The following is a 230,686-nucleotide window of genomic DNA, read 5'->3' as shown; positions in this document are numbered from 1 at the left end:
CCGAAGTGACACCGCCCTACGGTCTCGGAGATCTCGCCCAGGCGCTCGACATGGACGCTGGCTACGTCTCGCGACTCCTCACTGGGCTCGGCCAAGAGTTGCTGATCGAACGCCAGCCACGCAAGCCGATCGAGCGCGTTGATTGGGAAGCGATGATCCGTCAGGTCACGCGCACCTATGGCCTGCTCGCCGACAATGAGACGACGAGTTGGATTGCGCCCGCCGGCCCGGAGCAGTTCCTTAGCGACCTCTCGTCGTCGAAGCTCAAACGCTGGGCAGTCACCGGCTCCTACGCATCGAACCGCCTCGTCTCGGTTACCGCCCCCGAAATCGCCGTCGTCTATACCGATGACCCAGAGCGACTTGCCGACGCCCGTCGGCTCCGCCCGACCAAAACCGGTGGCAACGTCGTCATCGCCGTTCCCTGCGATCCGATCGTGTACCAGCGCACCTGGGAAGACGACGGGGTTGTGTTCGCATCGCTCGCGCAGGTCGCCATCGATTGCCTCACCGGATTCGGCCGCATGCCGGCAGAAGGTGAGGCGCTAATCAACTGGATGCGACAACGCTTGCCTCGGTGGCAGTGGGCGTCACTCACATTGGAGCCTGAGCTCCCGTGAGTAGCGAGATCGGGAGCGGGTACGTCGACTCGAGCGTCCAACGTGGCGTCAGCTTTGCATGATTTTTCGACGACTCTGACCGGGCTTCACGGGACAAACGAGTTGGGGCGCCGAGGGCAGTTCCGTCGTAGAGTCCGCTTCATGCCAATCACCCTTCCGCTCTTGCCGTTGGGCTCCTGGTTCCCGCAAGGAAACTGGCCTCGGCTGCCGTGTGGCGAGTGCTCGACCGGTGAACTTCAGATCGGCAAGCCCACCGAGATCGACATCGCAGCGGGTTACCAAGATCATGAGGGTTGGGAGCCGGAGTGGATCCATGGGCACTTCACTGTGCAGGCAGAATGCAGCAATCGTAGTTGTCGCTCGATCGCACTCGTCGCAGGAAAGATGAAGGTCGATGCTGACGTCGATGAGGGCGGCCACTGGTACGGCGAGTACGACACCTTCTACGAATTGAGATACTGCGATCCCCCGTTGCGTCTGCTCACCGTTCCGGACGGAACGCCTGAGGATGTGAAGCGAGCGATTGAGTCGGCCTCGCAGGTCGTCTGGATGGACCCGTCGAGCGCTGCCAATCGACTCCGAGCTTCGATCGAGTACCTCCTCACAGACCTCGGCGTCCCCAAGCGCGGAACGACCCACACACGGATCCAACGACTCGCTGCTTCACGACAGGACGTCGCGACGGTCCTGGAAGCTGTGAAATGGATCGGCAACGATGGCAGCCACACCGCTGCGCTACCGCTCAAGGATGTGCTCGAAGGGGTTGCGTTGCTTGAGCGAGCACTCCACCTGGTGTACGACCGCACCGCAGAAGAACTCGATCAGCTAGCCGACGAGATCAACCTTCGCAACCGCAACCGTGGCCAGCAAACGGCGCCAAGATCGACGAGCCAGACTCCTGACAAGTAGCCGAATCGCACAAGTCAGCCAGATAGCGCACATCTAAGGAACGATTGTTTCATTTATGATGCACGCTTGCTACGGTTCCGGGTGTGGATTTTGTCCGACCGATTGAGGCTGTGATTCCCGGTGCTCAGGGTCGGATCCTTGCTGCTCTTGTAGAGACCACCGCTCCATTGAGCCTGCGCACTCTTGCTCGTCTCGCCAGCGTGAGTCCGGCACAAGCATCGAGAGTGATGCCAGGTCTGGTGGACCTTGGCCTCGTCGAGCGCTACGAGGTTCCACCTTCGTCTCAGTTTCTCCTCGCCCGCTCGAACGTTGCTGCCCAGGCAGTGATCGAGATCGCTCATTCCCGCAACGCGGCGGCGGAGCGAATCGGACTGGCGGCCGCCGCGATGACGACTCCACCCGAGAGCGTCGTCATCTTCGGATCGTTTGCGCGTGGCGAAGCCGGCGCCGACAGCGACATCGACGTGGTGGTGGTCAGGCCGGACTCGATCGAAGACGACGACGACGATTGGGCCACCGCTCTGGAATCCTGGCGAGATGAGGCGAGAGCGATCACTGGCAACTCCGTCGAGGTCGTCGAGGTGAGCCTGAGTCAGGCTGGATCAAAGCTGCGGGGCCGGACCGAGTTCTGGCGGAACGTTCGTCGCGAAGGCGTCAGCATCCATGGCCTGAGCCTCGACAATGTCTCTGGAGTGGCGGTTACCTAAGCATTTGAAACGAAGAACGTGTCGGCGGGCGGGTTAAGCGACCGCAGTTGAGTAGTTCGTTTCGGTTCGGCGTGGACGTATCAACTTCGCTCTCAACCACCAGCGATCCGGATCGAAGCGGTCATAGGTGCCAGCGTCAGCGTTCCAGGATCTGAAGGACTCGGTCGCATCGGAAAACCCGATCGTGCCCGCGGCCGGTCGTCTCGACGAGAAGGCCGAGGTCCACCAACTTCGCGACAGCCTTGTTCGCCGAGACGAAGCTCACGTCGTACCGCCTCGCAGTCGACGCAACATTGAGGACCGGGCGCTCGACCAGGTCGCCGGCGATATCAACCGCGACCGAGTGCCTACCGGTTCCGCGCACGGTCGACATTGCTTCCTGCTGGAATGCAAGGAGGGCGGTGATCTTTTCGACAGTCGCTTGGGCCTGAGCTCGGATGCCTTCGCAGAAGAACGACACCCAGCGATCGACGTCGCCGGTCATGCTCATGTTCTGGAGCTCGTCTTGGTACTGCGCTCGCCTCGCCTCGAACCACGGCGAGACCGCAAATAGCGGTTCACTCAGCACCTTGCCGGCCAACAGTTGAAGAACGATCAGGAGACGGCCGATTCGTCCGTTGCCGTCGTGGAACGGGTGAAGTGTCTCGAATTGGTAGTGCGCAAGTGCGCTGTCAACGACGGCTTGCGCCGATCTCGTCTTCGGGCGATCGATCCAGTCGAGGAGATCGGTGAGGCCGGTCTCCAATTCGTGGCCCGGCGGGGGCGGGACAAAGCGCGCCTCTTGAATGCGGCCTCCTGACCCGATGACGACCTGGATGTCGCGAATCTCCCCAGCGCGATCTGCATCGGCGTCAGAGCCGTGCATCAGGATCGCATGAAGCTCGCAGATCAAACCGCGGGTGATTCGGCCACGTTCACCGACCCACTGGTAGGCGTACTCTGCGGCAGCTACGTAGTTGAGAATCTCCCTGAGTTCCGGCGTCTTCGCCTCAGCGCTGTCCTCTACACCAAACACGTCAATGAGCGGTGCGTAGGTACCTTCAAGCGCTGACGTGCTCTGCGCCTCTCGACGAAGAGTCGGACGACGAAGAAGCGCAGGATTCGGAATCTGCATTCCTGCCTGGTCGAGCCGCCCAAGGGCGAGCGCTGCCTCGGTGACAGCGTCGCGAGCGGCCGGCGAAAGCTCCACTTCGTCGGCGAGAGCGGCGGGCACGAACGCCCAGTGCTCGTACGTTTCGCCGAACCGGGCGTCGCTCCCGCTGATCGGCACGACGCTTCCGACCGGACTCTGCGCAAACCGCTCAACCTCCATGCGTTTAACTATAACGCACCAAGATTCAACGTGACGATGTGTGTTGAAGTCAACTTTCATCGCCGCTCAGACATTGAGTCGAAGCGCCCCCAAAGCTTAACTACGTCACTGCAGTTTGAACCCAGCCGGACTCGCCGTGCCACCGGCTTCACCAGGGTTATTGAAAATGGGTTGCTTTGTGGTTGATAAGTCGCGAAACTCACTGGATGTCGAACGACCTCACCAAAACGATCAACGATGTTGAGGTTCAGATCGGAGGCCTCTCACAATCGGTCGCTGAGCTGAGAAATCTCATCGAGCGGGCCGGAGGTCTCGCACCTGGCGCGAGCGCCGGACCCATGACTCTCCACGAGGCCATGGCCGCCGTCCTGCGTCAGCGTGGTAACGAATGGACGAAAATTTCTGATCTAGCCGAGATGATCAACGCACAGGGCCTCTACGCCAAAGGTGATGGAAGCCCGGTCGAATCGAATCAACTTCACGCCCGCGCTAATCGCGATACGTATCGGAACCTGTTCGAGAAGAACGGCCCGATGCTGCGGCTCCGGCAGCCGGCGGTCGGCGAGCAAGGACGGATCGGAACGGGGCGACGGGGCCCGATCGGCTACGAGGCGCGTCTATCGAATGACCTCACAGAGTTCCTTGCGGCTTGCGCCGAACTCTGCCGGCTCGGGCGAGATTCGTACTTTGAGGCGAACAAGGCTGGCTTCAATGCACATCCTGAGACGGAAGCGCAGTTTGCTCAGGCGGCAACTGAGTTGGAGACTTGGCCAGGCGGCGCATGGCCAGCTTCCGGCCCTGCCGAAACTCTTCACCAGGTGGGTTTGATGTTGGCGAACTCTGCTGGAGGCCGGCTCGGAGAAATGGGATCGATCCTCGAATCCGGCGAGGTCGCCTGGTCGCTTCCCACTCACAGTCGCGGCGTGCTCGAGGTGTGCTCAAACATCTTCCGCATCTACGTCCAGCCGTTCGTCGGCCACTTCGGCACCGTTCTCGTTGGCGAGGCCATCTCCAATGAACTGCTTCTCCAAATGTACGCAAGCGCGCACCTCCTTATTCTGGACAGCGCCTTCAATGGGAAGGCACTCGCTGCCAGCTACCTTGACCTTGACCCGTCCGACCCTCAGCGACAGGCCGATCTGCTGCGTGCTGAGTCCGAAGTCGCACGAATCACCGGGGCGTACGTTCAGCACCACGATTCGGCCACTTCCGACGTCTCAAGCCCGCGCCGGCTACGACTGAGCGGCACCTCACTAGGTACAACGACGGCGCTGGTCGACCAGCTTGCGGAGTGGATGTGGCCCGATCCGAGCCAACGACCGAAGTCGTTGTACAAGGTGCTGAGTGGTCATGCCCACACATCCCTCGACTCCGACCTACAGCTGTACAAGATCGACGATGAACCCGGGCGGCGAGAGATGACGCGCTTCGTGACTCGCGACTTCATCGCCAACAGTGTCTTCGTGCCCGTTGTGGTTTTCCAGGGCGTCTTCGCCCGACTCGTTGGCTACTACGGATGGAGCGAAGAACCCTTGCATGCGTTCAGTGAGCGAATCGCCGAGGTGTTTCCAGCACACTTTCGCTACGGCGACCAACGGCTCTGAGACAAAGACAAGCGTGCCCCTCACCGCTTGACGTCGAGTTAGTCACGGCAGGTCCAGATCTTCACACCGGCCGTGGTGAGTTCATTGCGGCGGCGTTCGTAGTCGGGCATGCCCCGGGCGACTTCGGCCCAGTAGCGGTCGGTGTGGTTCAGCTCTCTGAGATGGGCGAGCTCGTGGACGATGACGTAGTCAATGAGGCTCGGCGCAAGCTGCAGGGTCGCCCAGTGGATATTGATGTGCGTGTCGCCCTTGGTCGAACCCCAGCGGTAGCCGAGGTCACGCACAGCGACATCGACACCAGCCGCTCCCATTCGCTTCGCCCACGGTTCGACGCGGCGCTGAAGCCACGCCTGACCGGAGCGGACATACCAGCGACGCATCGCAGCATCACCCTCAGCCGCGGTCGCGGTCGACATCAGAAACCGCCCGCGGTCGAGGCGAACGCCGTCGACCATGTCGTCGATCTTGAGCCGGTAGTTGCGCCCGAGGTAGGCGAAGCCTTCCCCGTCGACGAACTGCTTGCGGATGGGCGGTGCGACGAGTGCGTCTTTCTCGGCAAGCTTGCGATATACCCACGGTCGCTTCGATTCGATGAACCGCTCCACGCGCTCACGTGACGCGCAGGTCGGTGCCCGGAGGATGAGCAACGCGTCGCGGTCAACCGTGATCTCCAACGTCGTCCGATCGGTCGGCGGGGCGATCGTGAAGACGAGGTCGCCGGCGGTCAGCGAATCGAGTGAGTGGATGCCTGCGCTCATCGCAACCTCTGGCGATTCGCGTTCGCCAGTGCGACGAGATCGACGGCGAGTTCGTCGAGGTCGTCGTACCTGAAGAGGTTGCTGTCGTCGAGCTTGCGCTTGACGGCCTTGCGGAGCTCGTCTTGTTTGGTGCTGTTCTCCCAGAACCCGACCACGGCGATCTGACCTCGCACGTCGGCGACGAGCGAACGGGTGAGGGCCGTGAGCCCGTCGGCGGCGGCACCGTCGGAGCTCGAGACGCGTTCGGCCATCAGTCCGTGAAACGGCAGCTCCGTGGTGGGGTCGAGGCCGGTGTCCTGTTCGTCGATGCGTCCGGCGTTGATCTCGCTGATGATCTCTTCGAACATCGCAATTTGTTCCCAGCGGTCTTCGAGCTTGTCGAGGATCTCGTCGACACGCTGCGAGAGCCGGTCGTAGTAGGCGGGGTCCTCGTCGAGGTGCTCGCGAACGTGGTGGCGAATGGCGTGTTCCATCTCCGACGCCTTCGTGCGCGGCGACACGATGCCACGCACGTGCTCGGCGAACTCAGCGTCGGTCACCTTGATCGGCGCGATCCGCTGCGAGAGGTCGAGCACGGTGATGTGCTGGTCGATGAGGCGACGCACCTTCTCCTTGTACTTGTGCGGGTCGAAGTCACCGTCGACGTCGTCTCGATAGCGGCGGCGGGTGAGCACCTGGATCTCGCCGTACAGGTTGACCGCGTCGACGAACGGCAGCGCCTCGGGCCGCGGGAGCACCGTGTCGAAGGTGGACATGAACTGCTTGAGCCCGACATCGAACTCGGCCCGCAGGCGCTCGTCTTCGAGGAGCAGGATGCAGTCCTCGATGGTCTCGGTTGACGGGTCGACGCCTCGCTGCACGAAGAGCTGGCGGATGCGTTCGCGTTGGGGGTCGAGCTTGGCGATCTCGGCGACGAGTGGGCGGAGCGCGCCGTCGACATCAGGGTCGCTCTCGCCGTCGGTGCTCGTGTAGGCGGCGAGCGCCTGGGTGAGTTGGCCGGCGACGCCGTAGTAGTCGACGACGAGCCCGTACGACTTCTTCGGGGCGGTGCGGTTGACCCGGGCGATCGCTTGGAGCAGTTCGGCTTCCTGGATGAGCCGATCGAGGTACAACACCTGAGCGTGCGGCGCGTCGAAGCCGGTGAGCAGCATCGACTTCACGATCAAGATCGCGAGCGGGTCGGTATTGTCGGTCACCGGGCCGAGCGGCCGCTTGAACAGGTTGGTGCGCACCTTCTGGCGGAGCTTGTCGCTCCACAGATGGTACTCCGGCGGATCGTTGTGGTCAGCCGAGATGACCGGCGCGAAGTCCAGATCGCGCAGCAGGTAGAGCTGCCCGGCGGCGCTGCGGAGGAACTGCTCGTCGACGTCGAGCTGGTCGTACGGACGGCCGTCGTCCTCTGAGGTGAAGGCTTCGATCTCGGCGACGAGTTCGTCCCGAGCCATGTTGAGTGCGTCGAAGTAGCGGATGCAGGCTTTGCGGCTGGTGGCGACGATCATGCCCTTGAAGCCGTCGGGCATGACGGTGCCGACGTAGTGGCGGAGGATGTCGCGTGCCTTGGCGGCGATCATCTCGGGCGCTTCGAGCACCTGGGCGGTGGTGGCGTACTTCTTCTGGAGGAGTTCGCGCTGGTCGTCGGTGAGCCCGGAGAACCAACGGGCGAACACGTCGTCCATCTTCGATGCGCCGGCGACCGCGGCGTCGGTGGTCTTGCCCTCGTAGAAGATCGGCACGGTCGAACCGTCGGCTTCGGACTCGGTGAGCGTGTACCGGTCGAGGTAACCGCCGAAGATCTCGAGGGTCTTCTTGCGCTTACCCATGATGATCGGCGTGCCGGTGAACCCGATACGTGCTGCGTTGGGGAGCGCATTCATCAGGTTGGCGTGCAGCGCCGAGCCGTGCGAGCGATGCGCCTCGTCGACCATCACCAGGATCGAGTCCGACTCGTTGAGCGTCCCGAACGCTTCACTGCCCGACAGTCCGTCGCCACCGCCGTTGTCGGTGTCGCGGTACTTCTGGATCATCGCCATGACGACGCCGGGGCCGGGCTGGCTCAGGAGTGCTTTCACCTCGTTGGCGTTGCGGGCGACCTTGATCGTCTCACCGGTGAGCGCTGCGGTGTCACTGAGTTGATCTTGCAGGTCGGTGCGGTCGGTGACGAGCACGATCTTGAAGCGGCGAAGCTCGGGGTGGCTACGCATCGCCCGGATGAGGAACACCATTGTCAGGCTCTTGCCCGATCCCTGGGTGTGCCACACGATCCCGCCACGCCGATCGACGTGCCCATCGACCGCCCTCGTCGTGCCGGTGAGCATCCGGTTGATCGCCTTGCTCACGCCCCGGTACTGCTGATAGCGAGCGACGAGCTTGACCGTCGGGCCCGAGTCGAGCTCCATGAACAGCGTGAAGTGCCGCACGATGTCGAGCAGCCGCTCGGGCGCCAGCATCCCGGCGCTCAAGACCTCCTGTTGGCTGACTTCGTCGACCGACTTGCCGAGCGACACGGCCAGCTCGTCGACCTTCGTCGGGTACGGGTCCTTCCAGGCGAGGTAGTGCTCGGCCTCCGCCGAGAATGTGCCCGCCTCAGCCCGCTCACCGGTCGTGGCGACCGTGAACTGATTGGTCCAGAACAACTGCTCTGGCCCCTCAGCGACCTGACCTCCACGCTGGTTCGCGTAGCGACGGAGCTGATCGATGGCGTCGGTGATCGCGCTCTCCTTGCCCGGCGGTTTCGCCTCGATCACCACCAGGGGGATGCCATTCACGAACAACGTCACGTCAGGCCGCATGTCCTTCGCTTGCCCCGGCGTCGCCACCCGAAACTGCGACACCGCCAGGAAGTCATTGGCCGACCAGTTGTCCCAGTCGAGGTAGTTGATCGTCTGGTCCCGACCACCATCCCAACCATCGAGGCCGGGCACAGTCACCCCGCCGAGCAACAGATTGGTCGACAATCGGTTCGCTTCGAGCAACTTCGCCCCAGCTGGCATCGACCGCAACTCCGCGACGGCTGAGTTGATCCGAGCCTCGTCGAGCCACTCGACGCTGTCGGGACCGAGGTTGATCTGCCACAGCGCCACCCGGAGCCGCTTCTCCAGCAGAACATCGCGCTCCGATGACCGATCGCAGTCGTCGCTCGGGAGGTGCTCGCCCCAGATCAGGGTGTCCCAACCAAGCGATGCGAGCTGATCGAGCAAGGGCCGCTCGACCTTCTCCCACTCGGGACCAAGACTCACGCTTTCACCGTCCGCACGCGGCCCGACAGAAGGTCCGAGGCCAGGCCCCTTCGTAGCTCACGGAGCTTCGAGTGCTGGTTGCTCTCGGCTTCGAGACGCTGCTCGTTCGAGCGGAAGGCCGCCATGAGTTGCTCGGACTCCTCCGTCGGCAGCGGCACAAGAAGCGAACGAATAAGTCCGCCACTCAGATTGAGCATCGTGCTGCCCACCGCTCGCCCGAGGACTTGTCGCTGGACATAGTCGTGTCGATAGACGAGGGCCAGCCAATCGGCGGCAATCACGTTGTTCGGAATCCTGACGAGCAGGCAACCAGTGCCGCACAGCCCGCCTGCAGCTCCGTCTGGGACCACGGCGCAACGAGAGAGATCGCCCCTTCGACCAAACAAAAGATCGCCCGAGCGCAGCCGATGACGCCCCAGTTCGTTCGCCTTCGATTCGGTGATCTTGGCGGCTCCGGCGATATCAAGGCGCCCGTTGGCGATGTCAGTGGGCATGAACGTCGGCACGCCCTCACTTACGTAGTCACTCGCGTGCAGTTGGCTTCCAAAGGGGCCCGTCTGGACGAGCGAACCGGGCGCTCCTTCTGCGATCTGACCGATCGATCGGATACCGGGGCCCGCGAATGCTGCGGCTACGGCGGCCGATGCAAGACCGGATGCCGTCACCGACAGCTTGTGTGAGCGATCAGGGAAACCCGACATCGGGGATCATCGAAAACCGACATGGGGTCGGTGTTCTGGTCGGTGGGTGGTGAGGTTAGTTGGCGCCTCGGTCGCCGGGGTTGGTGGTGGCGATCTCGAGGCCGTTGTGCTCGCGTAGACGCCAGGACTGGCCCTTGATGTTGAAGACGATCGCGTTGTGCATCAACCGGTCGAGAACGGCTGCGGCGACGACGGTGTCACCGAAGATGGTGCCCCAGTCTGGGAGTCCTCGGTTCGTTGTCACGATCGTGGGGTGGCCTTTCTCGTAGCGGCTGTTGACGACTTGGAAGAACACCGCCGATGCTTCGGTCCCGCCGATCGGGAGGAGTCCGACGTCATCGATCACGAGCACGGTGGGTGCGGTGAAGGTCTTCATCTTCGAGGCGAGGTTGCCTTCGATGGAGGCGCGCACGAGGGTGCGGCAGAGGTTGTCGGCGGTGCTGAAGTAGCCGCGGTAGCCGGCCTCGACCGCCAAGGTGGCGAGCGCGACAGCGAGGTGGGTCTTGCCGCACCCGGGTTGGCCCAAGAAGAGGATGGGCCGGTTCTCGTCGATGAAGCGCAGGGTGGCGAGGTCCTCGACGAGCTTGCGGTCGACGGAGGGCTGGAACTCGTAGTCGAAGTCGTCGATTGTGCGTCGGTAGGGGAACCGGGCGTAGCGCAACCTGGCCGTGAGGCGGCGGTCTCGATCTGCGGTTGCCTGCTCGGCGACGAGGCGGGCCAAGTATTCGATGTGGGACCAGTTCTCGGTCTTGGCTTGCTCAGCGAGCATCGCGAACGCGCCCGCAGCGGCGTCGAGTTTGAGGTAGCCGAGGTCGGCTTTGATCTGTTCATAGACGCTCATGCCGACACCTCGCCGTCATCGATGGCGACCGGGTAGCGGTCGTCGAGATCGGGCGGTGCGACGTCGTAGTCGCCGCCCAGCTCGAGTCGCTCGGCCGAGGGCGGGTCAACCTGGTTGGCGACGACGCGCAGGTCCGGACCCGACGGGTCCCAACCCAATGCGAGGGCCTCGGCAGCGAGCTTGTGGGCCGGATCCCACACGTCGACACGGCGACCGTCGACGAGGCGGTGCGTTGCGATCAGGCGACCGGCGAGACGAATCTCGACAGTGGTGCCGTTGACCTTGCGTCGGATCTCGACCTTGTGCCCCAACGCTTCTGGCGGGACCGAGTATCGGTTCGCGTCGATCGACACGAACGGCAACACGTTGTGCACCCGACGCACCTCCACGTAATCCGAGTCGAACCGCACCCGCGGCAACGCGCCGAGGAAGTCACGCTCGACCGCCAACCGATCCAGCGGTGTCTCCCCGGTCGTTCGTGACTCGACCGCGTGCACCCGGTCGGTCAGCCACACGACTGCTCGCCGGTTCAGATCATCGAGACCTGTGGGGATGCCGTCGTGTTCGACCTCGGGCAGGAACGTCTCTTGCAGTTGGCGGAACGGACGCTCGACCTTGCCCTTCCGTTTCGCGTCACCGGCCTGGCACGACGCGATCTTCGTCGAGTGGTGCGCAGCGAAACCGACCGTCGGAGCATGCAACTCGAAGCGCCGGCCCTGAGACCGGCCGAGTGCTCCCATCCGGTCCGTGCGACACACCGTCGGGACACCACCGATCTGGTCGAAGAACCGGGCGATCCCTTCGAAGGTGTGATGACGATCCTCCGACGTGGTGAACCACCACATCCGCCAACGCGACCACGACAAGATCATCCCGAACGCCACCAGATTGATCTGCCACCCGAACCGTGCCGCCCACGACCCCAGGTCGCAGAAGTCGAACTGGGCTTCCTCACCGGGATCGGTGTGGATCGGCACCGACACAGAGTTCGCTGCCTTGAACCGAGGACCCCGGATATCGCGCACCGCGCGCACCACCGTCGGATACGAACCTTCGAAGCCGGTCGCAGCGAGCTTGTTGTGAATACTCACCGCCTGCATCCTCGGCCACTTCTTCACCATCGTGTCGACGCGCTGCTGCCAGTGCTCGGTCATCACCGACGCCTCGCCGGCTCGAGCCTCGGGAGGCGGGCCGTTCTTCAACCGATCCGACACCGTCGTGCGGTGCCATCCGGTGTGCTCCGCGATCTCTTTGATCGTCCATCCCTGCGCATGCAGGTCGTTGATATTCACGTAGTTCTCCTGGGTCATCATGGAGAGCGGCACCTCCGGTCCGTGTTGTGGCTTGGTCGCTCAACACGCTGGAGGTGCCACCCCAACGGGTGGTGGATGCCGGCCAGAAGACCCCGACACCCATGTCAGTTTTCAATGATCGTGAATGTCAGTCTTCAGTGATCGCTCACAGCTTGGCGATGACGCGTTCCGTGGCTTGGATCGTTTCGTCGATCGTGTCGAGGATCTCTGCGATCCGCCGCTGCTCTTCCAGCGGCGGCACCGGTACTCGGATCTGCAGATAGTCGCGAACCTTGAGGTTGATGATGCCGGTGGTCTGTTGCTGGACCTCCCAGATCTTGGGCTGTCTGTACAGATGGTCGAGAAGGTGGTGCGTGAATCGGGGGTCGGTTCCGGTCGCCGGCCTCAGCGTGCGAAAGAAGTTGGACACGACGTACAGCCGATCATCCGGTGGATCGAAACGCGCAACGCGACCGACCGGTACGCCAGGCCCACCACCCGCTGCCTCCAGAATGAGGTCACCTCTCTGCAGCCGCTTCCGGGCGACCTTGATCGAGGGGATGAACCTCCGAGCACCACTTGAATAGTCGAGCCCGCCATCGATGAAGTTGGTCGCTCGCAAGACGAACGCTTCACGGAGGCCGTCTCCAGCATCCTGATCGCCCCACTCTCCAGGAAATTCGTCTGCAATGAGCGACGCGACACGCTGCTCACGCATATCCGAGTTCCTGCAGGTGCTTGTCGAGGCGGGCCGCCGCCTCGTACCTCGTCTCTTCGAGTGCTCGGAGCGTGATGCCGTACTTGTCGGCCAGGCTGTCGTACCAGGCGATGACATTGCGTTCGATGCCCGAGTAGTGGCTGCCGAGGTGCCGTTCGATGCGGCTTCGCAGTTCGCCGATCACAACGTCGGTGGAGGCATCGGCGTTCATACCTGCGAGCGCTGACCGGGCCGTCGCAAGAAGTCCGGCGTCGATGGTCTTGAGGTCCTTCTTGGCCTTCGTCCGGGTGGCCTTGAGTTTCTTCATCGCGTCGGGGCTGATCGTGTCTTCAAGCTCGGGGTCTTCTTCGTCCTCGTCGCCGGATGCTTCGCAGGCTTTGATCTCGGCGTCGATACGGGCTGCTTCGGTTGCGAGATCGCGGCGGCGGTCGAGGGCGTCGCCAGCGAGGAGTCGGATGGCCGCTTGGTCGGCGAGGTCGGGGGCGTTCTTGTCGTCTTGGGTTGATTCGGCGGTGGTGAGCCAGCCTTCGAGGACGGCTTTCCATCCGCGGCTGGCGGCGGCTTGGAGGTCGAAGACGCTGTCTTCCCACCAGGTCGCTGCCATGCCGGCTGCGGCGAAGCGGTCGATGTCTTCCGCCTCTAAATGAGCGACGAAGGCGTCGACGAGTTCGGGACGGAGGCCGACGAGAGTTCCGTTCTCGGGGAGAGCGAGCAGCGCTGGGCGTGCGGCTTCGTGCCACCACTTGTCGAGCCCCGCTGCGGTGCTCTGCTGAGCGACGGCGCGTCGGATCGCGTCCTTGGCGGCTTCTCGACCTGCGTGCGTCTGGATGTCGTGGTTCCAGTCGGCGTAGCCGTCACCGCGGGCGGTGAAGAACGTGTCGACATCGACGCCGGCTTGGGCAAGCAGCGGCGCAGCATCGTCGAGTTCCGTGATCGGGACGCCGCCGTGGAGGTGTGCTCGGACGTCGTGCGGTTCGGGTCGTGGAGCGTTGTCGGCGTAACGACGGATATTGCAGTTGAAGTCGTTCTCAGCGAGTTCGGAGGCGGCGACGACGTTGGCGAAGCCGTCTACGTCGGCGAAGTCACGGTAGGTGGCGACGATCTTCTGTTCGTGTTGGGGGCTGAGCATGTTCTGGGCTCGGCCTTCGGTGTACTCGCGGTCAGCGTTGATGAACAGCACCTTGCCGCGGCGTTCGGGCGGCTTGGATCCCTTAGCCCGCAGGATGAGGATGGCGGCAGGGATGCCGGTGCCGTAGAAGAGGTTGGGGCCGAGCCCGATCACGGTGTCGAGCAGGTCGTCTTCGATGATGCGCTGGCGGATCTTGCCTTCCTCGCCGCCGCGGAACAGCACGCCGTGGGGCATGACCGTGGCGACGATGCCGTCGGTCGTCAGCACGGCGAGCATGTGCTGGAGGAACATGAGGTCGGCCTTCTTGCCGCCCTCGGGGGTGTAGCCGTAGCGGAAGCGTTCGGTGTGGGCGAGCTGGCTCTTGTCGTAGTTCTGGGAGAACGGCGGGTTGGTGATCACCCGGTCGAACCGCATCAGCTCGCCGTCACGGATGTGTTCGGGGTCGGTGAGGGTGTCGTTGTTGCGCAGGTCGGCGTCGCGGATTCCGTGCAGCAGCATGTTCATCTTCGAGATCGACCAGGTGGTGCCGTTGGCCTCCTGCCCGGCAAGGAACAGGTCGGCCGGGTTGCCGCCGTTGTCGGCGACGTGGTTGCGGGCGTAGATCAACATGCCGCCCGAACCCGAGCACGGGTCGTAGATCGACATGCCCGCCTGCGGGTCGACGAGGCGGACCATGAGCTGGACGACCTGGCGGGGCGTGTAGAACTCACCGCCCTTCTTGCCGGCCGAGTCGGCGAAGTCACGGATCAGGTACTCGTAAGCGGCGCCGAGCAGGTCGGGAAACTCGAAGTCCTCGTTGCGGAGCCGGTACTTCGAGAAGTGGTCGATCAGGTCGCGCCACTTCTTGTCGGTGACCGTCGTGGTGCCGACCCGCCTGTTGAAGTCGATGTGCTGCAGCACACCTTCGAGCGGCGGGTTGTGGGTCTCGAGTGCGGCGAGCGCCTTGTTCAGCCCGTCGCCGACCTGGTGGTGGACGTTGTCGCGGATGTGTTCCCACCGGCCCTCCGGCGGCACGAAGAACGCTTCGCGGTAGTAGTCGGGGTCGTCGGCTCGTCGCTCTGCGTCCTGCTGACTGCGGCCTTGGGCGAGTTGGTCCGCAATCACCTTCTGGCGTTCGACCTCGAAGACGTCGCTGGATCGCTTCAGGAACAGGGCGCCGAAGATGTACTCCTTGAACTCGGAAGCATCCATCTTCCCGCGCAGGATGTCGGCGGCGGCGAAGAGATGCCGCTCGAGTTGGGGAAGGGTGAGCACGCCCTGAGAGTACGCGGTCGGTCAGCGGAACACCGAGAAGCGTCCCCCCGTTCATCGACCGTGGATCAAGCGGTGGCGCCGGAGCGAGGACTTGCTCGGCCGATCGCGGACGACGGTCGGTCGGAGAAGCTTGCGCCCGTCGTACTGGGCGTACTCCGAGCCCTTGAGCTCGGGTGCCACCCGAGTCTTGAGATCCGCGTCGATCCAGATCAGGCCACGATCGAACAGGTTGTGGATGTCTGCCCGCAGCAGAAGACCGTTCGCAACGCCATGGTCGCCACCGTCTCGAACGCCGCGGATGTGTGCCGCCTGAAGCACCGTCTCTACCTCGCAGCCGGTGATCGCACAGCGGTTGTCGTACGCCTTCATCAGGTTCGAGCGGAACTCTCGCTGGCCCAGCCGCGCCTCGACCTCTCGCGCGACGAAGGTCACGGCGGTGTCGCTCGTGCGGGAACGAGTCGACTGATTCGCATCGAGCCACCGACCAAGCACGACGAGAGTCCGAGCGTTTGCTTCGTTCACGGCAGCCTGAACTCGCTGCCCGTACTCCTCGTACCGAATCGGATCCTTGGCGAGACGCTCGGTGAGAGTCCTATCCCAGTCGATCCATATCGCCCATCGACCCCAGTTCGAGTTCCAATGCGGATCCTCCCGCACGCGCCCGACGGCACGTATCGCTCCCTCCGGCTTCGCGAAGTAGGCCCACATGAGGTCTCGCGCCCGCACCTTGCGATGTCCGGTGGCGAGGCCCCATTCGGCGGCCTCGGCGTAGTCGAGTGACTTCCGGAATTCGGCGTAGGAGGTCGGCACTTCTTCGCCATCCGCGCCGATGAAGACGTACTCGGCCCCTGGGTTGAGCGGGTAGAGGAAGTGTCGAACGGCGGAGTCCTGCGCTTTGGTCGATGCCACGGATGAAAGCTACGCGACGCAGCGGAACAGCGTCCGAACGGCGGTGAGAACTAGCCCGATCCCTATCCCCGAGGAGATCACGGCTCTTCGAATCACAGCCCCGGAAGGTCGATCCCAGGCAACTCCGGCCGGGGTGCTTGCCGCCATTCCCCGGCCGTTCGTCGCCCATCGCGCGCAGACGCGTAGCTCGACAGCTCGGCACGGAGTCGCTCGTTCTCGCTCATCTCGCTCCACGGCTGCGACGGCTGGCTGGGTTCGGCACCGGGCTCGGGGAGGTAGTCCTCTGGTCCGCGTCCGGCCCATCTTGCGAGCGCTCGCTCGATCTCTCGCAGCTCGCTCCATCGCTTGGTCGGTCGGTGCTTGGGCGTTGCCGCAAGGTCGATGCCAAGTTCGGGCTCAAGCCGGTCGACGTCGCGGCGCCGGCTCTGGCGTGAACGTGCGATCTCGGGTCGGATGTCCTCGACCTTCCTGAGTTCCGCCCGGCGGGCGAGGGCGGGGCGGTCGATCCAGTCGGTGGCGATGGACTGGGCGACAACGTCGAGAGCGGTCTGCTCGCCGGTCGTCGCGACGAATACGTCGTTGGTCGAGCGCCCTCGGGTCATTGGGACGTAGAGGTTGCGGACGTCGGTGGGTCCGTCGAGGTAGAGGATGGCGACGTCGACGGTGCGGCCCTGTGCGCCGGCGCCGGTGCGGGCGTAGGCGAGGTCGACGTGTTGGGCAACGTACTCCTTCGGCAGTCGGACGCAGCCGCTGCGGCCTTCGGCGCTGATCGAGCCGTCTGGATGGATGGCGGTGACGGTCCACTCGGCTCGGTTGCGGACCATCCTGCGTCGGTCGGTGAGGAGGCGTCGGTCGTTGTCTCGCGTTGCGATCTCGTCGCCGATGAAGATCGTGTGGGCGCCGGCTCGGACGCTCGGCGACATCGGGTCGAGTTGGCCTTCACCGATGCGGACGAGCTGGCAGTAGTGGTTGAGCTCGTCGACCGCGTGGTTGGTGGGCGCCATGAGGAGGGCCGTTCGGCCGGCTTCTCGTTCGATCCACCAGCGGGTGATCGCGGCGGCTCGCATGCGGTGCTCGGTTCCGCCGTGGAGACGGCCGTGGTGGTCGTACAGCTCGGCGACGTCGGTGTCCCCGCGTCGGAGTCGGAGGCTGGCGTCGCGTTCCCAGTCGTTGTCGAAGCGGTGGACTCGGTCGAGTTCGACGGCGTCGTAGGTGTCGACGAAGAGGCCGAACATGCCGCCTCGGCCGACGGCGGAGAACTGCATCGGGTCGCCGACGAGAACGACTCGCCAGCGCTTCCGGTCGGCGAGGGCTGCGAGTTCGGCGAGCTTGCGGGTGGAGGTCATGCCGGCTTCGTCGACGATGAGGGTCGTCCCTGCGGGCAGGTCGTAGCGGTAGTCGGGTGGTCGGTCGAGGCGATGCTCGATGAGAAGCTTGTCGAGAGTGTCGGAGACGACGCCGGTCTCGTCCTCGAGTACCTCGGCTGCTCCAGCGGAAGGGGCGACGCCGATGACGGGTCGTCCGTCGGCGCGGAGTTGGGCGACGGCGGGTCGGAGGGCGGTGGTCTTGCCGGTGCCGGCGGGGCCGACGACGAGGACGAGTTGCTCGTCGCCGGCGACTCGGGAGGCGGCGTCGGCTTGGGCGATGTTGAGGTCGACGTCGGCTCGGTCGATCGCGGCGGGTGCGACGTCGCCGCCAGCGTCGAGGCGGCGCTCGGCCCAGTCGAGGAGGTCGTGCTCCTGGTCGAGGATGGCCTGCGTAGTCAACGCCCGGTCGACTCCCGACTCCGAGACCGGTCGACCATCGCGACGGAGCAGCGCGTCGGTCGGGACCGGCGCGGAGATGTCGACGCAGCGGTGTGTAGCGATCCAGTCGGCGAGTTCATCCAGCGCGTCAATGACACGTGCGGCGTCGATGCCGAGATCGGTCGCCAGCAGGCCGGCGAGTTCGCGCTGTAGCTCGGTCGGCCGCCACGTGGATTGGCGTTCGCTGATCGCTGCGATCGCTCGGTCGATCAGCGCTGCGGTCTCGTGCTGGTCGAGCGAACGACGTGGGGCAACCTGGCCGACGGCGTCGGCCACGATCTCCTCGGGTGTGGTGCCGAGTTGTCGTGCCTGCTCGCGCCATTCGGCGTGGAGGACGGCGGCGTTGACGTTCGGCTCCTTGCCGGGGCGGGTGTCGAGCACGGCTTCGCGTTCGAGTCGCCACCGTTCTCTCGGCGTCGGGTCGCGGTGCATGGTGGCGACGAAGCGGTCGAGCTTGGCGTCGATGCGGTGGAGGATGTCGTTGGTGCGGCCCGAGTATTCGGTGAGCACGATGTCGGGAACGTCGGCCATCTCCGCGATGCCGTTCTCCGGTGTGCGCCAGCGGACGCCGAGGTGCTGGGTGAGTTCGGCTCGGAGGGCGGCGTGGTAGAGCGCCGAGAGGGTGCGCTGGTCGCGCTTGATGAGTCGGGCGTCGAGGGCGAGCCAGCGGCCGTCGGGTGACTTGACCCGGTTCGGGATGACGACGTGGGTGTGGATCTGCGGGTCGAGGGCGCGGCTCGTGTGTTGCCGGAAGAGCGCGGCGACGATCCCGCTCGCGTCGACGACAGCGACTTCGCCGCCGATGCGGTAGCGGGTGTGGGCGTGTCGTTCGATCCAGTCGACGAGCGCTTCGACGGCACGGTCGTGTGACTGGAGGACTCGCTGGCGGACTTCGTCGTCGCCGAGTGCGAAGAGTACGGACACCGACTTCGGTGCCGAGCACGTGACGTCGAATCCGCGGACCGATGTGTCGCCGTACGCCCGGCCAAGGTTGCGGTCGGGCCGGTTCGGGTCGCGCCCGTCCATGATGGTGAGGAACTCCTCGTCGTCGAGTTCGCCGGCGAGGCCGAGTTCGTGGGCGGCGATCCCAACCCACTGACCTCGGGGCTCGTGGGCGTCGAGGTAGTAGCGAGGAAGCTTCTCGACGTAGTAGCGCCCGGCTCCCAGGCCCTTCAGCGTCGACACCCGGACGGTCATCACCGGCTCCCGGATCGGTTCCCAGACGCGACTGTGCACTCGTCTGTTTTGGTTGGGTGGAGGGGTTGGTTGGTTCGGTTTGTGGTCATGGTGTGGTGAGTGGGAGTTGTGGTTGGTGGGGGTGGGTGGTGGTCGTGTTGGTGTTGTTCGGTGTGGTGGTTCGGGGGTGGTCGTTGTTGGAGGTGGTGGTCGGTGTGGTGGTCGTGGGTTCGGGTGGCGGCGGATCGGTGGGGAGGGTGATGGGTCCGCCGATGAGGTCTTCGAGCTTTCGGCGGGGGATGCGGAGCTGCTTGCCGAACCGGACGGCGGGGAAGTCGCCGTCGCCGTGGTCGGCGGCGCGCCGGGCGAGTTGGTACGCGGACGTGCGGCCGATGCCGCACACGGCGGCCGTCTGCTCGACGGTCAGGAACTCTTGCCGGGTATCGCTCACGGCCGCCTCCTGCAGTCCGACGCAGGTGTCGAAGCGGACGGCCAGTGCACGATCGCTGCGTGGCGCACGAAGGAGGCGACGGGTTCAACGCGAATTGACAACATCACCCTCCCGACACTCCGCCGAAGAGCGCTTGCGCTACACATCGTTTCGATTCGGCCCATCGGAACTCCTCGTGGTTCACCCCACTCACGAAGGCCCATCTCCGCTCCGCGCGTTACATGAGAAATGCGACCACTTCCCTCGGCGGCCTGACGTCTGTACGTTGGGCTGAGGGGCGCGCAAGACCGATCGGAGAGGTCCACATGGCTCACATTGCGCAGAAGGGCGACCGCTTCTACGTCGTCGTGTACGGCGGCATCGACCCCGCGACCGGCAAGGCGAAACGCGACTGGCACGACGGCTACGCCACGCGCAAGGAGGCCGAGCGTGCCGCTGCCGAGATCACGAAGCGTCAGCACGACGGCGAGTACCGGTCACCGGATCGCATCACGCTCGCCGAGTACCTCACCGACCGGTGGCTGCCGCTGAAGAAGTCGCAGCTGAGCCGATCGACGTTCGACTCGTACCGCAACAACGTCCGGCTCCACGTGGCGCCGAGGATCGGGGCGATCCAGCTGCGTCAGCTGCAGCCCGAGGACCTCGACACGCTGTACGCCGAGCTGCTCGTCGACGGCAAGCTCAACGGCGCCGGCGGTGGGCTCGCACCGAAGACGGTGCGCAACATCCACGGCATGCTCCGCAAGGCGCTCGCCGACGCGCACCGCAAGGGCACCGTCCACCGCAACGTCGCCGACCTCGCCGACCCGCCGACCGTGCGCCACGCCGGAGCGAAGGAGCAACAGGTGTGGTCCACCGACGAGCTGCGATCGTTCCTCGACGCCATCGAAGACACCGCCTGGTTCGCCCCGGTCTACCTCGCGGCGAACACCGGGATGCGGCGCGGCGAGCTACTCGGGCTGACGTGGCGCAAGGTCGACCTCGACGAGGCTCGACTCGTCGTCGACCAGCAGCTGCTATCGGTTGGCTACGGCGCCGAGGTCGGCGTCCCGAAGACGTCGACGAGCCGCCGCACGATCGATCTCGACCCAAGGACCGTCGCAGTGCTGCGGACGTGGCGCCGGCTGCAGCTCGAGCAGCTGATGGCGAACGGGACGCGCAACGATGGTGACTTCGTATTCACCCATCCCGAGACCGGCGAGGCAGTCCACCCCGACCGCTTCTCGAAGATGTGGGACCAACTCGTCGCCGAACACGGCCCGCGCCGCATCCGCCTTCACGACCTCCGCCACACCCACGCCTCGATCCTGTTGAAGGCGAACGTCCCCGTGAAAGTCGTCAGCGAACGCCTCGGCCACAGCAGCCCCGCCTTCACGATGACCGTGTACCAACACGTGCTCCCCGGCATGCAGGCCGACGCTGCGGCGGCATTCGGCGACGCCGTGTTCGGAATGTCAACGCAGCTTCCTTGACACGGCGCTTCCGGAATCCCGACTACGGATCTTCGCCGAAGACCAACCACCAGACCCCAAGGAGGATGTACGCAGCCGCGGCGATTCCAATCGTTTGAGCGGTCGCCCACCCAAGATCCCGCACGAGATGGGTCCTCATCGGAGTACCTGTGCCCGACGGGAGGTTTGGATCCGTGTGTGCGATCTTGGCGAGCCGTGTGAGAGTCGCATCACGACCTCCCCACAACTGCGAAGATCTTCGGAGCAGTCCGGCTCGAACGGACGCTGCAAGGAGGCAAGCCTTCGCCGTCCCACCAACGTGGGGGTGTCACTCATGGCAAGCATCTCAGCGTCCCCTGCGCTGTCGCCGTAAGCGTATGCGATCCTCGGAGTCCCGAGATAGGACCGCAGGAGCTCCGCCTTCCTGGCACCTCGAACGTTGCCACCCACGAGCGCGCCCGTCAGGACACCTTGCGAGTCCACTTCCCATTCCGTCGCAATCACACGCTCTACTCCGAGGTCGTCAACAGCCACTCCGACATAGCGTGCAAACGAAGCCGACACCACGACCACTCGGTGCCCCGATCTCACGTGCCACGCGAGTCGCTCTGCGACGTCGGCTCTCAAGAATTGCGCCGCCATTGCACGCCCAACCGCTGTCGCAACGGCATCGACTTCGGCGGCACGTCGGCCAGACAGCAGCAGCCGCGTGATCTTCTCTCGAGCACGGTCTCGTCGCGTTCCGCCGAGAGCCAAAGCAGACATCACCTCCGGCGCGGACCTCATCACCGCGAAGGCGAGCCGGGGCCATCCGGCAATTGCCACCAAGAACCGAAGAAGGGAGTCTTTCGTCGTCAGTGTCTTGTCGAAGTCGAAGGCAGCAACGGCTTCTGCCGTGTCTCTCGCAGGCTCAGCTAGCACGAAGCCTCTTTCGAAGACTCTTGTACGTGACCCCCGACTCAAGGGTTACAAGTGCCCTCCCGGTCGGGTCCCGTCGAATGTGTATGAGTTGCCCAATCTCTTGATGGCCCTCGGCCGTCTCGATCACGGTCAGCTTCTCGTTTGACTCAATCATCCCGAGCAACAGCCGCGGAAGGTCATGGTCGTCATCCCACGATCCCGCGGTGTCCAGGGTCAGGTAATCGTGTGAACGGATCACACTCGACACCCGCTCCATCAGCGTAGTAAGCGACAAAGCAGCCAACCCTGAGAGCACCCAAATTGCGAACGTGGAGGAACTTCCAGCCGTGATGGCTTCCAGAACTCCGACGCCGCCGAAGAGAAGGACGAGTCCGACAACACGTTCAAGCCTCCCGAAACGCGACTGCGAGCGGAATCGGAGAGCCTCTGCCTGCGCCCGCCCGTAGCTGCTCAGGAGTGACAGCAGCAACACCACAGCCGAAAGAGCGGCAGCGGTTCGACTCTGATCAACCATGTAGACGCAGAATGCTCCGAACAACATGACGTCTGCGGCGCGGTCGGACAAGTAGTCGATGAACACGTCGCGCCGATCGAAGACGGACTTCCTCGCTGCAACCGCGTCGACAGCTTCAAACCCTCCAGCCGCAAGCAATGCTGCCGTTGCCCAGCCGAATTCGCCGAGCAACACCAACGCACTCGAAATGGCGGCGAGGGCCGTCGCGAGAGCAGTCAGCCGCAGGGCAGTGAATCCGAGGTGGTCAACGAGGAAGTTGCCGGCAGTCTCCGCACGACCTGCGCACCATTTCACGAACCTGGTGTACTGGTTGTAGTTCTGAGATCGGCCAGTCCGGCGAGCGACTGGGGCTGCCTCCTCGACGTGCAGTTCTGTCGGCCTGATCAGCCCGAAATTGTCGCAGACGGCGTTGACCGTGTCGCGAGCCTCCTCGGCGCTCGGCTCTCGGAACCTGACGCCCTTCGGATGAAGGTCAAAGATGTTCTCAGCTTCCATTGTTGCTGCCTCCAAGCAGACGGCGCAGGACACTTGCCTGCGCACTCGTGATGCGTTCGATTCGCGACTCGCACTTTCGCTTGCTCCACGGAGCCGATCGCGGGTACCGCGAATTCATCTCACGGACAACGGCGCTCCAAGGCAGCCCACCGATCCCCTTGAGGATCGCAATTGTCGCGGTTTCCGGGTCGACATGGTCGGCTAGCCAACGGAGCATCCGACGCGCGTCGTACGCTTCAAGAACGCCCTCAGCCGTGACTCCTCGAAAGAGATCCTCACCGCCATAGTCAGCGTTGTCGTCAAGCTCATCAGCTTCGCGAAGCCGCTCGCTCTCCCGTATTGCGACGTTCTGCAGTATCCGCGTCGTCCACGTCCGAAAGTGCCTCGGCTCACGCAAAGCTGGCAGCCCGAGCAGTACCTTCTCCCAAGTCAACTGGACGAGGTCAGCTGGAGTCGCCGGGAGAGTACCGGCGAAAGAGCTGGCATATGCGAGCAGGTACGGCGTCTCACGTTGCACGACGAGCGCCAGGGCCGATCTGTCACCAGCCTGCGCCATCATCACAAGTGATGTGGTGTCGTGATGCCCGTAGTGCCTCATCTTCTTCTCCGAAATCGTCGGTTGCTGTGGTCTTTCTTCCTTCAGATCGTCGCGTTCGACTTCGTTCGTCGGATCTCCCCAGAGAAGCCGATAGCTCTCGCTCAGGACGAGTCCGAGCAGCACGAGACCCCATGCGCCTGCCTCATAGGTCACAACGGCAACCATGGCGAGAATCGCGATGAGCACTAGAACGGTTCGCGCGGGCAGGACCGGGGCTCGACGACTCTTCACACTTACTTAGATACGGCGCTGCGCGTAGGTGCACGAACTTTCTCAGCAACCGGTCCCGGTCAGCTCTCGGTTGCGAAGGCGACCTAGGCGACGTTCGCAATCGAAAGGTCCGACGGCAGGACTGTTCGGCGCCACGAGCTCCGCCCGACAACAACGCTACGAAACTCCTTGCGAATCGCCTTTTCGCGCACTGATCTTCTAACCACATGGTTAGAAGAATGGCTAGAAGATCGACCCCGAGACGCGAAGAAGCCCTGGCAGATCTTGCGATCTACCAGGGCTTTCGTTGGTGGCGGGGGCAGGATTTGAACCTGCGACCTTCGGGTTATGAGTGCGCCGAGGCCCGTGGGAGCTAGGCCGCGCTCATCGGCGTTCTTCCTGATCAGGATGCACTTTGGGCCCGGCGAGCAGGCTCGTTGTATGCGCTGGTGGGATCCCGTTGGTGGCCGTCGTGTTGTACGACTGTTGGTCGGGACAGCTCCCGAGAGGCCCTGCACGCTCGGTTGCCTTGGTGGGTGCGAGTTGCGCTGACGCGGTGCTGACAATGTCCGGTCAGGCTGTGCCGTCGCTCCGAGAGGAACCGGCACCCGGCGGTCTCGTCGTCGAACACGGCCACGAGCTCGAGGCGCGCCCGTTCGACGTAGACGTGGTGCTGCCTAGGCTTTCACCGATGCCACACAGGTTGCAACTGCTCTACTTTCCGGATTGTCCGCATTGGAGACTGGCGGAGCAACGCCTGGGCGAGGTCGCCGCCCGCTTTGGTCTGTCGATCGAGCATCAGTTGGTGATGACCGAGGAGGAAGCTGAGCGCGTCTCGTTCCGTGGTTCGCCGACGATCTTGATCGACGGTGTCGACCCTTTCGCCGAGGGTGACCAAGCGATAGGTCTGTCGTGCCGCATCTACCTCACACCCGACGGCTACGCCGGATCACCGACGTTGGAGCAGATCGCAGCAGTGCTCGACCGCGAGTGAACTCGGCGATCTAGCGTGGCCAAGTGCCCCTGACACGTTCCTACTCGACGGTGGTGACGACTGGTGATCGCACACGCGTCATGGTGCCCGTGCCGTTCGATCCGGACACCGTCTGGGGCACCAAGTCAGACCATCGAGTCAGCGGCACCGTGAACGGAATGAACGTCCGGGCCTCAATCGAACCGCTTGGTGATGGGTTCGGGATCGTGCTCGGTCCTGCATGGCGGCGCGATTGTGGAGTAGCGCCAGGCGACGTCGTCAACGTCGTGCTCTCACCGGAGGGACCTCAGCGTGAGGATCTTGCCGACGATATTCGGGCTGCGCTCGATGCCGAACCTGCTGCGGGAGCGTTCTTCGATGGGTTGGCGCAGTTCTATCGTCAGGCGTTCCTGCGCTGGATCGACGCCACGAAGCGACGCCCTGACGAGCGGGCTCGACGGATCGCCGAGATGGTCGATCTGCTCCGGCAGGAGAAGAAGCAACGAGTATGAGTTGATGCGGGTGGTCAGCCGCCCATCATCGGGCCGTTCATCTGTTCGTCCCAGTGGTCCCAGTCGCCGTTCATGTGGGGCCACATGCCGCGCATCATGTTCTCGCACCACTCCGCAGGGTGGCCGGAGGCCGGGTCAGCTGCTATCCAGGCTTGGCAGGTCGACAGCATCTGGTCAGGGTCGGACCACATCATCGAGCCCATCATCGAGCCGTTTGTCATCTGCTGGCCCATCCAACCCGTCATGTCCTGACACCAGCCCGCCGATGTCGGCCCCCACCGGGCGTCGTCATTCATCCACGTCGCGCAAGCCTGACTGATATCGGCGAGCTCGCTGCTGGTCGCCCCAGCCGACTGCGACGTGTCACCGCGGTTGGCGAGCGCGACGCCGACACCGATTCCGGCGAGTGCCACGGCCGCCACCACCACAGGCAGAACCCAGCGACGTCGGCGCGCGGGTGGCGCAACAGGTGACTCCTGCATTTCGATCATGGCTTCAGTGTGCGACGAAGAGCCGCTCGGCGATAGGGCACTCCGACCCAGTCGGGCCGGGGCCGGTCAACCTGGCGACTTGAATGGTTCGAGGACCTGTTCGATCTCGGCCGGAAGTGGTGCCGGTTCGGTTCCTGGTACCGCCCGGTGGATAGCGGCCGACGAAGGAGCCCGGGCCGATCTACGGAAGCCGGCTTCGACGTTCGACATCGCGCTCACCCTCTATCATCGGTGTTGACAGATGTATCGGTGACTGGCGATACTTTGCGGATGCCCACACGCACTTCCACGGTGCCGGATGTACAGGTCGCCAGCAAGCTGTTCAACGGCTTCGCCGATCGCACGCGTCTCGCCATTCTCCTCCATCTCGCGGACGGCGAGCGTCGCGTCACGGATCTGGTGCACGCGTTGGACGGTTCACAGGGCAACGTCTCGGGCCACTTGGCCTGCCTCAAGGAGTGCGGCCTGGTCGTCGACCGACCGGCAGGCCGGCAGGTGTTCTACCGGATCGCCCATCCGGAGGTGTACGACGTGCTGCGATCGGCGGAGGCACTACTGGCTGTGACTGGCCAGGCGATCGAGCTGTGTTCGAACTTCGAGACGAAGTCGTGACCCAGTTGCACGACCGCGACGCCGACGACCGCGACGAGGGCGAGTCGCCCGAGCGTCTGTGGCAGAGCCCGGCGGTGCGATGGTCAGCCCTGTCGGGCGTCCTGTTGGCTGTCGGCTTCGTCGCCGAACAGGTCGGTGACGCGCATGGTTGGTGGCTGACCGCTGTCTTCGTCGCCTCGATGCTCGCTGGCATGCGCTACTTCGCGCTCGAGGCACTGAGGGGGCTGTGGCGAGAGCGCGAGATCGACATCGAACTGCTGATGACGGTGGCAGCGCTCACCGCCGGCGCGCTCGGTCTGTGGGAAGAAGCCGCTGCGTTGGCGTTTCTGTACTCGATCAGCGAAGCGCTCGAGGAGTTCACCGAGGACCGCACACGCGGTGCGATCAGAGCGCTGATGGACCTGGCCCCAAAGCGTGTCAATCGGTTGGTCGACGGGCGCGAGGAAGAGATCGATCTCGACGAGTTGCGCGTCGGCGACCGTTTCGTGGTTCGTCCCGGCGAGGGCATCGCCACCGACGGCGTGGTGATCGAGGGCCAATCGGCGGTCAACGAAGCCGCGGTGACGGGCGAGTCGGTGCCGATCGAAAAGAGCGTCGGCAGCAAGGTCATCGCCGGGACGCTCAACGCCACCGGATCGTTCGTGGCCGAAGCAACGGCCACCGCCGAGGACAACACCCTCGCCCGCATCGTGCATCTGGTCACCGAGGCGCAGGAGGAGAAAGGTCGCGGCGAACAGTTCATGTCTCGGTTCGCGCGCGTGTACTCGCCGGCGGTGCTCGCCCTCGGTGTACTCGTCGCGCTCGTTGGTGGTCTGGCCACGGATGATTGGTCGAAGTGGCTGGAGCGGGCGGCGACCGTGCTGGTGGCCGCAGCACCGTGCGCGTTGGTGATCGCGATCCCGATCTCGTACGTCGCCGCGATCGGCAACGCCAGCCGCAAGGGCATCCTCATCAAGGGCGGGATCTACCTCGAGGAGCTCGCCCAGATGCGGGTGCTCGCCGTGGACAAGACCGGCACGATCACCCAGGGCAAGCCTGCAGTCGTCACCGTCGAGGCGCTGAACGGCCACAGCGACGACCAGTTGCTGTCGATCGCTGCTGCCGTCGAACAGCGCTCGGAACATCCGCTGGCGCACGCCGTGCTCGCCCACGCCCACGGCGCCGGCCTCGCGATTCCGACGGCGACCGAGTTCCAAGCCTTGACCGGCGCCGGTGCCGTCGCAACCGTCGACGGTCGCGAGGTCATGGTCGTCTCGCCGAGCTTCGCCGCGAAGCGCGGTATCGACGACGGTGCGCTCGACGACCTGATCCCGCGACTCCAGGCGGCAGGTCAGACCGCCGTTGTCGTCGCGTCGGACGGGGTCGCCGTCGGGGTCCTTGGTAGCGCCGACGTGGTCCGGCCCCAGGCCGCAGCGGCCGTCGCCGACCTGCACCGCATTGGGTTGGGCCACATCGTGATGCTGACCGGTGACAATCAGCTGACCGCCGATGCGATCGCCCGCAGCGTCGGCATCGACGAGGTCCGAGCCGAGCTGTCTCCCGAGGACAAGTCGACGATCGTGCGTGAACTCACCGCCCAGTACGGGCGGGTTGGCATGGTTGGCGATGGGGTCAACGACGCGCCGGCGCTCGCCGCCGCGTCGGTCGGCATCGCGATGGGGACCGCGGGCAGCGACGTCGCCCTCGAGACCGCCGACGTGGCGCTGATGGCCGACGACTTGACCAAGCTCACCGAAGCGCTTCGGATCGGCAAGCGCACCAGGACGATCGTTCGCCAGAACCTCATCCTCAGCATCGCGATCCTTGCCGTGCTCGTTCCCGGTGCGCTGGTCGGCGCGCTCACCTTGCCGGTGGCAGTTCTCGCCCACGAGCTCTCCGAGCTGATCGTCATCAGCAACGGCCTACGGCTTGCGAGGCGCTAGATGACATCCCGACAGTGGTACCGATTCGCAGCGATCGCGCTCACCGTCGCCGTTGTCGATCTCGCCAGCAAAGTGTGGGCAAGTGGAGCGCTGCGGAATGATCCCAAGGATCTGCCAGGTCCGCTCGACCTACGGCTCGGCTACAACCGGGGCATTGCGTTCAGTTTCCTCACTGACGTACCCGTCGCTGTCATCGTGATCCTCACCGCCCTCGTCGCCGTGGCCCTGGTCGTCGCAGCCGCTCGCGGATCGGCACCCCCGCTGCCAGCCAGCCTGATACTGGGCGGCGCACTCGGCAACCTCATCGACCGGACGCACAACGGCTCGGTCGTCGACATGCTCCACACCAGCTTCTGGCCGACCTTCAACCTCGCCGACGTCGCGATCTGCGCCGGAGCGGCCCTGTGGGTGTTGCAGTCCAGTCGATCGAGCCGTGCATGCGGGGAATCAGGCGCTGCCAGCCCGGCTGACCAACCTCTGTTTCGCGTGCCTGAAGCGCAGGAGTAGGACATCGGCGTCAGTGTGCACAGAGCGCCATCAGCAGACGCTCCCGGTGATGGAGCTGATAGATGCTGAATCCGGCGATGACGGCGAGGCTGGACCAGAGTGCGACGAGTTGGGCGCGATGCGGGTTCGGGATCGGCGGTTGGAGCAGTGTGCCCATCCGCGACCCGACCCAGAGACCGGAGAACCTGGCGACTGTCGCAGGTTGGGTTTGGAGTGCGACCTTGCCGAGCGCCACCGGCCACCCGCTCGTGTGGGCCGCCGGCGTACATCGCCCCGCCGCCCACGCCACATCAGGTAGCGCTCGCCGCAGCCGATCGCTCCACTGCCGCCATCGCCATCCACAAGGCCTTCGTTGCGCAGGCGATCGGGGTGGCCCGGCCCGACGTCGGCTCGTAGTCCTGCTCCGCGTGGTCCGACCACCTGACCTTCGGGTCAGCGAGTGCACCAACGCCTGTGGGACCTCGTGGGCGCTCATGGCGTTCTTCCTGCTCACGCAACGATTCAGCCCAGCCTCAGGCATTTCGTATGCGCTGGTGGGATCCCGTTGGTACTCGTCGTGTTGCACGACTGTTGTACGGGAGGCGCCCCGGCGACGAGGTGCTCCAGCCCGAACGATGCCGGCCGGGACCAAAATTGGCTTGCGAGCTCGAGTTACCAGTCCCAGTCGGACAGTGAGCCATCTGTGTTGACCAGGACGACGGGTTGATTCGCCCACTCATCTGAGTCGCCGCCCATGCCGGGCGAGTCGACGGGCATGCCGGGCAGGGCGAGGCCGATGGCGTCGGGTCGTTCGGTGAGGAGTCGTTGGATCGCTTCGGCCGGGACGTGGCCTTCGATGACGTAGCCGTCTACCTCCGCGGTGTGGCAGGACGCCACCTGGTCGTCGATGCCGAGTTCGGTGCGGTAGGTGGCGCGTTCGGGGTCATCGGTGACGTCGACCGTCGCGCCGTGCGTTCGCAGGTACACGACCCACGAGGTGCAGCAGCCTCAACCGGGATCCCGGTGCACGTCGAACACGAAGCCGGTCAGCGTCGCGTCACCCGCCAGCGACGAGTCGGGCAGGCCTGCCGGGTTGGCGGTGGTGTCACCGTCGGCGCAGCCTGCGGCGGTGAGCGTGACGATGGCGGCGAGTGCGATGCCGGCGAGGTGGGCGCGGGAGCGTCGAGTCATGGGGTGGTTCCTTGGTGTAGCTCGTCGAGAACGATGCGCAGGTCGTGTTCGAGGTCATCGGTGGTCATGTCGGCGGTCCAGGTGACGATGATGTCGCCGTTGGTGTCGACGAGGTAGGTCTGGTCGGTGTGTCCGACGTCTGTGGTGGCGCCGGTGTGGTCGTGTGCGGTGTCGTAGGTCGCACCGAACGCGTCAGCGATCTGGCGGAGTTCGTCGGTGTCGTCGGTGCGGAGTGCGATCCCGTGGTCGACGAACCCGCGAACGTAGGAAGTGTGGACATCGGGGGTGTCGCGGGTCGGGTCGACGGTGAGCATCGCGACGTCGATCGGTTCAGCGTCGTCGCCGAGTCGGTCGATGGCCTGGCGGACTTCGGCGAGCGCGGTCGGGCAGGCATCGGGACAGTTCGTGAACCCGAGGAACACCACGAGCAGACGGCCCGGGTCGGCGCGGATCGGGAACGGTTCGTTGCCGGCGGATGCGGCCTCGACGGTGAAGTCGGCGACGTTGCGGAGTGGTTCGATCCGGTACCCGACGAGGGTCTCCTCGTCGTCTCCACCACCGCATGCCGCGAGCAGCAACGCGGCGCCCGCGACGCAGGAAGTGGCTCGCCGAATTCGACGCGACGTTGGGGCGGTCATCGGTCGAGCAGGTCGGCGAGGTTGTCGGGGATGGGGCCGTGCTCGGTGAGGCCCATCGTGGTGCGTCCGTTGTTGCCGGGCGGGTAGCGGTTGGCGAGTGAGCCGGGTCCGGCAACGACGAGTCGGATCAGTTGTCCGGTGACCTCGCGTCGATCGCGTTTGCGCCATGCGAGGCGGAGCATCGCGGCGTGGACGCGTGTGTGGGGCCACGCCCAGGGTTGCGACGCGATGTGGGCCCGCTCGAGCGCTGGCCACGCGTCGTTGCCGGTGCGGGCGGCGGTGATGGCGTCGTCGATCAGCCGGGCGAGCTCGGTTGGTGGCTGGCGGCGAGACGGTTCAGGCATGGACGACCTCCTGTTCGGATGCGGTGACATGGGTGCTGGCGGCATGGCGGTGGAGGCGGCGGCGGGCGCGTAGGCCGTTGGCGATGACGGCGATCTCGGCGATCTCGTGTGTGGCGACGACGGCACCGAGGCCGAGCCAGCCGAACGCAGCGATCGGGATGAGCACGGCGATGATCAACCCGGACAGGACGAGGTTCTGGATCATGATTCGCCGGGTTCGGACGGCATGGTCGAGCACGTCGGGGAGGTGGGTGAGCCGGTCGCCCATGATCGCGATGTCGGCGGCTTCGATCGCGACGTCGCTCCCTGCGGCGCCCATCGCGATGCCGACTTGCGCTGTGGCGAGTGCGGGTGCGTCATTGATCCCGTCGCCGACCATCGCCACCCCGCCGTGCGCGGCGAGTTGTTCGACGGCGCGAGTTTTGTCGGCGGGGAGAAGTTCGGCTCGGACGTCGTCGATGCCCGCCTGCGCGGCGAGGGCTGCGGCAGTGGCGGCATTGTCGCCGGTGAGCATCGCCACCCGCACCCCGCGACGGTGGAGCGCTGCGATGACCTCGGCGGCTTCCGGGCGCAGTTCGTCACGGACACCGATGACAGCGATCGTGTCGCCGTCGACCTCGACGAGGACCGCTGTCGCGCCACCTGCCTGCAGTCGGGACACGTCAGCGGCGAGTGTCGCTGCGTCGATGAACCCGGGTTTGCCGACTCGTACCGCCCGGCCTTCGACGGTGCCGGTGATGCCGTGCCCCGCAACCGCATGAACGCCCGTCGCCGCGGCAAACGAGTTCGACGCCGCAGTGATCGCTCGGGCCAGCGGGTGATCGCTCGATGCTTCCAGCGAAGCAGCGAACGACACCGCCGTCGCCCGGTCGGTGCCGGCGGCGGTGATGACGTCGATCACCGTGGGCCGGTTCCGTGTGAGCGTCCCGGTCTTGTCGAGCGCGACCACGCGCACGGTGCCGAGCGCCTCGAGCGCGGCGCCACCCTTGATCACCAGACCGGCCTCGGTCGCGGCGCCGATCGCGGCGAACACGGTGACCGGCACCGCGATCGCGAATGCGCACGGCGACGCCGCGACCAAGACCACGAGCGCTCGTTCGACCCACACGGCCGGATCACCCAACGCCGACCCGACGACCGCGATCGCGGCGGCAATGATCAAGATCCCTGGCACCAGCGGACGGGCGATCCGATCGGCGAGCCGCTGCGCGCGGCCCTTACGGTCCTGTGCTTCCTCGACCGCTCGCACCACACGTGCCAGCGTGCTGTCAGCCGTCGGCGCCGTCGCCTCGATCTCCAACACACCGCCACCATTGATGCTGCCCGCCAACACCACACTGCCCAACTCGACATCGACCGGCATCGACTCGCCGGTCACCGCCGACACATCGACACTCGAGCGGCCCTCGACCACGACCCCGTCGGTCGGCAGCCGTTCACCCGCCCACAACACGATCCGATCACCAACCCGCAACTCGGCCGACGCAATCTCGACCGTGGATGCACCACGTCGCACCCGTGCCGTGTCAGGCACCAGCGACAGCGCCGCCCGCAAACCGCGACGAGAGCGGGTGACGGCCCACTCCTCCAACGCCTCGGAGATCGAGAACAAGAACGCCAGCGACGCCGCCTCACCGAACTGGCCGAGCACCACCGCACCCACGAGTGCGATCGACATCAACAAACCGACACCCAACCGCCCGCTGGTCAGGCCACGCACCGCGCCGGGCACGAACGTCGCCCCGCCGGCCACGATCGCCACCACGAACGCCGCCGACGCGGCGGCCTCAGCGTTGGTGAGCTCGAAGACGATCCCGACCAACCACGCCACAGCCGCAACCGCCGCAGCACCGGTCCTCCACCGCCCATCGCGCTCGTCCGCGACATCGGCACCGCCCGAGGTCGGTGTCACCGAACCGCAGCAGGCGTCACCCATCACAGTCCTCCCCACAACCGGTCTCCATCAGCGGGTTCGTGCACAGTCGCACCTCGTGGCCCGCCTCGGCCAGGAGCCGCTCCGTCGCCGCCAACACCTCGAACAGCTCCGGCCGGGCAATCGAATAGAACACCTGCCGACGCTCCGCCGGCCGATCGACCACCAGCCCACACTCACGCAAACAGGCCAGATGGTTCGACACGTTCGACTGCGACGACCCCACCGCCGCCACCAGATCCGTCACGCGACGTTCCCCGTCCAACAGCGCCAACAGGATCGACAACCGCGTCGGATCACTCAACCCGTGGAACAACCGGGCAGCCACACTCAGGTCGACAGAGCTCGCAGTCACAGCCATAGTGATCATTATCGACATTGGATGATGACATACGCAACCCCGAATGTTGCCACGTGAATTCCGCCTCGATATTGCGCCGGCTGTCAATGCGCCGACGTGACCTTCGGGATCGAACCCGAAGGTCAAATCTGTTGTACCGATGTTGTACGAACAGGCGGATTGCAACGCCAGAGGCCCTTCCCGGCAATCCGGAAAGGGCCTCTGAGCTGGTGTTTCCAATTGGTGGCGGGGGCAGGATTTGAACCTGCGACCTTCGGGTTATGAGTGCACCGACGGCCGTGGGAGCTGGTCGGCGCTCATCGGCGTTCTCCCTGATGAAGGAGCAAATCGGGGACCGGTGCGTCGCTTCGTCGTATGCGTTGGTAGGAGCCCGTTGGTGCTCGTCGTGTTGTACGCCTGTTGTACGGACAGAGATCGTCCCGAACTGCGCCACCACGCGAGGATGCACTGGTGGGCGCGTCCTGCTGGCACGCTGCTGGCCCTTCGACGACGAAAACACGGCAACGACGCCGCGGCGAGGTCCTGACGACGTGAGTGGGCTGACGTGTAGCGGCCGCAAGCAACCTTCCATCGGATCGAGTGACGCGAGCTGAGCGTTCATCGGACGTTCACCACCAGCCTCATTGGTGGTGACTTGTCGGCTGACAGACTTGTCACATGTTCGAGGCGCTGAGCAACTTCCGCGATGTCGGTGGTTACGTCACCGCAGACGGACTCAAATTGAGGCCTGGGCTGGTGTACCGCAGTGACTCGCTCTGCTTCGTCACCGAGCGCGACCGTGCTCTCTTGCGTGAGACGCTGCGGATCCGGACGATTGTCGACCTGCGGACGTCGATGGAGCAGGACCGCATGGGACGCTACGACCTCGCTGATGTCGGCGAGGTCGTGCATCTCCCGGTGCTCGACGGCGCGTTGATTCGCGAGAAGGCGAACGATGGGTCGCTCGATTTGACGTCGATGTACGAGGCGATCGCGTTCGAACACTCGGACGAGATCGCCGCCGTGTTGACATTGCTCGCCGACCCAGATCGATTGCCAACGGTCGTCTCGTGTACCGCCGGAAAGGACCGCACCGGAATCGTGGTTGGTGTGCTGCTCGCCATGCTCGGCGTTCCCGACGAGACAGTTCTGGCCGACTATCGGGAGTCGGCAGCGGGTCTCGCTACGCTGCGTGACCGCGTCATGGCCCGACTCGTCGGCGACGACATTCCGAACATCCCGGCCGCCGCGTTCGCGCTCGAGCCCGCGGCCCTGGCACAGGTTCTCCAGGATATTCGGCTGCGCCACGGCACCGTCGCCGCGTACCTCATCGCCGCGGGTGCGCCAGTCGACATCGAGCAGCGGCTGGGCGCACTTCTCGACGGCTCGAGTCCCGAGACGACACGCTGACAGCTCGGGCGGGTTCGAGTGCGGAGGTCCGTAGAAGGTCCCACACGTCCTCGCTCCCGCCGATGATGACGATGCGACCGGAGGCCGACCCAGTGAAGGGTTCGGGCATCGGCGACAGCTGCTGTTGACCGAGCGTGCTATCTCGAGCTCGGCGCAAACGTTCTCACCTACCTGCCAGCAGGCCAAGCGAGACGAAAGCGCCGTCGCCGCAGTGGCGTGACTCCGCCGAGGTTCACCCGCGCCTCCTATCGCCGTCGACCGGTGCGGCGATGGCGGAGTGGAGACCTCGATGTCAGGCGTCGAGATGACCCGAGAGAGCGGTGAGGGTGTCGATGAATTCTTCGACGATCTGGAGTACGACCCGGTCGGCGGGACGGACGGTGTTGATCGAGCCGACGACTTGTCCGACGAAGTAGGTGGCGAGTTCGTGCGCGCCGGAGCCGGGCGTCGTGGCCGACCGGTTGATGCGGTTCAGTGCAGCGCCGACAAGCAGCGGTTGAAGGGGCATCGGTAGCGGCTTCGGTGAGTCCTCGCGTTCCCATTCGTCGGTCCACGGGGTGCGCAGCATTCGCGCAGGCTTGCCCGTGATCGATCTCGAACGAACGGTGTCGCTCGACGTTGCAGCGAGAAACTTCTGTTTGACCACCGGTTCGGTTTCTGCCTCGGCGGTGGTGAGCCAGACTGAACCCGTCCAGACCCCCGCTGCCCCCAATGCCATCGCTGCGGCCATGTGTCGCCCGGACGCGATGCCGCCCGCGGCGAGCACGGGCACGGGTGAGACGGCGTCGACGACCTCGGGGACGAGCACCATGGTCCCCACTTCGCCGGTGTGCCCTCCCGCCTCGGAGCCTTGGGCGACGATGATGTCGGCCCCTGCTTCGGCATGCTTGACCGCGTGCGCCGTCGTGCCGGCGAGCGCGGCGACCTTGACGTTGGCTGCACGAGCTCGGTCGATCACGTCTGCGGGAGGCGGGCCGAGTGCAGATGCGATGAGTCTGATCGGGTGTGCGAACGCAATGTCGAGCAGCGGCTCGTAGCCGGCCGGAGACACGTTCATGCTCATGCCACGCGGTCGCTCACCTTCGGGGAGGTCGGGGACACCGAAACGCTGCAGGATGTCGTCGACGAACGCCTGATGTGCGGGCGGAAGCAGTTGGCGTAGTTCGTCTCGATCGAGACCGCCTTCTGTGGCACCAACGTACTTTTGTGGCAGCAGGAGATCGACGCCGTAGGGACGGCTTCCAACCTCGGCGTCGATCCACGCAAGATCGATCTCGAGTTGCTCCGGGCTGTGAGCAACCGCTCCGAGCACACCGAAGCCGCCGGCACGAGACACGGCGGCCACAACGTCTCGGCAGTGGCTGAAGGCGAGGATCGGAAATTCGCACCCGAGTAGTTCGGTGATCGGTGTTTTCAAGGTGATCAGGCCTTCGGGAGAACGATGGTGACGGTGCCTTGGGCGGCGCAGACAGCCTTGTCGTTGTTGGTGATGTCGATGCGGGCGACTCCGCTGCGCTTCGTGAGCGAGATGATCTCGGCGACAGCGACGCACACTCCCGACGACACCGGTCGGAGCAGGTTGAGTTTGAACTCGGTGGTTGCCACCCAGGCGCCCTTGGGGATCACTGGGTAGAACACCACGCCGAGGCAGTGATCGACGAACGCCGAGAGGCAGCCACCGTGAAGGTTGCCGAAGGGGGTCAGGAGATCTTGTCGGGCATCCATCTCGGCCTCGAGCCGGCCGGCAGTGAGCGCAGCGTGCCGGAAGTCGAGATATGTCGAGATTCCTCCGGTCGCCGTGGCAGCACCGAGCATCCGCTCGGCCGTTCGCTCGTCGAACAGTTCAAACTCCATCAGACAACCTCCGCGATCCTCGTCTCGACTTTGTGGATGAGACACTAGTAGAGTTGTGTTTCATCGAGCGAGTCGGACTTGCACGAACACCACCCACCACCATCGGAGCCACTCATGACCGAACGCACCGCCGGCGACTTCCCGATCTCGCCCACCACGGACTGGGGTCGCGATCTTGACATTCTCGATCCGCGGTACGTCGCCGACCCCTTCGGCGTGTGGCGCGAACTGCGCGACGGCTGCCCGGTCGCCTTCTCTGAGCGCCGTGGGCGCGCTTGGATGCCGGTCAACTACGACGACATCTCGACGGTTGCTCATGACACCGATCACTTCTCGTCGAGGCGGATCGGTGTCGTCGATCTGCCAGAGAACGAACGGGAGGGACGGCCGCTGCTGACGGCCCCGCCGATCACATCGGATCCTCCGGAACACACCTGGGCGCGACGGATCCTGCTTCCGGCATTTGCGCCGGGGCGAATCGAGACGATGACGCCCATCACCCAGAGCCTTGCCCGGGAGCTGCTCGACTCGATCGCGGCCGGATGCCAGGCGGATGCGGCGCGGGACTATGCGCAACACATCCCGGTGCGGGTCATCGCACACATGCTCGGCGTGCCCGCTGCCGACGAGGAGATGTTCACGAACTGGGCGGTTCGCATCCTCCAGGAGGGCTTCAACGATCTTCAGAAGAGCCTCGATGCGATCATCGAGACGTTGGAGTACTTCGGCGCACGCGTGGACGAACGGGCAGCACTGCCCGCCGATCAGCGGCCCGACGACCTCATCACTCTCCTGGTGGAGACCGAGATCGATGGAGAGCCGCTCGACCGGCGCCACCTCCTGGGAACCTGTTTCCTCTTGCTGCTCGCGGGCATCGATACCACCTGGAGTGCGATCGGTTCGTCGTTGTGGCACCTCGCAACCCACCCGGAGGATCAGGCACGACTCCGCGCCGAGCCGGACCTCATCGACTCCGCCGTCGAGGAACTCCTACGCGTCTACAGCCCGGTGACCATGGCGCGAGAGGTCATCGCCGACGTCGATGTCGCGGGGTGCCCGATGAAGCCGGGCGACAAGGTGCTGATGTCGTTCCCGGCCGCCAACCGCGACCCGGCACAGTTCGAGAACCCCGACGAGTTCATCATCGATCGTGAGCGCAATCGTCACGTCGCGTTCGGCTCGGGTATTCATCGTTGCCTCGGGTCCAACCTGGCACGGATGGAGCTGAGGGTGGCCATTCAGGAGTGGCTCACCCGCATCCCGACCTTCGAGCTCGCAGATCCTGCCGCGGTGACGTGGACAGGCGGTCAGGTGCGGGGACCTCGCGCGATTCCTGTCCGATGGTCGGCCACCAAACCATGACTTTCCCGTTCGCCAGTCATGATTCGGCGATGATGGGTGGGAGCAGAAATCGACGAAGGTAGGTGTCGAGCCCGTCGCGGCTGCGACGTTTGGGACCTCCGACCGTCAGCAGGCTGAGGATGCAACGAAGGATCCACTCTGTCGCATCATCGATCGGCAACCCCGGCCTGTGCTGGCTCGAATGCGCGACAAACAGTGGGCGGAGAAATTCAGCCACCATCTCGAACAGCGCGACCGAGGTGCCTTGGATGATCCCCACGCTGTTGAGGCTGTCGTCGCTCTTGAACAACAACGCAATCGTTTCGTCGCGATGTGCGGCGCGAATCGTCACCTCGACGAACTCCAGGATCGAGCTGCCCAGATCCGGTTGAGCTTCGACTCGCCCACGGACCCGGTCGAGGTATCGCTCGGTTGCGCGCAGGATGACTCCCGACACGACGGCATCTCGACCTGCGAAGTACCGGTACACCGTCGCCCGCGAGACACTGGCCTGCTTGGCGATGTCCTCGACAGTCGTCTTGGAGATCCCGGATCGTTCGAAGCAAGCCTCTGCAGCGTCGAGCAGGCGATCCCGGGCCGTGTCGGGATCGTTCGGGGCCACGGCCCCCCATCGAAGCGATGCATTCGTCACGGTTCCCAGTATGTCTCACGCACGGACGGCTGCACACGTTCTGCTGGATCAGCGTTGCTCGGGCTCCGTCCGCCATCCGTGGACACACGCCGGATGAGAGAGCTGGATTCCTACGACTACGAATCCACGGATGATATGTGACATGATGTCGATGTTGTCTCATGCTGTCGGCCGTCATCAGACGACGGCGCGAGCAGAGGACAGGGGATCAACGGGGCTTGGGGGTCGATGATGGGATTGCTCGATGGGCGGGTGTGCGTAGTGACCGGCGCCGGTCGCGGACTTGGACGCGAACATGCGTTGCTCCTCGCGGCCGAAGGCGCCCGAGTGGTGGTCAACGACCTCGGCGGAGCCATCGACGGCTCCGGCGAAGACGCTGGCCCAGCGCACGAGGTCGTCGACGAGATCCGAGCTGCGGGCGGCGAGGCGATAGCGAACACGGACTCAGTGACGAGTTGGACCGGAGCTCAGCAACTCGTGCTCGACGCGACCAACGCGTACGGTCGACTCGACGTGCTCGTCAACAACGCCGGCATCCTTCGCGACCGGTCGCTCGTCAATCTCGAGGAAGCAGAGTGGGACGCCGTGATCGCCGTCCACCTGAAGGGTCACGTCGCGCCGACACGTTGGGCCGCTGCTCACTGGCGCGAGCGAGCCAAATCCGGGGAGACGGTCAAGGCGAGCGTGATCAACACCGCCTCCGGGGCGATGCTCGGGAACCCCGGACAGACCAACTACAGCGCCGCGAAGGCCGGGATCGCAGCGATGACGCTGGTCGAAGCGATGGAGCTCGGCCGGTACGGGGTCCGCGCCAACTGTCTCGCACCGCTCGCACGAACCCGTTTGACCCTGCAGACACCCGGCGTCGGGGATCTCGTCGGTCCACCAGCTGACGAGTCGTTCGATTTGTTCCATCCCGGGAACGTCTCACCTTTGGTCGCGTACCTCGCGACCGCCGACTGCCCCTTCACCGGAGGCGTGTTCCACGTCGGCGGCAACGAGGTTGGCTTGTATTCGGGATGGAGCCTGAGTGAGGAGCGGATCCTGACCACAGCCGGCCGCTTCTCGGTCGCCGATCTGATCGATCTGGCACCAGCCCTGTTGGATGACCGGTCGGCCCCGGCATCGATGGCCACCTCCGTCGCGGACACGATGTCCAAGTTCGGCCGCCGGGGCGAGGGCTGACTTACGTGGGAGCGATCCAGGTGCCCACCGATCCTCGACTGTTCCGTCTCGCTGAAGGCGACGAGACCCGTCCTCGTTTGCTCGGATCCCATGCGCCCGAGTCAGGTCTGTACTTCTGGCCGCGACGCCTGCGCTGCCCCGTGACACGGACCCCCGTGACAGATGTCGACTTGAGCCCCGAGGGTGTGCTGTATGCGTGGACGTTCCTCTATGTCCCGCGCATGGGAAGCATCTCCTTCGGCGACACCGGAGGCTACGGCGTCGGGCAGATCGATCTCCCGGAAGGGGTTCGAATCCAGACGCCGCTGCTCGGTACCACCGACGACTGGCAGATCGGTTCGCCGATGGGTCTGACGACGTTCCCGGTCGGCCGCGATGACGACGGCAATGACCTCGTCACCTTCCGCTTCGAAGCGGTGCGCTGATGGCAACGAAACTCGCCCGCGACGTGTACGTGATCGGTGTCGGAATGCACCGCTTCAACAACGAACGCCTCGCCTCAGCCGCGATGGCCGACGTGGCTGGCATGCAAGCCCTCGACGATGCAGGGATCGGCTTTCCCGAAGTCGGCGCCCTCTACAACGGGTACCTCGGCGGCGGACTCACGAGCGGGGTCGGCATCGCGAAAGAGTTCGGACTCACCGGCATCCCGGTCACCCACGTCGAGAACGCCTCAGCGACCGGATCATGCGCCTTTGGTGAAGCAGTCCACGCGGTTGCGGGAGGCCGCGTCGACGTCGCGATGGCGCTCGGCTTCGACGACATGAACCGCATGGGCGGTCTCGGACGCAGCGGTGGACGTCGTATGGGAGCCGAAGACGTGATGCTTCCGGCCGCGTTCTTCGCGATGTGGGCGACACGGCGGATGCACGACGTGGGAACAACTGCTGAGACGTTCGCCGCCATCGCCGCGAAGAACTGGAACCATGCACGCGCCAATCCCCTCGCGCAACGCCAGGCCGATCACGAGGTCACCATCGACGAGGTGCTCGGATCGACGATGATCTCCTATCCGCACACCTCGATGATGGCGTGCGCCGCCGGCGGAGGCGCAGCAGCGGCGATCGTCGCGACACGAGAAGTCGCCGAACGCCTCAGCTCGGGGCGCGCACTGGTCCGCGTCACCGCCTCGCAACAGCGCTCCGAGACCTACACCGATGGCCACGTCTTCCTCGGCGCCGTCATCGGCCCGGCACAGATGACTCGCGACACGGCCGGCGATGCCTACGAGCAGGCGGGCGTGGGACCCGACGATCTCGATCTCGTTCAGGTGCACGACGCGTTTCCCGTCGAGGAACTCGTCTACTACGAGTTGCTGGGGATCTGCGGCGACGGCGAAGGAGACCGACTCGTCGCTGAGGGTGCAACCCGTCTCGGCGGGCGGATCCCATTCTCGACCGATGGCGGTCTCACCGCCCGCGGCCACCCGGGCGGACCCACCGGTCTCGCCCAGATCCACGAGACGACCCTGCAGCTCCGTCACGAGGCCGGCGCCCGCCAAGTGCAACGGGCACGTACCGGTCTGTGCCACATGGCTGGGGCGGGGTCGGTGTGCGTCGTCCACATCCTCCAACGAACAGAAGGTTGAATCGATGAACAAACTGCCCATCAACGGCGACCTGGTCGGACTCTCGATCGACCCGATCAGTCACTCGTGGACCAACCGCGACACGATGCTGTACGCGCTCGGTATCGGATGCCGGCCACCGGACGACCTCGATTTCATCTACGAAGGCCGCGGACCGAAGGTCGTGCCGACGTTCGCCGTGATTCCCGGCCTGCGGGCGATGGGGTCGGCGATGCAACGAATCGACATCAACCTCGCGGCCCTGCTGCACGGAGAACAGTCCGTCACCACTCATCGCCCACTACCCGCCGCTGCCGAGGTGACCGTCGAAGGTCGGATCGCTGCGGTCTGGGACAAGGGCAAGGCCGCCGTCATCGAGTTCGAAGGCATCGGCTACGACACCGAGGGACCCCTCTTCGCCGTCCGTGCCAGTCTGTTCGTGCTCGGTGGCGGCGGCTGGGGAGGCGAGCGAGGCCCGAGCGGCTCTGCCGCCTCGAACGCCGCACCGGCACGAGATCCCGATGTCGTCGTCGAACGCGAGACCAGACCCGAACAGGCTGCGATCTATCGGCTCTCCGGCGACATGAACCCGATGCACATCGACCCCGATTTCGCCACCAAGGCCGGGTTCCCCGGCCCGTTCAACCACGGACTGTGCACGTTCGGCACCGTTGGCCACAGCGTGCTGACCGCGTGGTGCGATGGCGACGTCGGCCGGTTCGCATCGATCGAGGGCCGCTTCGCCGATCAGGTGTGGCCGGGCGACACCATCGTCACCCGCATCTGGGACGAAGGTGATCACGCCATCGTCGAAGCTCGCACGCAGCGCGACAACGTCGTCGTCTCGAACGGGCGCGCCACCAGACGATGACCATCGACCCACGAACCCCGGTACTCGTCGCTGTCGGAGAGGTCACCAACCGCTCCGCGACCGTGGTCGACCCCATCGAGCTCGCGACCGAAGCGACCCGCCGAGCATTTGCCGATGCGGGCGTGCCGATCGGGCACCGCATCGACACCGTGGCCACACCCGGCATTCTGATGATCGGCCGCGATCACCCGGCGAGCCGGATCGCAGAGGCGGCCGGCCTTCGGGCACACCGGCGGATCAGCTGCCCGGTGGGTGGGAACACCCCGCAGTACCTCGCCGGAATGCTGGGCCAGGACATCATGTGCGGGCAGGTCGATGCCGCCTTGATCGTGGGTGCCGAGGCCGGCAATTCGGCACGTCGCGGCCGCGCCGCCGGCACGCTTCCGGTGGCAGGCCCGGTCGAAGGTCACGACGAAACCCTGGGCGATGCCCGTCCCGGGTTGAGCGCGATCGAGATGGGCGCAGGACTGCACTGGCCACACGAGGTGTACCCGATCTTCGAATCTGCAATGGCCGCACGAGCCGGACGCACGCTCGACGAGCAGCGAGTGTGGCTCGGCCGGCTGATGGCACCGTTCACCACCGAGGCGGCGCGCCACCCCGACCACGCATGGTTCCCGACCGAGCGCACACCAGAGGAGCTGTCGACGGTCACCGCGGACAACCGGATGGTGTGCGAGCCATACACCAAGCTGCTCAACAGCATCCTCACCGTCGACATGGCCGCAGCGTTCGTGATCATGGCCGCCGAAGTCGCGCAGGATCTGCAGATTCCTCGCGATCGTTGGGTGTTCAGCTGGGCCAGCGCGACGTGCAACGACGTCTACTTCCCGGTGCAACGACCCGACCTGTCGCGCTCCGCCGGTATCCGGGCCGCAGGATCAAGGGTGCTTGCCGCGGCAGGCATCGGCCTCGACGACGTGAGCTGGTTCGATCTCTACTCGTGTTTTCCGGCAGCCGTCGAAGCCGCGGTCGACGCGCTCGGGCTCGAGGCGACAGATCCGCGCGGGTTCACCGTCACGGGTGGCCTGCCCTACCACGGTGGTCCGGGCAACAACTATGTCAGCCACTCGATCGTCGAAATGGCCCGACGGTGCCGGGCGGATCCGAAGGGCGTCGGGATGGTGTCCGGGCTCGGTTGGTACATCACCAAGCACTCGGTCGGGTTGTGGTCCGCCGCTCCCCCACCGAAGGGCTGGCAGGCGCCCGACATGTCGAGCACACAGGCGTCCATCGACTCGACCGCGCTCCACGTCGTCGAGGCGAGCGCCGCAGCAGGGGTCGCTCGGATCGACGGGTACACGGTGGTGCACGATCGCGACACCGGGCCGGCGTCGGTCCCGGTGTTCGCCAGCACACCGGACGGGCACCGTGTCGTTGCTCGCAGCGACGACCCGGATCTCGCAGCCGCGATGTCAGGCGGCATGTTCGTCGGCCACGAGATCGACCTGAAGCCATCCCATGATCATGCGAGGTTCGAACTTCGATGAACCCAACAGCCGAAGCGCTCGTGCTCACCGGACCGAACACGCTCGAGCGTCGAACGTTCGACCTCCCCGACGTCACCGCCGACACCGCGCGGCTCCGCATCGAGGCCTGCGGTCTGTGTGGCACCGATCACGAGCAGTACAGCGGACACATCGCCGCCCCGTTCTCGTTCATCCCCGGTCACGAGATCGTCGGCATCATCGACGAGATCGGCGACACCGCCGCCGGGCGATGGAACGTCGGAGCAGGCGACCGGGTTGCCGTCGAGGTGTTCCGCTCATGCCGGCAATGCGAGCCGTGCGCACGCGGCGAGTACCGGCGCTGCGTCCGTAACGGGCTCGCCACGATGTTCGGCTTCGTCGACGCCCAGATCGCACCGGGCTTGTGGGGCGGGTATGCGACGCATCTCCACCTGCCGTCCGATGCGATGCTGCTCCCGATCCCCGACTCGCTCGACCCGGTGCTGGCAACTGTGTTCAACCCGCTTGGTGCAGGTATCCGTTGGGGAGCGACGATCCCTGAAACGAAATCCGGTGATGTCGTTGTCGTCCTCGGCCCGGGCATCCGCGGTCTCTGTGCCGCCGTTGCTGCGAAAGAGGCGGGTGCGTCGTTCGTGGCGCTGACCGGTCTCGGCCCTCGCGATCGTGACCGTCTCGACATCGCTCATCGATTCGGTGTCGACCTGGCCATCGATGTGGCCGTCGACGATCCAACGGCCGCGCTCAAACGAGCGACGGGTGGTCTCGCGGACGTCGTCGTCGACGTCACCGCGAAGGCACCCGCCGCCTTCGCCCAGGCTGTGGCCCTGGCTCGCCCAGGTGGGACGATCGTGGTCGCGGGGACACGTGGCGGCGGTGGTGCGCCAGGATTCGAGCCCGACCATCTCGTCTACAAGGAGCTGCGGATCATGGGGTCGCTCGGCGTCGACTTCCACGCCTATCGCGCGGCCATCGATCTGCTCGTCGCCGGCCGTTGGCCGTTTGCCGATCTCTCTCGCCGCGTGGCCGGCTTCGGTGACCTTTCGGCGTTGTTGGACACGCTGTCAGGCGCCGACCGTGACGCCATCCCACCGTTGCACGGCGTGTTCTCGCCGTCCGCTTGAAGAATCCTCGACCGTACACAGCCTGATTGAAGGAGTGCAGCTCATGTCCACCGGATCACGGATCGCAATGCTCGACATCGATGAGGCCAAGCGCCGAGCTGCCACACGCGGGATTCCGGACACGATGGCCGAGCTGTCCGTGTTCCGGATCGCCTTGCATCAGCCTGGCGTCGCCGCCGGCTTGAGCAACATGTTGCACGAACTGCTGTGGAAGGGCGTGCTCGACGCCAGGCTGCGCGAGCTGATCATCATGCGGATCGGATGGTCGACAGGCTCGGTGTACGAGTGGACGCAACACTGGCGAGTCGCACGCCTGCTCGATGTGCCCGAACGAGATCTGCTCGCGGTACGCGACTGGCGTACTTCCGAGCACTTTGGCGACGCAGAGCGGGCTGTGCTGGCAGCCACGGATGACACGTTGCAGCACGGCACGATCACCGACGAAACGTGGAGCGCCTGCCGTGCAGCCTTCGACGACGACGCCGTCCTCGTCGAACTGGTTGCTGCCATCGGTAACTGGCGGATGTTCTCCGCACTGCTGCGGTCCCTCGACGTCCCCCTCGAGGACGGCGTCGAGCCGTGGCCTCCGTCGGGTGAGGCACCTGCAGCGGTCGACGGAGGTGAGTGACGTGTCGGGGTGGACCTTCGCGGAGATCTGGGAGACGGCCGCGGCACAGCTCCCCGACGCGCCGTTCGCCAAGCAGGGCAGTCGCACAGTGACGTGGTCGGAGGCCGAACGACGAGCCGAAGGCCTCGCCACGTTCCTCCTCGACCGGGGTGCTCAGCGACAGGACAAGGTGGCGCAGTACCTGTACAACTGCCCCGAGTACCTCGAGTCCGTGTTCGCTTGCTACAAGGCAGCGCTGGTCCCGGTGAACACCAACTACCGGTACGCAGCAGACGAACTGGTCTACCTGTGGGACAACGCCGACGCTGTCGCTGTGATCTTCCACGGCACCTTCGCCGACACGATCGAAGCCATCCGCGCGCGAGTGCCCCGCGTGGCGTCGTGGTTGTGGGTCGACGACGGCTCGGGAGACTGTCCCGAGTGGGCCACCCCGTACGAGCAAGCCGCTGGCGCCGCGGGTCAGCCGGTAGTCGACCGGGTCGAGCGCAGTGGTGACGACCTGTACATGCTCTACACGGGCGGCACCACCGGGATGCCGAAAGGCGTGATGTGGCGACAGGACGACCTGATCGTCGTGTTGAGCAGCGGTCTCGGGCTCAGCGTCCCCGAAACCTACGACCCCGACTTCGTCGCCGGCGCGCTCACGCGACCCGGCCCCGTCCAGATGCCGGCATGTCCGCTCATGCACGGCACCGGCGCACTCACTGCGTTCGGTGCTCTCACATCCGGCGGCTCCATCGTGTGTCTCGAGTCCCGCCACTTCGATCCGGGCGAACTCCTCGACACGATCGACCGTGAACGGGTCAACGTCATCGCCATCGTCGGCGATGCGTTCGCCAAACCGATCCTGGCCGCGCTCGACGCCGACCCGGATCGTTGGTCACTCGACTCGGTGATGGCGTTCGTGTCGTCGGGGGTCATGTGGAGCGAGGAAACCAAGCAGGGCATGCTGGGCCATCAACCGAAGATGCTGTTGATGGACGCGTTCTCCTCGTCGGAGGCGTTGGGGATGGGGCAGTCGGTGTCGGGCGGTGGCGCGGCGGCGAAGACGGCTCGCTTCCAGGCGAGCGTCAACACGATCGTCGTCGACGACGACGGGCAGAGTGTCGAGCCGGGCTCCGACACGATCGGTCGGTTGGCTGTCGGCGGCCGCCAGCCGATCGGGTACTACAAGGACCCGGAGAAGTCGGCTCGCACGTTCATCATCGTTGACGGCAAGCGTTACTCGTGCCCAGGCGACTATGCGACCATCGACGCTGACGGGACCGTGAAGGTTCTCGGTCGCGGGTCGGTGTGCATCAACAGTGGGGGCGAGAAGATCTTCCCGGAGGAGGTCGAGGAGGCCCTCAAGACCCACGGCTCGGTCGCCGACGCGGTTGTCGTCGGAGTACCGCACGATCGGTTCGGCGAGATGGTCGTCGGTGTGGTGGAACGCCGGCCTGGCGTGGTCGCGACCGAGGCCGAGTTGATCGAGCACGTCCGTGCACGACTGGCTGCCTACAAGGCCCCGCGGCGAATCGTCGAGGTCGACACGATCGGCCGTGCGGCGAATGGCAAGGTCGACTACAAGCGGCTGCGAGACCAGGCGAGCGACGGATTGTGACTGGGTCGACTCATGGGCACTGAGCTCTGGGGCACCACGGCCATCGTCGGGGTCGGCGAGACCGACTACGTGCGAGGAAGCGACCGCCACGTCTGCGATCTCATCCTCGACGCGGCGATGGAAGCGATCACCGACGCCGGGCTGAAGCCAGCGGACATCAACGGCATCATCCCGCCGCCGGGCTACATGAGCACCGAGGAGATCGCGGCTCACCTCGGCGTACCCGACGTCGCCTACCACGTGTCGGTGCTGATGGGCGGGGCCTCACCGACCGCCTCCCTGCAAACCGCGGCCATGGCGATTGCCGGTGGTCTCGCTGACAACGTGCTGGTGTGCATGGGCTGGAACGGGTACTCGGCGCTTCGACCCAAACCAGACGCACGACCAACCAAGCGCGTGATGAACCTCGGCCCGATGGGCGAGACCGTCAGAAACCACTATGCACCGTATGGGCTGATGTCGGCCGCACAGCACTACAGCCTGTATCTGCGCCGGTACGTGGAGACCTTCGACATCACTGAGGATGCCGCCGCTGCGGTGGCAATCGCGTGCCGCAACCATGCGCAGCTCAACCGCAAGGCGTTGATGCGAGGCACCCCTCTCAGCCGCGCCGACTACGACGCAGCGCCGTTCATCGCCGAACCCTTGCGGAAGTTCGACTGTTGCGTCGAGACCGATTGCGCGACCGCGGTCGTGATGACGAGCCTTGAGCGCGCCCGAGACCTCGTGCATCCGCCGATCGTCTATCTCGGCGGAGCCGAAGGCCATCCAGAGCCTGCGGACGAGATCGCAAACCGCGCCAACCTCCTCGAACTCGGCATCCACCGAGCAGCACCTCGCGCCTTCGCACGAGCCGGCGTGTCGCCCCACGACATCGACGTGCTCGAGATCTACGACTGCTTCACCTATGTCGTGCTGCTCCAACTCGAAGCGCTCGGCTACGCCGAGCCCGGCGGAGCCCCTGCGTTCGTCGCCGACGGCAACATCGAGCTCGGCGGCAGGTTCCCGCTCAACACCCACGGCGGGCTGCTCTCCCAGGGGCACTGTTGGGGACTCAACCACGTCGTCGAAGCCTCGCGCCAGCTGCGTGGCACCGCCGACGCCCAGGTGACCGATGCCGAACTGGCCTTGGTCACCGGGTACGGCGACCTCGGCGACGGCAGCGTCGCCATTCTGGGGAGAGACCGATGAGAACCTACGTGCCAACACCCGAATGGATCGTCCTGGACTGGCATCACGCATGCATCGCCGCCGAACTGCTCTGCATCCAACGGTGTACCGGGTGCGGGCGCTGGCGTCACCCACCGCGCCGGTTCTGCCCTGCCTGCCAATCCGACGAGGCAACCTTCGAACCGGTCACAGGGAGCGGCTCGGTGCTGTCCTTCGCCGTCAGCCATCGCAGCCTCGACCCCGGGTGGCAAGCGCACGCACCATATGCGACCCTGCTCGTCGAACTCGACGAAGGCCCGCGCCTGCTCGCCGCGACGACAACACCACCTGGCGAGATCCGGATCGGCCAACGCCTCGCCGTGGCCACCGAGGCGCTCAGCGAGAACTTCGTGCTCGTGTGGGCCGACCCGGCCTCCCACGACGAACCGACATCGATGGCACCACGAGCGAGAGGCAACCCTCATGACTGACAGCACAACATCGACCCGTCCCGACGGCCACGACGACTTCGATGTCGAATCGTGGCTCGACGAGCACTGGCATCCCGATCTCCCGGTCGGTGAATGGTGGTCACGCCTCGCCAACGCCGGACTCGCACACCCGATGCTGCCGGCCCCCTACGGGCGGGGATGGCAACGAACCAAGACCGGTGACCTCGCCCGAGCGATGATCGCCCGCGGTGTACTCGGGCCGCCCTCTGGCCTGGGCATGATGCTCGCCGCGCCGACCTTGTTGGCACATGGGTCACCGAAGTTGATCGAGATGTTCGTCCCCAAGATCCTCGACGGGCAACACGGATGGTGCCAGCTGTTCTCCGAACCGGGTGCCGGTTCCGACCTGGCCGGGTTGCAGACGCGCGCCGAGCGCGACGGTGACGAGTGGGTCATCTCCGGGCAGAAGGTGTGGACGTCGATGGGGCAATGGGCCGACTACGGAATCCTCATCGCGCGCACCGACCCCGATGCCCCCAAGCACCGAGGCATCACGTACTTCGCGTTCCCGATGAAACAGGACGGCGTCGACGTTCGGCCCTTACGCGAGATGACTGGGCACGCGTTGTTCAACGAAGTGTTCATCGACGAGGCACGCGTGCCCCACGACCACATCATCGGCGACCTCAACGACGGATGGCGAGTCGCCAACACAACACTCATGGTCGAACGCAGCGGCATCGGCGGCGAGAACGTGGCCGCTCCGAGTGCAGCGATCGCGGGCACGATCGCCGGCCACCTCGACCGGTCTGCCGGGTCGTTCGGGAACGACGCCGCCGTTCTCGGCGGTGGCATGGTCGGCCCAGGCCGGGTACGACAGTTGATGGTCCTCGCGCTCGACAACGGCAGCATCGGCGACCCCACCATCCGACAGGACCTGATCCGACTTCACTCGATGATCGAGATCACCGGATGGCACATCCGACGGATGAAGTCCGGTAACGCCGCCACCGGCGCGGAAGGCAACCTCGCCAAGCTCCGCAACAGCGACATCACCCGACTCGCCAGGGACGTCGGGTGTCGAATTCTCGGGGCAGGGGCCACCATCGTGGGACCGGACAGCGCGAGTGGCGGCGCGGTGCAGGAACTCGCGCTGTTCTCACCGGCTCCGTCGATCTACGGCGGCAGCGATCAGGTGCAGCGGAACATCATCGGGGAACGAGCACTCGGTCTCCCCAAGGAGCCCGGCCCCGATCGCAACACTCCGTTCCGCGACCTTCCTCACAACGGCTGATCAACCCGCACGCTCACCCCGTCGGCCGTCGCTGAGCACCGCGAACGAGCTGACCCGGTAGCTCACCTGTCGCCCGACCCGATTCGTACACCGGTATACCTGACACCACGGTGTGGAGGTAGCCATCAGCCCGCTGCAGCAACCGCCGACCGCCGGCCGGTAGGTCGAAACGCATCTCCGGGGCGGACAACCGGAGGTTGTCGAAGTCGATCACGTTGACATCGGCCTTGTAACCAGGAGCGAGCACACCGCGATCGAGAAGTCCGAGCGCACGGGCGGTGTCACGGCACTGGGCCTGGACCACGAACGGCACGGTGAGGCGCTCACCGTTTCGGTCACGGCACCAATGCGTCAGCAGTGTCGTGGGGAACGAGCCATCGCAGATGGTCCCGACATGCGCGCCACCGTCGCTGAGCCCCGGAACGGTCAGAGGATGGATCAGCATCTCCCGAACGCTGTCGAGGCACCCATCGACGTAGTTGAGCGCAGGGAGGTACAGGAACGAGCGGCCGTCGTCGGCGAGCAGCACGTCGTAGACGAAGTCGAGGGGATCCCGACCGGCGCGGCGCGCCTGGGCGCCGATGCTCGTGGCCGGATCAGGTTCATAGTTGGGTGGATCGCCGAGCACGAACATGTTCTCGAACGCACGCACCACCCCACCGCCGAGCTTGGTCTTGTCGCGCTGACCGGCATCGGCGGCGAACACGCGTGCCCTGAACCCCTCATCTCGCATCGCGCTGACACGCTCGCCCAGCGCCAGATCTGCGATCTCGCGATACACCGGATTCGCCATCAACGGGTTCAAGGTTCCCTGCAATCCGAGCAGCAAGCCGACCGCCCGAGTCGCGACCTGGCCACGAATCTCCAGACCGTCGGCATGGGCTTCGTCGAGCAGGTCGAGCATCCGCCGATAGCCACCAGGATCACGGGGCGACTGGACCAGCGAGAACGACGCGGGTCGACCTGAGGCTGCGACCATCGCTCGCAGCGTCGCGAACTCATCCTCGACATCGATGAAGTCGGAAACGAGCTGCAGCACTCCGGTTCCCTCGCGGCCGACACCGATCGCGATCCCGACGAGCTCGTCTCGGGATGCCTTCAGCGTGGGGGTCGGGTCGCCCCGACTGGTGCGGTGATTCAATGTGCGTGAGGTCGTGAAGCCCAGCGCGCCGGCACGAATCGCCTCACCGGCGAGCAGTCCCATCTGTTCGATCTCACCGGGGGTTGCGCTCTCGCCGGCGGCGCCGCGGTCGCCCATCACGAACAGCCGAAGCGCTCCGTGCGGGAGCTGCGCGGCGACATCGATGTCGTGCGGAATCGCATCCAGCGCGTCGAGGTACTCGCCGAAGCTGTTCCATCCCCACGGCAGACCCTCATGCAGCGCCGCGCCGGGGATGTCCTCGACTCCCTCCATCAGCTCGATCAACCGCTCATGGTCGCTGTCGTGCACCGGCGCGAACCCAACGCCGCAGTTCCCCATCACCACCGTCGTCACCCCGTGCACCGACGAGGGCGCGAGACGTTGATCCCATGTCGCCTGTCCGTCGTAATGAGTGTGCACATCGACCCAGCCCGGCGTCACCAGCGCCCCGTCAGCGGCGATCTCCCGTCGACCCGTCACATCGACATCGCCCACCTCGACGATCCGGTCGCCGACGATTGCGACGTCAGCTCGGCGTTCGCCGGCACCGGTGCCGTCCACGACGGTGCCGCCGCGGATCACCAGATCAGGCCTCGCTCCCGACACGGCGTCACCCGGCCGTGGGCTGCAATGCGGTGACGTCGATGCCGTACAGGTCGGCGACGTTGCCCGACAGGATCGCCCGCGTCTGCTCCGCGGTCAGCTGCGCCGTTTGCTCGGCGAGCATGCCCTGCGACCACGGCCATGTCGAGTCCGAGTGCGGGAAGTCGTTGGCCCACATCAACCGTCGCCAGTTCATGTCGTTGGCGTGCGAGAACGCCGTCCAGTCGTCCTGGAAGGTGACGAAGATGTGCTCCGCGAAGTACTCCGACGGCAACCTGCTGAGGGCCACACCGGGCTGGAGCCAGTTGCGGTGCCGCTTGTAGGCGTGGTCCATCCGATACATGTAGTGAGGCACCCAGCCGGCATCGGCCTCGACACAGACGACCCGAAGATCGGGATGACGCTCGAACACGCCGCCGAACACCAGGGTGCCCATGATGTCCTGGATGCTACGGATGATCGACAGGAAGCTGTTCAACCGGGGCCCTCGCCAACCACCCCCACGGGCGGTGAGGATGTGGAAACTGAGCGGCAACCCGAGCGACACCGCCGCCTCCCAGAACGGGTCCCACATCGGGTCGTCGTAGTCCGCCTCCGTGCCGGGATTCCCCGGCATCATCACGCCACGAAGGCCGGCCGCCTTGATCGCCTCGAGATCGGTGATCCCTTCCTCGACGGTGCGCAGCGCGGTCTGACCGCACCCGAGGAGCCGATCCGGAGCTTCGGCGCAGTACTCGGTGATCCACCGGTTGTAGGCGTTGAAGCACGCTCGCTTGTAGTCGACGTCCGGGTGGCCGCACAGCACCATCCCCACCGTCGGGTACAGGATCTCCGCGGCGACCCCGTCGCGGTCCTGGTCGGCGAGCCGCACGGTCGCGTCGTAACCGGACTTGTGGAGCTCGTCGAACTTGACACCCTCCTGGGTCAGTTCCCCTGCCGGCTTGCCGGCGGCGGCGACCAGCCCCATCGGCACCGTCGACTTCATGCCGGGCACCACGAACACGTCGCCTCGTACAGGATCCTCGACCATGTTCGGCGCTGTGTCGCGGTACGCCGGGTCGATGTGAGCCGAGTAGCAGTCAGGTGGTTCCGTGATGTGCGAGTCAGCGCTGATCACGGGAAAGTCGAACGACATGCAGATCCCCTCTCGTCTGCACCGACACTACGCCAGCCCCATATACGACACAATGACCAATTCGTCTCATTCCAGCTTCTTCGGCCGAAGGGTCACGTGCCGGTGAAATGCGGGCTGCGCTTCTCGATGAACGCACGCGGACCCTCCATGGCGTCGGCCGACGCCATCACGACCCCGGCTGCACGCGACTCGATGCGATACGCCTCGTCGAAGGGCAGGCCATTCGACGAGACCATCACCTCCTTCGCCTTGCGCATCGCCAACGGCCCGTTGCGGGCCATTCGCCGGGCGAGTTGCATCGCCTCGTCCAGCACGTGCACGGATGGCACCAGCCGGTTGACGAGACCCATCTCCGCGGCCGACTGCGCGCTGATCCGGTCACCCACGAGCACGATCTCCGCTGCTTTGGCCCATGGCACCTGACGTGCCAGCCTCGCTAGCCCACCGCCGGCGGGGATGATCCCGCGTGTCACCTCTGTGAGTCCGAACTCGCTGTCCTCGGCTGCGATCCGCAAGTCCGTTCCGAGCAGCAGTTCCATGCCGCCGGCGAGCGCGAACCCGCGGACGGCGGCGATCACCGGCACCGTGTAGTCGGTACGGCGCAGCAGTGCCTTGTCGAGCAGTCGGGGATCGGCCTGCAGTCGCTGGTCCCACTCATCCTGCGGTGGTCGCGCACCGGTGAACAACGGGATCAGCCGCCCGAGGTCCGCACCGGTGCAGAACGCCCGGTCTCCTGCACCGGTCACGATCACCACCCGAACAGCGGGATCGGCTGCCATCTGCTCCCATGCGTCGGCGAGTCTGCAGACGAGTTCGGGATCGAGGGAGTTGAGCTTTGCCGGACGATTGAGCGTGAGGGTCGCGATGCCCTCGTCCATCTGGACACGCAGCACCGGCTCCTGTACTCCTACGGGTGGCGTTGTCGGGTGTGGCATTCGGGGAACCTCCGCGTCCGGGCGCTGCCCGGCGGCAGCACGATACACATCGTACGCCTTGTCTCACCCCGGCGTTCGTCTGGTCATGTCAGTGGTGATACGCATCCAAGTCGGGTTTTGCCATGACCTCGCGGAATCGGCGGAACGGCCACGGCCACGCTGCTGGTACGCCGCGAGCGTCGAGGTACCAGCTGTTGCATCCGGTGACCCACACGGTCGCCTGCGCCGCTTCGATGCGCCGGGCCTCGTGCTCGTGCATGGCCGCCTCAGTCGCATGGATCTCCGTCGAGAGGCCTGCCTGGAGTCGATGCACGAGTTGCAGGATGTAGTCCATCTGGAGCTCCGCGACCTGGATCAGGGAGAAGTTGCCGACGGGGCCGTTCGGGCCGTTGAGCATGAACAGGTTGGGGAACTCGGGTATCGAGACGGACAGATAGGCAGTGGGGCCGTCGGCCCAGGCCTCTTCGAGGGTTCGTCCGTCGAGGCCGTTTATCACGGTGGGCCGCATGAATCGGTCGACCTCGAACCCGGTTGCGAGGACGATGACGTCGAGCTCGTGAAGGCGTCCGCTGTCGGTTCGGATGCCGCGACGTTCGATGCGAGAGATGGCAGCGGTGACGAGTTCGGCGTTGGGCTTCTGGATCGCGTCGTAGAAGTCGGCCGACACGACGAGCCGTTTGCAGGCGGCGCGGTAGTCGGGCTCCAAGCGGCGGCGCAGTTCCGTGTCGGTGACGTGCTCGTACAGGTTCGCCCGACAGGTTTCCTCGATCCGTTCGAGACGCTCGGACTTCGCGTCGACAACGGCATCGGCGAAGTTCTCCGCGAACGCCGACTCGAGGAAGTCCCGGAGCTCTCTGAGTCGATGCGGCTCGCTCCGAAACGTCGCCCTCTGGTCGTCCGAGAACAGCTTGTTGTCCATCGGCATGATCCACTGCGGCGTTCGCTGAAAGAGGCTGAGGTGCTCCACCCGATCGACGAGCGCGCCGGTGATCTGGACCGCCGTCGACCCGGTGCCGATGACGCCGACGCGACGGCCGTCGATCGGCACATCATGGTCCCATCGTGCGCTGTGGAACATCGCCCCCTCGAACTCGTCGAGGCCATCGATCTCCGGCATTCGGGGATGGTGCAGGACGCCGCTCGCAGCGATCACCACGTCGAAGTCTGCTCGATGTCCGCGTGCGGTCTCGAGGCGCCACACACCGCGGTCGTAGGTGGCGGCGACGACTTCGTCGCCGAGGCGAAGATGCGGGACGACCCCGTGGTCGACGGCCACCTGTTCGAGGTACGCCTGGATCTCGTGCCCGGGCGAGAACATGCGGGTGAAATCGGGATTCGGAGCGAACGAGTACGAGTAGACGTGCGACGGGACGTCGCATCCGATGCCGGGATAGGTGTTCTCGCGCCACGTGCCGCCGACGCGGTCGGCCTTCTCGAAACAGACGATGTCGGTGATGCCGGCCTCGCGCAGCTTGATCACTGCGAGGATGCCGGCCATGCCTGCCCCGATCACGCCAACGCGCAGCGATCGGTCCCCGACGAGACGCGAATCCGGCACGGCGTCAGCCATCGGTCTTACGTTGAGTGCCGACCAGCAACTCGCTGAACGCGACGCCCTTGTCGATGCTGGGCTCTCTTGGCAGTCCGAGCACCCGTTCACCGATGATGTTGCGTTGGATCTGGTCGGTCCCACCGCCAATCGAGATGAGGTATGAGGAGAATCCGATGTCGTGCATCCTCCCGCCGAGCGGAGCGTCCTCCCCCCAGAGCGTCGCGTCGGCACCGCAGATCCGGAACATCGTCTCGCGCAACGTGCGCAGCAAATGACTGGCGGCCAACTTACCGACCGAGACTTCTGGACCCGGTCGCCCACCTCGTTCGACGGCCCCCTTCACCCGTAGATCGGTGAAGCGGGCGATCTCGAGGAGCGAGTAGATCGTTGCGTACTCCTGCCGGATGAGCGGATCACCCGAACGGTCGTACTGCTCGACGAGACCGCGGAGCAGCGCGCCGACCCCACCAGACGGAACGCCCTCGCCCGACCCACTCTCACGCACCAGGTCGCCCACCCGGCCCGCGAGGTCCGGCTTGGTGATCGACATGCTGCCACCGGAGCTCCCGAACGAACCGGCGCCGAGCATCGTGCGCTCGTTCGCCAACGTGGTCAAGGCAACCCCCCAACCGGAACCGACCTCGTCGAGCCGATTCTCCTCCGGGACGACGGCGTCGGTGAGGAAGACTTCGTTGAAGATCGAGCGACCGGTCATCTCCCGGATCGGTCGTACTTCGATACCGGGCTGGTCCATGTCGATCACGAAGTAGGTGAGGCCTTGATGCTTCGGGAGTTCGGGGTTTGTCCGGGCGACCAGAATGCCGTAACGGGCAATGTGGGCACCCGACGTCCATACCTTCTGCCCGTTGATCACCCACTGGTCACCGTCACGAACTGCCCGGGTCTGCAGCGACGCGAGATCGGACCCCGAGCCCGGTTCGCTGAACAGCTGGCACCAGATCTCGCCGTTGACGATTCCAGGCAGGAAGCGGTCTTGCTGGCCGGCGGAGCCGTGAGCAAGCAGGGTGGGACCCGCGAGGTTCGGCCCGATACCCGCCGGTGGCCCCAACGCCCCCGCCGCGCGACGAGCGCCGTTGACCAACGGGGCTAGGTGAGGGTCGAGACCGCGGCCGTAGCGGTGTGTCGGCCATGTTGGGAAACCCCACCCGGACTCGGCGAGGACTGCCCACCAGTCACCGAGTGACATGTCGGGGTTCCAGTTCGCTTCGAACCAGGCGCGAGCTTCACCAGCAACCACTCGGGATGCGTCATCGTCGAGCCCTGCAACAACATCTGGAGTCATGCAACACATCATGACATATGTCTCGTCAGGACGACAACTGCGTGGGTCTCGTCTTCAGGCCGGTTCGATCCGGCCGAACTCCTCGTACGGAATCGCGATGAACAGCCCCTCCGCCTCCGCGAAACGCTTGCCGGCCACGATGGCTTCGCCGTCGATCCACAGCTTGCGTCCGTCACGCACTCGCAATCGTGCACGAAACTCGAGGTCGACGGCCAGCGGGGTCGGCGCGAGGTAGCTCACGGTCAGCCGGCCGGTGTACGCAGGCGTCTGCAGCATCGACAGCACGAAACCCATGACATCGTCGAACACCGCTGCGACGATTCCACCGTGGGCGCGGCCAGGGGCACCCTCGAACGCAGCACCGAAAGACACCTGAGCTACTGCATCATCGCGGTCGCGATGGCAAGTGATGGCCATCCCCATCGGGTTCGCCGGACCCGAAACGACACAGTCGGGGTAGTGCTCCATGCTGTCACCGTCGAGCGGTGCGACCTCGAACAGCCGCCGCTTCATGTCGTCGACCGGACGTGACCGCAACCCAGCGGACTCGACGTCGGGGAGCATGTCGCGGACGAATGCAGTGATTCGGTCGAGAACATCGTCGGCGACGGCATGGCCGACGATCGAGTGACTGAGCTCACGTACGGCGGTGGCGCACGCCACTCGACTCGGGGACGCGGAAACCTGATCGGAGAACGAAGTCATAGGCGACGTGATACTACAATGAGGCTCAGTTGTCTCATCCAACGGACGTCACGGCGGGTGGAATCGACCTGTGTTTGGTTGACGTTGAAGATGTCGTAGTGGTCGCGGAGCTCGACGAGGCTTGCGCCGCGCGTCATGTGGTCACTCGATGATCTCGATCGCGCGTTCCGGACAGTTGCCTTCGGCGCGTCTGGCTGCCGCTTCCAGATCGCGTGGGACGTCGCCCGCGATCAATACAGCCGCATTGCCAATCTCGTCGCTACCGAACAGCTTGGGCGCGGCGATCGCGCACATCTGGTGCCCATGGCAGCGAGCTTGGTCCACCTGTATCCGCATCGCCATCTCCTTCTCCTGGCCGCGACGCTGCGAACGCAGCGGGAATCGCGTTCATGGCCGACGCAAACCGCGCCTCGCCCCTGTCCGAACACTACACATGTCTACAATCGTCTCGTGAGTTCCAGCAGCCACCAGCATAGCCTTCAGATTTGAGAGCAGAATGGGCTCACCCTAGCTCGTCCCCCTGATGCGACATTTTGTCGTTTCTGTCTTGACGTGTCGAGATCGGGACGGTCAGACTGTGGACTTCACGAGGGTCGAGAAGGGGGCCTCGACGGTCGTCATCACATCTCACCGCCGAGGCCCTGACAACGTCTGATCATCGAGAGTCGAGCCCAACGAGATGCGGGCGGAGGAGAGCGATCGTGTACCCAGGGGCTCATGCGGCAACCCGACCGGACCACCCAGCGGTGGTCATGGCTGGTTCTGGCGAGGTCGTGACCTACCGGCAACTCGACGACCGATCGAATCAACTGGCTCGACTGTGGCAGGGGCATGGCTTGGTCGCGGGTGACCACGTCGCCATCTTCAGCGAGAACCAGCCGCGGTTCTTCGAGGTGATGTGGGCGGCGCTGAGATCTGGTCTGTACGTGACGACCATCAACAGTTACCTGTCCGCAGAGGAGGTCGGCTACATCCTCGATGACTCCGGAGCAAGGTCGCTCATCACCACTTCGGAGAGAGCGGAGATCGCCGCATCCGCTCTGCAACACGCCCCCAACGTCGCGCTGCCGCTACTGATCGGAGACGTCGACAAACGGTTCGCCTCCTACGTCGAATCGATGGATGCGATGCCCACCGACCCGCTCGCTGAACAACCAGCAGGCGAGATGATGTTGTATTCCTCGGGAACGACGGGGCGCCCGAAGGGTGTCAAGCGTCCGCTCAGCGGCAAGTCGGTCACCGACGGAATGCTGATCGCAGGCTTGGTGAATGGCGTGTTCGGGATGAACGCCGAGTCCACATACCTGTCACCCGCTCCCTTGTACCACTCGGCACCGATCGGGTTCAGCCTTGGCGTTCAGTCGCTGGGAGGGACGGTCGTCGTGATGGAGAAGTTCGACCCGGTCGCGGCGCTTCACCTCATCGAGACGTATTCGATCACCGATTCTCAATGGGTGCCGACCATGTTCATCCGGATGCTGAAGCTCGACGCCGAGCAACGATCCGGGTTCGATGTCTCGTCGATGCGGGTCGCGATCCATGCCGCGGCACCGTGTCCTGTGGCCGTCAAGCAGCAGATGATGGATTGGTGGGGTCCGGTGCTGTGGGAGTACTACGCAGGCACGGAGTTGAACGGCTTCTGCCTGGTGCGTCCCGACGAATGGTTGGCCAGGCCGGGCACTGTCGGACGGCCGTTGATCGGATCGATCCACATCCTCGACGAAGCCGGCGACGACCAACCTGCGAATGTGCCCGGCACCATCTACTTCGGTGACGGGCCCGCCTACGAGTACCACAACGCCCCGGACAAGACCGAGAGCGTCAGGGACCCACAGGGCCGCGGCTGGACCACCCTGGGTGATGTCGGATACGTCGATGACGAAGGATGGCTGTACCTCACCGACCGCCAGGCGTTCATGATCATCTCCGGCGGTGTGAACATCTATCCACAGGAGATAGAGGACTGTTTGGTGATGCACCCCAAGGTTGCCGATGTCGCCGTGTTCGGAATTCCCGACGACGAGATGGGCGAGGCGGTGCATGCCGCGGTGCAACCTGCGGAGGGCGTGGTCGGCGACGAGGCACTCGCCGTCGAACTGAGGTCACACGTGCGCGAGCACATCGCCCACTTCAAGTGCCCGCAGCGCTTCGAGTTCCACGACGAGCTCCCCCGGCTCCCCACCGGCAAGCTGTACAAGCACAAGCTGAGGTCACCGCACTGGGATAACCGCGATCGCGATATCTGATGATCCGACAACACACCGTGACCAAACCCGACGAGGAGACCCACCGATGAAGTTCGACGTGATGACCGGAGGCCTGCCGCTGCGCTCGATGGCTGCATTCGCCCAGGACGCCGAGCGCGCCGGCTTTTCGGGAATCGTGGTCACCGAGGGCGGGCGCACCGCATACCTCGGCTGCGGCGCCGCTGCACTCGCCGCCGACATCGACATCCTCACCGGTGTCGCGGTCGCCTTTCCCCGCAGCCCGATGGTGACCGCGGAGATCGCGTGGGAGTTGGCCGAGGCGACCGGCGGTCGCTTCCGGCTGGGGCTCGGCACACAGGTCCGCGCCCACATCACACGCCGCTACGGCTCCGACTTCGAGCACCCCGGCCCACGACTCAAGGAGTACGTGCTTGCGATGCAGGCGATCTTCCGTGCGTTCCGGGGCGACGGGCCGCTGGCGGTCGATGGCGAGTTCTACCACCTCGACCTGCTCCCAGCACAGTGGTCACCTGGGCCGATCAGCACACCGAACCCGCCGATCGACGTCGCTGCCGTGAACCCGTGGATGCTCCGCATGGCCGGCGAGGTCGCCGACGGTGTGCACGTCCATCCGCTCAACCACCCCACCTACCTCCGCGAGACGGTGATCCCCAACCTCAACGAGGGTGCCACCAAGGCGGGCCGCTCCGCCGAGGATCTGGAGATCATCGTCCCTGCGTTCATCGTCCCTATCGACGACGACGAAGCGCGCTGGCGCAACTTCGCACGGATGCAGGTCGCGTTCTACGGATCAACACCCAACTATGCGTTCATCTTCGAGAAGTTGGGTTTCGACGGAACCACCGACCGCATTCGCGAGCGGCAACGCGCCCGCGACCTTGCGGGCATGGCCGCCGAGGTGTCCGACGAACTGCTCGACCACTTCGTGGTCACAGGCCCGCGCAGCGAACTCGCCGACAAGATCCTGGAGCGCTACCAGGGGCTCGCGACGAGAGTCGTCAGCTACTTCGGGGGCCTTGACTGGACGAACGACCCGTCGGCCTTGAACGCATGGGCCGATGTGGCTCGAGGTGTCACGAACCCATGACGGCACCACATGGGCTCGATCATGACGTAGTGGTCGTCGGAGCCGGCTTCGCGGGCCTGTATCAGTTGCACCGGCTGCGAGCGTTGGGATTCTCGACGGTGTTGCTCGAAGCCGGCTCCGGGCTCGGTGGAATCTGGCACTGGAACTGCTACCCCGGCGCCCGGGTCGACTCGCATGTGCCCGTCTACGAGTTCTCCGACGAAGAGCTGTGGAGGGACTGGTACTGGGACGAGCGATTCCCGGACTGGACAGCGCTTCGTCGGTACTTCCAGTACGTCGACGACAAATGGGATCTGAGCCGCGACATCCGCTTCGACACCCGGCTCGACACGGCCACGTGGGACGAAGCGGCCACCTGCTGGAACCTCACCACACGGAACGGGCAGTCCCTTCGAACCCGGTTCCTGGTGCTCTGCACCGGCTTCGCATCCAAGGCCTACATCCCCGACCTGCCCGGGCTGGACGATTACGAGGGCCAATGCCATCACACAGCGCACTGGCCTCAGGAAGGTGTCGACATGACGGGACTGCGCGTCGGTGTCATCGGCACGGGCGCCAGCGGAGTCCAAGTGATCCAGGAAGCGGCCAAGATCGCCGCGTCGGTCACCGTGTTCCAGCGAACGCCGATCCTCGCGCTCGCCATGCAACAACACCGCCTCACCCGAGCAGAACAAGACGAGGCGAAAGCTCGATACCCGGAAATCTTCCGAACCCGCACCGAAACCTTCGCGGGCTTCGACATCATCCGGCGCGACGAGTCAGCGCTCGCGGTCTCCGACGAGGATCGTCGCACCGGCTTCGAACAGATGTGGCAAGCGGGCGGATTCAGCTTCTGGGCCGGCAACTTCGCCGACATCATGACCGACGAAACCGCCAACCGCACCGCCTACGACTTCTGGCGCGACAAGGTCCACGCCCGCGTGCACGACCCAGCAGTCGCAGAGCTGCTCGCCCCGACCGAACCGCCCCACCCGTTCGGCGTCAAGCGGCCTTCGCTCGAGCAGACCTACTACGACGCGTTCAACCAGCAGAACGTGACCCTGGTGGACCTCAAGACCTCACCCATCCAGCGCGTCACGACGACCGGGGTTCGGACGACGCACAACGACTACGACGTTGACCTGATCGTCATGGCCACCGGATTCGACGCGGTCACGGGCGGTCTCACCAGCATCGACATCCACGGCCGCGCCGACACCACCTTGAAGGACTACTGGGCCCGCGGAGTCCGCAGCCACCTCGGCCTCGCGAGTGCCGGGTTCCCGAATCTGATCTATCTCTACGGACCGCAAAGCCCGTCAGGTTTCTGTAACGGGCCGACGTGCGCCGAGGTACAAGGCAGTTGGGTCGTACAGCTGCTCGACGACCTGAGGCACCAAGGTGTCACACGCATCGAAGCAACATCGCATGCAGAGGACTCGTGGCGCGACCTGGTGCGCACGATCGGCGACATGACCCTGTTCGACAGAGCCGACTCGTGGTACGTCGGCGCCAACATCCCCGGCAAACCGCGCGAACTGTTGAACTTCCCCGGCGGTGTCCCGTTCTACGCGGAGTCGTGCCGGACATGCGCAGCAGACGGGTATAGCGGCTTCGAACTGGTCTGACGATGGGGCAAGCACGTCGAACTGCGAACGAGTACCGCCTCGTCGAGCCCTGCAATGAACCGTTCCAGCAAATCGGCGAGCCGTCGCCGGTCGCCGCTGTCGAAACCCTCGAGCGCCTCGACCACCGCGGCGAGTCGTCGCAATGCAAGCCGCTTCTGCACAGCGCGCCCATCCTGGGTTGCACGGACCACTGTCATTCGCTTGTCACTCGGATGCGTGCTCCGATCCGCCAGCCCAGCGTCGACGAGCCGGGCAATGGCTCTCGTTGCCGTGGACGGCTCGATGCACAGCGCCATCGCAAACTCGTGCATCGTCCACGCACCATGTTGGACGAGGAGATCAAGGGTGTCCATCTGCCCCACGTCGAGTTGCGGTTCGTTCGGTGCCCACGCGTACCTGCGCATTCCGCGGGCCGCGGGACCACGGCGAAGAGTTCGCCAGGCGATGGCAATGCGCTCCGCGTCCTGCTGACGACGAGTCGGACGGATCCTGCGCCTCGCGATGAGAGTTGTCCGGGTGGTCACGTAGCCCTCCGTTGCGCAACGCATCACTTGATCCCGTAGCTTAGACGTGTCGTCCAATCGTCACGTTCAACCACCGGGAGTCATGGATGCAAGAGTCAGCGATCGTCGGCACGGCCACAGCGACGGACGAGCGATTCGGAGTGACCGAGGCACGGATTCGTGCTGCCGCGCTGCTCCGCCGACTTGGTCATGGCTTCGTGCGCCACGATGCCCCGGATGAACTGTTCGATCAGTTGATCAAGGCGATCCTGCCGGTTGTCGAGCAACTCGAGACTGGTACCGAACGCGATCGCTCTTTTACGAGCATGGGTGACGGGCCGTCAATGTTCAGCGAACCGCCCGCCGACGGCGAACGGCTCTCGCACTTTCCCGACTGTGTCGTGTCAGGCGCCGCGAATCCGATGGGTGTCGCGATCGACGTTCACTGTGACAGCGGCGATGCGGTTGCCGAGACGGTGTTGGGTGCTGCCTTCGAAGGCGCTCCGGGTCGAGCTCACGGTGGCGTGGTCGCGGCGATCTTCGATGACGTGATGGGGTACGTGTTGTCGATCCACAAGGTGCCCGCATTCACAGGTCGGTTGGCGGTCACCTATCGGGCGCCGACGCCCATCGGCGCGCCGCTCATCTTCCGTGCACGTCTGGATCAGCGCGAGGAACGCAAGCTGCACATCTCCGCGACGGCGCACACGCGCGACGGCCTGGAGTTGATCGCCGAGGCGACCGCGACGTTCATCGTCATCCCGATCGAGCGATTCATGCCGGGCTTCACGGAGGTACAGGAATGATCAAGCACTCGACGAACGCGATTCGGCCGCTACCCGACGAGTTGGCGGATCGGATCGATCTCGCCGCTCCTGTGTTCGCCGACAACGGGCTGGACGCGACCCGGATCGACGATCTCGCCAAGGCGACAGGTATTCCACGAGCGACGCTCTACTACTACTTCCCTGGCAAGGAGCACATCCTCGCCCACCTGCTCTCGCGAACCCTGCGTCAGATGACCGCCACGCTGTCCGATGTCGCAGCCGAGCCAGGCACAGGACGCGAGCGGCTGGCTCGACTGGTGCGCGCACATCTCGTGTTCATCGGCGAGCACGGCCCGACCTACCGACTGCTGTTCGCCGAACTGGGGCGAGCGGCCTCGCTGGTCGACATCGCCGCAGGTGTCGACCTGGCGATCCTGTCACCAATTCGGCAGGCGCTACGTGACGGTAACAACGACGGGTCGCTTCGAGTCGACGATGTCAGCGCCGCCTCGTCCGTGGTCTACGGCACCGTCCTAGTGACCGGCATGCAGCACTTGCTGCTCGGCAACAAGGGAGACCTCGGCGACCGCGCTGAAGCGGTGTCGAAGGTCATTCTGCACGGAATCGGCGGGCAGCGCGGGCTGCGGCAGAGCCGACGAACGACCACTGGAGGGACCTGATGAACACGACCGACAACCAGACCACGGCTGCACCCGACGACGTGCTTGTCAGCCTGTTCAGTGACCCAGCCGTTCGTGCTGATCCGTACCCGGCTTACCGCCAGCTGCGCGAGACGGCGCCGGTGCACCACAGCGCAGTCCTCCCGCTGTGGGTCGCGACCCGCTACGACGACTGCGGCACGGTGCTGCGCGATCCCCGGTTCGGCAAGAGCGAGGAAGTGCAACGCATCTTCGGGTCGGCTGCGCAGAGCGCCGATCGGGAGGTGCCGATCATCTCGCGGTACTCGATGCTGCGGATGAACCCACCCGATCACACCCGGATGCGAAGTCTTGTCGCCCGGGAGTTCACCCCCCGACGGGTCGAGGAGTTGCGGCCGGCGGTCGAAGCGATGGTCGATGAGATCCTCGATCAGCTCGCCGACGCCGGCGGCGGCGATGTCATGGACCTGCTCGCGTTTCCGTTGCCGGTGCGAGTGATCGGTGAACTGCTCGGTGTCCCGGTCGAGGACCGTGAGCAGTTCCGCTGGATCGTGCGTGACGCGGCCGCTGCGCTCGAGCCGATGGCGAGTGCGGAGGCGATCACCGCCGCCGAGTCCGCGAGCAACACGATGAACGACTACTTCCGGTCGCTGATCGCCGAGCGCCGGAATCGGCCGACCGACGATCTGATCGGTGGGCTGATCGGGGTCACCGATGGCGGGGACCGCCTATCGGAGAACGAGTTGGTCGCCACGATCGTGTTGTTGTTCGCGGCGGGGTTCGAGACCACCACGAATCTGATCGGCAACGGTCTGATCAGTTTGCTGCGCAACCGCGAGCAGATGGAGATGCTGCGCGCCGACCCGTCCCTCGGCCACAGCGCGGTGGAGGAGATGCTGCGCTACGAGAGCTCGGTGCAGCTCGACGCTCGGACCGCGCTCGAGGACGCCGACATCGCGGGTCACCGCGTCGCCGGCGGCCAGGTCGTGCTGACGTTGCTGGGCGCAGCCAACCGGGATCCGGATCGCTACGAGGACCCGGACCGGTTCGACATCACCCGCACCGGCACCCAGCACCTGAGCTTCGCTGCCGGCATCCACTACTGCCTCGGCGCGCCGCTGGCGCGTCTCGAGGGTGACGTCGTGTTCCAACGGCTGCTCGCCCGGTTCGCCACGATCGACGCCGACACGACTCCGGTGTGGCGCCCGAGCCTGACCTTGCGTGGTTTGGAGACGTTGCAGGTGAGTGTCCGGTGAACGTGCCCGCTTCGACGGTGACGATGCCGGATCTGTCGCATCGCGAACGCACCATCGTCATCATCGGGCTGATGACCGGCCTGCTGCTCGCGGCGCTCGACCAGACGATCGTGTCGACGGCGTTGCCGACGATCGTTGACGAGTTCGGCGGCATCGACCATCTGTCGTGGGTCGTCACCGCCTACCTGCTGGCGTCGACGGCGAGCATGCCGTTGTGGGGGAAGTTTGTCGGACCTCTACGGCCGCAAACGCATCTACCAGACCGCGATCGTGCTGTTCCTCGTGGCGTCGATGCTGTGTGGTCTGTCGCAGACGCTGGGGCAGCTGATCGCATTCCGCGCTCTGCAAGGCGTCGGTGGTGGCGGGTTGATGTCACTGACGTTCACGATCGTCGGCGACATCGTCCCACCACGCGAGCGGGGCCGCTACACCGGCTATCTGACCGGCACGTTCGCGTTGGCCAGCGTGCTCGGTCCGCTCATCGGTGGAGTGCTCACCGATCACTTCTCGTGGCGTTGGGTGTTCTACGTGAACATCCCGATCGGGATCGCCGCGTTGTTCGTCACCGGTGTCGTGCTCCGGCTGCCGTTCCACAGGACCCGGCATCGAATCGACTTTGCCGGCTCCGGGCTGCTGGTGTTGTCGGTGCTGGCGTTGTTGTTGGCGACCGCGTGGAGCAGTGACGAGTACGGATGGAGTTCACCGCTCACGGTCGGGCTCTACCTGGTGTCGGTGGTCGGCGGTTCGGTGTTCATCTGGTGGGAACGCCGAGTCGCGGAGCCGGTCATCCCGCTGCGCATGTTCAACCGGCCCGGGTTCAGTTCGTCGGTGGCGATGGCGTTCCTCGCCGGTGCGGCGATGTTCGGCGCGATCGTCTACCTGCCGTTGTTCTTCCAAGGCGTCCAGGGACGCCAAGCCACCAACGCCGGGCTGCTGCTGTTGCCGTTGATGCTGGCGCTGATGGTTGCGTCGCTCGTGGTCGGTCGCCTGACCACCCGAACCGGCCGCTACAAGATCTACCCGACCATCGGCACCATCGTCGCCGCTGGCGGACTGTGGTTGCTGTCCACCATGAACCCCATGACCGGGCGGGTCGCGTCGTCGCTGTGGATGATCGTGCTCGGGGTCGGTGTCGGCGCGACCCTGTCGGTGCTCACCATCGCAGTGCAGAACGCGGTCGAGATGCGCGACCTCGGCGCCGGCACCGCGTCCGTCAACTTCTTCCGCACCCTCGGCTCCACGATCGGTGTCGCGGTGTTCGGCACCATCCTGGCCAGCCGCCTCGACACCGAACTCGCCGACCGGCTCGTCGGTGTCGACCTGCCACCCGATGTCACCGCCGACACACTCGCTCGCAGCCCGCGAGCCATCGCCGCGCTCCCCGAACCACTCCACAGCGCGGCGACCGGCGCGCTGTCGGCATCGATCACCACCGTGTTCGCCGTGGCCGCGGTGGTCATGGTCGGCGCGTTCGTGATCTCGATCCGGATGCGCGAACTCCCGCTGCGCGATCTGGCGGCGATGACATCCGCACCACCGATCGTGGAGCCCGCATGAGCGTTCGCCAATCAACCATCATCACAGGCCACCACGGCGTCACCCTCGTCACCGACGTCTACCCACGACCAGCCAACCAGAAGCCGCCGGTGATCCTGCTCCACGGTGGCGGACAGAACCGTCACGCCTGGACCAAGACCGCACGCACCATCCACGCCGCCGGCCACCACGTCATCGCCTACGACACCCGCGGTCACGGCGACAGCAGCTGGGACCCGACCGGACGCTATGACACCGACGACCTCGCCCACGACCTGCTCGCGGTCCGCGACCATTCCTGCGGGTCACGAGCTGCCGTCGTCGTGGGCGCGTCGATGGGCGGCATGACCGCGCTCACCGCGCACCGCATCGCACCCCCGACACTGTGGGCCGGGGTCGTGCTCGTCGACGTCACCCCCCGCATGGAGATCGACGGAGCCCGCCGCGTCGTGCAGTTCATGTCGGCCCACCCCGACGGATTCGCCACCCTCGAAGACGCCGGCGACGTGATCGCCGCCTACAACCCGCACCGGCCCCGACCCGACAACGTCGACGGACTCACCAAAGTGCTCCGCCAACGCAACGACGGCCGCTGGGTGTGGCGCTGGGACCCGGCATTCATCACCTCCAAGACCGATGTCATGCACGCCGACCCCGCCAGCAGCGAACAACGTTTCCGGCAGATGGCCGAACAGCTCCTCGACGGCGCCCGACGCATCACCGCCCCCACACTGCTCGTGCGCGGCGCCATGTCAGATCTGGTCAGCCCCGACACCGTCGACGAGTTCCTCACCGCCGTCCCCCACGCCACAGCCGTCGACGTATCCAACACCGGACACATGGTCGCCGGCGACGACAACGACGCGTTCACCACAGCCGTCCTCGCCTTCCTCGACCGCATCCCCCCGATCCCCCAACCCAGACAGGCCCCCGACCGATGACTCACCACCTGCCCGACGACGCCGTGCTGCTCGACCCGGTCGACCCGCACACCGACGACGAGGCCGTCGCCGACGCCCGACAACGACGCCTCATCTTGATCACCATGTGCATTTCGCTGATCGCCGTGATCGCGTCATCGTCGGGGCTCAACGTCGCCCAACAGGCACTCGCGGCCGACATCGGCGCAACACAGTCCCAACTGCTGTGGATCATCAACGGCTACACCCTCGCCCTCGCCGCACTTCTCATGCCCATCGGCGCGATCGGTGACCGCTGGGGCCGCAAACCCGTCCTCGTCAGCGGACTCGTCCTGTTCGCCGCCGCCAACCTCGCCTCCGCGTTCGTCAACACACCCGAACCACTCATCGCGCTCCGCATCGTCGCCGGGATCGCCGCCGCGATGATCATGCCCGTCACCCTGTCGGTGATCACCACCAGCTTCCCCGCCGCCGAACGCGCCAAAGCAATCGGAACCTGGGCAGGCGTCGCTGGTGCCGGCGGCATCCTCGGACTGTTCGCCTCCGCAGCCATCATCGACAACGCCACCTGGCCCTGGGTGTTCTCCGTGCCCGTCATCCTCGCCGCCGTCTCGCTCGTCGCGACACTGTTCGTCGTTCCCCACTCACGCGAACACATCGAAACCGGGTTCGACATCGGCGGCGCCGTCCTGTCCGTGCTCGCCGTCGGTGGCCTCGTCCTCGCCGTCCAAGAAGGCCCCGAACAAGGCTGGACCGCCACCATCACCATCATCGGCTTCATCATCGGCGTCGCCGCCGCCATCGGGTTCGTCCTCGTCGAGCTCCGCCGCGACCACCCCCTGCTCGACGTGCGACTGTTCCGCAACGAAGGACTCACCACCGGATCGGTCAACCTGTTCGTGGTGTTCGCCTTGATGTTCGCTCTGTTCCTGATCCTGGTCCAGTTCCTCCAAGCAGTCCTCGGCTACACCGCCCTGCACGCTGCCACCGCCCTGCTCCCGATGGCAGTGATGATGATGCCGCTGTCCACCGTCGCCCCGACCATCGCCCACAGGATCGGCTACCGACGGACAGTTGTCACCGGCATGCTCACCCTCGCCGCAGGCCTCACCCTCCTCGCGTTCCTCGCCGACGCCGACCGCGGCTACCTCTCCATCCTCCCCGGCCTGCTGCTCATCGGCGCCGGCGTCGGCCTCGCGATGAGCCCCTCCACCACCGCCATCACCTCGTCGCTCACCGAGGACAAACAAGGCGTCGCCTCCGCGCTCAACGACACCGTCCGCGAAATCGGCGCCGCGATGGGCATCGCCCTCATCGGCTCGGTCCTCAACTCCCAGTTCCGCGCCAACATCACCGACGTCGCCAACACCTTCACACCCGAGACCGCGGACCGCATCAAAGAAGGCATCGGCAGCGCACTCAGCACCGCCGCACAACTCGGACCCGACGGACAACCACTCGTCACCGCAGCCCGCAACGCCTACGTCGACGGCATGACACCCGCCCTGCTCATCGCCGCCGCCCTCGCCGTAGCCGCCGCCGCCTACACCGCATGGACCGGACTACGCGCCCACCGCGGCACCACAACGCCCTGACCGGGCGACTCCCGACCCTGCCGCGCCACGTCGATCACATCTCGCGCACTGTCCGACATATCTCCCAGCAAATGCACGCAAAACCGCACACGCGATCCGGAGAACCCGCCGGCGACCAAGCTCCAACATCCCCGGCCGCCTTCGGAGTGCGGGGCTCCGCCGACCAAGCCGGCGCCCCGAGGCAGCAGACTCGTCAGGGAGCCGATGTCAAGCCCTCACAGATACCGAACACCAGACCGGCGGGTCGACGACCCGAAGGTCAGCTCGTCGTTCGCCTGACGATCAGCGGCTCCCAGACGGCCTCCGCTGCGAAAGTCCTGGTCAACCAGCTGTCGGTCGTCGGAGCGGGCCCGATGATCGTCCTCAACCGCTGGTCGGGGGACCTGCTGTACAACAGCTGGTGTTGTACAGCAGACCGAAAACGGCAAGAGACCCTCCCCGACGATCTCGTCGGAAAGGGCCCCTGACCTGGTGTTTCCTTGGTGGCGGGGGCAGGATTTGAACCTGCGACCTTCGGGTTATGAGCCGACAGCGTCACGTGCGCTCTCGTCGGTGCCCGGATGCGTCAGCGCAGGTAGTGAGCTACTTTCTCGCTCGGCTGGAGTGCGGCCGTGTGCGTCCGTCGGCTCCCGTGTGCGCCCGTCGTGTTCGCGTTCTGTTCGCGCCAGAACCGTCCCAGCCGCCAACGCATGCACGAGTTCCCGGTGGGCCGTGTCGAGCGGGATGCGCTCCTGCTCGATGCGGCGAGGCCCCTCCCACGCCGGATCTGTGATTCGTTCGAGGAGGTTCCGTTCGGCGCCGGTCAGGAACGGCGTGGGCGCTGGAGCGCCCTGTGGGAGAGGGCTGCCGTCGGCGAAGGTTGGCGAGGCGTAGGGCGCGTAGCGGTCGAGGCTGGCTTGGTCCATGAGAATCGATTCGGCGTCGATACCGGTGCTGCGGAGCCGGTCGAGGATGACCAGGCCATGAGCGTCGAGGTCACCCCAATAAAAGATGCGGGGACATGCGACGATCCAGGGGATCCTGGCGAGTCGGGTCACGGCGTTGCCATTGCCTTCGATGACGATGCCGTCGGCGATCTCGGGGAAGAAGAGGGCTGAGTCCTTGTTCTCGGTGATCAGGATCACTTGCGGCTGATAGCCGGGGGGCTGGTGCGGTTCGTCGAGGGCGGCCGAGTCGCGGCGTCGGTTGCCCTGTCGGATCCAGCCTCCATCGAGGTAGCTGAAGTGGACCCGTGAGGGACGAGTGACGAGCCCAAGTTCCGTCCGCCCGGAGAGACCGGTGACGACGCGCATGTTCCGGTCGAGCCACTTGGCGTGGAGTCCTGCGATTGGGACTTGTCGGGCGGTGAGACCTGCCGCGTTGTGCTGGCGGAACCAGACGGCCGCTGCACGTGCGAGATCGAAGTCGACATCGCTGAGTTGGGCCGCTCCGCGCAGCAGACCACTCGTGAGGGTTTCGGGGAACTCGTCGTGCAGAACCCGGGCACGCCTACGCGCGGCACCGAGCCGTTCAGGCCAGTCGGCGTCGGATGCAGCGGCAGCCGTCGCTATGTCCGGGATGGCAACGCGAGTGGGGATCGAGCGTGTGGCGCCACCGACACGTCGGTTCGCGACCGTGAGGGTGCAACCGTTGGCCTGGGCCCAGGCGTTCCAGGCAAGAATCCAGCGCCAGACGTCGCTCCATTGTTCGTTGAGCGTCTGGCCGCTGAGGCTGGTGAGGGTCACGGTCCACGGCCATCGAGGGTCGACATCGCCTCGGGCCTCGGCGAGGACGCTGTCGGCCCAGTGCTTCTCGAGGCGGTGAGTGATGAGGCCTTGAACGTCTTGGACCGTCTTCATGCGCGCTCGATGACTCGGACCAGGCTGCGGCCGGTGTTGGTCTTGTCGATGAACAGGGTGCGCGGAACGTGGGGCTCGAGGGCTTGGTACTTGTCGACCGGGGCGGCGACGACGAGTTGAAACCCGAGTCGCTTCCAAGCGTTGACCGCGCGACCAGCGAAAAGTGCGTCGGCCTTGATGAAGGCCTCGTCGAGGAGGACGGGAGCGAAGGCCGGTCCGTGCGTCGGCTCGCCACCGAGCCGGTAGCGGAGAGCGGAGCCGACGATGAAGGCGATGAGCTCTTGCGTTTCGCCACCTGACTTGCCGCCGAGGGTGTCGAACTGGGCGACGACCGTCCCATCGGGGGTGACGCGCTCGGCGGTGATGTGGATGTGCCGTCGAACGTCGAGGAGCAGGGCTCGCTCCGAGCTTTGGAGATCAGCGTTCAGGCGCCGGTAGGCCTCGAAGCGACGGGCGGCGTGTGCTGCGTCCTCGGCGACGACCGGGGCGGAGAGCTCGGTGAGGCGCTTGCGGAACTTCGAGACGGTGTCGGGCTCGAAGCGTCGGGTTCGGATCAGCAAGTGGTCGTTAGCTGTGCCGTTCGGTGCGTTCGGATGTCCGAACGGGATGCCGGACAGGATCTGGTTGATCGCACTGATTCGCGTGGTGATCTCGTCAACGGCGGTTTCCATCGCAGAGCGGACGGCGTTGACGTCGTCGCCGCTCCAACGGTTGACGGCGTTGAGGAAGGCATCGCGGACCTGCGCGAGTCCGGCCGTCTCGAGCGCGTCCAGGATGGCGAGGTACTCGCGGGCCGACGCGATCCCTGTGCCACGGTTGGGATCCGGCCATCGATTGGCGTAGGTCTCGAAGGTGGCGGTCAGTTGGCGTGCTCGTTGATCAGCTTCGCCTTCGGCGCTTCTACGGCGTTCGCGCAACGCGCCGCATACACGCTGACTGCTGGTGTCGATCTGCTTGAGATCAATCGAGCCGACGACCGAGCAGCTCTCCTCGAGCAGAGCCGCTTGTTCAGGTTGGAGTTCCGGCGTCGACGCAGCGAGGGGTCCGTAGTCGACGAGCAGCTGGGTAAGTCGGCCAACCTCGTTCCTGGCGTCCGTCTCGCGATCGGCAGCCTCGTGCGCCGCAGTGTTAGCGATCTTCCACAGGCGGTCGGCCTCTTGAGCCGCGTCCTCGAGCCGGGCGAGATCCGGGTTGGCGGTCTTGGCTCGTTCGACCTCTTCCTCAGCGGCTTCGAGGAGGCCGCGCGCAAGTTCGACGTCAATCGAATCCCACGTGACGCCCCGGACGCTGAGGAACGCGTCCCGGCGGTCGTGTCGCAGCTTTCGTGCCGCTTCCACATCGCGCACCTCGTTCGCGAGTTCGCCCAGCCGCGTGTCGATCTGCTTGATGCGTTCGTCGAGTTCAGCGATCACCTGCTCGCTCCCGAAGCCGATCAACGGACGTGAGTGGCCACCGTGTGCGCCGCGTTGGCCGCGTCGGGTCTGACCGCTTCGTGTGACGCGTGGGGTGTTGTCCCCAATGAGTGCGGTGACATCGTCGACTCGGAGGTGGTTGGCCTCGCGGAGAAGCTGCTTGTGGAGCCACCCTGCCCATCGGCTTGCGCGGTCGACGATGAGGGCTTCGGCGAGTGTGCCTGGGCTGGCGTCGAAGCGGCTCTCGACGCCAGTGTCGGCGCCGACGAAGCGGAAGCGTCGTGCGAAGCGATGCGGGTTGAGGGTGTCTCGCACGCGGTCGTACGTGGTGCTGTCGATGACGAGCTGGGTCGCGAAACCACGCAGGACGACATCAGCGGCGACTCGCCAGTCTTCGTGTTCAGGCGCGAGGTCGAAAATCTCGGCCGCGAAGGGAAGTTCGTTGGGTGCAACTCCGATCAGCGCGGCGATCTCGCAGCGAAGTCGGTGATCTTCGCCGCTGATCTTGCCGCCGCGTCTGGCGAGGTCGTCTCGCTCCTCAATCAGTTCGTTGCGATCCTTGACGAGATCGCTGCCCTCCTTGCGGAGGTCTGCTGCATCGTCGTCCAGCTTCTGCGCGACTTGGTCGGTGCTGTTGGTCAGACGCTCCGCCTCGCGCTGCGCGGCAAGGAAGCCCTCCATCGTCGAGATGTCGATCCCGGCAGGCGCGACGGTGTCGGCGAGTCGCCCGGCAGCGGCTTGTGCCTTGCGGAGGTCATCCCGGAAGTCGGCCACCTCGGCGAGGAGTCGTGGCAGATCGCCGACTGCGTTCTGCAGATCTGTCCTGGCGTCGTCTCGCCGTTGAAGCGCTGCCTTCTCCTTGGCTGCTGCGGCACGGGCCTCTGCTCCGGCTGTTGCCAGAGAATCCGACGCGACGTCCAGTTGCGTTTCGGCGCGTTCGACAACGGTGCGCGCCTGCCAACGGGCGAACGGACCATCGGGTGAGTCCAGCTCGAGCGCGCCGATCGCCCGTACACGATCAAGCGCCGCCTCCCGAGCGGCGTATGCCTCACGGATCGGAGCGAGGGTGGTTTGCTGGTTCTCCGCATCGACCATCGCTGCGTGGGCGGCTTCGAGGGCAGTGAAGTGGTTCACAGCGGACTCGGCCGCTGCGAACGTTGCTGGTTCCTCGAGGACGAGATCTCGGTACAGGCCGACGACGTCGTGGACCGAGCGGCCGGCTTGGACGCTGGCGAGCAGGCTCATGGCTTTCTCGCCGTTGTCGGCCTTGCCGATGTGGAGCCGCTGGTAGACGCGGGCGACGAACGAGCCCGGCTGGGAGTGGACTGACAGACTGGGGCCGTAGATCGTTCGTAGGTTTGCGAACTGCTCGGCGGCGTCGGTCTCGGCTGTTCGCAGGTCGAGCGGACCGTCGGCGGTGACCAGTCGGGTACGGACATCTTCCATGCTTCGGGCGCAGCGAGGGATGTGCCACAGGCGCGCGGCGGTGAAGCTGTCGTCAGCGCCTTCGGGGCGGGAGCGTTCGAACATGACAGCGACGGCGCCCCAGGCGTTCGTGTTGCCCCGGAGGGTCCGGTCGACGGTCTCGCCGTCGACGACTGTGGAGTCGATCTTGCCTCGGACGTAGGTCAGGACGCTGCGCTGGCCGTCGCCTCGAGCGCGTCCTCGTCCGGCGTTGGAGGCGTTGTTGAATGGGACCTTGGCGGACATCATGACGGCGATGTAGGCGTCGAGCAGCGTGGACTTGCCTGCTCCTGACCCGCCGGTGAGGATCGTTCCGGCCTGGTCGAACAACACCTCGTGCCATCCGTCGAATCCGCCCCAGTTGACGACCTGCATCCGGGCTATTCGCCAGCCTTGAACCGGTTGCGTCGCTGATTCGTCGGTGTCGTCGAGCGAGTCGATGATCGGGTCGTCGGTTGCGCTCACTGATCGCCCTCGTCATCGAACTCGCCGGGCTTTCCGTTCGAGTCGGGTGCGTTGTACAGCACTTCGTGGAGGGCGAGGAGGGTGTCATAGGGCAACGCAGCCTCGATGACTCGGTCAATCGTGTAGGCCTCCTCGTTTGCGTCTCGGCGGAGGATGCCGATCTCAATCATCTTCCTGATCGCTCGTGCCTCCTTCTCAGCCTTGGCCTTCTCGTCGGCGACATGCGCGGGTCGGTACTCAGAGAGTGTCGTCAGCAGGTCTGCGTGGTCAACGCGGGCGACGCGGTCAGCAGTGTCCATCGTCAGCGACCTGAGCAGGACGAGGAGTGCGGTCTCCTCGAGGCTGTAGCTCACGTCTCGGAGCAGTGTTGGGGCTCCGTCCTCGATCGGCGCCTGCTTCTTGAACATCACCTCTCTCGTGGTGTCGATCACCAGCGTGAGGTTGTGGTTGTTCAGGTCGGCGCGGACCAGTGGGAGATTTCGGACCAACGGGTCCCAGTGCTGCGGATGCTGAGCTTTCGAGATGAAGCGTCGTTTGTAGAGATGCACGACTGCGTCCCTGAGCGCAGGGGCCCAGGTCCCTTCGTCGCCGGCGAATCGCTCCGAAGCATCAGCGTTGGCGTCGTCAGCCGCATCCCAGTGTGAGCCGTCGCCGCCAAGGGCGTCCGGCGTCTCTGCAAACGCCGCGAGGTCCCGTGATTCGTCGGTCATGGCTGGTTCTCAAGGTGGGTGATCAACAGATCTGTGGTGCTGAGACTGACCTCGCTGCCGTCGGGGCGGACCGTCCGGTGCGTCATCCGCCCGCCTGCCGGGGCTTCGGCACCGGCGAGCTGAAGTAGCCCAAGCAGATCGACGGGCCGTCGCATCTCGGGATCGAGGTCAGCGAACACCTCGGCGACCGACACGATCCCATGGTCGGCGAGACGGCTGGCGATGGCATCGTGAAGCGCCTTGTAGCTCGGTCCTCCATAGCGGCGCAGGTCCTCGAACGACGGCCCGCTCCCCTCATGTTCGTCGAACTCAGCGTCGTGCAGCGGAGGCGGCGGGATGTGGTCGTTAGGGTCGTGGAACCGGGTCGGCAAGTGGCCCACCTCGACCTCCGTTGGAAGGACGCCGGGCGGCGAGTTCCAGCGTTGCCCACTCCGGCCGATCTCGATGAGCCGATCCCGTATGTCGTCGAGGAGGGCTCGGACCTCGCCGTCTCGGTCAGTTCGCTGCTCGATACGAGCACGGAGCGTCTCGCTGGCGCGGCGGCGGCGCGCCAGAACCTGATCGACACCTGACTGCAGCAGTAGGACTGCACCCCGTGCTCGCGCCAGCAGCTCGGGACGAGCTTGCCGAGTGAACGGATGCGAGAGAAACACGTCGAGGTCATCGCGCAGCCCTTGGCGAGCTGCGTCGTTACGGAACAGTTCCGACGCCCCCACGAACGCTGCCGCTCGGGCGTCCTCGCCGAGCGCCTCTAGCCGATTGAGGTACTCGCGGATCACGGTTGACGCAGGTCGGTCATCCGCTCGGAACGCGTCGGCCAACTCACGATGGATCTCGTCGATCGCCTCGGCTGCGGCAAGGAAGTCAGCGGGCAGGTCGGCGAGCAGCCGGTTCAGGTTGGCGAGTCGTTCGAGCATGCGAGCATCAGAGGCCACATCGATTTCGCCGCCTCCCGCGACCCGATCACGCTCGGCCTGCAAGACCGCGATCTGCTCATCCAGCCGAGCAAGCCGGACCTGCGCATCCGGGTTCGCGTCCATCGCACATTGACGAGCAGCGTGAAGCACCGTTGCGATCGTCGACTCTGACAGCTGCGGCCGCTCCTGCATGTTCCGCTCGATCGTCGTCAAGGCATCCTCGGCGTGGGCCGTCTTGACGTACACCTCTGCGTCGTCGCTGGACGTGAGCCGTCGAATCCATTGGTCGCGCATCCACCCTCGACACACCTCCCGGCCAGACCCTGCGGGTACCTCGAGTCCTTCGGCGGCGAGCTCTGCCTGCGCCTGTTCCACCCAGAGATGCAGCACGTGCGTCTGAACCTGAGACACGTCCGAACCGAAGGCAGTCCGGAACACGGCTACGAGAAACGCTGCCTGCTTTCGTGCGAGGAACCGCACGGCAGGCGCCTCAAGCGCACTTGCGGCCTCACCGTACGCGAGCAACAACGCATCCCGCGTCGTCACCGCCTCACCTGCACGGCATCTGCGGCCCTGTCGACACCCGCAAGGCTTTCCACGTACCTGACTCTAGGAAATGGGTGTGACACTGTTCCGCCCGCTCCTCGACGGGATCTCGACACGAGCAGACTGGCCAGGCCGCCAGATCAGCACGCGGGGTTGGTCGATAGGCGCGCATCGCCGCCTCGGCGGGGTTCATCATGGCTATCGGAACGCAATGAAGTGGTGCCCGCCACCAGCCGCGCCTCTGGCGTGACTGGACTCGATGAGGTGTGCGCCGCTTGTTGTGGACGCGAGGTGAGCTGCGAGGAGACTGACGAGGGAGCCGGCCAGGCATGCGAGATCCGCTGAGGATCCGTGGAAGGTAGGGGTTGAACAGCCGAGCGCTGGCACGAGCTGGTCGGCCTTGGTCGGCGTGGTCCAAAAGCCATGGAAGCGTTCCAGCGCTGGGTCATCGCGGATTGCGGTCCAGGTGGCGTCGTCGATCGTGGCGGGTCCGACGCAGATGTCGGACGCGGCGACTATCAGAAGCCCGAGGGTGGCCGTTCGGGGGTCGGTAGCGACTTGGGCGATCTGTGGGGCCGAAGTTGCTGCGCGCCGCCACTCGTCGAGGCGGGCGGCGACAGTGACGTTGATCGTGGCGTCGATCAGTAAGTCGGCGTCGGCCGTGTACCCGTCGGCCAGGATGTCAAGGGCGTTCGCAGGACCGCTTTCGATGTCGATGTCGTCACTGATCGCTCGAAGTCGGATGGCAAGCTGATCGGCCTTGGACAATCCGATGTCGTCTTCGACGTAGTTCTGACGGACGAGCAGGCCACCGGTGACGGCGCCGGTGTCGCGGAGAACGATGCGCCGGGCGCCAGCGCGGGCAATGAACTCGGCCATCCATGAACCAAGTCCCCCGCAGCCCCAGAGCTCGATGGACTTGCCCGTGAAGGCTGCGGTGGGTCGTCGTGAGTCGCGGCGTGTGGCCACTTCAGGTCGTTCGTCAGACACGTTGGTCCATCCGATCGGTAGGGCAGGAAGCTGGTTGAGGAACTGGGGCTGCAGGGCGACGGCGAGGGGGATTGGCGCGACAGCGGCAGCGGACGCGATGTAGCTGAGGCGCGGGTCGGTCGGATGTGCGACGTCGACGAAGATGCGAAGTGGGTGCTTACCGAGGCGGGCGATGAGGCGTTGTGCTGCCGCGAGTGCGTCGGTTGCCGCAGGTCCGTCGGCGTGCTGTACGCGGGTCAGCAGATCACCCAGGGTTTCAACTCCGATCAGCCCGAAGGGCATGGCCGCGCTGGTGCGCAATACCAGTGCTTCGGTCGTGTCTCGAGGATCCTCAGCGCTTCGGGACGACCAGCGGACAAGGTCGGCGCGGCGTGGATGTCGGAGCTTGATCGTTGCTCGCCCGATCTGGGGTCGCGCCGGACTGTGGTTGGACTGGCGGATGACGACGGTGCCAGCAGCTCGTGGGCTTGGAGGTAGACCGCCGATGGGATGGTAGAGAGCGGTGCGGGCGTCGAACAGGTTCGCTGCGGCGTCTTGGAGCCATTGCACGAGACTGGCAATGACACCACCTGCTCCGAGGGCGGGATGCCATTCACGGTCCGTGTCGAGATAGATGCAGAGGATTCGGCCGAGGAGAACGTGGGGGTGCCCGAGGAATCGATCGTGAGTAACGAGTGCGATCGGTGGCCTGTTGGGGTAGTTGCCATCGAACCACAGCTCGATGTCCTCATGATCAGTCGCGATCGGCAGCCCGGCAGCGACTCGCTCGATATGTCTGGTGTCGATGCGCACTCGAGCGTTGAACTCCCCCTTGCCGACGTGGAGGTCCGTCACGCTCAGGATGGACGGGTGGCGGTCGGCGAGTTGAAGGAGTTCGGCTCGCGCTTGTCGTTGTCCGGTCGTGCGTTGCTTCGCGGTTGCGGCTTGGGCGTGGGCCCGACGCCTCTGGCGACGCTCCTTCGCTTTGCCGGACACGCCCGGCTCCTCAGCCGCCGCGACTCGACGAGACCGTCGTGAGCCCGGCGGTGCCGGCCGCGGCGCCGCCGGCGCCACTCGCCCCAGAATTTGATTTTGGTGGAAGCTTGAAGTCAGGTCCTAGGACCTTCTGCCAGAGCTCGAGGCTGCGCTCGATCGACGTGCCGTCTTCGTATGCGGTCTTGGTGGCAGCTGCGAGTACCTCAATCTTGGAGCGGAAGGCGGCGTAGGTGGCGTTGCTCCATCGATGGTCGAACGTGACGGGGTTACCGTCGGGATCCGTCGCACCGGAGGGGTCCTCAATCGATGGCTTGGTCGGGTTCGCCTGGAGCCAGGTGTTGAGGTCGGTGATGAGATGGAAGAAGGCAGTCGGCAGATCGCCGTAGTAGTCGGGATCGGCGACGAGCTTGGAGGATTCGACGCGCTCGCCGAGCATGGCCGTGAGGAGTACCGAGCGGGTGAGGGTGAAGTTGTCCTCGTGGTCGCGCAAGTACTTGAAGAGTCGGATGACCCGCTTGAGGTGTCCACCGGTGATGTCGTTCTTGTCCTTCATCCAAGCTGTAAACCCGGCGGGATCGGTGTCCTCCCACGTGTCGTCGTCGCCGTTGACGATGACCTGGCGGCCATCTGCGAGCACGATGTAGGGGACAACGTCGACGTGGTAGTCGCCGGCGTAGACGACGCGCACGCAGCGGCACTTGGGCGGTTGGACGAGTTCTCTGTACGTGCCGTGACGAGCTAGCGCGCCATGGACTGCGGTGATGTACTTCTTGGGGCTGTCAGCCCAGTCGGCCTGCTCCTTCATCACGAGCATGAAGTCAGCGTCGAACTCGACACCATCGGCGGGCTTGATGATGGTCTCGTGTGGCCACGAACCTTGAGGTTCGTAGTCGAGCACGATCAAGCCGATCTCGGTGTCGGCCTGCAAGGCGTCGAAGATGGCTGTGACGCTGACGTCGAGGCTGTTGAGGCGCGTCTGGTTGATGTTGACGGTGTTCCTCATGAACGCGTTGAAGCTCGCGGTCATTCTCATGGTGTGGTGACCTCCAGGGCGGGGCGGTAGGTGCCATCGTCGAGCCGGTCGTAGACGACGAGGCGGGGGTGTATGCCCCAGCCGACGGATCGACCGAGGGTGACGCCAACCGACACGGGTGCGGCGGCGAACACATGCAGAGTGCGGATGCTCTTATCGTCCTGTTCGAGCTGGCCGAGCATCGTGCGTATCGCGTACTCGATTGAGTCGCGGGTGGTTCGCGATCGAACGGTGTCAGTGTGCGGCACACCCTGCTCGACCTCGATGACGTAGGCAGGTAGCTCGTAGGTTGACACTGGCAGCTCGGACCGGTGGATCGTGCCCGAGGCGTTGATGATGAGCACCGCCTCGGTTGCGGGGTGGTCGTTCGCGTCATCGAGCGGTGGGTCACGGCGCACGGCGAAGGTGGGGTCGTCGGCGGCAGGTTCGGGCCACACCCAACTCTCGGTGGCCCGGTGGCGCTGGAACACGTCGACGGTCAATGCGTCGTCGACCCGTGAGCCGAGGTAGATGAGCAGCGGGAACCTTGCGATGGCGAAGATGCTCAGGTGCGACACAGCCCCGCTCTCGACGGCGGGACGCAGGAGCTGGTTGACGACCTCGTCGATCCGGGCAGTAGCCGCCTTGTAGTACGTGTCGTCGGCGGAGGTTTCGCCAGCCACGTGGCGGAGGTCGATCTCGACGCCTTGACGGTCGAACGAAAGCGGCAGCTCGGGGAACCGGTTCGAGGATCGGAGCACTGCTTCGGTTGCTGCCTCCAGTCCGACATCAACGGTGGCCCCGCGGATGTGGCCTTGCATCCGCAGGAGGCCGGTCCGCTTGCGGCCGACGCTCTCGGTGGCTTGCCGAACTCTACGTTCTTGGTCTGATTTGAGGGCCTGGAGTTGGTCCACGGTGAGCAGGTCGAGCTGAGCGCGCTTGTCGGAGTCCGGGTGATGAAGCCCGCACAGCAGCAGAAGGTTGTCAGCCGAGTTGCGCAGCTTGGCCGACAACCGTGCGTCGCCACGGGGTCCGGCGTCGCTCGCCGCGACATTGTGGGCGACCTCGCCCAGCAACACAGGCCGCCGAGTCAGCTCCGACTCGAGGAGGTAGACGTTGCAGAACGCGCACCGACCGCCTGCCCGGACCCAGACCTTCAACCTCTCATCGGGCGACACCTTGCCCACTCGTCCACTCACTCTGTGCACCTCCGCGAGTATGCAGAAGGGGTGCGACAGCGAGCCGGCGTCATCATCTCGCGTCGAGTCTTAGTGCCGGGTGTCGCGGGGCGGGTTGGGGTCTCGGCCGGGGGCGACGGTGTCGGAGTCGCGGATGCGGCCGTCCTTGCCATGGATACGGACCTCGCCGCCGGCCCTGGTTAGAGACGATCGCCTTCGCACGCCGCTCGGCCTGAGCCTGGGTCGGGGCGTGGGCCGACGCTCGCTTGGCGCCGGGCGCCTTGACGTCCCAGCCACCCTTCGGGTTCGGGACGACGTGACGGTTGTTCGATGAGGCCATCGGGCACCTCCAGGGGAAGGATCATGCTTACACGCTTGTGATTCGACTATACCCCTTGTTTCGAACGCGCGCGCTGTTGCGAATGTTTCGAATAGCGCGTATGATTCGAACAGAGACCAACCCTGCCTACGCTGCTAGGAGACCCGACCGTGGCGCCCGCGCTCCTCGACCACCAGCTCACCGTCCCCGACGAGGCCACAGCCAATCAGGCTGCTGAGGCCGTCGATGTCCTCGAACGGTTCCTCCGCCAACACCCCAACCTTCCCGGGATCGCCGTCTCGCTCAATGCCGACGACTCCGACACCACCCTGCAGATCCCGGGCCACGCCTTGCGGCTGCTGGTCGACATCCTCGCCCAGATCGCCAACGGCAACGCCGTAACCGTCGCACCGGTGCACGCTGAGCTCACGACCCAGCAGGCTGCGGACATCTTGAACGTCTCCCGGCCGTACCTGGTGAAGCTCCTCGAGGAACGCAAGCTCCCCTACCGACGTGTCGGCAACCGTCGCCGCGTGCTGCTCGCCGACCTCCTTGCCTACAAGCGCATCGACGACGCCGACCGGCGGGTCATCGCCGACGAGCTCACCTCCGAAGCGCAGCGTCTCGGCCTGGACTACTAGCGAGCCGGGCAGGCGGGCGTGGCGTTCGATGCAACCTACGACGCGTGCGTCTTGCACCCAGCCGGGCTGCGAGACCTCCTCGTCCGGCTCGCCACCACCGGCATGTTCCGCGCTCACTGGAGCGCAGACATCCTCGACGAGATGGTCCGCTCCATCCTGCGACGTCGACCTGACCTCACCGAAGCGCAACTGGCCCGCACCCGCCAACTGATGTGCGACGCAGTCCCGGACTGCCTCACCACCGGCTACGAGGAACTCATCGACGGGCTCCACCTACCCGACCCCGACGACCGCCACGTCCTCGCCGCCGCCATCCGATCCGGCTCGCAGGTCATCGTCACCGAGAACCTCAGCGACTTCCCGGCCCACGTGCTTCAGACCTACAACATCGAAGGCCAAACCCCCGACGTGTTCCTCCTCCACCTCGTCGACCTCTCACCGAGGACCGTCTTCGGCGTCCTGGAAGCACAGGCCTCAGCTCTTCGGAACCCGCCCATGGACATTGACGAGCTCCTCGATCACCTCGCCCAGTCCGGGCTCCCTCGTTCGATCGCTGCGCTGCGAGCCCAATGAGCGTCCGACCGTCCCTTGCCGTTCCGCTACGTAAACGAGTCGCGCCACACGACGAAATCGCACGGCACCGCGGCCCGATGCTCGGGCGATGCGAGAATCAACCGGTGCGAACGACCGACGGAGCAAGCCTGTGACCCCAGTTGAGACGCTTCTGGAGGAGCTCCGCTCGATCGCCAAGGACGAACGCGACAAGGGCGCCCGTTTCGAGGAGCTGATGCTGCACGCGTTCCGCACGGACCGCACGTTCCAGCAGCAGTTCACCAACGTCTGGAAGTGGATGGACTGGCCCGGGCGTTCCGGCGCAGACATCGGCGTGGACCTGGTCGCTACCGATGCCGAGGGCCGGCTGGTGGCGATCCAGTGCAAGTGCTACTCCCCGAACACCACCCTGACGAAGGAGGAGATCGACTCCTTCGTCGCACTGTCCGGCCAGAGGCAGTGGGGTCGACGGATCGTCGTGGCCACCACCGACCTGTGGTCGACGAACGCACTCAAGTCACTTGAGGGGCATGCGATCCCGATCGAGCGGATCGGCATCGACGACCTCGACGCGATGACCGTCGAGTGGTCCTCGTACGACCTCGCCAACCCTTCCGGTCTCCGGCCAAAGGAGCGGCACACGCTTCGACCCCACCAGGTCGAGGCGCTCGACGCGGTCCGCCGTGGCTTCGAGGCGAGCGACCGCGGCAAGCTGATCATGGCGTGCGGGACCGGCAAGACGTTCACTGCGTTGCGCATCGCCGAAGAGCACGCTGGGGCCGGCAAGTCGGTGCTGTTCCTCGCCCCGTCGATTGCGCTGGTCGCCCAGTCCCTCAAGGAGTGGACAGCGGAGTGCGAGGTCCCCATCCGGCCATTCGCTGTGTGCTCCGACAACACGGCCGGCAAGCCCCTCGAAGGCGAGAACGCCACCCCCCACGACCTCGTCGTGCCACCGACCACCGATCCACAAGCGCTCATCGGCGCCGGCGTCAATCAGCTACCCGACGCCGAGATGACGGTCGTGTTCTCCACGTACCAGTCGATCGAAGTGGTCGCCGAAATGCAGGCGACGACCGGCCTTCGATTCGATCTCATCGTCTGCGACGAAGCTCACCGCACCGCCGGCGTCGCGAGCGTCGCTGGGGACGACAGTGCCTTCGCGCTCGTTCACGACGACGCCGTCGTCCCCGCGGCGAAGCGCCTCTACATGACCGCCACGCCACGACTGTTCAAGCCGGTCGCTACGGACGCCGCCCGTGAGGCCGACGCGGTCCTCGCCTCGATGGACGACCCCGAGTTCTTCGGTGAGGAGTTCCACCGATTGGGCTTCGGAGAGGCGGTCGAGCGAGGCCTGCTCGCCGACTACCGGGTGCTCATCCTCACCGTCGACGAGCGCGCCGTCAGCGAATCGTTCCAGGAGCTGTTGTCCACCAACGGTGAACTCAGCCTCCCCGACGTCGCCCGCTTCGTCGGATGCCTCTCCGGGCTTGCCAAGCTCCCCGGCGCTGCTGGCTCGACCTTCCAGGACGGCGGCGCACCAATGCAGCGGGCCGTTGCGTTCTGGTCGAAGATCGCTGAGTCGGAGCGCTTCGCCGAGCAGTTCGAGCAAGTGGCCGAGTCCTACTTCGACCAGCTCGAGGCCGGCCCGCAAGGCGACGACACCATCCGGCTCGCCGTCCCGACCCGCCATGTCGACGGCACCAGCAAGATCAGCAGTCGTCGCGCCGACATCCGCTGGCTCAAAGAGACACCACCCGACGGCGAATGTCGGGTCCTCACCAACGCCAAGTGCCTCACCGAAGGCGTCGACGTCCCCGCCCTCGACGCCGTCATGTTCCTCACCCCCCGACGTTCCAAGATCGACATCGTCCAAGCAGTCGGTCGCGTCATGCGAAAGCCGCCCGGCAAGCAGCTCGGCTACGTCATCCTCCCGGTCGCCATCACCGCCGGGCTCGACCCCGCCACTGCGCTCGATCAGAACCGCGACTACGACGCCGTCTGGGAAGTCCTCCAAGCCCTGCGGGCGCACGACGAACGCTTCAACGCCTACATCAACCGCATCGCCCTCGGATCTACCAAGCCAGGCTCAGGACCCGACGACCCGATCAAGGTCATCCCCGTCGACATCGACACGCCCAAGACGCCCGACGAACTCCAAGGCCGCCTCTTCGAGTACGAGGAGTGGACCGGCGCGATCTACACGAAGATCGTCCAGAAGGTCGGAACCCGCGCCTACTGGGAGGACTGGGCTCGAGACGTCGCCGCCATCGCGGCTCGGCACGAAACGCGCATCACCGCCATCCTCGACAGCAGTCCCGTCGCGGCATCGGCGTTCGACGAGTTCCTCGGCGAGCTCCACGCAACACTGAACGACAGCATCAGTCGCGATGACGCCGTGTCAATGGTGTCCCAGCACCTGATCACGCGCCCCATTTTCGAGGCGTTGTTCGGAGACGATGCGTTCGCCGCCGCCAACCCGGTCTCCCAAGCGATGTCGGCCATCGTGGCCGTTCTCGATGAGCACAGCCTCGAGACCGAGACCGAGAAGCTGGAAGACTTCTACGCCTCGGTCCGTCGACGAGTCGAAGGCATCCACCCCGACGACGGTGAAGCACGCCAACGCATCATCAAGGACCTCTACGGCCGGTTCTTCAAGATCGCATTCCCACGCGTCGCCGACTCACTCGGAATCGTCTACACCCCCATCGAGGTCGTCGACTTCATCATCCGAGCGACCGAAGCAGCGCTCGCCGAGCACTTCGACGGCGCGAGCCTCTCCGACGAGGGGGTGCACGTCCTCGATCCCTTCACCGGCACCGGCACCTTCGTCACCCGCCTCCTGCAGTCCGGGTTCATCCGCCCGAACGATCTGGAGCGCAAGTTCACCAACGAGCTCCACGCCAACGAACTGTTACTCCTCGCTTACTACATCGCGGCGATCAACATCGAGACCACCTACCGCCAGGAACGCGCCCGCCTAGAGGGTCTCGATCCGGGCTACCAGGCATTTCCAGGCATCGTGCTGACCGATACGTTCCAACTAGGTGAGGTCGGCGAGGGCACGGGCAGTTGGGACGTGTTCCCGATCAACAACCAGCGCGCTGCTCGGCAGAAGGGCCTGAGCATCCGAGTGATCCTCGGCAACCCGCCGTACTCCGCAGGTCAGGACTCTGCGAACGATCAGAACGCGAACCTCAAGTACGCACGTCTGGACGCATCGATCGCGGCTAGCTACGCCAAGCGATCAAGCGGAGTACTCCAGAACAGCCTCTACGACTCCTATGTCCGGGCAATCCGCTGGGCATCCGACCGCCTTTTGAGTTCAGATGACGGTGGCGTAGTTGCCTACGTAACCAACGGCGGCTACATCGACGCCAACGCCGCCGACGGACTGCGCCGCAGCCTCATCGACGAGTTCCATCACGTCTACGTATTCAACCTTCGTGGCAACCAACGCACTGCAGGCGAAGTGTCGCGCCGCGAGGGAGGAAAGATTTTCGACGCCGGAAGCCGCGCGACGGTCGCCATCACTCTGCTCGTGAAGCAGCCCGGCAATGCTCCCGAGACCGGGGGCGCTCTTCACTATCGCGACATCGGCGACTATCTGACCCGAGCGCAGAAGCTGGAGAGCCTCGCTAGCGCACTCCCCTCTCCGGCCGAGGCTCCTCCCAGGTTGTCCGGCATCGAATGGACAACCGTCGTTCCCAACGAGCACGGCGACTGGATCAACCAACGGACGAGCACGTTTGCCGAACTTGTTCCGCTCGTGTCCGACGACGGGCTCGCGATCTTCGAGTTCCACACGCACGGATTGAAGACGAATCGAGATGCCTGGAACTACAACAGCTCTCAAGGCCGCCTCGACTCGAACGTGCGAAGGATGATCGAGTTCTTCAACTCGCAAGTCGATGCCTTCTCGAGGGCCGAGCGTCTCGCCGGCGGGACGGTGAAGGAGAGGGCCGAGCTCGTCAAGAGGTTTGTCGACTTGGACCCGACGAAGTTCAGCTGGGAGCGGGCGAACTTCAGCCAGCTCGCACAGGGCCGACGGCTTGATGTCGCCGATCGGTTCGAAATGGTCGGCGCCTACCGTCCGTTTCACCGTCGGTGGGCCGAGGGTGGTCGGAAGCTCAACAGTGTTGTGGGCCAGCTCCAGCGCGTCTTCCCCCGGCCTGACGCCGCCAACTACGTGATGGCCCTACCGCCCCCCGGATCTAGCGCTCCGCCCTTCAGTGTCCTGATGTCGAACACGCTCATCGACTACGGCTTCTACGCCTCGAGTGCTACTGCCATCTTTCCGCGGTACGGCTACCCGCCAGTTGGCCAAGCGACCGGCGAAACGCTCCTTGATCTCCTCGATGGCAATGGAGCCACCGAGGAACAGCGTCTACACAACGTGACAGATCACGCACTGTCCCTTTACCGCTCCATCGATCCGACGGCTGAGAAGGACGACGTCTTCTTCTACGTCTACGCCGTTCTGCACTCGAACGACTACCTCCGTGCGTTTGCAGCAGACCTGAAGAAGTCGCTCCCACGGGTGCCGCTCCTTCCTACAGCGGAGGGCTTCCGGGCCTTTGTCGCCGCCGGGCGGGAGTTGACGCGCCTCCATGCCGAGTACGAGACCGTCGAACCATGGCCGGGCCTGACACGGGTCCACGCCTCGGGATTTCGGGATGACCACCCGGACGCCTATCGAGTGCTGAAGATGAAGCACCCGAAGGTGACGGACCCGGCGACCGGACAGAAGGTCGAGGACCGTACCCGCATCGTCTACAACGACTGGATCACGATCTGCGACATTCCCGAGCGCGCCTACGACTACGAACTCGGCTCACGATCGGCAATCGGGTGGGTCATGGACGCGTGGCGTGTTCGCACCGACAAAGCGTCGGGCATCGTCAACGACCCGAACGACTGGGCGATCGAACACGATGATCCGACGTACATCGTCGACCTCGTGGGACGCGTTGTGACCGTCTCGATGCGCACGCTCCAGATCGTGGACTCGTTGCCGCCGCTCGAACTGTGAGACTGCGCGCCCTACTCGACCCCGATGGCCTGTTCGACGAGGTCATCCCGGATGTCGACAACGATCCCGACGGCTGGTGCGACGGGCGTGGGCGAGGGGTCGGGCAGGCCAGCAAGGAACGAGTGAATGAGGAACTCGAATCTCTCGTCCGCTGGCGCTCGAAGTTCGGCCTCCGCGAAGTCGGTGATCAGGCCTCGACTTCCCGACGGTCCCGCCGACAGCCGTTGGCGGATAGCGATCAGTGACTGCTCGCGGGCGAGCCAGCCAAGGAGGACTGAGTTGAGGGAGTCGTACACGCGCTGAGCCATCGGCGGTTCAAAGCCGACGTCGGTGAGCAAGAGCAGGACGTCGTGGTTGAGCTTCTCAGAGTTGTCAAGCGTTCGGAAGCGCCGCAGGCCGGCGGCGGCGAACCCTGGCGTCTCTTCCGCGAGGCGGCGAACGCTGTTGGCGTAGGAACGAAGGGAAACGCGCCAACTTGCCGGGTCGGCTGGCGGCTGGATCTCGATCCGTGCGATGAGGCGGTCCGACACCAGGTCGATCAACTCATCGCGATCCTGCACCCACCCGTAGAGGGACTGGTGAGTTACGCCGAGGCGCTCGGCCACCGCGGCCATGGTCAAGTTCTCGATTCCGACTTCGCAGGCAGCATCGACGATGTGGTCGCGGCTGATACGCGGCGGGCGACCCCGTCGCCGCTGCCCATCCGCGGCGTAGGTCATCAACACCACCATACGCTCATCAAGGGACGAGTAGGAATTACCTGCTCACACATTTACTTGCGGGTGCAGTTTTGGGCGCTATAGCCTGACGTCAGCTGTCGCTCCCGCGGCGGTCGGGATGGGGAAGCGCGACGATGCTCAGCCAACTCGATCGGAGTGCAGTCCTCGGACTGCCGGGACCATTCCCTAGACCGCCGCGGTCCGGAAGCCGGCTCCGTCGACCAAGTTGTCGCGCGTTGGACCCGAACGGGGTGGGTTCCCTGGTGTGCAGACGACACCCCTCCGCCCAGCGCGCCATTCCGTCGCGCCGATCTGTCCGGTTCGGGTTGGGTCAGAGATGGGAACTGGCCAAGCGCTGACCGTCCCGGCCCGCCGGCGGCTCGACCGCCGCGCCTTCTGGGCCCCGGTCGCCGCGGCCTCAATCGCTGCGACCCTCGCACTGAACGCAGGACCCCACGAACCCAACCTGACCTCGCTCATCACTGGCGCTGGTCTTGCTGCCCTCGCGACGACGGATGCGACCACCCACACGCTGCCTGCGACGCACGTGAGGGTGCTTGCGGGTCTGACTGCAGTCACCATGATCGGCGCAGCCTGGTGGCACGACGCTTGGGCGCCACCGCTTCGAGCACTCGTCGGGGTCGCGCTCGTCGCGGTCCTTCTCGTCTCGCTGTGGCTTGCGCTGCCGGGGGCGATCGCGTTCGGCGACGTGAAGGTCACGGTCATTGCTTTCGCCGCAGCCGCTGCCGTCTCGTGGCGTGCAGGTGTGGTCACGATCATCGTGGCGTGCGTGATCGGTGGCGTTGCCGCCGTGATCGCCCGTAGGACTCGTCGGCACCTCGCGCCCGTGCAGCCGACCATTCCGTTCGTGCCCGGCCTTGCGCTCGGCTTCGTGGTGGGGGTGATGGTCCCATGGTGAGAAATCGACTCGCAGCAGTCGTGTTGGCGCTCGGTGTACTGGCGAGTGCGTGTTCGGGTGACGACGACGACGGCGCCGCTTCGACGACCGACGCGGCTGCGCCGACCACGACGGTTGCGCCCACCGCTGCCACATCATCGACGGCCGCGCCGAGTACCACACCCACGACTTCGAGTGCCCCGTCGACATCCCCGGCGCCATCGACGTCACCGCCGAGCACCGCCCTGACCAACGAGACCCTCAAGCCGATCGTGGAGCAACTCGTCGACTCCTACGACACCGTTGTCGCAGAGATACTCACCGATCCCAGCGTTGCATCGGATCCGGGCAACGAGTTGGTGCGTCAGTACCTGGGGCTGTTCCCACAGGACAGCACGTTCGCCAATGGCGCCCTCGGCTTCTGGGCAAGCGAGGCCTCCGCTGGCCGCTTCTACCGACCGGGACCCCGGGGCGTGATGTACGACTCGACCGTTCAGTCGGTCGAACTTCGCGGCGAGGCCGAGGCGGTGGCGAAGGTGTGCACCGTCACCTCGATCCAGATCGTCGACAGCGCCGGCGCTGCGCTCGAGTCGCAGGGTGGCGTGAATGGCGGCGAGGTTGTCGTCGTACGGGTCGGTGACGACTGGCTACTTCGCGACCTGACCGAGGCTCCGCCGGATGATTGCCCGCGGCCCGGGGACTCGTGATGCGCACGCGTACGCGCGTCGCTGTCATCGGGGCGGCAGTCGCGCTGTTGGTGCTCGAGCCCACGACGGCGATTGCTCAGGACGTGACGCAGTGCGTCGAGTGGTCACCTCGTGGCTATTGCGTGGAGTGGGATGTCCCGACGCCCGGTACCCCTGGCACGCCTGGCGGCTCGGGTGGAGGCCCGGCGCCCGAGTGCTACTGGGTCAACCTGTCGGACGACCTCGGCGCAGATGACCCGACGATCTACGCCGACTTCGGACTCGAGCGTCCACCGGAGGGAGTCGATGTCGTCTGGCAATCGTGGGAGTGTGCCGACGGCCGCACGACCTTCAACTTCCGTTGGGTGATCGCAGCCACGCCCGGAACGCTGGCGAGCATCGCACGAGGCCGACTGGTGGGTGAGCTGCCGCAACCGGTCGTCGAGACATCCCCAGCAGCCGGGACGGCGTCGATCATCGGAGTTCCAGCGTTCGTCGCCGTCGTCAATTGGACCGGTGTCGTCACCGAGACCGAGTGCGCTGGCGGGCTCTGCGTGACCGTCACCGCGACGCCACAACTGACGTTCCGGCCGGGCGAGCCAGGGGCGCCGACGGTCCAGTGCGCCGGTGCCGGGACACGCTTCACGCCGAGCGCAGGCACGCCCGAATCGCAGGCGAGCTCACCCGGCGCGTGCACGTGGACCTACGCGTCGCGTACCGGAGCAAACGGTCGTCCATCGGCGTGGCCGGGGCAGGCGTCGGTGTCGTGGTCGATCTCGTGGACGGCGACGACGGGCGCGTTTGGGTCGCTTGCCTCAGTGACGCGCTCGACCGACGTGCCGCGACCAGTAGCTGAGGTGCAGACCGTGATCGAAGGTGGGGCAACGCCATGAGTACGACGATGACTCGGCGCAACGGATCGGCGTCGCCGGAGTCGGCGAACCGTGCTGCGCGACAGGCGACCATGGTCGCGCAGAAGAAGGATCCGGTGCGTCGGCGGTGGGGTCGTATCGGCGGAGGGGTGCTCGCAGCAGTAGTGGGTGGCTGGCTGTTCGCCTCGCTCTACCTCTCGGCCGACGACCGAGTCGAGGTGTTGGCTGTCGCGTCGGACGTCGCTCGGTTCGATGTGATCGAGCGGAGCGATCTCAAGGTCATCACGATCGCGGAGGGCACGGACGTCTCGTCGATTCCGGCGTCACGGCTCGAGGATCTGGTCGGTCGGGTCGCCTCCACCGACATCGTCGCCGGCGCACTGCTCGTCGACGGCCAGCTGCTGCCCAGTGGTGACCGGCTGGTCGCTGCCGACGAGGCCGTCGTTGGGGTTCTGGTGGGGCCGGGCGACTCTCCGACGACGGGGATGAATCGTGGGGCGCAGGTGTCGGTGGTCATTCGGCCGGCCGCCGGCACGAACGGCACGGTCGCCGAGGTGCCGGGCTGGATCGCCGGAATCGGCGGAGAGGTGTCGTCGAATGGTGACCGCCCCGTCGAGGTCGTCGTCGCGCGAGCTGATGCCGCACGTGTCTCGGCCGCTGCCGCCGACCGTCGGGTCACGATCGTGGTCCTCGGGGAGTGACGATGCGTCTGGGGCTGGTCAGTGCGAAGGGGTCACCTGGTGTGACAACGCTGGCGCTCGGCGCCGGAGCGATCATGGACGCGATCGCCGTCGAGCTCGATCCGTCCGGTGGTGACGTGGAGTGCTGGTTGGGGCCGGTCGGTGAGCCCGGGCTCATCCGGGTCGCCGGGGCGCTGCGCCACACAGCAGATCCGTCCGGCGTGCTCGCGGACCACGCGGTGGAGGCCCATCCCGGCTTGCGGGTCGTCCTGGCTCCGACTGGGGGTGAGCAGGCGGCGTCCACGTTGATGGCGATCGGCAATCGGCTCGCCGCTGCCATGCGGGGCGAGGACAGCTCCGTCGTGCTCGATGGCGGACGGTGGAGCCGCACTCAACCGACCGCAGGGCGCCTTGCCGGATGCGATGTGGTCGCGGTGGCGCTCGCTCCGACGCTCGGGGGCGTCGCCCACAGTCGCGGTGTCGTTGCGGCACTGCGTGACTCGTTCGGCATGCCGGTCGTCGCCGTGTTGGTCGGCGACCGTGGGTACAGCCCGCAGGAGATCGCCGGCGAACTCGATGTTCCTGTCGTGGGCTCGATCGCGTGGGATCCGCGGGGAGCACACGCATTGGCCACGGGGGGCGCTTCGCGGTGGTGGCGTCGCTCGGCGCACGGTCGATCGATCCGCTCGTTCGTCGACGCTCTCGCCGCATGGGCGCCCGGGGAGGTGGGGGCTCGTGCCTGACCTGGGTGTGGAACGAGTCGAGGTGACACTGCGGCGGCTCGTCGCGGACGAGATCGGCGACTACCTACGCCGATGCTCTGACGAGGGCCGGAGGCCACCCGACGAGGCCGATCAGCGGCAGATGGCACGGGCGATCGTTCGGCGCGAGCTCGATGTTCGGGCGCGAACCGCGCTGCGACTCGGCGAGCCACAGATCTCCGAGATCGAAGAGGATGAGATCACCGAATCGGTCCTCGCCGCCGCGTTCTCCACTGCGCCAGCGATCGATCGGCTGCTGGAGCGTCGCGATGTCACCGACCTCCACGTCAATGGTTGCGACGACGTGCGGCTCGTCACGATCGATGGAGTCGTCGAACGTGCTGCACCGATCGCCGCATCTGACGCTGAGCTGATCGCGATGATTCAGGCGCTGGCGCGGCGCGGTGGTCACATGGAACGCGAGTTCACGCCGGCGCATCCGCGTCTCGATCTCCAGCTCCCCGACGGCTCGCGTCTCGCCGCGGCGGCATGGGTGACGCCTCGGCCCTACCTGACGATCCGCCGTCATCTCCTGGTCGACGCCGACCAGGACAACCTGGTGCGCAGGGGGATGTACGACAGAGGGGTCGCCTCACTGCTCAAGGCCTTCGTCAGCGCCCGATGGAACCTGCTGATCTGCGGAGGTCAGGGCGTCGGGAAGACAACACTGCTCCGGGCGCTGCTGCACGATTGCGAGCGATCCGAGCGTGTGGTCGTACTGGAGCAGGAGCCTGAGCTGCACCTCGACCGGATGCCCGAGCGTCACGACCAAGTTCTCGTGTTCCTCGAACGGCCGCCGAACAGCGAGGGGGTCGGCGGCATCACGCTCGCCGACCTCTCACGAACCATCAAGCGGTTCACCCCCGATCGCATCGTGGTCGGGGAGGTTCGCGGCCCCGAGGTCATCGACATGTTGGAGGCGATGAGCCAGGGCATCGCCGGTTCGATGTGCACGATCCACGCGGACTCCTCGTGGTCGGTCTTCCCTCGCATGTCGGTCTACGCCCGGGCAGGAGGACGCGACTGGGCGACCCGCGATGTGATGCAACTCGCGTCGCTCGCGCTCGACGCAGTCGTCTTCCTCTCGAAGACCCGCGACGGCCGACGGGTGGTCTCGGAGATCCGACATGTCGACCACTACGACCCGGACACCGCACAGGTGGTGACCGATGTCTGGTTCGGAGCCGGCCCCGACGGGGTGGCCACACCGAACCCGACCTCGCCGATCCCCGTCAGGTTGCTCGACGAACTCGTGGCCCACGGCTACGACCCGTCGCTCCATGAGCGAGGTGCATGGTGACCGCGCTCGCAGCCCTGTGCGGCGCGCTCGTCGTCGGAGGGCTCTGGCTCGCGATGAGCTCGTGGCGGCCGGTGCCCGTCGTGAGGACCGAACGCCAGGCCCAGGCCCGCTCCAGCGCCCTGCTGCAGCGCGATTGCGTTATCGCAGCCGTCGGTTCAGGGCTATTGGTGCTCGTGCTCACGCGCTGGCCGGTCGCTGCGATCGGTGCCGCCGTTGCCGGATGGTCGATCGCTGCGATGCCCCGTCGAGCAGATCGCGAGCGTCACGAGGCTCGCACCGAGGCCATTGCACTGTGGACCGAGATGCTGCGCGACTCGATGGGCACCGCGCGAGGCGTCGAGGGGGCCCTGGTCGCAACCGCCGCAGCGGCGCCCGTTGCGATCCGTCCCGAGATCCAGCGGATGGCGCAGCGACTCTCCAGCGAGCCGCTCGGCGACGTGCTCGACGACCTCGCCACTGATCTCGACCACCCGCTCGGCGATCTCGTCGTCACGGCGCTCCGGCTGACCTCGACGACTGGCGGCAGGCGCGTACGCGAGGTACTGGCCGACCTCGCCGCGGCCGCCTACGCAGAGGCCGAGTCGCATCGGCGCATCGCCGTCGCCCGCCAACGCCCTCGCGCAGCGCTCAAGTACACCGCGCTGATCATCGGCGGCTTCGTCGGGCTGCTTGCGGTGTTCTCCCGCCGCTACCTCGAGCCCTACGACAGCGCGGTGGGACAGGTAGTGCTCGCCGCAGTCGGCTTCTACTGGGCGGCCGGTCTGTGGTGGATGCATCGGATGGGCCGTTCCAACCCGGTGCCGCGGTTCCTCACCAACGCGTCAGGTGGTGCCGCGTGAGCGCGCTCACGGCCGTCGTCCTTGCAGGTGCTGCGACCGGAGGAGGTCTGTGGCTGATCTGGAACGGGTGGTCGCCGGCCCGACCACCGCTCGCCCAGACCCTCACCCGCCTCGGTCAGCCAGTGATCGAGATCGCCCCCGAACGCGACAACGTCGACGTGCGCGTCGGGATGTGGGCACGTCGGCTCGGCCCGGTCGAGCGCATCATCGCCTCGATGCGCACCGACCTGCGCGTGCTCCGCCGAGCCCCAGACGAACAGGCCGCTCTCATCGTCGTCTACACGCTGTGTGGCTTCCTCTGGGCACCCGTCGTCGCAGCCGGCGGCTACTTGGTCGGCGTCCACCTCCCGATCGGCATCCCCTTCTGGCTCGCCGTTGCCGGCGGTGCGATCGGCGGGCTCTCATCGGTTCGCACCGTTCGTACGCAAGCGACCGAACGGCGTCGCATGTTCTCCCATGCGTTGGGCTCCTTCTGCGACGTGACCGGCATGTGCCTGGCGAGCGGGCGTGGCATCGACGCCTCGATCCAGACCGCTGCCGCGGCCGGCGACGGCTGGCCGTTCGCAGAGATGCAGGCGACCCTTCGAACGGGGTACGTCCGCGGCGAGACGCCGTGGGAAGCGCTCGCGCGTCTCGCCGACGAATGCGACCTCACCGACCTCACCGAACTCGCTGCCGCCCTTTCGCTCGCCGGCGACGAAGGCGCCGCCGTGCGCGACACGGTCTCGTCCAAAGCGAAGTCGATTCGCGAACGACTCACCGCGAACGCCGAACGAGACGCAGCGTCGATCACCGAGCGCATGGGCATCCCGGCGACCCTCCTGCTCCTCGGCTTCATGATCTTCCTCGGCTTCCCCGCGATCTACGTCCTCTTCCAATGACAGAAAGGCCGGCTCACAACCCCGGTACGGAGAAAGGCAACAGCAGTGACAGTGATCATCGTCTGGTTCCAGGCACAACTCATCGAAGCACGAGCACGCGCCGCCGAGGAGGCGGAGCGCGGCGAGATCGTCGAGAAGGTGATCATCGTCGCGGCCGCCGCGGCCATCGCCATCGCAGCGATGGCAGCAATCGCAGCAGCTGTCGACATCAAGATCGCCGGTCTCGAGCTCTGACAGGGCCAGCGGTGCGACGGCATCGCAACGGCCGCGGACTCGATCCGCCGCGTGACGAACACACGCGCCCCGACATCCCCGTCGAGCAAAGGTCACCACGTGACCGAGGCTCCTCGACGGTCGAGTTCGTCATCGCGTCCGCCGCGATGGTGCTGCTCTTGCTGATGGTCGTGCAGGTCGGCGTCTGGTACCACACCCGCGCGGTCGCGCAGACCGCCGCACGCCACGGGCTCGACCACGTCCGCACCATCAACGGATCACCGTCGGAGGGCATCGACGTCGCGTCCGAGTTCCTCGACCAATCCGGCGGGGGACTCGAGAGCCGCATCGTCGACGCAACCCGCACCGCGGCAGTGTCATCCGTGACCGTCTCGGGCCGGGTCGTGTCGATCCTGCCCGGCGTGTCGTTCACCGTGTCCGTCACCGTTGACGCACCGACAGAACGGATCGAGCCATGAGCGCCCGACGATCCGATCGCGGCTCGGCGTCGGTCGAGCTTGTCATCCTCGCTCCCCTCTTCGGGCTGCTCCTCCTCGGCGTGATCGCCGTCGGGCGGGTCAGCAACGCCCGCGCCGACGTCGACGCTGCGGCACGGATGGCAGCACGAGACCTGTCGATCGCTCGGGACCCACAGAGCCGGCTCGCTGACGTGGAACGCGCCGTCGCCGAGACACTCGACGTCGGCTCGGCATCGTGCCGTTCGATGTCCATGACCGCGTCGGTGGCCGATGACGTGATCGAAGTGACGGTCACCTGCTCGGCCGACCTGCAAGAAGCGTCCGTGCTCCCTCTCCCCGGCAGCCTCACCATCTCGGGATCGGCGAGTGAGGTCCGCGACGCGTTCCGGGAGCGAACGCCATGATCGCCACCGGCCAACGTCGACGCGTCGACGTCCACGACGACCGAGGCTCGGTCACCGTCTGGGCCATCAGCGCAACCGTCGCGTGCGTGCTGATCATCGGCCTCGTCATCGACGGCGGCACCATGCTCCGTGCCCGAAGCGACGCGTTCGCGTTGGCCAGCTCCGCCGCCCGGTCTGGAGCACAGGAACTTGACTCCGCCTCAGCAGTGCAGGGGCTCACAGTTCTCGACCCCGTCGCAGCCGAACGGGCCGCACTCGACTACCTCGCCGCACACGGCGCAACCGGCACCGTCGCGATCACCGACGAAACGATCACGGTCACGGTCACCAGCGCGACCAGCCTCCAACTCCTCCGCCTCGCCGGCGCGGAGACCGCCAGCTTCACGGCCACCTCGACCGTGAACATCGTGAAGGTTGAGTTGCCATGAATCGCCTGCGAGCGCTCACTCGCGGAGTGGCGAGCCTCGCTGCACTCGCAGCCTTGCTCGTCGGACTGCCCGTTCTTCTCGCGTCGTGGGGGCGCCTGCCCGGTTCACCGAGCAGCGACTGGTGGGACCGACTCAGCGACACTGCCGTTTCGGACACGACGGTGTTCGTCGTGCTCACGTTGGCGGCGTGGGTCGCATGGGCGACTTTCGCTGCTGCGGTGATCGTCGAGTTCGTCGCCGGTATCCGGGGATTCCAAGCACCGCGAGTCGCCTTCGCCTGGCCGTTCCAACGATCCGCCCGAACACTGGTCGCCGGGGTCCTCCTGATGTTGAGTCTGCTCCAGAGCGCGGGGCCCTCGTACGCCTCCGTCCCCCGAGCCGCCGCGACCGCGTCAACTGCCACCCCAGTCTCATTCGGGCACAAGCCACCCCATCCGGGTCATGTCATCGCGATCACCATCGCCCCCGACGGGACCTCCGCCGACACAAGCACACCAGACGAGTCGGCCCCACCGGCCATCCCGCAGGACACGGCACCCGTGATCGAGGTCGAACGCGGCGACAGCCCGTGGAGCCTCGCCGAAGCACACCTGGACGATGGGCTGCGGTGGCGCGAGCTCTACGAAATCAACCGCGGACTTCCCCAGCCGGACGGTCGATCGTGGACCAATCCCGAGCTGATCATGCCGGGCTGGCAGCTGCGCCTGCCCAGCGCCGCGAACCTTCCGACACCCCAGTCGCCGATCGAGCCGACAGACGCAGCAGACGTCGTCCACGTCGTGCAACGAGGCGATACGTTGTCCTCGATCGCTGACCAGTACCTGGGCGACCCATCTCGGTACCCAGAGCTCTTCGAGGCCAACTGCGACCGCATCCAACCCGACGGCAGACGACTCACCGACCCCGACCTCATCGTCGTGGGTTGGAACCTCGTGATCCCGGCGACGCAAGAGCCCGCCGAGGTGGAGCCGGTCGATGCTCCAGCCGAGCCCGACCAGACGACGGATGTCGGCGAGCCCGACGACTCGCCGGCCGCCACCCCTACGACCGCCACCACCCCACCGCCGACCACCGCAACGCCAGCTCCGAGCACAACGACCCCGCAGCCACCGCCGCCAACCACAGCGCCGGCTCCAGCCGTGACGGTGCCGAACCCGCACACCGACACGGAAGCAGCAACAAGCGACCATGGAGGAAGTCCAGCGCCAATCCTCGTGGGGCTCGCAGGAGCCACCGCGCTGAGCACCGGCCTCGCGCTTCGGTTGCGGTGGCTCAGGCGTCGGCGGGCAACTCGTGGATCAGCGGCTGCTGCCGTGATCCCGAGCGATGCCGAGATCGTCGTCGTCGCAGCGGCCGACGTCCCCCTGGTCCGATGGGCCGGCCAGGAGATGGCCACGCTGATACGAGACCTCGACCCGCGCAAGGTCACCGGCGCTCCTCTGGCCGTCGAACTCTCCGAAGAGGCCGGCATCGAGATCCTCTGGGACGCGCCGCAACATTCGCCAACGGTTGGCGCGTGGCGCGCCGCCGACGGCGGGTGGGCGTGGCGCTTGGACTACGACCCGGAGAGTCCTGTGCCACCCGATGAACTCCCCGCAGGCATCCCAGCACTGGTCACCATCGGCCAGCGCGAAGGCCGCCAACTTCTCATCGACCTCGAGGCCTTCGGCACCCTCTCAGTCACGGGTCCTCCCGACTGCACGTCTGGCCTTCTCCGCTCCGTCGCACTCGAGCTCGCCTGTGGCAACGATCTCGCCGACGCGTACGTCTCGATCGTCGACATCGACGTCGATCCCCTCGTCGCTCCCCGCCATCGCCTGACAGTGCAGACACTCACGGAAGCGATCGAGGCAGCAGAGAACGCCATTGACTCCGTCAGCGCAGCAATGCGGCACGACTCACGAGCCGACTCCTTCCGGGCCCGCGTTGGAGGCGGAGCCCCCATCGAGGCCACCGTCATCGTCGCCAGCGGCCGCCAAGGGTCCATGGACGCCACGTTCTCGCCGCGGCGAGGTGCGGCACTCGTGATCGCATCGGACCGCGCCTCAATCGGGGATGGCGGAGCACGAATCGAGATCTCAGGCGACGGGACGTCCGCACGGATTGAGCCCCTCGGTATTGACTTCACACCAGTCCGGCTCGACGCATCGACTGCCGATGCGCTCGCCGCTGCAACGGTCGCCGTCGTAGATCTCCCGGAAGTCGAGCCGGACACTGTCGACCCGTCGGCGCTCGGACCGCATGCGCGAGTTGAGGGCGTTAGCAGCCAAGCGCAGCCCACCATCGAACCCTTCATTGTCAACAGCCATCGCCTCAACGGACACGAGCACGATGTGAACACCACCAGCGTGTTCACCGTCGACCTCAGCGCCGAGCAGACAACCGACGACGCGCACTCGAACGCACTAGGCGAACCCAACACCGAGTCGGACGGCCGCTTGTTCGCGACGGAGTCGACCGGGCCGGAGCTCGTCGTGCGGGTGCTCGGCGTGCCTTCGATTCCGGACCGACCCGACATCGGCCGGCGCGAACTCATCCTGGCCGTGCTGCTCGCCTGCCGAGGTGGGACGCTCGCCGCATCGGCTGCGCAAGACGCGCTGTGGGGCGGCAAGCCAGTCGAGCCGAAGACGGTGTGGAACTTCGTCGCTGCAGTCCGGCGGGCGCTCGGCGACTTCGACGACGGCACCCCAGTCATGCCTGCGGCCGACCGCGCCCGCGGCACGCTGCGGGTGCACCCTCGTGTCACGACCGACCTCGACCTGCTCCGCAGAGCCGTCGCTGCGGCGGATGAGATGTCGTCCACCGAGGCGATGTCCGCGCTACGCCATGCACTCTCTATGGTCGAAGGTCCTCCGTTCGACGCCGTCGGCTACGACTGGGCGCACCGGGACCAGGACGTCGCCGAGGCGGCCCGCGTCATCGAGCAAGCCGTCGACCGCCTCGTCGCACTCTCGGTGGAAGCCGGACAGCACGACCTCGCCCGGCACGCGATCAGTCGAGGGTTGCGGGGACTCCCGGGAGACGAGCACCTCTACCGGCTCCGCATGCGACTCGAAGCGCACGCCGGCAACACACGAGGCCTCGTCGCCGCCTACGAGGAACTGTGCGTGTACCTCGCCGACCTCGAGGTCGAACCGTCGCCCGCGACCACCGCGCTCTACAACGAACTCCGATCGCAGCGAATCTCCAGCACCGTCAGCTGAGCGGCGGGACGGCGGTGGCGACAATCGTCCAGTCGCCCGGATCTGCGAACGCGGCAGCAGCCTCGAATAGTGCGATCCGCTCGTCTGCGACCGTTCCGCCGACCGTTACGGTGACGTACTCGGCGTTCCCGCGGACTCGGACCCACTCGCACCCGGCAGCGAGCCGACGCAGCTGCTCGTAGAACTCAGAGAGCCGCCGCGAGGCCGCAACATCGTGGGGGTCACCATGAACGATCGTCAGGTGTCGACGTCCGTGAGCGAGCTCGACTGCCTCACCGATCAACGCCCCGCAGCCCGTCTCCACGCAATGGCCTGTGCCGCCAGCTACGCAATGTGCACCGAAGGGATCGGCCTCATCCAAGTCATCAATTCGCATAGCCCCGCTCCAAGGTAGGAAGGACCGTGGACCCACGAGCACGGCGATTCGGTGGAGTGGGCTATCCGAGGGTACGCCGAGTCGATTCTCGAAATCAGGGGTGAAGGAGCGGACACTCTCGCAGTCCTCCCACGAGTCCCTGGCGTCCGACACTTCGCACTTGTCTGTAACAATCGGCGAGTGGAGCTGGGATACCAGGGCAACGTCGACTGGCAAGACATGAGCGACTACCTCGTGCACTTCGTGGGCGGACGCGAGGCGACACCCGATCGACGCTTCGACGTCTTGCGTAACGTGTTGCAGGACCGGGAGCTGAAGCCCGGCATCGGGGGTTTCGGGTTCGCAAAGGGCTGGGCCTCCCCGCAGCACACCCAGCGTTCAATTTGCATGAGCGAAGTGCCGCTCACCTACCTCGCTCGGCTCGTGAGTCGTCACGGCAGCTTCGGTGTGGGCCTCGCTAAGACCGACGTGCGCGCCGCAGGTGGACAGCGCGTCTGGTATGTCGATGACTCGACCGAGCCCATGAACGTCCTCGACGGGTTGCTGGCCGAGGTGACCGATGCACGGCGTTGGGCAGACCCTCTGTGGAAGCTGACTCGATTCATCGATCGCGTCACTCCCGATGGCGATGGTCGGGCGAGGTACGAGTTCGAGTGGGAACGTGAGTGGAGAGTGCCGGGCGGGATGCATCTCTCCGAGGTGAAGTTCTTGTTCGTTCCATCGACATGGCACGAACTGGCACGAAGCAGTCTTGGGGTCTATCGACTGATTGACCCGATGTGGGGCTCAGCACAGATCGCGACAGCGCTCGCGTCGTAGGGCGAGAGGTTGAGCAACCTCCCGGTGGGCGGAGGAGCCGTAGCAACTCAGTACCAGCAGCCGCTGGCAGCGAGCTGACTCGTCGGTGTTCCAACGCCGTCATCCCGTAGCGAGCGAAGGAGTGCTTGCGGGCAGCGAAGAAGGCCGTCATCGGTGCGGATCTGGAGGTGGAGGTGGGGGCCGCTGGAGCGGCCGGTGTTGCCGGACGTGAGGATCTGGGTTCCGGCGGCGATGGTGGTGCCGGCTGCGACGTGGGCTGCGTTGCCGTGGCAGTAGGCCCAGCGGGTTCCCTCGTCGTCCTCGATCGTGACGCCGATGCCGCAGGTCTGGCACCCGGCCCCGTTCTGGCCGCAGCCGTGGTCCCACCAGTTGTACGGCCAGTACTGGACGTTCACGACCCGCCCTCCTCGGATGGCGTAGATCGGGGTTCCGGTCGGGAGCATCCAGTCCCAGGCCGGATATGTGTGATGAGGTTCGTCTACGGGTGCTGTCGCGAAGAGGTCAGCCGGGCCGGGGATCGCGTAGCCGTCGGCGAACGGGATGATTGCTTCGCCGGGAATGCATGACCCTCCTGAGGCGGTGCCGTCGCCGCCTGTGAGTTGCCGGTCGTACTCGGCGAGCCATCGCTGTTGGTACTGGCGAGGCGTGAGGACGTTGCCTGCCGATGGCACGGGCACCTGGTCCCACGTTGGCGATGTCGGGCCGGGGAGGTGGCCGATGTACCAGACGACGGGCACGGCGCTGACGTCGCCATCGTGGTCGTCGAGGACGCGGCGGACGTTCTCGGCGGCCTTCGCGTCCTGCACCGCTGGTGGTGCTTGCCATGCCTGTGCGTAGCCGCCGTAGTTGGCCCAGGTGGAGTCGATGAACTGGTAGGCGCCGGATGCACTCGACCCTGCGGCACGCGCGGTGTAGTCACCGCCGGACTCGAGCGTTCGGATCGTTGCGAGGATCGGTGCGACGTCACCGCCGGCCGCGCATCCGATGCCGGGGTTGTCCCCCGTCGCGAAGACGACGGGGAATGCGACGAGCGCGAGCACGAGTCCGACGATGGGGACAGCGAGGAGCTTCATCTCCTCTGTCGCACCCTCGAGACGGCCGCTCCGTGACAGTCGCAGGTCTGATCGGCCCGGTGTGGTCTGGGTGTCGCGATCTGCTGACGACGTGGGTGGGTTCACCGGTGATCGAACACGCCGAGCAGCGGTGTGTCGCAGACACCAAGGAGGTGTGCCATGCCGGTGAGGCATCGAGCGCGTCTGTCGGTCGGGCTGATGCTCGTCGCCAGCGGAGTACTGATGGGCGCGTCGCCCGCGTGGGCTCAGGTGCCGGACCCGGCGCCTGACAGCTCCCTGCCGGGCGGGACACTGATCACCCAAATGCTGGGGTGGTTGAAGTACGCGAGCATCGCCGCTGCGGTCGCCGGGCTGTTGATCGGTGGCATCGCAACTGGCGTGGGCCACTTCGGCTCGTCGTACAGCGCGAGCTCGGCCGGTCGGAAGTGGGTGCTGGGCGGAGTGGGAGCGGCCATGCTCGCTGGGCTGGCGCACACGATCGCCATGACCGTCTACAACGCGACCTGACATGCGGCGCGTGATGGTTGTGGGCGCAACGGTGCTCGTCGCAGCAGCGGCAATCGGACTTCGCACGTGCGCCGCTGCGGGCCGGGAAGCAGCGCCGCCCGCGAGTCCCAGCACGGCGGCCGAGTCGGCCGACGAGCGTCCGGCGACCGGTCCGCGCACCGAGGAGCTCGGTGTCCCGGTCGGCTGGAGTCGCGACGCCACTGGTGCTCGCGCAGCAGCGGTCTCGGCGGTGTCGTTGACCGGAGAGCTCGCACGCGCAGGCTTCATCACCCGCTCCGACATGATCAGGGTTCTGGCCTCGCGCCGCTACGGGCCGACCCTTGCGGATCTGTCTGCCGCTCAGCTCGACGCCTTCATCGACGACCTGGCCGGCGAGGGTCTGACGCCTTCACAGCTGCTGCTCCAGGAGCTCCCGCTCACCGCCGTCGTCGAATCGGCAACGGCGAACTCGGCGACTGTTCAGGTGTGGGCGCTCCTCGTCGCCGGAGGGGACCGCCTCGGAGCGCCGAGGCAGCTGTGGCGAACGGTGACCGTCGAATTGGTGTGGGAGGAGGGCGATTGGCAAGTCGACGGATGGACGGTCCGCCCGGGCCCGACACCGGCGCTGGCCACCAACGCCCCGGTCGCCTCGCTCGCTGAGATGCGCGAGGTCACTGCGTGGCCACCCGTGGGAGGTGCGTGACATGTTCGATTGGGTCATCGGTGGTCTCGGCGACCTGTTCGGGTTCGGTCTCAACGCCATCGGAGAGGCGGTCGGCTGGGCATGGGACAAGGTCGTGACCGGCATCTACACGTGGCTCGCCAACGGCTTGGCGCTGCTGGTCGAGTGGGTGTGGTCCGTGCTCGACTCGGGGACAACGCCGCGCGTCACGGCCAGCTGGTTCGCCAACGACCTTGCCGTCCAGCTGGGCGTGCTCGCTCTCGCTGTCACGGTGGCGATGATGCTCGCCTCGGGCATCCAGGCGGCGCTCGCCGGCCGTCCCGAGCAGATCCTCGACGCCGTCCGCCAGGGGATGTGGTCGATCGTTGCGTCAGCCCTTACGGTGACCGTGATCGACCTGCTGTTGGGTCTCGTCGACGAAGCCTCGGCCATGGTCTGGCAGTCGGGTCGAGCCGACCTCGTCAGCATGATCGAAGGGATCGTCGTGGTCGCGACCACGACCGGACCGCTCGCCACGACGTTCGTCGGGCCGCTCTGTCTACTGGTCGGGTTCGTCGGGCTGATCGGCCTGGTCGTGTCGTTGATGATGCGATCGTCGCTGATCTACCTCGCCGCAGCGTTGGCGCCGCTGGTGTGGTCGGCGAATGTGCTGCCGCTGTTCCGGGGCACGGCCCGCAAGCTGATCCATCTCACTGTCGCCTTGATCGTGTCGAAGCTGGCGATCGTCGTCAGCCTCGTCGTCGCGGTGAACCTGATTGCGCATCCATCCGGTGACCCGGACAGTGCCTCGATCATCAACGACGGAGCGGCGGCGGTCGGAACGCTCATGTCCGGGTTCGTGTGCTTCTTGATCGCGGCCGTGTCGCCGCTGGTGCTCTACAAGCTGATGCCGACCGTCGAGGGTGCGATCGTCGGCGCAGGCGTCGCTGGAGGCTGGACACGCGGAGCGACGACGGCGGCCCACACAGCTCTGATGGTGAAGAGTCTCGGTGCGTCGGCCGCAGGATCCGCAGCCACCAAGGGTGTCGCTGGCCAAGCCGGTGCTCGGGGCGCCGGGGGCCCGTCGGCACAGCGGGGAGCGATCCCCGGCCTGACCGACGCAGCATCCGGAAGCGGCCCGTCGTCGGCCGGGTCCGCGTCACCCAACCCACAGGGGCCGACCACCGCAGGATCGAGTTCGAGCACGGGCGGATCATCGACCCCCGACAGCGGTGCTGCTTCTCAGTCGACCCGAGCGTCGTCACCGACCCTGCCACCGAGACGCGACCGCCGGCCAACACCTCGTTCCGCTGGCGTAGCTGCGGACGACGCTGCATCCGGAGACGACAACGATGAGTGATGCACGGGCCTACCGGTTCGCCGACTCGAATCGGCCAGGGCTGCTGCTGGGACTGAGCGCGCGGCAGGCGGTCCCCATGATCGTTGGTGCCGTCGTCCTCGCCGTCGCCCTCCAGACGCCACTGCACCCTCTCGTCGGGCTGATCGGTCCGGCTGTCGGTTCCGCGTTGGCGTTCGGGCGCTGGCGTGGTGCCCCGATTGCCGAGACGCTCGTGCCTGGTGTCCGGCTGTATGGCCGACGGGCGATCCGTCGTCGGCGTTGGGTCCGGCCGTCACTCGTCGGGGACAACACCAGCGACGTGCTGCCGGACGCGCTTCGCGGGCTCGAGCTCATCGAGCCATCCGACCGTCCGTTCGGGGTTATCCGGGACAAAGCGGCCGGCACGGTCACTGCGGCGCTCCGGGTGCGCGGCTACGGGTTCCCGTTGGCAGGCGCAGTCGAGCAGGACGCAATGCTCGGCGCATGGGGAGCTGCGCTCTCGCCGCTCGCACGCGAGCAATCACCGGTACGTCACGTCGTGTGGCAGGAGTGGAGCCATCCCGTCACCAGTGACACCCACCGGGCGTTCCTCGACGCCGTCGGGATCGATCAGCGGCTCCGCGACCCTGCCGTGGCGGACTACCTGGCGCTTGTCGACGAGCAAGCCCCGGCGACGATCGCGCACGAGGTTCTCGTCGCAGTGACGATCGACCTGCGCCGCGTCCGAGCACGACGCTCGCTGAAGTCTGCACTCGGCGCCGCCGTGGACGCACTGTTCGACGAGTCACGACAGTTGGCGTCACGGCTCGAAGCCGCGGGGCTCGACGTCGACCCTCCGATGTCGGCCTTGGAGTTGTCGAGTGCGATCCGAGTCCGCAGCGCGCCAGCCCGCGCAGCACAGGTGCTGACGCTGACGCGATCACTTGCGGCAGCGGCGCGGCGAGGGGCGTTCGAGTGGGGCCCGATGGTCGTCGAGCCCGACTGGCGTCACGTGCACGTCGACGATGCGTTCCACCGCAGCTATCGGGTTGCCGGTTGGCCGCAGCTGCCGGTGCCCGCCGACTGGCTGTCACGGCTGCTCGCCGACACCCACTGCATCCGCACGGTCACTGTCGTGATGGAGCCGGTTCCGATGGGCCGCGCAGCGCGGGCCGCTGATCGTGAGGTGATGGCTCGCGAAGCCGACAGCGACCTCAAGGAACGCAAGGGGTTCCGGGTCAACGCGCGCGAACGCAAACGGCTCGCCGACGCCGAACGCCGCGAGCACGAGCTGTCCGAAGGGCACTCGGAGTTCCGCTTCGTCGGGCTCGTGAACGTGACCGCGTCGACGCTCGAAGATCTCGATGACGACTGCACCGTGATCGAACAGGCGGCAGCCCAATGCCTGCTCGATCTCCGGCCCTTGGATGCACGACACGATCAGGGCTGGGTGGCGTCGCTCCCGCTCGGACGCGCCCTGACTCCCGGATTCACGTCATGAACGCGACCATCGACGAGGTGCCCGACGCCGGCCGGCCCGGTTGGCGCAGAGCACCCGGACTGCACATCGAACGCCACCGGGCGACGATGGCACACCTCGCGTCGGTGTACCCGTGCCACACCGACACCGGGTTCGGCGAGCGAGGCCCGTACATCGGGGTCAACGTCACCGGCGGCGGAAGCGGGTTCTTCTTCGACCCCTTCGAGCTGTACCCGACACATCTCACCAACCCCAACGTCGCGATCGTCGGCGACCTCGGCTTCGGCAAGTCCGCACTCGTCAAGGCGATGCTCGGCCGCGAGCTCGCCGTCTACGGGTCCAAGCGACAAGTCACGATCCTCGATCCCAAGGGAGAGTACGGCCCGTTCGCCGCCGTCCACGGGCTGCCGGTCATCCAGCTGCGGCCCGGTGGCACCGACCGGCTCAACCCACTCGACGCGCGCGGCGACCCCACCGAGACCGTGCGCCGACAGTCACTGGCAGCAGCACTCGTCGCAGGTGTCCTCGGCCGCGGACTCGACCCGATCGAGGACGCAGTGCTCGGGTGGGCGATCACGACCCTCGCGCGCCAAGCACGTCCCTTCACGTTCGTCGACGTTGCCGCGACACTGGCGAACCCTGCCGAGGAGCTGGTCGCCCTATCGCGACGGACACCACTCGAACTCACGCACGCAGCGACACCGGTGATCTTTGCCGTCGACAAGCTGCTCTCACGGACCCTCGCCGGCATGTTCGACGGCCCGACCACCGTGAACATCGACTGGGACAACGGGCCAGGGTTCGTCATCGATCTTTCCGCCGTGTGGGGCGACGACGAAGCGCTCCCACTCGTGATGCTCGCCGCCACCTCTTGGCTGGCCGCCACACTCCACCGCGACTCACCTCGGCGAGTCCTCCAGGTGATCGACGAAGCATGGGCAGCGGTCCGACACGGTGCCCGCCACTTCCAAGCAGCGATCAAGCTGTCGCGCACCTTCGGCGTGTCCACCTGGCTGATCTGCCACCGGCCGGCGGATCTCACCGCACAGTCCGACGACGGCACCGCCACCGCCAAGATCTCGGCCGGCCTTCTCTCCGACGTCCAGACCCGCATCATCTTCCGCCAACCGCCCGACCAAGTGAACACCGCCGCCGAACTGTTCGGGCTCTCCGAGCGTGAACGCGACTGGGTGGCCACCATGGTGCGCGGTCGAGCACTGTGGCGGCTGCAGCGTCGCGGCGCGGTTGTTCACACCGTCCTCACCGACGCCGAACGGCAGGTGTGCGACACCGATCGGTCGATGTCGGCGTAGAGCCATGGGCACGGGCGAGCGCGATCGGCAGCCCCGCTGGGAGATCGCTGATGTGCTCGCACGCACCGACCTCTCCCAGCTCCTCGACGAGCTGGCAACCCCCGCCACCCAAAGCATCCGCAGTCGTCGTTGGCACTGCCCGATGCCCGACCACGACGACCAGCACGCCTCTGTCACCATGCACACGGACCACCGCGGACACGAGCGATGGCGCTGCTGGTCCGGAGACAACACCCACCGTGGCGACGCCATCGACCTCATCGTCGCGACCCAACGCGTCAACCGTGCCGACGCCATCGCATGGCTCGCCAACCGCGCCGGGATGATCCCTGATCAACCGCTCCCACCCGCACGACGCAAACCGCAACGTGCCCGGCCGAGCGTGGTTCCGCTCGATCCATCGGTGGTCCGCTACGTCCACGCCTGCGAGAAGATCCTGTGGGGACACACCGGCGCTCCGGTGCGCGACTGGCTCCACGCCCGCGGCTTCGATGACGACCTCCTCCGGGCCAACCACGTCGGTGCCGACCCCGGCCGAGCGATGATGTCCCGCCAACGAGGCCTCCCCCACGGCCACTCCCTCGCCGCCACCTTCCCCGCACTCGATCCCGAGGGCAACGTCCAGTACGTCCAAGCCCGCTACCTCGAGCCGATCGGACCCGACAAATACGACAACCCGGCTGGCAGCCTCGGATCGAACCCACGCCTCGCCTGGACCCGCACGCCCGACGGTCGCACCACCGCCGGCGTGCTACTCGTCACCGAAGGCATCCCCGACGCCCTCACCGCCGCCGGGGCTGGCTACGCCGCCGTCGGAATCCTCGGCTCTCAGGCGCCCGATGATCGAGTAGCTGACGTATTGGTTCATCGCACCCGAATCGTTGATCAACGAGTCATTGCGGTGATCGACGCCGACCCGGCCGGAAGGGCGTGGGGCGACCGCCTGAGCGACCTTCTCGAGAGGCGCGGAACAGCGCTGGAGGTTGTCGAACCACCAAAGGACCTCGATCTGAACACTTGGGCAAGGTTGACTCCCGACTGGATGAACGCACTTCGGTCCGACGTTCCACTGTCCCGTTCAGGGAGCTCTCTGATGGCGCGATCAACGGCTCGGAGCATGCACGATGTGCTGGACAACTGACTCGAGTATCGGCCACTGGTCGCGCACCAGGACCACTTCTTCGAAGGCTCGTTGGACTGCGGCCTTACCATCCCGCTCCAGAGCACCCTGATAGCCGCCCGCCGCTCCGTGGTCGTACGAAAGGACCAGCGGAGCCATCACCTCCAGTTCGATCGCCAGGTACGTTTCGATCGCCGCTCCCCAGGAATTCACGTCGTGAGGCTCGACACCGGTCGGAGTGAGGACGGGGTACGTCTTGAGTTCGGGTCGTTCCGGGAGCGTCAGCACGGTGAAGTTCGACGGCAGGCCAGCGGCTGCAAGTCGATTCGCCTCGAGCACACCAGCCCTATCAGCATCGAACACGGCAATGATCCGAGGCGCGTCGTCCAGACCGCGAGGACCCGTTGCCGCGACGTCTGCGAGTCCGCGGACGAGTCGGGTGAGGGCCGAGGAGGAGCCCTCACGATTGAAGTCGAACCTAGCGACGAGCAGATGGTCGGTCAGGTGAGGATGCGTCTTCTTTATGGCGTGCTCGATTACCCGTGAGTCGAACACCCCCTCGCACAGCACCGACGCCGGAGTGAGTGAGATGAGCTCGAGCGGAACGAAGTCCCTTAGGAAGACCTCGCCATCCTCGCGCTCGGCCACCCAGTCGCTGTCGGACAAGTCAGCTTGAACAAGCGTGTTCGGAGGAAGACCGCCCAGAGCCAGCGACAGACCGTGAAGCATCGGGAACACGCTCCCGGGCTCGAATAGCCCGTCCATTAGCTTCAGGAGAATCTCGTTGCCGCGCTCGCTGATGTCGCTCCTACGAGAAGGATCAATCATGGACGCAGTCAGGCGTCGACCAGCACTTGCAGCGTCGCACCGCTCTCAAGGCGCGGATGGAGACCTGGGTAGTTGGTCGGTTCGTCCAGCCCTGCCTCCGCGGCGTGCATCGACGCTCGAAATCCGAACCCGTAGCAGGCTAAGCGATCGACTGCGACCCGAGCGGTCGTCTCGTAGACGAGGCGACTCCGTTCACCATCGGGGTCGTGTACGTCCTCGATGCAGTCTGCAACCGTGAACATCGCCATTGCAGCGTCGTGTCCGTATCCGCTGCCGACGAACTCCCAGGTCGCTCGACCGGCGTCAGCAATCGAAATGGTCAGCGTCAGGCGGCTACCCATAGGTCCTCCACCTTGCCCCAACGCCCGATCTGGTCAACGGATGCTTCGTAACCGCACCCCAGTTTGCTGCCAGACGACGGCCATCCGTCTCCGGATGTCGCGATGCAGGAGCGCCTGGGTGCGTTATGCAGCGTGGAGGTACTGATCGACAAGTGGCTGGAGTCGCGACGCTGCTCTCGAGGCCAGCTTGCGCTGGACAGCGGTGGAGGTTGGGCCCGATGGGTCGAGCGCTCGTTGGAGGCGGTGGTCCCGGTACGCAGCCCAGACGTTCGGGGACAGGGTTCCACTGTCGACGGCCTTGAGCACGGCGTCGTTGAACCGGGCAAGCGCCAGCCGGTCGGTGACCCCGTCGGCGATATCGGCAGCGCCAGCCCCATCGCTCGCCAACATCCGCTGCGGATCGACTGGGGCGATCTGCACGATGTGCACGACACCCCGGTGCTCGACTCTGCGGGCGGCCTTGTACACGCGAGTGTGGGCCCGGTTGACGAGCCGGTGGGCGAGTCGTGGTCCGTCGAGCGGCGAGTCGAGGATGACCATGGCGAGTTCCGTGAGCGCGTCGGTTCGGTACTCGGTGGTGACTGCCCGGCCGAGGCGGGCGCCGAGCAGTGGCGCGAGTGCGTAGAGCACGACGACGACGGCTCGGTGATCGGTTCTGGCGATCGTCGCGAGGTGGCGGGTGAGGTCGTCCGACCGTCCCTGATGCTCTCGATGATCGCGGATGGCTTCGACGACGTCATCGAGGGTGGCGTGGCCGGTGCACCACTGGTCGGGGAGGCCGTCACGGGCGATCCGTCGGTAGTCGGCTTCGATGTGCCTGAAGAGGTTCATGGGATTCTCCTTGCGTTGGTGGCAGTGGGTGGAGAATCCGAAATGCGGGTCCCGGAGAAGGTCCCGGTGTCACTCCCGATCAAGGTCCCGAGCGGCCATGGAGACTCCCGATCTCGTTCGGGAGGGTGGGCGTGAGTCAGCCCGCGGGCCGCACCGGGGCGGGTGCTGGCGGCGACGTCGTCCTCGTTGCACTGGGCGGGGTCGTGCTTGGTTCAGCGGGCATCGTGTGGGGCGGCGCCTGGCTCGCCGCCCTACTCGGTGGCGGGACTCTCTCAGGAGGCGTCGGCGACGCGGTCGCAGCCATGGGACCGTTGGCGTCATCGCCGGGCGATCCGGCGACCGCCTGGGGTGACGCAGCAGAAGGGCTCCCCGGCCCGGTTCTCTACTGGGTGTGCACGGCCCTGGTCGCCGTAGTCGTGGTCGGCTTGGCGGCTGGGGTCTATTGGTTGTGGCGTCGGTGGTCGGCACCGTCGCGAGTTCGTCTGGGTGTGCCCGCCGAGGCGCGCCTCGCTCGCCGGAGGGATGTGGCGCCGCTCGTGGTGTCGTCGACGGTGCCGCCGACGGGTCGCCTCCTGCTCGGGCGGCTATCGAAGCGGGGTCCACTCTTGGCGACCGAGGACCGCGAGCGACACCCGTTGCATGGTCGCCGTGGCGCTGCGATCCAGGGTGATCGTGGATCGGTGGCGTTGATCGGCCCGACGCGTGCGGGCAAGACGGTGCTGGCGTCCGCTGGCATCATCGGCTGGGATGGGCCTGTCGTTGCGCTCTCGGTGAAGCGAGATCTGTACGACTCGACCGCTGCAGCTCGTTCGGCGCGCGGTGAGCTCGCCGTGTTCGATCCTGGTGGTGTCACCGGGCTCCCGACGGCACGTTGGACGCCATTGCGTGAAGTGACCACAACGTCGGGTGCGCTGCGGGCCGGCCGAGCGCTCGCAGCGGCGATCCCCCGGCAGGGAGTCACCGGCGGGGACTTCTGGGCCACCCACGGCGAGACGCTCACCTCCGCCTACATGTGCCTCGCCGGCCTGTCCCAGCTCCTTCCCGGCGACCAAGGCACTGACCGCGAACCGCTGACGATCAGCCGACTCGCCTCGTGGGCGTACATGCACGTCGGAATAACCGACCCGACCGTGAACGACCTCGTACGCGCCGGCCTCGCAGCGAACCAGCCACTCGAGATCCGCCTGCTCGCCAAGGACGCTGTGACGAAGCTGATGGCGTTCGAGCAGGAGGACCCGCGGATCCGGGCGAGCATCTACGCGACGGCTCGTCTGGCGTTCGACGCATGGACCGAGCCGTCTGTCGCACACTCCGCTTCACTCGACCCACGCGACGCCTACTGGTCTGATGAGCTGTGGGACCGAACCCCGCGATACGTCGACCTGGACTGGCTGATGGAAGGCGACCAGGGCCGGGCGAACACGCTGTACCTGACCGCACCCGCGACTGAGTTCGCCCGACTCGCCCCGGTGCTCGGCGGGTTGCTCGGCGATCTCCGCGAGCAGATCCACGCCTGGGACATAGCCGGGCGCCGTCTGACCAAGCCGCTGCTGATCGTCATCGACGAAGCCGGACAGCTGGAGCTCCGCTGGCTACCCGAGGAGGTGTCGACGATCGCCGGCTTGGGCGGCATGTTCGTGACAGGTTGGCAGTCACGCGCCCAGATCAACCATCGGTACGGGTCGCTCGCCGATGCGGTCCTCGGCGGTCACCGCTCGAAGGTGATCTTCAACGGAACCGACGACCTCGCGACTCTCGAGTACGTCTCGAAGGTCGCCGGAACCGAACACGTCGCGCAACGCGGTTGGTCGGCCGACACCGGGGGCGGGCGACGGACCGTGTCGGAGCACCTCCAGCGTGAGGACCTCCTACCGGCCCACGTGATCCGCCAGATGCGTCGCCAAGAGGCGGTTCTCCTGCACGGCACCCTGCCGCCGATCCACCTGCACGCGGTCCGATGGTGGGAGGACAAGACGCTGGCCGCCCTCGTCCCCAAGGGTGTCGACGGCAAACCCGTGAGCCCGCCCACCACCGGAACGTGCCCAACTCGGGAGGGTCCCCGTGGACCTGTCGCCCCCGTGCTCGACCCCGCAGTGGTGGAGGAGTCGGTCAACCACCTTCCACGACCCCGGGACGCCGCACCCGCGCAGCAGGTTCCACGCTCACGACCTGCGGCCCGACCTTCATCGCCCGGGCAAGGGCGGCTGCCGCTCGATCCGCCAGGCGGGTCTGGCCACGGCGAACACGACCGGAACCGGGTCGCCGCGTTCTGCGACCGCTGCGCCGCCCGGCTGCCGGTCGGCGCCGGCCGGGTCGAGCGGGTCGGCACGCGGGAAGTCGTGCGATGCGACCCCGCCTGCCCACCGGACGCTGCCCACTGAGGCAAACTCGCAGGTACAGCCCGAATCGGGAGCTTCATCGGGAGTAGGTCCGGGAGCAACCCAGGGAGTATCACCCCGCACGATCAGCGCATGGCGCACAACGGCCAGCGCATCGAGTTCCCCACCCTCCAGGCGATGACCGCCCACCTCGACCGGTGGGCCGCCACGTCGCTCACCTCGCCCGAGCAATGGGAGGACGCGCTCACCGGCACCCGCTCATGGCTCGACTACTCGGCACGCAATCAAGTGCTGCTCGCCTCCTACGGCATCGACGGGCCGGTCGCCGGACCAGAGACGTGGCGGCTCGTGCCCTCGACAACCGAAGGTCGCGGATGCGCTATTCGCGCGGGGGAGCACGGCTACCCCGTGCGAGTTCCGATCACCAGCGGCGGAACCGAGCCCGACCCCTACCTCGGCGGCCACCGCCCCACCCGGGCAGCCGTCGAACGATGGGAGTGGCGACCCGTGTTCGAGACCGCACAACTCGCCCGCCGCCCCTCGCCCGGAGCGCTCAGCGCGATCGAACTCCCCGAGCACCTTCGCGGGCCAGGCGGGCAGAGAGATCTCGCTGCAGCGGTCCGCAAGGTCGCCGGTGCAACCATCCGCGGACCGCTCCCTCGCACGAACGACCCGACGCGACTCCTGAGCGAGGCCGCCACGCGACTCCGCCGGTCGCACAAGCGGCCTGCACTCGACGAGGCCCTCGCCGGCCAAGCTGCGTGGCTCGTGCTCGATCGCGTTGGCCACGCACCAACCGACGCTGCGCCGAGGGTCGACCCGGCGGCCCTGGACTCACGAGAGCGATGGGAGCGACTCCAGGACGTGCTCGAACCGGCGCGCAAACTCACCGCTGCGCTCGGGGTGACCGTCGGTGTCGACCTCACCGCGTCGCCGCTGCCGCGCATGGAGATCCTTGACGACCGCGTCGTCCCGGCCGGACGCCGCCACCGTCTCCCGGCTGCATCTCTCGAACAACTCCCGGTCGGTAGATGGGTCACCGTCGGCCCGTACACCTCGGCCGAATGGTCAGCCCGGGGCGAACATGCTTCGGGCAGCGGTGCGTTCCTTCGCCTCAACAAGACCGCCTACCTCGCCGCGGTCGAAACCGGCGACGGCGCTACCTGGCGCCTCGAGGACATCGCCGCCAGGACCGGCAACGGCCTCCTCGTCACCGGAAGCGCCCGCACCCTCAACGACGCCCGCGCCGAAGCGGTCGCTGCTGTCCGCGACCGATACCCAGCGCTGACCGCACCGACCGTCGACACCGGCCCCTCCCCCGCAGGTGCCGTCGAAGGATGGGAACAGATGCCACGAGCCGGACGCCCTGTCGCCGCCGAGCTGTGGCACCTCACGAACGACATCACGCTGTACGTCCTGCCCGCGCCCGGCGGCCGCTGGCAGCCCGCGCTCCAGACACCGTCCACCGACGGCATCGAGCTCCTGCCGCTCCAACCGACCCAGCAAGACGCCCGCGATCAAGCCGAGCTCGCCGGGCGTCGCGTGGCACGCATGGCGATGATCGCCGACCCTGCCACCTCCGACCGGAACCTCGCAGCGTTCGCAGACGACGGCCTCTACAACCGAGCTGACCTCGCCCACCTCATCAGCGGTCGCCTCACCGACGCCGACACCGCACGCGTGATCAACGCCGACCCTGCCGACCTCGTCGAACTTCTCGGCGCCGCCGGGTTCAGCCCCGCCACGACCGTCGCCGTGCTCGCCGCCGAGGGTGTCGACGCGGCGACGGCCGCCACGCTCCTTCCCTCGGCCGGCGTCCCGATCCCCGACGGGATTCGGGTGCTGCACGAACGCTGGGACCTCCCCAACACCCTGGCGGCCGAGCTGCTCGACGCCACAGCCACGGAGATGCGTGCTGCGGGCTGCACGGCGACCGAGATCATGGCCGTCCGCCCACGAGACGTCCTGCGCACGCTTCCCGACGATCCACATCTGTGGGAGCTCGCCGCAGGATCGATGGCCACAGCAGGACATCCCACGACCTCGATCGTCGACCATCTCGTCGCTCACGCGCCCACCCCCGAAGCTTTCACGACCGGGCTCATCACGGTCGTCGAGCCCGACGAAGCGCTTGCCATCGCTGCGAGTCGCCGTGCACACCCCGACCAGCTTGCAGCCGTGTCCGAAGCGGCCGGCCTCTCACCAGCGGACACCGCGACAGCACTCGCAACGAAGGTCAACGACCACATCGTCCTCGACGTCATCAACATCCGATGCGATGGTGACACCGAGAGCGTCGCAGCGACAGCGACGGAAGCTGGCATCGACTCGTCGACCGTGCAGTCGTGGCTCCATCCCCCGGCGCACGGCAACGTCACGCCCATCAGATCTGCCATCGACATCGACTCAGCAGCTCTGCTCGACCGACTCCCCTCGGCCGGCCCCACCTCCGTCGACGACCCGATCCGCAGCCTCGACGCGCTCATGCTCAACATCGACTCATCGGGACTGGAGCCAGCGCAATGAACGACCTCTTCACCCCCGATTCGGACACGAACGGACCAGAGCCGCTCGACGAGGGTGGCACCTGGCTCCTCGACCTCGTCTCCGCCGTCGACCACCTCCGCCGCGGCTACCGCCCAGGCTTCACCGTCTGGGATGCACTCGCCGAGGCGATCGAATGGCCAAACGTTGTCGAGGTCACCGGACCTACCTCTGCGGCCGCAGGTCCCTCGCTGAACGAGGGGATGCATCGTGCCGTTCGGAACTGGGTGTGTGCCATGGCTGAGCGATACAACGCCGGGCATCATTGGCCGCACCCTCAATGCCGTCGGACCTTTCCGCCAGTGCGGATGGCCGATCTCGAGAGCAGCTACTTCGAGGCGTAGCGACCGAAGGGGATCGGATCGACTCGTTGGAGTTCCTCGAACTCACCAATGTCGTCCGCGGCTGGCGGATCTAGTTCGCCTGATAGTCAGGGTGCAGATCGCGCCACAACTTCGCAACGCGCTCGCCCTCCTCCGTCATGCGGACCTCCTGGTCGTCCCTTCTTGCAGTGCCGAAAGGCGTCGTGCGGTGGAACAGCGCCCCCGAACCCTTGACACCGAACAAATTGGCGGTGGAGCGGACGTTCTCGCCGTACAGCTGGCGGCGGATCGCCAGCGAATCTCCGAGCGTCATCGAGCCGTGATCTTCGATGAACTTCCAGTGCCGGTACGCAACCTCCCCGACCTTGTCGATTCGAGCAAGCTCTTTCGATGAGAGCACGGATCGCCCATCCTCACCACCGCGCAATCGGGAGACGAGACGTTGTGCCTCTCCGAGTCGCACCGCTGCCTCATCGAGCAGTCTGACGATCTCATCGAGCCCGTCCGGGGTTGAGCTGTTGTCGGCACCCATTCGCTTGGCCATCGGTCACTCCTTCGTAAGTCACGACGTAATCTGCGTCGGCATCTACGATGCACCCTGCTGGCCACGAAGTCAAGACGTAACTTTACGACGACGCTACGATGCAAGAGGTCCGCCTCTACGCTGAGGCCCATGTCCGCCCAAAGGGTGCCCGCCTTCTCCGGCCGGGTGCGCGCTGAACTAGCCAGCTGCATCGAGCGGTGCTACTCGCACAGCGAGATCAGCGTGCTCTACACGCGTTTCGACGTCGCCGACAGGGACGGCGGCAACAAGCTTCATCGCAGCACCGCGCTCATTCGCGTTCTTCATGAGTCAGCCGAGGGCGACGGAGCACCCGTCCTCGACCTGATCAGGTCCGTCGTGGAGGACCGATTCGGCGGTGACGTTCTCGATCGCAACGGCAACCCCAATGCGAACCTGCGACCGCTGATCGCCGCACTGCGAGTCGATGGATACGAGCTGGTGGATGGCCGGCTCGTCGCTGCCGGGGCCGGCTCGATACCGATGACGGCGGAGGTTTCCCTGCTTGAGTCGCGGCTACGCGAACGACAGTTGGCCGTTGCGGCACGCCACTACCGACAGGCAGTCGACAGCTTCACCGATGGCCGGCTCGAGGCCAGCAATGGGCAGTTGAGATCGTGCCTCGAGAACACCCTTATCGAACTTTGCTCTCGTCACGGAAAGCGCACCTCGGATCCGAAGGGCGCTGCAGAGTTGCTCCGAACGGCCGGCCTCCTCGATGGCGACGAGACGAAACTCCTTCAAGGCCTGGTCGGGGTCAGTAACGAGCGCGGGGCGCACCACGGTACGACGACTGAGGAGGAGGCGACGTTTCGCCTTCACACCACGACCGCCGTCATGCGTTACCTGCTCGCCCGCATTCGCGATCCTTCGTAGGTCGCACCGGCCATCAGGGTGGCTCAGATCATCAGCTCATCGACCGCCGCTTGGGGGTCCGACCCGACGGTCGCGGCGCGAAGCGCTCCGGTGACGTCGCCCACTTCCACGACGTGCGGCCAGTGCTCGAGGATCCAGTGTTGGCGGTCGCGATGTGCCGACGTGAGACCAGCCAGGAGATCCTCGAGTTCATCGAACGGCAGCGGTGCCATGGACTGCATCTTCTGGATGAGGCCTCGGACATCTGCCGGCGCAGTCGCGAGGATGGCGTCGAGTTCGACCTGGCGCTGCTGCAGCTCGTCGAGCGTTCGCGCTCGCAACGTTGGCGTGAGGGTCGGGTCGGCGAGGTCGTCGAGCCAGGCTTGTGCGGGAGCGACTGTGGCTGAGATCGCGGGCCACACCGTTTCGTCGCCCAGGTTCCGGGGGTCGATGATGCCGGCACGGAGACGGTGTGCAGCGACTTCTCGTACCGTGTCCTCCCAGACCTGCGTCGCCGCCGGGTTGTCGACGGGGCGTGTACCGAGCAGTGCAACCAGCCAGGCGGGCTCAGCAGCGCGGAGCGACGCAGCGGCGCGATCGACGGCGAGCGTTGCCGCCTCGGTGTACACGTGGGCATCGTTGGGTTCCACTCCTGCGGCAGCGAGGTGTGCGTCCCATCGGTCGAGGCGGTCGTGGATGTCTGCGGTGGTTCGCTCGGTGGTGTCCGCCGCGACGTCGGTGAGTTGGCGCGGCTTCGGGTGTGGCGGGTCGACGATGGTGATGTCATCCCAGTTGAACGTCCGAACCGCCGCCGTGCCTTTCGCTGAAACGAACTCAACCTGGGCGGTGCCGACGCTGTCGTCGACGGCCGTGACAGTGCCGATGTTGCGTCGATCCCACGCCTTCACCCGATGGCCAACGGCGACGTGGCGAGCGGTGTGAATCAGGCGGGCGAGGCGCTCGTTGGCGTGAGCAGGGTCGCTGCCGACGAGGTGGGTGGCTCGCGCCTCGACGACTCGTGCGTAGGCGGCCCACCTCTCCAGAGACGACAGGTCGAGCGTGGTGGCCTTGTGATGGATCTCGGGCGCGTGTGGGTCCCGGGTGATGGCGAGCGCCTTGCTGCGGGAGGCGCTGAGCCGGTCGTGAAGGAGGTCGTCGATCGTGTCGGGTTCTTCGTCGAGCAGGCGCAGGGGGCTGTCGTGTCGGCCGACGTCGGGGTCGAGACTGTCGAGTTCGGGCTGGGTGAGGACCAGCCAGTTCGACTGTCGTCCGCGTGACAGCACGAGGTAGCCGGCTTCGCGGTAGAGCCCGTCGAGGCCGACTGCGATGGCGAGGTCCCAGGTGCCGCCCTGGGCTCGGTGGGCGGTGGTGGCGTACGCGTAGTCGATGCCGCCTGCCGCGACGTAGTCGGTTTCGATGCGGACGAGGGTGTCGTCGTGGTCGAGGCGGACGACGAGTCCGCTGTCATCGATCGCCAGCAGCGTTCCGGTCTGACCGTTGAGGACTGCGGTGTCGTCGCCGTTGATGGTGCGGGCTCGGTAGTCGTTGACCCGCATGACGAGTCGCTCCCCGACGGCGAGCCCGTCCACGTCAGTGTTGAGGATGCCAGCGTTGATCAGCCGTTCGCGCACGGCATGGTTGAGCGCGGCCACGACATCGTTGGTTCCGGCGAGGAGTACGGGCACGGACCCGGCTTGGTGGGCGTCGAGCCAGCGGTCGACGGAGGTGGCGATCATGTCGGCGCGGTCGTCGGCGACGACGATCCGGTCATGCTCCCGGTACGCGCTGACGGCCGCCGCCACATGGCCGTCGCGGAGCTCCGCGAGGGCGTCGCGCTCCCATTCATTGAGTTGGCGACGGTTGACGGTCAGTTCTGCGATGGTGACGTAGGAGTCGGTCGCGAGTGCTGCGAAGCCTCCGCCGGCGGTGATCTCGGGAAGCTGGTGGTGGTCGCCGACGAGCACCACGCGTCCGCCTGCGGCGGTCACTGGTCGGATGACCCCTTCGAGCTCGCGGATGCCCGCCATGGCAGCCTCGTCGACGACGAGCACGGTGCGCTCACTCGGAAGGCCGAGCCCGCGGTCCCATGCACCGAGTTGGCGGTGAATGGTTGCCGATGGGATGTGGGCGTCGGTCGCAAGTTCGTGTGCGGCTCGAGCGGACGGGGCGACGCCGACGACATCGTGGCCAGCGGCCTCGAAGACTCGGCGGACGGCGTCGAGCGTGAAGGTCTTGCCCGTGCCCGCCGGGCCGACGAGCACGGTGACTGCGTCGGGCGAGGTCGTGATCGTTCGGACCGCGAGGTCTTGGTCCGCGCCCAGGGTCGGGCCGTGGCCGATCAGGTGGCCGACCATCGCTTCGTCGATCGGGGTGCGGCTGTTGCGGTTGCCGTGGACGGCCGCAAGGAACCGTTGCTCGATGTCGAGCATGCCGGTCGTCGTCCATCGAGGCATGCGGTCATCTGAGATCGGGACGATCTGTGGAGAGGCGAGAACGAGGGCAACGATCCGATCGACGGTGGCGACCGATGCCCCTTCACCGATTCGGGCGGCGACTACTTCGACGAGCTGCGGCCGGGTGAAGGTCGTGTCGTGTTCGGTGAGCGCCCGGCCGAGATCCTCGATCCAGTCCTCGGCAGTGACCGTCTGGTCGACGGTCGCGCCGCTGCTCGGATCGACGGTCACGAGTCGCCAGACCTCGTCGTAGGTGACCGTGCGGCCAGCGGTCGCCGACAGCAGCGCCTCAGCCTGCGCTGGACCCCAACCAGCCTCGACCGCTGCAGCCTTCCACGCGGCGTCGAACCGTTCGCCCTCGACCTCGGGCTTCCCACGTCGTGTCGCTAGTACCGCTGCCTGCCGGCCCTCAGGGGTGTTCGGGGTTCCGGTGGCCTCCAGCCAGGCGTCGATCTCGGCAGCCCGCTTGGAGAAGACCTCGCACAGACGGTGCGAGACGCCAGCGACCTCGGGGACGTGACGGCCTGGACGCCATTGCAGCCCCAGGCGATCGGTCAGCTCGTCGCGCAGCGCCGTCTGGAACAGCTCGCCTGCGGCGCGGACCGCTCGGTAGAGCTCGGGATGCACGAACGCACCCCAGCGGGCGTCGGGTCCTTCCACGAGGTTCGCGAGCAGGGTGTGCCAGTGCAGAAGAGGGTCACCAGCGCGGCTGGTGCGATGCCGGAACACGGCGGCCACGACGCCACGTCCGGGGAGCACACGGACCTTCGCGGCCTCGGCCGCTGCCGGGTCGCGGGCCGCGAGATCGTTCAGGTACGCGGCGTCCCCGGACCCACGCCGCACTCGAATCGCCTCTCGTTCCAACCAGGCAACCGTCTGTCGGACGGCGGCTTCGCCGGCCTCGATGATCTGCCCCTGGACACGAGGATCGTCCGTCACCGCGTACAGCACTGACACCGACTTCGGCGCCTTGAACGTGAGGTCGAACCCTGGCACCCGACGCGGATGCGTGCGCAGCGTCTCGCCGTTCGGGGTCAGGCCACCCGTGCCTGGCGCGATGCCAGCGAGCACCGCTCGAAGGTCATCCGCCGACACCGGACCGTCGAGGCCGAGGCGTTCCGCGCCGACACCCATCCAGACGCCGTCGGCTTCGCCACGGCCGGTGTAGTAGTCGTCCAGACTCTGGGCGACACCGGCGAGGGTATAGGCCTCCTGCCCGACCCGCAGCTTGGCGATGCTCAACATGCACCGCAGCGTGCGCTCACACACTCCCGGGCACGCTCCCGAGGTCACTCCCAAACTCCCGAAATCCGTGCACACCGTCCCGGTGATTATCTGTGAGTCCGACCTTGGCTCACTCCCGATCGCCTGGGCGGGTTCGCAGGGGCGGAGGCGAGTACGGATCGCTCGTCTACGGGCGTCGGTGGTGACGGTGTCGTGGTTGTCGGCCGGTCCGGTCGCAGGGCATCGACTCCTCCGGCGGTTCGGTTGGTAGCGCGGGGAGGAACCGTTCGAGTGCGAGGAGGCGCTGCGCGTCGTGCCACGCGTCGGTCGGGGTCGGGTACGGGCCTTGGATCGTGGCCCAACGGTCGGGCTCGTAGGAGTCCATGATTCCGAACCATCGCACCGGTCGTGCCGGCGTGTCGGCACCGAACTCGATCACGTCGCCAGCGGCGAGCTCCATCGGGAGACGCCAGCCACGCCGCGATGGCTCGGGCTCCCAGAGCGCTCGAGCCCAACCTCCGGCCCGGTCGTCGGGCCAGATCGTTGCGACCCACAGGTGAGCATCGGAAGCGGCCGGCACCGGCAGGTCGATCACGATGGCGGCCGGCGCTCGCAGCCGATGTCGGCCTCGCCGGTTCCAGTCGTACGTCGTCGCTCGTGGGGGTTCGTCAGGTTCCATCGCAGCTTCCTTCCGGCATGACCGCCGAAGGTAGGAGGCGCCGTCTCCCGAGATGTCGGTGCCCAGCAGGATTGCCCACCATCGCCACATGCGACGACGGATCGACCGTCACACTTCGTGGCCGAGTTGGAAGCTGCGGTCGATGCGGCGGGTTGTGATGACCGGACCATGGCACGGTGGTGTGGGCTGTCCATCCTCGAAATGCTTGCCACCCGGGCGACGCGGCGCCCGATCCGCTCGGCGGCGTGGCGGTCGAAGGGTCCACGTCACAACCCCTCCGTACGATGGAGAGATGGCACGCGATGACGTGAGGTTTCACCGGGGTGACATGCGCAGCGTGTTGGTCAACCAGCTGAAGAAGGCGGAGGAAGACGTACTGGGCGTCCCGGCTGACTACGTGCTGGTGATGTCGGTCGAGGACCTCGTCGACGAACTCTTCGCTCGATGGGTCGTGAACCCGCTTGTGGTCCACTTCGACCAGCGCTCATCTTCAGGCACGAAGGACATCGACTTCTATGTCGCTGGATGGGAGGGCGACCGCATCAAGGTGGCAGGTTCGTGCATCAAGTTCCTCTATCCGTTCGAGGGCGACGCTGTTCTGTTCGACGTACGTCCAAGCACGGGCACCATGAACCCTCCGCGATTCGAGCTTCGCGACGGCTTCGTCCTGGTCGCCTACGAGGGGCGAGCACCGCTCGATCCGAATGCAGTGAAGTCATACGTCGACTCGATGGAGGAGACCATCCGCAAGTACGTGGGTTGGTCCCGGAACGACATCGACCCCTGGAACGAACGACTGCGTGTCGAGCTGCGCCGGTGGGTCGAAGAGCGTCGCACCAAGGTGATTGCAGATCGGGCACTTGATGCCTTCCTGGAGGTGCCGGTCGTCGATCGTGCGAACCCGTCGTCGTCGTTCACGGTGGACCCACCCCGCAAAGTCCGGCCAGTCGCCGTGCAGCCGATCGCGCCAACCCCTGCGTTCGCCCCTGAGCCGGCGATCTCGGACGACGGCTTCGCCGCAATTCTTCGTGAGATCGAGAGCGTTACAACGGCCGTGCAGCGTCTGCCGAAGACGTTCGCCAAGATGCCCGAGGAGTCGCTGCGCGACGTTCTGCTCGTGGTGCTCAACAACCACTTCGGCCCAGCGACGGGTGAGACGTTCAGCCGTCGCGGCAAGACCGACATCTTCATCCCCTACGACGGCGACGAGCGCGCTGTGTTCATCGCTGAATGCAAGGTGTGGAAGGGACAGAAGGCATTTGAGGACGCGATCGATCAGCTCCTCGGATACCTGATCTGGCGAGACTCTCGAGCCGCGCTGATCGTCTTCGTGCGAGCTGGCTCGCCGACAGATATCGGGACGAAGGCCATCGACGCGATCCGTCGGCATGAGTCGTTCAAGCGAATGGGCAGTTCCGCTGGGCGAGAGACCTTCACGCTCGCCAATCGCAATGACGATCGGAAGGAGATCCACCTTGCGCTCCTCGTCGTGCCCGTCATCGAGTGACGCTGTGACGAAGTGACGGCACCCGCCCGAAGGGCGGTCACGGCACACGCGCCGACCGGCGGCCGGCGGCCGGCCGCCGGTTTGGCGGCCGACCGGCGGTGAGGTCAGAGCGGCTGGTGGCAGCTCGTGCAGGTGTCGCCGGGGGTGAGCCAGTCGAGGAACACAGGTTTGGGGAATTCGCTGGTGTCGTAGGTGGTGTCGTCGTCTCGGTTGATGGCGAGGGCGTCGGCGCATTGCTCGAGAACGTCGTCGGTGGGCATGTCGCGGGCGGCGGGGGCGGCGATGCCGTCGGCGATCAGGGTTTCGATGAGGCAGGCCGGGCAGTAGATGTCGGCTTGGTAGGTGTAGGCGGTGATCTCGTCGCTGCGGCGGTAGGGCGGGCGGTTCATGCGGCGACCTCCTCGGCGGTTTCGGTGGTGGTGTGTCCGGTGTGGGTGTTGAGCCAGTCGACGGCGGCTTGGGCTCGGCTGGCGACGGTGACGAGGGCGCGTGCGTCGTTGCGGAGGATGCGGAGCCATCCGGCGAGGTAGGCGGCGTGGTCGGCTCGGGTGATGGTGGTGAGTCCGGTCTGTGCGCACCACATGGCGGCGCCGAGTTCGGCGACGAGTTCTTCGGCGGCGTAGGCGTCGTCGCCGAATCGGCCGGTGAGGTCGCGGTTGAGCCGGTCGGCGTGGCCGGTCCAGTGGATGGTTTCGTGGGAGCGGGTGGCGTAGTAGTGGGCAGCGGTGTCGAACTGGGCGAGGGTCGGGAGGTGGATCGAGTCGGTGGCGGGCCGGTAGTAGGCGCGGTTGCCGCCCTCGATGACGGTCGCGTTAACGGCGGTGAGGTATTGCTCGGCGGCGTCGATGCGGGCGGGGGTGTCGCGTTCGGTTCGTTGCTGGTTGCGGCGGGTGATGATCTCGTCGGCTCCGTCGCATTGCTCGGCGGCGAACACGGCATAGGCGCGGGCGATGAGGCGAGGCCGACCGGCGGGCGTGTCGTCGCTGTCGTCGGTCTTGCTGTCTGCGTCGGTGGTGTTGGTGGGCTTCCAGAGCACGACTTGGGTGGCGCGTTCGCCGCGTCGGACTTGGGCGCCGTGGCGTTGCCATGCTCGGTAGGTGCCGAAGGTGCCTGAGGTCCAGTCGTGGGCGGCGGTGACCATGGCGAGCCAGACGGCGTTCATGCCGCGGTAGGGGCGGTGGTCGATGCTGGTGGGTGTGCCTGCGTCGGCGAGGTGGTGCCATGGCATGCGCCAGGTTCCGGCGGCGCCGGTTTCGATGTCGTCGATGAGTTGTGTGGTGATGGTGGCGAACAGGTCGTTGGCGTGCATCGGGTGTGTCCTTCCGGTGTCGGGTGGGCGGCTTCGCCCTCCGGGCGTCTGGCCCGCCGCCGGAAGCGGCCGTGTCAACCCGAAGGGCTTGGCCCCGAGGAACGAGGGGCTTGACACGGCTGCGGGCGGCGGGCAGCACGGCACCGCCGGCCCACGAGGCCGGCGCCACGGCACACCCGCTGAACCAGGCCTTGACCGGTGCTCCCGCGGTGACGGCACACGCGGCGCCGGTTCCGCGCCGGTCGAGGTGCGGGACCGGGCCTGGCGGGTCAGCGGCGGACGGGGTAGAGACCGCGGCCGCGGTGTTCCACGACGCCGAGGCGCACGGCGCGTTGCAGCGCGGTGTAGGCGGTGGCGTTGGGGAGCCAGATGTGGGCGAGCAGTTGGTCGAGCGCGGCTTGGTCGGGGTCGGCGTCGTAGAACAGGTCGTAGAGCTCGTCGTCGCTGATCTTGGGTGCCGGGCCGGGTGCCGGCGTGGTGTCTGGTGACGGTGCGGGCCGTTCGTCCGCGGCGAGTCCGCCCCACACGCCGAACGGCTCGGCGGTGTCGAGGGCGTGGGCCCGGCAGGCGTTGCGCACCGGGCAGACGTCGCACACGGTCTTGGCGGCGGCGACCGATGCGGGGTGCGGGTCGTAGAACAGGGCGGGGTCGGTGCCGCGGCATGCGGCGTGTGTCCGCCACTTCGGCACGGCGGGTGCGGTGGTGGTGCTCATCGCTGGGCGAGGTGTTCGGGGTAGGCGGCGGCGAGGTAGGGCGGAAGTTGTGCGATCTGGCGTTGGGTGAGCGGGGCGAGCCAGAGTCGGACGGCGATGCGGTCCCCGGTGCGGTGGATGATCCCGAACCGGTCGAGCCGGTCGAGGCTGCGCCACACGCGGGCGGCGGAGTTGCCGATGCCGAAGGTGAGCGCGATGTCCTCGATCGTCCACAGGCTGGGTCCGTCGGTGGCGTGGCGGGCGAAGCGGTGCGCCATCGCCATGCCGATGGTTCCGATCGAGGGCGTGTACCAGACGAGCGCGTCGTCGGTGTCGGTGCGCACGGCACCTGCGGCGGCTTCGACGATCGGGTCGTGCCAGGCGTCGACGGTGAACGTGACGTGCTCGGCGGTGCTCGTGATCGTGGGGGTCGGGTCGATGGTGGGTGCGTTGGTGGACATGAGGGCCTCCGTGGTGTGCGAGTGACACGGCGCCCCGGGGTCGGTTGGGCTTCCCCGACCGTCCCGACCCCGCAGGCGTCGTGCCGTGCCCGACCGGGTGGCCGGGCTTCGCCCTCCGGGCACTGGGCCACCGGCGACGGCGGCGTCAACTGTCAGGCTTGGCCCCGAGGAACGAGGGGCTTGACGCCGATGGCGTGGTGGCCCAACACGGCACCCGGCCCGCAGGGCCGGCAACGGCACCCACCCGAGCGGTGGTCACGGCACCCGCCGGTGGTTCGCTCAGCACATCGACGTCCCGGAGTTGCTCCCGAGATCACTCCCGACCGGGCAACAACCTGGTCCGGTCTGCCCGCCGATCGGGTGGCGGGCCGACCGGACCCCGTGGTGTCAGTCGCGATCGGGTCGGTCCGTGAGCGTGGCGGCGGTCCACTCGTCGGGTGTCCAGCCGGTGGCGATCAACGCGTCGAGGTAGTCACGGCACTGGCTGGCGGACGCCGACCAGTACATGCGGTTCTCGGCCAGCCCGAGCGCGACCGCCCCGGCGACCCGTGTCAGCGCAGCGACGGTGTCGGCGCCGTCGAGCAGGTCGGTCGCGGTTGCGTCGCGGGGCTGGTCGTGGCCGAGGATCGTCGCTGCGAACACGACGGCGTCGCGTCCGGCTTCGAGCACCACCGACCGAAGAGCGAGCCGTGTCAGGTCTGCCTGGGCGAAACCGCCGCGAGTCTTCGCGAACGTCTCGGTCGCGTGGCCGAGGCGGGCCAGGCGGGCCTTGCGCTTCGCGTGGGAGTCGTCGTGGTTGGTGGGGCGGCTCGGCGTGCGGTCCGACGCGAGGTCGCTCTCGCTCTTCGCCGCTGCGATGCGCTGCGGGTCATGGCGGCGCGGGTCGACGCACACGTCGAACGCCTCGACCCCCTCGCCCCACGACGTCGCCTTCACGACCACGGCGTGGCACGGCTCGCTGGCGTGGACACGGCAGCCGTCGGGATCGAACAGTTCTCCGAGACGGCGGGCCTTGTCCGGTGCCGGGTGCTCGTCGCTGTGCACGACCGGGTGCGTGGCGATGGCACGGTCGAGGGCCTCGCGGTAGTTGTCGCGACGGCGTTGCGTCTCACGATAGGCGGCGACGACACGGGTGGGGTCCTGCCAAGTGCGTCCGGTGAGTTGCCCGCAGACAGCGTCGAGATGCTCGGGGCCGAGATCGGCGAGCGATGCTGCGGCCTCCCCGGCCGCGATCGACAACTCACCCGAGTCGAGGGCATCACGCCACCGGGCGGGCAGGATCGTGACCGCCATCCGAGCACGCACCCACGACTGCGACCGGCCGATCCGTCGGCACAACTTCGACGGGGTCAGGCCGCCCTCGAGCGACATCAACCGTTCGATCGCTGCGACCTCTTCCGAGAGCGTGAGGTCGGTGCGGTTCGAGTTCTCCGACAGACCGGCCTCGATCACCTCCACCCGTGTCATCGGCCGCACCACCGCCGGCACCTCGGTCACCCCGGCCTGCAGACCAGCGGCGTGGCGGCGACGACCGGCAACGATCAAGTAGACGCCATGGTCGTCGGCGGGTAGCACGACGAGCGGTTCGATGATCCCGTGCGCCCGGATCGACCGGGCCAGTTCGGTCAGATCACCGACGGTGTGCCGCGGGTTGTCCGGATGCGGCGCCATGTCGGCCAGGTTCAGCCAACACAACTCCGGTTCGAGCTCGACCGGGTCGCCGTCGGCGACGGTCTCGGTGGGGTCGGTGATGGTCATGGGGTTCCTCCTTGCTGAGACGCCGCGATCGTCTGGATCCACGGACGCGACGGGGTGTCGGTAGCGACCCGGTTCGGGTCGATGTGGGCGCAGGTGTCATCCGAGGCGCAGACCCACACCTCGCCCTGCTCGATCAGCACCCGACGGGCAGCCGTCATCGCCACACCGAGCGATCCGGTGTGCACGTGCTCGACCCCGCAGCGGTCCACGACCACATACGTCGGGACCCCCTCGGTGGGGGCGTGGAACAGCACAGGCTGCCCACCCGGAGCGACGCACGACTCGACCACTTCGACCGTTGCCACGACTGCCTCCCTTCGGTGCGCTGAGCGGACCCCGACCGAGCGGCGGGCGGGGCTTCGCCCTCCGGGCGCAGGGTCGCCGGCGTGCGCCGTGTCAACCCGAAGGGCTTGGCCCCGAGGAACGAGGGGCTTGACACGGCGAACGCCAGCGACCCCCACGGCACCCCGCCATCCGGCGGGCAACGGCACCCGCCCGAAGGGCGGCAACAGCACAGGCCGTCAACCAGGTGTCACGCCGAGCGGGGCTCGAGGGTGCGATCACTCACATGGAGCCGCACGACGACAACCGGAGCACGCCGTGATCCCCGACCCCGCCACACGCGCCTGCATCACCGCCGACGAAGCCTTCGCCGAGCTCGGCATCGACCGCACCACCGGATACCGCGCCATCAAAGACGGCACCTTCCCCGTCCCCGTCATCCGCGTCGGCCGGCTCATCCGCGTCCCCACCGCCGCACTCCGCCGACTGCTCGACGCTGACGATGACCTCGAGAACCCGACGGTCACCGACCAGTACGATGACGACCCCACCACCGAGCCGCCGGCAACGCCGGCACTCCGACTGGTGCCTCGGCCCGAGATGGCCCACCAACGCACACAGGCCGCACCGCGGCCCGAACGCAACGGGGGCCACCCATGAGCCAACGAGGATCGATCCACCGTCGAGGCGATGTCTGGATCGCGTATTGGCGCACCGAGACGGCCGAGGGCCGCAAGCAGCACACCAAGTCGTTCCGTACGAAGAAGGAAGCCCAGCAGTTCCTCACCGACACGATGGCCGCGATCCGCGGCGGCGTGTTCTCCGAGCCGTCGAAGGTGACGCTCGGAGAGTTCCTTCTCGAGCGGTGGCTGCCCACGAAGAAGATGGCTGTGCGGGTGAGCACGTACGCGAGCTACCGAGGGCTCGTCGAGCGTCACGTGGTGCCGGCGCTCGGACACGTGCAGATCCAGCAGCTCTCGGCCGATCGCCTCGATCGCTTCTACGCAGACCTCGTCTCGCAAGGCCTCGCCACCAAGACGGTCCGCAACATCCACGTGCTGATCCATCGCGCTCTCACAGACGCCACGCGCAAGAACCTGGTACCGCGCAACGTCGCCGACGCCGCCGACCCACCCAAGCTCAATCGCGCCGACCGGGAGGAGATGAAGACGTGGACGCCGGAGCAGCTCCGGCAGTTCTTCGCCGGCATCGCCAACCACCGTCTGGCGGCGGCCTACATCCTCGCTGCCACCACGGGCATGCGGCGCGGAGAGGTTCTCGGCGTCAGGTGGCGCGACATCGACTTCAACGCGCGGCGTCTGCACGTGCAACAGACCGTGCTGACCGTGGAGTACCAGATCGTCATCGGCCGCCCGAAGACCCTCCGCGGCGAGCGCAAGATCGCACTCGATGACCAGACGATCCAAGTGCTGCGGAGCCATCGAGCAGCGCAACGGCAAGAGAAGGCTTTGCTCGGCGACGGCTACCACGACCAAAGCTTGGTGTTCGCCCGCGAGGACGGTGCCCCGGTGCATCCCGACTACTTCTCGCAGACCTTCGACCGCACGGTGAAGCGGCTCGGACTCCCCAAGATCCGGCTGCATGATCTACGACACACCCACGCCACGCTCGGCCTCGCTGCCGGCGTCCACGTCAAGGTGATCTCGGACAGGCTCGGCCACGCGACGACAAGCTTCACCCAGGACGTGTACATGCACGCGATCCCTGCGGTCGAGGAGGATGCCGCAGATCAGATCGCGCAGATCGTGTTCAACGGAACCAGCGTCCCCGAACGATCGGACGAGGCCACGACCGGTGAGGGCCATGTCTCGCAGCCCGGCAGCGACGCTGAACGCGCCGACCCTTCGCCCGACGAATCGTACGATGAGTCCGATGGTCGCTGAGCGAGCGACGGTACTCATCACCGTCAAGGCATCTCCTGAGATCGGACGCACACACGGCGAGACGGTGTGCGTCGCCGGCATCCGCCTCGACGGCGACGACTATCGCTGGATCCGACTGTTCCCGGTGCAGTGGCAGTGGTTCTGGCAGGGCGAGCATCCCAAGTACCAGGTGATCGAGCTCGAGATCGACAAGCACGACAAGGACCAACGACCGGAGTCGTACCGGCCACGACTCGATACGACGGCCGTGCTCGACCAGCTCCCCGCAGGCAAGCGGCGCGCCGAAGTGCTCAACCGGTTGCCCCAGTACAGGATGTGCGACCTCGTCGCGGCGAAGGGTTGGGCGCGCCCGTCCCTGGGGTTGGTCGTCCCGCGCGAGATCACCGGCTTCACCCGCGAGGACCACACCGGCGACACCGCCCACGCAGCGAAGATGAACCGGGCCGCACAGGGCAGTCTTCTGGCTCAGGGCGCCCCGAAGCTCGAGTTCTCGCCGTTCACGTTCAAGCTTGCCTACCGCTGCCAATCGGCCTCGTGCCGCGGTCACGAACAGAGCATTGTCGACTGGGAGATCTCCGAGGCGTGGCGGAACTGGCGTCGCAGCTACCCGACCGACTACCTCGATCGGATCGAAGAGAAGTGGCTCAGCCTGGTCGACCCAGCGCGTCTGCCGGCGCTGTACGTGGGCAACCAGCACCAGGCACCGCAGGGCTTCCTTGTGCTCGGCATCGCCCGCGACGTCACGCCGGTCGAACCGACGCCAGTGGGTCCCGGTCCAGGAGATACCGCGCCACGATCGAGCGATGGCACGAGCACGGATCCGCCTCGAAGCACAGAAGGCCGACTGTTCGATCTCTGAGCATCGCGTCGACCCGGTCGAGCGCCGCTGACCCGTTGCGGTCAAGGTGGGCTTCGAAGGCGGCGACGCTGTCCGGGCGTTGCTCTCGGAAACCGTCACGGTTGTCTCGGGGGTTGCCGAGCGTCGGCTCATGCACGTAGGTGATGCCCCGCGCCTGCAGCTTCTCCGCCAGCGCACGCTTCGACAAGCCGCGCTTGCGGCTGATCGCGTTCTCCCGAACATCCACCAGCACCGCGACCCCTGCATCGACCAAAGCGTCGACGAGCTCATCAACGCTGCGGCCCTCGTAGCCGACGGACACGATCGTCGAAGGTCGCGTCAACTTGTGCGCGGTCCCGAGGGACACATCCGCCGCTTCGGCGAGGTCGGTGAGCGTCTCGCGCTTCGAGCGCAGCGCTCGGATCAGCCGATTGCGCTCGATCTCCGCCTCGTTCAGTCGCCGTGCCGCTTCCCGAAGGGGATCAAGGGTGGGTCGTGCTGCCATACACCGTCCACACTTTCAGAAATTGAAAGCCAACGCGAATCGGCGCGAGAAGTTGGTGTGCGAGCTACTCATCGAGCACCCAAGTCTGCCAGGCGACGCCCAACCGGGGTCGATCAACGATGGCCTCGTCATCGGTCGGTTGCTCCACCACGCCCATCCGCCGAATCGCCTGATCGATCCAGGTCGCCCGCACGGTCGGTTCGATCGCCTGCAGCGCGTCGGCCGACATCACATGCAGCACTCCGCTACCGACCATGGTCTGTGATCGCCACCCCTTCTGGCGCAGGTGCTTGCGGATCGCCTTGCGGAGATCCTCGAGGAACTCGCCTGGCACACCGGTCACCCACGCAGACCCGAAGGCCTCGACCTTCTCGCCGATCACCGAGACGAGCACGCCGATCCCGGGCAGCGACCCAGACCGCGGGAACCAGGTGTCGACCACCCGAAGGCATGACCGACACGTCGGCGTCAGCTCGACCTCCTGCCAGCGCCGGAACGTACCCGCCTCGCCGGCGGCCATCTCGTCCCACGCTCGACCGCACAACGTTGTCGGCTTCCACGCCGTGTCCAGGAGACGGTCCAGCAAGGCATCGAGACGGTCGTCGTCACCGCCTCGTTCCAACGCTTCCGCCAATGAGTCCGGCAGCGCCCGGCGAGTATCGAGGGCAGCGCGGGCGGCCGAGTCACTCGTCGCTTCGCACAGGTGCGTCTCGAACCCACCACCGACCTCGACGAGCAACAACCGGTGACCAAGCACCACCAATGTGTTCAAGACCTCATCGGTCATCGCTGGCTCCTCCACAACCATCGTCGCACCTCCAACAGCGACCGAACGCGACAGCGACCACAACTCCCCAGCCCGGCCGTTGGAGGTGCTAGCGGCTTCGATTCGCCTCGTCGGCGATCTCGTCACGAGACACTGGGCCCCTACTCGCCGGCGGGCTCCGGCCCGACAACGTCGCCGAGGCAATCCACCGAGCACGCCAGTGGGGGCGTCGACGTCGCACCGTTGTCGGGGCATCAGGTGGACGCAAGGACTCCGACGCCCTCGTCTACTCGTGACCAACGAACGTCGAGCCGGTTGCCTTGACGTCACTCGATCTCGACGATTCCCCACACGAACACACGAGCGCCGACGACGGCCTACAGACGCCCACGGGAACCCACGCCGACGGCCGTTCGCGGCTCGTGTTGTAGGGATGTTGTACAGGAGCCTGAAAAAGCCGCAGGCCCGGTCCTAGGGACCGGGCCTGACCTGGCATTTCCTTGGTGGCGGGGGCAGGATTTGAACCTGCGACCTTCGGGTTATGAGCCCGACGAGCTACCGAACTGCTCCACCCCGCGGCGAATGTTTCGGACCCTGAACACTACAGCGATCCCACCCCGGAGACAACCGGCCCGCAGTTTGGTCATCCCATTCGGGTTCGTCTTTCTCGAACATATGTTTGCCTCAGGTCGATTGAGCTGCTACCCTGGGAGTTACCGACTCCCCCTCGTTGTCTCCAACTCTTCGAGGGAAACATGATGCACTGCGAAGAACCAGCGGGCACCGTCCGACAACGGGGCCCCGATTCGATCGATCTGTCCATGCTCGACGACGATCTCGATGCGCTCGACCGAGACGAGGTCGTCGCTGCGCTCCGAGCGGCGCGTCTCGTGCGTTCGAGGCTCGACGCCTTCGAGCTGCGAGCTCACCGGCGTCTCCGAACGCTCGCTTCGGCTGGACGGTCCGAGCCAGCCGAGGCGGCCATCGCGGCCGCCTCCGACGGCGACGGTCGACACGGCCGTTCCGTGTCCGAACGAGACGAGCTGTGTCTCGATGCTCCTGAGGTCGAAGCTGCCCTCGACAACGGCGAGCTGTCGGGAGCGCACCTCGATGCCTTCAACGCAGCATGTCGTGACCTTCCGCCAGAGGTACGCACCGAGTTCCTCGAGCACGCTGCGGGCCTCACCGAGCGCGCCGCCAAGCTCTCGATCGACGCATTTCGGCGGGAATGCCGCCGGTTGGCCAAACACCTGCTGAGCGTGTCGAGCGGAGGCAGCGACGTCGACGAATTCGAGCGCCAGCGGGCCGCGTCGAAGGTGACACGCTGGACTGATCGAGCGACGGGGATGTGCTCCACGCTCATCGAGGTCGACCCGCTGCGCGACGCCGAGATGTCCAGCGCCGTGCGCGCCGAGATCGCTCGACTGCGCCAAACCGACGGCAATCGCGATCTCACGTGGAAGCAACTCGAGCTGCAGGCCTGGGTCAACTGCGTCAGCGGCGCCCGCACCGACACGGCGTGCTCGACGTCGACATCAACCTCGACGTCGACATCAACCTCGGCATCGACGCCGACATCGCGCGAGACCGGCCGGTCATCGGGTCGGCGCAGCGTCGATCGGACACCACAAGTCATCGCGGTCGTCGACGTCGAGATGCTTCGGGTCGGCGCTCACCGCAACGAACTCGAACTGCGATGCGAAACCAGCGAGGCGGTCGACCTTGCCGCCGCGACGCTACGGCGACTCTGCTGCGAGGCAGAGATCATCCCCGTCGTGATGAACGGCCCATCGCAGGTGCTCGACGAAGGTCGAGGCGAGCGGACGGCCACGGTCGAACAGCGCCACGCACTACGAGCCATGCACACATCGTGTGCGTTCCCCGGCTGCACCGTCGGCTTCGAGTCGTGCCGGATGCACCACGTCGACTGGTGGACACGCGACGTCGGCCCGACCGACCTGGCGAACCTGTTGCCGCTGTGCGAACTGGATCATCATCGAGTCCACGAAGGCAAATGGTCTGTCACGCTCGACGCCAACCGGCACGCAACATGGAGGCGCCCCGACGGGGTCGTTCACCACGTCGGCCCGACCGCCAATCGACACGATGAGTAGCCCAACACGGCGGCGGCTCAGAGTGATGGCGAAGCGTTCCACTCGTCGGCGTCACCATCCACCGAGCGCCAGCGCGACGAACTGCACACGCTCACAGACCGGAACTCGCCGCGACCGCGCCCCGGCAACCGCTCAACCGCATGCCGACGACCTCGACGCAGGCCACAACCATCGGGCCGCACGTTGCGGAATCGGGCGCGTCAGCACCCGCTGCCACGACCACGGCTGCGACTGCGACCACGGCTGCGGCTGCGGCGGCGGCTGCGACCTTGGCTGCGACAGTGACCACCGCCCTGGCACCATCCGGACCGCAAGAGGGCGCCCGATCGGAGCGCGGATCCAGCGTTCGACGGCGGGCCAGATCGTGATCGCCCAGCCGAGCGGAACCTCGACGAGCGAGCGGCGCTCGCGGTCAACTCGAGCCGGTGAGGGCTCCTCGAACCTCGACGGACGTCCCACCGGAATGCGCCAAGTCGCCAGCCGCGGTGTCGAGCCGATCGAACAACTCGCGGTCACGGTCCTCACCCGGATTGTCGGTCGTCAACAGCTTGTCACCGAGGAACACCGAACTCGCACCAGCATGCAGACACAGCGCTTGCAGCTCATCGCTCATACCGTTTCGACCGGCCGACAACCGCACGACCGAGGCCGGCATCATGATCCGAGCCGCGGCGATGGTACGCACCAACTCCAAGCCATCCAGATCGTCGACCTCGGCCAGCGGCGTGCCGGGCACCTTCACCAACAAGTTGATCGGAACGCTCTCCGGATGCGGATCGAGCTGCGCCAACTGCACGAGCAGACCAGCACGATCACGACGACTCTCGCCCATGCCCACGATGCCACCCGTGCACAACTTGATGGGCGTGGTGCGGACGTTCGCCAAGGTCTCGAGACGATCGTCGTAGGTTCGAGTGGTGATCACCTCCCCGTAGAACTCGGGCGACGTGTCGAGATTGTGGTTGTAGAAGTCGAGGCCCGCGGTGGCGAGCGTGTCGGCCTGCGCGGCGGTCAGCATCCCGAGCGTCACACACGTCTCCATCCCCAAGTCGGCGACGGCCTGCACGGCCTCGGCGACACGGCCGACCTGACGATCGTTGGGCGAACGCCATGCCGCACCCATACAGAACCGAGTCGCCCCGTTCGCCTGCGCCGCCCGCGCCGACTCGATGATCGATGCGGTGTCCATCAGCGGCTCCGGGCCGAGGTCGGTGTTCCACGTCGCCGCCTGCGGACAGTACGCACAGTCCTCCGGACACGCACCCGTCTTGATCGACAGCAAGATCGCTGCCTCGACGACATGCGGATCGAACCGAGCGCGATGCACGGCGTGCGCATCGGCGAGCAGGTCGTGGAACGGGCGGGCGATCAACGCTTCGGCCTCCTCGACGCTCCAGTCGTGGCGCAGATCGATCGAGATGTCAGCTGGGGAATGGTCGTCATCCACGAGATCAGTGTCCAACACGACCGCCCCGACCTCCAAGCGCGGTCGTGATCAGTGCACCAGCACCGGCGCACCGACCGGCACCCGTACCGTGGCCCGTGCCGCTGCCGGCTACTCGCCCCATCGGCAGCGTCGCTGCGAACGATCGAGGTTCGACAGGCCACGGCGCGGGAGCGGCCCGCTCGGTCGGCGGCGAGCCGTCATCGACACACCTGTCGGTAGGCGGTTCCCACCAGGTCAGTTGGCGGCGATGATGCCACCGGCAACGGTGCGCAACATGTCGACGAGCCGCGGGCCCCACCGCTGGCGAATGTCGTCGCCGACCGACACCACAGCACCGGACTGGACGGCGGCGATGTCGCTCCATCCGGGGCGAGCAGCAACCACATCGAGGGTGACGCCACAACACTCGGCGTCGCCGAGCACGATCACGTCCGGGTCGGCCGCGACCACCGCATCAGGGGCCACCTGCACGAACGGATCGCCGTCGGTGACGATGTTCACCAGCCCGAGTTCTTCGAGCAGGTTCGACACGAAGGTGTCGTCGTTCACCGAGAACAACGACGGGTCCAATTCGAAGAAGAACGTCCCCCGCGTGCCATCGGCGTCGGCTGGCGGCAACGACGCGATGATCTCGTCGATGTCAGCACGCATCGCCGCGACGACATCCTCGGCGAGGTCGGGGCGACCGACGATCTCGGCCAGATCGGCGAACTGCTGGAACACGCCAGCGAGATCGGCGGGCATCGGCCCGGAATACGTCGCCACGCCCTGCGCCGACAACCGGGACGCGATATCCGTGGGGTCGTCGCCAAGGACCACGACGTCGGGATCGAGCGCGAGGATCGGATCGATCTGCGCGAGATCATCGGCGATGTCGTCGCGTTGCAATGCGACCGCCTCGGCCGGAAAATCGGACTCGACGTCGACGGCGACGATGCTCTCCCCGAGACCCATCGAGAACAGCATCTCGGTGTGGGTCGCCGACAGACTCACGATCCGCGAGATCTCCTCCGCTGGCGGCGGTGGCACCGGGGCCAGCGTCGTCGAGGTCACCGACTCGTCAGGGCGAGCGTCCTCGCCCGTTCCGGCAGGCTCGAGCGTCGTGGTCGGGATCTGCCCGTCATCGGTCGCGATGATCGTCTCGTCGTCGATCCCGACGCCGGCCTCACCCTCGGGGAGCGTCTCGCTCGACGTACCCTCCAACTCGTTGAACAACACCGTCGTCGGACCGCCGGACGAATCACTCGTCGTCACTTCGGTCGTCGGAGCCGATTCGTCGTCGCCGTCGCTACACGCCACGAGTCCAGCCGCCGCCAGAGTCAACACCAGAGTCAGCGTGGGCAGTGTTCGTGATCGCACATCGCAGACGGTACCGACTCCGCAGCTTCCGGGCCGGTCAAGTTCGCGTCAAGGACGCGCATCGCCCCTCGACGCTGTCTCAAGCGATCGTTACGATCCAGGATCGTGACGTTCCAGCGTTGGCGGCATCGACTGCGCGGAGCGGTCGACCGTCCGGCACGTCCGTACGAGCACGACACCAGCGACACGAACCCCCCGAACACACGCACTACCCGAACACCAGGCACCACCCGAACAGCACGAACAGCACGAACAGCACGAACACCAGGCAACGACGTCGAGCCCACCGGCACGACCAGACGAGCCAGCACCACCCAGCACGACAACAACACCCCCGGCGACATCGCCGTCGGGACCCACCATTGAGGGCGGACTCAGATGGTCATCACCCACACGGCGTCACCTCGTGGCGTCTTCTCCAGCGCTGCCCGACTCGTGGCAGCCCTCGCCCTCGCGGCATCGCTCGCGTTCGTGACAACCGGCGCCCAGCCGGCCCAGGCCGCCGGGGAAGTGCTCCTGCGCGTCCAGCACTCGAACAAGTGCGTCGACACCTCCGGGCTCCAGGCCGGCGCCACCGTCGTCCAGCAGACGTGCGACGGCCGCGACTCGCAGGTCTTCCAGTTCGTCCCGTCGGGCAGCGGCAACATGATCCGCCAGATCGAGTCGAACCGGTGCATCCGCGCCACCGACGGCGGCAACGGATCCGCCGCGCCGCTCGTCCTCGCGAACTGTGACGGCTCGAGCGACCGCGTCTTGACGAGCGGCGCCAACGACACCCTCGTCTTCTCGCACTCCGGCAACTGCATCGACGTCAACGGCGCGGCGGTCGCCGACGGCGCGCTCTTCATCCAGTGGCCCTGCCACGCCAACCCCAATCAGCGCTTCACCGTCACCCCGATCGCCGGTCCCGATCCCGAGCCCGACCCCGGCCCCGCTGGCGACCCGATCCCCGACGACGGTCTCCCCGCCCAGGCGATCTCTGCCAGCCCGCTCGTGTCGGAGCGCACCGAACCGTTGCAGGCCGGTGTCGTCGGCGTCAACAAGGCGAACGACACGTTCCCGCAGATCGACATCATGGTCGCCGGATTCACCGAAATCGGCGACACCATCTATGTCGGCGGCAAGTTCACCGGCGTACAGCCGAACGGCAACGCCGGCGGCACCGTCAACCAGTCGTACCTGGCAGCGTTCGATCGCAACACCGGCGCATGGATCGACACGTTCCGACCGGTGCTCGACGGCAACGTGTGGGACCTCGACGTCGCGCCTGACGGCGACCTGCTGATCGGAGGCCAGTTCTCCAACGTCAACGGCGCCGGACGCACCGCTGCCTTCGCCAAGCTCGATCCGATCACCGGCGCCGTCGACACCGACTTCACCGTCGGGATCCGCCTCACCGGTTCGACGCGACGCGCACTCGTGAAAGCACTCGACGTCGAGAACGGATCGATCTACCTCGCCGGCAACTTCACTCGCATCTCCGGCAGCGACGGCCAGGAGCGCAACGCCGCGAACCTCGCTCGCGTCGACGCCGACACCGGCCGCGGCGACGGCACCTTCCTGCCCAACATCGACGGCATCGTGTTCGACGTCGACGCCGCCGGCGACCGCGTCTACGCCGCTGGCAACTTCTACTACGTCAACGGAACGTGGTCGGTGGGCCTCGGCATCGTCCAGGCCTCCAACGCGCAACTCGTCCCCGGCCTCCAGCCCTTCGTGCGTACCTCGGTCAACCGCGTCGACCGCTCCTACCAACAGGGGGTCCTGGAAGTCGGCAACGACGTCTGGCTCGCCGGCAGTGAGCACCTCTATCAGGCCTACCGGCGCAGCGACTTCGGCTTGATCCGCTCGTGGGTGAGCAACCCGTACGGCGACGCCCAGGTCATCGACGACCTCGACGGCGTGGTGTACATGGGTTCGCACGCCAACGGCGACACGTTCCTCTACCGAGACGCCGTCCGCTGGCCAGGGCTCGACGGATGGACGTCGCGCCAACCGGCGCGCTGGCTCGTCGCGTTCGATCCGGCGACCCACGAGCAGATGGACTGGTATCCCCAGATCGGCACCCAGTTCGGCGAAGGCGGCTGGGCCCTCTTCGGTGACTCCACCGGCTGCATGTGGGCAGGCGGCGACTTCAACCGCGGCAGTTTCGACGGCAACGTCGCACGCTACGTGGGAGGGTTCGCCAAGTTCTGCGCCACCGACACCGTCCCACCCGAACCGCCTACCGATCCGAACGCGACCCTGTCGGGCAACGGCGTCAACCTGACCTGGACCGGCTCGGAAGACGACCGCGATGGCCGCGTGCGCTACGAGATCCTGAAGAACGATCGCGTGCTCGCGTCGTTCATCAACATCACGTCGTTCCGCGACGCCGACGGAACCGCCACCGACCGATACTTCGTGCGAGCTCGCGACGATGCCGGCAACTACTCCGCGACGACACGCGTGTTCACCGCAGCCGGCAACGACACGTCCCGTCCGTCGACCCCGCAGGATCTCACGGCGGTCGTCGAGGACGACGGCGACGTGACCCTCACCTGGACGGCAGCGACCGACAACATCGGCGTCGTGGGCTACTACGTCTTCGACACCGGCGAGCGCATCGGCGACATCACCGAGACCACACTCACGATCAGCGCTCCCGAACCCGGCCCACACTGGTACCAGGTCCGCGCGTACGACGCTGCCGGCAACGAAGGGTTCAACACCCCATCGGTGCAGATCATCATCGACGGGCCCGAACCCGACGACACGACACGCCCGACGTTCCCGACCGACCTGACGGCCACCATCGACGACGACGGCGACGTGGTACTCACGTGGACGGCGTCGACCGACAACGTCGGTGTCACGGGCTACTACGTCACTGACGCCGGCGTGCAGATAGCCGACGTGGTCGACACGACCCACACCGTGATCGACCCCACGCCGGGACGTCACTGGTACCAGGTCCGCGCGTACGACGCGGCCGGCAACGAGAGCGTGCGGACCCCGTCCGCCGAACTCGAGATCGCCGGCCCCGACACGACGCGCCCGACCACCCCTGCCGACCTTGCCGGCCTGCTCGAGGCGAACGGCGACGTCACCCTCACCTGGACCCCGTCCACCGACAACATCGGCGTGGTCGACTACCTCGTGTACCGCAACGGTGCGGTCATCGACACCGTCACCGACCCAACCGCCGTGATCCCGACACCTCCCGAAGGCACGAACTGGTATCAGGTGCAGGCTCGCGATGCCGCCGGCAACGAGAGCTTCAAGACCTCGCCGCTGGCCTTCGAGGTCGCCGGCCCCGACACCGCTCGACCGACCACCCCTGCCGACCTCGCCGCGACCATCGAGGCGAACGGAGACGTCACCCTCACCTGGACCCCGTCCACCGACAACATCGGCGTCACCGGCTACATCGTGTATCGCAACAACGTCGAGATCGCCACGGTCACCGAACCAACTGCGGTCATCGCAACCCCGGCCGCCGGCGATCACTGGTATCAGGTCCGAGCGGTCGACGCCGCCGGCAACGAGAGCTTCAAGACGCCGTCGCTGCGGGTCACGATCGATGGTCCTGACGTCACGCGCCCGTCGACACCGCAGGATCTCGCTGCGGTCATCGAGGCGAATGGCGACGTCACGCTCAGCTGGGATCCGTCGAGCGACGACGTCGGGGTGACCGGCTACATCGTCACGCGCAACAACGTCGAGATCGCCACGGTCACGGAATCAGCTGCGGTCATCGCAACCCCGGCCGCCGGGAGCCACTGGTATCAGGTCCGCGCCGTCGACGCCGCCGGCAACGAGAGCTTCAAGACCCCACCCCTGCGCGTCGATATCTGACCGGGATCACCGACCGGGATCACCGACCAGGACATCGCACCAGCACGACTCACGAGGGAACCGACCCGCGCGCCCTGGGCAGATGGCGACGACCGATGCAGGCCGCCGACGGCGTCGAGGAAACTCTCGGATGCGCCCGAGACTCCCGGGGACATCACCGGCCGTCCGAGCGTCGCCGAACTGTCGACTCTCCTCCTCGCGCGAACTCAACCACCCAGAGCGGTTGCACTGACCGCACCCTGTGCAACTCTTGTCCGCACTGCCTCAAGCTGGATCGTAGAATTGCCGAAGCACGATGCGGATCGTGCGCGCAAAGCGCGGAGGGCGGAACACCGATGAGCGGACGGACGATGACGGCGAAGAACGCGGTACAGCGCCACGCGACGACGAACAGCCACGCAACGACGAACAGCCACACGGCGAACCGGTCGGGCGAGCGGTCGCCGAGCGGGTTGCCATCGTCCACGTCGCGTCGGTCGACTCGACGCCGGGCGCTGTCAACCGCGATGTGTGCGGTGGCGCTCACGTCGACCATGGCGCTCAGCGGTGCTCCCGCCGCCGCGGCCGACCCGATCCCCGACACCGGCCTGCCAGCGCAGCCGGTCGCTGCGAGCCCAGTGGTGTCCGAACGCACCGAGATCCTCGCCGCTGGTGTCGTCGGCGAGAACTCGAACAACGACTCGTTCCCCAACACCAACATCCGTGTCGCAGCGATCGCCGAGTACGACGGCATGATCTTCGTCGGTGGCAAGTTCACCCAGGTCGAGATCGCATCGACACGTCAGCGATTCGACCAGCCGTTCCTCGCTGCCTTCGACCGCGAGACCGGCGCCTGGATCGACACGTTCCGACCAACGCTCGACGGCAACGTCTGGGATCTGAAGGTCACCGACGATGGCCGACTCATCGTCGCCGGCCAGTTCACCAACGTCAACGGCGAAGCCAACACCCGCGGCGTCGCCGCGATCGACCCGGTGTCAGGCGCTGTCGTCGCGAACTGGCGCGTCAACCTCACCCTCACCGGGAGCACCCAACGTCCGATTGCCCGGGCGCTCGACATCGAGGGCGACTTCCTCTACATCGGCGGCAACTTCACCCGCATCACCGGCACCAACGGCGACACCAAGAACACCGGCCGGATCGCTCGGGTCAACCTGGCGACGGGCAACGCCGACGGCGCGTTCTTGCCCAACGTCGATGGGATCGTGTTCGACGTCGACGCCACGCCCGACCGCGTCTACGTCGTCGGCAATTTCTTCTACGCCAACGGGGTGTGGTCGATCGGCATGGCGCCGTTCTCCCCGAACAACGGGCAGCTGATCACCGGCCTCCAACCGTGGGTCCGCACCTACACCCAGAACGTGTTCAACTCGTACCAGCAGGCGATCCTGTCGCTCGGCGACGAAGTGTGGCAGACCGGTTCTCAGCACAACACGCAGGCCTACCGGACCTCGGACTACCAACTCCTGCGGAGCTACGTGACGCACCCGTGGGGTGACGGCCAGGCCCTCGCCGAACTGAACGGGGTGGTGTACCAAGGAAGCCACGCCAACGGCGACACCTACTCGTATGCCGACACGATCTTCTTCCCGGCGCTCACCGGCTGGACCTCGCGGCTCCCGACCCGATGGATGGCGGCGTTCGATGGCACGATCGGCGCCAGCCACGATCAGTACGACTGGTACCCCCAGATCGGGACCCAGCGCGGCGAAGGCTCCTGGGAACTGTTCGCCGACTCGGTGGACTGTCTCTGGACCGGCGGCGACTTCAACCGCGGCAGCTTCGACGGCAACGTCGCCCGCTACGTCGGCGGGTTCGCCCGCTTCTGCGCCACCGACACCACGCCGCCCGAACCGCCGACCAACCCGACCGCCGAGCTCGTCGGCGACGGCGTGAACCTCGCATGGACGGGTTCCGTCGACGATCGTGGCGGTCAGGTCCGCTACGAGATCCTGAAGAACGACTCGGTGTTCGCCTCGTTCATCTCGATCCAGACGTTCCGCGATCCGAACGGCACGGCCGACGACCGCTACTTCGTGCGGGCGATGGACTCCACGGGGAACCGCTCCGCGACGACGCAGGTGTTCCGAGCCGATGACGGCCCCGACACGACACGGCCGACCACGCCCGGCGACCTCGCCGCCGACATCGAGGCCAACGGCGACGTCACGCTCACCTGGACGGCGTCGACCGACAACCTGGGTGTCGTCGGCTACCGCGTCCTGCGCAATGGCGCTCAGATCGACGAGGTCGTCGACATCACGGCGACGATTCCGACGCCGGCCGCCGGCGACCATTGGTACCAAGTACTGGCCTTCGACGCTGCCGGCAACCAGAGTTTCCGGACCCCGCCGGTCCAGGTCACCATCGACGCAGGGGACACAACAGCACCGACCACGCCACAGGATCTCGCAGCCGACATCGAAGCCAACGGCGACGTCACGCTGATCTGGACGGCATCGAGCGACGATGTCGGCGTCGTCGAGTACGACGTCTACCGCAACAACGTCGTGATCGCCACGGTGCCCGGACCGACCACCACGATCACGGCCCCGGCGGTCGGCGACCATTGGTATCAGGTGCGAGCCCGAGACGCTGCGGCCAACGAGAGCTTCAAGACCCCACCGTTGCGGGTCACGATCGCTCCCGACCCGGCGGTCGACACCTCCGCGCCCACCACGCCACAGAACCTCGCAGCGACACTCGACGGCAACGGTGACGCCGTCCTCACATGGACCGCATCGAGCGACGACGTCGGTGTGGTCGACTATCTCGTCTTCCGCAATGGCGTCGTGATCGACACGGTGACCGAGGCGACCGCGACGATCCCGACGCCGGCGGCAGGCAGCCACTGGTACCAGGTCCGGGCCCGAGACGCTGCGGGCAACGAGAGCTTCAAGACCCCACCGATCGAGTTCGTCGTGGAGGGCGCCGATTCGACGCCGCCGACCACGCCGCAGAACCTCGCCGGAGTGGTCGAGGCCAACGGAGACGTCACCCTCACCTGGGGCCCGTCGGCCGACGACGTCGGCGTCGTCGACTACGTGGTGTACCGCAACAACGTCGAGATCGTGCTGGTCACCGATCCGACCGCGGTGATCCCGGCCCCAGCGGCGGGCAGCCACTGGTACCAGGTGCGAGCCCGCGACGCGGCGGGCAACCAGAGCTTCAAGACACCGCCGCTGCGCATCGACATCTGAGCACGACCCGAGGGTGGGTCCCTGCGCTTCGAGCTGGGTCGTCGACGGGTCGGTGAGTAGCCTCGCCGCGTGACCGCGACCGTCGAACAGCGAGTGGACCCGCGCGAGGTCCCACGCGGCCTCGTCGGTGCCGGCATCGCCGTAACGGCATGGTCGACAGGAACCATTCTCGCCAAGTATCTCGACATGGACGCGCTCGCGATCGGTGCGTACCGATTCGGGACCTTCTTCATCCTGCTCGTCATCTGGATGCGCGCCCGAGGCGTCCGTCTCGATCTCGGCATCATCCGCAAGTCGATGTGGGGAGGCCTGGCGTTGGGGGCCGACATCGTCCTGTTCTTCTCGGCGGTGAAGGAGACCAGCGTCGTCAATGCGACGATCATCGGCTCGTTGCAACCGATCGTGGTCGGTGTCATCGCGGCGCGTTTCTTCGGCGAGAAGATCCGGGTGAACGACGCCATCTGGTCGATCGTGGCGCTCGCCGGCGCGTTCGTGGTCGTGACGTCGGCGGCCAACGACGACATCCGCAGCCTCCGAGGCGACCTCCTCGCGGCGGGTGCGATGTTCTCCTGGAGCGCCTACTTCATCGCGTCGAAACAGTCGCGTGGCCGGATGTCTTCGACGGAGTTCACCGCGGGCACCTCGATCTGGACCGCGGCGATCTGCATCGCGATCGGGTTGCCGATCGGCCAAGACCTGTCGTTTCCGAACGCGTCCAACTGGGGTTGGTTGGTCGTGATGATCATCGGGTCGGGCATCGTCGGACACTCGTTGATGAACTGGTCGTTGCAGCGAATCCCGCTGTGGGTCGGCTCGACGTTCACGTTGTTCATTCCGGTGGCGTCGACGGCGCTCGCCTGGCTCGCGTTGGGCGAGACGATCACCTGGCTGCAGGCGCTCGCCATGGCCGCCGTCATCGCGGCGCTCGCGATGATCGTCATCGGACAGACGAAGTCCGTTCCGGCAACGGTGGCCGAGCCCGCTCCCGTCGAACCCGCCAGCGGATGACCTCAGGCTGGCGCTGTGACGTCGGCGAGCGCTCCACGTTGCGTCAGATGGTCGGAGTCGGCCCGTCGATCACGCCATCGGTCAACCGTGCTCGTGAGCTGAGCGCCGATCGCCGTTCCTTGTCGGCGTACGCCCGGAGATCCGCAGCGGTCATCAGTTCGTCGAGGTCACCTCGACCTCGGCAGTCGACGAGACCCAGACTGAAGTCGGGCACGATCACTTCGGCGATGCCGTCGACATCGAGCGTGAGCGTTTCGCTGCGGGCTTGCTCCAGGTAGGCGTGCACGACATCGAGCGGCACCTCGGCGGCGGCATGGAGCGCCAGCAGGAACTCGTCGCCGCCGAGCCGAACGACGGCGCCGCGACCGCCCGGCGTGGCGGCGGCGATCGTCTCGACGATGCGTTGCAGACGTGCACTGACCTCGACCAACACGGCGTCGCCCGATGCATGTCCGTAGACGTCGTTGACCATCTTGAACCGGTCGAGGTCGACCATGACGATGACATGATGCTCGAGGCCGCTCGCCGAGAGCGCCGACCTGACCGTCTCGTCGAGGGCGTGGCGATTTCCGACGCCGGTCAGTGCGTCGCGAAGGGCGAGGTCGGAGAGTTGGCGAGTCGCTCGGCGGACGGCCCACAGTCGCGCCACGCCGACGGCAGCGACGACGATCGCGACGGCCATGAGACCGATGGCCGCCATCTGGAGCCGTCGATCGGACTCGATCGCGGCGTCGAGCTCGGCAACGGCAGCGTCGAGTTCGGCGTCGAGGACAGGATCGACGACCGCGACGACGTCGGTACGCACGTCGTCCACCATCGCCAGCAGTTCGTCGGTCGCCAGCGGAGGCGGCGCAGTCGATTCCCCGAACTCGCGCATCCAGTCGTCGAAGCCGACCAGCTCACTCGTGGCGATCAGTTCCTCGACCGCGGCGGTCTCTGCCGGAAACGCCGATCGAGCGTTCTCGATATCGAACCACTCGGACTCCGACAACGGTGCCGGCGGGTCGGCGGCGAGCCAGCCCCCATCGACACGAACGACGTCGAGCACGACCTCGTGGAGTGACGTCAGCTCGGGATCGATCGGGAACGACTCGACGTCGGCGAGCGCCACGAGTCCCTCGACGAGGATGTGATCCGGCAAGGCCGCAATGAAGCCGAGTTCGTTGAGCGCATCGAAACGCGTCGCTGCAGGCACCGACTCATCCGCCCAGCGCACGGCTTCGACGGCCCAGTAGAGCTCGACGAGATCAGCGTCGGTCGCGCTGAGGGCGATGTCGTCGTCGAGCGCCTCGACGACGACGGTGGCTCGCGTCGCTGCCGGCCCGTCGGTCGCAGCGACCTCCACCAGTGTCTGGTAGGCGACACGAATCCGATCCGCCGCCGACTCGCGGCGCTCGGCGGGCGCGTCCTCGATGCCGAAGCCTTCGAGCATTCCGGCGATCAGCAGATCGAGTCCGGCTCGCTCGAGGGACCATCGAGCATCGATCAGGCGGTCTTCGTCACGCACGTTCGTCAGTTCGCGCTCGCTGGCTTCGGAGTTCGAGGCGACATACGCCCACGAGCCCGCGGCTGCCAACAGCAGCGCGACGACCACGCCAAGCCATCCGGTCCTCGACCCTCGCCTCGATTGCGCCGCCCGCATCAGACTGTCATCGACAGCTGGGGGCCGCAGCTCGACTCAAGGCTGGCTCAACATTTCACCCGACGACCACTGCGAGCAGCGATGCCTCGCAGTGTGCAGCTGGAACCCGCGGCGACCAGCCGATGAACTCAGGCGAGAACGGGCACCGATTTCATCGCCTCGGCAATCGCCGAGTCGGGCAGGTCGTAGTCGACCATCTCGCCGCTCAGGTACTTCTCATAGCTCGCGAGGTCGAGGTGACCGTGGCCGCACAGTGCGGTGAGGATGACCTTCTCCTCGCCGGATTCCTTGCATGCCAGCGCTTCGCGGACGGCTGCCGCGATCGCGTGGGTCGGCTCCGGCGCAGGAACGATGCCCTCGGTCTTGGCGAAGTCGATCGCCGCGGCGAAACACTCGCGCTGCGGGATCGCGATCGCCTCGACGAGGCCCTCTTCGTAGACGTGCGACACGAGCGGCGCCATCCCGTGGTAGCGCAGACCGCCGGCATGGATCGGCTCGGGGATGAAGCTGTGACCGAGCGTGTGCATCTTCATCAACGGTGTCATGCCGGCGGTGTCGCCGAAGTCGTAGCGATACTCGCCCTTCGTGAGCGTCGGGCAGGCAGCGGGCTCGACGCAACGGATCGTCGGGTTCATCTTGCCCGCCAGCTTCTCGCGCAGGAACGGGAAGGCGAGGCCGCCGAAGTTCGAGCCGCCACCGGTGCAGCCGACGAGGAGATCGGGGGTTTCGTCGATCTTCGCCAGCTGCAGCAGCGCTTCTTCGCCGATGATCGTCTGATGCATGAGTACGTGGTTGAGCACTGACCCGAGGGCGTAGCGAGCTTTCGGGTCGGCAACGCACATGGCGACCGCCTCGGAGATGGCGATGCCGAGCGAACCGGGGTGATCAGGGTTCTCGGCGAGCAGCGACCGACCGAACTCGGTCAGCTCCGACGGGCTCGAATGCAGTGTTGCGCCCCAGATCTCCATCATCGTCTTGCGGTGTGGCTTCTGCTGGTACGACGCGGCGACCTGCCAGATCTCGCACTCCATCCCGTACTGCGCGGTGGCGAACGCGAGCGCACTGCCCCACTGGCCAGCGCCGGTCTCGGTCGTCAGCTTCGTGATGCCTTCCTGATGGTTGTAGTAGGCCTGCGGCACGGAGGTGTTCGGCTTGTGCGAGCCAGCCGGGGAGACGCCTTCGTACTTGTAGTAGATGCGCGCCGGGGTGTCGAGCAGCTGCTCGAGCCGCTTCGCCCGGAACAGCGGACTCGGACGCCAGATGTTGTAGACGTCGAGCACCGCACCCGGAATGTCGACGTAGCGCTCGGTGGTGACCTCTTGTTCGATCAGCGCCATCGGGAACAGCGGTGCGAAATCGTCGGGGCCGGCTGGCTGATGGGTGCCCGGATGCAGCGCCGGCGGTGGCGGCGTGGGCAGATCGGCGACGATGTTGTACCACTGCGTCGGCATCTCCGACTCGTCGAGAAGGATCTTCTTCGGGGTGTCGTATCCAGCCATCTCCGAACAGTAGTCAGCTACATTTGTCCCAGGTACATCTGAGAACAGGGATTCATGGGACTCTTCAACAAGCGCAACGAGGCAGCCGAACAACTCTCGGCACTACAGGCCGAGCTGCGTCAGGTCTACGAACGCCTCGACGCAGCCGATGCCGCAAAGGCCGATCTGGCCCGACGGCTCGAAGACCTCACGACCACCGTCACGACGCCCCCGGCCGAGCCCGCACCGGCGCTCGTCGACGAACGCCGACTCGGCGACGTCGAACAGCGGCTGTCAGCACAACTCGACGCGTTGTCGGCGAGCGTCGACGATCAGCGAACACATCTCGCCGACCTGGCACTGGTCGCTGGCGACACCGCCCGCAAGACCGACGACATCGCACAGCTCGCGGAGAAGATGGCCGCCATCGACGGACGCGTCGACCGGGTCTCGGTCGAGCTCACCAATCAGCTGACCGAGATGGGCAACGAACTCGACGAGTTGCACCGACGCAGCACCGAACTCGAGATCGGCGTGTTGGAGCAGCGGCTCGACGACGTCACCTCCGGCCAGGAGCGCTTGGCGAACGAACAGGCACGCTACGAGATCCAGTTCCGCGAAGACCTCGCCGAGATCGCCGAACGCTTCCGCCGCCCGACCGTTCGCTGAGCGGTCGACACCGGCCGACCGCTGGTCGACTGACTGCCCTGTTGCCGTCTCAGTTGCCGTCGTCGCTGGCCTCACCGTCGCTGGCGTCGTCGTTGGCGTCGTCGTTGGCCTCGTCGTTGGCGCCGTCGTTGGCGTCGTCGGCTGGCTCCTCGGCGTCTGAGCCCGTCTCGCCGCCGAGCGTGGCGGCCAGGCCGAGCGTCGAGATCGCTTCGTCGATCAGGGCGTTCGCTTCCTGGATCCGCGCCTGGTACAAGCCGAGATCGCCCGACGACAAGGCGTCGTCGGCAGCGAGGAGCACCGAGTCGATCTGCAGCAGGATCGCTTCGGCGTTGTCGTCGAGCACGATCGCGGTGTCACCGCCGTCTTCGGTGGGATCCGCAGGCGCGAGGTCGTCGCTGTCGTCACTGACCACGACACCCGACAACCGATCGCCGGCATCACCGTCGAAACCGGGGAACAGCTGTGCGAGCGCTCCACCGATCGTCTCGGAGATGACCGACCGCTCGTCGTAGGTGACGATCACGCGGCGGTATTCGGTGGTCTCGGTGATCCGACGACTCTCCTGCGCCACGCTGACGTAGTACGGCCTGACGTAGATCAACCCGTCGGCGACCGGCACGGCCTGGAGGTCACCGAAGCGAACCTGGGTGCCACCGTCTTCTTGGTTGTCGAGCGAGATGCGTCGCGAGATCTCGGCGCTGGACTCGGCACTCGAGGCCACACGGAGTGGGCCATCGGGCAGCTGCCCGTCGGCACCGGCAGCGACCTCATAGGTGATGAGGCGACCGTACGTGTCGGGTTCGGAGGAGGCGACCATGTACGCCTGCAACTGCGTGCGCTGATCGGCCGTCGAGAACTCGACGAAGGGCCGGAAGATGACGAACTCCTCGTCGCGGGGCTCGCCTTGCTCGCTGGTGTCGAAGTAGGTGTAGTACGGGGTGAAACGCTCGGTGTTGGACTCGCGTGCGAACGTGTTCGACGCCGCGGTCGGCGTCGCGGTGGTCGCCGGCGTCGACGACCGCGCGTTCGGGCTGATGCCGGGAGCCTGAGCGACCGACCACGCCCCCTGACGCTCGAAGAACAGACCAGGGTCGATGCGGTACTTCGAGTACCGGTCGGTCTGCACCCGGAACAGGTCCTCCGGGTAGCGCAGGTGCTCACGCAGTTCGGACGGCATCAGTTCGAAGTTGGTGAACAGGTCGGGGAAGGCGCTCTGCCATGCCTGGATGATCGGGTCGTCGGGGTCGATCACATAGAGCGTGACCTCGCCGGTGTAGGCGTCGACGACTGCCTTGACGCTGTTGCGGATGTAATTGTCGCTCGCCGACAGGCCCGAGTTGCTCGAGAGTTGCACGTCACCGACGCTCTCGGAATACGGGTACCGAGACGTGGTGGTGTACGCATCGACGACCCAGACGGCTCGACCATCCAGTTCGGCGGGATACGGGTCGGCGTCGTAGCTGAGGAACGGCGCCAGCTTCTCGAGGCGATCGTTGACGCTGCGCACCCACAGCATCTGCGAATCGCTGCTGATCGCACCGGACGCGAGCAGGTTGTAGTCGAGGAACGCCAGAGCGAACGCGGCCCGTCGAACGATCGAGCCGACGCGCACCCCGAGGTCGCCTTCATAGGTTTCGTCGGTGGTGCCGTCGCAGGGGTCTTCGCGCACCTCGGTGTTGGTGATCGCGTAGCCGGTCAGCGACGGGCTGAAGTAGAGCTCCGGGCGATCGAGGTCGAGCAGCTGATACGCGGGACGATCGTTGGCTTGCACGATGCTCGCCGGGGCCGTGATGATGCCGCAGCCGTGCGTGTTGATCAGATGGAGGCCCTGCCAGCTCCGGTTGGTCACACCCGTGAGATCGAGTTCGAGCGCGGCGACCAGCGTCTGCTCCGGGCCCGCCTCGGGGGTGAGCCCGAATTCGTAGCGGTCGACGTCGAGGTCGTCGATGGTGAGCCCGGCCTCGTCACCACGGTCGAAGATGAACCGGTTGAGCATGCGCGCCGGGTTCAACAGGCGCACGTTGTCGAACGCCTCGATGTCGGACTCGACGTCGGCGGCGGTCAACGGCTGGAATTCGACCTGGCGGACCTCGACCTCGGCCAGTCCGTAGGCCTCACGGGTCGCGAGGACGTTGCGCTCGATGAACTCGGCTTCACGGGTGCCCTGGTTGGGGTTGACGACGAGCCCTTGCACGGCAGCCGGATAGATGACACCGCCGACGATCGACACGACGAACCACAACGCCGACGCGATGACCGGCAGTCGGAACGAACCGGTCTTGGCGACCGAGAAGTACAGCAACGACGTCAACAACGCGATGAGGATCAGCAGCATGATCGCAGGGATCTGCGCGTTGACGACCGAGTACGTCGCTCCTTGCACGATGCCGGTCTGTGCGTTGGTGAGCTCGTAGCGGTCGAGCCAGTAGTCGCCGGCCTTGAGTACAGCCAGCACCGCCAGCAGCACGGCGACATGGGTCTTGGTGGCAGCGCTCACCACCGGTGCGGGCGACACGAACACGACCCCGCCGTTGAGGACGTGCGCAGCGATCGTCAGGAGCAAGACGATGACGACGGCGGCGAACATCCAGTCGAGTACGAAGGTGAGGAACGGCAGCTCGAACACGTAGAAACCGACGTCGTTGCCGAACTGCGCATCGGCGATGCCGAAGTCCTGCGAGTTCCGGAACAGCAGCCACTCTTCCCATCGAGCGATCGCCGGGATCGCCAGCAGGATCGCGAACAACAGCGCGACCAGGTAGCGGAGCAACCGCAGTCTCCGGCCGAACACTTCATGGAACCGCTCGACGTACGGGTGCACGTTGGCCGGAAACGACTCCGGCGCCGTCCTGTCGGCCACGAACAGGTTGATCCCGGCGAGGATGGCGAAGATCAAGAAGAACCCGACGAACAACACCACCTTCGCGCCGATCACGCCCCAGAACACGTCACCGCGCCCGAGCGCGTCGTGCCAGAGGAAATCGACGTAGAACCGGGCGATCGCCCGGCCGAAGAAGAGGACGAACAAGAACAGACCGCCAAGAGCGATCAGGACGCCACGGCCGGTGAAGCCGCGACGTGGCAAGTCGACCGGAAGGTCAGAGGAGCGCCGCATCGACGCAGATCTTACGGGACGGCGGGAAGCAACATGCAGCGGCACCCTGGATGGGCGGGGGCAAATGTGTCACCCGTCGGGAACGCCTGCCCAGCCGCGACGGGGCCTTCCAGCGCGTTGTCGTCGCAGTCGGGGCACGAACCGTGGCGCGGGTCCGGCGTCCAACACACGAGCGCTCCGGTTGGGGTGGCTGCGAGAAGCCCATGGCCGTGCGCGGCGCGCAAGATGTCGTCGAGCTGTTCGTCGATGTGCTGGGTCTTCCACTCGCGGTAGACGGAGCGGACCATCTTGGTGATGGCCGTGCTGTCGGATGCGCCGTCACGGATCGCTCGATCGAGGCGGTCGCGCAGCGGGCCGACGAGCCACTCCCTCATCATCGCCGACGCCTGATCGACCGAGGCGCGACCGTCGGCTTTGGTCAGGCGGGCGGTCCGGGTCGGACTCGCGATCTGTGCACCCGCATTGGCCGCCATCAACATGTCGTCGGAGATGGCGCTCGCGTACCGGTGACCGTGTTCGTCGGCCGATGGCAGGATCTGATCGAGCGAGGTGATGGCGTCGTTGCGACGAAGTTGATCGAGGACGTCGTTCTGCTCGTCGGCGAGCACCCGCTTGAGTTTGCGCGCGCTGGCGACGATCAGCGGTGTCAGGTCGGCGTCGCGCTGCTCGAACTCACTCGCCTCGACAACAGTCGCCTCGACATCACTCGCCTCGACGACGAGCATCTCGTCGTCGATCTCGGTCGGAATCGCCGCTCGGGACGCTGGGCCAGATGAACTCGCCTCGGTCGCGAATCGGTCGGGATCGGCAACGTCGTGCTCGCCCAACAGGTGCTCCGTCGCCACGATGGGAACGCCTTGCGCCGGCTCGGCCGCGCCGGCATCGTCATGTCCGGCTTCGTGATGTCCGGCTTCGTCATGTCCGGCATCGTGATGTCCGGCTTCGTGATGTCCGGCATCGTGATGTCCGGCATCGTGATCGGGGGGCGCAGCCGCACGCTCGGCACGGCGGAGCCGAGCGAACAGATCCACGACGACGTCATCACGCACCGGCTCGACCTCGAGTTCGGCCTCGGTCTTGGTCTCGGTCCCGGTCCCGGTCCCGAACACGGCCTCGGTCTCGGTCTCGGACTCGGACTCGGTCTCGGTCCCGAACACGGCCTCGGTCTCGGTCTCGGACTCGGTCTCGGACTCGGTCTCGGTCTCGGTCTCGGTCTCGGTCTCGGACTCCAGCGCCGGTGGGGATTCGGACTCCACCGTCTCGAGTACGCCATGAGGCTCGTCCTCGAGTCGGTCGTCGACCGGATCCACCTCGGCCGGATCCACCTCGGCCGCATCCGCCTCGGCCGGATCCACCTCGGCCGCATCCGCCTCGACCGGATCAACCTCGGCCGCATCCACCGGCTCCGGCTCGACTGATGTGCGTACGCCATCGGGCGCGCTCACCTCGTCGGGCTCGCGGGAGTCGACGCGGGCGACCATCACCGGCACCGGGCCGGTGGTCGGCTGGAGGTTGACGTATTCGTCGGGCTCGCCGATCGGTTCGAGTTCGGACACGACGTCGACGGCCACCAACCGGGCACGCTCGAACGCCTGCATCAACCGATCCCGTCCGTGGATGAGCTGTTCGATCTGCTCTCGGGCGAGCTCGCGCCGACGAGCGAGTTCGGTGAGCACCCGCTCGCGATATGCACGCGCCTCGTTGACCATCTCGCGGCCCTGCTGTTTGGCCATCGAGAGTTCGGCTTCGGCGTCGTTCGCTGCGTCGGAGCGTCGACGTGACGCTTCGATCTCTGCTTCCTCGCGACGCCGGGCAGCCTCGTCGCTCGCCTCGTTGAGGATGCGGGCGGCGGCCTGTTCGGCCTTCTCGCGGATCTCGGTGGCGCTCTCTCGCGCTGCGCTCAACACGCGGGCGGTCTCGTCGCCGACGAGACGCATGAGGGTCTCGTCATCGAGTCGCGCCGTGTCGAGGTTCGGTGATGCCTGCGCACCACGCAACTCTCGTTCCAAGAAGCGTTCACGCTCGTGGAGACGCCCGAGTTCGGCGGCGACCATTCGCAGGAAATCCCTGACCTCGCCTTGATCGAAACCGCGGCGGCCGGTCGAGAACGTCGCCTCGGCGACCTGCGACGGCGACGCCGGATCGGGACGTGAGAAAGACATCGCCATCACTCCAACGCTACGCGTCCCAGTAGGTGAGATGGTGGAGGGTCATGCGGGTTCTTGGCCGACGGGAACCAACGGGTCACCGCCGAGCAACCGCAGCGCTTCGAGCGCCTCGCCGAGGTTGGCGACCGGCACCAGCACCACGTCGCCGCCCGCCACCTCGTTGAGGCATTCCCAACGACACACCGAACCCGGCTCCTCGTCGGGGGCAGGGTCACCGAGCTCGAACTGCGATGCCGGGATCAAGAACACCTCGACGCCGTGTTGCTTGACCGCGCTGACCTTCTGTTTGAGCCCGCCGATGGGTCCGACGTTGCCCTCGAGATCGATCGTGCCGGTCACCGCGACGTTGCGTCCGCCTGTCAACTCCCCGACGGTGAGTTCGTCGATGAGCGCAAGCGTGAACGCGAGACCCGCCGACGGGCCTCCGATCGCGCCCGAATCGATCGATACGTCGAAGGGCAACGCCACCGTGGCCGTGTCGAAGGGACGGAAGCCGATGAGCGTACGATCGGGCTCGTCAGGCGAGGCCGACAGCTCGACCGTGACGTCGAGTTCGCCGACCTCCGGACGCCGGATCTTCAGGTCGACCGTGTCGCCGGGTGCGAGCCCGTCGAGTTCGGCCGACAGCTCGTCGAGCGTCGACACCGGCACACCGGCGACCTCGAGGATCGTGTCGGCCGGATCGAGCTGCTCGTCGGCGGGGAACCGCTCCTCGCAGTCGGGACTACCGATGCTCGGCACGAGACACAGCACCTCCTCGACGACGACCTCGCCACGCTCGATCGTCGGCTCGTACCCGGCTGCAAGCAGCGCGACGTATTGCGCCTCTTGCGTTGCGGTCCGCATCTGCTGCAGGCTGATCTGGCGGTTCTGCGTCGGGGTCAGGTTGCCGAACTTGCCCTCAGGTGTGAGCGGGTCGACGACCTCTTCGGTCTGGCCGATGAGCCACGACAGCACCGACTGGTCGGGCGCGCTGACCGTGACGAAGAAGAAGTCCCCGTCGGTCTCGTACACGTCGACGTCATCGGGCAGGTCGTTGTACACGACTCGGTCGTTGACCGACTCGGTCGATGCCGGAATTCGGGCGAACGGGGCCGGTTCGACCTCGTCGCGGAACGGATTGTCGGCTCGAGCGAAGGTCTGCGCCGGGATGATCACGGCAACGGTGACGGCCGACAGTACGAGCAGGGAGATCACTGCGAGACCGACCGCCCACCACCGCTGGCGTGGTGCGACGAGTACGATGTTGTTTGTTGTGTCGGTCACGGATCTCACTACTCAGGCCGGGTGGATGGCAGCGCTGGCCATTGCCGCGCTGGTGTTCGCCGGCTGGCGAAAGAATGCCAGAGCGATGCCACGAACGCCACGCGTGGAACCCAAGTTTCGTCGCCCGCGCGTGCCGATCGGCATCGCCGAGGCGACCGTGCCGCTCTACAAGCGACCGAACATCTTCCGACGCGTCTGGGCCGCTGTCGCCAGCGCTGGCATCGCCGTCGTGATCGGCGCAGTGCTGGCGATCGTCATCGCGTTCGGTTCTGCGTACGTGGTCATCACACTCACCGACTTGCTCAAGTCGTGAACGCTCGCCGTCGCGCCGTTGCGGCTGCCGGGCACACCGGCGATGTCGGCACGGCGCGTGCTGCGCTCGGCGACCCCGACCCGTCCGTTCGAGCGACAGCGCTCGGGGCCCTCGAACGACTCGGCGTGCTACGCGACGACGAACTCGCCGCGTCGTTCGACGACCCCGACCCGGGTGTCCGGCGACGAGCGGCCGAGGTCGCAGCCACGCACCGCGAGGTCGACCTGACACCGTTGCTCCACGACGACGACGACCGGGTCGTCGAGGTCGCGGCGTGGGCATGCGGCGAGCACGAATCGAACTGTGATGAGGTCGTCGAACGTCTGGTGCACCTCGCGACGACCGCCGAGGATCCGTTGGTACGCGAATCGAGCGTGGCGGCGCTCGGCGCGATCGGTGACGACCGCGGCCTCGACGCGATTCTCGCTGCAACCGCCGACAAGCCAGCCATTCGTCGTCGCGCCGTGCTCGCCTTGGCCCCCTTCGACGGCGCTCACGTCGACGACGCGATCGAACGAGCGCTCGACGACCGCGACTGGCAGGTCCGCCAAGCCGCCGAGGATCTGATCCGCGCGTCGAGTTGAACCCCGCCCGGGCCCGGCACCGGGCCAGGGCGTGTCCGGTGTCGAGGTCCGGTGTCGAGGTCCGGTGTCGAGGTCCGGTGTCGCCGCTCAGAAGTCGTAGCGGTACAGGTTCGTCTCGCGGATCTGGAAGCCGATGCGCTGGTAGAGGCGGTTCGCGGCTTCGCGCGACGGGCGACTCGTCAGGCTGACGTTCTTCGCGCCGCGTCGTTGCGCTTCGTCGAGCGCCGCTTCGTTCAACCGTCGACCCAGCCCGTGACCGCGTGCGTCATCGTCGACCACCACGTCCTCGATCCACGCCTTCAACCCGGTCGGGATGAGATAGAACGCCAGCGTCAGACTGCCGACGATCACCTCGTCGACCCGAGCGAGAAACACCACCGTGTCGTCGCCGTGCACGAGCGCCGACAATGCCTCGGCGTCCGGCGGTGGCGACGACGACGACAGTTGCGGAATCAGTCGGGCGAAGGCGTCGACGAGTTCATCGTCGACGGTCGTGGCGATCTCGATCGTGCTGGACACGACGACGACGATACGACGCTCAGAAGACTCCGCGCATGACGATCACCCCAGGTCCGTCACGCCGGCCCGTCACGCCGCATCGCGGTGGCCGATAGCGTGACGCAGGTGGGAACCGAGCACGTGCGATGGAAAGCGGAGACGACGCTCGAACGCCCCGTGCTCATCGCCGCATTCACCGGCTGGAACGATGCGGGTGACGCAGCATCCAGCGCCCTGAGCACGATGATCGAGTCGTGGGGAGCGAGCGCGCTCGCCGACATCGACCCCGAGCCGTTCACCGATTTCGCGACCGTTCGGCCCCAGGTTCGCCTCGACGCAGAACGCAACCGCTCGATCGTCTGGCCGACCGTCGGCGTCTGGTCGGCGTCGCTCCCCGGCACCGATGTCATCTTGCTCCTCGGACCGGAGCCAGCGCTTCGCTGGCGGCTGTTCTCCGAACAGATCGTCGGGATCGCCGAACGCTTCGGCGCCACGATGGCGCTCTCGCTCGGAGCGCTGCTCGCCGACGTCCCGCACTCGCGAGCGGTGCCGTTGATCGGCACGGCGACCGACACCGACCTGATCGACCGGTTCGAACTCGAACGATCGCACTACGAAGGCCCGACCGGCATCGTCGGGGTGCTCCACGATGCGCTCCAGCGAGCCGGGTTTCCGACGGCATCGTTGTGGGCCGCGGTACCCGGATATGCGTCGCAGGTGCCGTCGCCGAAAGCGGCGATGGCGCTCGTCGATCGAGCGTGCTCGATGATCGGCACGCCAGCGCCGTTGTCGTCACTCGCTCGTGGCGCAGCCGCCTACGACGCACAGGTCGCCGCGTTGATCGGCGACGACGACGACATGGTCGACTATCTCGAACGGCTCGAGCACGCATCTGACGAACAGTCGCCCCGAACCCCCGGCCACGAGGACGGGCCGATTGCCGATGCCGCGGACGAAATCGATGTCAGTGATGTCGACCCCGACGCGTTGATGGACGAAGTCGAGCGGTTCCTGCGCGACAACACCGACGACTGAATCGACGACTGCACCGACGAGTGCATCCACGAGTGCATCCACGGCGGCATCGCGGTCGAGCAGCCCCGACGCGAGGGTCAGTCCGGCGTACCTCGCCACACGTTCGGCCGCACCGGATCGAACGTGGCCGGCCCGAGATCCCCGTCGATCGCGGCGAACGCCATCGGACCCCACCAAGCCGCGCCAGCTGTCGCCTCGGGCAACGCCTCGCGCGCGAACCAGCCCACGTCGCCGGTCTCGAGCGGATGCGGTGTCAGCGTCCCGCCCGTGGCACGACAGTGGAAGAGCAACATGTACATGCCGAAGCGGCTGAACCCCATCCGCTGTCCGTCGACCACGCCGAGCAGACGCTCGACCGTGCACTCGATCCCCGTCTCCTCACCGACTTCTTTGACGGCGACTTCGGCCGGCGAATACCCGACGTCGGCCCAACCGGTCGGATACAGCCAGATGCCCGAGTCCTTGCGTTGGACGAGAAGAATGTGGTCGTCGTCGTTGCCGACGATCGCGCCGATCGCGATCTTCGGCGTCACGTATCCGGGAACGCCTTCGCCGATCGATTCGAGCCACTCGGCGACGAAGTGATCGGTCTCGCGCTCCACGGCGACGGCGTCCTCGGCCTCCGCTGCAGCCGCCTTGATGTCGGCGGCGACGTGCAGCACCTCTTCGTAGCGCTCGCGTTCGTACAGATTCTCGGTGAAGGCCATGCCGGTGCGAGCGATCCCTGCGAGGGTTTCGCTCCATCGGGCCAGGTCTCGTGCGTCAGCAACCACGAGCACAACCTACGCGAAGGTCATCGCACCGCGTGCAGTAGTGCCTTCTGGATTTCCTTGCGGTGCGGTGCGCTGGTGACGAGGCCACCGGCGCGCGTGCGCACGTAGAACGTGTCGACGACTTCCATGCCGATCGTGTGCACGGTGGCGTGGCGGATGTCGAGGCCGAGTTCGGCGAGCGCTTTGGTGATCCGGTGCAAGATGCCGATCTTGCTGACCGCGCGCACCTCGATCACCGTCGCGTTGCTCGAGCCGCCTTCGATGAACTTGACCTTCGGTGGCCCCGGCATGTCGGCCTGCGTTCGCCGACGACGTCGATAGGTCTTGGCTCGCTCGACCAGTCGGGCTTCGATCGCGAGTTCGTGGTCGAGCGCTTTGCGCAGGTCGGCCTTGAGCGATCGCCAATTGATCTCGCCGGCGGGCGCGCTGACCCGGAACTGTGATGCCGCCATTCCGTGCTCGTCGGAGTGAGCGCGCGCGGTGAGCACGTCGAGGCCGTGCAACGACAGCACCCCGGCGACCTGACTGAACGAGCCCGGGGTGTCAGGGCTGACGATCGTGACCAGATCACCATCGCGTGTCAGATCGACCTCGCCGAGCGCCATGCGCTCCAGGGTCGCCTCGTCGGGAAACAGCCGCCAGGTGACCTCCGAGGCGTTGCCGCCTCCGAGGACGTGGCGAGTTCGAGACACCAATTCCTCGACGAGTTCTTCTTTCCAGCTGCCCCACGCCGACACGCCGGTCGCCTTCGAGTCGGCTTCGGTCAACGCGTGCAACAGTTCGAGCTTGTCGACCGAGCCGACGAGTCCGGCGACGAGATCGATCGTTGCGGCATCGGTCAGATCGCGACGCATCGCCACGTCGGGCAGCAACAGATGATGCTCGACCATCGTGACCAGCGCGTCGACGTCGCCGGGTCCGAATCCGAGCCGTGGTGCGATGTCACGCACCATGTCCATCCCGACATCGGTGTGATCTCCGGGGTAACCCTTGCCGATGTCGTGGAACAGCGCGCCGATGACGAGCAGGTCGGGTCGAGCCACGCCGTCGGCGAGTTCTGCTGCGTTGGCCGCTGCCTCCCACAGGTGTCGATCGACGGTGAAGCGGTGGTACGCGTTGCGCTGTGGCTTGGACCGCACCGGCTCCCACTCCGGCAAGAACCTCGACACGAGCTCTCGTTGATCGAGCGACTCGAGCACCTTGATCGCCCGATGGCCTTCGAGCAGGAGTGCGACGAGTTCGTCGCGTGCGCCGACCGGCCAGGTGCCAGGCCACGGCTCGATCTCGGCGTGGAGGCGATCGAGTGTCGACCGTGCGATGCGGCAGTCGTTGCGGGCGGCTGCCACTGCGGCCTGCAACGCGAGCGTCGGATCGGCGACCGGGTCGGCCGACTCGGCGAGGCGGATCTCTCCGCCCTGCAAGAGGACGCCCGGAGCAATCGCTCGGTCGGCGGGACGGTCGTGATCGACCGCTCGCGACCAGGTTTCGTCGCAGACCCACGACACACGGCGACCCGCTGCAGCGACGTCGGCCATCAACGCGTCAGCATCGGACCAGCCGCCCACCGTCGCAATCGCGTCCTGGTCTTCGAGGCGCATGATCTCGCCGGGGCGCCCGGTGGCCTGGTGCAGGGCGACGCGAGCTCGCAACAACGTGTCGTAGCAGTCGTCGAGCGCGGTCAGGTCGTCGTCGATGACGTCGAGACCGCTGGCGATCGCCCACCACACCGTCTGCACGTCCCGCAATCCGCCGTGCCCGGCCTTGAGGTCGGGTTCGAGTCGGTACGCGACGTCAGCCGAGGCCGCCTGGCGCTCGTGCATGCGGCCATGGAGCGCCGTCAGATACGTCGATCGCTGCACCTCCCACGATGTTCGACCTCGGTGGATGACCTCCTCGGCGAGCGCTCGATCACCCGCCAGGAATCGAGCGGTGAGCAACGCCGTGGCCGAATCGAGATCACCGTCGACGAGGTCGAGTTGTTCGTCGACACGACGCACCGCGTGGCCGAGCTTGACCCCGGCATCCCACACCGGATACCAGATGGCACTGGCGATCGGCTCGATCTCCTTGGCGACCTTGCGCGGTTTGGCGTCGTGCACGAGCAGGAGATCGAGGTCGCTGTAGGGCGCCAGCTCGCCTCGTCCGTACCCGCCCGCCGCGAGGATCGCCACACGGCTGTTCGTCGGGCACGTTCGCATCGCCGCTTCGAACAGGCCGATGACCCACTCGTCGGTGATCGTCGACAGCGCCTGGCAGTACGCACGGCCACGGCGTGGTTCGGGCGACGCCGGATCGATCGCGGCAGCGACGAGCTGCGCTGATCGATCGTCGGGAGTCACTGCGCCAGATCGACGGTGAGCGCGAGGACGGCGATGCGAACGCCGTCCCTGTCGGACGTCGCTCGGAGAGGGAGGTTGCCGTCGGCGGTATCGATCATGAGATCATAGACGCCGAGGCCGACTCCGAGATTGTTGTCGTAGCTCGGCGAGCGGGGGCCGTCGATCGAACTGTCGAAGACAGCGTCGCCACCGATCGCCTCGTCGCCGATCACCAGCGCCTCAGGTGCGAAGCCGCGCTCACCTTCGAACGTGAGCAGCGACACCTGTGCGGGTGCACCCTCGACGACGGGCACCGGGAAATCGGCGTCGTACTCGAATCGAGGTTCCGGCGCGATCCACTCGAACGGCCGGGTGATCACGCGCTGCGCTCTCGGCATCGCCGGATCGTCGTAGACCACGACCAGTGACCAGCCGGCGTAGGAGCCTTGCACCTCGACCGACTGGACGTTGCCGACGAGGTAGTCGCCTGCACCGCCCGCTCTGACGATGTCGGTCACGTCGGCCGACCCGAGGTACTGCGTGGCGTCGATGTCGCCGAGCGAAACCCGGTCGGCGGTGACGGTGACGACGTCGCCATCGGGGCGCACCACGGTGACGTTCGCGTTGCGGCCGTCATCGGGTACCGACTGTTGGCGCTCGTCGAGATCACCCGACCAGTACAGGTGTGCAGCGGTCACCGTCGACTCTGGAGAGAGCTCGAGCGTCGCCGTCGACGAGTTGACGAGGCCGAAGCGCGGGGCGGCGCCGACGAACTCCATCGGCACGTCCCAACGATTCACCGCGTCGCCGACACCGGCGCGAACGTCGCCGCAGTCGATGTCGACCGCAACAGCTGAAGTCTCGGAACACGACATCAGCGTGTTGCCGATCATCTGGATCCCACCGCGCGCCACCGAGTGGTGGACCAGGTCGGCGAGCGAGGAGATCGCCGTCTCGAAGGGCTCGCTCAGCAACTCGCCGCTGACGGTCAGTCGACCGACGACGCTGCTCTCGAGTCCGAACCGCATCGTGAGTTCCAACGCACCGTCGGCGGGAACGACGACGTTGCAGAACGGCGAGTCGTCGGGCGGGTCGATGCAGGTGGCGTCGCCCTCGACGAGCGCCTCGAAGACGACGCCACGGGGCAGCACGGTCTCGACCGATGCCTCGGTCGGCGAGTCGTTCGTGTTCGTGATCAGCAGATCGAGCGTGCCCGAGCCTCCAGCCAACACGGGGGCGGGAGCAGAGACCGACACGGCGAGTTGTGCGGCGACGGGTGCAACCCCGAGCGGGCGAAGTCCGGGCTCGACGAGCAGTTCGATGTCGTTGCGCGGACCGCTCACCGCGGGACGCAGATCGACCGTCGTCGTCGTGGCGGAGTCGGTCGCGTCGCCACCATCAGTCGGGCCGGGCACCTCACGGGGATCGATGTCGGTGGTGTCCGCTGGGGGAGGCTGCGTGATGGTGGCGAACGTCGAAGCGTTGTCGAACGGACGGCGGACGAGGAACACCGCACCGACCAGCACCACGACGACCGCGGCGACGGCGCCGAGCATCGTGGCGCGCCGGACGCGACTGGAGCGGTCCGACGACAAGACGTCGGCGCCGAACGTGCGCGTCGCCGTCCCGATCGCTCGGCGTTGCTCGTCGACGCTCACACCGGTGACCCCCGGCGAAACGGCGGGAGGGAGCACTGCGTCGATGGCCGAGATCATCTCGACGAGGCGTCGACTCGAGGCCCCCTCATCGCTGGCGAGGTGCACCTCGACGCGACCTTCGTCGTGGCGAGGTAGGGCTCGGCGAACATAGCCGCCGAGCAGCGGGACGAGCTTGGCGACATCCGCGTCGAGCGGGCGGGCGGCGACGTACTCCAAGAGGAACGCGTCGATGAGGCCACGCTCGGCGGTGTGCAACAACTCGGCGACGTCGATGGCGGTCCGCCCGACGAGTGGGGAGATCTCGGCGGCGGTCAGCCGCTCGACGTGGGTGTGCCACAGCACGGTCTGCCACGGCTCCGGGAGACGAGCGAACGCAACGGCGAGCAGCATCTCGTCGGTCTCGTCATCGAGATCATCGAGATCATCGAGACACACCGCTCCGTCCCGGTGCTCACGGTTCTGGTCACGGTCCTGGCCGTTCGACCGTCCGCCCGGGCCGTACTGGCCACCCGACAGTGCAGCGAGCACACGGGGCCGAAAGGCGCGGACGGCGGGGTCGCCTTCCGCGCTGTCGTCGCCGCGCTCGATCGCTGCTCTGAGGTCGGCGAGACGCTGGTCGATCATGCGGCGGGCCCGACGGCCGCGGACGATCGCTCGAACCGACGGCACGTGTCGCCCCGTCAGCTCGTTCCATGCCGCGTCGCTACCGCTGCGCACGGCGCCGACGAGTTGTCGATCGCTGGGAAGCGTAGGGATGCTGGTCATTCGGAAACCTGTCAGGGCTGGATCGGCCATTCGAGACGGTTTCTTGAATGAAATCCGCCGGTCTCCCGACGGCGGTACCGTGATCGGATGCGTGCGCAGCGGTGGATCAGCCCGGCGGTGGCGTCGGCATTGATCGTTGCAGCGTGCAGCGGCGGCGATCCTGTCCCGCCCGACTCCACTGTAGCGACGACCACCACCCTCGCTCCCGCGGAACGAGACAGCGACGGGGTCTTGCGCCTCGGAGCCCTGCTGCCCCAGAGCGACACGCGCATCGGCAGCGCGCTGCTCGATTCGATCACCGCCGCCGTCGCCGACGTCAACGCCGCCGGCGGGGTCCTCGGCAACGACGTCCAACTCATCACCCGCAACGAAGGAGAGAGCACGACGGCCATCTCCGACGCTGTCGTCGCGCTCATCGACGAGGGTGTCGACGCGATCGTCGGGCCGTCGTCGAGTGTCACAGCCGTCGCTGCGCTCGACGACACCGTGCGCGCTGGCATCGTCACCTGCTCACCGACCGCGAGCGCCCTCACGCTCGACGATTACCCGGACCAGCGCCTCTTCTTCCGTACGATCGCCAGCGATTCGCTGCAAGCCGTGGCGATCGCGGACGCCGCCGAACGCACCGGTCGCCGCGACGTGGCCATCGTCCACGTCGACGATGCCTACGGTCGCCCGTACGCGGCCGAGGTGTCTGCCGCGCTGCAATCCCGACCGCTCACACAGGTCACGACGATCGCGATCCCCGTCGGCGACGACGACGTCGACGACGACGCATTCGAACTGGCCTCGAGCGGCGCCTCGGTTGCGATCATCGTCGCTTCGCCGAGCGACGCAGCCCGGTTCCTGACCGCCCTCGGCCGCCAGGAGTTCGAGTCGTTGAGCAACATCATTCTCAACGACCAGGTCCGAGATCCTGCGACGGCTGCGGTGATCGCCGGGTTGCCGGACCTGCTCCGATTGCGGATCACCGGCATCGCGCCACAGATCACCGTGATCGACGACACCGGCGGCGACGACGAATCGCCCTTCGCTCCGTTCGCGCCGCAGGCGACGGACTGCGTGCACCTCGTCGCGCTCGCCGCCATCCAGGCCGGCACCGACCTTCCCGAGGCGATCGCCAGCCAGATGACCTCGGTGTCCGACGGCGGCACCCGCTGTCGGACCTTCGAGACGTGCGCGACCAACCTCGGCGAAGGCCGCCAGATCGACTACGACGGTCCGACCGGACGAACCGAACTCAATCGAGAGGGCGAAACGGTCCAAGCCATCTTCGAGACGTTCCGCTTCGACGAGTCGGGAACCGCTGTGGTCGTCGACCGCGTGCCGGCTCGACTCTGAGCCGCGCCCGACACCCGGCAGCCGGGTGAGCGTCGGTCAGAGGATCGAGTCGACGTCGGCGAGATAGCCGACGTAGAACGCGCCGAACTCGCCATACAACGCGGATCCTTCGTCGAAACGCATCGTGTAGACCACGTCCTTGATGACGTCGGGGCTCTTCGCGAACAGTGTCACGCCCCACTCGAAATCGTCGAGGCCGGTCGAGCCGGAGATGACTTGCGCGACCTTGCCAGCGAAGGTGCGACCGCTCTTGCCGTGCTCCATCATCATCTCCTGGCGGCGCTCGTACGGTGTCGCGAACCAGTTGGCGTGGCCCTCACGCCGCTTGCTCATCGGATAGAAGCAGAACGCGTTCAATCCTTCGGGCGGGATGACCGGATGCAACCGTCCGCGTAGCATCTCCTCCGACATCCCCTTGGCGTACTCGCTGACCTCGGTGATCGACACGTAGCTGTCGGCGATGTCGAGCCCGCAACGCTGCAATGCCGTCTGCAGTGTGCGCAGCGTTCGCCAGTCGGCGCACAGCGCCATGAAGCAGATGTCGGCCTTGTGGCCGAGCATGGCGGCGGTGATGACTTGACAGTCCGCGGCCTCGGCCGCTTCGACGGCGGCGATGACCGCACGTCGATCGGTCGAGGGCGTCACCTTCGCCAACAGGTGCAGGATGCTCAGGCCGTCGTCCATCAACATGACGATCAGGCTAACGATTGTCGGGCGCCGGCGAGTAGATGTTGAACGACGCGCCGCGCACGAACCCGGCGAGCACCAGACCTGCACGGCGAGCCGCATCGGTGGCGAGCGCGGTCGGCGCACTCACCGCGACCAGCGTGTGGAACCCGGCCGCCCACGCCTTTTGCACCATCTCGATGCTCGCTCGACCGCTGACGAACAGCCCGAGCGACGATCCCGGCTCCGTCGGGTCCTCGAGCCCGCCCTGCATCGCGAGCGCACCGACCACCTTGTCGACGGCGTTGTGGCGTCCGACGTCTTCGCGCACCACCAGGAGGGCACCATCGGCGTCGAACGCGGCTGCGGCGTGAACGGCGCCCGTGCGGGCGAACAGCCCTTGACCACCGAGCACCCGGTCGGGGAGCGCGGCGATGAGGTCGAGGTCGGGTGTCGGCGCCGTCTCGATCGGCGTGAGACGTTCGACGAGCAACTCGATCTGCTCGCTCCCACACCACCCGCAGCTCGACGACACGTTGCCGAGGCGAGGCGCCGCCGGCGGTGCCAGGCACCCGGTGTCGACGGTGATCACGTTCTCACCGTCGCAGTGCCGCACCTCGAGAATCGGCGCGCCGCCGAGCAGACCGTCAGTGAGGCAGAAGCCCACAGCCAGTTCGGCATCGTGGCCAGGGGTACGCATCGTCGTCGTGACGAGCACGCCGTCGAGCTGGATCGACAGCGGCTCCTCGACGATCAGTTCGTCGTCGAGGGCTCGTGAGGTCTTCGCACCCGGGGCACCGTCGACCCGAACGACCGATCGTCTACCCGACGGTTCGAGCGTCATCGGCCTGACGTGCTGTCGAGGTGCCGGGCGAGGCGAGCGAGCAGCCGATCGGCGAAGAGCTCTGCTGAACCGGGAGCGGTGTGGAGATAGAAGGAGGGCTCGATCAACTCGACCTCCAGCACGACGAACGACTCGGTGCCGTCGGCAGCTCGATGCGGTGCGATGTCGATGCGGGCGAACGCGACGTCGTCGAAGCGAGACACGACGTCGAGCACCGCGTCGGCGACGACGAGCTCGGCGGGTTCGGCTCGCCGATCGGAAATGTCCTCCTTCGCGAACAGATCGCCTTCCTGCTCGACGTCGACCGTCGTGAGGATCGCTCCCTTGCGGAACACGTGGCTCAGTTCGAGTCCGCCGTCGACGCCCGGTACGTAGCAGTACGCCGACTCGCCGCGCTCGTCGAGGAGGTCGAGGTACGGCTGGACCATGGCCGTGCGCCCCTCCCGATGCAGCGCGGCGACGTGGTCGGCGACCTCGTCCGCCTCACAGCGGCGAGCGCCACTCGACCCGGCGCCGACGGTCGGCTTGACGACGTGGACGCCCTCGACGACGGGCGGCGACTGCCCCGGCTCGACGAACGTGGTGGGAGCGATCGAGATGCCGAGCGTGGCGAGTTCGGCGAGGTACCGCTTGTCGGCGCTCCACCGCACCGCGTCGGGCGAGTTGAGCAGGCGCGCCACGCTCGACGTGCGCTCCACCCACGCCAGGAACTCGTCGAGGCGATCCGTGTAGTCCCAGGTCGATCGGATGATCACCGAGTCGAACGACGCCCAGTCGACGTCGGGATCGTCCCATGACACGATCCGGACGCCATCGGCACCGACGCGGTGAGCGCACGCCGTTGCGAAGGGAACGAGATCGGGGTCGAGCGGAGCCGCCACGTCGGCGGTCACGAGTCCAAGCACCGTCTCAGGCTACGAGTACGGTTCCGGCGATGCCGAGCGATACACGCAACCTCGTCACCGAACTGGTGGGCACTCTCGTCGTGATGCTCGCCGGTCCCGGCGTCCTCGTGCTCTCCGACGGACGGGTCACCGACCTCGGTGCAGCGGTCGCATTCGGGGCCGGCCTCGCGCTCGCGATCGGCGTGATCGGCGCGGTGGCGAACCCGGCGTTCACCCTGGCGCTGCTCCTCGTCCGAGAGATCAGCCCGCGCAATGCGGTCAGTGACTGGATCGGTCAGCTCGCGGGTGGAGTGTTGGGCGCGGCGATCATCTGGGCGATCAACGACCAGACCCGCGTGGCCGTCGGATCGAACGGCTGGGACCGCGGTGGCTACCGAGAGCTCGGCTCGGTGATCGCTGCCGAGCTCGTCTTCAGCGTGATCATCGTCGTCGTGTTGCTGTCGACGATCAGCCAGGGGTACTCGACGGCGGCGATCGCCTCGTTCACCGCAACGGCGTACGCCCTCGGTCATCTCGTGCTGATCGGTCTCGATGGAGGAGGCCTCAATCCGGCGCGATCGATCGGGTCCGCGATCTTCTCCGATGCCGACCCGAGCCCGCTCGGACAGCTCTGGGTGTTCGTCGTGGTGCCACTCGTCGGTGCGGGTGCCGCGGTGTTCGTGTGGCTCCTGATCGACGACGCCGAGATCGATGACACCCTGTTCGACGACACGTTGATCGACCGCGACTGACCCGGACTGATCCGGTCGCCGCCGGGTCAGCGGGTCAGCCGCCGGCGACCGCGGGGATGATCGACACGGTGATGCCGTCGGCGACCGGGGTCTCGAGGCCATCGAGGAACCGCACGTCGTCGTCGTCGACGAACACGTTGACGAACTTGCGCAGACCGCCCTCGTCGTCGAGGAGGCGCTCGCCGAGACCAGGGTGCTGAGCTTCGAGCGCCGCGATCACATCGCTCAGTGACCCCGGCTCGACCGAGACCTGCTTCTCGCCGCCCGTCAGAGGTCGCATGGTGGTCGGGATTCGTACGGTCGCTGCCATACGGGAGAAGCTACCGGCAATCCCTAGTCATCCGGTCGGGATTCGCAGGGCCGCCTGCGCGTCGCACGACACATTGGCGCGGTGCGCGGTCAGCGAGCCGGACCCTAGATTGGCGGCGTGCCGTCGTCGATCCGCAGAGTGCTCGCCGCGCCCGACAAATTCAAGGGCACCGCCTCCGCCGCCGACATCGCCGCGGCGATCGGACACGCCTGCTGGGAACTCGGTATCGACTGCGTCGAGCGGCCGATGGCCGACGGCGGCGACGGAATTCTCGACGTGCTCGGCGGAGCAAATCGCCACACGACCGTCACCGGTCCGCTCGGCGACCCGATCCGGGCGGGATGGCGGCTCAGCGGCGACACCGCCATCATCGAGATGGCCCAAGCGAGTGGATTGGTCGCTGCGGGTGGGGCGGAGCGCAACCGGCCGCTCGATGCGACCACGACGGGTACCGGTGAGCTGATCGATCACGCCCTCGATGCAGGCGTCAAGAGGATCATCGTCGGCCTCGGTGGTTCGGCGACGACCGACGGCGGGTTCGGGGCGATCCGAGCGATCAATGCGATCGCCCGGATCAAACAGGTCGAACTCCTCGTCGCCTGCGACGTCACCACCACCTTCGTCGATGCCGCCGCCACGTTCGGCCCGCAGAAGGGAGCGACGCCGGCGGAGGTCAAGATGCTCGAACGGCGCCTGGAGCGGCTGGTGCAGATGTTCGCCGACGACTTCGACATCGACGTGACCACGATCGAGGGTGGCGGCGCTGCCGGCGGGCTCGGCGCCGCGCTGGCCGCGCTGGGCGGCCGGCTCGTGCCCGGTTTCGAGCTCATCGCCGAAGAGGTCGGCGTGTTCGACCTCCTCGATCCGGACGCCGACGTCGAACACAGCGAGACGGGCGCCGTCGACTTGATCATCACCGGAGAGGGCCGACTCGACGCCTCCAGTTTCGCCGGCAAGGTCGTGGGTGGCTTCGTCGAACTCGGCGCCGACTACGGGTTGCCGGTCGCGGTGGTGGTCGGCTCGATCGACGATGCGGCACTCCAGATGCTGCCCGACTACGTGACCGTCGTGGCACTCGACGAACTCGTGGACGAACAGGCAGCACGAGCCGAACCGAAGCGACATGTCGAAGCGGCCGCCCACCTGCTGCTCGAACGACTCCAAGCCTGACGCACGACATCCACGTCCGAATCGACGTCGGCGTGCCGGTATGCCCGCAGTGGGATGGTGCGGGACTACTCGCCGGATTCTTCGTCGGTGACGGCGTCGCCGGTGCCCGTTTCGCCGGTGACCGCGTCATCGGTGCCTGCGACCGGTGGTGCTTCCACCGTCGAGGCCGCATCCGCGGCGTCGGCCACAGGAGCCAGTTCTTCGAGCGACTTACCGGCTTCGTTGTTGCCGAGCATCACCAGCACACCCGCACCGCCGAGCGTGGCGCTCTCGGTGGGTACCGGCGTCGGGGCTGGCAGCACAGCGAGCCCACCGAGGTCGTTCGCCACGGAGTTCGCCACATCCTGCGCGGCAGCCACCGTGGCGTCGTAGTACACGATCGAATCGTCGACGTTCGGGCCCGTGGCGTTGACCGGGTCGGTCACCGCGTACCCGGCGATCTCGAGCGTGCGGGTCATCTGGCCAGCAGATCCGCCGACCGTGTTGGCGTTCGCGACGCCAACGGTCGCACCGTCGGTGATGCGCGGAATCGTCGTCGTGGTGGTCGTGGTCGACGCATCCGACGGCAAGGTCGTCGCCGTCCCGTCGGGCAACGTGGTGGCCGTGATGTCGGTACCCGTTTCGGGCACCGCGGCCGTGCCGCCTTCGTCGGTGATGTTCTGCAGGATCAAGAACCCGGCCACGACTGCGACGAGCGCGAGGACGATGCTGAGCGTCGAGCCGATCGGCGATCCGCCGACCCCCTGACGCGGGACCCGGCGTGACGCGACCGCGGCGGCCGCCATCGACTCTTCGTTGCTCATGCGTGGTGTCCTTCTCCAGCCCCTGACGACGCCACGTCGACGTCGCCCAGGCGCAGTTTGCGTGCCCGCAGACGCAGACGCTTGAGACGGCGCACGACCAACGGGTCGTGGTCCATCGCGGCGGGATCATCGAGCACGGTGGTCAGTTCCGCATGATATTCGTCGGGCGAACACTGAAAACGCGCGCGGATCACAAGGTCACGCGGTTCGTCGTTGCTCCACCATGAACGTTCGAAATCGAGCATGGCGGCATGGCGTTCGCTGAGCATCACCGCACAGGTTGGCCTGATCGCGCGGCAAATTACAAGCATCGGAGCAAATCTCTCCGCACGATTAGGCTGCACGGCGTGTCACGACCGTTCATGATCGGCGTCGCCGGCGGCAGCAGTTCCGGCAAAACGACGATCTCGGAGCGCCTCGTCGAGCTCACCGGGGCCGAGCATCTGTCGCGAATCGAGCTCGATTCGTATTACCTCGACCGCACAGATCAGCCGATCGAGGAGCGCCGTCAGGCGAACTACGACCATCCCGACGCGTTCGACTGGGCGCTGCTCAACGACCATCTCGCCGCGCTGGCGAACGGAGCGTCGGTCCCGGTGCCGATCTACGACTACGCCGATCACAACCGCTCCGGGCGCACTCGCGAGGTGGGCCCGAACCCGATCGTGGTGGTCGATGGCATCCTCGTCCTCTACGACCGGGCGCTGCGCGATCGCTTCGATCTCAAGATCTTCGTCGACACTCCTGCCGACGTTCGACTGATCCGACGGCTGCAACGCGATGTGGCCGAACGGGGTCGCACCGTCGACAGCGTGATCACGCAGTACCTCACCACGGTCAAGCCGGCCCACGAGCGCTTCATCGAGCCAAGCAAGCGCCACGCCGACGTGATCATCCCCGAAGGCGGCCTCAACCGCCCCGCGCTCGACGTGCTCCTGGCCCGCGTGCGACAGATCGCCACCGAAGGCTACGACGCAGACTGAACGCGGACCGAGCGCGACGCGGTCGCCCTCACGGATCCCGTTGCTCGCACGGTGAGCCCATCACGCGCGCCGGGGATTTTGTTCACTTCGCAATAGTTGTGATCACAAAGAAGTCCGGTACTCTCTCCCCATGAGCAACAGCACCTCTCTCCCCCTCTCGACCGGCACCTGGACGAACGACGCCGCTCACACGACGGTCGGGTTCACCGTTCGCCATCTCGGCCTCGCCAAGGTGCGCGGACGTTTCGACGGCGTCGTTGCGACGATGACGGTCGGCGACGATCTGGCGTCGACCTCGATCTCGGCCGTGATCGACATGAGCACCGTGTCGACCGGCAACGCTGATCGCGACGGCCACCTCCGGTCATCCGACTTCTTCGACGCCGACACCAACCCGACCATGGCCTTCGAGTCCACGTCCATCTCGGGCAGCGGCGACGAGTACACGCTCGCCGGCAACCTCACGATCAACGGCGTCACCCGGGCGATCGAGTTCGACGTCGAGTTCTTCGGGACGTCGGTGTTTCCGATGGATCAGTCGACTCGGGCCGGCTTCTCGGCCGAGACCTCGATCTCGCGCAAGGATTTCGGCATCGAGTTCAACGTGCCGCTCGGCGGCGACAAGGTGATGATCTCCGACAAGGTGGCCATCGAACTCGACCTGCAGTTCGTCGCACCAGCCTGATGACCAGCTGGTGACGATCAGCTGGCGATGACCAGTTGGTGACGATCAGCTGGCGATGACCAGTTGGTGACGATCAGCTGGTGACGGCAGCCTGGCGGCGCAGCCGGAGCAGGTGGTCGACGAGCGCGATCAGCGAGTGTTTCACCGAGTCGCGATGGCGGGCATCGACCGACACGACCGGGATCGTCTGAGCGATCGCCAACGCGTCACGCACTTGCTCTGGCGTCCCGCTCGGCGAATGAGCGAACTGGTTCGTCGCGACGATGAACGGGATCCGCTTGTTCTCGAAGTAGTCGATGGCGGCGTAGCCGTCGGCGAGTCGAGCGGTGTCGATCAGGACGATCGCTCCGAGGGCCCCGAGCGCCACTTGATCCCACATGAACGCAAACCGGGACTGCCCAGGTGTGCCGAACAGGTAGATGACGATGTCGTCGCTCACAGCGATGCGACCGAAGTCCATTGCCACGGTGGTCGACGTCTTCGTGTCGACCCGACTGGCGTCGTCGAGACCGGCCGCTGCGGCGGTCATCGACGCTTCGGTGCGCAGCGGCTGGATCTCCGACACCGCCCCGACGAAGGTGGTCTTGCCGACGCCGAAGCCTCCGGCGATCACGATCTTCGCGGACTGTGTCGCCGACGTCGACCGGACACCGGGGTGCCCGGCGGCGTTCGGTGTGGGCGCGGCTGGAGATGTCGGTGTCGGTGTCGGTGTCGGTGCAGTCATCGTTCGTACTTCCTGGCGATCACAGCAGTTGGAGTGCCGAGCGGATCTTCTCGAGCAGGTCGGTGTCGCCGGAGTCGAGCGAGTCGCCGGCAGACAATGTCCCCGCGGCAACCATCTCGCTGACGAGCACGATCGAGGCTCGGAGTGGAATGGACAGGTGGGCAGAGATCTCGGCGATCGACAGCGGGCCGACGAGGATCTCGACGATTCGCCGGTGATCGACCTGCAGCCCGCCCATCGACGAGCGCACCATCGCGGTCGGCGTCACCACGGTCTCGATGGCGAGTTCGGGGACCGAAGCGCGAGTTCGCCCGCGCGTGAGCATGAACCCGCGCACGACGTCGCCACCAACGGTGACGTCGTCGTCGTCGAGTCCGAAGCCGGTCACAGCCGCAGCGAGCCCTTCAGGCGATCGACGACGGCCGGCGACAGCGCCGGGCCGAGTTGCTTGGCGAGGCGGGTCATCTCATAGCCGATGAGGCCGAGGTCGGCCTGGCGCCGAGCGACCACTCCGAGGCTGGCCGTGTTCGAGATTCGGCTGAGCAGAATCCAGCCGTCGGTCGCTTCGACGATCTGGCGGGTCACGGCCCCGAGTCCGAACAGCTCGATCGAACTATCGGTCAGGCTGGCCATCCCCGACGCGATCGCGGCGAAGGTGTCGTGGCGTGCCGAGTCGAATCCTGCCGACGAGGCGAGGTGCATGCCGTCGGCCGAGACCGTCTGGGCGAACAGGACGCCGTCGGTGTCGTCGACGAACCGATTCAGGATGAAGTCGAGATCCAGAGCCTCCGCTGCGACGTTCGGTTCGGGGCTGGTGCTGGGCATGGCGCTCATGAGGTGGTTCCTCCGTGTTCACGATCGGCTCGATTGATTCCCTGTTGGAATCCGGAGAGGTCGAAGCGGACTTGGTTCTCGTCGCCGAGATCGGGCAGGGGGCGCTCGGTGCCAGCGCCGAGACCCGATGGTCGGTCGGGAGCCGAACCGGACGCGCCGAGACCCATGCTTCCCGAGATCGACGCGAGGAGATCGGTCTCCGGGAGTTGCGCTCCCGGCGTGCGCCGGGCGCTTCCGAAGACGCTGAGTGCACCGTTGACGGCATCGTCGGCAGCTCGGTTGAGATCCTGCGTCGACACCGCCGCTGCAGGCGACGCTCCGGCCGGGGCAGCGTCGGGAATCGACGCTGGAATCGACGGACGACTCGACGACGACGTGCGATGGTCGATCGACAACGGATCGACTTCCGACGGCGAGGGCCATTCGAAGGTCGCCGGATTCGGCGCGGTCGGCGTCGCATCGTGAACGGCCGGTGCCGGTGCAGCCGCCGGGGCCGGTCTGGCATCGGCCAACGACGGCGCCGGTACGGGCGGGTCGGCGGGAAGCAGCGGCAGACCGATCACATCGAGTGGGTCGGGGTCGAAGTGCATCGTCGGCTGCGGCTCCACCGTCGGCGCCACCGGGGCGACGGGGTGCAGGGTGGGCTGCAGCGGCGACTCGATCGAGGGGGCTTGAGCAGGGCTCGTTTCGGTGTGTGCCAGCGGTTGCGGTGTGCGCGGCGACTGCTCGGACAACGACGACGCGACCGGCGTCGGCGACACGGCCGGACTCGGTGACGACACGGTCGGCATCGATGCCGCCGGACTCGGCGACGAGGCCGGCTGCGCCAATTCGGGAGCGTAGGCCGGGTGTCCTGTCTGGGGTGACTCGTCCGCAGCGACTGCCGACGATGGCAAAACCACCCGCGCGGTGACCCCGCCGGCGGGTCCGGCGAGCAGTTCCACGAAGATGCCGTGGCGTACGGCGAGTCGGCCGACGACGTAGTGGCCGAGGAACTCCGAGGGCGTCTCGTCCTCACCGGCCGCCTGCATGATCTGTTCGTTGGCGGCAGCGAGTCGCTCCGGCGACATGCCGACGCCGTGGTCGCTGACGGCGATGACGAGACCGCCGTCCGCGTTGCGAGCCACGATCTCCACCGGCGACGACGGCGGCGAGAACGACAGTGCGTTCTCGACCAGTTCGGCGAGGAGGTGGGTCAGGTCGGCGACGACACCACCGTCGACGCGTGCGGTGTCGGACGCATCGATCTGGACTCGCTCGTAGTTCTCGACCTCGGCGAGCGACGCTCGGGCGATGTCGTACATCGGCACCGGCTGATCCCACCGACGCGACTGTCCGCTGCCGGCGAGGACGAGCAACGACTCGGCGTTGCGACGCATACGAGTCGCAACGTGGTCGATCTCGTAGAGCGACGCCAACTTGTCGGGATCCTCCTCGTGCTGCTCGAGCACGGTGAGGCCCTTCAGGAGACGGTTGACGAGGCGCTGATTTCGTCGACCGAGGTTGACGAACATGTCGGCGACCACGCGACGCGAGTTCGCCTGCTCCGCAGCGAGCTCGACGGCGGTGCGGTGCATGTTGTTGAACGCATGGACCAGCTCCCCGATCTCGTCGTCGGATTCGGCCACGATCTCGGCGACCTGCGGGAGTTCGTCGATCTCGCCGCGACGCATCTGCGACACGATCTCTGGCAACTCGATCAGTGCGATCTGGTGGGCGTGCTCGGTGAGCCGCTCGATCGGCGACTTGATCGCCCGGTACAGAACTCGCAGCACGATGCCGACGAGGATCAACAGCCACAGACCGATCAACCCCGACAGGATCAGCGAGCGGTTGGCGGCAACGACGGAATCGTCCGACTCGATGGCGAGCGATGCGATCGTCGCGTTGCCAGCACCATCGAGGGCGATGTCGAGGCGAGACGCCGTCGATTGCAGGTCGTCGGTGTCGACGTCCGGACGCTGTCCCGGACCACTCGCATCGATCACCGTCCGCACACCCTGATACTGGGCCGCCGGCGCTCCTTCGAGGATCGGGCCGACCGAGGACAGCAGGTCGGAGGTTCCGAGATCCCGGAGCGTCTGTTCGCTCTGGTCGGTCGAGGCGATCGAGATACCGACGGCTTCGACGGCAGTGGAGTCGATCAGGTTGGCTGGCAGCGACGCGACGCGCACGAGGGTGGTCACCTCGCGGGCGAGGTCGGCTCGATACCGCTGCAACAAGAAGTAGTCGTCGAGCAAGGCCGACGTCGTGGTGGTGGTCTCGACGGAGACGTCGAAATCGGCGAGCACGGTCGCAGGGAGCTCGCTGAGGGCTTCGAGCGCCGGGGTGATCTCGCCGGTCATCGTGAGCTCGCCGGAACGGAGCTCGCTCTGCGCGGTGAGGCGAATCTCGAACGGTCGGTCGCCGATGGTCGAGCGCAACTCGCGAAGCTGCGCGTAGCGCTGCTCGATGACCGCGAGATTGGCGTCGCCCAGATCCAACTCGGGCGAACGAAGCAGGTCCATGACGGCGTCGGTGGACGAACGCGCCTGCGCGAGGCCCGCCTCATCGGTCTCGGTGTCGAAGATGACCAGGTTCTCGACGCCGATCGCGTCGGACAGTGAGGCGATCGCGACGAATCGGTTGACCTCGGTCTGGGCGGCGAAGGCGTCGCTGCGCTGCTCGATCGAGTTCCGGATGCTGACGCCGAGGTATCCGGCGACAACGAGCATCGGCAGCACCAACGCTGCAACGAGCTTCAAGCGGAGTGGAATCGATCTGAGCGACAACGGACTGCCTCCTCGGCGACTGGTTCACTGCGAGTTCCCCGCGGTGAGATGTCCGAGTAGTGCGTCGGCCCGATTTGCCGAAACCTTGATGTGACCTAAGTCACAGTAACGCTGCCCGGGCGTATCGGTTTGTCTCTGGAGGTCGCGCGGATAGGTGACCATCCACCGGTCGGTGGGTTGGCTCGGTTTTCATACCGAGTGCGACCCAACTAACCGACCGGGGAGGTCACCCATATGATGCGCGCGCTCGATTCTGAAGTCCACGATGCGGTGTTCGAAACGATCCGAGGCTTGCTCCCGGACCGGCCCGAACATCCGTTGGGTTGTCATCGGCCCCGTATCGACGACCTGGTCTGTTTGCGGGGTCTGTTGATTCGTCTCGTGACGGGCGCATCGTGGGAGACCGTCGAGTTCTTGATGGGCTACACCGTGTCCGACACCACCCTGCGGTCCCGTCGCGACGAGTGGATCGACGCCGGGGTGTTCGATCAACTGCTCGAGCAAGCACTGGCCGCGTACGACCGAATCATCGGTCTGGACCCGACCCATGTCACCATCGACGGCAGCGAACACTTTGCCCCGTGCGGGGGTGAAGGAACCGCTGCAGGCCCGAAAACCCACGGTCGTCTGGGCTGGAAGTGGTGCGCCGGCGTCGACGCCGACGGCATCCCGATCGGCTGGGTCATCGACGGCGCAAACCGCCAGGACTACCGACTGTTGCAACCCACCCTCAACGCGATCACCGCACATCCCGTCACCGCACGGATCGGCACCCTGCACCTCGACCGAGGATTCGGCTACAAATCACTCCCCGACAGACTCGCCGACTACACGATCGGCGACGTGAACGTGATCCCACGAAACCAGCCAGGTCAGGGCCGCATCCAACTCGTCGGATTCGGGCGCCGCTGGGTCGCTGAACGCACCCACTCCTGGTTCACCAACTACGGCCAAATCCAACGCAACACCGACCGCCGAGCAACACACCGCCACGCCGCCCTCTGCCTCGCAACCGTGTTCCTCATCACCGCACGACTCATCGACCACCGCAACACCAACTACCGCCCTATCCGCTGACGCTCCTGAGACAAACCGATACGCCTGGCTGCGGGGGTCCGCTACTGGAAGTACTCCGGGCGGCTGACGTTGGTCTCGCTGACGAACACCACGCCGTGGTGCTCATCGAGCAGCTTGCGGATGCCGGCGACCACGGCCTCCACTCGTTCGAGCGACACCACGCTGATCAGCATCGACAGGCTGTTGCGATCGTTGAACAACAGCCGGCCCTCGTGTTCGCCGTGGTGCCCGAAACCCGACACGCCGTGGAGCGCCGTGTAGCCGGTGGCACCAGCGGCGAGCAGGAGGTCGCGAACGGTCGGCACGTGTTCGCCGTCGATGACGACTTCGATGCGAGCCATGGGCGTGAACCCGGTCCAGGTGGTCATGTTGTCTCCGTCATGTTGTGTCTTGTGTCGAGTGTCTTGTGTCGAGGTTGTTGTACTGGCGATGTCGTCAGGTCGTCTCGAACGCCTGCGACGGGTCGAAGGCGCGCTCGAGGTCGGCGCCGGGCGATCGAGGCGCCGTCAGCCACGTGCCCTCCGACGTTCGAGTCGACCACGGCTCACCGGCCTGCGACCGGGCGGCGATGCGCAGCCACGATCCGCGCGTCAGCGTCTGCAGGATGGGGTTGGCCTGAATGATCCGCTCGATCCGGGCGATGTCGGCTTCGATGACGGCGAGCAGTCGCACGGCCTGATGATGGCGCGCGCCGTCGACGTGCGTCGACTGCAACGGCAGCCCGACCCGAAGATCGCCGCCTTCACCGCTGAACACGCCGGCCGAGCCGATCGGGTTGTGCAGCAGTTTGTCACCAGCCCCAAAGACCTCCGGGTCGACGGTCGAGAAGTAGTACTGCGACGAGATCCAGTGTCCGACGACGAGCGGCGCCGTCATGATCGTCTCGAGCACCTTGCCGGTCGGATCCGCGTGCTGGTCGTAGCTGTGCAAGAAAGCTCGGCCACCGAGGTCGAGACCCGAGGTGAGCGAACGAGGCCCGATCACGAAGGCCGCGTTGCGAGCCAGCCCCCATTCGGGGCGCACCTGCGCCCAGTCGATACCCCGGTCGCGCACGGTCGCAGCGGGACCGGGAAGGTGCCCAGCTCGATCGGCGGCCTGCAGCGCTCCGGCCTGATCGAGTCGGCGTTGGAGTTCGTCGATCTTCGCCAGGTGCTCGCCCGACGCTGCGACCGTGTCGACGATCTGCAGACGATCGGACACGGTCTCGTGGAGGCCGGCGACGAACCACGTGTCGTCCGGGATCTCGATGCCGCGCTCGATCAGACCGTGGCGGACGTCGGGCGAGTTGAGCAACGAGGCCACCGCTCGGGCGTTGCCGTCGCCGGCGGCACCGGCGCAGGCGCCGCATTCCAGCGCGGTCGCGTGAGCGTTGTTGGCCGTGCGGCTCGTGTGCCCGCACAGCGCGACGATCGGCGCGAACCCGTCGACCAACCCCATGGTGTTCAACACCGACTCGGCGAAGAACACTCGCTGTTCGACCAGTGCTTCGACCTCGTCGATCGCAACCGTGGTCGGCGGCGGCGTCGACGGCTTCGCCGAGCCGGGAAGGAAGGTGCGCGCGGCCGCGAGCGGCCCGAGTAGCCAGCCGACCGTCTCGGCCATCACGAACGGAGCACCGACGGCGTACTTCGACTGCGAGTGGGCGGCGTGCACGCCGGCGACGGCTCGGTCCTTGGCCAAGCGCCGAGCCGCTTCGGCGACGCCGTCGACCTCGGCGCGTTCGACGGCCTCGACCGCAGGCGCGACCAGCACCGGACACCGCGCCTCGGCATGTTCCCATCCGAGTTGGCGGACTTTCATCGGGATCCCGAAGAAGCCGGCGAAGCCGATCGTCTGGTCGCGACCGAACGACTCGAGATGGCGGCGGAACCCTTCCGACCGCACGTCGATGCAGAGCACGATCTGAGCGTCGGGTCGGTCGACGACCGGACCAGGCTCCGGACGATCGAGCAAGGAGAGCATCTCGTCGTCGACATGAACCTCCTGGGCGGCGAGCCACACCGCCCGCCGTTCGTCGTCGGGCAGTTCGGTGAGCAGTTCACGCAGCCGGGCGCGTTCCGACGACGTCGAGGGGCCGACACCCAGGTGGGCCAGGACGGCGTCGACGCGAGCATGCACCACCGCATCCGCCCGCTCGGTGGCTGCGTCGGCGCCATTCGACGTGTCTGCGACCGTCGCGACGGTCGCGACCATGGCCGCTTCCAGCATCGCCCTGACCGCCACGATGTCGACCATCGACAGACGCTGCCGCGGGTCGTCGGGCTGCGCCCATTCCGTGCGCCACTTGGCGTAGCCAGCCCATCCCTGGACTGCAGCGAGATGACCCGACATCTCGCTGACTCGATCGTCGTCGGAGATCCGGAGCGAGGCGAAGGCCGAGTCGATCACATGCGCCGGCTCACTGTCGAGCGAACCGATCCACACGACGGCGTCGTTGGAGAGATGAGGACGCAGCCGCGCATCACCGGCGAGGCGCTGTGCCATTGCAACCAGCGTCTCGTTGGGCTGCGCCAGCGGCCAGTGGGCGGGTTCGACGAACCCGGCGATCCAGGTGCCGAGGACGTCGTCGAGTGCGCTGACAGCGGTGGAGTCGATGCCCGCGCGGCGCTCCAGTTCGGTGCGCGGCACCGCGGCTGGTTCCCCTTCCGGGCCGTGCAGGAGGTCGGCGATGACGACCTCGGCGATGTCGAACAGTCGGCCGTCGAGGTCGATCGGCGTGCGCGCACAGAGTTCCATGAAGCGGTACTCGACCGCTCGACGAAGGTCGCCAGGGGTGGTGAGCCCACACTCGTGATCGGCCCGATACTCGGCGAGTGACAGATGCGTCCGACCGCGCAGCGTCTGGCGAGCACGAGCGGTAGCAGCATCGAACCCGAGACCCTCGAGCCCATTGAGCGGGTTGACGGCGACGAACGACGACAGGGGCCATTGCGGAGCGATCACCGAGCCGGCTCGCGAGACGTCAGCGCGGATCTCGGCCCGCCGCACCGGCTCGTCGGTGGCCGTGACGAGGCCGCCTTCGCCTCCAGCCGGACGACCTGCGACCAAGGTGCTCACCGGAACTCGGGTGGTGGCGAGCACGGCCTGGCGGACGCTCAGAGCCAGCATCGACCCGCCGCGCTCGGCAGACCAGAGCCAGGCGCCGGCGGCCGCCAGCACGGCAGCGACGACCGCCACGGCGATCGGCCCGATGATCGTGTCGGACGGCGTGAACGAGAACGAAGGAGCGACGTGCCGTTCGACGAGGCGGAGTCCGGCGAAGTACGCGAGCGTCGCGAGAGCAGAGACCGCCGTGCCGCTCGCGACGGCGGCGGCCGGCAGCAGCGGCCCACGAGCGAGCCATCCCCACAGCGCGGAGGCGACGCTCGCCCAGGCAAACGCGTAGATCAACACCTGTCCGCTGTCGCCGACCTCGGGCGTGACGAACCACCCGACCAGGGCGACCGACGCGGTCGCCACCACGGCGCTCACGGCACCGCGCGCGGGCACGGACAGCGCCCTCGCCGCAACGGGGCGACGCGTCGAACGCACCGACGCCGAGACGGTGTCGCCCGACCCGAGGAAGAGCGCCGCTTTGTACATGCCGTGTCCGATGATGTGGAACACCGCACTACTGAACGCTCCGACGGCGCACTGCACCACCATGAACGACATCTGGGCGACGGTCGACCAAGCGAGGCCGCCCTTCACGTCGGGGCGTGAAGCGCTCGCGACCGTGGCGACGACCACGGTGACGAGACCGAGCACGAACGCGAGCACGACCGCCACGTCGGAGGCGACGAACACACCCGAGAACCGGATGAGGAGGAGGCCGGCGCCGCTGACGAAGCCAGCGTGCACGAGTGCGCTCACCGGCGTCGGCGCTGCCAGCGTGGCGATCAGCCACCGATGGAAGGGGAACAGCGCCGAACGCGACGCTCCGGCCACGACGAGCAGGATGGCGACGAGATCGAGTGCGCTCACACCGACGATCGACGTGTCGGCCAGTTCGGCGGCGGCGATCGGCGACCCGAGCGCGAGTTCCGCGCTCGACGCGGCGACGCCGATCACGACAGCGGCGACGAGTGCCACGTCGCCGATCACCAGCGTGCGAGCGATGCGCCGCCCCGAACGCCCGGTGATGGCGGCGAGCGCCCATCCAGAGATCAGCCAGCCGACGACGAGGGCGACCGGGCCACCCGGAACGACCACCAGCGCGGAACCGGCGACGACCACCCCGATGAGCGCGAAGTAGCGGGTGGAGTACGGCACGTCGTCGAGGTTGCGCCGCGAGAACGCGGCGATGACCGCCCCCGTCGCAGCCACGAGCAGCAGGAGCAACGAACTCGCACGATCGATCCGCAGGTCGACGCCATCGAGTCCGGGCAGTTCTCCGGCCACCCCGGCCTCGTCACGGGCGCTGGCAACCGCCAGCCACAGCGCCGCCACGAACGCAGCTCCGCAGCCGATGGTGGCCACTCGGCCGGCCAGGTGCCCGGTGGCCGAGGTTGCGAGGACGACTGCGGAGGCGACGAGCGGAGCGAGGACGCCGAGAAGAATCATCAGGGAATGCACGACCCGCAATCTACGCATTCCATTTCCGGTATTGCAAATCTTTCTTTCTATTTCATGAGACAAGACGCAGGTGTTGCGCTACGATCGAGTCATGGCAGCCGAGTCGGAGCGCCGGTCGTGGACCTTTCTCACGAATCACTCGCACGTCTTGCTCGCGATCGCTCGAGCGCCAGACCTGCGGCTACGAGAGATCGCCGATCTGGTCAACATCACCGAACGCACGGCCATGCAGATCGTGGTCGACCTCGAAACCGACGGCTACATCGAGCGCGAGCGGCGCGGTCGGCGCAATCACTACCTGATCAACCGACACCATCCGTTGCGCCACCCGCTCGAAGACCACCACGAGATCGCAGCGTTGCTCACCGCGCTCGAACACCGCTCGCCGACTGCCGACACCGGTTGACGGCCGGCCAGCTCACCGTCACCAGCTCACCGTCACCGGCTCGACGTGACCGGCGATGCGCCGGTGAGCAGCAGGTAGCCGTCTTCGACGGTGGCGTCGACGAGTTCGACACCCGGAGGTGGCGTGCCCAGGCAGCGGTGACGCCCATCGGCTTGACGCCACGAAGCGCGCACGCCGGGCGGCGGCAATCCAGCGGCGATCCATGCTCGCCCAGCCGCCTGCGCCGCGAGTAACTGGGGCGACCCGCTGAAGACGACTCGCCCGTCGTGGAGGACGATGACGGCGTCGCCGAGGGCGGCCTCGTCGGTCAAGTGCGTCGAGACGACGATCGTCGCGGTCGACCGCCGATCCGCGACGAGCGAGCGGAGACGTTGCCGCTCGTCGGGGTCGAGCCCTGCCGACGGTTCGTCGAGGACGATCAGGCTCGGTGTCGCGAGCAACGCGTGCGCGAGCCCGAAGCGTCGTTGCATTCCACCCGACAGCGAACCGATGTCGTCGCGGAGACGATCACGCAAGCCGACGCCGTCCAGAGCATCGACGACCAGGTGGCGACGACGGCGTTCGTCACGCAACCCTTTCAGCACCCCGAAGTAGTCGAGCGCGTCGAACACGGTTGCAGATCGACTGAACCCGATCTGTTGCGGCAGATAGCCGAGCCGGCGACGAACCTCGATTCGCTCGGCTTCCGACGACGGGTCGAGGCCGTCGATGCCGATCGATCCTCCCGACGGCTGGATCGCCGTCGCCAGGCAGCGCAACAGGGTGCTCTTGCCAGCGCCGTTCGCGCCGAGCAACGTCGTGATGCCGCCGCACAGCGAGAGATCGACGTCGCCGAGGACCGACCGTGACCCGAAGCGATGATGCAGCGAGCTGACGACGACGTTCGACGGGTTCACGTCGCCTCCATCAACCGATCGAACGCGTCGCGGCGACGGATCGTCACCGCGATCGCGCCCGCTGCGACCGCGACAGCGACGACTTGGCCGGCGCTCGTGAACACCACCAACGGGTCGCTCCCGACTTGACTCGCGAGCACGATCGAGCACCACCCGACGGCTGCGACCGTCGCTGCGCGGCGCGGTGACATCGTCGACATCAGCGCGAGCGCGCAGGCGGCCACCGCGATCGAGGGCAGCAGCCAGAGGAGCGCGAACGGACGAGTCACCGGACTCAACGCTGCGCCGCCGACGATCGCGACCGACGCGATCACCATCACGACCAGCGTCCGGATCGCGACGATCCGCAGACCCGGCATCGGGGCGACCAGTTGGAGTTCGTGGGCAGGATCGGCGTTCGGCCCATAGGCCATCGCGACACCGGCGACCCCGACGAGCGGCGCGAGCGTGAGGAACAGCGCCACGCTCTGGCGAGGCGTCTCGGAATCGGCGACGGTGAGCGCGATCACGACCGCAGCGGCGACGGCGAGATACCACGAGCGGCGCAACGCCGGGGTCGCGACGATCAGCCGAGTGACGTCTGCGGGAACACCGACCGAGCGGAGCAGCCGCTCGGGCAGCGACTGCCTCGGCGCGTCGAGTTCGATCTGGATGGCGCGCCAGTTGGCCTCGAGCCGATGCTGGTCGATCCGGTGCGGGTCGATCGGCGCGCCGGCGGCGTTCGAGTCGGGCGGCGGCGTGAAGCCGGTCATGTCAATGCCTCCTGCATGTGTTGCCGCGCGCGCATCAGTCGCGTCTTCACCGTTCCCTGCGGCACGCCGAGGAGACGTGCAGCTTCTCTGGTCGACAGGCCGTCGACGGCGGTGGCGACCAGCACGGCGCGCAGATCGCCCGGCAGCGCTCGAAGCGCTGCCTCGAGTTCGCCGTGGGCACCGCCGAGCGCAAGCTCCTCGAGCGACGACGGATCCACATCGCCCAGACCGAGCGCGACCAGCCGAGCGGGATCGACCGGCGTTGCGCGCCGCTTGCGCAGCACGTCGATCAGCCGGCGGATCCCGATCCCCCACAGCCAGGCGCCGACGTCGCCCTCACCACGGAACTTCTTCGCCGACTTCCAGGCCGCGAGAAACGTGTCTTGCACGGCGATGTCGGTGAGGTCCGGGTCACCGCATCGACGTTGCAGGCGCGCCGTGAGCCACCCTGCATGGCGTCGATACAGCTCTTCGAGCGAATCACGATCACCATCGGCCATGCGGGCGAGCAGCGCCCGGTCGTCGGCGATCGTGGCCATCATCACCATCCTGTCGTTTCCGGATGACCAAACGGTTCATGGTCGGTCGAACTACCGGTCGTCGACCATCACCGCGAACCGGCGGCGCCGTTCGAGACGACAGCAGTTGCATGAACGTCGACGTCGACCAACGACCACTGTTGCTCCTCCCCGCTCCGACGCCTGGCGAGACGCCGGAGCGATCCCTTCCCGATCCTCGCACCGCTCGCTCACGGCGCGCTCGACGGCTGATGCAGTTCGGCGCCGCCGCGCTCATCGCAGCGTCGTTCGCGCTCGACCGTTCGGTCTGGCTCGCGCTCGCATTCCTCTTCGTCATCGTCGTACCGTTCGAGAAGCTGTTCCCTCGACACCGCGGCCAGCGGATCCGCCGGCCCGGCGTCGGCACCGACGTGGCCCACGGACTCGCCGCACCCGTGCTCGCCACCGCAAGCCTCGCCGTCGCGGTCGTGGTCGGAGTCGCGAGCCTGGCGTGGCTGCCGGGACTGCTCCTGCGCCCAGTGGTCGAGATGCTGCCCGCCGCTCTGTTGCCGTTCGTCGGCATCATGTTGTTCGACCTCGCGACCTACTGGGTGCACCGCTGGTCACACGAGGTGCCGTTGCTCTGGAGATTCCACGCGGTGCATCACTCGACCGAACACCTCGACTGGGTGAGCGGCTTTCGCAACCATCCCTTCGACGGCGCGATCCTCGCTCCACCGTTCGTGCTGTTGATGGCGGCCGGATTCGACGCGCAGTTCACCGGCATCCTCGCCGTGATCCAGATCGCGTCCGGGTTGTTCCTCCACGCCAACGTGCGGTGGCGCCTGCGTCCGCTCCATCGCATCGTGATCACCCCGGAGTTCCACCACTGGCACCACACCAACGAGCGAGCGGCGCACCACTCGAACTATTCGGTGTTCCTCCCGCTGTGGGACACGCTCTTCGGGACCTACTTCATGCCGAGCGACCGCCGCCCGCAGGTCTACGGCATCGACGAACCGATGCCGCTCACGCTGGTGGGGCAGCTTCGTCAGCCCTTCGTCGGTACCGGGCCGATCCGTTCGCTGGCGTGGCGGGCGCTGCGCCATCCCGTCACGACGACCCGCGAGTTGGCGCGCCACGTCCGCGCCGTGCTCGGCGACATCTGGCGCTCCACGACTCGCCCGACACGTCGCACCGAACTCTTCGGCGAGTGACACGATGCTCGACCGGACCGAAGACGCGCCGATCGGCGGCCACGTGCAGTGCTCGCGTCGGCGATCGATCCCGACCGTGCCGCAGGAGCAAGGTCGTGATCAAGGCGTCGTGGCGGTCTCGTCGGCGGGATCAGCGCTCGGCGGGTCGAGGTCGCCGGTCAGCACCAGCGACAGGTAGTGCCGGAGGTGTTCGATCGCGTCGTGGACCAGCTTCGGATCGTCGGCGGCCTTGCTGAGCACGAACGCCCCCTGCAGCACGACCTGCGTGTGCCGAGCGAGCCCGGCTGCTGCGTCGGCGATCTCGCTGGCGGCTCGCCCGCCGTCGCGGATGGTGAGCGCAGCGGCGAGGTCGGCTTCGAGGGTCGCGACGTGCCCGAAGATGCTGGTGGCACACGCCGCTCGAACCTCCGGGCTCGTGTCGAACGCTTCTTGCACCATCGTGCCGGCCAAGCAGGAGTATGACGCGGGCGGGCCCGAGATCAGCGCCGCTCGAAGGTCGAGGTAGCCGAAGACGCGGTCGATCGGGTCGTCGAGGTCGTGAAATGACGCCGACGCGAACATCGCGCTCGTGGTCTGCGTCCAGTGGTCGGCAGCCGCGACCGCCAGCGCCTCCTTGGACGGGAAGTGATGGAAGAACGCTCCCTTGGTGACGCCGGCCGCAGCACACAGATCATCGACGCTCGTCGCGTGGAGGCCCTGGGCTCGGATGACGTCGATCGCGGCGTCGAGCAGCACCGTCTTCGCCGTGCCGTACCCGGGCCGCCGCCGGGCGTCGTTCATGCCGATGCCCCGTCGGCGGCGGCTCGCATCACCGTCAGGTCGATCTTGCGCATCTGCAGCATCGCTGCGACGGCGCGGCCCGCGCGTTCTGGGTCGGGATCGCCCAGCAGCTCACCGAGTTGGCTCGGGACGACCTGCCATGAGACCCCGAAGCGATCCTTGAGCCAACCGCACTGGCCCTCTTCCCCGCCGTCGACGAGCGCGGACCAGTAGCGATCGACGTCGTCTTGGCCGTCGCACGGGACGACCAGCGACACCGCCTCGTTGAACCGGAACTGCGGCCCGCCGTTCAGCGCCTGGAACGGACGGCCCATCAGCGTGAAGACGATCATCATCGGTGTGCCGTCGGGTCCCGGCGTGACCGCGTCGATGCTCGACTCGGGGAACAGCGACACGTAGAACTCGGCCGCGTCCAATCCCGCGCCGTCGAACCACAAGCACGGCGTGATGGTGGGTCGATCGGCGGCGTCGAGGTGTGCCGAGCCGGTGATTCCGGCGGTGCTGTTGGCGTCGGTCGTCATCTCGTCAACATACCAACTGGTCGGTATGTCGATCCAGCCCCACGTTCCCCGCAGTCATTTCACCACTTCCTTGGAATAGCTATTTTCTAAAGGGTACGTTGTGGAAATGTCGACGACGATGGAGGCCGTGTCCGTGACGCTCGCCCGGGGTGACGGCATCGGGCCCGAGATCACCGAAGCGGTGCTGCGCGTGCTCGACGCGGCCGACGCCCCGGTGCGATTCGAGCCGATCGAGATCGGCGAGGCGATGTACCGAGCCGGACACACGTCGGGGATTCCGCCGGAGGCGTGGGAGACGATCCGGCGCAACCCGGTGTTTCTCAAGGCGCCGATCACGACACCGCTCGGCGGCGGCTACAAGAGCCTCAACGTCACGATCCGCAAGACGCTCAACCTCTACGCCAATGTGCGCCCGACGAAGTCGTACGCACCGTTCGTCGCGTCCGCGCATCCGGGGATGGATCTCGTGATCGTCCGGGAGAACGAAGAGGATCTCTACGCCGGCATCGAGCATCAGCAGACGGCCGAGGTCACCCAGGTCCTGAAACTCATCACCCGGCCGGGCTCGGAACGCATCGTGCGCTACGCGTTCGAGTACGCGAGGGCGTACGGACGCCGCACGGTGACGTGCATGACCAAGAACAACATCATGAAGTTGACCGACGGGTTGTTCCATCGGGTGTTCACCGAGATCGCCGAGGAGTATCCCGACATCGAGTCGAACCATCAGATCATCGACATCGGCGCGGCGCGGCTCGCCGCGCAGCCGGAGATCTTCGACGTGATCGTCACCCCGAACCTCTACGGCGACATCTTGTCCGACATCGCGTCGCAGATCGCCGGGTCGGTCGGCATCGCCGGTTCGGCGAACGTCGGACCCGGGGTGGCCATGTTCGAGGCCGTGCACGGGTCGGCTCCCGACATCGCCGGCAAGGACATCGCCAACCCCTCCGGCATGCTCGTGGCCGCGACGCAACTGCTCGTCCACGTCGGTGCTGCCGACGTCGCCAACCGGATCAAGAACGCCTGGCTGACGACCCTCGAAGACGGGATCCACACGCCCGACATCCACCGAGAGGGACTCAGCGCGAAGCGAGTCGGTTGTCAGGAATTCGCCGACGCCGTGGTCGAACGACTCGGCCGAGCGCCCCGACAGCTGCGTCCGGTGTCGTACCAGACCACCGGCATCTCGGTCGACGTGGCACCGTCGCCTACGTCGACCAAGGAACTCGTCGGCGTCGACGTGTTCCTCGACTGGAGCGACGCCGACCGGAATCCCGAGTCGCTCGGTGAGGGTCTCGAGCAGGCGTGCCCGGCGCCGTGGAAGCTCAAGATGGTGACGAACCGCGGCGTGAAGGTCTATCCCGACGGCGCGCCCGAGACGTTCTGCACCGACCACTGGCGATGCCGCTTCCTGCCCGCCGACGGGTCCGTCGAAGCGTCGGTGTCAGGGGGCGACATCGTCGACCTGCTGCGGGCATTGCTCGACGCCGGCTTCGACACGATCAAGACCGAGAACCTGTACCGCATCGACGGTCAGGCCGCGTACTCGCTCGGCCAGGGCGAGTGAGACCGCAACACCAGCCGTCACCATGAACGAAGGAACCGTGAACGAAGGAACCATGTCGTCAACACCGCAACTCCTCGCCGACAAGCACCTGCTGATCACCGGCGTCGTCAACACCGAGTCGATCGCGTATGCGACCGCCGCAGCCGCCGTCCGGGCGGGCGCCGACATCGTCCTGTCGGGCTTGGAGCGAGACATCGAACTCACCCGCGGGGCCGCCGCCGCGCTCGAGGCCGACGTGGGGACCTCTGTCGACGTCCTCGTCGTCGACCTGACGGTGCCCGAACAACTCGACGCGCTGGGTCATGACCTGCGCGAGCGTTGGGGTCGCCTCGACGGTGCGCTGCACGCGGTGGCGTTCGCGCCGCGCGAAGCGCTGGCCGGCGACTTCCTCGAGGCCGGGATCGACTCGGTGGCTCGGGCGTTCCACGCCAGCGTGTACACCTACTCGGCGCTCGCACGGTTGCTGGGTGACCTCGCTCCGGCCACCGGGGCTGCACTCGTCGGGCTGGACTTCGACGCGTCGCGGGCCTGGCCGAACTACAACTGGATGGGCGTGTGCAAGTCGGCACTCGAGTCGACCAACCGCTACGTCGCACGCGATCTCGGGCCTCAGGCCATCCGGTCGAACCTCATCGCCGCCGGGCCGCTCCGCACTCGTGCCGCTGGCGCGATCAAGGGGTTCGACCTGCTCACGTCGGCGTGGGAGCACCAGTCACCGATGGCGTGGGACGCCGAAGACGCGCGTCCCGTCGCCGATGCTGCGATCTTCTTGCTCTCCGACCTGTCGCGGATGGTGACCGGCGAGATCCTCCACGTCGACGGCGGCTTCCACGCCATGGCCGCTCACCTGTCCTGATCAGCGCGTCGCCGACGGCGAGCCCGAGGTCAGGTCGCAGTAGCCCGGCGTGGAGAGCCGGGCGTCAGCGCGCTTCGACGAGACCGGCGAGTCCGTCGAGGTTGCGCTCCATGTTGGCTGCGTGCTCGCCGAGCCGACGTTCGATGATGTCGTGTTCGCGTTCGGGGAGTCGCTTGATCGCCGGAGTGAGTCCGCTGCGGCCGGGACCGAGTTGGCACCACTGGGTGACGCGGGTCCCCCCGTCGACCGCCTCGAGCGTGAACCTCCAGCGCGCCGCCGGGTCGTCGGGATCTTGCACGGCCCAGCCCACCGCCCGCTCTGGCTCGTACTCGACGATGGTGCACTCGACCTGCCAACTGCCGACGGCGGGATGCTCGTTCGACCCGCGGAAGCGTGCACCGAGCGCCGGCTCCGTTGCTCCGTCGAGCCACTCGGCACCCTGGAACTCCGTCGAGAACTTCGCCGAGAGATTGATGTCGGTCACGTGCTCCCACAGATCGGCTGGCGACGCCGCGATCACCCGTGACACCTCGGTCGTGGGACCCTCGGCATAGCGCAGTCGCCGCATCGGTGCCTCGGTCATCGGTGTCTCGTCATCGGTGTCTCGTCATCGGTGTCTCGGTCATCGGTGTCTCGTCATCGCGTCTCGTCATCTCTGGGTCGTCTTCCCGGTCGTTCGCTCCCGCCGCGGTCGAAGCCACCGCCTACTGTCGATCGTATGCAGGTCGGGGTCAGCGCGGTCGTGTCGTCGGCAGACGACGTCGAGTTCGTCCGTGACTGCGAGCGGCTCGGCGCGACCTCGGTCTGGGTGCCGGAAGCGTGGGGATACGACGCTCTGACCCCGCTCGCCCATCTCGCCGCAGCCACGTCCACGATCCGGCTGGCCACCGGCATCGTCCAGGTCGGTGCCCGTTCGCCGGCGATGCTCGCGATGCAGGCGATGTCGGTGCAGCAACTGTCGGGCGGTCGGCTCGTGCTCGGGTTGGGGTCGAGCGGACCGCGCATCATGGAGGCATGGCACGGGGTGCCGTTCCGCAAGCCGGTCGCGACGATGCGCGAGACGATCGAGATCGTGCGCCGGATCGCTCGCGGTGACCGCCTCGAGCATCACGGCGAGGTCTACGACCTCCCACCCGAGGGTTCGGGTCGCGGGATCCGTTCGCTGGTGCCACCGGTCGACGAGATCCCGATGGTGATCGCCGCGCTCGGCCCGCGCAACCTCGAACTCACCGGCGAGATCGCCGACGGCTGGCTCGGCAACGCGTTCCTCCCCGAACACGCCGAGGTGTTCCTCGACCCGATCCGCGCGGGCTGCGAGCGAGCCGGTCGCACGATCGACGAACTCGACCTGGTCATGCCGGTCGCCGTCGAGTTCACCGACGACGCCGAGGAGGCGGGTCGCCGCCACGCCGACGGGTACGCGTTCACCATCGGAGCGATGGGGGCACCCGGGAAGAACTTCTACAACCGGGCGTTCTCGGCGCAAGGGTTCGGTGACGACGTCGCTGCGGTGTACGAGCTCTGGCAGGCCGGCAAGCGCGACGAGGCTGCTGCCCGGGTGCCGTTCGACATCGGGTTCAAGACGAACCTGCTCGGCCCGCCGGAGGTGATCCGTGAGCGTCTCCGTCGGTACCGCGACGCCGGCATCACGACCCTGCAGGCGAAGGTGTCGGGTCCCGATCGCCTCGACACCGTCGCCCACCTCGTCGACCTCGTCCGCGAGGCCGACAGCGAGGTCGCCAGCGAGGTCGACAGCGATGCACCCCGAGCCCCCGCCACCTGACCGACCGCCCCACGTCTTCAACACCTGGGGTCAGACCCCACGTGTTCAACACCTGGGGTCAGACCCCACGTGTTCAACACCTGGGGTCAGACCCCACGTGTTGAACGCCTGGCGTCGGACACAGGCTGGTCCCCGACCGGCCGCTTCGGCCGAGGCCGTGGCCCGCGCTGTCGGCACACTGGTGTGATGGAGCCGGTGGTGATTCGAACCTTCGAGGAGCGAGACCGGGCGTCGGTGATCGATCTCTGGCGCCGCGCCGACCTGCTTCGGCCATGGAACGACCCCGACGCCGATATCGACCGCAAGCTGGCGACGAGCGACGACCTGTTGTTCGTCGCGACGATCGACGACGAGCTCGTCGGCACGGTGATGGTGGGATACGACGGACACCGCGGCTGGATCAACTACCTCGCCGTCGACGCGAACGTTCGGCGGGCTGGTGTCGGACGCCTCCTCATGACCCACGCGGAACGGGTGCTCGCCGATCTCGGCTGCGCGAAGGTCAACCTCCAGGTCCGAACCTCCAACGTCGCGGCTGCCGACTTCTACGAACGGCTCGGCTACGAGCACGACGACGTCGTCAGCATGGGCAAGCGCCTCATCGACGACGAGCAGTCGTAGACGCCACCCGCGTAACGCCCGGGGTCAGGCACCAGGTGTCGCCCTGGGTTCGTTGGCGGCTCCTGAGCTTGGAAACAAGGATGGGGTCATGCCGAAAGAGAAGTCACCGGGGAAGGCGACGACGCGCCGCTACACCGATGCTGAGAAGGAGCGGGCGGTCAGGCTGTGCCGACAGCTCGCCGACGAGCTGGGAACAACTCACGGGGTCGTGTCGCGTATCGCGAAGCAGCTCGACTACGGATCGGAATCGATCCGGAAATGGTGGGCCGATGCTGATGTCGATGACGGCCTCGCTGGGCCGGATGCGCAACGGGTCCGCGATCTCGAAGCAGAGAACAAAGAACTCGGCCAGGAGCTGCGCGAGTTGCGCCGGGCGAACGACATCTTGAAGAAGGCGTCGGCTTTCTTCGCGGCGGAGCTCGACCGCCCACAGAAGTGATCGTCGAGTTCATCGACGCTCATCGTGACGAGTTCGGAGTCGAGCCGATCTGCACCGTGTTGCAGTTCGCTCCGTCCGCGTATCGCGCAGCCAAGCACCGTCAGGTCGCACCGTCGGAGCGTGCGGTGAAAGACGCGGCGATGATGCAGGTGTTGATGGTGTTGTGGATCGCGGACCGCAAGGTCTACGGCGCGCACAAACTCTGGAAAGCCGCCCGACGTGCCGGCCACGACATCGGCCGCGATCAGGTCGCCCGGTTGATGCGTGAGTTGGACTTTCGCGGTGTCAGCCGGCGTCGCAAGAAGGTGTTCACCACCGTTGCCGACCCTGACGCGACGCGAGCACCGGATCTGGTCGACAGGAACTTCACCGCGGATCGACCGGACGCGTTGTGGGTCACCGACCTGACCTACGTCCCGACCAGATCGGGGATGGCCTACGTGTGTTTCATCGTCGACGCGTTCTCCCGACGCATCGTCGGGTGGACCGCCGCGTCGCACATGAAGACTGAGATGGTCCTCGACGCGCTCGAGATGGCTCGCCGATCGCGAGGGTCGAAACGCCTCGTCGGGCTCGTGGCTCACAGCGATGCCGGCAGTCAATTTACGTCGGTGCGGTTCACCGAACGTCTCGACGAGATCGGCGCCCGACCGAGCATTGGAACTGTCGCAGACAGTTACGACAATGCCCTCGCTGAAAGCGTGAACGGCCTCTACAAGGCTGAATGCGTCTACGGTCCCGACGCCCCGGGAGCATGGGACGGCGTCGACCAACTCGAGCTGGAAACGCTGAGCTGGGTCCACTGGTTCAACGAGAACCGGCTCCACTCGCACTGCGGCGACGTGCCACCAGCAGAATTCGAATCAGCGTTCTACGCTGACCAACAGACCGCCCCGACCGGGGTTGGAATCAAATAGAACGAGCCGCCAACGAACCCAGGGCGATTCACGGGCGCGGGCAATGGTCTCCTTGGTGATTTGGTTGTGATGGTTCGGTTGGTGTTCATGGGGGTCAGGTGGTGAACAGTTGTGGGGTGCTGTTCGTGGGGTTTGGTGGGTGAGTCGTCTTGGTGGTGGTGGACTCGGTGGGAGGTGTGTCAGTGGCGGTCAGGGAGTGTTCGTCGTGGTCGGGTGCGTCGGGATGAACGAGGGGCCACGGGATTGGTCCACCGATCAGCGCCTCGAGCGCGTGGCGCGGGAAGCGGAGCTGCCGACCGACGCGGACGCACGGGATGCCGTCCTCGCCGCCGGTGGCGAGGAACCGGTTCGCCGACTCGTAGACGTTCGAGCGCCCGATGCGGAGCACGAGCATCGCCTCCTCCGCGGTCAAGAGCGGCGGGGTCTGGATGTAGCCGTCGGCAGCGGTCATGGCATGCACCTCCACCTCCCGACACACCGACGGGTGGCCCCGCCGTCACGTCGATCAAGGCCTGGGCGCCGTCGTCCGAAGTACCCGCAGCCCCAGACGACTGACCGACAACTCGCCGCGGCGGCGGGCGATCGTTACCGACCCAGTTCGGGGTGAGCACGCATGCAGTAGCGTGGAATTCATGAGCGATCTCGCCCACAGCGATGACGATGCCCCTCGTGGATTGAGCACGCTGCCTCCGGGGCTCACCGAGCAGCAACTGCGTGACGCCCCGGTGCTGGCGTCGGCGGATCAGCTCATCATCGAAGACCTCACCGAGGAAGAGTCCGAGGCCTTCGACCGAGCACTCAACTCGTGAGACTGGTCGTCGACACCGGCGTCTTCAGCGCGTCGCTCGACCCGAGACGTGCGATCCAGCTCGCATTGCACGTCAAGCACCTCAGCGGCAATCAGCTCTTCCTGGCGGCTACGAGCGTCGCCGAGTTGCGGTTCGGGGTTCTGCTCGCCGAGTGGGGTGACCGTCGTCGTACCGAACTCGAAGATCGCATCTCGACGACGGTGATCCCCGTCGACGATTCGCTCCTCACGACCGTCGCCGAGCTTCGACACGCCTGTCGAACGGCGGGCCATCCACTCGCCGACGGAATCCATGCGAACGACCTGTGGATCGCCGCCAGTGCGATTCGCATCGATGCGCCTGTCGTGAGTGCCGACAAGGTGTTCCGGGACGTCCCCGGCCTCAGCCTCCTCGACTAGCGACGGTCACTCGCAGAAAAATCCTGCGATCTTGTCGGCGCTGTCGCGTCGCACGGCTTGAGGTACGTGGCTGTGGTTGTCCAGGGTGACGACGATCGCCGAGTGGCCGAGCTGTTCTTGCACGACCTTCGGGTGCACACCTGCTTCGATCGCAAGTGACGCCATCGTGTGGCGGAGGTCGTGGAGCCGGATCTTCGACGCACCCGTTCGCTTCAGTACCTCGTCGAACAACTTGGTGACGCGTTGCGGATGGATCTCGACGCCGGCGAAGACGGCGGCGTGGACGTAGAACACCCGCAGCTGCTGGACGTATCGTCGGGCGGCTTCCGCGTGCTCGTTCGCCGCTTGACCGATTCGGCTTTGGTCTTCGGTTGACGTGGTCATTGTTTGCTGCCTTTCGTTGGCGTTCGTATCGAAGTAGGTGGGTGCTCAGTCCCCTTGGCGACAAGTCTTTGGGTCGAATCGGTCTTGAGCGCGGTGAGCGGGCCGACGGTCGCCGCGATTCACAGCGCCAACGGCCACGCCAGTTGGTCGGTGGTGACGATGACGGCGGCCCAGACGGCGGACACGCCAAGCCACAACCAAGGAAGGGCGTTGGGAAGGTGATGAACCGCCCTGGCTTCGTTGGAGGCTCACGATGTCGTCGTCGCTGCGGCGCGGTTTCAACGCTGCGCACGTGCGGGCGAGCTTGATCGGCGACAGGTCGAGGAAACGGGCGCGGATCTCGTCGGGTGCGCAGAACACGAGGTGGCGCATCTGGTTGATGATCGAGATCCACTCATCGCCGGCCGAACGACGCGCGACGGTCAGCACACGGATCGCTTCGATTTTGCCGGTCCGCGATTTGGGCACGCCGGTTGCTGTGCCCGACAACGCAGCGCGTGCTGCTGCGACCGCGTCGACGGAGTCGGACTTGCCGCCACGATGACGGGCCTGGCGGTTCGGTCGGTCGACCTCGACGACTGCGATGCCCTTGCACACAAGATGACGAGAGAGACCGGCGCCATAACTGCCGGTCCCTTCGACGCCAACCAAACTGATGGTGCCGAACCCGGCGAGCCACGCGACGAGTTCGCGGTAGCCGTGGGTGGTGGTATCGAACGTTTCGACACCCAGCACACCCCCGTTCGAATCGACCGCAGCTGCGACATGGAACTCGGAGTGGGTGTCGTTCCCGAACACGGCCGACCGGTCATTCAAAAGACAGCCAGAAGCGTCAGCCGGTTCTCGAGTCAGACCAGGTCGGGAACGACGCCGAACCTACGTGGAAGGCTCAACGGTGATCGAGCCCCACACACATCCGGTGCACCCAACAACATCCTCCCTGCCGGATCTGCTCGGCCAGGCGTCTGGCTGTCGACCTGATCTCACGCGCCTACCATGAGTCCATGGCGTTCCAAGTTGCGACGACTGGCACTTCGGTGGCCGTCGAGCTGAGCGGCTGGGACCGAGCGATGAACCGGCGGCGGCGTGTCGAGTTCGATACGGAAGGAATCAGTGAGGTCTCGGTCGCCGATCGATCGTCACTCGAGATCATGATCGATCACCGGGCATTGGGATGCGGAACCCACAATGGATCGAAGCGACCGGGCCGTCGCCGAATTGGCACGATGCTCGGGCGCGGCGTCCCCGGCAAACAGTTCTGGGCGGCGCGCAAGGGGCCTTGCTCGTCGCAGCTGGTCGTCCTCGACCTCGTCGGCCATGAGTTCGTTCGAGCGGTCCTCGACGTGGAAGAACCAGAGTCCTTCCTGGCCTCGATCGCGGAGGCATTGGATCGGACCTGATCGCAGCACATCGGACGACCGCTCAACTGCGGTTTCGCTGGCGAACTGGCTACCGCGACTGGTCACTCCGAGTCACACAGATCGGCACGTCCTGAGCGTTCTTGCGAGCGTCGTCAGCTGGTCTCGATGACTGCGCCGTATCGCTGCTGAGCAGCTTGGGCTGAGGTGCCCAGAAGCTCGCCGATGCGCTGCCAAGGGACACCCTTGGCACGGGCGGCGGTGACGGCGTCAATGATCTGGCGCTCACCGCGGGCTCGGGCGAGGGCGGCGCGTTCGAGCAGGTACTCCTCGACTGGGCGCTCGTCGCCAGGCTGGGGTTCGTAGTCCTCGAACCGCTGTGCGAGTTCGTCGGCGTGGTCGAGAATCTCTTGGATCGATCGGGGCATCAGGTCTCCAGGAACTTCGGTCGGGCCGCCATGGCATGGACGATGAACTCGACACCCTCGGCGTCGGTCACGCCGATCTCGAGCAGGCCAGCGGCTCGGTCGGGGCCGATGAGCATGGTGAGGTCGTCGAGGTCGAACACTCGGATCGGGTTGCGGTAGGCGTGGAGCATGTCTTCGTCGTCGATCCCGTGCTCTCGTGCGCTGGCCAAGAACACCGGATCCACATCCATCAACTTACCTTGATGCGGCTCTGCTCGGGTGATCGGCTCGGTTCTCTATCCATCTGAAGGAGAATCATCATGCACACCACCACTCATCGCAGCGAGTCGGTCGGCCAGCTCGTCCTGGTCGACGTCGATCCGACCCGTCAGCAGGTCAACCGGGCGATCGCCGGGTTCCTGGCCGGCTACTCCGGCGCCACGCTCAAGGCCTACCGCCTCGACCTACGTCAATGGGTCGGCTGGATCGACACAGCCGGTCTCGGCGTGTTCGTCGTCGAGCGGGCCCACATCGAGCTCTACGCCAGATGGTGCGAATCCGAAGGCAAGGCACCCGCCACGATCGGGCGTCGGTTGTCCACGACGGCACCCGCCGCCTCGACCGCCACGCCTCAGCCAGGATCGTCCGCCGACTCGCCAAGAAGGCCGGCATCGACAAGCGCATCTCGCCGCACTCGCTACGGCACTCGTTCATCACCGCCGCCCTCGGCGCCGGAGTCCCTCTACGCGACGTCCAAGAAGCCGCGTCGCACGCCGACCCGAGAACGACGATGCGCTACGACCGAGGACGAGGATCACTCGACCGCCACGCCACCTACATCGTCTCCACCTTCGTCGCCGGCGCCAGCCGCTGACCCCACCGAGCGGTCGCCGGACCTTCCGACCCGGGGCCGGCGACCCGCTCGGATACTGCCGGTTCTTTCGCTGGGTGGTGGAGTCTGCTACGCCGTCGATATGCGTGGCTCTCGAGGACCCGCTGGGTTGCGCTGTGTCGGCTCAGGAATCAGACTTTGGCTCATGTCTTCAGATCAAGACCGTGTCCGGCCAGTTCAGCATGGTCCCGAGCGTCAGATGCTCGAATCGATGCTCGACTTCTTCCGATCGACAGTTGTCAGCAAGGCGATGGGACTGACCGACGAGGAGGCAGCCGCCGCAGCGGTGCCGACCACGACACTGACCATCGCCGGTCTCGTCAAGCACCTCACTGCAACAGAGCGCTTCTGGTTCAGCATCGACTTCGCCGACCGTGACGTCGATTGGCCCTGGACCGACGACGATCCACATGGTGCTTTCACACTCTCGACCGATGAGACAATCGGCGATCTCATCGCCCGGTACCGGGACGAGTGCGACAGCTCTCGACGCGCCGTGCTCGACAGTGATCTCGATGACACGGCGCTTGGGCAGGACATGACGTTCACTCTGCGGTACGCCTATCTCCACATGATTGAGGAGACCGCACGTCACTGCGGCCATCTCGATCTCATTCGGGAAGCAATCGACGGGAGCGTCGGTCAATAGCTCGATCGCTACCCGCTCAAGAACCGCATTCGCTGACGCGGTTGTCCACCACTCAGGTACGGCACGTACCGCTCGGTCGCCACGTGCCGGGACCCGAGCGATTGTCCCGTTGCGTAACGCACATCGCCGCGCTGTATCGCCGGCGAAGTGTTTGAGGTTCGACCGCCAGGTGGGTAGCGCACAATCAATCGTTCCAGGAGGCGTCGGCGCCGCCCGACACGACGGGACGCACGATCACGGTGGAGATACACGATCAGACCTCGTCAGGCGCCTCGGGCATCCGCCCATCACTACATCCGGCTCCTCCGCTGTCCGGCCGCACAGCACCCGCGCCGTCCGCTCGTTCCGGGGAGCCTGGACCTCGCCGCTGAGGCGCTGGAACTCGGCTTTGCAGGGCGGAGACCTCCCCTGCCCCTGCCGAAGGCGGCCGCGGCCGCTTCCATGCGTCGTTCGAGTCGGTCCGCCTCGGCGGTTGCGGATCGCTCTCGGGGTCGGGGCAGCACCTCGTGTGCGAGAGCGGTGGGACGGCGACAGCGACATCGACCTGCTCGTCGTGCTCGATTCATTCGACACTCGCGACGCCATCGATCTCGAGGTTCGAGCCTTCGACATCGCGACCACCAGCGCACCGTTCGACGTGTCGTTCACCGACCCAAAGCGCTACCTCGAACGCTCCCGGGTCGCCGGCACCATCGAACGGGCGACGGTCCTCGACGGCCGTTGCCTGTACCAACGTGACTGAGCCAGCGGATCCGTCGGCTGCAACGGCGCTCAACTGGCTCGCCAAGGCCGCTGACGACCGCACCATCGCCGAGTTGGTTCTGGACTCCGACGTCGGCATCGAGTGGGCGGCCTGCTTCCACGCGCAGCAAGCCGCCGAGAAGGCGGTCAAGACCGTGCTCGTCCACCTCGGCGTCGACTTTCCGAAGTCGCCTCCGCCTCGCCGAACGAAGCTCACGGCACGGGCAGCCGTACTTTGACGATCGACCGAGAGCGCTACTCGTAGAGGCCCGCAATGTGGCCCGGCACCGTCCCGGCGAACAGCCTGCGGAACGTGCGAGTAGATGTCCATCGTGACAGCGATCGTCGCGTGTCCGAGCTGCTCCTGAACGACCTTCGGATGGACACCGGCGGCGAGCCCATTCGTCGCCAGCGTGTGTCGCACATCGTGCAGCCGGATCTTGGGGACGCCGGCTCGTGCGATCGCTGCGGCGAACATCTTCGTGAGGCGTTGCGGCAAGAGCGGCTCGCCCGATTCGTCGACGAACACGTAGCCGGACTCGATCCAAGCCACCCCCGCAGTCGCTCGTTCCAACACCTGGCGATCGAGGTGCTCGCGAAGCAAGGCGACGGTCGGATCGGCGAGAAGGAGCTGTCGTTGGCTTCGCGCCTTCGGCGTCGTAGTGACGGTCTTGCTGCCCGCCGTCGTCCGCTGCTGCGAGACCGTCAGCGTCCCCTCATCCAGATCCATGTCGCTCCACCGGAGGCCAGCGAGTTCACCCCGGCGCGTGCCCGTGTGCGGGGCCAGCGCCCACAGCCCACGCAACCGGTCCTCGGCAAGCGAGTCGAGAAAGCGACGGGCCTCATCGGACGTCCACACCGACATCTGCTGGTGCTCGCCCTTCGGGACCCGCACCGAACTCGCAGGGTTGGCCGGCATCACGTTCCACCGGACAGCGTCAGCAAGGGTCCGGTGAAGAACCCGGTGCGCAAGCTTCACCGAGTTCGCTGCGAGCGGTGTGCCGTCACGGCGACCATGATCGAGCAGTACCCCATGCCATCGCTTGAGATCCATCGGCGACAGTTCGGCCAATCTGATCGACCCGATGTGTGGCATCACGGAGTTCTCGAGGACTTCGCGGTGGTTGGTCCAGGCCGTGAGAGCAAGTTCCGGCTTCACCGTGTCGATCCACGTCTCGAGGAAGTCACGAACGGTCTGCTTGGACGGTGTGACGTACGTACCCTTCTGCAGACCTGCGAGCGCCTCGTTCAGCGCGGCCTGCGCTTCACGCTTGGTGGCGAAGTTCCCAACCTGCCGTTGGCGCCGCTTGCCCGCGTCATCGACGCCGAGGTCGATCCGGTACCCCCGGGATGCGCCCGGCGATCGTGGCTTGCGAAGTGCACCCTTCTCGGGCCCACGCGACTGCATGGTGGACACTTCGTGGACACCAGCCCGGCCTGAGAGCGGAAGCCTCATCCGGAAAATGCCTCTGAGCTGGGGTGATAGTGGAGCCGGGTGCGAGAGTCGAACTCGCGACCACATGATTACAAGTCAAGTGCTCTACCAACTGAGCTAACCCGGCGAGATCGGGTCACGATATCGGCGCAGAACGCGACGGGTCAGTTCGAGACCGGGATGGTGTCTTCCCAGCGGACGAGGCGCAGGCGCACGATGATCCGATACAGCAGACTCGTCGGCGCCCACGGATCGGGGTACGCCGCCTTCGACGAGTCGTTGCCGACCGTGCACGCGATCAAGGTGAGGGTCTCCTCGTTCGACCGGAACTGCGACGCTCCGAGGATCTCGTCGGGCCGATCGCTGGTCAGCACACGGTCGACGTACTCGTAGGTGTACTTGCGTTGATCGTTGGTGAAGATCGCCACCTGGTCGCCAGCACGCATGGTGTGGATCTGGCGCCACGGGCCGCCGGCGTCGGTGCGATGCGCGAACGTCGCGATGGCGTGCCCTTGGCCGACGAGGCCCGTACCCGTCCAGTGCCACACGTCGCCTCGGTTGACGACCACCTCCGACACGCCGTCGGTGACGTTGCGTCCGAGGCCGAGCCGCGGGATCGTCATCCAATACGGCGTCGGCGCGGCGGGCGGATCGGGATCGACCGGCGGGAACGCGTAGTCGGCCTGCACCGGGCCGGACGGCGACGCCTTGAACCAGCCGACCACGTCGCAGATCACATCGCCACCCGACGACGAGTAGCACTCGACGCCTTTCACGCTGACCTGGGCGATCGCATGATTCGACAGCGTCTGGCTCGGGCCCGTCACGTTCAGGTTCGACACCTCGGCGCGCCGTGTCTGCGCACCGAGCAGCGTGAAGTAGCCCGGACCCATCGTGCGCGTGACCGCGAGGTTCATCGCGACCGCACTCGCCTGGTTCGCGTACGCCGATGGCAGCGTGAACGCTCGGGTCCAGCGCGGCCACAAGCGCTTCTTGCCGCCGTCACCACGACGTGTGTCGAGCAAGCGGGCCGGCTCGATCGGAACGAACTGTCCGGTCGTCGACCTCGCAGCTCCCGGCCCGGTCATGAACCCGGCGATGTCGACGACGAGATGCGCGCCGCGCTCGAGGAACACGTTGAACCCGAGTCGACCGCCCGAGTCGGTGCCGAGCTTGACCATCGTGCCGATGCCTCGGGTCTGGTCGGTTTCGACGTTGAGCGTCGAGGTTCCGGGGTTGTCCTCACCGAACGGATAGGCGGTGATGAACCCGCGACTGGTTGCCTTGACCGCGGTGATGTTGGCAGACACCGCTTGCGCATCGCTGTCGATCGAACCCAGCGAGACGAGCGACGACAGGTCGACCCGAACGACCGAGCCCGCAGCCGGCTTGGAGCCACCGCGCGTGTCGAGGGCTCGCCGCGGCACCGGCAACAACCGATAGCGCCCCTCACGCACCGGTTCGCCACCGGTCGGGACGTAGACACCGACGAGGTCGAGGACGATCTCACATCCCTTGTCCGCCAGCACGTCGACGGCACCGCCCTGCCCCAACTTCACGGTCACCAGGTTCGGTGACACGTTGTTGAGCCCGGTCATGTTGAGGCTCGCCGTGCCCGGCCACGATGTACCGGTCGGGTACGCCGACAAGAAGTTGCCGACGGTCGACTGGTTGATGCCGACGAGCGTGAACACCGCAGCCGACGCTTCGGCGGGCACCGTGTCGGTGGTGCCGTTGATCGTCCGTCCGGTGACCTGGACTCGGATCACCTTGCTGTTCACACGGGTGTAGCCGAAGTTGCCGAATCTGGCACGCGTGTCGACGAGTCGCGTCGGCGTCACCACCCGGAACGCGGAGTAGTCGGTCGCGGCCGACGCGCGAGACGTCGGTAGCAGCGAGGAACCGGCGATGACTCCCACCGCTCCGGCGGCCCCGGCGATGAAGCCGCGACGGCCGACACCCAGCGCAGACGCGACGTCTGGAGCGGGGGCAACGTCGTCCATGCGTGCCTGATTCTACGATCCCGCCCGACGAACCCGGGTGATCTGATAGGCGGAAAGTGCCGCCGCGGCCGAAACATTCAATGAACTGACGCCGCCGAGCATCGGAATCGACACGATCAGATCGCACCGCTCGCGCACCAAGCGGGAGAGGCCGGCACCTTCGGCGCCGAGCACGAGGCAGATCGGCTCCTTCGCCAGATCGACCAACTCGAACAAGTCTTGATCGGCGGCGTCGTCGAGCCCCACGATCCAGATCCCGTGATCCTTCAACTGCTTGAGCGTCGCGGGCAGCCCGGGCACGAGCGCGATCGGCATGTGCTCGACGGCACCGGCGGACGCCTTGGCCACCGTCGGCGTCACATGCACCGCTCGGTGACGTGGGAGCAACACCCCCGACACCCCGGCGCCGTCGCAGCTGCGGATGATCGCTCCGAGGTTGCCGGGATCCGTGACGCCGTCGACGGCGACGAGGAACGGTGACGCTCCGTCACGGCCGATGCGCATCAGCTGGCCCAGATCGGCTTCGGGAATGTCCGCCGCGAACGCGACGACACCCTGCGGCGCATCGGTCCGCGCCTCGCGCTCGACCTTCGCTTTGGCGACGTACGCGACCGGCACCCGCCGTGCGTTGGCGATCATCACGATGTCCTCGACGCCGGGATCACCTTCGAGCTCCGCGCTGATCCAGATCTCGTGGACCTTGCGCCGCTCCCCCATCAGGAGTTCACGCGTCGGCTGGCGTCCCTCGACCTGGCGGCCACCGAGCGACTTCGGCCCGCCCACCTTGCCGCCGGGCTTCGCCGCGCCCGGAGCGTTCGGGCTCGACCCCGTTCGGGCCGCGCCCGGCCGACCGGAACCACCGCGGCCAGCACCCGGACGACCGCCACCCGGCCGCCCCGCGCCCGGCCGCCCCGCGCCCGGACGACCCGAACCGGGGTTCGAGCCTCGCGACCCACCGCCTTTGCCTCGACCTGTCGGCTTGCTCATCGTCGATTCCTACTCTTCTTCATCGTGGACCGTCCCCGGGCCGATGCGCTCGTCGTCGCGTTCGCGCACGAGCAGCGCGGTGGCGAAGCACACGATGCCTTCACCGCGGCCGATCGCACCGAGTTGTTCGGCCCGGTTGCCCTTGATGGTGACCGGGGCACCGACGGCGTCGGTGAGGTTGCGTTGCATCTCGTCGCGTCGAGGCGCCAACTTGGGTCGTTCACAGACCACGGCACAATCGATGTTCGCGACCGTCCAGCCGTCTTCGGAGACGAGCGCGACGACGTGGCGCAGCATCGCCATCGAGTCGGCCCCTGCCCAGGTCGGATCGGTGTCGGGGAAGTGCATCCCGATGTCGCCGAGCCCGGCCGCGCCGAGCAGCGCGTCGCTGCACGCGTGTGCGATGGCATCGGCGTCGCTGTGACCCGCAAGGCCGCGCTCACCCTCGAAGTGACAACCCGCGAGGATCAGTCTCCGCTCCGGGTCGTCGCTGAACTGGTGGACGTCGAAGCCCTGCCCGACTCTGATCGCGCTCGCACGGATCCTCATCCGTCGCTCCGTTCCCGACCGGACCGCATCTCGTGGCGCGTCGCGAAGCGTGCGCGGGTCCAGGCCAGGTCGTCGGGTTCGGTGATCTTGCGGTTGTCGACGTCACCAGGCACCACGACGACGCGGCCTCCCGTGCGTTCGATCAGCCCGGCGTCGTCGGTCGCGTCGCCGCCCGCGGCATGCGCGGCTCGGAGGCGGTCGGCGCGGAACGCCTGGGGAGTCTGCACGGCCACCAGTGTGCTCCGATCCGGAGTGTCGACCACGTCACCAGCGGCTGTATCGATGATCTTGATGGTGTCGGTCACCGGGATACCGGGCACGGCGGCGTCGGCTCCGTCGATCACCGCGTCGACGACACGTTCGTAGATGTCGAGACTGGCCAGCGGCCGGGCGGCGTCGTGCACGCAGATGATGTCGACGTCGTCGGGGATCGCCGCGAGCCCGGCGCGTACCGAGTCGCTGCGGGTCTCGCCTCCTGCGACACCGCCTTCGCGCTCGGCATCGTCGGCGGGAACGACGACGACCACGCCGTCGGAGAACGCCTCGGCCGTCGCACGAGAATGGTCGATGACGCGTCGGTCGTCGAGTAGCTCGTACTGCTTGAGGCGCCCGAAGCGTTGGCCGCGTCCTCCGCCGACGACAATCGTCCACACTTTGAACTCGCTACGCGGCACGCTGCCGGAGGGTAGTACCGTGACGGGCGTCATGGCCCACGAAGAGATCCTCGCCCGAACCGACTTCTTCGCCGACGCCGACCCTGAGGCTCTCAGGCTCGTCGCCGACGCGGGTCGCGAACGTCACCTCATCCGCGGTGACGTCCTGTTCAACGAAGGTGATCCGCCGAACGCGTTGTACCTCGTGCTGCGCGGCCGGTTGGCGATCGCCATCGCCAACCCGATCGACCGACGTGAAAGTGTCGTCGCGTTGATGGAACCCGACGATCTGTTCGGTGAGATGGGGATGCTCGACGATGGACCGCGTTCGGCGATGGCCCGTGCGCTGGAGCCGACCACGGTGCTCGAGATCCCGTTCGAACCGGTCCTGCACATGTTCGACCAGTACCCCAAGCTGCTGTGGAACGTCACCCGGCTCCTCGCACAGCGGATCCGGGTGACCGACGAGGCGCTGGCCGACTCGGTGTTCCTCGACGTCACCGGTCGGACGGCGAAGCGACTCCTCGAATTGGCCGATGGGGCCGATCAGTTCGTCCTCCCCGTCACTCAGGAGGAACTGGCCGGCATGGTCGGTGCGTCACGCGAGCGAGTCAACAAGGCCATCGCCAGCTTCATCCGCCTCGGTTGGCTCGAACAACACGACCGCACCTACACCATCACCCAGCGCGACCGCCTCGAACTCCGCGCCCGCTGACATCACCCCAGCGCGTCAACGTGCTGCAACGTGGTGTCACGTCAACGTGGTGTCAGACACCAGGTTGACGTCAACGTGGTGTCATCAACGTGGTGTCATCAACGTGGTGTCAGGAGCGTCAGCGGATAGGGCGGTAGTTGGTGTTGCGGTGGTCGATGAGTCGTGCGGTGATGAGGAACACGGTTGCGAGGCAGAGGGCGGCGTGGCGGTGTGTTGCTCGGCGGTCGGTGTTGCGTTGGATTTGGCCGTAGTTGGTGAACCAGGAGTGGGTGCGTTCAGCGACCCAGCGGCGCCCGAATCCGACGAGTTGGATGCGGCCCTGACCTGGCTGGTTTCGTGGGATCACGTTCACGTCGCCGATCGTGTAGTCGGCGAGTCTGTCGGGGAGTGATTTGTAGCCGAATCCTCGGTCGAGGTGCAGGGTGCCGATCCGTGCGGTGACGGGATGTGCGGTGATCGCGTTGAGGGTGGGTTGCAACAGTCGGTAGTCCTGGCGGTTTGCGCCGTCGATGACCCAGCCGATCGGGATGCCGTCGGCGTCGACGCCGGCGCACCACTTCCAGCCCAGACGACCGTGGGTTTTCGGGCCTGCAGCGGTTCCTTCACCCCCGCACGGGGCAAAGTGTTCGCTGCCGTCGATGGTGACATGGGTCGGGTCCAGACCGATGATTCGGTCGTACGCGGCCAGTGCTTGCTCGAGCAGTTGATCGAACACCCCGGCGTCGATCCACTCGTCGCGACGGGACCGCAGGGTGGTGTCGGACACGGTGTAGCCCATCAAGAACTCGACGGTCTCCCACGATGCGCCCGTCACGAGACGAATCAACAGACCCCGCAAACAGACCAGGTCGTCGATACGGGGCCGATGACAACCCAACGGATGTTCGGGCCGGTCCGGGAGCAAGCCTCGGATCGTTTCGAACACCGCATCGTGGACTTCAGAATCGAGCGCGCGCATCATATGGGTGACCTCCCCGGTCGGTTAGTTGGGTCGCACTCGGTATGAAAACCGAGCCAACCCACCGACCGGTGGATGGTCACCTATCCGCGCGACCTCCAGACACCAGGTTGATGCGCGTCGATGCTGGTGACGTCAGACGTCGCGGCGGCGGTTGGTGACCATGGCGAGACCGAGTAGCGCCAACACCACCACGGCGAAGAACAGCGCTCCGGTGACGCGGCCGTGACCGAACTCGCTCGAATCGGGACTGATGAGCCCCAAACCCGACTGGTAGGGCAGGAACAGCTCCGGTTCGTCGACGTCGGCGACCGACAGCACCCCGGCGATCACCGTCTCGACCAACAACGGCCACAGGATGGCGGTCGCCACCGCAGCCGGCGAGTTCCGCAACAGCAGGCCGAGTGCGTAGCCGAACAGTGCGAGGATCGTGAACAACACGGGGATGCCGAGCACGACGGCGAGCGATCCGTCGGACCCCGACAGCCCGATGCTCGCTCCACGAATGTTGAACACGATCACACCGACGAGGTATGAGCCGGCCCCGATCACGAAGCCGATCACGGCACCGACGACGGCGAGCACGATCGCCTTGGCCGAGAACACCGTCATCCGTGACGGCGTCGCAGCGAGGGTCGGACGGATCGTGTTGTGCGCGAACTCCGACGTGATGGCAAGCGCCGACACGACACTCACCAGCAACCCGGCCACGACCGAGGTCCCGCCGACGAGGCTCGCGAGGTCGGCGTTGTCGAACGTCTCGGGCTGACCGTTCAACATGGCGACCAGCAAGGTGATGACCAATACGAAGCCGCCGGCGATGCCCCACAGGATCAGGTGGAGTGGAATGGTGCGCAGCTTGAGCCACTCGGAACGGATGACGTTGCCCATCACCGACCACCCTGCGCTGGACCAGGCGGCATTCCCGGGGGCCCGGTGGGTGGACCCGGCGACTGGCCGGGCGGCTGTCCTGTCACCTGGCCGGACGGCTGTGCGCTCTGCGGTCGGCTGCGGTACTCCTGCGAGCTCGCCGTGGCGCGCAAGAACGCGTCCTCGAGCGAGTCCCGGCGCAGCATGAGCTCGTGGAGGACGATGCCGTTCGCAGCGGCGATCTCCCCGACACGGTCGATCCCGATGCCACGGAACGCCGCCGCTGCCGCAGGCGCGGCCGGATCGACGGGGGCAGCGGAGGCGCCCGACGAACGGACCAGTTCGACGAGCTGCGCGAGCTGCGGGCTCCGAACCTGGACCCAGGCGTCGGAATGCCGATCGACGAACGCTTCGACCGGACCCGCCTCGACGAGTCGGCCCTGACCGATCACGATCAGGTCGGTGGCGATCAACGACATCTCCGAGAGCAGGTGGCTGCTGACGAGGACCGCGCGCCCCTGCGATGCGAGATGGCGAAGCAGGTCGCGAATCCAGCGGATGCCCTCGGGGTCGAGGCCGTTCGCCGGCTCGTCGAGGATGATCGTGTGCGGGTCACCGAGCATCACGCCGGCGAGCCCGAGCCGCTGGCGCATGCCGAGCGAGAAGCCCTTCACCGCCCGGCCGGCCGCGTCTCCGAGGCCGACCATGTCGATCACTTCGTCCACTCGAGCGAGGCTCATGCCGCTGGCGGTCGCCATCCAACGCAGATGATCGCGTCCGCTGCGGGCCGGGTGGACGTAGCCGGCGTCGAGCAGCGAACCGACCTCGTCGAGCGGATTGGCGAGTTCCCCATAGAGCCGGCCACCGAAGCGCGCCTCGCCGGACTGCGCGTGGTCGAGGCCGAGCATGCAACGCATCGTCGTGCTCTTGCCCGACCCGTTGGGTCCGAGGAACCCCGTCACCCTGCCGTCGAGGACGTCGAAGCTCAGGTCGTCGACGGCGGTGAGGTCACCGAAGCGCTTCGTGATGTTGCGTACTTCGATCACGGGCTGGACTGTAGACGGAGGCGACGTTCGACACGGGCCCATCGCGCAGTTCCCCGCCTTCCGATTTCATATTGACATCGGTCGATATGTTGATATCGTATCGAACATCGCCGATATGAGAGCTGCGGCTCGAAGCTCGACGGACGCCAGCCCGCTCGCCACCGGCGAGCACCAACCCACGATGGAGATCCTGATGCGACTGCAACTCGCCCTCAACGTCCGCGACCTCGAGGCCGCGATCGACTTCTACTCGAAGATGTTCGACGCCACCCCCGCCAAGCGCAAACCGGGCTACGCCAACTTCGCGATCGACCAACCGCCGCTCAAGCTGGTGCTGTTCGAGACCCCCGACGGCGACGAACTCCAGCACCTGAACCATCTCGGCGTCGAGGTGCTATCGAGTGGCGAGGTAGCCGCCGCCGAGGCGCGCCTGTCGGCGTCCGGCCTCGAGACCACCGGTGTCGACGACACCATCTGCTGCTTCGCGGAGAAGACCGAGACCTGGCTCGAGTCGCCCGAGGGCGCTCGCTGGGAGTGGTACGTCAAGACCGGCGATGCCGAGACGATCGAGTTCGCCAGCGTCGGCGCTGCCGCGTCCGAAACGGTCTGTTGCGCACCCGACACCGCGACCTGATCGAGCAGCAGACTGTCACACGGTCCTGCGAAGATGAGCGCCACATGAGCGCCATCACCACACGACAACTCAAACGGGCCTTCGGCGACAACCTCGCCGTCGACGGCATCGACCTCGACGTCGACCACGGCGAGATCTACGGCTTCCTCGGGCCCAATGGTGCCGGCAAGTCGACGATGGTCAAGATGCTGTGCACGTTGCTCGTCCCCACCTCCGGGTCGGCGCGTGTCGCCGGCTTCGACGTGGCCGACGCCGCCGGCGAGATCCGGCTGCGCATCGGCGTGGCCTTGCAGGATTCGTCGATCGACGGCCGCCAGACCGGCCGCGAGATGCTCGAACTGCAGGCCGCCCTCTACGGCCTGTCCGCGAAGCACACCGCCCAGCGCATGGACGACGTGATCGGGCTCGTCGACATCGGCACGGCGATCGACGATCGAGTCGGCTCCTACTCGGGCGGCATGAAGCGCCGGCTCGATCTGGCCATGTCGCTGATCCACAAGCCGCAGATCCTGTTCCTCGACGAGCCGACGACCGGCCTCGACCCGGCGAGCCGTCAGGCGGTGTGGGACGAAGTGCGCTCGCTCAACCGCGAGGGGATGACGATCTTCCTCACGACGCAGTACCTCGAGGAGGCCGACGAGTTGGCCGACCGCGTCGGCATCATCGCCAGAGGCAAGCTCGAAGCCGAAGGCACACCGACCGACCTGAAGCGCTCCATCGGCAACGACCTCATCATCGTCGAGGTCGACGGCGACGACGCGGCCACGACGGCAGCAGCCGACGTCGTGCGTGCGATCGACGGGATCGAGTCGGTCGACACCCACGGCAACGAACTCCTCGCCGCCGCCGCCAGCGGCGCGTCGTCGATCGCGGCGGTGGCCGTGGCGCTCAACGCCAAGGAGATCGCCGTCCGAGGGCTCACGCTGCGCACGCCCACGCTCGACGACGTGTTCCTCGACGTCACCGGCGCAAAGTTGTCGGCCGGCACCCCCAGCACCGACGGAGAGGAGGCGTCATGACCGCAACGAACGACACCACGACGACCACGAACGACGAGCCACTCGCTCGGCGAGCGTCGATCGTGCACGACCTACGCACGATCGCCAAGCGTTCGTGTCGCAGCGTGTTCCGCGAACCGGAGTTCTTCATCCCGGCGCTGATCATCCCGGTGTTCTTCTTCGTGGTCAACATCGGCGCACTGCAAGACTTCGCGCAGTCGTCGGGCGTCGTCACCGACTTCAAGGCGTTCCAACTGCCGGTGGCGATCATCTTCGCCGTCACCGGGGTCTCGAGAGCGAGCGCGCTCGTCGTCGACATCCAGAGCGGCTACTTCGACCGGCTGCTGCTCACCCCGATCCGCCGCCCGATGCTGTTGCTCGGGTTGATGGTGGCCGACCTGATGGCCGTCATGATGCTGGCGATCCCGGTCACCGCGCTCGGCCTGATCCTCGGCGTCGAGTTCGGTACCGGCGTGCTCGGCATCATCGCGTTCTTGCTGTACGGCTCGGCGTGGGGTTTGGCGTTCGCCGGGTTCCCGTACGCCATCGCGCTCAAGACGGGGAACCCCGCGGCCGTCAACTCGTCGTTCGTCCTGTTCTTCCCGTTCGCCTTCCTGACGACCACGTTCCTGCCGAAGGAAGCGCTGACGGGCTGGCTGGCGACGGTGGCGACCTACAACCCGGTCACGTACGTGCTCGCCGGGCTCCGAAGTCTGCTCTCACCCGACTGGGAGTGGGGCGAACTCGGCAAGGGGATGCTCGCCATCCTGCTCGTCACGGCCGTCAGCTTCGGGTTGGCCTCGGCCGCCATGCGAGGCCGGGTCGCCCGACGCTGACGGTCACCCGTTGCGCAACTTTCATGACTGATACGTTGCATTAATGCTGAGTCGCTGCATATCATCTTTCTCAGCTTCGCCGCACCCACCGGGAGCGATCGACCGAAGCAGCAACCGATCCGGCCGCCTCGGGTGGCCCCGCAACGACAAGGAGATTTCGATGCTCGTCATGAACACCCCGTTCCGTGAACTCGATTCGCTCTTCGACCAGCTCACCGGTCGAGGCAGCGTCAGTGCCGCCGGCAACTCGATGCCGATGGACGCCTATCGCCGTGATGGCGACGTGTGGGTCCACCTCGACCTTCCCGGCGTCGCCGCCGACAGCCTCGACGTCGCCGTCGAGCGCAACGTCCTCACGGTCAGCGGCGAGCGCAACTGGCAGCGCCAAGATGGCGACCAGCTGTACCTCGCCGAGCGTCGGCGTGGCACGTTCCGCCGTCAGGTCACCCTCGGCGACGGTCTCGATGCCGAAGGCATCGAAGCCGACTACACCGACGGTGTGTTGACCTTGCGCATCCCGGTGGCCGAGAAGGCCCAGCCACGCAAGATCAACATCACCAACGGCGGCTCGAACTCCCAGCCGGCGATCGAGACCACGGCGAGCTGAGACCACGGCGAGCTGAGCTCGCCACCACATCCCCCCGAGTGAACGGGACCCGGTGCCTGGCACCGGGTCCCGTCTCGCGTCCCCGGGTGAACGGATCTCGGATCAGAACTCGAATCGCACCGTCGAGCCGTCGCTCATCGCCACGACCACGACGTTGCCGTTGGCGGCGACGGCGTTCGGCATCGTCGGTCCGTTCGCCGAGTCGACATCGGGCGAGATGACGTCCAACGACTCGTTGAGCCACACGCCGTCGTGGGTTGCCAGGACGTACATCTCGGGTTGGGCGTACTCCGCCTCCCCCTCGACGTAGGTCGTCGTCGACTGAGCTTCCGTGCCAGCCGGCGGGCTGGCGAGTTGGTCGGTGCTGAACGTCGTGATCGCCTCGCCGGTCTCGAGCGACACGATCGTGATGCCGCCGTCCGGCTGCTGGTCGATGCCGTCGAAGGGGATCTCCGAGGCGTTCACGTCGGCGCCCTCGACGGTCTCGGTCGCCACGGTCTCGCCGGTGGCGAGATCGACGAGCGCGTACGACTGCGAGTCCTCGCGGATCGTGACGTCGAGGCGGTGGGTGTCGTTCTCGAACGAGAGGTCGAGGTCCTCGAACGGAACGTCGACCTCGTACGACTCGTCGTAGATCTCGATCGAGTAGAGCAGTGCCGACGAGCCCGGGCTCCACGTCGACAACCCGTCCGGGAGGTCGAGGTCGACGGGCGACCAGGTGAGCGTCGTCGTGTCGAACGAGTACGCCGATGGCGACCCGTCGTTGCCGCGCAAGATCATCACCGGCCCGGTGTCCGCATCGATCAGCGCCATCGGCCACGCACCGGGAGCGCCCGGGTTCCCGACCGGCGTCCAAGTGACGAGGTCGGTCGACAGCGAGAACTCGGAGTCGTCGAACGAGAGCACCCCGGACCCGAACGCGAAGAGCTGGCCGTACCGGAAGGGTTCGAGCTCGACGGCCGTCGGCTCACCACCCCACGTCGCCGACCATCGGGTGACAACTTCGTTGCCGAGCGCACCGTCGAATGCGTCGAAGAGCGGGTCGACACCGAGGTCGTCCCACGTGTACGTCGCTTCGGTCCCCGTGCCGTCTTCGTCGAACGTCTGCAGCACGACCCCGTCCTCGGTCGGATACGTGCTGTAGCCGTACGGATACCGTTCCATGTCGAACCCGATCGTGTCGGCCAGCAACGCTTCCACGCGTGGGTACCGACTCTCGGTCACGTCGAGCACCCAACCGACGTCGTTGGCGACGAGTTGGCCCGGATACACCTCGCGTTGGACGTACGGCGGCAGCTCGTCGGTCGGCACCTCGACCGGGATGCGGACGTCGGTCCACGTCTCGAGGTCGGTGGTCGAGGTCACGATCACCGCAGTGGTCACGGGCGGCACGAACTCCGCTGCGGAGTCGAGCGGGTTGAACGAGCCCGAGGTCGCCCGGTCCGTCTCGAGCTCGTAGGAAACCAGACGGTCACCGGTGCTGACTGCGTGGTACTGCAACACCGGCCGGTCGACTTCGACGTCGGTCCAGGTGACGCCGTCCGACGAGACCCTGGCGTACGACCTGGGCTGCGGCAACGGCTGGCTGTAGATGAAGTCGTTGACCTCCGGGTTGGAGAGCACGACGTCGGCCACTTCGTCGAAGAGACCCGCGTCGGTGAGCAACTCGGTGGCTTCCTGGATCGTCGGGGGAAGCCCGCCGACCTCTTCGAAGAACTGGATGACCTCGTCCGGGAACAGCGCGGTGATCTCCTCCGGCAACTCCGACGGGAGTGGCTGCAGGAACTGCTCCTGTCCGACGATGAGGAATCCGTCCTTCCACGGCATGACCGTCTCCGAGGTCCACGCCGACGCCGACGCCGCGGCGGGCTGAACATCGACCGTCACCGTCGAGGCGTCGGACCCGGCCGGTGCCGCGGCCGGGCCAGCCGTCCCCGGCGCCGCCGCTTCCGCCTCGTCCTGCGTGGTGTCGGTCGCTCCGGGTTCCTCGACCGCGGGCGGCTCGGTGGCGGGAGCGCTGACGATGCGATCGTCCCCGTCGTCGTCGCCGACGATGTTCGTGACGACGACGCCGCCGACCACGAGCGTCGCCACCGCGGCGATGCCGACGAGTGCGGTCGACCGACGGCGCCGGCGGGCGGCCGTGCGTTCGACGACGTGGCGCGTCTCGTCGATCGAGCCGATGTCGATGCGCGTGGCTGCGGATTCGAGCGAGCGCCGGAGGGCGGCGGTGTCGGGCGAGCTGCCGGTCGAGGAATCAGATTCGGTCATGTCATGGGCTCCTGGTGTGCGAACGATGAAAGTGCAATGAACGTGCGAGCGGATCAGTCAGGGCCGAGCGTGGCGGCGAGTTCAGCCAACGCTCGGTGGAGACGGCTCTTGACGGTGCCCGCCTTGACGCCGAGGGCGTCGGCGAGTTGGGCTTCGGACCAGTCGAGGTAGAAGCGGCCCACGATGACGGCGCGGTGATCGATCGACAGCGCCTTGAGCGCCGGCGTCAACCGCGGTTCGATCTCGCCCATCATCGTGTGGGGCTCGTTCGGACCCGTCGCCGCGGACTCGGCGACCTCGCGCTGGGTCTTGCGAAAACGAGACCGAGCCCAGTTGAGCCCGACTCGGTAGACCCAGCCCGCCGGATTGTCGTAGCGAGCGACCCGACGCCACTTCTGCAGCGCACGGGCGAACCCTTCCGCTGCGGCATCGCGTCCGAGCGTCGTGTCACCGAGGGTGAGTGCGAGCGCTCGTACGACGTCGTCGTGGCGGGTTCGGAAGAACTCGTCGAACTCGAGGCCCCCGTCGACGGTGAGGTCGCCGACGAACATCGCGATGTCGGTGTCGGCGGAACCGACCTCCGGGGTACTCGAGGCACGCGACGCGGGCGGTTCCGAGTCGGGTTCACGAGCCTCGGTCGCCATCGCGGTCACCTCTCCAAACGCCTGAGGGCACCGTTTGGTTCCCTGGGTTCGCGATCTTGTCATGAACGCGGCACGAACCGTGGCGCCGCGAGCCTGCGGGGATCACGGTGAGGGCATCACGGTGGAGAGCAAGCGAGTTGGATCTGGCGAAGCGGCCCGGAGTCGACGACCCACGCGAGGCCAGGTCGCGCCGGGATCAACGATCGCCGCGGCACCGTGACGCCGAACACGTCGCCGTCGGGGTCGCCGCGCGACGTCATGACCAGGCCGCAGCGGCCGGCCGCGACACCACGGGTCCAGTGGCCATAGCCGGAGCGCACAGCGTCGGCGCGAGCACCGGCGAGCAGCGTCACGTGCGGATGGTCGCCGGCGATGATCGACGCAAGGAGCCCGTTCGAGTCACCGACACGGTGTGCGTCGTCGATCACGATGAGGAGGTCGGTGTCGACGTCGAGTTGTTCGGGTGTCAGCGCCTGGCGTCGGTCGACGCGCACGATGGCACCATCACCATCACCATCACCGTCACCATCACCATCACCGCGGGCGGCGGCTGAGCCGGTGCTGGCAGACGTCGCCGATCGCCATGCGGCGACGCATCGATCGAGCGCCGTCGACACGCCGGTCCTCGGCTGCCCGATGATCAACACCGCATCGCCTGGCCCGAGTGCGAGGCCGTCCGGCGCGAGGTGCTCGGCATCGAGTCCCAGGAGCAGGCGTCGCTCGCACGAACCCGACATCCAGCCCGACGTCGAGCCCGACATCCAGCCCGACATCGAGCCCCACGTCGAGCCGGAGTGCGCGAGCAGATCGGTGGGCGCGATCACGATCGCCGGGAGTGAGGCGATGGTGTCGGGCCCACCGCTCGTCGCCGAGTCGCGCCCTGCGATGCTCGCGAGCCCGGGGGCTCCCGCCGCGACCTGCGCGAGGTGGCCCGACGAGGCGACCACGAGCGAGCCCGGGCGACCCGACCCGATCGGCGAACGCGCGATGCCGAGGCCGCGTGCGATCGTCGGATCGGCGAGGTGGAACACCCACCGGTCGGCGACCGGGACCGCCGTCAGGGACGTGCCGCCGTCATCGGTCACGATCGTCACCACACCGACCGCGGGCCCGTCGTGCACCACGCGCCGCAGCAACTCGAACGTGTCCGTCCGCTCGACGCTCGACAACGCGGCGCGCAGACTCGACCAGCCGTCGATCATCAGCACGACGTCGCGGTCACTCCCCGCCGCGCCGTCGCAGCGCCGGTCGATCTCGGCGGCGAGGCGCGCCACGAGTCGATGGAGTCGCTCGCCGTCGGTGAGGCGCACGACCCCGCCGCAGTGCGCGAGGCCCGCCAGCGCCTGCACCACGTCGTCGCCCCGAGCGTCGATGACGTAGAGGTGCACGTCGTCGGGGGCTCGATCCCGGCAGGTCGCGGCGGCGAGCGCGATCAACGTCGACGTCGTGCCCGAACCCAGCGAACCGACGAGCGCGAGCGAACCATCGATGGGCCGCCATCGCAGCGGGGCGCGCCGTTGTCGCTCCGGCTGGTCGATGAGCCCGATCACGCCAGATCCCGGCGACTCCCCCAGCATTTCGGCCGGAAGTGGGTGCGGCAGCGGGTCGATCCACGGGCGGTGCGGCGCCGCGAGGTCGAGGACGAACGCAGCTTGCACGACACTGTCGACCGCGACCTCGAGCTCGGTCCGCCCGGTCCCGCTCGTCCCGGAGACGCAAGCGGTCGACGCGTCGCCCCGTCGCCGACGTTCCACCGTGAGGCCACCGGCCGACGAGACGATCGGGCCCGTGCACCAGGCACTCTGGAACACGACGAGTTCGTCGGGCCCGAGGCGCATCGCTGCGCGGCCGGGAACACTGCGCCCGAACGTGGTGGGGGTTGCATCGCCGATGACGTCGACGGCGTCACCACGATCGTTGAGACGCAACGCCAGTCGCAGGTTGGTGTTGGCTCGGATCTCGTCGCTCACCACGCCAGCTGGCCGTTGCGTCGCCAGGAGCAGGTGCACGCCGAGGCTGCGCCCGCGCTGAGCGATGCCGACCAACGCACTGAGAAAATCGGGGAGTTCGGCGGCGAGTGCGGCGAACTCGTCGATCACCACGACCAGACGGGCGATACCCGGCCGGTGACGACCGCGACGGTAGGCGGTGAGGTCGGCTGCTCCGACGGCTCGCAACAGCGACTCGCGTCGATGCAGTTCGGCCGTCAGGCTGGCGAGTGCTCGCTCCGCGAGCCCGTCATCGAGATCCGTCACGACACCGACGGTGTGAGGCAGACGCACACACGCATCGAACGTCGAGCCACCCTTGTAGTCGACGAGCACGAAGTTGAGATGCGCCGGGCTCACCGACACGGCGAGTCCGATGACGAGCGACCGCAACAGTTCGCTCTTGCCGGCACCGGTCGTACCGGCGATCAGGCCGTGCGGTCCGTCGCGGACGAGGTCGACGTCGACCACGCCGTCTGCACCGAGGCCGAGCACCGTCGCCGGTGCGGGGTCGTCACCGTCCGCTCCCCACCGACGTGCGATCGCCTCCGGTCGAGCGACCACGTCGCCGACGAGTTGGGTCAGCGAGACCGTCGTCGGCATGGTCACCCCACCCGAGCGGTCTTCGGGGTCGACGAGCGCGGCGAGACGACGCGCCACGCGGTCGGCCATGTCGATCGACAGACCGGCCACAGCGACGTCGATCCCGTCGCCGCTCATGCCGGTATCGCCGGAGTCGCCGATCCAACGTCCTCGCCCGGTTTCGCCGATGTGGTGCACGCGTCGACACATCGCTGGCACCGGCTCACCTCGCGTGACGACGAGTCCGCTCACACCCGGCCGGGTGAGGAACCGACGAAGCGGCCCGGTGCGGGTGAGCAGCAAGGTCGGGTCGTCGACGACGACGAGCGTTCGGCGGTCGGGGTCGACCTCGTCGAGTTCGTCGGCGAGTCGGGCACGATCGAGCACTGCCGCGTGGCGAGACCTGATCGCGCCGTGCGGCAGCCAGTCGGCCCACGTCCATCGGTCGGGGTCGTCGGTCGCGACCAGCAACTGCCAGTCGGCCGGGCCGCTGTGGACGGCGAGCTGGATGACGATCGAGCGGGTGAGCGCCATCGTCGACGTCGGCGATCCGTCGATCGCCACCGATTCGCCCGACTCGATGCCCATCGCCACCGGGACGCTGGGGAGGCGGCTCGCGCGTTCGACCGCCGACGTCAGCTCGAACTCGAGGTCGCCAGCCGAGTCGATCGGAGGAGTCCATCGAACGGTGCCGACCCCGATCGTGGCGGTCAACGGCGAGCCCTGTTCGTCGTCACGGCTCGGCCCACGAACCCGACGCGACCACAACGCTGACGGGTCGTCGTCGACGAGGCGGATCGCACTCAACAGGTCGCCGCGCTCGGCGCGCAGCTGTCGGGCGTGCTGATCGGCGAGTGTGCGGAGCCGGCCGAGGAAGTCTGCCGACGAGGCCGCGTGGTCGCGGCGGGAGCGCCGGCGCGCTCGGCACACAGCGATCGCGCTCACCGACCATGTCGCGGCCGCTGCGACCGCGCCGACTCCTGCGAAGATCACGAACAGCGCGCTGTCGACGATCGCCGCGATCACGAGTGCACCGGCGACCGCGACCGCTGCGCCAACGAGCCCTGTCATCGGTGGCATCCTCGGCACGTCGGCCCGGACCGGTGCCTGCAGTGTCTCGGCGTCGCTCCCGACATGGGGTCGATGTGCCCGCTGCACGACCCGCCGCCATGGATCAACCGGATGCGCGAGCAGACCGGCCGTCCCACGTCCGTGTTCGGCGAGCCCGGCCAGCTCGGCCGACGAGTCGGAGTTGCAACCGATGACACCGTCCCGGTGCGATGGCCGGACGACGACGACGCTCGACCCGAGGCGCAGTCGACTGCCGGGGGCGAGCTCGTGGTCGTCGTCGACGGGCGTCGAGCCGACGCGAGCGGAGACGGCGCCGGCGAGCTGGGTGAAGCGAACGGTGCCGTCGGAGGCGACGTCGAGGAGGCCGTGGTGGAGTTCGACGGCCGGGTCGCCGAGACGGACATCTGCGTGCGGGGCCCGACCCACCACGTGTCGGCCAACTGACAGTGACTGCCAAGGCGCGCAGTCGGGGCCGGCGACGACGGCGATCTCGACGACCGCCACACCGCCTCGCTCGACGACCGACTCCCCCGTCGAGTCACCCGCCCGGTCGCCGCCGAGACGCGCGCCGATGCGCAGTTCATCGACCGTGCAGATGGGCACGTCGTCGGCGACCCGACGCCCCTCGACGGTCAACTCTGCGAGCCCGATCGCGCCAGCGAGCTCGGCGGCGGTCGTGCAAGGCCCGATGGAGGAGATGGTCGTCGGCTCACCGTCGGGGTCGACGACGGTGAGCGGAGCGAGCGAACGTTCGTCCATGCCGATTCCGTGGGGCGTCGGAGGTCACGAGGGGAAGCCCGCGCACCGACGCCGCTGGATGGACTGACGGAGCCCGTCGGAGAATCTTCAGCGGCGCCGCTTTCTTCATGTCGACGCCCGTCACGTCCGTTCACAGCACCGCTGACCAGGGGCTGTGAGTCGGCGCCATGATGGAATGACGATGCGGTGAGCCCGGCGGTGGATGGCGGTGAGGCCGACATCGGTTCGTGGTGAGGACTGTGGTGAGGACTGTGGTGAGGACTGCGGTGAGGCTCGCTGTGAGCACCGATCGTCATGGTGTTCACCATGACCACAGCCCCGCGCCACCCAGCAACCCATGTCCCGGCCGCCGACACGGCGCCGCTCCCGACCAGCCGTCGGCCGAGGCTGAGCACGCCGGTGCTCGTCGCGCTCGACCACGAATGGAACGTGCTGCGCCGTCAACGGCGAGTGCTGCGGCGGGTCGCCGACTGGCCGACGCTGACACCCGAGAGCGAAACGCTCACCGCGGTCACTCGGTCGATCCGTGACCTCGACGACCTGGTCCGCGCCACCGATCGCGTCTGCCACGACGCCGACGCGGTACTCGCGGCACTCGTCACCATCGCCCGATCCGACGAGGTCGCAGCCCGCGTGGTCTTGCAGCGGATCCTTCCCGCAGTGATCTCCCGGTCCGCGTCGTGGCGTCGACGCGTCGGCAACGAGGCAGCGATGGACATCCTGATCGGCGCCGCAGGGCTGGCGATCGCGGCGTTCGATCCGGTGCGCCGTCCGCACCACATCGCGCCGGCGCTCGTGTCGGACGTCATCTGGATCGCTTACCAGCGCGCACAGCGGCGTCGGCGCCTCGACGTGGAACTCGTGCCGAGTTGGAAGCTCGCCGATTGGTCGGCAGCCGCAGTCACCCGCGACCCGATCGTGGCGCTCGCCGAGGTCGTCGCCGAAGCCGAGCGGGCCGGCGTCGCTGCACGCCATCTCGCGACGATCCGCGACCTGGCTAGAGCGGGCAGCCCGTCACGTGCCGCCAGCGACCACGCGGTGACCCCGAGAACGATCCGGAATCGACGCGACGCAGCAGCCGCCGACATCCGCGATGCGCTCGGACCCGCGTGGCGCGACTGGCGCACGCCGCTGGTGGCGTGATCGCAGGTACGCACGAGCGCCGAGGACAGCGCGTCCAGTTCAGACCGCGCCGAGGACGATGTCGACGACCTCAGGCACCCGCTGCGGGTCGAAGGGCTCGCTCGACATCAGCCGCTCGTAGAAGATCGGCCCGACCAACATCTCGGCGAGCAGGGTCGCATCGGTGCAGCCGGTCGACAGCTCGCCCGAGGCGAGACCCTCGTCGAGGAGGTCGACCAGCGCCTGACGCCGACCGGCGTTGAATCGGTAGTGGTAGGCGCGAACCGAGTCGTCGTACACCGAGGCGCTGATCATCGCGGGCAACGAACCCGAGCGATCGCGATCGGCGAGGTACTCGGCCAACCAGGTCAGCATCACCGTGACGCGTTCGCGCACGGTGCCCGACGTCGGGATGTGCATGCTGTCGCGGATCTGCAGCAACGCCGAGTCGATCAGGTCGAGCTTGCCGTCCCAGTGGCGGTACACCGTCGCCTTGCTCACCCCGGCACGCTTCGCGATCGACTCGATCGTCATCGCGCCGTATCCGACCTCGGAGAGCTCCGCGATCGCTGCCTCGCAGATGACCCGCTTGGAGCGCTCGACACGCGGATCGACCGCGCACGGCTCGCTGTCTGGTCCGGTCGCTGGTGTCGTGTCAGGCATCTCGTGGCATCTCGTCGTCGGTGCGCAGGAACGACGACTCCGCTTCGGTTCGGCGGCCGACGACGAACACGATCGAGCCGATCACGATCGCGACGATCGCCGACGACAGTAGCGACGACGAGAACGCCGTGGTGAACGCGTCTCGCGCACTGGTTGCCAGCGCGCCACCGACCTCGACCGGCAACCCGGCGGCGATCTGGATCGCGGCGCCGATCGACTCGCCCGCCGCGACCGACGCCTCGGCCGGCAGCCCCGCGAGCACCGCCGGGTCGACCTCGCTGCGATACGCCGAGTTGGCGATCGAGCCGAGCACGGCGATGCCGAGCGCGCCACCGACCTCTCGCGTCGTGTCGTTGACGGCCGATCCGACGCCGGCCTTGTTCAAGGGCACCGCCGCCATGATCGATCCCGTGGCCGGTGCGACGGTGATCCCCATGCCGATGCCGAGCAGGACGAGGGAGAGCGCGATGACCAGGTAGCTGGTGCTGGCCTCGACGGTCGACATCACGACGAAGCCGGCTGCCACGAATCCGAAGCCGACCGACATCACGTTGGTCGCGCCGACCCTGGCGGCGATCGCGGCGCTGCGCGGCGAGACCGCGATGAGCGCAGCGGCGAGCGGCAACGTCGCGACACCGGCGTCGAGCGGCGAGTAGTCACGGACGAACTGCAGGAACTGGGTGACGAGGAAGAAGAACCCGAACATCACGAAGAACCCGAAGGTGATGACGCCCGACCCGATCGAGAAGCCGGGGTTGCGGAAGAACGACATCGGCAACATCGGCGTCGGCGAGCGCAGTTCCCAGGCAACGAACCCGCCGAGCGCGATGGCGGCCAGCGCTGCCGAGCCGAGGACCACGAGGCTCGTCCAGCCCTTGACCGGCCCTTCGATGATCGCGAACAGCAACGCAGCGAAGCCGATGATCGACAGCACTGCGCCGACCGGATCAAGCGGAGTCGACTCGTCGTCCTTGGACCGCGGCGACCAGATACTCACGGCGACGAGCACGATGGCGACCGTGACGACGTTGAACAAGAACGCGGCGCCCCACCAGTACGACGGGAAGACCCACCAGTCGGTGAGGAGGAACCCGACGACGAGCGGGCCGAGCGCGCCACCTGCGCCGGCGAACCCGGCCCAGATCGCGATGGCCTTGCCACGCTCGTGCGGCGGGAACACCGCCGAGATGATCGAGAGCGTGGCCGGCATGACGAACGCAGCGCCGATACCCATCACCGCTCGAGCGACGACGACCATCGCCACCGAGTCGGCGAACGTTCCGACGAGCGATCCGACGCCGAACAAGATGAGCCCGCCCTGCAGCGCTCGCTTGCGGCCGAAACGGTCGCCGATCGCTCCCGCCGACAGCAGCAACCCGGCGAACACGATCGCGTAGGAGTCGATGATCCACTGCAGGTCGGTGCTGGTCGCGCCGAGCGCCGGCTGGATCGACGGGATGGCGACGTTGAGTCCCGACACGGCCATGACGACCAGAACGAGGCTGAGCGACATGATCCCGAGCAGGAACCATCGCCGAGCGTGGATCTCGGGGCGTTCGAACAATGGCAGTTCGACCGGTTGCGGGAGGGTGGTGGACATGAGATTCCTCGAGACGGGGTGGCGCAGCAACGACCACCGGTAGCGAAACGCTAGCGTTTCGCTACGAAACGCGTCCGTTTCATACTGTGACGTTCGCCCGCTCTGCACCCGCCGTCGGACGGCCGGTCGGATCGGTCGGTAACCTCGGTGGGCTGTGAATCCCTCCGACCCGCCGACCCCTGCACCGAAAGGCCCGATCGTCGCGGCGATCGCGCTCATCGTGCTGGTGGTGGGGATCGGCATCATCGGAAGCCGGGGCGATTCGGCGGGCTCGGCCGAAGCCGACTCCACCGTTTCGACGACGACCACGTTCGCCCACACCACGTCGATGCCGGCGACGTCGACCACCGATCCGATCACCGTTGCCGAAGCGACGTCGACGCCGACCACACCGCCACTCGATCGCACCCTCTCGCAGGGCCTCGCTGGCGAGGACGTTCGAATGGTGCAGCAACGCCTCGTCGATCTCGGTTTCGACCCGGGTCCCGTCGACGGCATCTACGGGTCGCTCACCACCCAGGCCGTCTGGGCGTTCGAGAAGCTCGTGATGCGCACCCCGCGCGGCGAGGCGACCGGACGCATCACCCCCGAGGCGTGGCAGGTGCTCGGCAACGAGTTGATCATCGCGCCGCGCCGTTCGACCAACGGGCAGACCGACCACACCGAGGTGTACCTGACCGAACAGGTGCTGATCGTGTTCCACAAGGACGTGCCGGCGCTGATCTCGCACATCTCGTCGGGCGAACTCGACGACGACGGCACGCCGGCGACGTATTGCGAGACCGCCACGTACGACACCGACGCGCAGGGTCGCGAACTCGAGGAACCGGTGACCAAGGAAGTGTGCGCCGAGGCGAAGACCCCCGGTGGCGTGTTCACCTACAAGCGACAGGTCCAGGGCAAGCGGGTGAGTCCGCTGGGCGGCATGTGGGATCCCGTGTACTTCAACTACGGCATCGCCGTGCACGGCGCCGAGAACGTTCCTCTCGAGCCGGCGTCGCACGGCTGCGTCCGGATCCCCATGCACATCTCGGAGTACTTCCAAGACGTCATCTCGCTCGGTGATCGCATCCTCGTCTGGAATGGCGACAAGGAACCCGAAGACATCAGCAGAACCGAGTCGCTGCCGTCGTTCGACTATCCCGACCCGAACGCCACGACGACCACCACGACCACGGTGCCACCGAGCACCACCACGACGACCGAAGCCCCCGCGCCGGAGACGACCGAGGCCCCGCCGACGACCAACGCTCCGGCACCGACCACGACCGATGCGACGCCTACGACCGATGCACCGTCGACCACCAGCACCCCGACCACGGTGCCGGCAACGACCGCGGCACCCACCACGACGCTCGCGCCGGACTGATCGGCCCGGCGACCCGGCCAGAAACACCAGCCTCACGCACCAGCCCGGCGAGTCAGCGGGGCGTGAAGCTCACGTGGAGTTCGCGCAACGCTCGCAACACGTAGTTCGGTGCGATCGAGAAGTCGTTCGCTTCGTCGACGAAACCCACGTCGTCGACGTGTCGCAGCAACGCCCGGAACGCATGGATGATCTCGCGACGCGCCAATGGCGCGCCCAGGCAGAAGTGCGTACCGAACCCGAACCCGACGTGCTGCTTGTGGTCGGTGCGCTCCAGATCGAAACGATCGGGCCGTTCGAACGCGGACTCGTCGCGATTCGCGGCACCCCATCGCAGCGCGACCATCGAGTGCGCGGGGATGGTGGTACCGGCCACCTCGACGTCGCGTGTGGTCCAGCGGAACAACGTCTGGACGGGACCTTCCAACCTCACCGCCTCCTCGGCGAGTACCGGCAGGAACCGCTCGGGGTCGGACCGGAGCAACGCCCACTGGTTCGGATGCTCGATCAGCAACTTGAGCGCCTGGCTGATCGCGTTGGTCGTGGTCTCGGAACCTCCGACGAAGGTGTCGGCCATCATCTCGCCGTGCAGTTCTTCATCGGTGAGCGTGCGACCCCACGCGGGGATCACGGTGTTCACGAGATCGGACAGGAGCGTGTCGTTCGGCTCGACGCGGAGTCGTTCGAAGATCGGCTGGAAGTAGTGCTGCGCTTCGATCTCCATCTCGGTCGACCGGACGACCTCATCGGGCGTCTGCATCATCCCGAGTCGTTGAACCCAGGCATCGGTCCACGCCTTGATGCGCCAGATGTCGTCGGGGTCGGCGCCCATCTGGATCCCGATCACGAGTAACGGAAGCGGCACCGCCATCATCTGGACCCAGTCGCAACGACCGGTGGAAGCCGACGCCTCGAGGCAGTCGCGCATCAACTCGTCGGCGATCTCGGCGATCTGCGGTTCGAGCGCGGAGATCCGTGAGGGGCGAAACGCGTGACTGAACAGCGCACGCATCTGCTTGTGTTCGGGATCGTCGCGGCCGCCCAGCGTGCGGCCCGGCACCCATCCTCGGTCGCGATAGAGCTGGAGGATGACGTCCGCGCTCGCTTGTGCAGAGCTGCCACGCGGTCGCTGCGACGAGAACGTCTCGACGTCTCGGGCCGCTTCGCGCACGTCGTGGTATCGGGTGAGCGTCCACATCCTGGTGCGCGGGTCCTGCCACACCGGTGCCTGTTCGCGCAGCGTCCGGTAGGCGCGATACGGGCACTCGTTGACCGCCGGATCGAAGAAATCGACGTCGTCGAGAGAATCGAGCGGTTCGATGACGGCTCCGTCGGACATCGCGCGATGGTAGGGCGATACCGTCCGACACGAACGAGGCGAACGACGTCACGTCACGCACGTCGCGTCACCGCACGTCGCGTCACCGCACGTCGCGTCACGTCACGGCAGAGAGGGAGCGAGGATCGATGGCACAGCAACGAGAACTCAGTGGCGCCGTGGTCGCCGTCGTCGGGGCCACGGGAGGACTCGGCTCGCAGATCGCCGACGCATTGACCGAACGCGGTGCCGTCGTGGTCGCCGTGAACAAGTCGGGTTCGAGCACGACTCGCCCCATCGATGTCGTCGTCGACGTGCGTGACGCGTCGGCGGGCGAGGCCATCGTCGAGTTCGCCACCGCGACGCACGGCCGTCTGGATGGGGTGATCGTCGCCTCCGGCATCGTCGCATTCGGAGCCGTGGACGACACCGACGACATCACCGTCGAGGAGTTGTTCCTCACGAACTCGATGGGGCCGATGTGGCTGGCGAACCGGGTCGGCGCATCGCTCGCGGAGTCGCAGGGCTTCTTCGTCAACATCTCCGGGGTCGTCGCCGCAGCGCCGATGCCGGGCATGGCGGCCTACTCCGCGTCGAAGGCGGCGGCGGCCGCTGCGCTCGAGTCACTGCGCAAGGAATGGCGCCGCTCGAAGGTGCAGGTGCTCGACGTGCAACCGCCGCACACCGAGACGGGGCTCGCCACTCGACCGCTCGCCGGTCAGGCGCCGTCGATGCCCGAAGGGCTCGCTCCGCGATCGGTGGCCGAACGGATCGTCGCCGCGATCGAAGCCGGCGAGACGCACGTCAGCGCCGACGGCTTCGGGGCCGCCTGACTCGCTGCGATCGTCAGTCGGGTTCGGGGATCGTGAGCGCGGCGCGGACCTGTGTGCGCAGGTACCGCTCGAGTTCGTCACGGCTGTGGCCGCGTTCGCGCATCACGTAATCCAGCGACTGGAAGTGCAGCGTCTGATCGATGGACGTGAGTCGCAACGTCCGCTCGCGAGCACTGAACTGGCTGAGTTCCTGGTCGAAGCGCACGTCGATCTGCTCGCGCAGCAAGTCTCGTGCCTTGCGCAACTCGTTGTCGATGTAGGGATCCTCGTGTGCGCGCATCAGCGCCGTGTGCAAGATGTCGGAGATCTGCGCGTAGACCTCGGCGCGAGCGTCGACGACAGCATCGATGCGGTGATCGAGGGGAGCGTCGTTGTCGACCGGGCCGGACGCGTTGACCAGCAGCGGCCGGATCCACTGCATCGACCGCTCGGTCGCCGCGGCCAGCATGTCGGAGCGGTCTTCGAAGTATCGGTAGACGGAGCGGTACGAGACGCCGGCTCTGTCGGCGATCTCGTCGACGGACGGATCATTCTGCCCACTCATGATCAACTCGATGAAGGCGTCGATGACCGCGTCACGATTGCGTGCGCGACGGGCCGTGCGCCCATCGACGTGTGATGCGGACTGCGCAACTGACATTTTGTAAGTCTAGTCGTATGGCCCTTGTCCGGTCGCACGCTGTGCGCTACCGAATGCGACACTTCGGGTCCGACCCACTCTGTCGCTCGATGAGCGAGGCTGCTCCGGAGGTTCCCCAACGTGTTCGACATCATCATCAAGAACGGCACGATCGTCGACGGGACGGGTGCGCCTCCGGTCACCGGCGACGTTGCCATCACCGACGGCACGATCGTCGAAGTCGGTCCCTCCGTCTCCGGCTCGGCTCGCCGCACGATCGACGCCGACGGCGCCCTGGTCACCCCCGGCTGGGTCGACGTGCACACGCACTACGACGGCCAGGTGAGCTGGGACACCGAGATCGCCCCGTCATCGCACAACGGCGTCACCACCGTCGTGATGGGCAACTGCGGCGTCGGCTTCGCCCCCGTCGCGCCGGGCGCGGAACGCGAACTGATCGAGTTGATGGAAGGCGTGGAAGACATCCCCGGCTCCGCCTTGCACGAAGGGATGGAGTGGGGCGAGTGGGAGTCGTTCCCCGACTACCTCGACTACCTCGCCGGGCGCGAGTACGCGCTCGACATCGGCGCGCAGATCGCGCACGGCGCCGTCCGCTTCTATGCGATGGGCGAGCGCGGGCGGGTCAACGAGGACGCGACCGCCGACGACGTCGCCGAGATGAGTCGGCTCGTGGGGGAAGCGATCGAGGCCGGCGCGGTGGGATTCTCGACCTCGCGCACGATCGGCCACCGCGCGCTGTGGGGCGAGCCGGTGCCCGGCACGTTCGCCGCCGACGAGGAGTTGCTGGCGATCGCAGCCGAGATGGGTCGCGTCGGCAAGGGCGTGTTCGAGATGATCCCGGCGGGCACGGTCGGCAAGCTCGAGAACCTCGGCGGGGAGCGCACGACGCAGCAGGCCGAGCACGATCTCATGCGCCGTTTCGGTGAGATCAGCGGTCGGCCGGTCACGTTCACGCTCGTCCAGTCACCCGACTACGAGCCCGACTTGTGGCGCGAGATCCTGGAGCTCACCGATCACGCCAACGCCGCCGGAGCCCGCCTGCACCCGCAGGTGTCATCGCGACCGATCGGGTTCCTGACCGGGTTGAGCGCCTACCACGCCTTCATGCGCAAGCCGACGTATCTGCAGCGGCTCGCCGATCTTCCGTTGGCGGAGCGAGCTCGAGCGATGGCCGACCCCGACATCAAGGCCGCGCTGCTCGCCGAGTCCGACATCCGGCCCGACGCTCCCGGCTCGATGGAGAACGTGGCCGGGTTGTTCCGCCGATCGGCCGCAGTGATGTATCCGCTGTCGGACCCCGTCGACTACGAACCGGGTCTCGACGACATGCTCGGTGCGCACGCTCGCGCCGAGGGCCGCGACCCGCTCGAGTACTTGTACGACTTCTTGATCGCCGACGGCGGCACGCGGTTCGCGTCGCTGAGCACCGTCGACGTCGAGGCTCGGATGAACGTGCTTCGCGAGATGCTGGAGCATCCGGCGACCGTGACCGGGCTGAGCGACGCCGGCGCGCACGTCACGCTGATCTGTGACGGCACGATGCCCACGACGCAGCTCACGTACTGGGCGCGCGATCGTCGCAAGGGCGAGCAGTTGCCGCTCGAGTTCCTCGTCCACAAGCAGACGGCGCGCAACGCTGCGCTGTACGGCTTCGACGATCGCGGGACGATCGCCGTCGGCAAGCGCGCCGACGTCAACGTGATCGACCACGACGCGCTGACCGTTGCGGCCCCCGTCGCGCATCACGATCTCCCCGCAGGGGGCACTCGGTTGATGCAGCCGGTGTCGGGTTACGTCGCCACGATCTGCAACGGAACGGTGACCCGCGATCACGACACCGACACCGGCGAACGCCCGGGCCGACTCGTGCGGAGCTGATCTCAGAACGGGGTTTCGTACGGGTTCGACGGCGGATCGTCGACGATCTCGATACTGATCACGTCGGCTTCGACGAGCTTCGGGGCGCCTTCGGAGAGGTAGCTGCCGCCCGGCGGGGGCCGCCACGTGACGACGGCGCGCACCCATTCGTCGTCGTCGAAGGTCCCGGTGACGCCGCGCACCGCCACCTGCAGCGGGAGACCGTCGGCGGCACAGCAGTTGACCGCGAATCGGGTGAGTCGGAAGCCGTCGGGTATGTCGGGGTCGTTGACGACGATGCCTTCGAGCGCGATCTCCTTGCCGGTCAGCGAGGCGGTCTCGTCCCACAGCGCGCGGCTGAGGAACTCGTAGACGCGCAGGTCGGCCGGGCCCTCGCTGTCATCGATCTCGGGGAGTCCGCGCGGTGGCGTCGATCGTTCGGTCGGCGTCAGCGGTTCGGATCGCTGCGCGGCGGCTGCGCCGAGCGCCGTCGGTGCGACGGCGGTCAGCACGACCAACGGCGCGGCGAGCAGCCAGCCGACGGTCGGGCTGATCGAGCGCCGAGCGGCGTCGCTGTCACGACTCTCCTGTCGCAGCGCAGCGACCCCTTCGATCACGCCGAACACGAGCAGGAGCAGCGCAGAGAGCGCGAGGGGGATCCGCATCTTCTCCTGTACGAACGATCCGTACCCGCCGCTCCAGACCAAGCGCGCCACGAACACGCCGATCGCCACCATGAGCGCAGCGCGACCCATGCGGTTCACAAGAGCACCTGTCCGACGATCACGGCGACCAGTATCGCAACGACGAGTGTGACCGGGGCGAAGATCATCGCGAAGCGGCGGCCGAACACCCCGGCGTGCATGGCGACCAATTTGATGTCGATGACCGGTCCGACGACGAGGAACACGAGACGCGACGTGAGCGAGAACTGTGGGAGGCCGACGGCGACGAACGCGTCGGCCTCGGAGCAGATCGACAGCATGACGGCGAGGGCGGCGAGCAGCAGGATCGACAGCAGTTCGTTGTCGGCGATCGCGTTGAGCGCCGAACGTGGCACGACGAGTTGGAGCGACGCTGCGGCTGCGGCACCGACGACGAGGTAGCCGCCGGCGTGCACGAAGTCACGCGAGGCGACGTCGATGAACTCTTGCCACTTGGGTCGGCGGCGTGTGGTGTCGGCCGAGGTGAGCCGTTCGAACATCTTGACGTCGTTGCGGCGCGCCCACCAGGTGCCGATCGCGATGGCGACGAGGAACGACGCGGTGAACCGGGCGACGACCATCATGTGGTCGTTGGGGAACGCGACTGCGGTCGAGACCAACACGACGGGGTTGATGGCCGGTGCCGCGAGGAGGAACGTGAGCGCGGCGGCCGGTGGCGTGCCGTGCGAGATCAGACGGCCGGCGATGGGCACCGACCCGCATTCGCACCCGGGGAGGGCGAGTCCGGCGGCACCGGCGGCGGGGACGGCGAAGACCTGGCGCTTCGGGACGATGCGACGAACGAAGTCGGGCGAGATGAACGCAGCGATGCCACCGCTGATCGCGACGCCGAGCGCGAGGAACGGCAATGCCTGCAGGCTGACCGAGACGAACAGCGTCGACCACAACCGAAGGTCGTCGTTGTCGAACACGCCGATCCGGTTGCGGACGAGCAACGCGATGAGCAACGGCACCGAGATCGCCAGCGGCCCCCACGCGAACCGGCCCCCGTGCGAATGGCCGAGATGTTGCCCGTGTTCGCCGTGATGATCGTGATCATCGTGGTCGTGACCGTGGTCGTCGGGCTCGACGCGCCCGCCCCCGACCGACTCCGACGTTGACGACACACCAAGACAGTAGTTGCGCATCAGACCGGCGAACCGACATGGCGACCGCGGCGCCACGCACGAACCCCTCGCCGCCGAGGCGTCCGAGTCGCAGCGTTGCACACCGACGCGTTGGCGGTGGGGAACAAACCTCTACGCTTGCTTCCCGCAACACCGGCCGAAAACCGGTTACGCATCACAACGGCCTCTCTAGCTCAATGGTAGAGCAGTGGACTTTTAATCCATTGGTTCAGGGTTCGAGCCCCTGGGGAGGCACGCCAACACCGCCGCTCGGCGTGCGCAGCCGATGCCAGCGTCGAGGACCAGGGGCATACAGTGGCAAAGATGCAGCGGATCTCGGCCTGGCGCTCTGCCTCATCTCGCCAGAGCGTCATCGGGATGCTGGTCGCCGTCGTCGTGTTCGTCGTCGCCGCAGCCTCTGCGCCCGGCTCGTCGGGCTCGCCCATCGTCGGCGCCGACGACACCGTGCCGAGCCAGATCGCGAACTCGGGCGCGCCCGCGACACCCGAGCTGGTGGCCGGTGAACTGGTGGGTGGCGCATCCCGGTTCGTGCCGATCCCGCCGACTCGGGCGCTCGACACCCGATCGAGTTCGAGCTACGCCCGCATGTTCGGCGGCTCGTCGATCTCACTGGACCCGATCAGCGGCACCGGTGTCGCAGCCGCGGCCGGAGTCGACCCCGACGACGTCACGGCCGTCGTCGTCAACACCACGATCGTCAGAGCCGACGGACGCGGGTTCGCCACGATGTGGCCGACCGGCTCCGAGCGGCCGACGGCTGCCACGAACAACACCGAGTTCGAGGGCCACACCATCGGCAATCTCGTCATCGCCCCGCTCGGCTTGGAGCGCAAGATCTCGATCTTTGCGTCGACCGACGTGCACGTGACCGTCGACGTGCTCGCGGTGTTCGTCAGCAGCGGCACGACGAGTGAGGGTCGCTTCGAGCAGCTCGGCCCGATCCGGCACACCGACACTCGCGACACCAACGACCCGATGGCCGCGAACGAACGGCGACGCTTCGACCTGACCACGGCAGGTGTGCCCGCCGACGCCACCGGCGTCGTGATGAACCTCACTGGATTCCGATCGAACGGCCCGGGCTTCTACCGGGTGTGGGCAGCGGGAGCGCCCGAGCCCGACACGGCCAACGTCAACCTGATCGGTACCGGATTCGCGGCCGGCAACCAGGTGATCTCACCGGTCACCGACGGCCAGGTCGACGTCTTCACCAACGTCGGCAGCGACATCACCATCGACGTCACGGGGTACTTCACCGGACCCAGCGCCGCGTCGACCACCGACGGACTGTTCGTCCCACTCGCTCCCGGCCGCCTGCTCGACTCGCGCGAACCGGGCGGCCCGACCGGGTTGACCGGCGGGGCGCGACTGGCGGGCGCGGTCGCGTTCGAGCTGCCCGTCGCCGGGCGAATCGGGGTACCGAATGGCGAGGCGATGGCGGTGGCGCTCAACATCACCGGGAACCAGACCGGCGGCCGCGGGTTCGTGAAGGCATCGGCGGCTGGCGCACCCGAGCCCGCAACCTCGTCGCTCAACTTCACTGCTGCCGGGCAGACCGTGCCCAATCATGCGATCACCTCGATCGATCCGACCAGTGGCGCCGTCGATCTGCTGCCGAGCGTCGACACCCACCTGATCGTCGATGCCTCCGGCTACTTCCTCGCCGACGGTGCGCCAGCGCCGCCTCCGAGCGCGTTCGGTAAGTCGGTCGACCCCGGCTCGTTCGTCCCTGCGCCACTCGGTGAGCCTCCGGCGGCCGGCCCGTACGACTTCTTGTTCGATCGGTCGCGCTACCTGTCGACCGGGGTTCGCCCCAACCCGACGATCGCTTCGCGCTACGACGCGTGTGCGCCGATCCGCTACGCGCTGAACGTCGACATCGCCGACGACGCTGCCATCGCCGACCTGATCACGTCGATCGAGGAAGTCGAGCGATACACCGGCATCGACTTCGACTACGCAGGAGTCACGTCCGCCGGCATGGTCATCGACGACGAGATCCTGTTGCCCGAGGCGTTCAGTCCGATGCTGCCGTACCGCTATCTGCCGCCG

Annotated in this window: 207 protein-coding genes, 3 tRNA genes, 4 pseudogenes and 1 other annotated feature (2 of these 215 only partly in view); of the genes and pseudogenes, 102 read left to right on the top strand and 112 right to left on the bottom strand. The window is 66.7% G+C overall.

The features are described from left to right. The 3 genes from ACE37B_RS14975 to ACE37B_RS14965 form a co-directional block, all read left to right on the top strand. Nucleotides 1-620: the 3' portion of a hypothetical protein gene (locus ACE37B_RS14975; protein WP_409924126.1), read on the top strand. Its footprint begins 448 nt before the window's first position; 620 of the gene's 1,068 nt are visible here — the last part of the coding sequence; its start codon lies beyond the left edge, outside the window; the stop codon is at nt 618-620. A 141-nt stretch (nt 621-761) separates the two neighbouring features. Continuing rightward, nucleotides 762-1,529 (top strand): DUF4145 domain-containing protein, encoded by a 768-nt coding sequence (locus tag ACE37B_RS14970; protein WP_409924125.1) that lies wholly within the window; start codon nt 762-764, stop codon nt 1,527-1,529. Between the two features lie 83 nt (nt 1,530-1,612). Further along, nucleotides 1,613-2,236 carry a nucleotidyltransferase domain-containing protein gene (locus ACE37B_RS14965; RefSeq protein WP_409924124.1) on the top strand — a complete coding sequence of 208 codons (624 nt, stop codon included), beginning with the start codon at nt 1,613-1,615 and terminating at the stop codon, nt 2,234-2,236. 136 nt (nt 2,237-2,372) lie between these two features. Here ACE37B_RS14965 and ACE37B_RS14960 read toward each other — a convergent pair whose 3' ends face one another. Then, the gene (locus ACE37B_RS14960) at nt 2,373-3,608 is read right to left on the bottom strand and encodes a Fic family protein (protein ID WP_409924123.1); all 1,236 of its coding nucleotides are present in this window, start codon (nt 3,606-3,608) and stop codon (nt 2,373-2,375) included. Between the two features lie 146 nt (nt 3,609-3,754). Between ACE37B_RS14960 and ACE37B_RS14955 the strand changes: the two genes are divergently transcribed. Beyond that, nucleotides 3,755-5,152, top strand: coding sequence for a hypothetical protein (locus tag ACE37B_RS14955; protein WP_409924122.1), 1,398 nt, complete (start codon nt 3,755-3,757; stop codon nt 5,150-5,152). A 38-nt stretch (nt 5,153-5,190) separates the two neighbouring features. Here the strand turns inward: ACE37B_RS14955 and ACE37B_RS14950 are convergent, their stop codons facing one another. The 10 genes from ACE37B_RS14950 to ACE37B_RS14905 all read right to left on the bottom strand — a co-directional run bounded on the left by ACE37B_RS14950 (nt 5,191) and on the right by ACE37B_RS14905 (nt 19,422). Next, complete coding sequence (locus ACE37B_RS14950) at nt 5,191-5,910, bottom strand: M48 family metallopeptidase (protein ID WP_409924121.1); 720 nt, start codon at nt 5,908-5,910, stop codon at nt 5,191-5,193. Then, nucleotides 5,907-9,146 (bottom strand): type I restriction endonuclease subunit R, encoded by a 3,240-nt coding sequence (locus ACE37B_RS14945; protein WP_409924120.1) that lies wholly within the window; start codon nt 9,144-9,146, stop codon nt 5,907-5,909. The genes ACE37B_RS14950 and ACE37B_RS14945 overlap by 4 nt, the downstream gene beginning before the upstream one ends. Beyond that, complete coding sequence (locus tag ACE37B_RS14940; protein ID WP_409924119.1) at nt 9,143-9,847, bottom strand: hypothetical protein; 705 nt, start codon at nt 9,845-9,847, stop codon at nt 9,143-9,145. The genes ACE37B_RS14945 and ACE37B_RS14940 overlap by 4 nt, the downstream gene beginning before the upstream one ends. A gap of 55 nt (nt 9,848-9,902) precedes the next feature. Continuing rightward, nucleotides 9,903-10,688, bottom strand: a complete 786-nt coding sequence (istB, locus tag ACE37B_RS14935) for an IS21-like element helper ATPase IstB (RefSeq protein WP_409924118.1) — start codon at nt 10,686-10,688, stop codon at nt 9,903-9,905. Continuing rightward, nucleotides 10,685-12,013, bottom strand: a complete 1,329-nt coding sequence (gene istA, locus ACE37B_RS14930; protein ID WP_409924117.1) for an IS21 family transposase — start codon at nt 12,011-12,013, stop codon at nt 10,685-10,687. The genes istB and istA overlap by 4 nt, the downstream gene beginning before the upstream one ends. 133 nt (nt 12,014-12,146) lie before the next feature. Beyond that, nucleotides 12,147-12,698, bottom strand: coding sequence for a restriction endonuclease subunit S (locus tag ACE37B_RS14925; protein ID WP_409924116.1), 552 nt, complete (start codon nt 12,696-12,698; stop codon nt 12,147-12,149). Then, nucleotides 12,691-15,081, bottom strand: coding sequence for an N-6 DNA methylase (locus ACE37B_RS14920; RefSeq protein ID WP_409924115.1), 2,391 nt, complete (start codon nt 15,079-15,081; stop codon nt 12,691-12,693). The genes ACE37B_RS14925 and ACE37B_RS14920 overlap by 8 nt, the downstream gene beginning before the upstream one ends. Before the next feature lie 51 nt (nt 15,082-15,132). Then, entirely contained in the window at nt 15,133-15,990 is an 858-nt protein-coding gene (locus tag ACE37B_RS14915) for an HNH endonuclease (protein WP_409924114.1), read from the bottom strand. A 92-nt stretch (nt 15,991-16,082) separates the two neighbouring features. Then, complete coding sequence (gene mobF / locus ACE37B_RS14910) at nt 16,083-18,992, bottom strand: MobF family relaxase (RefSeq protein WP_409924113.1); 2,910 nt, start codon at nt 18,990-18,992, stop codon at nt 16,083-16,085. Between the two features lie 85 nt (nt 18,993-19,077). Next, a complete protein-coding gene (locus ACE37B_RS14905) occupies nt 19,078-19,422 on the bottom strand; it encodes a helix-turn-helix transcriptional regulator (RefSeq protein ID WP_409924112.1) in 345 nt (114 codons plus the stop codon). 305 nt (nt 19,423-19,727) lie between these two features. Here ACE37B_RS14905 and ACE37B_RS14900 point away from each other — a divergent pair, with 305 nt between their 5' ends. Further along, nucleotides 19,728-20,894 carry a tyrosine-type recombinase/integrase gene (locus tag ACE37B_RS14900; protein ID WP_409924111.1) on the top strand — a complete coding sequence of 389 codons (1,167 nt, stop codon included), beginning with the start codon at nt 19,728-19,730 and terminating at the stop codon, nt 20,892-20,894. Nucleotides 20,895-21,029: 135 nt separating this feature from the next. Here the strand turns inward: ACE37B_RS14900 and ACE37B_RS14895 are convergent, their stop codons facing one another. The 3 genes from ACE37B_RS14895 to ACE37B_RS14885 are packed head-to-tail and all read right to left on the bottom strand — an operon-like array spanning nt 21,030 to nt 23,587. Further along, nucleotides 21,030-21,794: an HAD-IB family hydrolase gene (locus ACE37B_RS14895; protein ID WP_409924110.1), complete on the bottom strand. Its 765-nt coding sequence runs from the start codon at nt 21,792-21,794 to the stop codon at nt 21,030-21,032. After that, nucleotides 21,784-22,803 carry a hypothetical protein gene (locus ACE37B_RS14890; RefSeq protein WP_409924109.1) on the bottom strand — a complete coding sequence of 340 codons (1,020 nt, stop codon included), beginning with the start codon at nt 22,801-22,803 and terminating at the stop codon, nt 21,784-21,786. Before ACE37B_RS14890 ends, ACE37B_RS14895 begins: the two co-directional genes overlap by 11 nt. After that, entirely contained in the window at nt 22,793-23,587 is a 795-nt protein-coding gene (locus ACE37B_RS14885) for an RNA polymerase sigma factor (RefSeq protein ID WP_409924108.1), read from the bottom strand. The genes ACE37B_RS14890 and ACE37B_RS14885 overlap by 11 nt, the downstream gene beginning before the upstream one ends. A 715-nt stretch (nt 23,588-24,302) precedes the next feature. On the opposite strand from ACE37B_RS14885, the gene ACE37B_RS14880 reads away from it, so the two are divergent. Continuing rightward, the gene (locus tag ACE37B_RS14880; protein ID WP_409924107.1) at nt 24,303-24,605 is read left to right on the top strand and encodes a thioredoxin family protein; all 303 of its coding nucleotides are present in this window, start codon (nt 24,303-24,305) and stop codon (nt 24,603-24,605) included. Between the two features lie 23 nt (nt 24,606-24,628). After that, nucleotides 24,629-25,096, top strand: coding sequence for a YdeI/OmpD-associated family protein (locus tag ACE37B_RS14875; RefSeq protein ID WP_409924106.1), 468 nt, complete (start codon nt 24,629-24,631; stop codon nt 25,094-25,096). Nucleotides 25,097-25,110: 14 nt separating this feature from the next. On the opposite strand, the gene ACE37B_RS14870 is transcribed toward ACE37B_RS14875, so the two are convergent. Then, the gene (locus ACE37B_RS14870) at nt 25,111-25,509 is read right to left on the bottom strand and encodes a hypothetical protein (protein ID WP_409924105.1); all 399 of its coding nucleotides are present in this window, start codon (nt 25,507-25,509) and stop codon (nt 25,111-25,113) included. Nucleotides 25,510-25,857: 348 nt separating this feature from the next. Here ACE37B_RS14870 and ACE37B_RS14865 point away from each other — a divergent pair, with 348 nt between their 5' ends. From ACE37B_RS14865 to lspA, 3 genes are read left to right on the top strand one after another with little or no spacing between them, the layout of a single operon-like run. Then, complete coding sequence (locus ACE37B_RS14865) at nt 25,858-26,199, top strand: ArsR/SmtB family transcription factor (RefSeq protein ID WP_409924104.1); 342 nt, start codon at nt 25,858-25,860, stop codon at nt 26,197-26,199. After that, a complete protein-coding gene (locus tag ACE37B_RS14860) occupies nt 26,172-28,121 on the top strand; it encodes a heavy metal translocating P-type ATPase (protein ID WP_409924103.1) in 1,950 nt (649 codons plus the stop codon). The genes ACE37B_RS14865 and ACE37B_RS14860 overlap by 28 nt, the downstream gene beginning before the upstream one ends. Further along, nucleotides 28,122-28,628, top strand: coding sequence for a signal peptidase II (lspA, locus tag ACE37B_RS14855; RefSeq protein ID WP_409924102.1), 507 nt, complete (start codon nt 28,122-28,124; stop codon nt 28,626-28,628). A gap of 10 nt (nt 28,629-28,638) precedes the next feature. Here the strand turns inward: lspA and ACE37B_RS14850 are convergent, their stop codons facing one another. The 7 genes from ACE37B_RS14850 to ACE37B_RS14820 all read right to left on the bottom strand — a co-directional run bounded on the left by ACE37B_RS14850 (nt 28,639) and on the right by ACE37B_RS14820 (nt 33,074). Then, a complete protein-coding gene (locus ACE37B_RS14850) occupies nt 28,639-28,785 on the bottom strand; it encodes a hypothetical protein (RefSeq protein WP_409924101.1) in 147 nt (48 codons plus the stop codon). Between the two features lie 494 nt (nt 28,786-29,279). Further along, nucleotides 29,280-29,594: a DUF411 domain-containing protein gene (locus tag ACE37B_RS14845; RefSeq protein WP_409924100.1), complete on the bottom strand. Its 315-nt coding sequence runs from the start codon at nt 29,592-29,594 to the stop codon at nt 29,280-29,282. 21 nt (nt 29,595-29,615) lie between these two features. Beyond that, nucleotides 29,616-29,798, bottom strand: coding sequence for a hypothetical protein (locus ACE37B_RS14840; RefSeq protein ID WP_409924099.1), 183 nt, complete (start codon nt 29,796-29,798; stop codon nt 29,616-29,618). After that, complete coding sequence (locus ACE37B_RS14835) at nt 29,795-30,436, bottom strand: SCO family protein (RefSeq protein ID WP_409924098.1); 642 nt, start codon at nt 30,434-30,436, stop codon at nt 29,795-29,797. The genes ACE37B_RS14840 and ACE37B_RS14835 overlap by 4 nt, the downstream gene beginning before the upstream one ends. Then, nucleotides 30,433-30,780, bottom strand: a complete 348-nt coding sequence (locus tag ACE37B_RS14830; RefSeq protein ID WP_409924097.1) for a DUF3703 domain-containing protein — start codon at nt 30,778-30,780, stop codon at nt 30,433-30,435. The genes ACE37B_RS14835 and ACE37B_RS14830 overlap by 4 nt, the downstream gene beginning before the upstream one ends. Beyond that, nucleotides 30,773-32,716 carry a heavy metal translocating P-type ATPase gene (locus ACE37B_RS14825; RefSeq protein ID WP_409924096.1) on the bottom strand — a complete coding sequence of 648 codons (1,944 nt, stop codon included), beginning with the start codon at nt 32,714-32,716 and terminating at the stop codon, nt 30,773-30,775. The genes ACE37B_RS14830 and ACE37B_RS14825 overlap by 8 nt, the downstream gene beginning before the upstream one ends. Further along, on the bottom strand, nt 32,709-33,074 hold the full coding sequence (locus ACE37B_RS14820; RefSeq protein ID WP_409924095.1) for an ArsR/SmtB family transcription factor: 366 nt from the start codon (nt 33,072-33,074) through the stop codon (nt 32,709-32,711). The genes ACE37B_RS14825 and ACE37B_RS14820 overlap by 8 nt, the downstream gene beginning before the upstream one ends. A 657-nt stretch (nt 33,075-33,731) precedes the next feature. Here ACE37B_RS14820 and ACE37B_RS14815 point away from each other — a divergent pair. Beyond that, on the top strand, nt 33,732-34,463 hold the full coding sequence (locus ACE37B_RS14815; protein ID WP_409924094.1) for a tyrosine-protein phosphatase: 732 nt from the start codon (nt 33,732-33,734) through the stop codon (nt 34,461-34,463). Between the two features lie 292 nt (nt 34,464-34,755). Here the strand turns inward: ACE37B_RS14815 and ACE37B_RS14810 are convergent, their stop codons facing one another. Further along, on the bottom strand, nt 34,756-35,880 hold the full coding sequence (locus ACE37B_RS14810; RefSeq protein WP_409924093.1) for a nitronate monooxygenase: 1,125 nt from the start codon (nt 35,878-35,880) through the stop codon (nt 34,756-34,758). 5 nt (nt 35,881-35,885) lie between these two features. Then, nucleotides 35,886-36,317 (bottom strand): PaaI family thioesterase, encoded by a 432-nt coding sequence (locus ACE37B_RS14805; RefSeq protein ID WP_409924092.1) that lies wholly within the window; start codon nt 36,315-36,317, stop codon nt 35,886-35,888. 114 nt (nt 36,318-36,431) lie between these two features. On the opposite strand from ACE37B_RS14805, the gene ACE37B_RS14800 reads away from it, so the two are divergent. Then, nucleotides 36,432-37,679 carry a cytochrome P450 gene (locus ACE37B_RS14800; RefSeq protein ID WP_409924091.1) on the top strand — a complete coding sequence of 416 codons (1,248 nt, stop codon included), beginning with the start codon at nt 36,432-36,434 and terminating at the stop codon, nt 37,677-37,679. A gap of 16 nt (nt 37,680-37,695) precedes the next feature. On the opposite strand, the gene ACE37B_RS14795 is transcribed toward ACE37B_RS14800, so the two are convergent. Beyond that, entirely contained in the window at nt 37,696-38,310 is a 615-nt protein-coding gene (locus ACE37B_RS14795) for a TetR/AcrR family transcriptional regulator (protein WP_409924090.1), read from the bottom strand. A gap of 231 nt (nt 38,311-38,541) precedes the next feature. Here ACE37B_RS14795 and ACE37B_RS14790 point away from each other — a divergent pair, with 231 nt between their 5' ends. The 11 genes from ACE37B_RS14790 to ACE37B_RS14740 all read left to right on the top strand — a co-directional run bounded on the left by ACE37B_RS14790 (nt 38,542) and on the right by ACE37B_RS14740 (nt 49,649). Then, a complete protein-coding gene (locus tag ACE37B_RS14790) occupies nt 38,542-39,495 on the top strand; it encodes an SDR family oxidoreductase (protein ID WP_409924343.1) in 954 nt (317 codons plus the stop codon). Nucleotides 39,496-39,650: 155 nt separating this feature from the next. After that, entirely contained in the window at nt 39,651-39,920 is a 270-nt protein-coding gene (locus tag ACE37B_RS14785; RefSeq protein WP_409924089.1) for a Zn-ribbon domain-containing OB-fold protein, read from the top strand. Beyond that, a complete protein-coding gene (locus ACE37B_RS14780) occupies nt 39,920-41,083 on the top strand; it encodes a thiolase family protein (protein ID WP_409924088.1) in 1,164 nt (387 codons plus the stop codon). The genes ACE37B_RS14785 and ACE37B_RS14780 overlap by 1 nt, the downstream gene beginning before the upstream one ends. Before the next feature lie 4 nt (nt 41,084-41,087). Continuing rightward, on the top strand, nt 41,088-41,933 hold the full coding sequence (locus ACE37B_RS14775; RefSeq protein ID WP_409924087.1) for a MaoC/PaaZ C-terminal domain-containing protein: 846 nt from the start codon (nt 41,088-41,090) through the stop codon (nt 41,931-41,933). Beyond that, on the top strand, nt 41,930-43,423 hold the full coding sequence (locus ACE37B_RS14770) for an acetyl-CoA acetyltransferase (protein WP_409924086.1): 1,494 nt from the start codon (nt 41,930-41,932) through the stop codon (nt 43,421-43,423). Before ACE37B_RS14775 ends, ACE37B_RS14770 begins: the two co-directional genes overlap by 4 nt. After that, nucleotides 43,420-44,523, top strand: coding sequence for a zinc-dependent alcohol dehydrogenase (locus ACE37B_RS14765; protein WP_409924085.1), 1,104 nt, complete (start codon nt 43,420-43,422; stop codon nt 44,521-44,523). The genes ACE37B_RS14770 and ACE37B_RS14765 overlap by 4 nt, the downstream gene beginning before the upstream one ends. Nucleotides 44,524-44,566: 43 nt before the next feature. Next, nucleotides 44,567-45,151, top strand: coding sequence for a carboxymuconolactone decarboxylase family protein (locus ACE37B_RS14760; protein WP_409924084.1), 585 nt, complete (start codon nt 44,567-44,569; stop codon nt 45,149-45,151). Further along, nucleotides 45,144-46,754: an acyl-CoA synthetase gene (locus ACE37B_RS14755; protein ID WP_409924083.1), complete on the top strand. Its 1,611-nt coding sequence runs from the start codon at nt 45,144-45,146 to the stop codon at nt 46,752-46,754. The genes ACE37B_RS14760 and ACE37B_RS14755 overlap by 8 nt, the downstream gene beginning before the upstream one ends. Nucleotides 46,755-46,766: 12 nt before the next feature. Continuing rightward, nucleotides 46,767-47,945: a thiolase C-terminal domain-containing protein gene (locus ACE37B_RS14750; protein WP_409924082.1), complete on the top strand. Its 1,179-nt coding sequence runs from the start codon at nt 46,767-46,769 to the stop codon at nt 47,943-47,945. Next, on the top strand, nt 47,942-48,394 hold the full coding sequence (locus ACE37B_RS14745; protein ID WP_409924081.1) for a Zn-ribbon domain-containing OB-fold protein: 453 nt from the start codon (nt 47,942-47,944) through the stop codon (nt 48,392-48,394). The genes ACE37B_RS14750 and ACE37B_RS14745 overlap by 4 nt, the downstream gene beginning before the upstream one ends. Beyond that, on the top strand, nt 48,387-49,649 hold the full coding sequence (locus tag ACE37B_RS14740; RefSeq protein ID WP_409924080.1) for an acyl-CoA dehydrogenase family protein: 1,263 nt from the start codon (nt 48,387-48,389) through the stop codon (nt 49,647-49,649). Before ACE37B_RS14745 ends, ACE37B_RS14740 begins: the two co-directional genes overlap by 8 nt. Nucleotides 49,650-49,662: 13 nt before the next feature. On the opposite strand, the gene ACE37B_RS14735 is transcribed toward ACE37B_RS14740, so the two are convergent. The 7 genes from ACE37B_RS14735 to ACE37B_RS14705 all read right to left on the bottom strand — a co-directional run bounded on the left by ACE37B_RS14735 (nt 49,663) and on the right by ACE37B_RS14705 (nt 57,365). Continuing rightward, on the bottom strand, nt 49,663-51,396 hold the full coding sequence (locus ACE37B_RS14735) for an N-acyl-D-amino-acid deacylase family protein (protein WP_409924079.1): 1,734 nt from the start codon (nt 51,394-51,396) through the stop codon (nt 49,663-49,665). A gap of 4 nt (nt 51,397-51,400) precedes the next feature. Further along, nucleotides 51,401-52,528: an amidohydrolase family protein gene (locus ACE37B_RS14730; RefSeq protein ID WP_409924078.1), complete on the bottom strand. Its 1,128-nt coding sequence runs from the start codon at nt 52,526-52,528 to the stop codon at nt 51,401-51,403. A 92-nt stretch (nt 52,529-52,620) separates the two neighbouring features. Beyond that, nucleotides 52,621-53,463, bottom strand: coding sequence for an enoyl-CoA hydratase/isomerase family protein (locus ACE37B_RS14725; protein WP_409924077.1), 843 nt, complete (start codon nt 53,461-53,463; stop codon nt 52,621-52,623). Between the two features lie 88 nt (nt 53,464-53,551). Then, entirely contained in the window at nt 53,552-55,033 is a 1,482-nt protein-coding gene (locus tag ACE37B_RS14720) for a flavin-containing monooxygenase (RefSeq protein ID WP_409924076.1), read from the bottom strand. After that, nucleotides 55,026-56,318: an acyl-CoA dehydrogenase family protein gene (locus ACE37B_RS14715; RefSeq protein WP_409924075.1), complete on the bottom strand. Its 1,293-nt coding sequence runs from the start codon at nt 56,316-56,318 to the stop codon at nt 55,026-55,028. The genes ACE37B_RS14720 and ACE37B_RS14715 overlap by 8 nt, the downstream gene beginning before the upstream one ends. A gap of 54 nt (nt 56,319-56,372) precedes the next feature. Further along, on the bottom strand, nt 56,373-57,023 hold the full coding sequence (locus tag ACE37B_RS14710) for a PaaI family thioesterase (RefSeq protein ID WP_409924074.1): 651 nt from the start codon (nt 57,021-57,023) through the stop codon (nt 56,373-56,375). Between the two features lie 141 nt (nt 57,024-57,164). Continuing rightward, the gene (locus tag ACE37B_RS14705; protein WP_409924073.1) at nt 57,165-57,365 is read right to left on the bottom strand and encodes a ferredoxin; all 201 of its coding nucleotides are present in this window, start codon (nt 57,363-57,365) and stop codon (nt 57,165-57,167) included. A gap of 359 nt (nt 57,366-57,724) precedes the next feature. On the opposite strand from ACE37B_RS14705, the gene ACE37B_RS14700 reads away from it, so the two are divergent. From ACE37B_RS14700 to ACE37B_RS14690, 3 genes are read left to right on the top strand one after another with little or no spacing between them, the layout of a single operon-like run. Further along, on the top strand, nt 57,725-59,269 hold the full coding sequence (locus tag ACE37B_RS14700; RefSeq protein ID WP_409924072.1) for an AMP-binding protein: 1,545 nt from the start codon (nt 57,725-57,727) through the stop codon (nt 59,267-59,269). Nucleotides 59,270-59,315: 46 nt separating this feature from the next. Further along, nucleotides 59,316-60,338: a TIGR03617 family F420-dependent LLM class oxidoreductase gene (locus ACE37B_RS14695; protein ID WP_409924071.1), complete on the top strand. Its 1,023-nt coding sequence runs from the start codon at nt 59,316-59,318 to the stop codon at nt 60,336-60,338. Continuing rightward, the gene (locus tag ACE37B_RS14690) at nt 60,335-61,945 is read left to right on the top strand and encodes a flavin-containing monooxygenase (RefSeq protein ID WP_409924070.1); all 1,611 of its coding nucleotides are present in this window, start codon (nt 60,335-60,337) and stop codon (nt 61,943-61,945) included. Before ACE37B_RS14695 ends, ACE37B_RS14690 begins: the two co-directional genes overlap by 4 nt. Here ACE37B_RS14690 and ACE37B_RS14685 read toward each other — a convergent pair. Continuing rightward, entirely contained in the window at nt 61,885-62,349 is a 465-nt protein-coding gene (locus ACE37B_RS14685; RefSeq protein ID WP_409924069.1) for a MarR family transcriptional regulator, read from the bottom strand. The genes ACE37B_RS14690 and ACE37B_RS14685 overlap by 61 nt on opposite strands. A gap of 206 nt (nt 62,350-62,555) precedes the next feature. On the opposite strand from ACE37B_RS14685, the gene ACE37B_RS14680 reads away from it, so the two are divergent. The 6 genes from ACE37B_RS14680 (at nt 62,556) to ACE37B_RS14655 (ending at nt 69,181) form a co-directional block, all read left to right on the top strand. Then, entirely contained in the window at nt 62,556-63,254 is a 699-nt protein-coding gene (locus ACE37B_RS14680; protein ID WP_409924068.1) for a PaaI family thioesterase, read from the top strand. Next, nucleotides 63,251-63,895 (top strand): TetR/AcrR family transcriptional regulator, encoded by a 645-nt coding sequence (locus ACE37B_RS14675; protein WP_409924067.1) that lies wholly within the window; start codon nt 63,251-63,253, stop codon nt 63,893-63,895. The genes ACE37B_RS14680 and ACE37B_RS14675 overlap by 4 nt, the downstream gene beginning before the upstream one ends. Beyond that, on the top strand, nt 63,895-65,130 hold the full coding sequence (locus ACE37B_RS14670) for a cytochrome P450 (RefSeq protein ID WP_409924066.1): 1,236 nt from the start codon (nt 63,895-63,897) through the stop codon (nt 65,128-65,130). Before ACE37B_RS14675 ends, ACE37B_RS14670 begins: the two co-directional genes overlap by 1 nt. 225 nt (nt 65,131-65,355) lie before the next feature. Then, nucleotides 65,356-66,687, top strand: coding sequence for an MDR family MFS transporter (locus tag ACE37B_RS14665; RefSeq protein ID WP_409924065.1), 1,332 nt, complete (start codon nt 65,356-65,358; stop codon nt 66,685-66,687). Next, nucleotides 66,684-67,607 carry an alpha/beta fold hydrolase gene (locus tag ACE37B_RS14660; protein ID WP_409924064.1) on the top strand — a complete coding sequence of 308 codons (924 nt, stop codon included), beginning with the start codon at nt 66,684-66,686 and terminating at the stop codon, nt 67,605-67,607. Before ACE37B_RS14665 ends, ACE37B_RS14660 begins: the two co-directional genes overlap by 4 nt. Then, on the top strand, nt 67,604-69,181 hold the full coding sequence (locus ACE37B_RS14655; protein WP_409924063.1) for an MFS transporter: 1,578 nt from the start codon (nt 67,604-67,606) through the stop codon (nt 69,179-69,181). The genes ACE37B_RS14660 and ACE37B_RS14655 overlap by 4 nt, the downstream gene beginning before the upstream one ends. A gap of 518 nt (nt 69,182-69,699) precedes the next feature. On the opposite strand, the gene ACE37B_RS14650 is transcribed toward ACE37B_RS14655, so the two are convergent. The 9 genes and pseudogenes from ACE37B_RS14650 to ACE37B_RS14610 form a co-directional block, all read right to left on the bottom strand. Continuing rightward, on the bottom strand, nt 69,700-71,019 hold the full coding sequence (locus ACE37B_RS14650; RefSeq protein WP_409924062.1) for a Wadjet anti-phage system protein JetD domain-containing protein: 1,320 nt from the start codon (nt 71,017-71,019) through the stop codon (nt 69,700-69,702). Then, the gene (locus tag ACE37B_RS14645; protein ID WP_409924061.1) at nt 71,016-74,360 is read right to left on the bottom strand and encodes an ATP-binding protein; all 3,345 of its coding nucleotides are present in this window, start codon (nt 74,358-74,360) and stop codon (nt 71,016-71,018) included. The genes ACE37B_RS14650 and ACE37B_RS14645 overlap by 4 nt, the downstream gene beginning before the upstream one ends. Then, complete coding sequence (locus tag ACE37B_RS14640) at nt 74,357-75,070, bottom strand: DUF4194 domain-containing protein (RefSeq protein ID WP_409924060.1); 714 nt, start codon at nt 75,068-75,070, stop codon at nt 74,357-74,359. Before ACE37B_RS14640 ends, ACE37B_RS14645 begins: the two co-directional genes overlap by 4 nt. Beyond that, nucleotides 75,067-76,533 (bottom strand): DUF3375 family protein, encoded by a 1,467-nt coding sequence (locus tag ACE37B_RS14635; RefSeq protein WP_409924059.1) that lies wholly within the window; start codon nt 76,531-76,533, stop codon nt 75,067-75,069. The genes ACE37B_RS14640 and ACE37B_RS14635 overlap by 4 nt, the downstream gene beginning before the upstream one ends. Before the next feature lie 198 nt (nt 76,534-76,731). Further along, nucleotides 76,732-78,498 carry a ThiF family adenylyltransferase gene (locus tag ACE37B_RS14630; RefSeq protein ID WP_409924058.1) on the bottom strand — a complete coding sequence of 589 codons (1,767 nt, stop codon included), beginning with the start codon at nt 78,496-78,498 and terminating at the stop codon, nt 76,732-76,734. Between the two features lie 10 nt (nt 78,499-78,508). Next, nucleotides 78,509-79,531 (bottom strand): SMODS domain-containing nucleotidyltransferase, encoded by a 1,023-nt coding sequence (locus tag ACE37B_RS14625; RefSeq protein ID WP_409924057.1) that lies wholly within the window; start codon nt 79,529-79,531, stop codon nt 78,509-78,511. Continuing rightward, nucleotides 79,528-80,709, bottom strand: a complete 1,182-nt coding sequence (locus ACE37B_RS14620; RefSeq protein ID WP_409924056.1) for an HNH endonuclease — start codon at nt 80,707-80,709, stop codon at nt 79,528-79,530. Before ACE37B_RS14620 ends, ACE37B_RS14625 begins: the two co-directional genes overlap by 4 nt. Before the next feature lie 69 nt (nt 80,710-80,778). Continuing rightward, a complete protein-coding gene (locus ACE37B_RS14615; RefSeq protein WP_409924055.1) occupies nt 80,779-80,910 on the bottom strand; it encodes a DUF2188 domain-containing protein in 132 nt (43 codons plus the stop codon). Nucleotides 80,911-80,944: 34 nt separating this feature from the next. Continuing rightward, nucleotides 80,945-81,028 (bottom strand): annotated as a pseudogene (locus ACE37B_RS14610) (DUF2188 domain-containing protein); the annotation flags it as partial. Nucleotides 81,029-81,177: 149 nt separating this feature from the next. Here ACE37B_RS14610 and ACE37B_RS14605 point away from each other — a divergent pair. From ACE37B_RS14605 to ACE37B_RS14595, 3 genes are all read left to right on the top strand, one after another. Continuing rightward, nucleotides 81,178-81,648 carry a helix-turn-helix domain-containing protein gene (locus ACE37B_RS14605; protein ID WP_409924054.1) on the top strand — a complete coding sequence of 157 codons (471 nt, stop codon included), beginning with the start codon at nt 81,178-81,180 and terminating at the stop codon, nt 81,646-81,648. An 18-nt stretch (nt 81,649-81,666) separates the two neighbouring features. After that, nucleotides 81,667-82,221 carry a PIN domain-containing protein gene (locus ACE37B_RS14600; RefSeq protein ID WP_409924053.1) on the top strand — a complete coding sequence of 185 codons (555 nt, stop codon included), beginning with the start codon at nt 81,667-81,669 and terminating at the stop codon, nt 82,219-82,221. Nucleotides 82,222-82,351: 130 nt separating this feature from the next. Continuing rightward, a complete protein-coding gene (locus tag ACE37B_RS14595; protein ID WP_409924052.1) occupies nt 82,352-87,229 on the top strand; it encodes a DEAD/DEAH box helicase in 4,878 nt (1,625 codons plus the stop codon). Between the two features lie 11 nt (nt 87,230-87,240). Here the strand turns inward: ACE37B_RS14595 and ACE37B_RS14590 are convergent, their stop codons facing one another. After that, a complete protein-coding gene (locus tag ACE37B_RS14590; RefSeq protein ID WP_409924051.1) occupies nt 87,241-87,948 on the bottom strand; it encodes a TetR/AcrR family transcriptional regulator in 708 nt (235 codons plus the stop codon). 337 nt (nt 87,949-88,285) lie between these two features. Here ACE37B_RS14590 and ACE37B_RS14585 point away from each other — a divergent pair, with 337 nt between their 5' ends. From ACE37B_RS14585 to ACE37B_RS14520, 14 genes are all read left to right on the top strand, one after another. Further along, on the top strand, nt 88,286-88,867 hold the full coding sequence (locus tag ACE37B_RS14585; RefSeq protein WP_409924050.1) for a hypothetical protein: 582 nt from the start codon (nt 88,286-88,288) through the stop codon (nt 88,865-88,867). Then, nucleotides 88,864-89,553, top strand: coding sequence for a hypothetical protein (locus ACE37B_RS14580; RefSeq protein WP_409924049.1), 690 nt, complete (start codon nt 88,864-88,866; stop codon nt 89,551-89,553). The genes ACE37B_RS14585 and ACE37B_RS14580 overlap by 4 nt, the downstream gene beginning before the upstream one ends. Further along, on the top strand, nt 89,553-90,425 hold the full coding sequence (locus ACE37B_RS14575; protein WP_409924048.1) for a hypothetical protein: 873 nt from the start codon (nt 89,553-89,555) through the stop codon (nt 90,423-90,425). Before ACE37B_RS14580 ends, ACE37B_RS14575 begins: the two co-directional genes overlap by 1 nt. Beyond that, complete coding sequence (locus ACE37B_RS14570; protein WP_409924047.1) at nt 90,422-91,105, top strand: SAF domain-containing protein; 684 nt, start codon at nt 90,422-90,424, stop codon at nt 91,103-91,105. Before ACE37B_RS14575 ends, ACE37B_RS14570 begins: the two co-directional genes overlap by 4 nt. Before the next feature lie 2 nt (nt 91,106-91,107). Beyond that, nucleotides 91,108-91,827 carry a hypothetical protein gene (locus ACE37B_RS14565; RefSeq protein ID WP_409924046.1) on the top strand — a complete coding sequence of 240 codons (720 nt, stop codon included), beginning with the start codon at nt 91,108-91,110 and terminating at the stop codon, nt 91,825-91,827. 22 nt (nt 91,828-91,849) lie between these two features. Beyond that, nucleotides 91,850-93,145, top strand: a complete 1,296-nt coding sequence (locus ACE37B_RS14560) for a CpaF family protein (protein WP_409924045.1) — start codon at nt 91,850-91,852, stop codon at nt 93,143-93,145. Further along, a complete protein-coding gene (locus tag ACE37B_RS14555; RefSeq protein ID WP_409924044.1) occupies nt 93,139-93,984 on the top strand; it encodes a type II secretion system F family protein in 846 nt (281 codons plus the stop codon). The genes ACE37B_RS14560 and ACE37B_RS14555 overlap by 7 nt, the downstream gene beginning before the upstream one ends. Next, complete coding sequence (locus tag ACE37B_RS14550) at nt 93,981-94,865, top strand: type II secretion system F family protein (RefSeq protein WP_409924043.1); 885 nt, start codon at nt 93,981-93,983, stop codon at nt 94,863-94,865. The genes ACE37B_RS14555 and ACE37B_RS14550 overlap by 4 nt, the downstream gene beginning before the upstream one ends. Before the next feature lie 45 nt (nt 94,866-94,910). Then, nucleotides 94,911-95,099 (top strand): hypothetical protein, encoded by a 189-nt coding sequence (locus tag ACE37B_RS14545; protein WP_409924042.1) that lies wholly within the window; start codon nt 94,911-94,913, stop codon nt 95,097-95,099. An 11-nt stretch (nt 95,100-95,110) separates the two neighbouring features. Then, nucleotides 95,111-95,557 carry a TadE/TadG family type IV pilus assembly protein gene (locus ACE37B_RS14540; RefSeq protein WP_409924041.1) on the top strand — a complete coding sequence of 149 codons (447 nt, stop codon included), beginning with the start codon at nt 95,111-95,113 and terminating at the stop codon, nt 95,555-95,557. After that, nucleotides 95,554-95,961, top strand: coding sequence for a TadE/TadG family type IV pilus assembly protein (locus ACE37B_RS14535; RefSeq protein ID WP_409924040.1), 408 nt, complete (start codon nt 95,554-95,556; stop codon nt 95,959-95,961). Before ACE37B_RS14540 ends, ACE37B_RS14535 begins: the two co-directional genes overlap by 4 nt. Then, complete coding sequence (locus tag ACE37B_RS14530) at nt 95,958-96,389, top strand: pilus assembly protein TadG-related protein (protein ID WP_409924039.1); 432 nt, start codon at nt 95,958-95,960, stop codon at nt 96,387-96,389. The genes ACE37B_RS14535 and ACE37B_RS14530 overlap by 4 nt, the downstream gene beginning before the upstream one ends. After that, a complete protein-coding gene (locus ACE37B_RS14525; RefSeq protein ID WP_409924038.1) occupies nt 96,386-99,592 on the top strand; it encodes a LysM peptidoglycan-binding domain-containing protein in 3,207 nt (1,068 codons plus the stop codon). Before ACE37B_RS14530 ends, ACE37B_RS14525 begins: the two co-directional genes overlap by 4 nt. A gap of 556 nt (nt 99,593-100,148) precedes the next feature. Next, nucleotides 100,149-100,787: a hypothetical protein gene (locus ACE37B_RS14520; RefSeq protein WP_409924037.1), complete on the top strand. Its 639-nt coding sequence runs from the start codon at nt 100,149-100,151 to the stop codon at nt 100,785-100,787. Between the two features lie 47 nt (nt 100,788-100,834). Here the strand turns inward: ACE37B_RS14520 and ACE37B_RS14515 are convergent, their stop codons facing one another. Then, the gene (locus ACE37B_RS14515; RefSeq protein WP_409924036.1) at nt 100,835-101,860 is read right to left on the bottom strand and encodes a M23 family metallopeptidase; all 1,026 of its coding nucleotides are present in this window, start codon (nt 101,858-101,860) and stop codon (nt 100,835-100,837) included. Nucleotides 101,861-102,019: 159 nt separating this feature from the next. Between ACE37B_RS14515 and ACE37B_RS14510 the strand changes: the two genes are divergently transcribed. Genes ACE37B_RS14510 through ACE37B_RS14485 form a run of 6 tightly spaced genes read left to right on the top strand, consistent with a single transcriptional unit; the run spans nt 102,020 to nt 108,259 of the window. After that, entirely contained in the window at nt 102,020-102,367 is a 348-nt protein-coding gene (locus ACE37B_RS14510) for a hypothetical protein (RefSeq protein ID WP_409924035.1), read from the top strand. Between the two features lies 1 nt (nt 102,368). Further along, the gene (locus ACE37B_RS14505) at nt 102,369-103,049 is read left to right on the top strand and encodes a hypothetical protein (protein ID WP_409924034.1); all 681 of its coding nucleotides are present in this window, start codon (nt 102,369-102,371) and stop codon (nt 103,047-103,049) included. Between the two features lies 1 nt (nt 103,050). Then, a complete protein-coding gene (locus tag ACE37B_RS14500; protein WP_409924033.1) occupies nt 103,051-104,367 on the top strand; it encodes a hypothetical protein in 1,317 nt (438 codons plus the stop codon). Then, entirely contained in the window at nt 104,360-105,826 is a 1,467-nt protein-coding gene (locus tag ACE37B_RS14495) for an SCO6880 family protein (protein ID WP_409924032.1), read from the top strand. Before ACE37B_RS14500 ends, ACE37B_RS14495 begins: the two co-directional genes overlap by 8 nt. Beyond that, a complete protein-coding gene (locus tag ACE37B_RS14490) occupies nt 105,823-107,118 on the top strand; it encodes a helicase HerA domain-containing protein (protein WP_409924031.1) in 1,296 nt (431 codons plus the stop codon). Before ACE37B_RS14495 ends, ACE37B_RS14490 begins: the two co-directional genes overlap by 4 nt. Before the next feature lie 52 nt (nt 107,119-107,170). Continuing rightward, complete coding sequence (locus tag ACE37B_RS14485) at nt 107,171-108,259, top strand: toprim domain-containing protein (protein ID WP_409924030.1); 1,089 nt, start codon at nt 107,171-107,173, stop codon at nt 108,257-108,259. Here the strand turns inward: ACE37B_RS14485 and ACE37B_RS14480 are convergent. The 3 genes from ACE37B_RS14480 to ACE37B_RS14470 form a co-directional block, all read right to left on the bottom strand. Continuing rightward, nucleotides 108,221-109,066 (bottom strand): hypothetical protein, encoded by an 846-nt coding sequence (locus ACE37B_RS14480; protein ID WP_409924029.1) that lies wholly within the window; start codon nt 109,064-109,066, stop codon nt 108,221-108,223. The genes ACE37B_RS14485 and ACE37B_RS14480 overlap by 39 nt on opposite strands. A gap of 8 nt (nt 109,067-109,074) precedes the next feature. Further along, nucleotides 109,075-109,407 carry a hypothetical protein gene (locus ACE37B_RS14475; RefSeq protein ID WP_409924028.1) on the bottom strand — a complete coding sequence of 111 codons (333 nt, stop codon included), beginning with the start codon at nt 109,405-109,407 and terminating at the stop codon, nt 109,075-109,077. A gap of 123 nt (nt 109,408-109,530) precedes the next feature. Further along, on the bottom strand, nt 109,531-110,238 hold the full coding sequence (locus ACE37B_RS14470; protein WP_409924027.1) for a hypothetical protein: 708 nt from the start codon (nt 110,236-110,238) through the stop codon (nt 109,531-109,533). 131 nt (nt 110,239-110,369) lie between these two features. Here ACE37B_RS14470 and ACE37B_RS14465 point away from each other — a divergent pair, with 131 nt between their 5' ends. The 3 genes from ACE37B_RS14465 (at nt 110,370) to ACE37B_RS14455 (ending at nt 115,465) form a co-directional block, all read left to right on the top strand. Beyond that, nucleotides 110,370-112,619, top strand: a complete 2,250-nt coding sequence (locus ACE37B_RS14465) for a type IV secretory system conjugative DNA transfer family protein (protein WP_409924026.1) — start codon at nt 110,370-110,372, stop codon at nt 112,617-112,619. A 90-nt stretch (nt 112,620-112,709) separates the two neighbouring features. Beyond that, nucleotides 112,710-115,103 carry a hypothetical protein gene (locus ACE37B_RS14460; RefSeq protein ID WP_409924025.1) on the top strand — a complete coding sequence of 798 codons (2,394 nt, stop codon included), beginning with the start codon at nt 112,710-112,712 and terminating at the stop codon, nt 115,101-115,103. Beyond that, nucleotides 115,100-115,465 carry a hypothetical protein gene (locus ACE37B_RS14455; protein WP_409924024.1) on the top strand — a complete coding sequence of 122 codons (366 nt, stop codon included), beginning with the start codon at nt 115,100-115,102 and terminating at the stop codon, nt 115,463-115,465. The genes ACE37B_RS14460 and ACE37B_RS14455 overlap by 4 nt, the downstream gene beginning before the upstream one ends. 70 nt (nt 115,466-115,535) lie before the next feature. Here the strand turns inward: ACE37B_RS14455 and ACE37B_RS14450 are convergent, their stop codons facing one another. Next, on the bottom strand, nt 115,536-115,976 hold the full coding sequence (locus ACE37B_RS14450; protein ID WP_409924023.1) for a hypothetical protein: 441 nt from the start codon (nt 115,974-115,976) through the stop codon (nt 115,536-115,538). A gap of 141 nt (nt 115,977-116,117) precedes the next feature. Here ACE37B_RS14450 and ACE37B_RS14445 point away from each other — a divergent pair, with 141 nt between their 5' ends. Then, nucleotides 116,118-116,882 (top strand): hypothetical protein, encoded by a 765-nt coding sequence (locus tag ACE37B_RS14445; RefSeq protein WP_409924022.1) that lies wholly within the window; start codon nt 116,118-116,120, stop codon nt 116,880-116,882. A 23-nt stretch (nt 116,883-116,905) separates the two neighbouring features. Here ACE37B_RS14445 and mobF (ACE37B_RS14440) read toward each other — a convergent pair whose 3' ends face one another. Next, nucleotides 116,906-120,559, bottom strand: a complete 3,654-nt coding sequence (mobF, locus tag ACE37B_RS14440; protein ID WP_409924021.1) for a MobF family relaxase — start codon at nt 120,557-120,559, stop codon at nt 116,906-116,908. A 166-nt stretch (nt 120,560-120,725) separates the two neighbouring features. Beyond that, nucleotides 120,726-121,217: a hypothetical protein gene (locus tag ACE37B_RS14435; RefSeq protein WP_409924020.1), complete on the bottom strand. Its 492-nt coding sequence runs from the start codon at nt 121,215-121,217 to the stop codon at nt 120,726-120,728. Between the two features lie 292 nt (nt 121,218-121,509). Between ACE37B_RS14435 and ACE37B_RS14430 the strand changes: the two genes are divergently transcribed. Then, entirely contained in the window at nt 121,510-122,724 is a 1,215-nt protein-coding gene (locus ACE37B_RS14430) for a hypothetical protein (protein WP_409924019.1), read from the top strand. 104 nt (nt 122,725-122,828) lie between these two features. On the opposite strand, the gene ACE37B_RS14425 is transcribed toward ACE37B_RS14430, so the two are convergent. The 6 genes from ACE37B_RS14425 to ACE37B_RS14400 all read right to left on the bottom strand — a co-directional run bounded on the left by ACE37B_RS14425 (nt 122,829) and on the right by ACE37B_RS14400 (nt 127,249). Then, on the bottom strand, nt 122,829-123,113 hold the full coding sequence (locus ACE37B_RS14425; RefSeq protein ID WP_409924018.1) for a hypothetical protein: 285 nt from the start codon (nt 123,111-123,113) through the stop codon (nt 122,829-122,831). After that, entirely contained in the window at nt 123,110-124,033 is a 924-nt protein-coding gene (locus ACE37B_RS14420; RefSeq protein WP_409924017.1) for an ArdC family protein, read from the bottom strand. The genes ACE37B_RS14425 and ACE37B_RS14420 overlap by 4 nt, the downstream gene beginning before the upstream one ends. A gap of 269 nt (nt 124,034-124,302) precedes the next feature. Then, nucleotides 124,303-124,746, bottom strand: a complete 444-nt coding sequence (locus tag ACE37B_RS14415) for a WhiB family transcriptional regulator (protein ID WP_409924016.1) — start codon at nt 124,744-124,746, stop codon at nt 124,303-124,305. Beyond that, entirely contained in the window at nt 124,743-125,186 is a 444-nt protein-coding gene (locus ACE37B_RS14410; RefSeq protein ID WP_409924015.1) for a hypothetical protein, read from the bottom strand. The genes ACE37B_RS14415 and ACE37B_RS14410 overlap by 4 nt, the downstream gene beginning before the upstream one ends. 387 nt (nt 125,187-125,573) lie before the next feature. Continuing rightward, nucleotides 125,574-126,944: a ParB/RepB/Spo0J family partition protein gene (locus tag ACE37B_RS14405; protein WP_409924014.1), complete on the bottom strand. Its 1,371-nt coding sequence runs from the start codon at nt 126,942-126,944 to the stop codon at nt 125,574-125,576. After that, nucleotides 126,941-127,249 carry a hypothetical protein gene (locus ACE37B_RS14400; protein WP_409924013.1) on the bottom strand — a complete coding sequence of 103 codons (309 nt, stop codon included), beginning with the start codon at nt 127,247-127,249 and terminating at the stop codon, nt 126,941-126,943. The genes ACE37B_RS14405 and ACE37B_RS14400 overlap by 4 nt, the downstream gene beginning before the upstream one ends. Nucleotides 127,250-127,544: 295 nt before the next feature. Between ACE37B_RS14400 and ACE37B_RS14395 the strand changes: the two genes are divergently transcribed. From ACE37B_RS14395 to ACE37B_RS14385, 3 genes are read left to right on the top strand one after another with little or no spacing between them, the layout of a single operon-like run. Beyond that, nucleotides 127,545-127,886 carry a helix-turn-helix transcriptional regulator gene (locus tag ACE37B_RS14395; RefSeq protein WP_409924012.1) on the top strand — a complete coding sequence of 114 codons (342 nt, stop codon included), beginning with the start codon at nt 127,545-127,547 and terminating at the stop codon, nt 127,884-127,886. Further along, complete coding sequence (locus ACE37B_RS14390; protein ID WP_409924011.1) at nt 127,883-129,130, top strand: tyrosine-type recombinase/integrase; 1,248 nt, start codon at nt 127,883-127,885, stop codon at nt 129,128-129,130. Before ACE37B_RS14395 ends, ACE37B_RS14390 begins: the two co-directional genes overlap by 4 nt. After that, entirely contained in the window at nt 129,120-129,989 is an 870-nt protein-coding gene (locus ACE37B_RS14385; protein ID WP_409924010.1) for a hypothetical protein, read from the top strand. Before ACE37B_RS14390 ends, ACE37B_RS14385 begins: the two co-directional genes overlap by 11 nt. On the opposite strand, the gene ACE37B_RS14380 is transcribed toward ACE37B_RS14385, so the two are convergent. From ACE37B_RS14380 to ACE37B_RS14370, 3 genes are all read right to left on the bottom strand, one after another. After that, nucleotides 129,871-130,473 (bottom strand): DUF488 family protein, encoded by a 603-nt coding sequence (locus ACE37B_RS14380; protein WP_409924009.1) that lies wholly within the window; start codon nt 130,471-130,473, stop codon nt 129,871-129,873. The genes ACE37B_RS14385 and ACE37B_RS14380 overlap by 119 nt on opposite strands. A 64-nt stretch (nt 130,474-130,537) precedes the next feature. Then, on the bottom strand, nt 130,538-131,260 hold the full coding sequence (locus ACE37B_RS14375) for a hypothetical protein (RefSeq protein ID WP_409924008.1): 723 nt from the start codon (nt 131,258-131,260) through the stop codon (nt 130,538-130,540). A 480-nt stretch (nt 131,261-131,740) separates the two neighbouring features. Continuing rightward, a tRNA-Met gene (locus ACE37B_RS14370) sits at nt 131,741-131,817 on the bottom strand. A gap of 243 nt (nt 131,818-132,060) precedes the next feature. Between ACE37B_RS14370 and ACE37B_RS14365 the strand changes: the two genes are divergently transcribed. Beyond that, nucleotides 132,061-133,353, top strand: a complete 1,293-nt coding sequence (locus tag ACE37B_RS14365; protein ID WP_409924007.1) for an HNH endonuclease signature motif containing protein — start codon at nt 132,061-132,063, stop codon at nt 133,351-133,353. Nucleotides 133,354-133,444: 91 nt separating this feature from the next. Here the strand turns inward: ACE37B_RS14365 and ACE37B_RS14360 are convergent, their stop codons facing one another. From ACE37B_RS14360 to ACE37B_RS14350, 3 genes are all read right to left on the bottom strand, one after another. Next, nucleotides 133,445-133,642 carry a hypothetical protein gene (locus ACE37B_RS14360; RefSeq protein ID WP_409924006.1) on the bottom strand — a complete coding sequence of 66 codons (198 nt, stop codon included), beginning with the start codon at nt 133,640-133,642 and terminating at the stop codon, nt 133,445-133,447. Between the two features lie 123 nt (nt 133,643-133,765). After that, the gene (gene bioB, locus ACE37B_RS14355) at nt 133,766-134,800 is read right to left on the bottom strand and encodes a biotin synthase BioB (RefSeq protein WP_409924005.1); all 1,035 of its coding nucleotides are present in this window, start codon (nt 134,798-134,800) and stop codon (nt 133,766-133,768) included. Between the two features lie 234 nt (nt 134,801-135,034). Next, the gene (locus tag ACE37B_RS14350) at nt 135,035-136,126 is read right to left on the bottom strand and encodes an ABC transporter substrate-binding protein (protein ID WP_409924004.1); all 1,092 of its coding nucleotides are present in this window, start codon (nt 136,124-136,126) and stop codon (nt 135,035-135,037) included. A gap of 411 nt (nt 136,127-136,537) precedes the next feature. On the opposite strand from ACE37B_RS14350, the gene ACE37B_RS14345 reads away from it, so the two are divergent. From ACE37B_RS14345 to ACE37B_RS14335, 3 genes are all read left to right on the top strand, one after another. Next, nucleotides 136,538-139,996: an RICIN domain-containing protein gene (locus tag ACE37B_RS14345; protein ID WP_409924003.1), complete on the top strand. Its 3,459-nt coding sequence runs from the start codon at nt 136,538-136,540 to the stop codon at nt 139,994-139,996. A gap of 515 nt (nt 139,997-140,511) precedes the next feature. Continuing rightward, nucleotides 140,512-143,196 (top strand): fibronectin type III domain-containing protein, encoded by a 2,685-nt coding sequence (locus ACE37B_RS14340; protein ID WP_409924002.1) that lies wholly within the window; start codon nt 140,512-140,514, stop codon nt 143,194-143,196. Between the two features lie 69 nt (nt 143,197-143,265). Then, the gene (locus ACE37B_RS14335) at nt 143,266-144,204 is read left to right on the top strand and encodes a DMT family transporter (RefSeq protein ID WP_409924001.1); all 939 of its coding nucleotides are present in this window, start codon (nt 143,266-143,268) and stop codon (nt 144,202-144,204) included. A gap of 43 nt (nt 144,205-144,247) precedes the next feature. On the opposite strand, the gene ACE37B_RS14330 is transcribed toward ACE37B_RS14335, so the two are convergent. Beyond that, on the bottom strand, nt 144,248-145,798 hold the full coding sequence (locus ACE37B_RS14330; protein WP_409924000.1) for a GGDEF domain-containing protein: 1,551 nt from the start codon (nt 145,796-145,798) through the stop codon (nt 144,248-144,250). Nucleotides 145,799-145,974: 176 nt separating this feature from the next. Continuing rightward, nucleotides 145,975-147,345: a TrpB-like pyridoxal phosphate-dependent enzyme gene (locus ACE37B_RS14325; RefSeq protein ID WP_409923999.1), complete on the bottom strand. Its 1,371-nt coding sequence runs from the start codon at nt 147,343-147,345 to the stop codon at nt 145,975-145,977. A gap of 54 nt (nt 147,346-147,399) precedes the next feature. Here ACE37B_RS14325 and ACE37B_RS14320 point away from each other — a divergent pair, with 54 nt between their 5' ends. Then, complete coding sequence (locus ACE37B_RS14320) at nt 147,400-147,993, top strand: hypothetical protein (protein ID WP_409923998.1); 594 nt, start codon at nt 147,400-147,402, stop codon at nt 147,991-147,993. A 49-nt stretch (nt 147,994-148,042) separates the two neighbouring features. Here the strand turns inward: ACE37B_RS14320 and ACE37B_RS14315 are convergent, their stop codons facing one another. From ACE37B_RS14315 to ACE37B_RS14305, 3 genes are read right to left on the bottom strand one after another with little or no spacing between them, the layout of a single operon-like run. Continuing rightward, nucleotides 148,043-151,108: a UPF0182 family protein gene (locus ACE37B_RS14315; protein ID WP_409923997.1), complete on the bottom strand. Its 3,066-nt coding sequence runs from the start codon at nt 151,106-151,108 to the stop codon at nt 148,043-148,045. A gap of 11 nt (nt 151,109-151,119) precedes the next feature. Then, nucleotides 151,120-153,276: a DivIVA domain-containing protein gene (locus ACE37B_RS14310; protein ID WP_409923996.1), complete on the bottom strand. Its 2,157-nt coding sequence runs from the start codon at nt 153,274-153,276 to the stop codon at nt 151,120-151,122. Nucleotides 153,277-153,318: 42 nt separating this feature from the next. After that, entirely contained in the window at nt 153,319-154,542 is a 1,224-nt protein-coding gene (locus ACE37B_RS14305) for a S16 family serine protease (RefSeq protein WP_409923995.1), read from the bottom strand. Nucleotides 154,543-154,645: 103 nt separating this feature from the next. On the opposite strand from ACE37B_RS14305, the gene ACE37B_RS14300 reads away from it, so the two are divergent. Next, complete coding sequence (locus ACE37B_RS14300) at nt 154,646-154,855, top strand: hypothetical protein (protein WP_409923994.1); 210 nt, start codon at nt 154,646-154,648, stop codon at nt 154,853-154,855. Next, nucleotides 154,852-155,439: a HEAT repeat domain-containing protein gene (locus tag ACE37B_RS14295; protein ID WP_409923993.1), complete on the top strand. Its 588-nt coding sequence runs from the start codon at nt 154,852-154,854 to the stop codon at nt 155,437-155,439. Before ACE37B_RS14300 ends, ACE37B_RS14295 begins: the two co-directional genes overlap by 4 nt. Before the next feature lie 87 nt (nt 155,440-155,526). Here ACE37B_RS14295 and ACE37B_RS14290 read toward each other — a convergent pair whose 3' ends face one another. Next, on the bottom strand, nt 155,527-155,958 hold the full coding sequence (locus tag ACE37B_RS14290) for a GNAT family N-acetyltransferase (protein ID WP_409923992.1): 432 nt from the start codon (nt 155,956-155,958) through the stop codon (nt 155,527-155,529). Between the two features lie 105 nt (nt 155,959-156,063). Between ACE37B_RS14290 and ACE37B_RS14285 the strand changes: the two genes are divergently transcribed. Further along, nucleotides 156,064-156,972: a PAC2 family protein gene (locus tag ACE37B_RS14285; RefSeq protein WP_409923991.1), complete on the top strand. Its 909-nt coding sequence runs from the start codon at nt 156,064-156,066 to the stop codon at nt 156,970-156,972. A 77-nt stretch (nt 156,973-157,049) separates the two neighbouring features. Here ACE37B_RS14285 and ACE37B_RS14280 read toward each other — a convergent pair whose 3' ends face one another. The 3 genes from ACE37B_RS14280 to ACE37B_RS14270 are packed head-to-tail and all read right to left on the bottom strand — an operon-like array spanning nt 157,050 to nt 162,486. After that, entirely contained in the window at nt 157,050-157,745 is a 696-nt protein-coding gene (locus ACE37B_RS14280; RefSeq protein ID WP_409923990.1) for an NUDIX hydrolase N-terminal domain-containing protein, read from the bottom strand. Between the two features lie 20 nt (nt 157,746-157,765). After that, on the bottom strand, nt 157,766-160,084 hold the full coding sequence (locus ACE37B_RS14275; RefSeq protein ID WP_409923989.1) for a [protein-PII] uridylyltransferase: 2,319 nt from the start codon (nt 160,082-160,084) through the stop codon (nt 157,766-157,768). After that, nucleotides 160,081-162,486 (bottom strand): RNA polymerase sigma factor, encoded by a 2,406-nt coding sequence (locus ACE37B_RS14270; protein ID WP_409923988.1) that lies wholly within the window; start codon nt 162,484-162,486, stop codon nt 160,081-160,083. Before ACE37B_RS14270 ends, ACE37B_RS14275 begins: the two co-directional genes overlap by 4 nt. An 87-nt stretch (nt 162,487-162,573) precedes the next feature. Here ACE37B_RS14270 and ACE37B_RS14265 point away from each other — a divergent pair, with 87 nt between their 5' ends. Further along, the gene (locus tag ACE37B_RS14265; RefSeq protein WP_409923987.1) at nt 162,574-163,827 is read left to right on the top strand and encodes an ABC transporter substrate-binding protein; all 1,254 of its coding nucleotides are present in this window, start codon (nt 162,574-162,576) and stop codon (nt 163,825-163,827) included. 36 nt (nt 163,828-163,863) lie between these two features. On the opposite strand, the gene ACE37B_RS14260 is transcribed toward ACE37B_RS14265, so the two are convergent. The 3 genes from ACE37B_RS14260 to ACE37B_RS14250 are packed head-to-tail and all read right to left on the bottom strand — an operon-like array spanning nt 163,864 to nt 166,242. After that, complete coding sequence (locus ACE37B_RS14260) at nt 163,864-164,517, bottom strand: chlorite dismutase family protein (RefSeq protein WP_409923986.1); 654 nt, start codon at nt 164,515-164,517, stop codon at nt 163,864-163,866. 10 nt (nt 164,518-164,527) lie between these two features. Continuing rightward, a complete protein-coding gene (gene fdhD, locus ACE37B_RS14255; RefSeq protein ID WP_409923985.1) occupies nt 164,528-165,337 on the bottom strand; it encodes a formate dehydrogenase accessory sulfurtransferase FdhD in 810 nt (269 codons plus the stop codon). Continuing rightward, a complete protein-coding gene (locus ACE37B_RS14250; protein WP_409923984.1) occupies nt 165,334-166,242 on the bottom strand; it encodes a RimK family alpha-L-glutamate ligase in 909 nt (302 codons plus the stop codon). The genes fdhD and ACE37B_RS14250 overlap by 4 nt, the downstream gene beginning before the upstream one ends. Nucleotides 166,243-166,271: 29 nt before the next feature. Here ACE37B_RS14250 and ACE37B_RS14245 point away from each other — a divergent pair, with 29 nt between their 5' ends. Continuing rightward, nucleotides 166,272-166,973, top strand: coding sequence for an MIP/aquaporin family protein (locus ACE37B_RS14245; RefSeq protein ID WP_409923983.1), 702 nt, complete (start codon nt 166,272-166,274; stop codon nt 166,971-166,973). Nucleotides 166,974-167,007: 34 nt separating this feature from the next. Here the strand turns inward: ACE37B_RS14245 and ACE37B_RS14240 are convergent, their stop codons facing one another. After that, on the bottom strand, nt 167,008-167,283 hold the full coding sequence (locus ACE37B_RS14240) for a ubiquitin-like small modifier protein 1 (protein WP_409923982.1): 276 nt from the start codon (nt 167,281-167,283) through the stop codon (nt 167,008-167,010). Nucleotides 167,284-167,400: 117 nt separating this feature from the next. Between ACE37B_RS14240 and ACE37B_RS14235 the strand changes: the two genes are divergently transcribed. Further along, a complete protein-coding gene (locus tag ACE37B_RS14235; protein WP_409923981.1) occupies nt 167,401-168,453 on the top strand; it encodes a glycerate kinase in 1,053 nt (350 codons plus the stop codon). 65 nt (nt 168,454-168,518) lie between these two features. Here ACE37B_RS14235 and ACE37B_RS14230 read toward each other — a convergent pair whose 3' ends face one another. Both ACE37B_RS14230 and ACE37B_RS14225 read right to left on the bottom strand, forming a co-directional pair. Beyond that, complete coding sequence (locus ACE37B_RS14230) at nt 168,519-169,256, bottom strand: LytR C-terminal domain-containing protein (RefSeq protein ID WP_409923980.1); 738 nt, start codon at nt 169,254-169,256, stop codon at nt 168,519-168,521. Continuing rightward, a complete protein-coding gene (locus ACE37B_RS14225) occupies nt 169,253-169,525 on the bottom strand; it encodes a DUF3263 domain-containing protein (protein WP_409923979.1) in 273 nt (90 codons plus the stop codon). The genes ACE37B_RS14230 and ACE37B_RS14225 overlap by 4 nt, the downstream gene beginning before the upstream one ends. A gap of 78 nt (nt 169,526-169,603) precedes the next feature. Between ACE37B_RS14225 and udk the strand changes: the two genes are divergently transcribed. Further along, nucleotides 169,604-170,239 (top strand): uridine kinase, encoded by a 636-nt coding sequence (gene udk, locus ACE37B_RS14220; RefSeq protein WP_409923978.1) that lies wholly within the window; start codon nt 169,604-169,606, stop codon nt 170,237-170,239. Nucleotides 170,240-170,369: 130 nt separating this feature from the next. Next, entirely contained in the window at nt 170,370-170,924 is a 555-nt protein-coding gene (locus tag ACE37B_RS14215; RefSeq protein WP_409923977.1) for a YceI family protein, read from the top strand. Between the two features lie 73 nt (nt 170,925-170,997). Here the strand turns inward: ACE37B_RS14215 and ACE37B_RS14210 are convergent, their stop codons facing one another. Genes ACE37B_RS14210 through ACE37B_RS14195 form a run of 4 tightly spaced genes read right to left on the bottom strand, consistent with a single transcriptional unit; the run spans nt 170,998 to nt 175,253 of the window. Next, entirely contained in the window at nt 170,998-171,648 is a 651-nt protein-coding gene (locus ACE37B_RS14210) for a GTP-binding protein (RefSeq protein ID WP_409923976.1), read from the bottom strand. A 19-nt stretch (nt 171,649-171,667) separates the two neighbouring features. Continuing rightward, entirely contained in the window at nt 171,668-172,036 is a 369-nt protein-coding gene (locus tag ACE37B_RS14205; RefSeq protein WP_409923975.1) for a DUF742 domain-containing protein, read from the bottom strand. Next, nucleotides 172,033-172,482 carry a roadblock/LC7 domain-containing protein gene (locus ACE37B_RS14200; RefSeq protein WP_409923974.1) on the bottom strand — a complete coding sequence of 150 codons (450 nt, stop codon included), beginning with the start codon at nt 172,480-172,482 and terminating at the stop codon, nt 172,033-172,035. The genes ACE37B_RS14205 and ACE37B_RS14200 overlap by 4 nt, the downstream gene beginning before the upstream one ends. Beyond that, nucleotides 172,479-175,253 (bottom strand): ATP-binding protein, encoded by a 2,775-nt coding sequence (locus tag ACE37B_RS14195; RefSeq protein WP_409923973.1) that lies wholly within the window; start codon nt 175,251-175,253, stop codon nt 172,479-172,481. Before ACE37B_RS14195 ends, ACE37B_RS14200 begins: the two co-directional genes overlap by 4 nt. Before the next feature lie 234 nt (nt 175,254-175,487). On the opposite strand from ACE37B_RS14195, the gene ACE37B_RS14190 reads away from it, so the two are divergent. Next, nucleotides 175,488-176,330, top strand: coding sequence for an IS5 family transposase (locus tag ACE37B_RS14190; RefSeq protein ID WP_409921328.1), 843 nt, complete (start codon nt 175,488-175,490; stop codon nt 176,328-176,330). Nucleotides 176,331-176,371: 41 nt separating this feature from the next. Here the strand turns inward: ACE37B_RS14190 and ACE37B_RS14185 are convergent, their stop codons facing one another. Together ACE37B_RS14185 and ACE37B_RS14180 are read right to left on the bottom strand one after the other, a co-directional pair. Then, complete coding sequence (locus ACE37B_RS14185) at nt 176,372-176,698, bottom strand: P-II family nitrogen regulator (protein ID WP_409923972.1); 327 nt, start codon at nt 176,696-176,698, stop codon at nt 176,372-176,374. Nucleotides 176,699-176,765: 67 nt separating this feature from the next. Beyond that, the gene (locus ACE37B_RS14180) at nt 176,766-180,884 is read right to left on the bottom strand and encodes a putative inorganic carbon transporter subunit DabA (RefSeq protein WP_409923971.1); all 4,119 of its coding nucleotides are present in this window, start codon (nt 180,882-180,884) and stop codon (nt 176,766-176,768) included. Between the two features lie 91 nt (nt 180,885-180,975). Here ACE37B_RS14180 and ACE37B_RS14175 point away from each other — a divergent pair, with 91 nt between their 5' ends. Then, nucleotides 180,976-181,290, top strand: a complete 315-nt coding sequence (locus ACE37B_RS14175; protein ID WP_409923970.1) for a helix-turn-helix transcriptional regulator — start codon at nt 180,976-180,978, stop codon at nt 181,288-181,290. A gap of 32 nt (nt 181,291-181,322) precedes the next feature. Here ACE37B_RS14175 and ACE37B_RS14170 read toward each other — a convergent pair whose 3' ends face one another. The 3 genes from ACE37B_RS14170 to ACE37B_RS14160 are packed head-to-tail and all read right to left on the bottom strand — an operon-like array spanning nt 181,323 to nt 183,480. Next, nucleotides 181,323-182,186, bottom strand: coding sequence for an ATP-binding cassette domain-containing protein (locus tag ACE37B_RS14170; RefSeq protein ID WP_409923969.1), 864 nt, complete (start codon nt 182,184-182,186; stop codon nt 181,323-181,325). Beyond that, entirely contained in the window at nt 182,183-182,938 is a 756-nt protein-coding gene (locus ACE37B_RS14165) for a zf-HC2 domain-containing protein (RefSeq protein ID WP_409923968.1), read from the bottom strand. The genes ACE37B_RS14170 and ACE37B_RS14165 overlap by 4 nt, the downstream gene beginning before the upstream one ends. Continuing rightward, a complete protein-coding gene (locus tag ACE37B_RS14160) occupies nt 182,935-183,480 on the bottom strand; it encodes an RNA polymerase sigma factor (RefSeq protein ID WP_409923967.1) in 546 nt (181 codons plus the stop codon). The genes ACE37B_RS14165 and ACE37B_RS14160 overlap by 4 nt, the downstream gene beginning before the upstream one ends. A gap of 107 nt (nt 183,481-183,587) precedes the next feature. Here ACE37B_RS14160 and ACE37B_RS14155 point away from each other — a divergent pair, with 107 nt between their 5' ends. Continuing rightward, nucleotides 183,588-184,652: a sterol desaturase family protein gene (locus tag ACE37B_RS14155; RefSeq protein ID WP_409923966.1), complete on the top strand. Its 1,065-nt coding sequence runs from the start codon at nt 183,588-183,590 to the stop codon at nt 184,650-184,652. 99 nt (nt 184,653-184,751) lie between these two features. Here the strand turns inward: ACE37B_RS14155 and ACE37B_RS14150 are convergent, their stop codons facing one another. Together ACE37B_RS14150 and ACE37B_RS14145 are read right to left on the bottom strand one after the other, a co-directional pair. Next, entirely contained in the window at nt 184,752-185,432 is a 681-nt protein-coding gene (locus ACE37B_RS14150; protein ID WP_409923965.1) for a TetR/AcrR family transcriptional regulator, read from the bottom strand. Next, nucleotides 185,429-185,953 carry a VOC family protein gene (locus tag ACE37B_RS14145; RefSeq protein WP_409923964.1) on the bottom strand — a complete coding sequence of 175 codons (525 nt, stop codon included), beginning with the start codon at nt 185,951-185,953 and terminating at the stop codon, nt 185,429-185,431. Before ACE37B_RS14145 ends, ACE37B_RS14150 begins: the two co-directional genes overlap by 4 nt. Nucleotides 185,954-186,059: 106 nt before the next feature. Between ACE37B_RS14145 and ACE37B_RS14140 the strand changes: the two genes are divergently transcribed. Next, nucleotides 186,060-187,523, top strand: a complete 1,464-nt coding sequence (locus ACE37B_RS14140) for an NADP-dependent isocitrate dehydrogenase (RefSeq protein ID WP_409923963.1) — start codon at nt 186,060-186,062, stop codon at nt 187,521-187,523. A 52-nt stretch (nt 187,524-187,575) separates the two neighbouring features. Further along, nucleotides 187,576-188,379: an enoyl-ACP reductase FabI gene (gene fabI, locus ACE37B_RS14135; protein WP_409923962.1), complete on the top strand. Its 804-nt coding sequence runs from the start codon at nt 187,576-187,578 to the stop codon at nt 188,377-188,379. A 64-nt stretch (nt 188,380-188,443) separates the two neighbouring features. Here fabI and ACE37B_RS14130 read toward each other — a convergent pair whose 3' ends face one another. Continuing rightward, entirely contained in the window at nt 188,444-188,962 is a 519-nt protein-coding gene (locus ACE37B_RS14130) for an SRPBCC family protein (protein WP_409923961.1), read from the bottom strand. Between the two features lie 135 nt (nt 188,963-189,097). On the opposite strand from ACE37B_RS14130, the gene ACE37B_RS14125 reads away from it, so the two are divergent. The 3 genes from ACE37B_RS14125 (at nt 189,098) to ACE37B_RS14115 (ending at nt 192,139) form a co-directional block, all read left to right on the top strand. Then, a complete protein-coding gene (locus ACE37B_RS14125; protein WP_409923960.1) occupies nt 189,098-190,162 on the top strand; it encodes an LLM class flavin-dependent oxidoreductase in 1,065 nt (354 codons plus the stop codon). 198 nt (nt 190,163-190,360) lie between these two features. Further along, nucleotides 190,361-190,783, top strand: a complete 423-nt coding sequence (locus tag ACE37B_RS14120; protein WP_409923959.1) for a GNAT family acetyltransferase — start codon at nt 190,361-190,363, stop codon at nt 190,781-190,783. Nucleotides 190,784-190,871: 88 nt separating this feature from the next. Beyond that, nucleotides 190,872-192,139, top strand: a protein-coding gene (locus tag ACE37B_RS14115; RefSeq protein ID WP_409923958.1) for an IS3 family transposase whose coding sequence is annotated in 2 segments (ribosomal slippage) — nt 190,872-191,184 and nt 191,184-192,139 — 1,269 coding nt in all. Because the reading frame shifts where the segments join, the coding sequence is not laid out codon by codon here. Next, nucleotides 191,183-191,296, top strand: a sequence feature (AL1L pseudoknot). It overlaps the preceding gene by 114 nt. Nucleotides 192,140-192,233: 94 nt before the next feature. Here ACE37B_RS14115 and ACE37B_RS14110 read toward each other — a convergent pair. Then, on the bottom strand, nt 192,234-192,590 hold the full coding sequence (locus ACE37B_RS14110) for a helix-turn-helix domain-containing protein (RefSeq protein WP_409923957.1): 357 nt from the start codon (nt 192,588-192,590) through the stop codon (nt 192,234-192,236). Between the two features lie 181 nt (nt 192,591-192,771). Here ACE37B_RS14110 and ACE37B_RS14105 point away from each other — a divergent pair, with 181 nt between their 5' ends. Continuing rightward, complete coding sequence (locus ACE37B_RS14105; RefSeq protein ID WP_409923956.1) at nt 192,772-192,948, top strand: hypothetical protein; 177 nt, start codon at nt 192,772-192,774, stop codon at nt 192,946-192,948. After that, entirely contained in the window at nt 192,945-193,346 is a 402-nt protein-coding gene (locus tag ACE37B_RS14100; RefSeq protein WP_409923955.1) for a PIN domain-containing protein, read from the top strand. Before ACE37B_RS14105 ends, ACE37B_RS14100 begins: the two co-directional genes overlap by 4 nt. A 6-nt stretch (nt 193,347-193,352) precedes the next feature. Here the strand turns inward: ACE37B_RS14100 and ACE37B_RS14095 are convergent, their stop codons facing one another. Further along, nucleotides 193,353-193,730, bottom strand: a complete 378-nt coding sequence (locus ACE37B_RS14095) for a tyrosine-type recombinase/integrase (protein WP_409923954.1) — start codon at nt 193,728-193,730, stop codon at nt 193,353-193,355. A 45-nt stretch (nt 193,731-193,775) separates the two neighbouring features. Continuing rightward, nucleotides 193,776-194,528 carry a transposase gene (locus ACE37B_RS14090; RefSeq protein WP_409923953.1) on the bottom strand — a complete coding sequence of 251 codons (753 nt, stop codon included), beginning with the start codon at nt 194,526-194,528 and terminating at the stop codon, nt 193,776-193,778. Nucleotides 194,529-194,734: 206 nt separating this feature from the next. Between ACE37B_RS14090 and ACE37B_RS14085 the strand changes: the two genes are divergently transcribed. Then, on the top strand, nt 194,735-195,130 hold the full coding sequence (locus ACE37B_RS14085) for a hypothetical protein (RefSeq protein WP_409923952.1): 396 nt from the start codon (nt 194,735-194,737) through the stop codon (nt 195,128-195,130). A 113-nt stretch (nt 195,131-195,243) separates the two neighbouring features. Here the strand turns inward: ACE37B_RS14085 and ACE37B_RS14080 are convergent, their stop codons facing one another. Both ACE37B_RS14080 and ACE37B_RS14075 read right to left on the bottom strand, forming a co-directional pair. Beyond that, nucleotides 195,244-195,516 carry a hypothetical protein gene (locus ACE37B_RS14080; RefSeq protein ID WP_409923951.1) on the bottom strand — a complete coding sequence of 91 codons (273 nt, stop codon included), beginning with the start codon at nt 195,514-195,516 and terminating at the stop codon, nt 195,244-195,246. Further along, nucleotides 195,516-195,746, bottom strand: coding sequence for a hypothetical protein (locus tag ACE37B_RS14075; protein WP_409923950.1), 231 nt, complete (start codon nt 195,744-195,746; stop codon nt 195,516-195,518). The genes ACE37B_RS14080 and ACE37B_RS14075 overlap by 1 nt, the downstream gene beginning before the upstream one ends. Nucleotides 195,747-195,815: 69 nt before the next feature. Between ACE37B_RS14075 and ACE37B_RS14070 the strand changes: the two are divergent. From ACE37B_RS14070 to ACE37B_RS14055, 4 genes and pseudogenes are all read left to right on the top strand, one after another. Continuing rightward, nucleotides 195,816-196,037, top strand: a pseudogene (locus ACE37B_RS14070) (hypothetical protein); the annotation flags it as partial. A 2-nt stretch (nt 196,038-196,039) separates the two neighbouring features. After that, nucleotides 196,040-196,369, top strand: a pseudogene (locus ACE37B_RS14065) (tyrosine-type recombinase/integrase); the annotation flags it as partial. Between the two features lie 100 nt (nt 196,370-196,469). After that, nucleotides 196,470-197,036 carry a DinB family protein gene (locus tag ACE37B_RS14060; RefSeq protein ID WP_409924342.1) on the top strand — a complete coding sequence of 189 codons (567 nt, stop codon included), beginning with the start codon at nt 196,470-196,472 and terminating at the stop codon, nt 197,034-197,036. Nucleotides 197,037-197,542: 506 nt separating this feature from the next. Further along, entirely contained in the window at nt 197,543-198,016 is a 474-nt protein-coding gene (locus ACE37B_RS14055; RefSeq protein WP_409924341.1) for a HEPN domain-containing protein, read from the top strand. A gap of 83 nt (nt 198,017-198,099) precedes the next feature. Here the strand turns inward: ACE37B_RS14055 and ACE37B_RS14050 are convergent. The 6 genes and pseudogenes from ACE37B_RS14050 to ACE37B_RS14025 form a co-directional block, all read right to left on the bottom strand. Beyond that, nucleotides 198,100-199,185 (bottom strand): annotated as a pseudogene (locus ACE37B_RS14050) (tyrosine-type recombinase/integrase); the annotation flags it as partial. Nucleotides 199,186-199,263: 78 nt separating this feature from the next. Continuing rightward, nucleotides 199,264-199,339, bottom strand: a tRNA-Thr gene (locus ACE37B_RS14045). Between the two features lie 37 nt (nt 199,340-199,376). Next, nucleotides 199,377-201,215, bottom strand: a complete 1,839-nt coding sequence (locus ACE37B_RS14040) for a sortase domain-bontaining protein (protein WP_409923949.1) — start codon at nt 201,213-201,215, stop codon at nt 199,377-199,379. A gap of 12 nt (nt 201,216-201,227) precedes the next feature. Next, entirely contained in the window at nt 201,228-202,202 is a 975-nt protein-coding gene (gene rlmB / locus ACE37B_RS14035; RefSeq protein ID WP_409923948.1) for a 23S rRNA (guanosine(2251)-2'-O)-methyltransferase RlmB, read from the bottom strand. 9 nt (nt 202,203-202,211) lie between these two features. Next, on the bottom strand, nt 202,212-202,751 hold the full coding sequence (gene ispF, locus ACE37B_RS14030; RefSeq protein ID WP_409923947.1) for a 2-C-methyl-D-erythritol 2,4-cyclodiphosphate synthase: 540 nt from the start codon (nt 202,749-202,751) through the stop codon (nt 202,212-202,214). Continuing rightward, nucleotides 202,748-203,425 (bottom strand): 2-C-methyl-D-erythritol 4-phosphate cytidylyltransferase, encoded by a 678-nt coding sequence (locus ACE37B_RS14025; protein WP_409923946.1) that lies wholly within the window; start codon nt 203,423-203,425, stop codon nt 202,748-202,750. Before ACE37B_RS14025 ends, ispF begins: the two co-directional genes overlap by 4 nt. 19 nt (nt 203,426-203,444) lie before the next feature. Between ACE37B_RS14025 and ACE37B_RS14020 the strand changes: the two genes are divergently transcribed. Then, nucleotides 203,445-204,119 carry a Crp/Fnr family transcriptional regulator gene (locus ACE37B_RS14020; protein WP_409923945.1) on the top strand — a complete coding sequence of 225 codons (675 nt, stop codon included), beginning with the start codon at nt 203,445-203,447 and terminating at the stop codon, nt 204,117-204,119. A gap of 118 nt (nt 204,120-204,237) precedes the next feature. Here ACE37B_RS14020 and ACE37B_RS14015 read toward each other — a convergent pair whose 3' ends face one another. The 3 genes from ACE37B_RS14015 to ACE37B_RS14005 all read right to left on the bottom strand — a co-directional run bounded on the left by ACE37B_RS14015 (nt 204,238) and on the right by ACE37B_RS14005 (nt 206,993). After that, nucleotides 204,238-205,080 carry an IS5 family transposase gene (locus ACE37B_RS14015; protein WP_409921328.1) on the bottom strand — a complete coding sequence of 281 codons (843 nt, stop codon included), beginning with the start codon at nt 205,078-205,080 and terminating at the stop codon, nt 204,238-204,240. Between the two features lie 132 nt (nt 205,081-205,212). After that, a complete protein-coding gene (locus ACE37B_RS14010; RefSeq protein WP_409923944.1) occupies nt 205,213-205,968 on the bottom strand; it encodes an ABC transporter permease in 756 nt (251 codons plus the stop codon). Continuing rightward, the gene (locus ACE37B_RS14005) at nt 205,968-206,993 is read right to left on the bottom strand and encodes an ATP-binding cassette domain-containing protein (protein WP_409923943.1); all 1,026 of its coding nucleotides are present in this window, start codon (nt 206,991-206,993) and stop codon (nt 205,968-205,970) included. Before ACE37B_RS14005 ends, ACE37B_RS14010 begins: the two co-directional genes overlap by 1 nt. A gap of 115 nt (nt 206,994-207,108) precedes the next feature. On the opposite strand from ACE37B_RS14005, the gene ACE37B_RS14000 reads away from it, so the two are divergent. The 4 genes from ACE37B_RS14000 (at nt 207,109) to ACE37B_RS13985 (ending at nt 210,068) form a co-directional block, all read left to right on the top strand. Beyond that, nucleotides 207,109-207,627 (top strand): ArsI/CadI family heavy metal resistance metalloenzyme, encoded by a 519-nt coding sequence (locus ACE37B_RS14000; RefSeq protein WP_409923942.1) that lies wholly within the window; start codon nt 207,109-207,111, stop codon nt 207,625-207,627. Between the two features lie 44 nt (nt 207,628-207,671). Then, complete coding sequence (locus ACE37B_RS13995) at nt 207,672-208,646, top strand: ATP-binding cassette domain-containing protein (RefSeq protein ID WP_409923941.1); 975 nt, start codon at nt 207,672-207,674, stop codon at nt 208,644-208,646. After that, nucleotides 208,643-209,461, top strand: a complete 819-nt coding sequence (locus tag ACE37B_RS13990) for an ABC transporter permease (protein ID WP_409923940.1) — start codon at nt 208,643-208,645, stop codon at nt 209,459-209,461. Before ACE37B_RS13995 ends, ACE37B_RS13990 begins: the two co-directional genes overlap by 4 nt. A 160-nt stretch (nt 209,462-209,621) precedes the next feature. Beyond that, nucleotides 209,622-210,068, top strand: coding sequence for an Hsp20/alpha crystallin family protein (locus ACE37B_RS13985; protein ID WP_409923939.1), 447 nt, complete (start codon nt 209,622-209,624; stop codon nt 210,066-210,068). A 102-nt stretch (nt 210,069-210,170) separates the two neighbouring features. Here ACE37B_RS13985 and ACE37B_RS13980 read toward each other — a convergent pair whose 3' ends face one another. From ACE37B_RS13980 to ACE37B_RS13970, 3 genes are all read right to left on the bottom strand, one after another. Beyond that, on the bottom strand, nt 210,171-212,339 hold the full coding sequence (locus tag ACE37B_RS13980) for a hypothetical protein (RefSeq protein ID WP_409923938.1): 2,169 nt from the start codon (nt 212,337-212,339) through the stop codon (nt 210,171-210,173). 53 nt (nt 212,340-212,392) lie between these two features. Beyond that, nucleotides 212,393-212,983, bottom strand: coding sequence for a sigma-70 family RNA polymerase sigma factor (locus tag ACE37B_RS13975; RefSeq protein WP_409923937.1), 591 nt, complete (start codon nt 212,981-212,983; stop codon nt 212,393-212,395). Between the two features lie 116 nt (nt 212,984-213,099). Continuing rightward, nucleotides 213,100-217,383, bottom strand: a complete 4,284-nt coding sequence (locus ACE37B_RS13970) for an FtsK/SpoIIIE domain-containing protein (protein WP_409923936.1) — start codon at nt 217,381-217,383, stop codon at nt 213,100-213,102. A 306-nt stretch (nt 217,384-217,689) separates the two neighbouring features. Between ACE37B_RS13970 and ACE37B_RS13965 the strand changes: the two genes are divergently transcribed. Further along, nucleotides 217,690-218,526, top strand: coding sequence for a hypothetical protein (locus tag ACE37B_RS13965; protein ID WP_409923935.1), 837 nt, complete (start codon nt 217,690-217,692; stop codon nt 218,524-218,526). Nucleotides 218,527-218,565: 39 nt separating this feature from the next. Here the strand turns inward: ACE37B_RS13965 and ACE37B_RS13960 are convergent, their stop codons facing one another. Together ACE37B_RS13960 and ACE37B_RS13955 are read right to left on the bottom strand one after the other, a co-directional pair. After that, complete coding sequence (locus ACE37B_RS13960) at nt 218,566-219,168, bottom strand: TetR/AcrR family transcriptional regulator (protein WP_409923934.1); 603 nt, start codon at nt 219,166-219,168, stop codon at nt 218,566-218,568. Continuing rightward, nucleotides 219,161-220,768 carry an MFS transporter gene (locus ACE37B_RS13955; protein ID WP_409923933.1) on the bottom strand — a complete coding sequence of 536 codons (1,608 nt, stop codon included), beginning with the start codon at nt 220,766-220,768 and terminating at the stop codon, nt 219,161-219,163. Before ACE37B_RS13955 ends, ACE37B_RS13960 begins: the two co-directional genes overlap by 8 nt. 154 nt (nt 220,769-220,922) lie before the next feature. Between ACE37B_RS13955 and ACE37B_RS13950 the strand changes: the two genes are divergently transcribed. Next, complete coding sequence (locus ACE37B_RS13950; protein ID WP_409923932.1) at nt 220,923-222,137, top strand: peptidoglycan-binding protein; 1,215 nt, start codon at nt 220,923-220,925, stop codon at nt 222,135-222,137. A 52-nt stretch (nt 222,138-222,189) separates the two neighbouring features. On the opposite strand, the gene ACE37B_RS13945 is transcribed toward ACE37B_RS13950, so the two are convergent. Beyond that, nucleotides 222,190-223,473: a cytochrome P450 gene (locus ACE37B_RS13945; RefSeq protein ID WP_409923931.1), complete on the bottom strand. Its 1,284-nt coding sequence runs from the start codon at nt 223,471-223,473 to the stop codon at nt 222,190-222,192. Between the two features lie 128 nt (nt 223,474-223,601). Between ACE37B_RS13945 and ACE37B_RS13940 the strand changes: the two genes are divergently transcribed. Further along, the gene (locus tag ACE37B_RS13940; protein ID WP_409923930.1) at nt 223,602-224,285 is read left to right on the top strand and encodes an SDR family NAD(P)-dependent oxidoreductase; all 684 of its coding nucleotides are present in this window, start codon (nt 223,602-223,604) and stop codon (nt 224,283-224,285) included. A 13-nt stretch (nt 224,286-224,298) separates the two neighbouring features. On the opposite strand, the gene ACE37B_RS13935 is transcribed toward ACE37B_RS13940, so the two are convergent. Further along, nucleotides 224,299-224,925, bottom strand: coding sequence for a TetR/AcrR family transcriptional regulator (locus ACE37B_RS13935; protein ID WP_409923929.1), 627 nt, complete (start codon nt 224,923-224,925; stop codon nt 224,299-224,301). A gap of 120 nt (nt 224,926-225,045) precedes the next feature. Here ACE37B_RS13935 and ACE37B_RS13930 point away from each other — a divergent pair, with 120 nt between their 5' ends. Beyond that, on the top strand, nt 225,046-226,803 hold the full coding sequence (locus ACE37B_RS13930) for an N-acyl-D-amino-acid deacylase family protein (protein ID WP_409923928.1): 1,758 nt from the start codon (nt 225,046-225,048) through the stop codon (nt 226,801-226,803). A gap of 2 nt (nt 226,804-226,805) precedes the next feature. Here ACE37B_RS13930 and ACE37B_RS13925 read toward each other — a convergent pair whose 3' ends face one another. Together ACE37B_RS13925 and ACE37B_RS13920 are read right to left on the bottom strand one after the other, a co-directional pair. Further along, on the bottom strand, nt 226,806-227,537 hold the full coding sequence (locus ACE37B_RS13925; protein WP_409923927.1) for a TIGR03943 family putative permease subunit: 732 nt from the start codon (nt 227,535-227,537) through the stop codon (nt 226,806-226,808). A 5-nt stretch (nt 227,538-227,542) separates the two neighbouring features. Beyond that, nucleotides 227,543-228,613: a permease gene (locus tag ACE37B_RS13920; RefSeq protein WP_409923926.1), complete on the bottom strand. Its 1,071-nt coding sequence runs from the start codon at nt 228,611-228,613 to the stop codon at nt 227,543-227,545. A 183-nt stretch (nt 228,614-228,796) separates the two neighbouring features. Here ACE37B_RS13920 and ACE37B_RS13915 point away from each other — a divergent pair. Beyond that, nucleotides 228,797-228,868, top strand: a tRNA-Lys gene (locus tag ACE37B_RS13915). 69 nt (nt 228,869-228,937) lie between these two features. Continuing rightward, a protein-coding gene (locus ACE37B_RS13910) for a hypothetical protein (RefSeq protein ID WP_409923925.1) crosses the window boundary here: on the top strand, nt 228,938-230,686 show its 5' portion. Its footprint extends 495 nt past the window's final position; 1,749 of the gene's 2,244 nt are visible here — the first part of the coding sequence; the start codon lies at nt 228,938-228,940; the stop codon falls past the right edge of the window.

Origin of the sequence: Ilumatobacter sp. (assembly GCF_046290335.1) — a bacterium.
Classification (GTDB): domain Bacteria; phylum Actinomycetota; class Acidimicrobiia; order Acidimicrobiales; family Ilumatobacteraceae; genus Ilumatobacter_A.
Note: the sequence above shows the minus strand (reverse complement) of the source record. Positions and strands in the feature narration are given on the sequence as shown.

Excerpts from the sequence above, each read along its gene's own strand:
- ACE37B_RS14555 (WP_409924044.1), top strand. The coding sequence starts at position 93,139 with ATGGTGACCGCGCTCGCAGCCCTGTGCGGCGCGCTCGTCGTCGGAGGG.
- ACE37B_RS13940 (WP_409923930.1), top strand. The coding sequence starts at position 223,602 with ATGGCACAGCAACGAGAACTCAGTGGCGCCGTGGTCGCCGTCGTCGGG.
- ACE37B_RS14160 (WP_409923967.1), bottom strand. The coding sequence starts at position 183,480 with ATGATGGCCACGATCGCCGACGACCGGGCGCTGCTCGCCCGCATGGCC.
- ACE37B_RS14105 (WP_409923956.1), top strand. The coding sequence starts at position 192,772 with ATGAGCGATCTCGCCCACAGCGATGACGATGCCCCTCGTGGATTGAGC.
- ACE37B_RS14940 (WP_409924119.1), bottom strand. The coding sequence starts at position 9,847 with ATGTCGGGTTTCCCTGATCGCTCACACAAGCTGTCGGTGACGGCATCC.
- ACE37B_RS14925 (WP_409924116.1), bottom strand. The coding sequence starts at position 12,698 with ATGCGTGAGCAGCGTGTCGCGTCGCTCATTGCAGACGAATTTCCTGGA.
- ACE37B_RS14750 (WP_409924082.1), top strand. The coding sequence starts at position 46,767 with ATGGGCACTGAGCTCTGGGGCACCACGGCCATCGTCGGGGTCGGCGAG.
- ACE37B_RS14480 (WP_409924029.1), bottom strand. The coding sequence starts at position 109,066 with ATGATTGATCCTTCTCGTAGGAGCGACATCAGCGAGCGCGGCAACGAG.
- ACE37B_RS14675 (WP_409924067.1), top strand. The coding sequence starts at position 63,251 with ATGATCAAGCACTCGACGAACGCGATTCGGCCGCTACCCGACGAGTTG.
- ACE37B_RS14835 (WP_409924098.1), bottom strand. The coding sequence starts at position 30,436 with ATGACCGCCCCAACGTCGCGTCGAATTCGGCGAGCCACTTCCTGCGTC.
- ACE37B_RS14405 (WP_409924014.1), bottom strand. The coding sequence starts at position 126,944 with ATGACCATCACCGACCCCACCGAGACCGTCGCCGACGGCGACCCGGTC.
- ACE37B_RS14850 (WP_409924101.1), bottom strand. The coding sequence starts at position 28,785 with ATGGGCACACTGCTCCAACCGCCGATCCCGAACCCGCATCGCGCCCAA.
- ACE37B_RS14575 (WP_409924048.1), top strand. The coding sequence starts at position 89,553 with ATGCGCACGCGTACGCGCGTCGCTGTCATCGGGGCGGCAGTCGCGCTG.
- ACE37B_RS14585 (WP_409924050.1), top strand. The coding sequence starts at position 88,286 with ATGGGAACTGGCCAAGCGCTGACCGTCCCGGCCCGCCGGCGGCTCGAC.
- ACE37B_RS14955 (WP_409924122.1), top strand. The coding sequence starts at position 3,755 with ATGTCGAACGACCTCACCAAAACGATCAACGATGTTGAGGTTCAGATC.
- ACE37B_RS14185 (WP_409923972.1), bottom strand. The coding sequence starts at position 176,698 with ATGACCACCTGGACCGGGTTCACGCCCATGGCTCGCATCGAAGTCGTC.
- ACE37B_RS14245 (WP_409923983.1), top strand. The coding sequence starts at position 166,272 with ATGCCGAGCGATACACGCAACCTCGTCACCGAACTGGTGGGCACTCTC.
- ACE37B_RS14515 (WP_409924036.1), bottom strand. The coding sequence starts at position 101,860 with ATGAAGCTCCTCGCTGTCCCCATCGTCGGACTCGTGCTCGCGCTCGTC.
- ACE37B_RS14260 (WP_409923986.1), bottom strand. The coding sequence starts at position 164,517 with ATGTTGATGGACGACGGCCTGAGCATCCTGCACCTGTTGGCGAAGGTG.
- ACE37B_RS14385 (WP_409924010.1), top strand. The coding sequence starts at position 129,120 with ATGGTCGCTGAGCGAGCGACGGTACTCATCACCGTCAAGGCATCTCCT.
- ACE37B_RS14525 (WP_409924038.1), top strand. The coding sequence starts at position 96,386 with ATGAATCGCCTGCGAGCGCTCACTCGCGGAGTGGCGAGCCTCGCTGCA.
- ACE37B_RS14710 (WP_409924074.1), bottom strand. The coding sequence starts at position 57,023 with ATGACTTCGTTCTCCGATCAGGTTTCCGCGTCCCCGAGTCGAGTGGCG.
- mobF (WP_409924021.1), bottom strand. The coding sequence starts at position 120,559 with ATGTTGAGCATCGCCAAGCTGCGGGTCGGGCAGGAGGCCTATACCCTC.
- ACE37B_RS14790 (WP_409924343.1), top strand. The coding sequence starts at position 38,542 with ATGGGATTGCTCGATGGGCGGGTGTGCGTAGTGACCGGCGCCGGTCGC.
- ACE37B_RS14530 (WP_409924039.1), top strand. The coding sequence starts at position 95,958 with ATGATCGCCACCGGCCAACGTCGACGCGTCGACGTCCACGACGACCGA.
- ACE37B_RS14075 (WP_409923950.1), bottom strand. The coding sequence starts at position 195,746 with ATGGATGTGGATCCGGTGTTCTTGGCCAGCGCACGAGAGCACGGGATC.
- ACE37B_RS14200 (WP_409923974.1), bottom strand. The coding sequence starts at position 172,482 with ATGAGCGCCATGCCCAGCACCAGCCCCGAACCGAACGTCGCAGCGGAG.
- ACE37B_RS14680 (WP_409924068.1), top strand. The coding sequence starts at position 62,556 with ATGCAAGAGTCAGCGATCGTCGGCACGGCCACAGCGACGGACGAGCGA.
- ACE37B_RS14890 (WP_409924109.1), bottom strand. The coding sequence starts at position 22,803 with ATGGAAGCTGAGAACATCTTTGACCTTCATCCGAAGGGCGTCAGGTTC.
- ACE37B_RS14365 (WP_409924007.1), top strand. The coding sequence starts at position 132,061 with ATGCTCGACGACGATCTCGATGCGCTCGACCGAGACGAGGTCGTCGCT.
- istB (WP_409924118.1), bottom strand. The coding sequence starts at position 10,688 with ATGAGCGTCTATGAACAGATCAAAGCCGACCTCGGCTACCTCAAACTC.
- ACE37B_RS14430 (WP_409924019.1), top strand. The coding sequence starts at position 121,510 with ATGGCACGCGATGACGTGAGGTTTCACCGGGGTGACATGCGCAGCGTG.
- ACE37B_RS14175 (WP_409923970.1), top strand. The coding sequence starts at position 180,976 with ATGGCAGCCGAGTCGGAGCGCCGGTCGTGGACCTTTCTCACGAATCAC.
- rlmB (WP_409923948.1), bottom strand. The coding sequence starts at position 202,202 with ATGAGCAAGCCGACAGGTCGAGGCAAAGGCGGTGGGTCGCGAGGCTCG.
- ACE37B_RS14490 (WP_409924031.1), top strand. The coding sequence starts at position 105,823 with ATGAACGCGACCATCGACGAGGTGCCCGACGCCGGCCGGCCCGGTTGG.
- ACE37B_RS14345 (WP_409924003.1), top strand. The coding sequence starts at position 136,538 with ATGGTCATCACCCACACGGCGTCACCTCGTGGCGTCTTCTCCAGCGCT.
- ACE37B_RS14670 (WP_409924066.1), top strand. The coding sequence starts at position 63,895 with ATGAACACGACCGACAACCAGACCACGGCTGCACCCGACGACGTGCTT.
- ACE37B_RS14950 (WP_409924121.1), bottom strand. The coding sequence starts at position 5,910 with ATGAGCGCAGGCATCCACTCACTCGATTCGCTGACCGCCGGCGACCTC.
- ACE37B_RS14380 (WP_409924009.1), bottom strand. The coding sequence starts at position 130,473 with ATGGCAGCACGACCCACCCTTGATCCCCTTCGGGAAGCGGCACGGCGA.
- ACE37B_RS14190 (WP_409921328.1), top strand. The coding sequence starts at position 175,488 with ATGATGCGCGCGCTCGATTCTGAAGTCCACGATGCGGTGTTCGAAACG.
- ACE37B_RS14215 (WP_409923977.1), top strand. The coding sequence starts at position 170,370 with ATGAGCAACAGCACCTCTCTCCCCCTCTCGACCGGCACCTGGACGAAC.
- ACE37B_RS14740 (WP_409924080.1), top strand. The coding sequence starts at position 48,387 with ATGACTGACAGCACAACATCGACCCGTCCCGACGGCCACGACGACTTC.
- ACE37B_RS14420 (WP_409924017.1), bottom strand. The coding sequence starts at position 124,033 with ATGCACGCCAACGACCTGTTCGCCACCATCACCACACAACTCATCGAC.
- ACE37B_RS14460 (WP_409924025.1), top strand. The coding sequence starts at position 112,710 with ATGGCGCACAACGGCCAGCGCATCGAGTTCCCCACCCTCCAGGCGATG.
- ACE37B_RS14315 (WP_409923997.1), bottom strand. The coding sequence starts at position 151,108 with ATGCGGCGCTCCTCTGACCTTCCGGTCGACTTGCCACGTCGCGGCTTC.
- ACE37B_RS14565 (WP_409924046.1), top strand. The coding sequence starts at position 91,108 with ATGCGTCTGGGGCTGGTCAGTGCGAAGGGGTCACCTGGTGTGACAACG.
- ACE37B_RS14685 (WP_409924069.1), bottom strand. The coding sequence starts at position 62,349 with ATGCGCAGGTACGCGTGGGCACCGAACGAACCGCAACTCGACGTGGGG.
- ACE37B_RS14770 (WP_409924086.1), top strand. The coding sequence starts at position 41,930 with ATGACCATCGACCCACGAACCCCGGTACTCGTCGCTGTCGGAGAGGTC.
- ACE37B_RS14655 (WP_409924063.1), top strand. The coding sequence starts at position 67,604 with ATGACTCACCACCTGCCCGACGACGCCGTGCTGCTCGACCCGGTCGAC.
- ACE37B_RS14040 (WP_409923949.1), bottom strand. The coding sequence starts at position 201,215 with ATGGACGACGTTGCCCCCGCTCCAGACGTCGCGTCTGCGCTGGGTGTC.
- ACE37B_RS14725 (WP_409924077.1), bottom strand. The coding sequence starts at position 53,463 with ATGCCACACCCGACAACGCCACCCGTAGGAGTACAGGAGCCGGTGCTG.
- ACE37B_RS14730 (WP_409924078.1), bottom strand. The coding sequence starts at position 52,528 with ATGTCGTTCGACTTTCCCGTGATCAGCGCTGACTCGCACATCACGGAA.
- ACE37B_RS14130 (WP_409923961.1), bottom strand. The coding sequence starts at position 188,962 with ATGACCGAGGCACCGATGCGGCGACTGCGCTATGCCGAGGGTCCCACG.
- ACE37B_RS13995 (WP_409923941.1), top strand. The coding sequence starts at position 207,672 with ATGAGCGCCATCACCACACGACAACTCAAACGGGCCTTCGGCGACAAC.
- ACE37B_RS14390 (WP_409924011.1), top strand. The coding sequence starts at position 127,883 with ATGAGCCAACGAGGATCGATCCACCGTCGAGGCGATGTCTGGATCGCG.
- ACE37B_RS13935 (WP_409923929.1), bottom strand. The coding sequence starts at position 224,925 with ATGTCAGTTGCGCAGTCCGCATCACACGTCGATGGGCGCACGGCCCGT.
- ACE37B_RS14270 (WP_409923988.1), bottom strand. The coding sequence starts at position 162,486 with ATGACCAGCATCCCTACGCTTCCCAGCGATCGACAACTCGTCGGCGCC.
- ACE37B_RS13975 (WP_409923937.1), bottom strand. The coding sequence starts at position 212,983 with ATGGCGACCGAGGCTCGTGAACCCGACTCGGAACCGCCCGCGTCGCGT.
- ACE37B_RS14445 (WP_409924022.1), top strand. The coding sequence starts at position 116,118 with ATGTCCGCCCAAAGGGTGCCCGCCTTCTCCGGCCGGGTGCGCGCTGAA.
- ACE37B_RS14800 (WP_409924091.1), top strand. The coding sequence starts at position 36,432 with ATGACCGAACGCACCGCCGGCGACTTCCCGATCTCGCCCACCACGGAC.
- ACE37B_RS14140 (WP_409923963.1), top strand. The coding sequence starts at position 186,060 with ATGTCGACGACGATGGAGGCCGTGTCCGTGACGCTCGCCCGGGGTGAC.
- ACE37B_RS14535 (WP_409924040.1), top strand. The coding sequence starts at position 95,554 with ATGAGCGCCCGACGATCCGATCGCGGCTCGGCGTCGGTCGAGCTTGTC.
- ACE37B_RS14095 (WP_409923954.1), bottom strand. The coding sequence starts at position 193,730 with ATGACCACGTCAACCGAAGACCAAAGCCGAATCGGTCAAGCGGCGAAC.
- ACE37B_RS14210 (WP_409923976.1), bottom strand. The coding sequence starts at position 171,648 with ATGACTGCACCGACACCGACACCGACACCGACATCTCCAGCCGCGCCC.
- ACE37B_RS14715 (WP_409924075.1), bottom strand. The coding sequence starts at position 56,318 with ATGACTCCAGATGTTGTTGCAGGGCTCGACGATGACGCATCCCGAGTG.
- ACE37B_RS14165 (WP_409923968.1), bottom strand. The coding sequence starts at position 182,938 with ATGACCGGCTTCACGCCGCCGCCCGACTCGAACGCCGCCGGCGCGCCG.
- ACE37B_RS14450 (WP_409924023.1), bottom strand. The coding sequence starts at position 115,976 with ATGGGTGCCGACAACAGCTCAACCCCGGACGGGCTCGATGAGATCGTC.
- ACE37B_RS14590 (WP_409924051.1), bottom strand. The coding sequence starts at position 87,948 with ATGACCTACGCCGCGGATGGGCAGCGGCGACGGGGTCGCCCGCCGCGT.
- ispF (WP_409923947.1), bottom strand. The coding sequence starts at position 202,751 with ATGAGGATCCGTGCGAGCGCGATCAGAGTCGGGCAGGGCTTCGACGTC.
- ACE37B_RS14960 (WP_409924123.1), bottom strand. The coding sequence starts at position 3,608 with ATGAAAGTTGACTTCAACACACATCGTCACGTTGAATCTTGGTGCGTT.
- ACE37B_RS14225 (WP_409923979.1), bottom strand. The coding sequence starts at position 169,525 with ATGCTCAGCGAACGCCATGCCGCCATGCTCGATTTCGAACGTTCATGG.
- ACE37B_RS14455 (WP_409924024.1), top strand. The coding sequence starts at position 115,100 with ATGAACGACCTCTTCACCCCCGATTCGGACACGAACGGACCAGAGCCG.
- ACE37B_RS13980 (WP_409923938.1), bottom strand. The coding sequence starts at position 212,339 with ATGACCGAATCTGATTCCTCGACCGGCAGCTCGCCCGACACCGCCGCC.
- ACE37B_RS14510 (WP_409924035.1), top strand. The coding sequence starts at position 102,020 with ATGCCGGTGAGGCATCGAGCGCGTCTGTCGGTCGGGCTGATGCTCGTC.
- ACE37B_RS14805 (WP_409924092.1), bottom strand. The coding sequence starts at position 36,317 with ATGGAGTTTGAACTGTTCGACGAGCGAACGGCCGAGCGGATGCTCGGT.
- ACE37B_RS14820 (WP_409924095.1), bottom strand. The coding sequence starts at position 33,074 with ATGGCTGTGACTGCGAGCTCTGTCGACCTGAGTGTGGCTGCCCGGTTG.
- fdhD (WP_409923985.1), bottom strand. The coding sequence starts at position 165,337 with ATGACGCTCGAACCGTCGGGTAGACGATCGGTCGTTCGGGTCGACGGT.
- ACE37B_RS14720 (WP_409924076.1), bottom strand. The coding sequence starts at position 55,033 with ATGGCTGACGCCGTGCCGGATTCGCGTCTCGTCGGGGACCGATCGCTG.
- ACE37B_RS13970 (WP_409923936.1), bottom strand. The coding sequence starts at position 217,383 with ATGGACGAACGTTCGCTCGCTCCGCTCACCGTCGTCGACCCCGACGGT.
- ACE37B_RS14705 (WP_409924073.1), bottom strand. The coding sequence starts at position 57,365 with ATGGCGATGCGGATACAGGTGGACCAAGCTCGCTGCCATGGGCACCAG.
- ACE37B_RS14010 (WP_409923944.1), bottom strand. The coding sequence starts at position 205,968 with ATGGGCAACGTCATCCGTTCCGAGTGGCTCAAGCTGCGCACCATTCCA.
- ACE37B_RS14500 (WP_409924033.1), top strand. The coding sequence starts at position 103,051 with ATGTTCGATTGGGTCATCGGTGGTCTCGGCGACCTGTTCGGGTTCGGT.
- ACE37B_RS14000 (WP_409923942.1), top strand. The coding sequence starts at position 207,109 with ATGAGAGCTGCGGCTCGAAGCTCGACGGACGCCAGCCCGCTCGCCACC.
- ACE37B_RS14325 (WP_409923999.1), bottom strand. The coding sequence starts at position 147,345 with ATGGCTGGATACGACACCCCGAAGAAGATCCTTCTCGACGAGTCGGAG.
- ACE37B_RS14625 (WP_409924057.1), bottom strand. The coding sequence starts at position 79,531 with ATGAGAATGACCGCGAGCTTCAACGCGTTCATGAGGAACACCGTCAAC.
- ACE37B_RS14650 (WP_409924062.1), bottom strand. The coding sequence starts at position 71,019 with ATGAAGACGGTCCAAGACGTTCAAGGCCTCATCACTCACCGCCTCGAG.
- ACE37B_RS14825 (WP_409924096.1), bottom strand. The coding sequence starts at position 32,716 with ATGGGTGACGCCTGCTGCGGTTCGGTGACACCGACCTCGGGCGGTGCC.
- ACE37B_RS14475 (WP_409924028.1), bottom strand. The coding sequence starts at position 109,407 with ATGGGTAGCCGCCTGACGCTGACCATTTCGATTGCTGACGCCGGTCGA.
- ACE37B_RS14660 (WP_409924064.1), top strand. The coding sequence starts at position 66,684 with ATGAGCGTTCGCCAATCAACCATCATCACAGGCCACCACGGCGTCACC.
- ACE37B_RS14745 (WP_409924081.1), top strand. The coding sequence starts at position 47,942 with ATGAGAACCTACGTGCCAACACCCGAATGGATCGTCCTGGACTGGCAT.
- mobF (WP_409924113.1), bottom strand. The coding sequence starts at position 18,992 with ATGACCGTCCGGGTGTCGACGCTGAAGGGCCTGGGAGCCGGGCGCTAC.
- ACE37B_RS14375 (WP_409924008.1), bottom strand. The coding sequence starts at position 131,260 with ATGACCGATGAGGTCTTGAACACATTGGTGGTGCTTGGTCACCGGTTG.
- ACE37B_RS14970 (WP_409924125.1), top strand. The coding sequence starts at position 762 with ATGCCAATCACCCTTCCGCTCTTGCCGTTGGGCTCCTGGTTCCCGCAA.
- ACE37B_RS14415 (WP_409924016.1), bottom strand. The coding sequence starts at position 124,746 with ATGAGCACCACCACCGCACCCGCCGTGCCGAAGTGGCGGACACACGCC.
- ACE37B_RS14815 (WP_409924094.1), top strand. The coding sequence starts at position 33,732 with ATGTTCGAGGCGCTGAGCAACTTCCGCGATGTCGGTGGTTACGTCACC.
- ACE37B_RS14760 (WP_409924084.1), top strand. The coding sequence starts at position 44,567 with ATGTCCACCGGATCACGGATCGCAATGCTCGACATCGATGAGGCCAAG.
- ACE37B_RS14470 (WP_409924027.1), bottom strand. The coding sequence starts at position 110,238 with ATGAACCTCTTCAGGCACATCGAAGCCGACTACCGACGGATCGCCCGT.
- ACE37B_RS14900 (WP_409924111.1), top strand. The coding sequence starts at position 19,728 with ATGGCTCACATTGCGCAGAAGGGCGACCGCTTCTACGTCGTCGTGTAC.
- ACE37B_RS14155 (WP_409923966.1), top strand. The coding sequence starts at position 183,588 with ATGAACGTCGACGTCGACCAACGACCACTGTTGCTCCTCCCCGCTCCG.
- ACE37B_RS14765 (WP_409924085.1), top strand. The coding sequence starts at position 43,420 with ATGAACCCAACAGCCGAAGCGCTCGTGCTCACCGGACCGAACACGCTC.
- ACE37B_RS14080 (WP_409923951.1), bottom strand. The coding sequence starts at position 195,516 with ATGCCCCGATCGATCCAAGAGATTCTCGACCACGCCGACGAACTCGCA.
- ACE37B_RS14690 (WP_409924070.1), top strand. The coding sequence starts at position 60,335 with ATGACGGCACCACATGGGCTCGATCATGACGTAGTGGTCGTCGGAGCC.
- ACE37B_RS14085 (WP_409923952.1), top strand. The coding sequence starts at position 194,735 with ATGGCGTTCCAAGTTGCGACGACTGGCACTTCGGTGGCCGTCGAGCTG.
- ACE37B_RS14830 (WP_409924097.1), bottom strand. The coding sequence starts at position 30,780 with ATGCCTGAACCGTCTCGCCGCCAGCCACCAACCGAGCTCGCCCGGCTG.
- ACE37B_RS14425 (WP_409924018.1), bottom strand. The coding sequence starts at position 123,113 with ATGAACCGCCCGCCCTACCGCCGCAGCGACGAGATCACCGCCTACACC.
- ACE37B_RS13985 (WP_409923939.1), top strand. The coding sequence starts at position 209,622 with ATGCTCGTCATGAACACCCCGTTCCGTGAACTCGATTCGCTCTTCGAC.
- ACE37B_RS14780 (WP_409924088.1), top strand. The coding sequence starts at position 39,920 with ATGGCAACGAAACTCGCCCGCGACGTGTACGTGATCGGTGTCGGAATG.
- ACE37B_RS13990 (WP_409923940.1), top strand. The coding sequence starts at position 208,643 with ATGACCGCAACGAACGACACCACGACGACCACGAACGACGAGCCACTC.
- ACE37B_RS14320 (WP_409923998.1), top strand. The coding sequence starts at position 147,400 with ATGGGACTCTTCAACAAGCGCAACGAGGCAGCCGAACAACTCTCGGCA.
- ACE37B_RS14310 (WP_409923996.1), bottom strand. The coding sequence starts at position 153,276 with ATGGCGATGTCTTTCTCACGTCCCGATCCGGCGTCGCCGTCGCAGGTC.
- ACE37B_RS14435 (WP_409924020.1), bottom strand. The coding sequence starts at position 121,217 with ATGGAACCTGACGAACCCCCACGAGCGACGACGTACGACTGGAACCGG.
- ACE37B_RS14880 (WP_409924107.1), top strand. The coding sequence starts at position 24,303 with ATGCCACACAGGTTGCAACTGCTCTACTTTCCGGATTGTCCGCATTGG.
- ACE37B_RS13925 (WP_409923927.1), bottom strand. The coding sequence starts at position 227,537 with ATGGGTCGCGCTGCGCTCATGGTGGCGATCGGCGTGTTCGTGGCGCGC.
- ACE37B_RS14145 (WP_409923964.1), bottom strand. The coding sequence starts at position 185,953 with ATGACGACCGACGCCAACAGCACCGCCGGAATCACCGGCTCGGCACAC.
- ACE37B_RS14570 (WP_409924047.1), top strand. The coding sequence starts at position 90,422 with ATGAGTACGACGATGACTCGGCGCAACGGATCGGCGTCGCCGGAGTCG.
- ACE37B_RS13955 (WP_409923933.1), bottom strand. The coding sequence starts at position 220,768 with ATGTCCACCACCCTCCCGCAACCGGTCGAACTGCCATTGTTCGAACGC.
- ACE37B_RS14265 (WP_409923987.1), top strand. The coding sequence starts at position 162,574 with ATGCGTGCGCAGCGGTGGATCAGCCCGGCGGTGGCGTCGGCATTGATC.
- ACE37B_RS14495 (WP_409924032.1), top strand. The coding sequence starts at position 104,360 with ATGAGTGATGCACGGGCCTACCGGTTCGCCGACTCGAATCGGCCAGGG.
- ACE37B_RS14640 (WP_409924060.1), bottom strand. The coding sequence starts at position 75,070 with ATGACCGACGAATCACGGGACCTCGCGGCGTTTGCAGAGACGCCGGAC.
- ACE37B_RS13945 (WP_409923931.1), bottom strand. The coding sequence starts at position 223,473 with ATGTCCGACGGAGCCGTCATCGAACCGCTCGATTCTCTCGACGACGTC.
- ACE37B_RS14150 (WP_409923965.1), bottom strand. The coding sequence starts at position 185,432 with ATGAACGACGCCCGGCGGCGGCCCGGGTACGGCACGGCGAAGACGGTG.
- ACE37B_RS13965 (WP_409923935.1), top strand. The coding sequence starts at position 217,690 with ATGACCACAGCCCCGCGCCACCCAGCAACCCATGTCCCGGCCGCCGAC.
- ACE37B_RS14695 (WP_409924071.1), top strand. The coding sequence starts at position 59,316 with ATGAAGTTCGACGTGATGACCGGAGGCCTGCCGCTGCGCTCGATGGCT.
- lspA (WP_409924102.1), top strand. The coding sequence starts at position 28,122 with ATGACATCCCGACAGTGGTACCGATTCGCAGCGATCGCGCTCACCGTC.
- ACE37B_RS14015 (WP_409921328.1), bottom strand. The coding sequence starts at position 205,080 with ATGATGCGCGCGCTCGATTCTGAAGTCCACGATGCGGTGTTCGAAACG.
- ACE37B_RS13960 (WP_409923934.1), bottom strand. The coding sequence starts at position 219,168 with ATGCCTGACACGACACCAGCGACCGGACCAGACAGCGAGCCGTGCGCG.
- fabI (WP_409923962.1), top strand. The coding sequence starts at position 187,576 with ATGTCGTCAACACCGCAACTCCTCGCCGACAAGCACCTGCTGATCACC.
- ACE37B_RS14775 (WP_409924087.1), top strand. The coding sequence starts at position 41,088 with ATGAACAAACTGCCCATCAACGGCGACCTGGTCGGACTCTCGATCGAC.
- ACE37B_RS14865 (WP_409924104.1), top strand. The coding sequence starts at position 25,858 with ATGCCCACACGCACTTCCACGGTGCCGGATGTACAGGTCGCCAGCAAG.
- ACE37B_RS14505 (WP_409924034.1), top strand. The coding sequence starts at position 102,369 with ATGCGGCGCGTGATGGTTGTGGGCGCAACGGTGCTCGTCGCAGCAGCG.
- ACE37B_RS14240 (WP_409923982.1), bottom strand. The coding sequence starts at position 167,283 with ATGGCAGCGACCGTACGAATCCCGACCACCATGCGACCTCTGACGGGC.
- ACE37B_RS14230 (WP_409923980.1), bottom strand. The coding sequence starts at position 169,256 with ATGAGCAACGAAGAGTCGATGGCGGCCGCCGCGGTCGCGTCACGCCGG.
- ACE37B_RS14410 (WP_409924015.1), bottom strand. The coding sequence starts at position 125,186 with ATGTCCACCAACGCACCCACCATCGACCCGACCCCCACGATCACGAGC.
- ACE37B_RS14110 (WP_409923957.1), bottom strand. The coding sequence starts at position 192,590 with ATGACCGCTGCCGACGGCTACATCCAGACCCCGCCGCTCTTGACCGCG.
- ACE37B_RS14060 (WP_409924342.1), top strand. The coding sequence starts at position 196,470 with ATGCGTGGCTCTCGAGGACCCGCTGGGTTGCGCTGTGTCGGCTCAGGA.
- ACE37B_RS14840 (WP_409924099.1), bottom strand. The coding sequence starts at position 29,798 with ATGACTCGACGCTCCCGCGCCCACCTCGCCGGCATCGCACTCGCCGCC.
- ACE37B_RS14125 (WP_409923960.1), top strand. The coding sequence starts at position 189,098 with ATGCAGGTCGGGGTCAGCGCGGTCGTGTCGTCGGCAGACGACGTCGAG.